Raw genomic sequence first — 228,729 nt, forward strand, 5'->3', positions numbered from 1 at the left:
AACATGTCCAGCACGGACAGCGCCGTCGGGTCCAGCTGGGCCTGATTCGCCGCTTCAAAGCGGGGCCGCACACCGACCGGTGTGCGGCCCCGTTCTTTGTCTGCCGGGTCTCAGAACCGCCCGCCGCCACCCATCAGGCCGCCCCCGGACGAGCCGCCCCATGAGCCCGAGGCGCTCGGGCCGCCGCCGAACGAGGTGGGGCTCCAGCCGCCGAACCCACCGCGCATGGTTCTGCTGAGCAGGTCGCCGATGATGATCCCGCCGATCATGGCGCCGGTATCGCTGCTGCCGCGACGGGCATAGAAACGCTGGGCCTGCTGGACGTCCGCGTTCGCCAGCGCCTGGGCGTTGGCGGCCAGCGTCGATGCCGCGTTGGCGTGGGCAATCGCCTCGGACACGTTCGTGGCCCTCTTGTCCTGTGCGGCCTGCAGGTGCCGGTTGGCCTCGGCGAGCCGGGTCCGCGCCTCGGCTCCGATGCTGCCCCGGCGGGTGTCGATGTACTCGGAGACGGCGCGCACCCGCGCCTGAGCCGTGAAGACGGCCTGCTCGAATGAACGCTCGAGCCGCTCGGCGGCCGCCTCCTCCTGGGCGACGGCGTCCAGTACCCGATTCAGGGCGGCGTCTGCCTTCGTCAGCCTGGCGAACGTGCCGAGAGGATCCGCGGCGCCGGCGCCGCGGGCTCCCATGACGGCCGCGGCCGCCTCGTCGCGTGCGGCGGTGAGTTCGCCGGCGCGGCCCGCCCCGGCGCCCCGCGCCTTCCGCAGCTGCTCGTCGGCGCGCTTGACGCCCGCCTGGATCTCGTCGGTGAGGGAGGGCAAAGCGGCGACGGCGTGCCGGATGTCCTTGGCCGCGTTGTCGATCGCATCCAGCAGCGCGCGGGCCTGTCCGAGCGCCGCCTCGGCGGCATGGATTGCGTCGACCAGCGAGGCCTGCTGACCGCCCGCGACGCCGGCCAGCTCGCGGGCGGACCCGATGTTGCGGTCCGCGAACGCCAGCCTCTCGTTGGTGCCTGCGATATTGCCGGAGACCGAAGTCAAGGCCGCGGCGTCGAATTCCGTGCGCAGCTCGGCCAGCCGGTGCTCGGCGGGGGCGATGCGCGCGGTGAGCTCCACGTACTGCTGGGTCAGCGCGGCCAACCGCGACGGCGCGTTGACCACCAAAACCCGCAGCTCTTCGAACGCCTGCCGCTGTGATTCGAGTTCACGGTTCGCGCGCGCCGCCGAGACGATCACCCGGGTCAGCATCTCGCGGCGCTGCGCGGGCGTCTCGGGCATGCTGTCGTCGAGCTGCTGGCGGACCGTAAAGGCTTGCGCCAGCGTCGCTTTGGCGTTCTTTACCGCCTGGGTAAACGGCTGGGTCCGCTCGTCACCGAACTCGTCGATAGCCAACGTCAACTCGTTGGCGCTGGTGCGCACCGCGTTGTCGACCTCCACAACCAGCGAGCGCGACAGGTCGTCGAGGGCCGCCAATGGCACCGCGGCCAGCGCGTTGGGATCGGTGGGATCGACGCGCCGCGCCGCAGCCAATTCGGCGGCGCGGCGCCGCCGGCGCCGGTAGCCCATCACCACCAGCAGGACCACGACAGCGACGACAACGACACTCAACGCGACCAGCAGGGCTACGCGACCCGACGATGACGGCGACGTGTTGAGCCCGTTGGCCGCCGCGACCGCGGCACCGGCCCAGTCGCCGTTGTGCAGCGCGGGCTCGATCTTGGTGCGCCGCAGCTGATCAACCTGACCCGCGTTGACGCTCTTGATCGCCGACGGGACGAAGAACGCGTATGACCGGCCGGTAGTGGCGACGGCCAGCAGCGCGTCGTAGTCGCCCAAGTCGCTGACGGTTCGGGTGCGCCTCGCCCAGCTCTCCGCGCTTTCCCCGGAGAAGTCGTCGACGTAGACCACCCACAGCCGAATGTGGCGATCGGCGTAGAGCTTGTCGGTGGCCGACGTCACCGCGGCGCGGCCGGAATCCGACAGCGCGTTCGCGTTGTCGGTGACCTGGTCCGGCAGCCGAAACGGCGGTTGCGCGCCCGCCGTCGGCGCCAGTAGCAGCCCGGCGCCGAGACCTGTGAGGATCGTGAGGATCACGCCGAGCAGCCGAGCAGAGCGCATAGGTCAATCTAGCCCGCGTTCCCTGGCAGACTGTCCTGCGGTGAGTACGCATCAGCAGGACCCCTACGACGACTTCGACCGTCAGCGACGGGTGCGCGAAGCGGCGAAGACGGCGGGTCTGCCGGGCACGGAAGGCCAGCACCGCACCGACTTCGCCCGGGACCGCGCCCGGGTGCTGCACAGCGCCGCCCTGCGCCGCCTCGCCGACAAGACGCAGGTGGTCGGTCCCCGCGAAGGTGACACCCCCCGTACTCGGTTGACCCACTCGCTGGAGGTCGCGCAGATCGGGCGGGGGATGGCGGTGGGGCTGGGCTGCGACCTCGACCTGGTCGAGCTGGCCGGCCTGGCCCACGACATCGGCCATCCGCCGTACGGGCACAACGGCGAACGCGCGCTCGACGAGTTCGCCGCGGAGCACGGCGGCTTCGAGGGCAACGCCCAGAACTTCCGGATACTGACCAGCCTCGAGCCCAAAGTGCTTGATGCGCAGGGCAATAGCGCGGGCCTGAACCTGACCCGGGCGTCCCTGGACGCGGTCACCAAGTACCCGTGGACCCGCGGTGAGGGGCCTGCACGCAAGTTCGGCTTCTACGACGAGGACCGCGAGCCCGCGGCCTGGGTCCGCCAGGGGGCGCCGGCGGATCGGACGTGCCTGGAGGCCCAGGTGATGGACTGGGCCGACGACGTCGCGTATTCGGTGCACGACGTGGAGGACGGCGTCGTCTCCCAGCGCATCGACCTGCGCGTGCTGGCCGACGAGGACGAGGCGGCCGCGCTGGCCAAGCTGGGGGAGAGCGAATTCTCCCGGGTGAGCGCCGACGACTTCATGGCCGCCGCGCGACGGCTGTCGGGTCTGCCCGTGGTCGCCGCGGTCGGCAAGTACGACGCGACGCTGGTGGCGGCGGTGGCGCTCAAGCGTTTGACCAGTGAACTGGTGGGCCGATTCGCCTCGGCCGCGATTGCGACCACGCGCGCGGCGGCCGGCCCCGGCCCGCTGGTGCGCTACCGGGCCGACCTGCAGGTGCCCGACCTGGTGCGCGCCGAGGTCGCCCTGCTGAAAATCCTGGCGCTGCAGTTCATCATGTCTGACCCCCGGCACCTGGAAACCCAGGCCCGGCAGCGCGAACGCATCCATCGCGTGGCGCACTGGCTGTACTCCGGGGCGCCCGGAACGCTCGACCCCATGTTCGCCGCGGCGTTCAACACCGCCGCCGACGACCGCGCCCGGCTCCGGGTCGTCGTCGATCAGGTCGCCTCCTATACCGAGGGTCGGCTGGAGCGGATCGACGCCCGTCAGGCGACCGGATAGCGTTACCGGCATGACCAAACTCAGCGCCGTTGCCGTCGCCTTGCTGTCGCTTCCCGTCGTGGCCCTGAACGCCTGCAGTTCGCCCCAGCACGCGACCAGTCAGACGGGCACCACGCCCCCGGTCCAAAGCGGCGCCCCGGCGTCGTCGACGTCGGGACCGGCGCCCGCCGCCGGATCGCTGACGGCGCAACTAAAGACGGCCGACGGCAAGGACGTGGCCACCGCAACCTTCGACTTCAGCAACGGCTACGCCACCATCACCGTCAAGACGGTCGCCGGCGGCATCCTCGCGCCCGGCCTCCACGACATGCACATCCACGCGATCGGCAAGTGTGAGCCGAATTCGGTCGCCCCGAACGGCGGCCCGCCCGGGAACTTCCTGTCGGCCGGCGGCCATTTCCAGGCGCCCGGGCACTCCGGGATGCCCGAGAGCGGCGACCTGACGATGCTCGAGGTGCGCCAGGACGGGTCCGCGTACCTGGTGACCACCAGCGACGCGTTCACCAGGGACCAGCTGCTGGCCGGGGACAAGACCGCCCTGATGATCCACGGCGCCGGCGACCAGGCGATGGAGCGGATCGCGTGCGGCGTCATCGGGCCGGCGAGCTGATCGGCTCCGGCGTTTTAGACTGGGCCGATGGCCGGCCGGATCTCTGATCGCGATATCGCCGCCATCCGCGAACGGGCCCGCATCGAAGACGTCGTGGGCGACTACGTCCAGCTCAAGCGCGCCGGCGCCGACTCGCTCAAGGGCCTGTGCCCGTTCCACAACGAGAAGTCGCCGTCGTTCCACGTCCGCCCGAACCACGGCCACTTCCATTGCTTCGGCTGCGGCGAGGGCGGCGACGTGTACGCGTTCGTCCAGAAGATCGAACACGTCAGCTTCGTCGAGGCGGTCGAACTGCTCGCCGACCGGGTCGGCCACACCATCACTTACACCGGCGCCGCGGCCACCAACGTGCAGCGCGACCGCGGCAGCCGCAGCAGGCTGGTGGCGGCCAACGCGGCGGCCGCCGAGTTCTACGCGGCGGCCCTGGAGTCCGACGAGGCGGCGCCGGCCCGCCAGTACCTGACGGAGCGGAACTTCGATGCCGAGGCGGCGCGCCATTTCGGCTGCGGGTTCGCCCCGTCGGGCTGGGACTCGCTGACAAAACACCTGCAGCGCAAGGGTTTCGAGTTCAAGGAGCTGGAGGCGGCCGGGCTGTCCCGGGAGGGGCGCCGCGGCCCGATGGATCGCTTCCACCGCCGGCTGCTGTGGCCCATCCGCACCGCGGCCGGCGAGGTGATCGGCTTCGGGGCCCGCCGCCTGTTCGACGACGACCCGATGGAAGCCAAATACATCAACACGCCCGAGACGGCGCTGTACAAGAAGTCGTCGGTGATGTTCGGCATCGACCTGGCCAAGCGCGACATCGCCAAGGGGCACCAGGCCGTCGTCGTCGAGGGCTACACCGACGTGATGGCGATGCACCTGGCCGGCGTCACTACCGCCGTCGCCTCGTGCGGCACCGCGTTCGGCGACGAGCACCTGGCGATGCTGCGCCGATTGATGATGGACGACAGCTTCTTTCGCGGGGAATTGATCTACGTCTTCGACGGCGACGCGGCCGGGCGCGCCGCCGCGCTGAAGGCGTTCGGCGGCGAGCAGAACCTGGCCGGGCAGTCCTTCGTCGCCGTCGCGCCGGACGGCATGGACCCGTGCGACCTACGGCTCAAATCCGGCGACGTCGCGCTGCGCGACCTGGTGGCGCGGCGAACCCCGCTGTTCGAGTTCGCGATTCGCACCACGATCGCCGAGATGGACCTGGACAGCGCCGAGGGCCGGGTCGCCGCGCTGCGCCGCTGCGTGCCCATGGTCAGCCAGATCAAGGACCCCACGCTGCGCGACGAGTACGCCCGCCAGCTCGCCGGCTGGGTCGGCTGGGACGACGTCGCGCAAGTGATCGAGCGGGTGCGCGGCGAGGCCAAGCGGTCCAAGGCCCCGGCTCGCGGCGGCCCCGCATCCGAGGCTCCCCGCCGGGCCGAGCGCCAGCCGGCAGCCCCGGCGCCGGCCGAGCCCAAGGAATCGCGCGCCGCCCGTCCAGACCCGCGCGACCCGACCCTGTGGGCCCAGCGCGAGGCCCTCAAGTCGGCGTTGCAGTACCCGGCGCTGGCGGGTCCGGTGTTCGACACCCTGACCGTGGAGAGCTTCACGCACCCCGGCTACGCGGCCGTTCGGGCGGCCATCGAGGCCGCGGGCGGAACCTCGACCGGCGTCACCGGGGCGGAGTGGCTCGAGGCGGTGCGGGCGCAGACCACCTCGAGCCTGACGGCCGGCCTGATCAGCGAGCTGGGGGTGGAGGCCATCCAGGTCGACGACGAGAAGCTGCCGCGCTACATCGGGGGTGTGTTAGCCCGCCTGCAGGAGGTCTGGATGGGCCGGCAGATCGCCGAGGTGAAGTCCAAACTGCAGCGCATGTCACCCATCGAGCAGGGCGACGAGTATCACGCCCTGTTCGGCGACCTGGTCGCCATGGAGGCCTATCGGCGCAGCCTGCTGGAGCAGGCTAGCGGCGACGATCTGACGGTGTGAGGGCCGGATCCGCCGGTCGCTCGAGGTCGCGCTGGACCACGGCGGTCTGGTCGTCGATCTCGGTCAGGGTGACGAAACCGGCGTCGGGCGAGATCCGGTTCGCGATCTTGCGGCGTCCCCCCTCGATCATCGACTTGGCCACGGGACTGCTGGTCAGCGCGCGATAGGTGCCGACGAGCTGCTCGTATCGGCGACGTCCGGCCTTCGAGCCCAGCACATAACCCAGTCCAAGCACCACGACATACCGGATCAAAGCGTTCCTCCCGACGATCGATGGCTCCATCCTGCCTCACTTTCGGCGGTTGGCGCGCGGGGCGGGTAGCCACCAGGCCCGCGTGCCGGTCAGAAGCGGGCCAGTCCCTCTAGTTGGGAGTGGTCGGACCAGTACGCTAGAGTCGTCCGGCGATCGGTTTAATCCCCTGTAGCTCAATTGGCAGAGCATTCGGCTGTTAACCGAAGGGTTGGTGGTTCGAGTCCACCCGGGGGAGCGGGGTTAGCCTCAGTCGCGCACGCTCTGGCCGCCACGTCGGCCATGGGACCCAATGCTTTCCGGTGCCTCTCAGGAGGGCTGATGGAATTCCTGGTCACCATGACCACGCACGTCCCGGACGGAACGCCCCCGGAGACCGTCGACGACGTACGTGCCAGGGAGGCCGCGCATTCCCGCGAACTGGCCGAACAGGGGCGCCTGCTGCGGCTGTGGCGCCCGCCGCTGCAACCGGGCGAATGGCGCACTCTCGGCCTGTTCGCCGCGACCGACGCGGAGGAACTCGAGGGGGTGCTCGCGTCGATGCCCCTGCGCATCTGGCGCACCGACGAGGTGACGCCGCTGAGCCCGCATCCGAACGACCCCGCCGGTCACAGCAAGTAGTTCAGGCCCCATTCCCGTTCCGCGGCCAACCGGGCCGCGTCGACGCCTGTCTCGCTTTCGGCGGTTCCGCTGGCCAGGGCCACCAGGGCCGAGGCCAGCTTGAACAGCGGTACCTCGTGCCGTTCGCTCGCGCTGAGCAATTCCCGAAACGCGGCATAGGTGCTGCACCTACGCCATCCGACGAGTATCCCCACCGCCGTATCGAGCGCCCGGCTGGCCTGGTGACGGCCTTCATCGATATGCCGTTGGCCCGCAAGGGTTTCGGTCATCTGTCGACTACCTCCTGAAAAGTTCTGCCACGCAACGGAATAGCGGCAATTGCCTGAAAGAAAGTGGGCCACGTCTCGCGCGAGATAGGGCGCGAACGTCAGCGAATCAACGGCAACAGCAGCGCGTCGAGGCCCATGACATAAGACCACTATAGGCCATGGTCAACGGGCCCTGGTGTGACATATGTGATTGGCTCACAAGGGATTTAAACCTTGCGCACCGAGCGACGCGGGATCGCTCTCAGATCTGGAAGTCCTCGCCGTGCCACACGCCGGCCTCGGGCGGGCGGATCACCCAGCCGTTCTGCGGGCCGTCGTTCAACGCCTCCAGCTTGGCCACTCGGGTGAGCAGGGACTGCAGGCTGACGCCCACCAGGTCGGGCATCATCGAGTCGTCGGGGGTGCCCCGGCCGGCGCGGCTGATCACCTGCCCGGGAACCCCGACGACCACGGAACCCGACGGCACCGGCTTGACCACCACCGCGTTGGCGCCGATCCGGCTGTCATCACCGACTTTGATCGCGCCCAGCACCTTGGCCCCGGCGCCGATGATCACGCGGTCGCCGACGGTCGGGTGGCGTTTTCCGGTCTCCGCGCCGCTGCCACCGAGGGTCACGCCGTGGTACAGCGTCACGTCCTCGCCCACCTCGGCCGTCTCCCCGATCACCACGCCGGTCGCGTGGTCGATGAACAGGCCCGGGCCCAGGACGGCACCGGGGTGAACGTCGACCCCGGTGAAGATGCGGGTGACCTCCCCGAACGTCCGGGCGGCCAGCCGCGCGCCGCGGTTCCACAGCCAGTGGCTGACCCGGTGGGCCCAGATCGCGTGCACGCCCGGGTAGGCGAAGACGACCTGCAGCGTGGTGGGCTTGGCGGGGTCGCGCTCCCTGGCCGCCCGGATGTCCCGCCGCATGGCTGCGAGCATGGTCAGTCCGCCAAGTCGGCGAACAGCGCCGTGCTCAGATACCGTTCGCCGAAGCTGGGCAGCACGACCACCACGAGCTTGCCGGCGTTCTCGGGTCGGCGGGCCACCTGCAACGCGGCCACCACCGCCGCGCCGGATGAGATGCCGGACAGCAGCCCCTCCTCGCGGGCGAGCCGCCGGGCCATGGTCAGCGAGTCCTCGTTGCCGACGGCGATGACCTCGTCGACCAGATCCATGTCGAGGACGGGCGGGACGAATCCGGCGCCGATGCCCTGGATCGGGTGCGGCCCTTTCTGCCCGCCGGACAGCACCGGGGACGCCGCCGGCTCCACCGCGATGAACTGGGCCGACGGCTTGCGTTCCTTGATGACCTGGGCGACACCGGTGATGGTGCCGCCGGTGCCGACGCCGGCCACGAAGAAGTCGATCTTGCCGTCGGTGTCGCGCCATACCTCCTCGGCGGTCGTCGCGCGGTGGATCGCCGGGTTGGCCGGGTTCTCGAACTGTTGCGGCACGAAATACCGCTGGTCGGTCTTGGCCAGCTCCTCGGCCTTGGCGATGGCGCCGGGCATGCCGTCGGCGCCGGGGGTCAGGATCAGCTCCGCGCCGTAGGCCCGCAGCAGCATGCGCCGCTCGACGCTCATGGTGTCGGGCATGGTCAGCACGCACCGGTAGCCGCGTGCCGCGCACACCATCGCCAGCGCGATGCCGGTGTTCCCGCTCGTCGGCTCGAGGATGATGGTGTCGGGCTTGATCAGGCCGGCCTTTTCGGCCGCGTCCAGCATGGCGACCCCGATGCGGTCCTTCACGCTGTTTGCCGGGTTGAAGGATTCCAGCTTGGCGACGACGTCGGCGACGGCGCCCTCGGTGACCCGGCGCAGCCGCACCAGCGGCGTGTTACCGATCAGCTGTGTGACGTCCTCGGCGATGCTCATGAAACTTCCTTACGCGATGTCGGTACAGGGCTCGTCGGCTTGCCAGGTGATGTCGAATTCGATTGCAACGTCTATTGGCACGATAAGCGCAACCGGCGTGAATCGCTGCGACGCCCCCGCGAATGCCTCGCCGGTGAGTACCCGCCCGGTGAGGTCGTGCGGTGTCGTTGCGGTCATTGTCACCGCCGATGTGCCCGGCGCGGGACGCACATAGAAGTCCGTCCCCGGCTGGACGATCTCGTCGATGCCCGAACCGTCGGCGTCGACGAGCGCGTGTCCGCCGGGCGCGCTGAGGCTCAAAGGGATTCGCACCTGGAAGGGTCCTATGAGTTCGGATTCGGCGGTTGCATGGGTATCGACCAGTCGCGGCTCTTCGGAGTTGCGCAAGGCGGCGCTTGCCCCCGTGAGTAGGTAATTGTAGAGGTGCACGACCCGATCGGCATTGCGGTAGTGGCGGGCGCCGGTCAGCCAGAACCGGACATCGCCGATCGTCGCGCCGGCGGTGTCCGTCGTTGCGACGAGCCGGTAGTGGCGGTAACCGCGCCCACCGCCGCCGTGGCTGCTGGCCGACAGCGTGCTGCCCACGCCGAGGGTGCGCCGGTGTCGCCCCTTGCCGGCATGGGCGGTCAGCTGTGAACCCGAAACATCCTGCCAGTCAACGCCATTGGAGGACTTTTGCAGTTTCACACCGATGGTCGTGTCGGACGCCGTCCATACCGAGTACCCGCCCAGCTGTGGTTCGCCGTCGAATTCGAAGGTGATTACCGGCCCGGGAGCGCGGTCCACGGCGACGGGCTCGTTGAGCGGCCGGGTGTCCAAGGCCAGGCCGTTGGTGAAGTGCCATATCGCGGCCTGGGTGGCCGCGATGGCCTCGTGTTCGCTGAGGTTGGCCCGCCCCAGCGGGTAACCGGCGGCCCGCAACCGATGGCTCAGCTCGGCGATGTGGCTCGTCGGAAAGGAGTGCCGCAGGATCCATTCGACCGCGGCCTCGCAGCCGCGGGCCCGTAGGTGCGGCAGGGCGGACCAGGTGCCCAGGCGGTAGCTCGACGGCAGGTGCGGCGCGATGCCGGTGAAGTCGAGCGAGTAGGCCAGCAGGTTAGGGTGCAGCCGGATCAGGTCGGTGCGCGCCCAGCTGCCGTCGGCGAACACGATCCGGTCCACGGTGTGGGAGTAGGTGCCGCCGCGGTAGCGCGTCATGCGGGCGACGTCGGCCGCCGGCCGGATGTGCACGCGCCGGCGGGTCGCGACCCGCGTCAGGGCGCGATTGGGCATGGATAAGACGGTCATGGGTGGTTGATCTTCCTGAAAGGGTTCGACTGGCGCGCATCGATGCCGCGGGGCGGACCGCGGGTCCTGCCCGTTGCGGGGACAGCGCGAGGATTTCTACGGCGTCGTTAGGGCGTCAGGAAATCAACAACAGCGACAACAACAGTCCATGGCGAGGCAGCGCGAAGGAACGAAGCGCAGCTGAACGGCCTGTTGCATGGCCCCCACTATAGGGCCCGCAAACACCGCTGTCAGATTTCGGGCTCGCTTCCTTGATTTCACTCACCCCCGGTGTAAACCTTCTGTATCACCTCCGTGCCCGCCTACGCTCGGCGCGCGCCACCGCTGACGGTGGGCGATCATGAAGCTGCCGCACTCGCAGCAGCGTTCGACCGAGCGGAAGGAGCGCGATGACGACGGCTCAGGGGGCTCAGAACGAATCCCAGGCACTAGGCGATCTCGCCGCCCGGCAGCTTGCCAACGCGACGAAGACCGTCCCGCAGCTCTCGACCATCACGCCGCGTTGGTTGTTGCATCTGCTCAGCTGGGTGCCCGTGGAAGCCGGCCTCTACCGGGTGAATCGGGTCGTCAACCCCGAGAGCGTGGCGATCAAGGCCGAAGAGGGCGCCGGCACCGAGGAACCGCTGCCCGAGACCTACGTCGACTATGAGACCAGCCCGCGCGAATACACGCTGCGCTCGATCTCGACCCTGGTCGACATCCACACCCGGGTCTCCGACCTGTACTCCAGCCCGCACGACCAGATCGCCCAGCAGCTGCGGCTGACCATCGAAACGATCAAGGAGCGCCAGGAGTTCGAGCTGGTCAACAGCCCCGAGTACGGGCTGCTGGCCCAGGCGACGCCGGAGCAGACGATCCAGACGCTCGGCGGGGCGCCGACGCCCGACGACCTCGACGCGCTCATCACGAAGGTGTGGAAGACGCCCAGCTTCTTCCTCACCCACCCACTCGGTGTCGCGGCGTTCGGCCGCGAGGCCACCTACCGCGGTGTGCCGCCGCCCGTGGTGAGCCTGTTCGGGGCGCAGTTCATCACCTGGCGCGGCATTCCGCTGATCCCGTCGGACAAGGTGCCGGTGGAAGACGGCAAGACCAAGTTCATCCTGGTGCGCACCGGCGAGGAGCGCCAGGGCGTCGTCGGCCTGTTCCAGCCCGGCCTGGTCGGCGAGCAGGCGCCGGGCTTGTCGGTGCGGTTCACCGGGATCAACCAGTCAGCGATCGCGACGTACCTGGTCACCCTGTACAACTCGCTGGCCGTTCTCACCGACGACGCGCTCGCCGTCCTCGACGACGTGGCCGTGGACCAGTTCCATGAGTACAAGTGAGTACCGAGCGGTAGACGCCGAAAGCGAGTTGCCGATCGGAGCCGCCGAACTCGCGGCGCTGGCCACCCAGTTGTACGCGGCCAGCATCCGGCCCGGGCCGGACAGCCCGCCGCAGACGGCACCCGTGGCCCCGCGCGGCACGGTGCCGGACGCCACCGCCGCCACCTCGGCCGGACAGGCCGCCGCCGGCACGTCGGACCCCTACCTGCCGCCGGTCCCCGTCGTCGGCTTCACCGACATATACGTCCCTGCGCCGACATCGCCCGGCCCCGAGAGCCCGCCACAATCGGTGCCCGTCGCCCCCCGCGGCAACGTGCCCGATGCGACGGCCGCGCCGTCGGCCGGGGCGACGGCCGCGAGCGTCGCCGACCCCTACGTGCCACCCGGCCTCGCCGACCTCGCCGCCTTCGCGGTGCCCAGCGAGGGCATCGTGCCCACGGTGCCCGGGGTGCTCGCCGGGACGGTGCCGTCCGCTCCGGTGGCCCCCCGCGGTTCAGCGCCCGCGACGCCCTCGTGGCTGCCCGACGCGCCGCCGGTGCTGGACCTCGGCTGGTCCGACGCGCCACCGGTTGCGCCCGTCGGCGACGAGCACCTCTATCACTTCCTTACCAAGACGGATCCCGTGCCCCGCTTGCCCGACGAGCACGAGGTGTTCGACGTCAACGCGGTGCGCGCGGACTTTCCCATCCTGACCGAGACCGTCAACGGCAAGCCGCTGATCTGGTTCGACAACGCGGCAACCACCCAGAAGCCGCAGGCGGTGATCGATCGCCTGTCGCACTTCTACGCCCACGAGAACTCCAACATTCACCGCGCGGCGCACGAGTTGGCGGCCCGCGCGACCGACGCCTACGAGGAAGCGCGCAACACCGTCCGGCGATTCATCGGCGCCGCGAACGACGAAGAGATCATCTTCGTGCGAGGCACCACCGAAGCCATCAATCTGGTGGCGTACGCCTGGGGCGGCAAGCATTTGCTGCCCGGCGACGAGATTGTCATTACTCATTTAGAGCATCACGCCAATATCGTCCCGTGGCAACTGCTTTCGCAACAGACCGGCGCGATTCTGAAAGTGGCGCCGGTCGATGACGCCGGCAATTTGCTGATGTCGGAATTCGAGGATTTGCTTGGGCCAAAAACCAAACTGGTGGCCGCGACCCAGGTGTCCAACGCGCTGGGCACGGTGACACCGGTCGAGCAGATCGTCGAGCTGGGCCACCGCTACGGCGCGCGGGTGCTGATCGACGGGGCCCAGTCCATCCAGCACCTGCCGGTCAACGTCGCCGAGCTGGGCGTCGATTTCTTCGTCTTCTCCGGCCATAAGATCTACGGCCCCACCGGAATCGGCGTGCTCTACGGGACCGAGGAGGCCTTGGCCGAAACACCGCCGTGGCAGGGCGGCGGCAACATGATCGCCGACGTGACGCTGGAACGCTCGCTGTATCAGGGACCGCCCAGCAAGTTCGAGGCCGGCACGGGCAACATCGCCGACGCCGTCGGCCTCGGCGAGGCGCTGCGCTACGTGCAGCGGTTGGGCGTGGAGCGCATCGCGGCCCACGAGCGGGCCCTGCTGGACTACGCGACCCCGCGGCTGGCCGACATCCCGGGCGTCCGCCTGGTCGGCACCGCGACCGAAAAGGCCAGCGTGCTGTCGTTCGTGCTGGCCGGACACGACCCGCTCGAGGTGGGCAAGGCGCTCAACGCCGAAGGCATCGCGGTGCGCGCCGGCCATCACTGCGCGCAGCCGATCCTGCGCCGCCTCGGCTTGGAGGCCACCGTCCGCCCGTCGTTCGCGTTCTACAACACCTTCGAGGAAATAGACGTCTTCCTCAGCGCGGTGCGCCGGATCGCCGAGGGCGGCGCGGGCGCCGGCTGAGGTTCGCCAGATTTCTTCTTGTTGATTTCAACCCTGCGACATCTTCCGGGTCGGTTTTAGGCTTCCGAAGTGTTTTGTGTGCGCAGCCAGGCGAAGTGGCCGGATTGCGCGCTGCACACCGCTAATCCTTTGCGGTGACGGTAATCACGAAGTTTTTCGCTTCTTTCACTAAAACGGGGGCTGCATGAGCCGTATGGATATCTGGACGACGCGGGGGCATGAACGAACCCCATGAACGGCACCGCCATCGCACGGCCCATGAACGCGCTGGGTCAGTTCTTTCTGCTCAGCCTCGAGGCACTGGTTGCCGCGGCACGAGGGCCGTGGGCGTGGCGTGAACTTTTCGAGCAGATCTGGTTCGTGGCGCGGGTCTCGATTTTCCCGACGATCATGCTGTCGATTCCGTACACGGTCCTCATCGTGTTCGTCCTCAACATCCTGCTCGTCGAGATCGGCGCGGGGGACCTCTCGGGCGCGGGTGCCGCGCTGGCGTCGGTGACCCAGGTCGGGCCCGTCGTCACCGCGATGGCCGTCGCCGGCGCCGGATCGACCGCGATGTGCGCCGACCTGGGCGCGCGCACCATCCGCGAGGAGATCGACGCGATGAAGGTGATCGGCGTCAATCCGGTTCAGGCGCTTGTGGTTCCGCGCATCATCGCCGCCACCTTCGTCGCGTTGCTGCTCTACTCGGTGGTCGCGGTCACCGGGTTGACGGGCAGCTACATCTTCGTGGTCTTCGTCCAGCACGTCACCCCGGGTGCGTTCATCGCCGGGATGACGCTCGTCACCGGCCTACCGCAGGTGGTGATCTCGCTCATCAAGGCGACCCTGTTCGGGCTGTCGGCGGGCCTGATCGCCTGCTACAAGGGCCTTTCGGTGGGCGGCGGCCCGACCGGCGTCGGCAACGCGGTCAACGAGACCGTCGTCTTCTCGTTCATGGCGTTGTTCTTCATCAACATCGTGATCACCGCCCTCGGTGTGAAGGTGACCGCCAAGTGACCGACGCCGCACGCGAGCCCGGATGGCTGGCCGCCCTCGGGCCCAGGCTGGTCGCCACCACCCGCAGGCTGGGCGAACAGACCGAGTTCTACGGCAGGTCGTTGGCCGCCACGGCCGAGGCGGTGCGGCGCTACCCGGGCGAAGTGCTGCGGCTGATCGCCGAGATGGGCATGGGCACCGGCGCGCTGGCGGTGATCGGCGGGACCGTGGGCATCATCGGCTTCCTCACGCTGACCACCGGCGCCCTCGTTGCGGTGCAGGGCTACGACACGTTGTCCAACATCGGTGTCGAGGCGCTGACCGGATTTCTCTCGGCGTTCTTCAACGTGCGCATGATCGCGCCGTGCACGGCCGGTGTGGCCCTGGCGGCCACCATCGGCGCGGGAACGACCGCCCAGCTGGGCGCGATGCGCATCAACGAGGAGATCGACGCGCTGGAAGTGATGGGCATCCGCGCGATCACCTATCTGTCGTCGACACGGATCATCGCCGGTGTCCTCGTGGTCATTCCGCTGTACGCGGTCGCCGTGCTGATGTCGTTCATCGCCGCCAAGTTCGGCACCATCTACATCTACGGGCAGTCGCGCGGCGTGTACGAGCACTACTTCTCCACGTTCCTGCGGCCCACCGACCTGTTCTGGTCGTTCCTCGCCGCGCTGACGATGGCCACGGGGGTGATGGTCGTGCACACCTACTACGGTTTCACCGCGACGGGCGGTCCCGCCGGCGTGGGGGAGGCGGTCGGTCGTTCGGTGCGGTCGTCGATGATCGTCACCGCCTTTGTCTGCCTGATGATTTCGTTGTCCGTCTACGGGCAATCCGGCAACTTCAACCTGTCGGGATGACGGCATGAGCAATCATCGTGGCGACGGATCGCGCGCGCGAAACAGGGTCCGCAGCAGCAGGATCGACCCGATCTGGTGGGCGCCGACGCTGTTCATCGTCGTCGGGATAATGGTTGCGCTGACCGCGGCGTCGTTCTCCGGCAAGTTCCAGGCGTTCATCCCGCTCACGCTGGTGTCCGACCGCGCGGGCCTGGTGATGGAACCGGGCGCCAAGGTCAAGCTGCGCGGGGTGCAGGTCGGCCAGGTCGCCTCGATCGGCACCGACGTGAAAGCCGCCCAGCTGCAACTGAAGATGCAACCGGGTCCGTTCAAATACCTGCCGAGCAACCTCGAGGCGGAGATCAAATCGACCACCGCGTTCGGGTCCAAGTACGTCGACCTGATCGTGCCCGACCACGCCAGCCCCACACCGCTCAAGCCCGGCGCGGTGCTGCGCTCCCGGAACGTCACCGTGGAAGTCAACACGGTGTTCGAGAACCTGCAGGCCGTGGTCAAGGCCCTGGATCCCGCAAAGCTGAACGCGATCCTGTCGGCGTTCGCGGAGTCGGTGCGCGGCAAGGGTGAACGGATCGGGGAGGCCATCACCGACGCGAACGACCTGTTGCTGACGGTCAATCCGCGGATGGACACCATCCACACCGACTGGCGGCTGTTCGGCAAGACGACGGCCGCCTATTCCACTGCGGCGCAGGACATTTTGTCGATCCTCGACTCGGCGACGACCACCAGCACCACCCTGACCGAAAACCAGCGGTCACTCGATTCGCTGCTGTTGTCGGCGGCGGGTTTCAGCCAGACCGGCATCAACGTCATCGGCAGAAGCGAGGCCAACATCGTCCGGTCCTTCAACCTGGTCGATCCGACCACGGCGCTGCTGAACAAGTACTCGCCGACCTTCACGTGCCTGTTCCAGGGTGCGCAATGGTATGTGGACCACGGCGGCCGGGACGCGTTGGGCGGCAACGGCTATTCGGTGATCCTCGACTCCGCGCTGCTGTTCGGTGACGACCCGTACCGCTACCCAAGACACCTTCCCAAGGTCAACGCCACGGGCGGTCCCGGCGGTAAGCCCAGTTGCGGGTCGCTGCCCGACCCGAGCGCGAACTTCCCGGTGCGCGCGCTCGTCACCGACACCGGTTGGGGCACCGCGCCCGACGAGATCCGCACCAATGTGGCCGCCGGAAATCCGTGGTGGGCCAACTGGTTCCCGACCACCAAGAACCCGCCCGAAGCACCCCACTACTGGTATCGCGGGGGGCGGCCGCCGCCATGAGACGACGGAAGATGTCCGCCATCCTCGCGCGCGTCGCGCTGTTCACGGCAGTCTGCCTGGTGTTCACGTTTACCTTGATCGCCGTGTTCGGCCAGCTGCGCTTCGAGGACCGCACCGGCTACCAGGCGGTCTTCACGAACATATCCGGCCTGAAGTCCGGTAACTTCGTGCGCATCGCCGGGGTCGAGGTCGGCAAGGTCGGCGACCTCACCCTGCACCGCGACGGCACCGTCACCGTCGGCTTCGCCGTGGACAAGGGCGTGCGCCTCACCGACGGCACGAAGGCCGTCGTGCGCTACGAAAACCTGATCGGAGACCGCTATCTCGCGCTCGAAGACGGGCCCGGGTCCCCCCGGCGCCTGCCGGCGGGCGCAACGATTCCGCTGGCGCGAACGTCGCCCGCCCTCGACATCGACGCGCTGATCGGGGGCTTCCGGCCGTTGTTCCGGGCGCTGGATCCCGACCAGGTCAACGCCCTGTCCGGCGAGCTGCTGCGCATCTTCCAGGGGCAGGGCGGCACCCTGGCCTCGGTGCTGGCGCAGACCTCGATGCTGACGTCGACCCTGGCCGGGCGCAGCGAACTGATCGGCGAGCTGATCACCAACCTGAACACCGTTTTGCACACCTTCGCCACCCGCGACCGCGAGTTCTCCGACGGCCTGGACAAGCTCTCGCAGTTCGTCAACGGCCTGGCGCAGCGCAGGGACGACATCTCCACCGGGCTGGCCTACATCAACGCGGCGGCGGGTTCGGTCGCCGACTTGCTCGTCCAGGCGCGCCAGCCGATCAAGGACGTGGTGCACGAGACCGACCGGATGTCGGGGCAGGTGATGTCCGACCGCGACTATGTCGACAACCTGCTCAAGCAGCTTCCCGACATCTACCAGGTCCTGTCCCGGCAGGGCCTCAACGGCGACTACTTCGGCTTCTACTTCTGCGAAGTGTTGCTCAAGCTCAACGGCAAGGGCGGCAACCCCATCTTCGTCAAGCTGTTCGGCCAGCCCAGCGGGCGGTGCACGCCGCAATGAAGCTACCCAAGATAAAGCCGCTCGCGGGACGGAGCCCCGTCACGATCGGCGTGATCGGCACCGCAGTCCTGGTGTGCGTGACCGTCGCGGCCTTCCAGTACGACAAGTTGCCGTTCATCAAGAACACCAACGACTATGCGGCCTACTTTTCCGAGGCCGGCGGCATCAAAACCGGTAGCACGGTCCGGGTTTCGGGGATGGGAGTCGGCAGGGTCTCCGACATCCGCCTGGAGGGCACCAAGGTCCGGGTGGGCTTCACCGTCCGCAAGGCCATCGAGCTGGGCGACCGAACGGAAGCCGCGATCAAGACCGAGACGGTGCTGGGCAGCAAGATGCTCGAGCTCACCTCGCGCGGCGACGGACGGCTGAACGGCCCCATCCCGCTGGAACGCACCCACTCGCCCTACGACCTTCCCGACGCGCTGGGTGACCTGACGACGACGATCAGCGGACTCGACACCGCCCAATTGTCCTCGGCACTAACGACATTGGCCAACACCTTCAAGGAGACCCCGGCCGACCTCAAACCCGCGCTGCAGGGCGTCGCCCGGTTCTCCGAGACCCTCAACCATCGCGATGCCCAGCTGCGCAGCCTATTGGGCAACGCCAACAAGGTCTCCGGCGTGCTCGGCAAGCGCAGCCAGCAGATCGCCACGCTGGTGGCCGATTCCAACGCGCTGCTCGCCGCGCTGCTGGACGAACGGGATTCCCTCGACGTGCTGATGAACAGCATCACGGCGGTGTCGCACCAGATTTCGGGGCTGGTCGACGACAACCGGACCCAGCTCAAGCCCGCCCTCGACAAGCTCAACGGCGTGCTCGAGGTGCTGGACAACCGCAAGGAGGATCTGCAGAAGACCCTGCCGAAGTTCAAACGCTACGCGATGTCGTTCGGCGAATGCCTCGGCTCGGGGCCGTTTTTCAAGGCGTACGTGGCCAACCTGATCCCCGGGCAGATCAGCGGCCCGACGATCGACGCGCGGATGTATGACCGGTTCCTGGATCCCAACCAGGGCCTGCCGTCGGAATCGGTGGACCCGCCGACCGGCACCCCGCCCGTGCCTCCCGAGAACGCGCCGCATCCCATCTGGTCGCAACCGCCCTCCCCGGGCCCCGCGCCGGGCCCGCCGCCCGAGCTCGCTCCCGCGGATGCGGGGGGACAGCGATGAGTCGCCGTACGCTGCAGACGGTGACCGGCATCAGCCTGGTCGCCACCCTCGTCGTGGCGTCGTTCCTCGTCGGCACCAAGTTGCTGAGGCAGGTCGAAAGGAATACGTACACCGCCTATTTCGCGGAGGCGAACGGCCTGTTCGTCGGCGACGAGATCCGTATCCTCGGCGTCGCGGTGGGCGTGGTGGACAGGATCGAGCCACAGCCCGCCAGCTCCAAGGTGACCTTCTCCGTGGACAAGCAGTACGCGGTCCCGGCCGATGCCCGCGCGGCGATCCTGTCGCCCTCGCTGGTGACCTCGCGCGCGATCCAGCTCGTCCCGGCGTACTCCGGCGGCCCAAAGCTGAGCCCCGGCGCGTCGATTCCCCTGAGCCGCACCGCGGTTCCCGTCGAATGGGACGACTTCCGCAGGCAGCTGGAGAAGCTGACCGACGCGTTGCAGCCCACCGCTCCGGGCGGTGTGAACTCGCTCGGCGAGTTCATCAACTCCGGCGCCGACAACGTTCGCGGCGAGGGCGACACGGCCCGCGACACCGTATTGAAGCTGTCCGAGGCGATTTCGGCGCTAGGCGATCACGCCGACGACATCTTCAGCACAGTGCGCAACCTGCAGCTGCTGGTGTCGGCGCTGCACTCCAGCAGCGATCTGCTGGCCTCGTTCAACCAGAACCTGGCCAGCGTGACGACGGTGTTGTCGAACACGCCCAACGAGGTGGCGAACGCGGTGAAGGGCCTGGATGGGGCGCTGACGGATCTGCGCGACTTCCTGTCCGAGAATCGGGAAGCCATTGGCGTCACGTCCGACCGGCTGGCGTCCATCACCACGGCGCTGAACGACAGCCGCGCCGACGTCAAACAGATTCTGCACATCGCCCCGACGGTGTTCCAGAATTTCCTGAACATCTACCAGCCGGCGCAGAGCGCCATGACCGGCATCATGGCGCTGAACAATTTCGCCGACATCCCGCAATGGATTTGCAGCTCGATCGAGGCGGCCTCCCGGCTGCGCCTGGACCGCGTGTCGAAGCTGTGCCTGCAATACATCAACCCGATCATCAAAAACCGCATCTACAACTACCTTCCGTTCGGCCTGAACCCGTTCGTCGGGACGCAGGCCCGGCCGAACGAGATCACCTACAGCGAGGACCGGTTGCGGCCGGGCTACACGCCCCCCGAAGCGCCGCCGGATGCCGCGCCGCCCCAGCCGCCCGCACCCGCCGAGCAGCCGCCCGCCGACGCGCCACCGCCCGGCGAGGCGCCACCGCCGCCGAACGGCACGGTCGACTCGACGCAAGTGCTGCGTGACCTGATGCTTCCGACGGGGGCATCATGAGACGCGCGATGGTGGCGGCGCTGTGCCTCGCCTGCCTAGCCGCGGTGTCGGGCTGCGGATGGAAGGGACTGAATTCGTTCACCCTGCCCGGCACCGCGGGTGGGGGACCCGGCTCCTACACCATCCAGGCGCAAATGCCCGACGTCGCAACCATTCAGGAGAACACCCGGGTTCGCGTCGACGACGTCAACATCGGCAACGTGACCAAGATCGAGCTCCAGGATTGGCACGCGCTGGTCACCATGCGGATCAACGGCGACGTTCGGCTGCCGGCCAATTCGACCGCGAAGCTCGGGCAGACCAGCCTGCTGGGCTCGATGCACATCGAACTCGCGCCGCCCAAAGACGAGCCGCCCGTGGGTGAACTGAAAAACGGCTCGGTCATCCCGCTGCCGCGCGCGAGCACATATCCGACCACCGAGCAGACCCTGGCCTCGGTGTCGATCCTGCTCAACGGCGGCGGGCTGGGTCAGCTGCAGGAAATCACCCAGGCGCTCGCCAAGGCCTTCGCGGGCCGCGAGAACGACATGCGCAGCCTGCTCGGCCAGCTCGACCAGTTCATCGCCGGCACCAACGCCCAGACCGACGACATCATCGCCGCCTCCGAGAACCTCAACTCGCTGGCGGGCCAGGTCGCCGACAAAGACGCAGTCGTCGACAAGGCGTTGACCACCGTTCCGAAAGCGCTTGCGGTACTTGCCGAGGAGCGCACCAAGATCGCCGATGCCATCGACCAACTCGGCAAGTTCAGCGCGCTCGCGGCGGACACGATCCACCAGAGCAGGGAATCCCTGGTGAACAACCTGCGCAACATCGCGCCGGTGCTGCGGTCGTTGGCCGATGCGGGGCCGTCGCTCACCAGGGGCCTGGACGGCCTGGTGGCCTACCCGTGGCCGGCGTCCACCGTGCGGAACTGGTTCCGCGGTGACTACGCCAACCTCACCCTGGTGGTCGACCTGACCCTAAGCCGCATCGACCAAGGGCTCTTCACCGGCTCCCGGTGGGAGGGCAATCTCACCCAGCTCGAACTGCAGTGGGGACGCACGATCGGCATGCAGCCCAGCCCGGTCACCGGGGGCAACCCGCTGACCTATCCGTATCACTTCGGGGGATACTGATGCTGCGCCTGAACCGCCGCACGTGGATCCAGCTGTCGATGTTGACGCTGGTGACCGTGCTTTCTTGTGGCGCAATGGCTTTCAACTTCATGAAGCTGCCCGCCACGCTGTTCGGAATCGGCGAATACAACGTCTCGGTCGACCTGCCGCAGTCGGGTGGGCTCTACCAGACCTCCGTTGTCACCTACCGCGGCACCGACGTGGGCCAGGTCAAGTCGGTCGAGGTCACCGCCACCGGGGTGCGTGCGGTGCTCGCCCTGAGATCCGGGGTCAAGGTGCCCTCCGACGTCGAGGCGTCGGTGCACAGCCGCTCGGCGATCGGCGAGCAATACATCGAGCTGACCCCGCGGCCGGGCACGGAAGGAGAACACTCCCGGTCGCTGGCCTCGGGCGACGTCATTCCCGCCGGCCGCGTCGACGTACCCGTCGACATCGGGCACCTGCTCGACCTGACCAACCGTGCGCTGCAGGCGATTCCGCGGGACAACCTGCACACGGTGATCGACGAGACCAACCGCGCGGTGAGCGGCCTGGGCCCGGAGTTGTCGCGGATCGTCGACGGGTCCACCGCGCTGGCCATCGCCGGGGGCCGCACGGCCGACCCGCTGGCCGCCCTGATCGACCAGTCCCCGGCGGTGCTGAACTCCCAGGTGCAGACGGCGGACGACATCGCCACGTGGGCCAATCGCACGGCGGCCATCGCGGCACAGTTCAAGGCGCAAGACGCGGCGCTGCGGGAGCTGTTGACGCAGGGCACTTCCGGGCTGGAGGAAGGCCGCGCCCTGTTCGACCGGGTCGCACCGGCGGTGCCGGTGTTGTTCGCCAACCTGGTCAGCCTCGGCGACATCGCCGTCGTGTACCGCCACGACATCGAACAACTGCTCGTGCTGTTCCCCCAAGGCATCGCGGCCATGGCGGCCATCGTCGTGCCCAGCTCCAATACCAAGCAGGAGTACCGGGGCGCCCAGTTGGACTTCAACCTGAACATCAACCTGCCGCCGCCGTGCACGACGGGCTATCTCCCGCCGACCCAGCGCCGCTCACCGGCCAGCGTCGACGCGCCGGACCGTCCCGCCGCGGACCTGTTCTGCCGGGTGCCGCAAGACTCCGAGTTCAATGTCCGTGGCGTGCGCAACATTCCGTGCGAGGCCAAGCCATGGAAGCGGGCGCCCACCGTCGAGCTGTGTGAAAGCGACGAGGAGTATGTGCCGCTCAACGACGGCTACAACTGGAAGGGAGACCCCAACGCCACCTACAGCGGGCAGGGTGTCCCGATGTATCCGCCGGGACAAGACCCGCGTCTGCCCCCGCCGCGGGGCACCGCGCCCCCGGCGCCGGCACCTCCGCCGCTCGCCGTCGCGACCTACGACCCCGCCACCGGCGACTACGTGGGGCCCGACGGACACCGTTACACCGAAGCCGATTTGGCGCACCCTCGCGCCAAGAACTGGCAATCGCTTTTAGTCCCGACGCCGTAAGCATTCGAAGGAGCAACATGGCCGAAGACACCCAAGAACCCGAGAAGCGGCTTGCGCGCTGGCGGCGCCGGGCCACCCCCCGGTTCTCGCGCGCCGCAACGGCAGTGGTGGTCGCCGCCGCGGTGGTGGCGGCGCTGGCCGGATTGGCCGGCTGGCTGGGCTACCGGGCCTACGAGAAGCACGAGGCCGACACCAAGCGCGACTTGTTCGTTCAGGTCGCCCGCCAGGGCGCGGTGAACCTGACCACCATCAACTACGCCCAGGTCGACGCCGACGTGCAACGGATCCTCGACCTGTCCACCGGGGCGTTCCGCGACGACTTCGAGCAGCGGTCCAAGCCGTTCGTCGAGGTCGTCAAGGCGGCACAGTCCAAGTCGGAAGGCACCGTCACCGATGCCGGCCTGGAATCCCAGCGGGGCGACTCCGCGCAGGTCCTGGTCGCGGTCGCGGTCAAGTCCCGCACCGCCGGCGGCGAGGAGGCGCCGCGGGAATGGCGGATGCGAATCGAGGTCCGCTCCGTCGGTGACGACGCAAAGGTGTCGAACGTGGTGTTCGTGCCATGACCACATTGCGCGACGACATCGAGGCCACCGCCGGCGACGAGGACCTGGAGCCTGCGGCGGAAAACGAGACTGTAGAGCAAGATTCGGAGGCAACCGGGACCGAGAAGCGGCGCATCGACTGGTCGCGCGTCTTCGCCCGGGGCGTGTTGCCCGCGGTCGCGCTGCTGCTGGCGTTGGGGGCGGGCTATTTCAAGTGGGTGGCCGGGTCGGCCGACGACCTGGCGCGGGCACGTGCCGAATCGGTGCGGGTCGCCGGCGAAGACGCAGTCGCCCTGTTGTCCTACAAGGCGGATTCGGTGGAGAAGGATCTCGCCGCGGCGCGCGAACGGCTGACCGGCGAGTTCAAGGACGCCTACACCGAGCTGACCCGCCAGGTCGTCATTCCGGGCGCGAAGGAGAAGCACATCTCATCGGTGGCGAAAGTCAATGCGGTGGCCTCGGTTTCGGCGTCGGCCAACCACGCCGTTGTGCTGGCGTTCGTCGACCAGACCGTCACCATCGGCAGCGGCGCCCCCACGGATACCCAACCCGTCGTGCGGGTGACGCTGGACAAGGTAGACGGCCGGTGGCTGGTCTCGCGGTTCGACCCGGTGTGATGCGAGCGGTCACGGTGGTGTCCGCCGCGGTGATCGCGGCGGCGGCAGCGGCATTGCCGGCGCCCGCCGCGCACGCCGACAACAAGCGGCTCAACAGCGCCGTCGTCTCGGCCGTCTACACCCTGCAGCACCAGGCGGGCTGCACGAACGACGTCATCCGGAACAACGCGCTGACGCTGGCCGCCGAATGGCACGCGGACGACATGATCAGGAACCGGAACATCAACGACGACACCGGATCCGACGGATCGACGCCGCAGGACCGCGCCAACGCGGCCGGCTTCCACGGCAAGGCCGCCGAAACGGTGGCGATCAACGCCGCGATGGCGATCAGCAGCCTCGAACTGGTCAACCAGTGGTACTACAACCCCGACGACATGGCGATCATCCGCGACTGCGCCAACACCAACATCGGGGTGTGGTCGGACAACAGCCTGGACCGCACCGTCGTCGTCGCCGTCTATGGACAACCCGACGCACCCAGGCGATAGCGGCTAGTCGTAGACCGGCGTCCACATCGTGTCGGCGACGGCTTGCCCGACGTCCTCGTGGGTCTTGGTGGCGACCCCATCTTCCACCGCGGCGTGATAGACGGCCTCGGCGACCGCCGTCGAGATCTCGCGCAGGTTCTGCACATCCGGCAACAAAGAATCGCCGGCGTTCGTCGGGCGGGCCTGGTGCACAACGGCTTTCGCCGCCGCCTGCAGCATGCCCGGGGTGACGGTCCTGGCCCGGGAGACGATGATGCCCAACCCGATGCCCGGGAACACCAGCACGTTGTTGGCCTGGCCGATGGTGTAGGTGACGCCGTCGAATTCGACCGGGGCGACCGGGGTGCCCGTGGTGATCAACGCCTTGCCGTTGGACCACTCGAGCAGGTCGGCCGGCATGGCCTCCATCCGTGAGGTCGGGTTTGACAGCGGGAAGATCATCGGGCGTTCGCAGGAAGCCGTCATAGCGTCCACGACCTTCTCGGTGAACGCCCCGAATACCGTTGAGGAGCCCAGCAGAATGGTCGGCGACGCGAGCTTGATCGCGTCGACCAGGCCCACCCGATCCCCGGCACCCACCCCGAGTTGCTGCCGGTTCTTGGCGTACGGCACCTGGAAATCGCGCAGGTCGTCCATGTCGTCGAAGAGCAGGCCCTGCTTGTCGATCGGCCAGATCTGCGACCTGGCCTGCTCGACCGTCGCGCCGTCGGCGACCATCGCGTCCCGGATCTGATCGGCCACGCCGATCCCGGCGGTGCCGGCCCCGAAAACGATCGTCTTCTGATCACGCATCGGGATGCCGGTGACGTGGCATCCGCCGTAGACGGCCGCGACCACCACCGCGCCGGTGCCCTGGATGTCGTCGTTGAAGACGCAGTAGTCGTCGCCGTACGTTTTCAGGATGTTCCGGGCGTTGAGCGGCCCGAAGTCCTCGAAATGCAGGATCGCGTGCGGAAACAGCCGGTGAGCGGTCTCGATATAGCGTTTGATGAAGGCGTCGTACTCCGCGCCGCGGCGCCGGGCGTGGCGGTTGCCCAGATAGAACGGATCCTGCAGCAACTGTTCGTTGTCCGTTCCCACGTCGAGCGATACCGCGATGCAACGGCGCGGGTCGATTCCGCCGCCCGCGGTGTAGAGCGCCAGCTTGCCGACGGCGATCTGGATGCCGCCGACGCCCCAGTCGCCGATACCCAGGATCGCTTCGGCGTCGGTGCACACGATCAGGTCGACGTCGTCGGGCTCCAAGCCGAAAGTCTCGAAGGCCTCGGCGATCTCGTCCGGCTCGTCGATGCTCAGAAAAAGCCCTCGCTGGCCGCGGTATTCATCGGAGAAGCGTTGAATGGCCTCACCGACGGTGGGCGTGTACACCACGGGCATCAGCTCGGGCAGGTGGTCTTCCAGCACCTTGAAGTACAGCAGTTCGTGCCGGTAGTGCAGTTGCTCGAGAAGCAGGTTGCGGCCCAGATCCGTACCGAGGCTTTGCAGTTGGTGCCACACGCGGTCGGCTTGCTCGTCAAGCGTGAGCACCGCCGACGGCAGCCGGCCGGTCAGCCCCAGCCGCCGGCGTTGCTCGTGGGTGAATCCCACGCCGCGATTCAGGCTTGGGGCGGCCAGGGCCGGCGGGATCCGCGGTGTGTGGGGATCGCTCATCACAACACCGTAGCGCCGATCGCGGTGAACGCACCCGGAAGAGCTCTTGCCGATCCAGGTGCTCGCTAAGAAGTTTGTCCTGATACGCCCGTGTTCATCGTGGTGATTGGATCGCGGAGCCGTGTCCGCCTATTGGCAAGGACCAATAGGCCGAGCACGATCAGCGTCCCCCCGATCGCGGTGCGCGCCTGCGGGGGCTCGCCGAGCACCATCACGCCGGTGATCGCTCCAGCGACGGGTTGCAGGCTCAGCATCAGCCCGGCTCGTGAGGCGCTCACCGATGGGATGCTTCGGTTGAATGCGATCATCGCCGCGATGGTCGAGGCGAGCACTGCCACGGCGGCAAGCAGATGCGCAGGTCTCGCGGAGCTGAAGTGGCTGCCCTGGGTGGCCCACGAAACCGCCACGAAGGGACTGACGGCGAGGGTGGACCCGGCGAATTGCCAGGCGGTAAGACCCAGTGCCGTCGGTGCGGAATGTGCCGTGTGCCGTGACCAGATGACGTAGACCGCGCCGCAAGCCACGGCCGCGATCACCAGCAGGTTGCCGACGGTTTGATCGGCGGCTATCTCATTCGGCTCGCCGGCGGTCAGCGAAACCAGGCTGGTTCCGGCCAGCCCGAGAATCAGCGCGACGACGCCGGGCAGGCCGATACGCTCACGCAGCACGAGCACCGCCAGCGCAACGGTCATCAGAGTCTCCGTCCCCAGCAGCAGCGATCCGCTCGTCGCGGTGGTCCGGGCCAAACCGAGGTTCTCCAACAGCCAGGTCAGGCCCGGCAACATGACGCCTTGGGCCATCGCACGCACGGCGCCATGGGTGTGGAGTTGCCCGGCAACGACCGCGGCGAGCACAAACACAACCGTTGCTCCGGCCAATTCGACAACCAGCATGTCCGCGGGGGTCAGGCCACGCAGCGCGAGTACGGTCAGCGCGCTGCCGACTCCAAAGGCAACCGCGGCCGCCGCGACGCCAACCTCACCTCGGTGCGGGTTAGTCAACGCAGTTCCTCCCAACACACAGACTGTACTTCAAAGTACAGACACTGTACTGTCAAGTACAGTCAGATCCGCTCGACTTGAGGAACCGAAAATGTCACCTATCGCCACGGCCGAGTCGTCCACCGCCGAGCCCGACCAGCTGCAGGCGCGGACGGAAATCACCCGCCACTGGGGGCGGGTGCCCAATCTCGGTGCGGTACTTGCCTTGTCGCTGCCCATGACACGAGCGGTTCTGGCGTTCGACGACGCGCTCAGCGAAGGTGGCATCACCGGCGCGGAGGCTGAGCAGCTCGCCATCGCCGTGTCACAGGAGAACGGTTGCGCGTATTGCCTCGCGGCCCATAGCGCCGCCGCGCGTGCCTACGGCGTTGCCGCCGAGGACATTGCGGCCGCACGCACAGCACACGCATCCGATCCCAAGACCGCCGCCGCGCTGCGCTTTGCCCAGCAGCTCATCCGCACGCGCGGGCATGTCGATGAGGAGCAGATTGCCGCCGTGCGCGCGGCCGGCTGGCGTGACGCCGACATCATCGAACTTGTCGGGCACTCACTATCGACGACGCTGAGCAACTACCTGCACCATCTCAGCAAAGTGCCGATCGACTACCCCCCAGTGGAGTTCGCGCAGGAAGACTCCTCGGGCGCGTGAGTGGTCAAGCGTGGCTTAGCCTTTGCGCGATTTCGCCTTTGGGCGCGGTGCCAACGCCGCGTCCGTCACCGTGCGCAGCGCCCGGCGCAAGGGTTCGACGCTACCGCTGACGTCAGCGAGCAGCAGTCCGCCCTGATAGGCCGCAAGCAAGCCGGCCGCCAGGACCGAAGGGTCGGTACCGGCCAGCAATTCGCCATTGCCTGCCACTCGGCGCAATCCCGTGGCGAAAATCTCTTCCCAGCGGGCAAACCCTGCCGTCAGCGCCGCGCGGGCGGCCACCGCATCGGGGTCGAGTTGATAGACCAGCGATCCGATCGGGCAGCGGACGGGATCGGTCGAGGACGCGGCTTGCCGAGTGGCGTTCTCGCACCAGGCGCGCACATCGTCGGCGGTCGACATGGTGTCGAAGGACGGCTGTATCGACGAGATCACCCGCTCCACTTGAAAACCCACCACGTCGGCGACCAAGTCGGACTTGTCGGCAAAGAAGTGGTACAGCTGGCCGCGACCCACTCCCGCGGCGGTTCCGATCTCGTCGAGCGTCGTCGCGCGCACGCCCTGCTTGTCGAAAAGCAGGCATGCGGCTTCCAAGATGCGGCCTACCGTCGCGCGTCCTCGATCGGTTGTCGGATTCGAAATCACTCAACCACTGTATCAAACAGTCCAATTACTGTACTGTGAAGTACAGTAGCGTCTAACCCCGGAAGGACATTCCATGAGCCTCGCCGTCGGGACGAGATTTCCCACAAGGATCGCGGTGGACGGCCCCAATGGACCCCTGGAGTGGTCTGCCTTGCTCTCCAGCGGTCCGCTCGTGGTGGCTTTCCATAGGTTGTGGTGCCCGTTCTGCCAACAGGCGGCTCGCGAACTCGCCTCGGTCAAAGAGCAACTCGACGCCGCGGGAGCCCACGTCGTCATCGTCTACCGCGAAGACGTCGAGACGATTGCGCGTGCCCGCGCCGAGCGCGGCATCCCGTTCCAGTGTGTCAGCGATTCCGACCGTGAGCTCGAGCTCGCGACGGACGTCCAGAAATTCTCCGTCGCCCGCTACGCTGCGTTCTCGCCCAGGAAACTGATCCATGCGCTGCGGTCGGGAAGCCATGTCGGCAGAGCCAATTCGGACTTCCTGCAAGGCCGCAGCACGTTCGTCGTCGACCGCGATGCGCGCGTCGTTTATGCGCATCAAAGCAGGACCGCGGCCGACATCGCGCCGATCGAGGAAATCTTGGCCGCCATCGCGTCCACCTCCCAAGCTGGCACGCATGACCGTTCCGGAACCTGACGACATTGCCATTGGCGGCCAACAGAAATGTGCGGCAATGTCATTCGGCGCAGTGGGGCAGCTATGAGCGGCGTTGACATCCGCACCGCGCGGCCAGCTGACTTTGCACGCGTTTTGTGCCTGGCGACGGCGTTCTACCTCGAAGACGGATTCAATACGCCGGCTTCAGAGCTTCGTGAGAACCTGGCGGTGTTGCTCCGCGCGCGCACCGCCCGAGTCGCGATCGCCCGCCGGCGCCACGACATCGTCGGCTTCGCCATCACGACGCTTGGTTTCGGACTCGAACAGGGCGCCGTTGCCGAACTCGAGGATCTCTTCGTCGAACCCGCTCATCGACGAGAGGGAGTCGCAACCGCCCTCATCGACGACAGCGCCGAGTGGGCCCGATCACGCGGTTGCGGCAACCTCGAAGTCGTCATTGCGCCCAACGGCAACAACGTCGCCCGCCTCGTCGCTTACTACGCGCGCAGAAACTTCACCGACCATGGCCGACGACTTCTGGCCCGAAACCTCGCTATCCCAGCCCCGCCATCCGGGAGGCGTTGATGCATCCCGGGTTTCGAAAGTCTCCCGCTGAACGTTTGGTCTGGTACGGCGGATTGATGATCCGTTACGGCATGATCGTGCCGATCCTGTGGATTGGCGCGGCGAAGTTCACTGCCGGAGAGGCGAACAGCATCGCACCGCTCATCGCCAACCAGCCCTTGATGGGATGGATCTATTGCATCCTCGGCGTGCAGACGGTCTCGGACATGATCGGTGTCATCGAAATCGCCGCGGCCATCCTCATTGCGCTCAAGCCGCTTGTCCCGCGGATATCGGCCGTCGGCAGCGGACTCGCGTTCGGACTGTTCCTGGCTACCGTGAGCTTCCTCTTCACGACACCGGGTGTAGTGGACATTCGAACGGAAGCGATTCCCATCCTGACCGACACGGGTGGGTTCCTCGTCAAAGACCTTGCGTTGCTGGGAGCGGCGGTTTGGACCCTCGGCGATGCTTTGGACGCGAACGATTCTCGACGCCTATCGGCACGTACCTGCCCGCGGCCGGCGAATTAACGTTATGGCTACCGGCCGGGGAGGGCCTCGGCCGCGTCGGCGCCCAGCATGCCGTCCTCGACGGCGACTTCACAGACGCAAGGCCGTGCCCCGTTGTGCACCCACCGCGACAGCCGGCTGCCCTGCTTGCGCATCACGTGCTGCACGTAGACCTTGTCGCGCTGCACCCGGGAGAACGCCATGTCCAGGTTGACGGGCAACCCCGCCCACTCGACCTGGCCCGGCGCCGACGCCCTGCCGTCGGGATGCAGCGGACACTCCCGCCGCGGGCAGACTTGCCTTTCAGAATCGCGAGCCACGCTGTCACTCCTTTTGGTACGCGACCTAATGAGTGAATCCTGCGTCAGCGATGTTTCAGCGGCGGGTGTGCGACGTTTCCGTCGTATTACAGGCCGCGGGCCCTAGTAGACGTCGCGGTGGTAGCGCTTGTCGGCGCTCAGCGATCGCACGTACTCCCGCGCCGCATCCGGGTCTAGATTGCCCTGTTCAGCGGCGATTTCGCAGAGCGCGCGGTCGACGTCCCTGGCCATGGGGTCGGCGTTGCCGCAGACGTACAGCTGTGCGCCGTCCTGCAGCCAGCGCCACAGCTGGTCCCCGCGCTTGCGCATCAGGTGCTGCACATAGACCTTCTCGCGCTGGTCGCGCGAGAACGCCAGGTCCAGCTCGGTGAGCAGCCCGTCGGCCCGCATCTGTTCGATCTCGTCGCGGTAGTAGAAATCGGTCGCGGCGTGCTGTTCGCCGAAGAACAGCCAGTTCGGTCCGGTGTGGCCGAGCGCGCGGCGTTCCTGCAGGAAGCCGCGGAAGGGGGCGATCCCGGTGCCCGGGCCGATCATGATCATCGGGGTGTCCGGGTCGCTGGGCGGCCGGAAGTTGCTCGACGGCTGCAGATAGACGGCGACGCGATCGCCGGGGGAGCGGTCGGCGAGGTAGGTCGAACACACCCCGCGGCGCGGGACGCCCTGGAAGTTGTAGCGCACCGGCGAGACCGTCAGGTGAACTTCTGCCGGGCACTCCTTGGGGCTCGACGAGATCGAGTAGAGCCGCGGCTGAAGGCGTTTGAGGACCCGCAGCCACTCGTGGGCCGACGCGTAGACCGGCAGCTGCGCCAGCAGGTCCACCAACTGGCGTCCCCACGTCCAGTTGCTCAGCTCGGCCTTGTTCTCCGGCCTGAGCAGCTCGGCAAGTTTCTGGTTGCCAGTGCGCTCCTGCACGAAACGCACCAAATCCCGGCTGATGTGGGCGATCTCGATCCGCTCGGTGAGCGCGGAGCGCAACGACATCAAGCCGTGCTCGCCGACCTCGACCGGGGTCTGCCCGTCCAGTCCGGTGACCGACAGCCATTCGTCGACCAGCCGGTCGCTGTTGCGCGGCCACACCCCGAGCGCGTCACCGGCCTCGTAGCTGATCGTGTCCTCGGGCACACGAAACACCAACTGCCGCACGTCCTTCGCCGACTCCGGCCGGCCCAGCTTGATGTTGCGGGCCATGTCAGTGATCAGGGGACGCTTCTTGGAGTAGCCGACGGCTGCGGCCCCGTTCGCCGGCCGGGCCGGCTTGGCGACCGTGGCGGTGACCGCGCCGCCCTTCCTGCCGACCGGCGCGGGCGTGCGGGCCAGCGCCTCGATGACCCCACCCAGCCATTTGGCCGCGGCGTCTTCATAGTCGGGTTCGCAGTCGACCCGGTCGACGATTCGGGTCGCTCCCCGCTCGGTGAGCCGCTCGTCGAGCTTGCGGCCGTGGCCGCAGAAGTCGTCGTAGTTGGAGTCGCCCAGCGCGAGCACGGCGTAGCGGGTGTCGGTGAATCGCGGTGCGCTATCGGACGTCAGCGCCCGCCACAGCCCGGTGCCGTTGTCCGGCGGGTCGCCGTCACCGGTGGTGCTGGTGATCAGCAGCAATTCCCGCGTCGCGGGAAGCTGCTGCAACGGGAAGTCGTCCATGGCGTGCAACGCGACCGGCAGGGCGGCCTCGCGCAATTGCGCGGCGACATCGGCGGCGAGTTCCTCGGCATTGCCGGTCTGCGACGCCCACAACACCACGACGGGCGCCCGTTCGGGGGCGGGGCCGGGGTCGGGTGGAGTGATCGGGGGCTGCTCGGCGGCCGGTGCCGGCGCCGTCTGGGGCGCCTCGGTGCGCGCGAACAGCCCGGCGAGCAGGCCGTCGACCCATAGTCGGGTGGTGGAATCGAACGGGGCGTTTTGGGGCAGGGTGGGCACCCCGGAGCGGCGTCCGGCTTCCGTGCGTAACCCCGCGACGAGGCCGGCGAGGTAGGAGCGGCCGAGCGGACCGAACTGCGGCGCCGGTTCGTTTGCCACCCCGAGGAGTTCGGCGAAGGCGTCGACGCGGGCCAGGCTGATCTCGCCGTCCGTCGGCACGGCGTCGCTCGAATCGGGTTGCGCGACGGCGACCTTGGTGAGGGATACCGCGCAGGCCTTGAGCTCGGGTTGATGGGAGACCGGGTCGACGGCGTCGTTGGTGACGGCGTTGATCGACAGGTACTCGCCGAAGACGTCGTTCCAGTGGAACGGCGCAAAACAGTTGCCGGGCCGGACCCGGTCGGTGATGACGGCGGGCAGCACGGCCCGGCCGCGGCGGGAGGCGATTTCGACCGGGTCGTCGTCGCGGATCTGTAGGCGGGCCGCGTCGTCGGGATGGATTTCGACGAACGGCCCGGGGTTGAGCTTGTTGAGTTTGGCCACCTTGCCGGTCTTGGTCATCGTGTGCCACTGGTGCGGCAGGCGCCCGGTGTTGAGCAGGAACGGGAAGTCGTCGTCGGGCATTTCGTCGGGCAACAGGTGTGGGCGGGCGAAGAACACGGCGCGACCGCTCGGGGTGGGGAAGGCAAGCCGGGGCGTGGTGCCGTCCTCGCGGACCAGCCGGGCCTGGCTGACACCGTCATTCAGGTAGCGGATGGGGTTACGGTCGGCACCGTCGGGCGGGCACGGCCACTGCAGTGGCGTCCGGTGTAACCGAGAGTAGCTGGCGCCCCGCAGGTCGTAGCCCGTCGCGGGGTTCCAGAATCGTTTGATCTCCTCGAACACCTCCTCCGCGGAGTCATAGCTGAACGACTCGGAAAACCCCATCGCGCAGGCGATTCGGGCAATGATCTGCCAGTCCGGCAGCGCTTGGCCCGGCGCGCCGAGGGCCGGCTGGAACAGGGTCAGGTTTCGCTCGGAATTGACCATCACCCCTTCGGCCTCCGACCACAGGGCGGCCGGCAACAACACGTCTGCATACCCGTTGGTCTCGGTCTCCAGGAACGCGTCCTGGGCGATCACCAGCTCCGCCCTTTCCAGGCCGGCCAGTACGGTCCTCCGGTTCGCCACGGAGGCAATGGGATTGGTGCAGACGATCCAGCAGGCCTTGATCTGGCCGTCGGCCATACGGGAAAACAAGTCGACGGTACCGGTGCCGACCTCGGTGCGTAGCGATCCGCGCGGAATGCCCCACTGGTCCTCGACGAATTCCCGGTCGGCGGCCGAGGCCACCGAGCGCTGACCGGGTAGACCCGGTCCCATGTAACCCATTTCGCGGCCGCCCATGGCGTTGGGCTGCCCGGTGAGCGAGAAGGGACCGCTGCCGGGTTTGCAGATGGTGCCGGTCGCCAGGTGCAGGTTGCAGATCGCGTTGGTGTTCCAGGTGCCGTGGGTGCTCTGGTTGAGCCCCATCGTCCAGCAGCTCATGAAGTTTTCGGCTTCACCGATCCAGCGCGCCGCGGTGCGGATGTCTTCGCTTGGGATACCGGTGATTTCACCGACCCGTTCCGGGCTGTACTGCCCGAGGAAGCTCGGCATCACCTCCCAGCCTTCGGTGAATTCGGCGATGAATTCGGGATCGGTGTGGCCGTTTTGGACGATCAGGTGCAGCAGCCCGTTGAGCAGCGCGAGATCGGTCCCGGGGGCGATCTGCAGGAACAGGTCGGCCTTCTCGGCGGTCGCGGTGCGGCGCGGGTCTACCACGATCAGCTTGGCGCCCGCCTTGACGCGTTCCATCATGCGCAGGAACAGGATCGGGTGGCAGTCGGCCATGTTGGAGCCGATGACCAGGAACACGTCGGCGGCGTCGAAATCCTGGTATGAGCCGGGCGGTCCGTCGGCGCCCAGGGACAGCTTGTAGCCGGAACCCGCGCTGGCCATGCAGAGCCGCGAATTCGACTCGATCTGGTTGGTGCCGATGAAGCCCTTGGTCAGCTTGTTCGCCAGATACTGCGCCTCGATGGACATCTGGCCGGACACGTACATGGCGAAGGAGTCGGGGCCGTGCCGGTCGATGATCGCCCGGAGCCGCTGCGCGCACCGAGTTATCGCGTCGTCGATGTCGATCGGCTCGAGGGGCTCGCCGCGGTCGGCCCGCACGTGTGCCGATTCCATCCGGCCGGGCGCGGCCAGCATGTCGGATGTGGTCGTGCCCTTCGTGCACAGCCGGCCGAAGTTGGCCGGGTGGCTTTTGTTTCCAACAGCTTTCGTAACGTGACGACGGCCGCTTGCCCGGTCCGCTGTGACTTGCAACACCATGCCGCAACCGACACCGCAGTAGGCGCACATGCTCTGCACGGCGTCCCCGCGAACGCCATGGGGCTCTGTGGCCACGCCTACTTTCCTCCCCTCGAGCGCAAAAGGGCCTAATGCACCAAATAGTGCGGCAACGATGTTTCGGCATCGGGTGTCCGATGTTTCCGCCGTTTTACGGCTTCCTTTCACCGGATCCGGGCTAGCGTGTGAGGTCCCCGGAACGCCAGGTAATCGCAGGTCAGCGCTGATCCGCGACGTCGGCCAGATTACCCGTGTTCACCGGTGATTTGGCCCTCAGAAGCACGCTTCCGACGAAACAAATGGGACATTCACAGATTTCGTTAAGCTCACAATGTGCGCCGCCCATTTGTGATTCTGCTGATCCTGTTGGTGTCGGCCTGTGGGGGTAAACCGACGTCGCCGCCGGCATCGCGGGGCGATGCCTGCAAAGATTCCGACGGTCCGACCGCCGACACGGTGCGGCAGGCCATCGCCTCGGTGCCGGTCGAGGTGCCGGGCTCGATGTGGGTCGAAATCGCGCGGGGGCACACCAAGAAGTGCCGGCTGTACTGGGTTCAGATCATCCCGACCATCGCCAGCGAGTCGACGCCGCAGCAGTTGCTCTTCTTCGACCACAACACCCCGCTGGGCCCGCCCACGCCGAACCCGAAGCCGTACATCACCGTGTTGCCGCCCTCCGACGACACGATCACCGTTCAGTACCAATGGCAGGTCGGCAAGGACGAACCATGTTGTCCCACCGGAATCGGCACGGTGAAGTTCCAGATCGGAGCCGACGGCAAGCTGCAGGCGCTCGGCAATATCCCGCATCAATAGCGCTGGCGCACAACCGGACCCGCCGAGTGTGGGGCCTATGGACGAATTCAATGCGGTTTACGTACCTAAGGCCCACAGCCGGCGCCCAAACCCAAGCCGCAGAAAGTGTCAGCCCGGCAGGTTCTCCGGGTGCAGCATTTCCGCGTACCGCAGCGGCTCGGGGATGCCGAATCCGTCGACCAGCGTCTCGGCGTAGGGGCGCAGCTTGCGGCATCGGTCGTTGATCCCGCGGGTGACGGCCTTGGCCCGCCCGGTCGACAGGTAGCCATGCTCGATGTACCAGGCCTTGTCGTCCTCGATCACCGACAATGCGTACAAGTCGCAGACCATTTCGAGTAGCTCGCGGGCGTCCGCGTCCTCGCAGGAGTCGATCCCGGCGACGAACGCCTCCAGCACTATCCGGTCGATGTGCGCGCTCGCCGCGTGCAGCACGTGATCCTGCACGGCGTTGAACGCGTCGAATTCCGACATTTCCTTGGATTTGCCTTGTAGTCGGCGCGCCACCGAAGACAAAAGGTAGTCCTCGCGTTCCTCGAACATGGTGACCTGGGTGCCGCGGTTGAACAGGCTGCCCTCCTCTTCGCTGTCTTGGCGGGCGTCGATGATCGTCTGCATAATCGCCTCGGCCGCAGTGCGTTTCCGCACCCGCTCACCGACGGTGTTGGCGGCGAAGCGCACCCATTCGACGGGGCTCATGCTGCGGATGTCGTCGGCGTATGCCGTCAGCAGCTCCTTGGCCACCAATTGGGTCAGCACATGGTTGTCGCCCTCGAACGTGGTGAACACGTCGGTGTCGCCGCGCAGGCCGATCAGCCGGTTCTCGGCCATGTAACCCGCGCCGCCGCAGGCCTCCCGCGCCTCCTGGATGGCCCGGGACGCGTGCCAGGTGTTGGCCGCCTTGAGCCCCGCGGCCCGCGCTTCCAGCTCGCGCTGCTCGTCGGCGTCGGGGGCGTCCGCGGTCTGGATGTCGTGGCACTTGCTGACCAGCTCGTTCTGGGCGAACTGCAGCGCGTATGACCTCGCGATCAACGGAAACAGCCGGCGCTGATGCACCAGGTAGTCCATGATCAGCACCTCGGTGTCGTCACCCGGGGCCTTGAATTGCCTGCGCTGCAACGCATATCGAGTCGCGATGTCCAGCGCCACGCGCGCCGCGGCGCCCGCGCTGCCGCCCACCGTGATCCGGCCGCGAACCAGCGTGCCCAGCATGGTGAAGAACCGGCGGTTGGGGTTGTCGATCGGCGAACTGTAGGTGCCGTCCGGTGCCACGTCGCCGTATTTGTTCAGCAGGTTCACCCGCGGGACGCGGACGTGATCGAAGACGATGCGGCCGTTGTCCACACCGGGCAGGCCGCCCTTGTACTCGCAGTCCGACGTCGTCACCCCGGGCAGGTCGTTGCCGTCGGCGTCGCGGATCGGGACCAGAACGCAGTGCACGCCGTGGTTGACCGGCTTTCCATCCTCGGTGGTGATCAATTGCGCGAAAACCGCTGCCATGGTGGCGGTTTGGGCGGCGCCGCCAATGTAATCCTTGCGGGCCGTCGGGGTGGGGGAGTCGATGACGAACTCCTCGGTCTCGGCGTCGTAGGTCGCGGTGGTCTCCACCGACTGGACATCGCTGCCGTGCCCGGTCTCGGTCATCGCGAAGCAACCGCGCAGCTCGAGGCTGATGATCTGCTTCACGTACGCCTCGTGGTGGCGCTCGGTGCCCAAGTTCTCGACGGCACCGCCGAATAGGCCCCACTGGACCCCGGCCTTGACCATCAGCGACAGGTCGGACATCGCGAGCATCTCGATCATCGTGATCGCCGCCCCCACGTCGCCGGTGCCACCGTGCTCCTTGTGGAAGTTGTCGGCGGCGGCCCCGAACGCCGCCATGATCCGCATTTGCTCGGCCACCTTGGTGCGGGCGATCACCGTGTTCGGTGTGTAATGCGGGCGGAACAGCTCCTCGGTCATCGTGGCCCGCATCCGGTTCTTCACGTCGCGCCACCGCCCGTCCAAGGCGTTGCGCAGATGTTCGGCGGTGCTCTTCGTGTCTGGTGCCATGAAAGGACGGTAACCCGCTGCTCAGGCCTTGAAACAGACCTTGAATAACAATCGCCCAACGTGCAATGGTTGCGGGTCTCGGGCCGGATTTTCGCGCTGAGTGCACGCTCGCCCCGCGCTGCGGGTGTCATCATCAAGCCATGCCGCAGTATCTGGCCGCTGCCATGGTCGTGCTCCTGATCGGCACCGTGATCGGCAGAGTGGTGCTGCTGCGCAGAACCGGCACTCGAGCAATGCATTTCGGGAAGCTCGACAAGACCGACTTCCTGATCCCGCCCGTCGCGCTGTTCTACTTCTATACGGTGCTCGCCGCCGCCTTCGGTTGGCCCCTGGCCAGCCGTCAGCGGTTTTTCCATTCGACGCTTGTCGCCTGGCTGGGAGTGGCTTTCTGCCTGGTTGGCGTCCTGATCCTGGTGCTCAGCCTGGTGTCGTTCGGCAACAGCTTCCGGGTCGGCATCGACACCGACCAGCCCGGCCGACTGGTGACGACGGGCATATTCGCGGTCAGCCGCAATCCGATCTATGTCGGGTTCTTCGTTTTCCTCGTCGGCCAGCTCCTGGTATTCCCCAACTGGGTTCCGTTGATCTACCTGCTCGCCGGCACCGCGCTCTTCCACCGGCAAGTGTTGCGCGAGGAGGGGTTCATGCGGCAGCGATACGGCGACGAATACGCCGACTACTGCCGCCACGTCAGGCGGTACGTCTAGCGCGCAGCCGGTAGAGGGCGAAGCCGGCCGCGCCGGCGCCGAAGCCCAACAGCATCACCATGTCGAAGATCCACCAGCCCGAATAGTGCGTCCACATCAGGGCGTCGGCGGCGAGCGCGTCGACCCTGCGCAGATCGGCGACCGACGCCGACGCCGCAAAGCCCCACTGGGCCGGGACGAACCAGGAAATCTGCTGAAAGCCCCACTTGCTCACCAGCTGCACCAGGCTCCCGTTGAACAGCAGCGACGCCAGGATCACCAGCACCAGCAACGGCAGCACCTCACGCAGCCGGTTGCCCATCGCGGAAAGCGCCAGCCCGACGACCGCCGACACGACGGCCGTCGCGCCGACGCTCAGAAATAGCTCGGCCGTCGCCCCGCCGGAGAAGCCCAACAGCACCGGGCCGTGCACCGGCCCGCCTTTCACGACGATGACGATCGCGAAGAAGACGGCCGTCAGGAGGAGCGCGGCCAGGCCGAAGACGACGATCTTGGCGCCCAGGTAGGCCGGGGCCGACAACCCGAGCGCCTGCTCGCGGCGGAAGGGACGGCGCTCTTCCACCAGCGTGCGGATGGTCAGGGCGGTGCCCACGATCACCGCGGCGATGTTGAGCGCGGCCAGGATTTCGATGGCTTCGTGCGGGTTGGAGCTGCTCGGGTTGGGCCGCTCCAGCCCGGAATCGCCGGGGATCAACAAGGCCAGCGCCGCCAACACGAAGGGCAGGATCGCCAGGAACAGGAAGTAGAGGTGGTCGGCGAAGAGCAGGCGGAGCTGACGACGGGCGAGCAGCCGGACTTGCCGCTTGGTGGCGAGCTTTTCGGGCAGCGGCCACGGCGCGGCGACCTCCGGCGGCGTGGGCGCGATGGCCGCTGGTTGCCGCACCCGAAACTCGCGGTGCGCGCCGTCGGGATCGGCGCCGACCTGCTCGAGGACTCTGGCCCAGTCGGTGCTGCCCATCGCGGACTCGACCTGCAACGGCGTCCCGAGGAAAGCCGTGGCGCCCCGCGCGGTCAGGACCAACACCTGGTCGCAGAGGTTGAGGTTGCTCAGCGACGAGTGCGGCGGCATCGCGACCACCACGACACAGCCGATGTCGGCCTGCCGGCGCAGGACCGCCATCACGCTGTCTTGCTGCGGCGCATCGAGCCCGGCGCCGGGATCGTCGACCACCAGCAGCGTCGGCCGGGTGACCAGTTCGACCGCCAGCGACGCGCACCGGCGCAGCTCGGGTGGCAGTTTGCTGATCCGCGTCGCGCGGTGGGGCGCCAGCTCCAGCTCCTCGAGCACCTGGTCGACCACCCGCCGGCGATGCTCGGCGGCGGTGTCCGGCGGCAGGCGCAGCTCGGCGGCGTAGCCCAGGGCCTGTTCGACCGTGAGCCGCGGATGCAGGCACTCGTCGCCGCGCACGATCCCGATGCGCGAGCGCATCGACTCGGGCTCGGCGTGCACGTCGTGGCCGTCGACCGTAATCGTTCCGGAGCTGAGTTCCCTTGTGCCGGCCAGCAGTTCGAGCAGGGCCGAGTTGCGCGCCGCCGACGGTCCCACGATCGCGGTCAGCGTCCCCACGGCCGCCGTGAACGAGATGTCCGTGAGCACCTCGTGCCCGTCGACCGTGAGTCCCAGCTGGTACGCGGTGACCCCGCTGGTCCGCGCGCCGGATCGCAGCGGCAGCCGGTATGTCGTGTTGCCCTCTTGAGTGCGGAAGGAGGGGCTCGGGGTCGGCAGCTTCCGTGTGGTCATCCGCTCGATCAGGCCCGGAGCGTCTGACGGTTCGTCTGCTGGGGCCTCTGGGGCCTCGACGACTTCCGGGGCCTCCACGACGGACGGGGGCGCCGGGGGTTCTGGCGGGGCGGGCGGCGGCGCCGGGGGTTCCGGCGGGGCGGGCGGCTCGGCCGCGGGCGGCTGGGGTGGCGGGATCGGGATTGGCTGGGTGCCGCGCTCGGTCGGCGCCCGCAAGTTGGGATCGTCGGGGCGGTTCCGGGTGACAGGCGGTGGGGGCGCGGGACGGGCGGGGCGTGGCGGCGGGGCCGGGGGCCGCCCGGGCGGCGGGGCGGGGGGACCGATCTGGAAAACCAGCCGCGGGCCGCGCTGCGGATCGCCGATCGTGATCGCCTGGCCGGAGTGGATGTTGACGGTCGGCACCCGCGAGCCGTTGACGAACATCCCGCGGGGGCTGTTGTCGATGGCCACCCAGTGGCGGCCGGTGAACCGCAGCACCACGTCGGGGTGGGGCGCCGCCGCATTGCCCGGCGGCCCCAGCGGGATGTCGACTCCCGGGCCGTAGCCCACCAGCACGTCACGACCGGGCGCGAAGACGTACCTCGTCGGTCCGACCCATACGGTCAACGGGGAGGCCGGGAAGGCGGAAGCCTCGGGCCGCATCACCGCCACCTTTCGTCGCCGCCTCCAGACATTGATTCCATGTCTACCCGCCGGCGGGCTGACGTCACAGCGTGTGGCGGCGCGGCGTCGCCGACGCGTTCTCGAGCAGCCGCCGCAGGACCTCGACCGCCTGCTTGAGCACCTCGCGGTCGGCCGGCTCGAGCAGGGCCAACTGCGGTTCGATCGCGGCGGCCCGGTCGGCCCGAACGGCGTCGAGCGTGCGTATCCCGTCGGCCGTGATGCGGATGCGGACCGCCCGGGCGTCGCCGGGGTCGACGGTCCGCGTCACCAGGCCGGCGTCCTCCAGGCGGCGCACCTGGGTGGTCATCGTCGGTTGGGAACAGTGGTCGACGCCCGCCAGGTCGCCGATCCGAGCCTCGCCGTGCGCCTCGATGGTGGCGAGCAGCCGGGCCTGCGCCGCGGGCAGCGGCATCTGGATGCGCTGGGTGGCCAGCCGGTTGAGCCGGGCGACCACGGCGAGTAGGTCGGCCCCAAGGCCGGACTGGGGTTCGGTGTTTGCGGCGTCAACGACATCAGTGTGGTTGGCGGCGGATGCGTTCATACATCCATGGTTGCATAGCTTTGCTAAGCGAGGCGAACGCCACACGCGTCGCCGCAAAAACCCAGCGTGCCGGGTGTGGCGCGGGGACTTGCCGCTGCGGCCTGGCAGAATCGGTGAGGTGACCGTCCCCCGACCATCCCGATCACGCCACCGGGGTGGACCGCTGCGACCGGTCGAGTTGGCGCAGGCCGCCGTAATGGGCGCGCTGTGCGCGGTCATCGCCATCCTCTCGGTGGTCGTCCCGTTCGCCGCGGGACTGGCGTTGCTGGGCACCGTGCCCACCGGGCTGCTGGCCTACCGCTACCGGTTCCGCGTCCTGATGGCCGCGACGGTCGCGGCCGGGATGATCGCCTTCCTGATCGCCGGGTTGGGCGGCCTCATGACCGTCATCCATTGCGTCTACATCGGCGGTCTGACCGGAATCATCAAGCGCAAGCGCCGTGGCTTGCCGACGGTGATCGTCTGGTCATTGGTCGCCGGCCTGGCGTTCGGTGCCGCCGACGTCATCGGCCTGACCGTGATGACCCGGCTGCGTCACCTGATCTTCGACGTCATTACCGCGGACGTGAACGGCGTCGCGGCCTTCCTGACGCGCGTACACATGCACGGCGTTGGCGAGGACTTGAAGCGGTATTTCGCTCTCGGCGTGCAGCATTGGCAGTTGCTGGTGCTGCTCTATTACCTCGTCGGGATCCTGGCCGTGTCGCTGATCGGCTGGTGGGCGCTGTCTCGCCTGCTGGACCGGATGCGCGGCATCCCCGACGTGCACCAGTTGGACGCGTGGGACGGAAGCGGTGCCGAGGAGGGCCCCGTCGGGCCGGTGCCGGTGCGGCTGGACAAGGTGCGCTTCCGTTACCCCGGTGCCCGCCAGGACGCGCTGCGCGAGCTCAGCCTGGACCTGCAGGTCGGCGAACACGTCGCGATCACCGGACCCAACGGCTCCGGAAAGACCACGCTGATGCTGATTTTGGCCGGCCGCGAACCCACGTCGGGCACTGTGCAGCGCCCGGGCGCGGTGGGCCTCGGCAAGCCGGGCGGCACCGCGGTCGTGCTGCAGCACCCCGAAAGCCAGGTGCTGGGCACGCGGGTCGCCGACGACGTGGTCTGGGGTCTGCCGCCCGGCACCAAGATCGACGTGGACCGGCTGCTGAGCGAGGTCGGCCTCGACGGGCTCGCGCAACGCGACACGGGAAGCCTCTCCGGTGGCGAGCTGCAGCGCCTCGCGCTCGCCGCGGCGATGGCCCGGGAGCCGGCGTTGCTCATCGCCGACGAGGTGACCACCATGGTCGACCAGCAGGGACGAGACACGTTGCTGCGCGTGCTGTCCGATCTGACCAAGCGCCACCGCACCGCCCTGGTGCACATCACGCACTACAACAACGAGGCCGATTCCGCCGACCGCACAATCGATCTCAGCGATTCCCCGGATAACGCGGGCATGGTCGAGACGGTGCCGGCGCCGGCCGGAACCAATGGGGCCACGGCGGTCAACCGCGGCTCGCAGGCTCCAGTGATCGAACTCGTCGGCGTCGGCCACGTATACGGCAGCGGCACCCCGTGGGCCAAAACCGCACTGCGCGACGTCAGCTTCACCGTGGAGCAGGGAGACGGCGTGCTGATCCACGGCGGCAACGGCTCGGGCAAGTCGACGCTCGCCTGGATCATGGCCGGGCTCACGGTGCCCACGTCCGGAACCTGCCTCATAGATGGTCGGCCCATCCACGAGCAGGTCGGCGCGGTGGCGTTGTCGTTCCAGGCGGCCCGGCTGCAGCTGATGCGCAGCCGCGTCGACCTGGAAGTGGCGTCGGCGGCGGGCTTTTCGCCGCGGGAGACCGATCGCGTCGCCGAGGCGCTCGCCGTCGTCGGACTCGATGCCGCCCTGGCCAAGCGGCCGATCGACCAGCTCAGCGGCGGTCAGATGCGCCGCGTGGTGCTTGCCGGCCTGTTGGCCCGTTCGCCGCGGGCCCTGATCCTCGACGAGCCGCTGGCCGGGTTGGACGCCGCCAGCCAGCGCGGCCTGCTGCGGCTGCTGGTAGACCTGCGCCGCGAACAGGATCTGACGGTGGTCGTCATTTCGCACGACTTCGTCGGGCTGGAGGAGTTGTGCCCGCGCACCCTACATCTGCGCAACGGCGCCCTGGAGCCCGTGTCGGCCACGGCGGGGGGGATGGCATGACCGCAACCTCGACGCCGGACCGCGGCTCGACCCGACGCACGCCGCGTCCCGTCGTGCTGCTTGTACCCGTGCCCGGAACCTCCACCATCCACGAACTGTGGGCGGGCACCAAACTGCTCGTCGTCTTTGGAGTTTCGGCGCTGCTGACGTTCTACCCGGGCTGGGTGACGATCGGGTTGGTCGGGGCGCTGGTCCTGGCGGCGGCCCGGATCGCGCGCATCCCGCGCGGTGCGCTGCCGTCGGTCCCGCGGTGGTTGTGGATCGTCATCGCCCTGGGCGGCATCACCGCCGTGCTGGGCGGCGGCACCCCGAAATTTTCGATCGGCGGCCTCGAGATCGGACTCGGGGGAGGCCTGCAGTTCCTGCGCATCAGCGCGCTGTCGATCGTGCTGCTCGCCCTCGGCGCGATGGTGTCCTGGACCACCAATGTCGCCGAAATAGGGCCAGCGCTGGCCACTTTGGGCCGACCGTTCAAGCTGCTGCGGATCCCGGTCGACGAATGGGCGGCGGCCCTGGCCCTGGCGCTGCGCGCCTTCCCGATGCTGATCGACGAGTTCCAAGTGCTCTACGCCGCCCGCCGGCTGCGGCCCAAACGAATACCGCGGAGCCGCAAGGCCCGTCGCCGGCGGCACGCCCTGGAGTTGATCGACCTGCTGGCCGCCGCCACCACCGTTACCCTGCGGCGCGCCGACGAGATGGGCGACGCGATCACCGCCCGCGGCGGCGCCGGGCAGCTCTCGGCGAATCCGGCGCGGCCCAAGCTGGCCGACTGGGTGACGATCGCGATCACCGTCGCGGTCAGTGGGCTTGCCGTGGTGCTCGAGACGATCCTCCACGCGATGCCCTAGGCATGGCCGACGTTCGCCGCACTCGCAGCATCGCGGCCCGCCCCCAACAGATCTGGGACGTCCTTGCGGATTTCGGCGCGATCAGTTCGTGGGCCGGCAACGTCGACCACTCGTGCATTCTGTTCTCCGGAGCCGACGGGGCCGCCGTCGGCACCGCCCGGCGGGTCCAGGTCAAGCGCGATGCCCTCGTCGAACGCATCATCGAGTTCGACCCGCCGCGCGCCCTCGCGTACGACGTCGAGGGCCTGCCCAGCCGCGTGCGCAGGATGACCAACCGCTGGACGCTCGACCCGTCCCCTTCGGGCTCGACCGTCGTGGCGCTGACGAGCACGGTCGAAATCGGCGCTCGCCCAGTCCAAAAGCTCGCCGAAGGTATCCTGTGTCGGTTTCTCGCGCGACAGTCCGACGTGATGCTCGCCGGGCTCGCGAATCGATTGGAGAAAGCCCGTGTCTGATCGGCCCGACGTCGTCATCATCATGACCGACGAGGAGCGCGCGGTCCCGCCGTACGAGGCGCCCGAGGTGCTGGCCTGGCGCGACCGAATACTGAGCGGGCGCAAGTGGTTCGACGACCACGGCGTCAGCTTCGGCCGGCACTACACCGGCTCGCTGGCCTGCGTGCCCAGCCGCCCGACGATCTTCACCGGGCACTACCCCGACCTGCACGGGGTCACCCAGACCGACGGCATCGGCAAGACGGCCGACGATTCCCGCATGCGCTGGCTCCGCCAGGGCGAGGTGCCCACCCTGGGCAACTGGTTTCGGGCGGCGGGTTACGACACCCACTACGACGGCAAGTGGCACATCTCGCACGCCGACCTCGTCGATCCCTCGACCGGGCGTTCACTGCTGACCAACGACGACGACGGCGTCGTCGACGCCGCGGCCGTCCAGCGCTACCTGGACGCCGATCCGCTTGGGCCGTTTGGCTTTTCGGGATGGGTGGGTCCCGAACCGCACGGCGCGCTGCTGGCCAACGCGGGCATCCGCCGGGACCCGTTGATCGCCGACCGCGTCGTCGCCTGGCTCACCGACCGCTACGCCCGCCGCCGCACCGGCGACGCCGACGCGCTGCGCCCGTTCCTGTTGGTCGCCAGCTTCGTGAACCCCCACGACATCGTGCTGTTCCCCACGTGGTCGCGCCGGGGTCCGGTCAAGCCGTCACCGCTGGACCCGCCGGCGGTGCCCGCGGCGCCCACCGCGGACGAGGACCTGTCGACGAAGCCGGCCGCCCAAATCGCCTTCCGCGAGGCCTATTACTCCGGCTACGGCCCGGCACCGGCGATCAACCGAATCTACGAGCGCAGCGCCCAGCGCTACCGCGACCTCTATTACCGCCTGCACGCCGAGGTGGACGGGCCCATCGACCGCGTCAGGCGGGCGGTGACCGAGGGGGGTTCGGCCAACGCGGTTCTGGTGCGCACCGCCGACCACGGTGACCTGCTGGGCGCCCACGGTGGGCTGCACCAGAAATGGTTCAACCTGTACGACGAGGCGACCCGCGTTCCGTTCGTGATCGCGCGCACCGGCGAGCGGTCGACCGGGCCGCGCGTGGTGACCGCGCCGACGTCGCACGTCGACCTTGTGCCGACGCTGCTTTCGGCCGCCGGCATCGATGTTGCCGCCGCCGCGTCCGCTCTCGCCGCGTCGTTCTCGGAGGTCCACGAGCTGCCCGGCCGCGACCTCATGCCGATCGTCGACGGGGCACCCGCCGACGATTCGCGGGCCGTCTACCTGATGACCCGCGACAACATGCTCGAGGGCGACAGCGGCGCCTCGGGGCTCGCGCGCCGCCTGAAGCGGACCGTCAATCCGCCTGCGCCGCTGCGGATTCGGGTGCCCGCGCACACCGCCTCAAATTTCGAGGGACTCGTGGTGCGCGTCGACGACGCGACGGCGACCGGGGGCGCCGGGCACCTGTGGAAGCTGGTCCGCACGTTCGACGATCCGGCCACCTGGACCGAACCTGGGGTGCGCCACCTCGCGGCCAACGGGCTGGGCGGCGAGGCATACCGGACATCACCGGTGGACGACCAGTGGGAGCTGTACGACCTGACCGCCGACCCGATCGAAACCGACAACCGCTGGACGGATCCCGACCTGCATGACCTGCGCCAGCACCTGCGCACGCAGCTCAAGCATGTCCGGGCCGCCTCCGTGCCGGAGCGAAACCGCCCGTGGCCCTACGTGTCTCGGCGGCCACCGACGCCGTCACCGTCGAGGCTGGGCCGCCTGGTTCAGGCCGTGCGTCCGCGAGCCTAACCCCACTGCGAAAAATCGACCGGCATTTCGCGGGGCGGTCAGGCTCGCGCAGCGCGACGATTCGCGGTTTTCCGCGCGGGTCGCGGGCGATGCCCCGGATCGCACGCGTTCAAGGCGGCCTCGACGGTGGCGTCGAGCAGAATGTCGTCGATCGGCCCGATGGCTGGAATCACGGCCCGAAGCAACAACGGGCCGGTCAAAAGGTCGGAAACGACGCTAGGCTGCGCCGGTAGCGGGATCTCACCTCGCTCGGCTGCCCGGCCCAGCATTGCGGCCACGGAGTCGCGACGCGGCGCCATGAACCGCTCGAACACCACGTCGCTCAGATCGGAGTCGGCGTGCGCGTCGGCGAGCAGACCGGGCAGCGCGATCTGAATGACCGGGTCGTTGAAGAACTTGCGCTGAAGCTCCTGAACGAGCCGCAGATCCTCCGTCAGGTTTCCGCTGTCGGGGGCCGGGTCGACCCCGAAGCGGCTGACCAGTAACCCGACTACGAGCTCGCCCCGCGTTTTTGCCCGGCGGTAGATCGCGGCCCGGGTGGTTCCGGCAACCTTGGCGACACGATCGATGTTGATAGCCGCGTACCCATGCGAAAGCAGCACCGCCTCAACCGCATTCGCGATCGCGATGTCCAGGGTGGTGTCGCGCGGGCGACCTCGAAGGACCGACATGTGAACTCCAGCACCATAGCGGTTGACAGATTAACGATACACAGTGCACTATAAATCGATGCAAACAATTTGGGTTGTCGGCGCGACCGGCAAGGGCGGTCGCGCAATCGCTCGTGAACTCGTCGCCAGCGGGGCCGATGTCGTTCTGGTCGGCCGTGACCACAGCAGGCTGACCGGTGTCGCCGACTCAGTGGGCGGGCCGGTGCGCACCCAGGTGTCCTCTGGGCTCACCGAGTTGATCGAGCTGATCGGCGTCGAAAGGCCGGCGGTGGTGGTGAACACCATTGGCCCGTTTAGCGTGACCGCCATGCCCGTGGCGCGCGCGAGCATGGCCGCCGGAAGTCACTACGTGGATCTGGCCAATGAGTTGGAGCCGGTGCGCGAGCTACTGAAACTGGATGGCGACGCACGAACCCAAGGAGTCACGTTGGTTACCGGCGCCGGCTTCGGGGTGCTGGCCACTGAGACGCTGGTCATCGAGCTGCGCAGTGATCGGCCCGCGCAGCGCGCCAGGGTCGCCGCGCTGCCCGCCGTGGACGGGATGGGATCTGCCGTTTTGGCCAGCGTGATCGATGGTGTCGCTTACGGCGGGCGACGCTACCGGGATGGGCAACTGGTGCGTCGACGGCTCGGGGCCGACCACGCACGGATTCCGTTGCCCGACTTGCCCGCAGTGGATGCGCTCGCGGTGCCGACGGGCGAATTGGAGGCGGCGCACCGGGCGTCCGGCGCGGGCGATGTGCTCGCGTACTCCAGCGAGGTCCCAAGCGGACGAATGGTGCGGACGATGTTACCGGCGGCGTCGGCGCTGCTGGCGGTGCGCCCGATCCGGTCCGGGTTGCAGCGGCTCGTCAGCCGAATGCGGCTGAGTCCACCGGTGAAACCGGGCGACGTGTCCTGGGCGTACGCACGGCTGGAGTGGCCCGACGGCACCCACCGCGAGGCCTGGCTGCGCACCGGCGAGGGCTACGGGTTCACCGCGAAAGTGGCCGCGCACACCGCCGTACGGATCAACAACGGGGCTGCACGGGCCGGCGCGTTCACACCGGGCGCGTTGTTCGGCGCCGAGTTGGCCCGGGACGCAGGTGCAGAGATCATCACACGGGAGGGAGTGGCCCGATGATCGGCTCTGCCGTGCAGCGCCGCGAGCTACGGATCTCGGCCAGCGCCGGCGAGCAGCTTGACGCCTGGGCGTATCTGCCCGAGGGGCCCGGTCCGTTCCCGGTCGTAGTGATGGCGCATGGCATCGGCGGTATCAAGGCGGCAGGCTTGGCGCCGTTTGCTGAGCGGTTCGCCTGCAATGGATTCGCGGCGGTCGTGTTTGATTACCGGCATTGGGGGCGTTCCACGGGTCAGCCGCGGGAGTTCCTGTCGATCCGTCGCCAGCTCGAGGACTACCGCACCGCGCTGGGCTGGACGCGCGCGCAGGATGAGTTCGATAGTGCGCGAATCTTCGTGTGGGGCACTTCGTTTGCCGGCATGCACATTGTCGAGCTGGCCGCCAGCGAATTCGACCTGGCCGGCGCCATCGCGCAGTGCCCCCTGGTGGACGGGTTGGCGGGACTGGTCAACGTCCCGCCGACGCGGGGGCTGCGGCTGACCGCTCACGCGGTAGCCGATCTGGCCGGATCGGTACTTGGCCGAGGGCCGCGCTACCTGCCAATCAGCGTGCCGCCCGGGCAATTTGGCGTTATTTCCACGGACGACGCAATGATCGGGTACACCCGGCTCCACCCCGCCGACGAGTCCTGGCCCAACAAGATCACCGCTCGGTCGCTGCTCGACGTGACGGTCCACCGCCCGGTGCGCCGCGCGCGTAAGGCTCGGTGCCCGCTGCTGATGGTCGTGGCCGAACACGACACCATGGCTCCCGTCGGACCGGCATTGGCGGTGGCCACCAAGGCACCGCATGGAGAGCTCTATCGAAGTCGCGGTGGACATTACGATGTCTACGCCGGCGGGCTCGATCACGAGAACGTGCTGCGGTTCGAGGTGTCTTTCTTGCGCCGGCACGCCGGAATGCCCGACGACGCAGTCCGGACCGCTACGTCCGCATCCGGTCGATGAGGTTGGACAGCACGACGATGCTTTCGCTGCGTTCGATGTCCGCGCTCGAGCGGATGCGTTCCAGGGCCGCCTCCAAGTGCCGCATGTCGCGGGCCAGCACGTGCAGGATCGCATCCGATGTGCCGGTGACCGTCGCCGCGCTGACCACCTCGGGCATGTCCACCCACGCCGCCCGCAGCCGATCGGGTTCGATCGTGCCGTGGCAGAACACCTGCACGTAGGCCTCCGTCTTCCAGCCGAGCGCGTTGGGGTCGACGACCGTCGTGAAGCCCCTGATCGCCCCGTCGTCGAGCATCCGGTCGACGCGGCGCTTGACCGCCGGGGCCGAAAGATTCACCGTCTGGCCGATCTCCGCGAAGGTGGCCCGCGCATTTCTGGTCAGCTCGGCGAGGATCCGTTCGTCCGTCTCGTCCAGGCGGTCCATCCGTCGCTCCTTAACGAATCGCCGTGACACGCGCTTTGGCGCAACAAATCGATTATAAACACGCAAGAAACGTCGTTTGCTTGTTTCGAGCGGCGCAAATACCGTTGATTTATGACGGATTCGTACCTCGCCGCACCCTCGTCCGCGACATGGCGCGAGTCCCGGACCCGCCGCTACGCGATGACCCGGCCCGACTTCTTCGCCGTGGAATACGCGATCAACCCCTGGATGGACGTCGGCACACCCGTCGACGCCCACCTCGTCCGGGCGCAGTGGGACGCCCTGCGCCAGACGTACCTGCGGCTGGGCCACCACGTGGACGTGATCGGACCCGTGCCCGGTCTCCCGGACATGGTCTACGCCGCCAACGGCGGGTTCATCGCCCGCGACATCGCCATCGTCGCCAGGTTTCGGTTCGCCGAGCGTGCCGGCGAGTCTCGCGCCTATTCCGAATGGATGGCGTCGCTGGGTTATCGGCCGGTGGCCACCCGCCACGTCAACGAGGGACAGGGCGACCTGCTGATGGTCGGCGATACGGTGTTGGCGGGCTATGGGTTTCGGACCGACCGGCGCGCGCACCCGGAAATCGCCGCGGCGCTGGGCGTTCCGGTCGTCTCGCTGGAGCTGGTGGACCCGCGCTTCTACCATCTCGACACCGCGCTGGCAGTGCTCGACGACGACACGATCGCGTTCTATCCACCGGCATTTAGCGCGGCGGCGCAAGATCGGCTGCGCACACTCTTTCCGGACGCGATCGTCGTGGGAAGCGCCGACGCCTACGTGCTCGGGCTCAACGTCGTCTCCGACGGCCGCAACGTTGTGCTGCCTTCGGCGGCAACCGGTTTCGCCACACAACTGCGGGAGGCCGGCTTCGAGCCGGTCGGGGTGGATTTGTCCGAATTGCTCAAGGGCGGCGGCTCCGTCAAATGCTGCACATTGGAGGTATTCCCATGACGATTCTCGACGCCCGGACCGCCCACGGAACCGACGCGGCGATCGGGCTGGTCGAAAGGTATGCGGCGCATAACTATTCGCCGCTGCCCGTCGTCGCGGCAAGCGCAGAGGGCGCATGGATCACCGACGTCGAAGGCCGTCGCTACCTGGATTTCCTGGCCGCCTACTCGGCGGTCAACTTCGGTCACCGCCACCCCGAGATCACCGAGACCGCCCACGCGCAACTGGACACCGTCACGTTGGTGAGCCGCGCGTTCCACTCCGACACGCTCGGGCCGTTCTGCGCCGCGCTCGCCGGACTGTGCGGCAAGGACATGGTGCTGCCGATGAACTCGGGCGCCGAAGCCGTGGAGAGCGGGCTAAAGGTCGCCCGCAAATGGGGCGCCGAGGTCAAGGGCGTCGCCGCGGGACAGGCCAATATCATCGTGGCGGACAACAACTTCCACGGCCGCACGATCAGCATCGTCAGCTTCTCGTCCGACCCGACGGCGCGCGACGGGTTCGGGCCCTTCACCCCGGGATTCCGTTCGGTGCCGTTCGGCGACGCCGCGGCGCTGGCCCGGGCGATCGACGACGACACGGTGGCCGTGCTGCTCGAGCCCGTCCAGGGCGAGGCGGGCATCGTCGTCCCGCCCGACGATTACCTGTCGATGGTCCGCGCGCTGTGCAGCGAGCACAACGTGCTGATGATCGCCGACGAGATCCAGTCGGGGCTGGCCCGCACCGGCTACACGTTCGCCTGCGACCGGTGGGGCGTCGTGCCGGACGTCTACCTGCTCGGTAAGGCGCTGGGCGGCGGAGTGGTGCCCCTGTCCGCGGTCGTCGCCGACCGCGACATCCTCGGCGTGCTGCGCCCCGGCGAACACGGCTCGACCTTCGGCGGCAACCCACTCGCGGCGGCGATCGGCACCACGGTCGTCTCGATGCTGGCGCGTGGCGAATTCCAGGCCCGGTCGGCCCAATTGGGTGCGCACCTGCACCGCCGGCTGCGGGGGCTGATCGGTCACGGTGTGATCGCGGTGCGGGGCCTGGGGCTGTGGGCCGGCGTCGACATCGAACCCACGCTCGGCACCGGCAAGGAAATGAGCCTGCGGCTGGCCCGGCGCGGCGTCCTGGTGAAGGACACCCACGGCTCGACGCTGCGATTCGCGCCGCCGCTGGTGATCACCCGCCAGGAGATCGACTGGGCGATTGACCAGTTCGCTGCGGCATTGCGGGAGGCTCGCGCATAATCAGCTGATCCACGCAACAGGGGGCGCACGTGCCATCCAGCTCGATCAGCCTGACGGACCAAATGCTGCGGCGCCGTCCCGTCGTCGGCGCCCACGCCGCGCGCGGGGCCGCGGATCACCTCAAGCGCAGCATCGGCACTTTCCAGCTCACCATGTTCGGGGTCGGCTCCACGATCGGCACCGGCATCTTCTTCGTCATGTCCCAGGCGGTGCCCGAGGCCGGCCCCGGCGTGATCGTCTCGTTTCTCATCGCGGGCATCGCCGCCGGGCTGGCGGCCATCTGCTACGCCGAATTGGCTGCGGCGGTGCCGGTTTCGGGGTCGGCCTATTCCTACGCGTACACCACGCTGGGCGAGGCCGTCGCGATGGGCGTCGCGGCGTGCCTGCTGCTGGAGTACGGGGTGTCAACGGCCGCCGTCTCGGTCACCTGGAGTGGCTACCTGAACAAGCTGCTGCACAACGTGTTCGGATTCCAACTGCCGCACGCGCTGTCGGCGGCGCCCTGGGACTCGGAACCGGGCGTCGTGAACCTGCCGGCGATCATCCTGATCGTGATGTGCGCGCTGCTGCTGGTCCGCGGTGCCAGCGAGTCGGCCAAGGTCAACACCGTCATGGTGCTCACCAAGCTCGGCGTGTTGATTATGTTCGTCATCCTGGCGTTCACGGCCTTCGACCTCGGCCGGCTCAAGGACTTCGCCCCGTTCGGCGTCGCCGGCATCGGCTCGGCGGCCGGCACCATCTTCTTCTCGTACATCGGCCTCGACGCGGTCTCGACGGCCGGTGACGAGGTGAAGGATCCGCAGAAGACCATGCCGCGCGCCATCCTCGCGGCGCTGGCGACCGTCACTACCGTCTACGTGCTTGTCGCGCTGGCCGCGCTCGGCACCCAGTCGTGGCGCGACTTCGCCGCCCAGCAGGAGGCGGGGCTGGCCACGATCCTCGACAACGTCACCCACGGCCGTTGGGCCAGCACAATTCTGGCCGCTGGCGCCGTAATCTCGATCTTCTCGGTCACGTTGGTGACGATGTACGGCATGACGCGCATCCTGTTCGCCATGGGCCGCGACGGGCTGCTGCCGTCGCGGTTCGCCACGGTGAATGCGCGGACCATGACCCCGGTGAGCAACACGGTGATCGTCGCGGCGGCCGCGGGGTGCCTGGCCGCCTTCGTGCCGCTCGACAAGCTGACCGACATGGTGTCCATCGGCACCCTGACGGCGTTCATCGTCGTCTCCGTCGGCGTCATCATCCTGCGCGTGCGCGAACCCGACCTGCCGCGGGCGTTCAAGGTGCCGGGTTATCCTGTCACGCCGGCCCTTTCGGTGTTGGCCTGCGGCTACATCCTGGTCAGCCTGCACTGGTACACGTGGATCGCGTTCTCCGGATGGATTGCGGTGGCGCTGATCTTCTACTTCGTCTGGGGCCGCCACCACAGTGCCCTCAACGAGGAGGAAACGCCGTGACCGTGGTCGCCGGTTACCGGGCCGGCGAAGTCGGGCTGTCGGGTCTGCACCTGGCCGTCCGCGCCGCGCGGACGCTCGGGACGTCGCTCACCGTGGCGACCATCGTGCCCAAGCCGTGGCTGATACCGTCACTGGCCCGCGTCGACGCCGAATACGAGCAGTGGGCCGAGCATTTGGCGACGGACTCAGCGGAGGAGGCCGCGCGCTTCCTGCACCATCTGTGCGACGGGATCGACGTCACCTACCTGCATCGCGCGCACCGCTCGGTGTCGGCGGGACTGATCGAGGTGGTCGAGGAAGTCGGCGGCGAAGTCGTCGTGCTGGGGTCGCTGCCCAGCGGGGGACCGGGTCTGGTCGTCATCGGTACCACTGCCGACTGGCTGCTGCACGCGTCGACGGTGCCGGTCGCCATCAGCCCCCGCGGATATCGCGCGCACACAGGCGGATTGACGCGGATCACCTGCGCCTACGCCGCCACCCCCGACGCGGTCGAGGTGGTGCGGCGCTGTGCCGAGACCGCGCAGCGGTTCGGGGTACCGCTGCGGGTGATGACCTTCGCCGTCCGCGGCAAGACGATGTATCCGCCCGAGGTCGGATTGGGCGTCGAGGACGAGATCCTCGAGGCGTGGGCCGCGCAGGCGCGCGAGATCCTGGCGAGCCTGAAGACCGACGGGGTGGTCGGCGAAGACGTTGCGCTGCAAGTGGTTACCGGCCACGACTGGAACGAGGCGCTGGGCAACGCGGACTGGCACGACGGCGACATCCTGGCGCTCGGGACGCGACCGCGCGACGAAATCCGCCGGGTTTTCCTCGGTTCCCGCAGCGCCAAGATCATCCGCGAGAGCCCGGTGCCGGTGCTGGTGCTGCCCGGCTAGGAGCTGCCGAGCGTCACGCCAGCGTGACGCTCGCGGCGACTTGGCTCACGGACACTAGCGCGGCACCTGCACCAACGGCTGGCCGCCGATCTGGCCCCAGCAGCCGGCCGGGTCGCGCCCGTTCTTCACCTGATCATTGAGGCAGTTGAAGATCGCGATCCGCAGATCCGGTGGGGGCTGGTTGGCGCGCTGCTCGGCGGCCAACCGGTTCTGCTCCGCGGTCTTGACGTCCTGCTGGGCGTTGATCGTTTCCTGCACCTTCTGGTTGTAGGCGTCGATGCGCTGCTGGGTGGGCTGGTCGTAGAAGATCCGCGGGATCCGCACGTCGAGGATCTCGATCTCGGTGCCCACGGCGTCCTGCAGGTCCTTTTTGACCTGCGCGGCCATCGCCGGCAAGTCCGCGCCCTGGGCGGGTGCGGTCATCTGCGCCGACGCGCCCGGCGCGTTCGCCGCCGCCGCCAGCATCACCTGCGGGTTGAACGTGGCGAACACCTTCGACAACGCCACCTGCGCTTGCCGGTCCACCAACTGCTCCTTGATCGTCTGGAACACGTTGGCGCCGCCGTAATCCTGGAACAGCTTCGGGGCCGCGCCCTCGCGCAGCCGCCAGTTCAGGTTCTCGTCGACGTAGGCGTTGGAGTTGTTGGCCAGCCGCACATTGATCGCGGCCGGGTTGTTGTTGGCGCCCCTGCCCTGGCTGGCGTCGTCGAAGCTGTTCGACTCGAACGCCTGCAACTGGATCGCCTCCGACAGCTCACTCACCTTGCGCCACGGCGCATGCCACACGATCCCGGCGCCGTGCACGCCCACCGGCTTGCCGAACTCGGTGATGATGCCGACGTTGCGCGTGTCCACCCGGTCATAGGCGCTGATAAGGGTGAACACCACGCCGAACAACGCAGCCGCCGCGGTGATGCCCCACCAGGTCGGCCTCGTCCCCGCGCCGAGGAACAGGCTCGCGACGAAAGCCACGGCCGCCACCAGGAAAAACAGGATCGCAATAATCCACCACCCGGGCATGACATCCTCTCCTTGTTGCAGGTCGCGTCAGCGTACCGCCCGTCGACGGGCCTGTGAACGCTTTCGCGGGACACGCGGCTAGCGCTGCGCGGCGGCGTTGGCGGCCGCCTGAGCCTTACGCAGGGTGGCGGCGACATCGCCTCGACCCAAGAACATTTCGTCGAAATAGCTTTGCAGGGCGGTGTATCCCGCGGCGAAGCCGGCGCCGCCCGGCGCGGGGATGCGGGGGCCCTTCAGCACCGAGAAGAACGGCCGGACGTCGATGCCCTCGGTGGCCCAGTGGTCGAAGTAGACCGGCTGGGCCGAGAGCACCGCCGGAATGGCGGCGCCGTCGCGGCCCAGGTAGGCGTTGCCCTCCCGGCTGCCCATCCAGGCCAGCACCTGGCGCACCGCATCCGGGTGCTTGGTCGCCGAATTGCCCGCCGCGGCAATGCCGTTGGTGACACTCACGCGGCCGGCGGGACCCGCCGGCATCATCGCCACACCCCAGTGGAAGCGCGCATCGCGGGCGACCGGTTTCAGGTTGTAGGTGCCGGACTGGAAGAGCGCCATCTTGCCCGCCAGGAACTGATTGCGGGAGAAGTCGCCGTTGTCGTTGGTGTCGGAGGCCGGCGGCGCGACGTGGTCGTCATTGATGAGACGGACCAGATACCGGAAGGCCGACACCGCCGCTGGGTTGTCGAAGGCGAACTCGTCGCCGCGCTGGAACACCCCACCCGCCGAGCCGATGTAGTTCAGGTAGATACCCTGGGGGTCGTTGGCCGCGTTGTATCCCCACTGCCGGACCCGTCCGGCGTCGAAACGCGCTGTGCCTGCGGCATTTCCGTCGGTGTCGAGGGTCAGCCGGGACAGCAGGGGGCGCAGCGTGTCGCCGTCGCCGTTGGGGCTCCACCGCAAGCCGTCGAGTTGGGCGGGATCGACTCCGGCCGCCGCGAGCAGGTCGGCGTTGTAATACAGCGCGATTCCGCCGTCGGTCAGCTGCGGCACACCCCACAGCACGCCGCCGCGGGTGAACTGCTCGACCACCGCCGGATCCCAGTCGGCGGTCGCATTTGGGCCCAGCATCTGGCCGACGTCGAGCAACCGGCCGTCGTCGGCGTAGGCGGCGAGGTACGCGTTGGACACCCAGAAGATGTCGTCGGCGCTGCCGCCCGCGACGTCGGTGCGCAGCGTGTTGAAGTACGTCGAATACGCGACGATGTTGGTGCGGACCTCGATGTCGCGATGCGTGCGATTGAACTCCGCGAACGACTGCTGATACGCCGCGGCGATCTGGTCGGCCCAGACGCGCACCTTGACGACGATCTTGCCGCCGTGCGGTTCGGCGGAATAGTCCAACAGCACGGCCATCGCGGCCAGCAGCGCCGCCACCAGGGCCAGGGCCCCCGCGACGAGTGTCGATGAGCGGGGCCTCGTCATTTGAGCCCCGAAACGACAATCGACGCGACGATGTGGCGTTGGAAGCCGACGAACAGCGCGATCAGCGGGACGATCGCGAGCGTCGTCGCGGCCATCACCAACGTCCACTGAGAGTTGAACCGCGACTGCAGATCTGCCGTCGCCACGGTGAGCACCCGCCACTTGTGCCCGCTGGTGATCACCAGCGGCCACATGAAGTTGTTCCATTGCGACACCACCGTGATCAACGTCAAGGCGGCCAGCACCGGGCGGCTGGCGGGGATCACCACGTGCACGATCACGTCCAGGGTGTTGGCCCCGTCGAGGCGCGCGGCGTTGATCAAGTCGTTCGGGATGATGCGAAAGTGCTCGCGCAGCAAGAAAATCGCGTACGGCGAGCCGAACATGAACGGCAGCACCAACGCCCAGAACGTGTTGCGCAGGCCCAGCTGCGCCATCATCAGATACATCGGCACCACCGTGACCGTTCCCGGCACCATCAGCGTGGCGATGTAGACCCAGAACAGCGCGTCGCGCCCGGGGAAATGCAGGCGCGCGAACGCGTATCCGGCCAGCACCGAAAACGTCAGCTGGCCCACCAGGATCACCGCCGTCATCAGCGCGGTCACCGCCGCCGCCCGGCCGAACCCGGCGCCGCCCAGATCGGAGTAGTTGGCCAGCGTGGGCGGCCGCGGCAGTTGTAGCGGCGTGCCGGTGGCGAACTGGTGTGCCGAGGTGAAGGAGGTCAGCAATCCAAGGGCGAACGGCGCCAACGTGATCAGCGCACCCACCGTCAGGCCGGCGTAGATGGCAACGTTGAAGAGGCGGCTAGACGAGGTCATAGCTGATCCGCCGCCGGAAGTAGAGGTGCTGCACGACGGTGACCCCGATCAGGATGACGAACAGCACCACCGCCATCACCGATGCCCGCCCGATCGCCGCCGCCCCGAACGCCTCGGCGTAGATGCGGTGCGCCACCAGGTCGGTGCTGTTGCCCGGGCCGCCGCCGGTCAGGGCGTACACCATGTCGAAAACCTGTGCGGTGCTGACAATCCCGGTCACCAGGACGAAAAACATCGTCGGACGAAGCATGGGCAGGGTGATGCGCCAGAACCGTTGCCACGCGTTGGCGCCGTCGGTGCGCGCGGCCGCGTGGATGTCGTCGGGGATGGCCAACAGGCCCGCCAGGAACGACAGCGAGACATACCCGACGTTGGTCCACACCACGACGGCCGACACCAGCGGCAGCGCGAAGCTGGGGTCGGACAGCCACCCGATGCTGTGGCCCAGTACGGCGCTGACGGCGCCGTCGGTGGGAGCCAGGATCCAGCGCCAGAGCACCGCGATCGCCAGCGGCGCGCAGATCCAGGGCAGCACGTACACCGTGCGGAACAGCCCGGTCCCGGGGAGTTGGCGGGCGAGCATGGAGGCGGCCAGCAGACCGAGGACCGTCTGCGCGGGAACCACGATCGCGACGAAGACGGCGGTGACGACCAACGAGTTGGCGAAGCCGGAGTCCGTCAGCACCGACCGCCAGTTGGCCAGCCCCACATAGCGCAGCGGGCCCAGCAGGTCCCACCGGTAGAGGCTGAGCCAGATCACCACGAGGATGGGCAGCAACAGAAAGGCGATCACACCGAATAGGCTGGGTGCCAGCAGCGCGTAGCCCAGCGCGGTGGATCGCGGCTGTTTCCTCAGCACAGCGCTGGCCATGCAGGTAATTAAAGCGGGCGCAGGCGTCGTTCGGGGTGAGCGGTCGTTACGGTGGTGCGGTGACTTTGAACCGGGGGATCGATCCCGACTTCCTGGACCTGCCGCGCCACGAGCTCGCCGAAGCCGCGCTGTCGGCGGCCAAGGCGGCCGGGGCCAGCCACGCCGACCTGCGGCTTCACCGCCTGAGCAGCGAGATCATCCAGCTGCGCGACGGCGAACTGGAGACCGCGGTGGTCAGCCGCGAGGTGGGCCTGGCGGTGCGGGTGATCGTCGACGGCACCTGGGGATTCGCCTCCCACGCGGAGTTGGCGCCGGCCGTCGCGGCCGAGACCGCGCGCCGCGCCGTGCACGTGGCCACCACGCTGGCGATGCTGAACAAAGAGCGTGTCGAGCTCGCGGAGGAGCCGGTGTACACCGATGCCACCTGGGTGTCGAACTACCGGATCGACCCGTTCGAGATCCCCGGTCCCGACAAGATCGCCGTGCTGGAGGAGTACTCCGGGCGCCTGCTGGGCGCCGACGGCATCGACCACGTGTCGGCGGGCCTGACCGCCGTCAAGGAGCAGACGTTCTACGCTGACACCTTCGGATCGTCGATCACCCAGCAGCGGGTGCGGGTGCTGCCGTCGCTGGAGGCGGTGACCGTCGACGCCGCCGCCGGCAGCTTCGACTCGATGCGCACGCTGGCCCCGCCGATGGGACGCGGCTGGGAAGCGCTGGCCGGCGACGAGGTGTGGAACTGGACCGACGAGCTGGCGCAGCTGCCGTCGCTGCTCGCCGAGAAGGTCAAGGCGCCCAGCGTCACCGCGGGGCCGACGGATTTGGTGATCGACCCCACCAACCTGTGGCTGACCATCCACGAATCCATCGGCCACGCAACCGAATACGACCGCGCGATCGGCTACGAGGCCGCCTACGCCGGAACGTCGTTCGCCACCCCCGACAAGCTCGGCACCATGCGCTACGGCTCCCCGGTGATGAACGTGACCGCCGACCGCACCGTCGAACACGGCCTGGCCAGCATCGGCTACGACGACGAGGGAGTGGCCGCGCAAAGCTGGGATCTGGTGCGCGACGGGATCTTCGTCGGCTACCAGCTCGACCGGGTGTTCGCCCCCCGGCTTGGGCAGTCGCGCTCCAACGGGTGCTCGTACGCCGACTCGCCGCATCACGTGCCCATCCAGCGGATGGCCAACGTGTCGCTGCAGCCCGCTCCCGACGACATCAGCACGGCCGATCTGATCGGCCGCGTCGAGGACGGCATCTATATCGTCGGCGACAAGTCGTGGTCAATCGACATGCAGCGCTACAACTTTCAGTTCACCGGGCAGCGGTTCTTCCGCATCCGCGACGGCCGGTTGGACGGCCAGCTGCGTGACGTCGCCTACCAGGCGACGACCACCGATTTCTGGAATTCGCTGGAAGCCGTGGGTGGTGCGTCGACCTGGCGGCTGGGCGGCGCGTTCAACTGCGGCAAGGCGCAGCCCGGGCAGGTCGCCCCGGTCAGCCACGGCTGTCCGTCGGCGCTTTTCCGCGGGGTGAACGTGCTCAACACCGTCAGCGAGGGCACCCGATGATCACCCCGCAGCACGTCGTCAACATCGTTCTGGACGAGGCGGCCAAGCTCGGCGGCGCCAGCGAGACCATGGTGCTGGTCAGCGACAGGGTCGAGGCCACGCTGCGCTGGGCGGGCAATTCCATGACCACCAACGGGGTTTCGGTCAACCGCAGCATCGCCGTGATTTCCATTGTGCGGCAAGGCGACAGCGCACACATCGGCACCGTGGTCTCCGCCGAGGTCGACCCGCGGGTGATTCCGGGGCTGGTCGCGGCGTCCCAGGAGGCGGCCCGCTCGGCGCCGGAGGCCGGTGACGCCGCGCCGCTGCTGGCCGATAGCGGGGTGCCCGCCGATTGGGACGCACCGGTGCCGGGCACCGGCCCCCTGGTGTTCTCCGACGTCGCCGAGTCGCTGAGCCGGGGTTTCCTCGGCGCCGATCGATTGTATGGTTTTGCGCACCACAGTGTTTCGACGACATTCCTCGCGTCGTCGACCGGCCTGCGCCGGCGCTACACCCAGCCGACCGGGGCGCTGGAGATCAACGCCAAACGCGGCGACGCCAGCGCCTGGGCGGGCATCGGCACCGCCGACTTTGTTGATCTGCCCACCGATTCGCTGCTCGAGCAACTCTCGACGAGGCTTGATTGGGCCAAGCGCAGCGTCGCCCTGCCCGCCGGCCGCTACGAAACGATCATGCCGCCGTCGACGGTGGCCGACATGATGATCTACCTGGCCTGGTCGATGGCCGGCCGCGGCGCGCAAGAGGGACGCACGGCGTTATCCGCGCCCGGCGGGGGGACGCGGGTGGGGGAGCGGCTCACCGATCTGCCACTCACGCTGTTCTCCGACCCGATGGCGCCGGGGCTGGCGTGCACCCCGTTCGTCGCGGTGAGCGCCTCCTCGGAGACGATGTCGGTGTTCGACAACGGCATGGAGATCGCCCAGGTGGACTGGATCCGCAACGGCGTTATCAACGCCCTGGCCTACCCACGAGCCACGGCCGAGAAGTTCGACGCCAAGGTCGCCGTCGCCGCCGACAATTTGGTGATGACCGGCGGGTCGGCGGAGCAAGCCGACATGATCGCGGCCACCGAGCGCGGCCTGCTGTTGACCACCCTGTGGTACATCCGCGAGGTCGACCCGACCACGCTGCTGCTCACCGGGCTCACCCGCGACGGCGTCTACCTGATCGAGGACGGCGAGGTGACCGCGGCGGTCAACAACTTCCGGTTCAACGAGAGCCCGCTGGACCTACTGCGGCGGGCCAGCGAGGCGGGCGTGAGCGAAAAGACGCTGCCGCGAGAATGGGGTGACTGGGCGACCCGGGCGGCCATGCCGTCGCTGCGGATACCGGATTTCTATATGTCTTCGGTGAGCCAAGCGCAGTAGCGTGTGAGAAATGCTGACGCGGTTGGTGGCCCTGTCCCCGGGCGACGGGCGCATGACGGGCCTGGTACGGCGGGTGTGCGCGCAGACGATGTCGTTGCCGCCATTGCCCGCCGCGGTCGAGGTTTCCGAGCCGGCGTCGGAGGCGGAGGCCGTCGTTGCCGAGTTCGCCGAGCAGTTCAGCGCCGACGTCTCGGCGATCACCGGCGAACAGCGATCTCGATTGTGGAAGCAGCTGGGCGACAACACCTTTAGCGTGGTGACGCAGATGTACATCGCCGACTTCGTTCCGCGCGTGCGGGCCGGGCTGGAGGCGTTGGGCGTCGGTACGGAACACCTCGGCTGGGTGAACGGTCCGATCACGTGGGACCGCGCTACCGAGCCGTCGGATTTGGTGTTCAACGAGTTCCTGCCCGCCGTGGCCCGGATGCGCGCGCTGGACCCGGTCACCTCCGAGCTGGTCCGGCTGCGGGGCGCCGCGCAGCACAACTGCCGGCTGTGCAAATCGCTGCGTGAGAGCACGGCGCTGGACGCCGGGGCATCCGAGTCGCTGTACGGCGACATCGAACGCTACGAGGACTCGCCGGTGCTGACCCCGCGCGCTAAAGCAGCGCTGCGCTATACCGATGGGTTAATTTGGACGCCTGCGCACCTCGTCGCCGACGTTGTCGCCGAGGTGCGCTCCGGGTTTTCCGAGGCCGAGGCCGTCGAGCTCACCTTCGACGTCATGCGCAATGCCAGCAATAAAGTCGCGGTGTCGCTGGGCGCCGACGCCCCGCGGGTCGAGGAGGGAACCGAGCGATACTTGCTCGACGCCGACGGGCAGACGGTCTTCAGCTGACGGCCGACATGCGGCCAAGGTGCCGCGGCGTGCACGGCACCTCGGTCGGTTGGAGCTGCGGTCTAGCCGCCGCCTCCGCCGCCGGCGCCGGCTTCGCCAACGTTGTAGTAGTCGATGTCGTTGGGGTCGGCGCTGATCGTGGTCTTGGCCGGGTGCGTTGCCTCGGTGATCGCCACCACCGGTGCCGCAGCCATGGCCGCGATCGCGAGCGCCGCGAAGGCGGCTCGCGCGCCAAGGCGTCGAGGACAGTCGGCTGTAGTTCTACTCATTCGCAATTTCCTCTCAGGCTTCTTTGACTGTTGGTAATGCGCGCATTAGTCGGAGTGTGCGCCCGGGAATCACCACTGGGCGCCCAGCAAGGTAACGGGGAAGTAAATGAAAAATACTCTTTTGTTTCAATCGGTTGGCCGTCGAGTAAATCGCTATTGGTTTTCGTGCGCGTTGGATTCGGGCGTGGTGTTCAACCGTAAGTCGTTGGCATGCAATCGAAGCCGCGAATTGGGTCTCGTCGAGGCAAAGCGGCAGATCACCGTCGCCCGCCGGAAGCCGGCGCCAACTGCGATCCGCCTCTGACCTGCACGAAGGCAACGCGGCACCCATGTTCCGGTCACGGCCCACTGCGATTGCCGCACCGCGTTAAGTTCGCGTTAGCGGCACAAAAACCGCGCCGCCAAGCATTGTTCACAAGTCGGCTGGTAAGTGGCAATCGGGCCCGGCTAGGTCGTTCTTGCCAGTAACTTCAACAGCCAGAGTCGCTGCAACACAAGTTGTTTACGAGCTTTTGTAGGGAGACCCGCAACCCGTAGTCGACGCGTGATGGCCGTCGACGGCCACGCGATGCCTACAGGTGCGACTCGTAGCCACGTGTAAACGCCTTTGCTGCGGCGCGGCCCGTCCGCACGCGCACTTCTTTTGCGCAAACTGTCGGCGGCTCACCTCGCTAACGGCGCTGTTGTGAGGGCGCCGAAACAATCCGCAACATTTGGCCGGGTCCCGATGGCCTTCGCCGTCGATGACGCCAGCGTTCGCGGGCGCGCGCCGGCGCGACCCACCACACGGCCGCTGGGCAACGAGGAGCGCTAGTGTGATCCTCGCACCTCAACTCGACCGGGGGCGGTAGCTCAGTTGGTTAGAGCCGCGGACTCATAATCCGTTGGTCGCGGGTTCGAGCCCCGCCCGCCCCACCGTAAAGCTGTATGAGCTCGGCTGATGGTTGACATTTTGGCTTCGGGTGATGCCTGACAGTGTTTCGGCTGATGGTTGACAGTTACTTCGGCTGATCCTTGACACTCTGGAATGAGGGAGTTAAGCGCGGCGTGCCACCGTGGGTACGGTCGCGCACTTTAGTTGCACACGCGGGCATTTCATTATCCGAACAGCGACCAACGCCGTGGCCATGGATACCGCCGTCCCTCAGGATCACGCGGGCTTGCGGGCCGAATTATCCGAGCTGGCCAATGGGACCGGCTCGTCGCTGTCCGTGCGGGCCGCGCCCGCGGCGAGGTGCTTCAGCAGCTCGGCCTGGATCAGCCGGCGCCCGGGAGCGAGCCGGTGCGAGAGCCCGTTCAGCAGGATCAGCGTGCGCCCGACGAGCGCGAAGTCCTCCGGGATCTTGCGCAGGCTCGTCTCGCCCAGGATCTCGAAGAAGCCGGCCTCGGTGTCGCTGTCGCCGATCGTCATCAGCATCAGCGTGCGCAGGTTGTCGGGTTTCATCGAGGCGACATCGAAGCCGAGCTGCTCGGCTGCGGCGAACGCGGATCGCGAGTCACCGATCATCGAAGACACCATCATCGTCGCGACGAGCCGCGCGAATCCTGGTGGTAGCTCCTTGGCCAAGCCGAAATCGAGGAGGCCGATCCGGGCGTCGGGCAGAATCAGCAGGTTCCCGGGGTGCGGATCGCCGTGGAAGAAGCCCTGCTCAAAGATCATCGTGCCGTAGAGTGCGCCGACCCTGCGCGCGATTTCCGCGAGCTTGTGGCCCGCCGCGACAAGCTCTTTCGTGCGCGCGACCTGGATACCCTCCAGGTACTCGAGCACGATCACGTTGTCGCCGCACAGCTCCGGATGGACGCGGGGGACGACCACGAAGGGGACGTCAGCGAGGTTCTTCGCGAGCCGCTCGGTCGAGCGTGCCTCGCGCCGGAAGTCGAGCTCGAACTCGATGAAGCGCGTCGTCTCGGTGACGAGCGCTCGCAGGTCGATGCGCCGCTGCACGAGCATGACGATCCCGACGACGCGGCGCAGCATGCCGAGGTCGAGCGGAATGATCCTCGGGATCTCGGGATAGCGGATCTTCAGGACGACCTGACTGCCGTCGCGCAGCGTCGCGCGGTGCACCTGCGCCAACGAAGCGGCGGCGAGGGCCCGGCGGTCGATCGTCGCGAAGACCTCGTCGAGCGGGCGGCCGAGGTCGCGCTCGACGAGCGGCCGCAGCGTCTCGAAGGGGCGCGGCGGCACTGCGTCGTGGAACTGGCTCAGTTCCTCGATGAAGGGCGCTGGCAAGAAGTCGGCCCGTGCGCCCTGGATCTGGGCGGCCTTCGTGAAGGCGCCGGCCAGCGAGAGCGCGACGCGCTTGATCTCGCGGGCCGCCGCGCGGTGCGCGCGCTGCCAATCGGCGTCGTTCGTAGCCCACAGCGCGGTGCGATCGCGCGCCAGGAGCAGCAGGTACCGGGGTAGGACGCGCACGACCGCGAGTGACACGCGCAGGACTCGGACGACTCGAAAGTGTCGGATCACGAAGCTGCTGCGCGCCTTTGCTATCGAAGTCGAGATAGGGGGTGCCCTTCGCGATCCCTGCCTCGCGAGAGGTCCAGAGCTTCCGGGCGACGCGCGGCCAGGGGGGACTGGCGGGCCTCGTGGAACGCGACGCGCGCGCTTGAGGCGATCGTGGGCACGGTGTTATTGTGGCCGGTCAGTCGGTCATTCTCAACACTGTGCTCGCCCAGAGGACCCCGCCATGACGTCTCGTGTCTGGCAGCGCTCGGCGCCCTCTCGCGACCGGTCGTCACCTCTTCCTTCTCCTAACGGCTCCGCTGACTTCGACCTGTTCCTGCCGCTGCGCAGCGCCGGCTCGCTCGAAAACCCCTACCCGATTTACTCCGTGATTCGCACCGTGCGGCCCGTGCTCGAGGTGCCGGTCCCGAATTACGCCGGACCCGGCGCGTGGATGCTCACGCGCTACCGCGACGTCCACTCGGCGTTGCGCGACCCGCGCTTTTCAGTCGAACGGCTGCGCGCGCCGCTCATGCGCGACAACCTCGACCGCATGCCGGAGTTCTTGCGCCAGAACGCGACCGGCATGCGCTCGATGCTGACCATGGACGCGCCCGACCACACGCGCGTGCGCAAGCTCGTCAACAAGGCCTTCACGCCCAAGCGCATCGAAGCGCTGCGCGGCCACATCGAGGCGATCGTCGGCGAGCTGGCCGACGAAGCACAGGCCAAGGGGACCTTCGACCTGATCCACGACCTCGCCGAGCCGCTCCCGGCGATTGTGATCGCTGAGCTGCTCGGCGTCCCGGCGGAGGACCACCGTCAGTTCCGTCAGTGGTCCAGCGCGATGATCAACGGCTTCGCGTCGCCGAGCGCGGAGGGGCGTGCGACCGGCGCCGAGGCGGCGCGCCAGATCTTCGACTACCTCGCCGACATCATCGCTGCCCGCCGCCGCGCCCCGCGCGAGGACCTGATCAGCGCGATGATCGCGGCCCAGGAGGAGCGCGACGCTCTCACCGACGCCGAGCTGCTCGCGACCGGCAACCTGCTGCTGCTCGCCGGCCACGAGACAACGACCAACCTGATCGGCAACGGCACGCTCGCCCTGTTGCGCGAGCCCGATCAGTGGCACCGACTCTGCAACGAGGCCGCGCTGCTCCCGACCGCGATCGAAGAGCTGCTCCGTTACGACGGGCCCGTGCAGGCGACGGTGCGTGTCGCGCTTGAAGACGTCGCGATCGATGACCATGTCATCCCGGAGGGTTCGCTCGTTCTGGTGAGCATCGGCGCGGCGAACCACGACCCCGACCGGTTCGAGGACCCCGACCAGCTCGACCTCGCGCGCGACCCAAACCCGCACCTCGCGTTCGGGTTCGGCGCGCACTTCTGCCTCGGGGCGCCGCTCGCGCGGCTCGAGGCCCGGCTCGCGTTCGACGCGCTGACGCAGCGCTTTCCGGGGCTCTCGCTCGTGGAGGACAGGCCGGTGTACCGGGAGAGTCCGGTGCTGCGCGGGCTCACGAGCCTGGACGTGGCCGCTTAGGCGCGATGCCGCTCGCGGTCGCGAGTCTCGAACCCCCCCTTCGCTGCGCTCACAGCTCCGCCGCGACCGGTGGCGGCAGCGGCACTCCCTTGCTCGCCATGGCCATCACAGCCGCGAGTTTGCGACTGCGCGGCGAATTCGATTGAGGGATAACAGGTCGTCGTCCTGTACGTACTTGCCCACGCCACCCTGCCGGGTTAGGAGGCGATGTACGCGAGCAAGTGCGGGTTGAGGACATCGGCGTGCGTTGTCGGCGAAGGACTATTTCAACCTCCGGCCGTGTTGCCTCAGCAGAATGCCGAGGGCTGTGACCGTGCGTTGACTGACTGATATCGCCACGACGCCTCCCTCGGAAACATTCACTCGCACGAAGGAGTCGAACCTGTGAGCTCGCCGTCTCTGCACTTCAACGCTTTCATCTGGCCGAACGGCTATCACGAGGCCGCGTGGCGTGTCGTCGACGGCGATGTACGCAATGTCCTGGGCCTGTCCTATTACACGGACATCGCGCGCATCGCGGAACGCGGTCTGATGGACTCGATCTTCTTGGCCGACAACATTGCCATCGCCGAATATCGCGCTACGTACCTGCCTCAGACGCAGTTCGACCCGATAGCGGTACTCTCGGCGCAGGCAGCAGTCACCGAACACATCGGGCTGATCGGGACCGGCTCGACGACCTACAGCAAGCCGTGGGAGCTGGCTCGCCGCTTCGCGACGCTGGATCACCTCAGCGGTGGCCGCGCCGGGTGGAACATCGTCACCACCGTCACTCCGCTGGCCGCCGCCGCGTTCGGCGAGCGATTCCATCCCGAGCACGCCGACCGCTACGCGCAGGCCCACGAGTTCGTCGACGCCGTCACCCACGTGTGGGACAGCTGGGAGGACGACGCGGTCATCGGCGACCGCGACCGCGGCGTGTGGGCAGACCGCGCCAAGTTGCATGCGCCGCGCTTTCACGGCAAGTACTACGACGTCGAGGGCATCCAGCCATTTCCGCGCAGCCCGCAGGGGCATCCGGTACTCGTTCAAGCGGGGCAGTCTGCCGCAGGTGTCGGGCTTGCCGCGCGATACGCCGAAGTGGTCTTCTCCGGACCGCCCTCACTTGAGGCGGCGGTCGCTTTCCGAGCCAACCTTCACGAACAGGCCGCGGCCCTAGGCCGAAAGCCCGATCAGGTGCTGGTGCTGCCCGCATTGATGATCACACTCGGCGGCACCGAAGCCGAGGCTCGAGCGCGCGCACAGCGCCTCGAAGACCTGGAGAACCCCGAGTTTCGTTGGCAGAACACTCTTTACACAGCGGGACTTGACCCGGACCGCTTCGATCCCGATGCTCCGCTGCCCGCCGAACTCTGGGCCGAGCGGTCGGCGCCGTCAAGCCGCGCCGAGCAGCTGTTTGCAGCCTCGCGCGCGCGGCCGGAGGCCTCGTTGAGGGAGATCGCCAAGCAGGTGACTGGCGGACTGGCGGGACAGACGCATTTCATCGGCACGCCGGAGCAGCTGGCCGGCCATGTGACCGCGTGGCAGGACGCAGGAGCAGTCGACGGGTTCACCATCATGGGATCGACATTGCCGCACGAACTTACGACGTTCGTCGATCATGTCGTTCCCATCCTGCAGCGCCGCGGCCGATTCCGCACCGAATACGCCGGGCCCACACTGCGCGATCACCTTGGGCTTGAACGGCCGGCGAAATAGCGTCTTCCTTAGAACTCGTCGCGATCGACACGAAGCGGACCTGGCCCGAAGGGTCAGATCGAGCAGTCGCCGGTGGCACGAACCGGACCCGCAGGCCCAACTTCGCCGGGCACTTTCGCCTGACAGGTTAAGAGGCACCGGTAAACACGTGTCCGACGATGTGGTCGGCGGAACCAATCGATGACGGTTGGCGGATATTCCGGATTGATCCGGGTTTTTCGGGTTACTCCGGGTGGGGGCGCTGAGCGGTGTGGACGGAGCGGCTCGACGTCTGTTGTGCGCCCAGGATCCGAAGAATGCTCGGAGCGCGCCGATGCACGAAAGGGGGAGTGACGCCGTGGGGGAGGACGACGAGAACTCGATCCACCGCGGGGGCCCACGCTCCGAGGGCAACCTCGAGCTGTTCTTTGATCTCGTATTCACTTTCGCCATGTCGCAGGTCACGCTGCTTGTCCTGCACGACCTTTCGCCAAGGGGTTTCGGCCGGGCCGCCCTGGCGCTGCTTGCGGTGTGGTGGGCCTGGGCGGGTTACACGTGGCTCATCAACACGTTCGACACGACCAACGTGTGGCACCAAGCGGTGGTCATCGCTGCGATGGCCGCGATGCTCGTCGCCGCAGCGGCACTTCCCGCAGCTTTCGGGTCGGGTGCGCTGGTCTTCGCGATCGGCCTGCTGGTGGTTCGGTCGATCCACGTGGTGAAGTTCGTCGCCCTTTCTTCGCACGAGGACCCCGCGTTGCGGGAGGGCACCCGTCGAATAGCGCCGGCGTTCGTCGCCGCCCCCGCGTGCATCGTGGCCGCCGCCTTCGTTGACTCGCCCGGCCGCGAGCTGCTGTGGGTAGCCGCGGCGGTGATCGACTACGGCGCACCGGCCGCGCTCGGCCTCGGCGGCTTCCGCGTCTCACCGTCCTACTTCGTCTCGCGTCACGGCTCGATCATCATCATCGCGCTCGGCGAGGTGGTAGTGGAATTGGGCGGAGCCGCAAGGGATCTCGACCGATGGGAGGTCATCGCTGCTCTGGTGCTGGGTGTGGCCGTCATGGCCACGTTCTGGTGGACCTACTTCGGTTTGACGTCCGGAGCGCGGCAGCGGCTAGAGCAGGCCACCGGTATAGAACGGGCCCATCTTGCCCGTGATGCCTACAGCTACCTGCATCTACCCCTCGTCGCCGGCATCATGCTGTTCGCCGTCGGAGCGCACGCCGCTATCGAGCACGCCACCGTCACCCTGCCGTTGCTGTCCGCGATTGCACTGGCCGGCGGCGTGGCACTGTTCTACTTCGCTGACGTCGCCTACCGATGGCGTGACCACCGGCAGGCCCCAGCCGACCGCGCCGTTACCGGAGCAGCCGCGGCGGCGGCCCTGCCTGCGTTGTTGCACATGCCCGCCCTCGCAGCGCTCGGCCTGCTCGCCGGCATCGGGGTGTGCCGTTTGGTCTGGGAATTGTGGCGGCGCCCGCGGATCGGTCCGGCCGTAGCAGGACAAGCGCGTTGAGGGCGGCGCCGCTCACGCGAGCGGCCGCGTCCGCGGGTCGGTTGAGCAGCCAGCCGACGGCAGAGGTAAATCGGCGCTTCGAGCGCCATAACCGACAGGAGAGCCTGATGTCACAGGCACGACGCCTTTCCGGGCGAAAAATCGCAGCGCTGGCCGCCGACGGCTTCGAGAAGGTGGAGCTGGTAATTCCTTTGCGTGCATTGCAATTGGCCGGCGCCAAGGTGGATATCGTATCGCTGCGCCGCGGCCGCATCCGCGGAGTGAATTTGCATATGCCGGCCAGCCGGGTCGGCGTGGACAAGGTCGTCACCGACGCCGACCCTGGCGCCTACGACGGACTGCTGCTTCCGGGCGGCTTCATCAACCCCGATCTGCTGCGGCAGTCGGCGGCTGCCCGGGACTTTGTCCGTGCGTTCGATCACGCCGGCAAGCCAATCGCCACGTTGTGTCACGGTCCGTGGGTGCTCGCGTCGGCAGGATTGCTCACTGGGCGCGCCCTGACCTCGTGGCCGGGCATCCGGGACGACTTGGTGAACGCCGGCGCCACCTGGCTTGACCGCGAGGTCGTGCGTGATCGCAACCTCCTCACCAGTCGGGGGCCCCAGGACATGAGGGCGGGCGTTTCTCCCGGCGACCCTCGACATCTTCGCCGAGTCGACGGATCAATCGCGGACGGTCACGAACCATAACGGCTCGGATCCGCAGCTCGACAAGCCGCTCGGCTGGGCCGTGTCCGCCTTACGTTGGTCACCGAAGCCCTCGGCGGCGGCACTAACCAGCGCGGCCGCGGCGGCACTGGCGTCGCCCCTACGCAGACGGATCTCCATCAAGAACTAGAAGCTCCTAGTCTTGGCCGGCTGGACGGATGCGGCTCCATTCCCTCGGTGCCCGTAGGCGCGCTGCGAGATTGAGCAGCAAACTTTCATGCTTGCGCGGCTGCAGCGCGGGTATTCGTCTCAGCACGATGACAGGAATGTCCGATCGACGCGCGGACGAAATCGACTCGTGCGTGCGCGTTTACGGGACGCGGGTCCACAATCTACGGGGTGTCGACGTCGTAGCGCCGCGTGATGCCCTGGTCGCGTTCACCGGGATCTCCGGGTCCGGCAAATCGTCGTTGGCCTTCGGGACCATCTATGCCGAGGCTCAGCGCCGCTACTTCGAGTCGGTCGCCCCGTACGCGCGTCGCCTGCTACTGCCAGCCGGCGCGCCGAAGGTAGACGACATCACGGGGCTACCTCCCGCCGTCGCATTGCAGCAGCGACGGGGTTCGGCGACGTCGCGGTCGACCGTCGGCACCGTCACCACCCTGTCGAACCTGCTGAGGATGCTGTTCTCCCGCGCCGGAACTTACCCGCCGGGAGCCACCGAACGACTGGACTCCGACGCGTTCTCCCCGAACACCGCGGTTGGGGCGTGCCCCGAATGCCACGGGTTGGGACGAATCCATCGGGTGACCGAAGAGACACTGGTACCAGACCCTTCACTGACCATCCGCGAAGGCGCCGTCGCCGCATGGCCGGGCGCGTGGCAGGGACAAAACCTACGCGACATCCTGGTCACGCTGGGGTACGACATCGACAAGCCCTGGCGAAAACTCCCTAAGCGCCAACGTAATTGGATCCTGTTCACCGATGAGCAGCCCACGGTCGAAATCGATCCGAGCCAGCACCCCGTTCAGGCCGACTATTACTACAACGGGACGTTCTCCAGCGCCGAACGCCATGTCCGCCACACGTTGGCCAACTCCCACAGCGCGATGATGCGACGCCGCGTACTGCAATTCGTCGACACCGTCGAATGCCCCGTATGCGACGGTTCCGGGCTGCGGCCCGAGGCGCTGAGGGTGACATTCGCCGGGCGCACCATCGCCGATTACGCGGGAATGCCGTTGGCTGCCCTCGCTGACGCGTTGCGCCCGACGGCTTCTCGGACCGATGCCGCCGCCGCGTTCGAGTCAACGCAATCCGGTGAGTTGACGGAAGTGGCCACGATGATCGCCGCCGACCTCGTCGCGCGCCTACAGGTACTCATCGATCTCGGCCTTGGCTATCTGACGTTGAGTCGCCGCACTCCGACGGTGTCACCCGGCGAGTTGCAGCGGTTGCGGCTGGCCACCCAGCTGCGCGCGGGCTTGTTCGGTGTGCTCTATGTGCTCGACGAGCCGTCGGCCGGACTGCACCCCGCGGACGCCGAACCGCTACTCGACGTGCTCGATCGCCTGCGGCGCGCGGGGAATTCGCTATTCGTGGTCGAGCACGATATGGACGTGGTGCGCCGCGCCGACTGGATCGTCGACGTCGGACCCGGGGCGGGAGAGCTTGGCGGCAATGTGCTCTACAGCGGGCCGGTGCCGGGTCTCGCCGATATCGACGGATCGGTCACTCGCAAGTACCTCTTCGAGGAGGCCAGACCGCCCTCTCGTCAACCCCGCACGCCGTCCGGGCGCCTGCGGCTGCGCGGGATCTGCTTTCACAATTTGCGAGACCTCGACGTGGACCTGCCACTCGGTGTGTACACCGCGGTCACCGGAGTGTCCGGCTCCGGCAAGTCGACGCTCGTCGTCAAGGTCCTCGGCGACGTCGTGAACAGCCATCTCGGCACGGGACGTGCCGTCGAGCCGACCGAAACCGACGGCGACGAAACTGACACCGAGATCGTCGATCTCGATCACGACGCCAGCCTCGGCGTGACGGCCGAAGGTGTCGAGAAGATCAATCGGCTGGTATCCGTTGACCAGCGCCCAATCGGACGCACGCCGCGCTCGACGCTGGCGACGTACACCGGCTTGTTCGACGCCGTGCGCCACGAATTCGCCGCCACCTCGAAGGCGCGTCGCCGCGGTTGGGCAGCGGGCCGGTTCTCGTTCAATGTGCCCGACGGGCGCTGCCCCACCTGTCAGGGAGAGGGCTTTGTCTCGGTCGAATTGTTGTTTCTGCCGGGCACATACGCCACCTGCCCGGCATGCCAAGGAGCGCGTTACTCCGACGAGACACTCGAGGTGCGCTACCGCGATCGCACGATCGCCGACGTGCTCGCGATGACCGTCGATGAGGCCTCAGACTTTCTGGCCGACGTTACGAAGGCGGCCCGGAGCCTGACCACGTTGCGTGAGGTCGGACTGGGATATCTCCGTCTCGGACAGCCAGCTACTGAACTGTCAGGCGGCGAGGCCCAGCGGATCAAGCTCGCCTCCGAACTCCAGCGACCGCGTCGAGGCCATACCCTCTATGTCCTCGACGAGCCGACCACCGGGCTTCATCCCGCCGATGTGGATCTGCTCGATCGCCAACTGCACCGCCTGGTCGACGCGGGCAATACCGTGGTGGTGGCCGAACATGACATGCGGATGGTCGCGGACGCGGACTGGGTGATCGATCTGGGACCGGGAGCCGGCAGCGACGGCGGTCGAGTCGTTGCGGCGGGCCCGCCTACGAAGGTGGCACGTGCGAAAAACAGCCGCACGGCACCGTATCTGGCGAAACGGTTGGCGCCGTTCGCTATTCGCTGAAAAACCGAGTCATTGTTGTGGAACTACCCGCAGCGGACAAACACGTCGCCGCCATTCCGCTGAGTTCGCGCCGCCCGCCTCAGTCACAGGGGGGCGGAGGCGGGCACGGGGGTGGACACGGAGGAGGCGGGCATGGCGGCGGAGGCGGACATGGAGGCGGGCAGTGGTGCGGTGGCGGCGGCGGTGGTGGCGGCGGCGGTGGTGACGGCGGCGGTGTGAGACCTGGCAAGCCCAGCACGTTGAGGTCGAACAGCACCTTCTGATCCAGCGCGCCCAGCAGACCGCCGACCTGACCGCCGCCGATGACTTGGTAGGAGTCACCGACCAAAAGGCTGGCGGTGAAGTCCGCTGGGACCTGCGCACCCACGAGACTGTTGGCAGTCTGCTCACCGGTACCCAGCATCAGATTCCAGAAGTTGTAGACGTCGTTGACCACGCCGTTGAGCGCATGGTTGGTGCCAAAGACGGCCTGCTCTAAGCCCATCTCGTTGGTGATCAGGGAATGGTTGAATGCCAACTCGCTGTGGACCAGGTTGTTGGTGAAGCCGATCTGGGCTTGCACAAATTGCTGGAACATACCGCCCGGCGAGGTCGCCGACCACGCCGCCGCCGACACCGGAAGCCCGCTCACCATCGCCTGCAACGGCGTCCCGTTGATCACCGTACTGAACGCCGCCTGCATCGCCCCATTGCCAGTCATGGCGCCGGTGACCAAGCCGCCCATATTGAGCTCGAACATCAGTCCCTGATCGAGGGCACCCAACAGGCCACCGACCTCGCCGCCACCAGTCAGGGTTGGGCCACCAATCAACAGGCTGGAAGTCAGGTTGATGTTCGCAGGTACCTGCGCACCCAGCAGGCTGTTGACGGTCTGCTCACCGGTGCCCACCATCATGTTGCAGCAGTTGAAAACGTTGTTGACCGCGCCGTTCAACGCGTTATTGGTGCCGAAGACCGCCTGCTCTATGCCCATCTCGTTGGCGACCATGGAGGTGTTTAAGCCGAACTCACCGTTGACTAATGTTGTGTTGAAGCCGATCTGGGCCTGCGCGAATTGCTCCAACACGTTGACTGGCGCATGTGTGGCAGCCACCAACGATGCCTGGGTAGGCGCAGGTATTCCATTCAGCACCAGCCCAGGAAGCGCGGATAGCCCACCACCAAAGCTGCCCGACAACGCCGTATTCACCTGGGCCCCCAGCCCGGAAAGCCCGCCGCTAAGGCCGGCCTCCAGCCCGGGCAATGCCTGGGCGGGCGTATTCAGTGCAGTCGCCAGGGTCGGGACGACGTTGGCCTCGGCCGCCGCATACGTGTTAGCGCCCGCGGTCACAGCCTGCACGAACTGCTCGTGAAACGCCTCCGCCTGCGTGCTGAGCTGGTGGAACTCCGCCGCATACTGGGAAAACAGGGCAGCGATCCGGTCTGATACCTCGTCGGCGGCCGCAGGCAGTACAGCCGTTGTCGCGGCCGCGGCCGTGTTGTTGGCGGAACCGATCGCCGAACGAATATTCGCCAAATCCGTTGCGGCATCTTTGATTATCTGCGGTGCTGCGATCAGGAACGACACCGTTACCTCCCGAGGCTCATCCCCTGCGGACCCATCCCCTGGCCCGTTCGGTGGTTACTTACATACCCGAACTATAACGCGTTACAGCCATATAGTAGCGAAAAATGCAATTTTCATAACTACAGATCTACTTATTGCGCACATGTCAATCCTTTGGGGATGCCCAGATGGGAAATCTCCTACTATCGGGTATGGCGGGTCTGACCGGCTGACGGCGCGTCGCCGATGCGACCGGTGCCGCGCCCGACGGGCTGCCGTTCGCCTGTGGAACGTGTCGAACGTGTTGCCGACCTTTATGGCCTCGGCTCATCCATGACGTTTCAGGTCTGGGGTGATGCCTGACAGTGTTTCGGCTGATGCCGTACACCTACTTCGGCTGATCGTTGACATTGCGTAGATGAGCGGGTCGAGCGTGGCCGAGGCGCGGGTTGGGGTGTCGCGTCAGCGGCTGCACTCGTGGTTGGCCCGGTATGAGGCCGAGGATCCGGAAGCGATGGCTGCGCCAGACCGGCTCGCGTTGCGGTAGCTGCTGGGACCGCAGCCGAACCAGCGGCGGCAGGACCGGCTGAGCACGCTCTGTTCGGCATAGCCGAGTTCTCGGGTCAGGTGCGACAGGCTGATGTCAGTGTCGCGCAGATAATGTTCGGCGGTTTCGCGACGCACTGCATCGATCAGTTCGCCGAAGGTGGTGTTCTCCGCGGACAGCCTTCGGTGCAGCGCCCTGGGATGCAGATCGAACTGCGCGGCAACCAACTCGAGGCTGGCGGTGCCGGTGGGCAGGAGTTGGCGGACCATGGCGCGTACCGACTGGGTCATGCCGGGTTGGTCCTCCGCCGTCTAACTCGCGCCTTCGCAGGCGGTTCAACGCGATTCAGCTGAGGTCCGGACGGACGTGGACATGGGCATATAGAGAGTGCGCCTGTCCGGCTGGCTGCTTCCGGTTGATGACGTTAGGGGTTCTCCGAAGAGGCTGACGGCGGGCCGACCACCCCGGTCACCCGGCCGCGTTGGGAAGCAGCGCCGGGCAGTTTCCCGCCGCGTCCGTCGCCAGTTCGAAGTGCCACAGCTCGTTCGCATAAATCCGGCACAGCCCGAAGCGGGACCCGTTGGAGATGAGCCATTCGGCGGCGCCCGTACCGCCGACGTCGACCGCCTCGCCGGTGACGTGCTTGGACATCGCCGGGGTCTGCACGTATTGCCGCGCCGCGGCGAGGCTGCCGTAGGTCCGCACGGCATCGTCCAGCAGCCGCTGTTGAAATTCCGGCGACCGCCAGCCCGAGGTGATGGTCATGGTTACGCCGTCCGCAGCCGCCGCGGTGGCGGCGCCCTGGATTGCTTTCAACAACGCCGGGTCGAGCCGGCCGATTGCCGAGTATTGGACGTCGAACGGCGTCAGTTGGCCCCCGTTTGGCAGGGAACCGTCGCCGGGGTCGGCGGGAGGAGCCAATGGGATGGTGTGATCGGCGAGCCTTGTGGGCGGTGCCGGTGGATCAGACGGCGCGAGGAAGCCGAACGCCACTGCAGTGGCGACGGCCAACGCAACTGATCGCATGCTCCCTCTCGTGACTGCTTCCCCAAACTCTACCGAAGGGAAGTTCGGGGGAGCACCTCGTCAAACCTGGCTGGTGGAAAACGGCCGCGTCTCTTGGCCCGCCAGGGCTATGAAGTTATAGATCGGTGTGGTGTCGTAGGTGTAGTGGGACGCATTCGGACCGGCCGCCAAGAACATTCCGCCGTTATAGATCGCCTCGGTTATGGAGATGATTTCTTCAACCGATGTGGTCGGGTTCACCAGTTTTAACGCGTCGCGCAGGATCGCGAAAATGTTTGGACTGTTTGCGTTTTGGACGATGTTGTAGATTTGCGTCTCGATGACTCCCGGGCCGGCCTCAGCCGTCCATGGGTTGGGGCCGACGGGTGCGTCCGCGTAAATATCGTTACCGATACCGATGGTGTTGACGAAGTCGCCCCAGAAATGCGTGACCGGCGTGAGAAGGTGTGGTGCGACGTCCGCCGGCATCATGCACGCCGGACCCGCAACGCCGCCAGTGACAACGCCATCGACATTGGCCGGCATCGGCCACCCTGCGAACTGGTTGCCTGAGGCGAATCCCGGCAACCTGAGAGGGTTCCCCCAAACACCCACCGCGACAATGCGGTTCGCGATCTGCGGATTAAGCCAGGCGATCGTGTGCAGGAATTGACAGACGACGATAGCGCCCTGTGAGTACCCAAGCAGGATGATCGAGTTCTCCGGATAGGACGGCGCTCCGGGTGGCGGATTGATTTGTGTGCAAAGCCTATTCAGCTCGGCGACGCCGGCGTCCACGCTCGGACCCATGGGGAACACGCTGGCCGGATAGTTACCGACGGGCTGCCAGTAGAACAGGTCCGGAAACGCAGCCGCCAGGGCGGAAGCTACTCCGGCGGGTTGCGGCGACGCGGTGTTCCACATGTCGACACCGGTTCCCGATACGGTCATCACTATGTGCGGCATCATGCACCTTCCCGTGTTTCTGAGATGCGAACCAGCGCATCAGAGGTGGAGTGCCCAGTCCTTGGCAGTCTGACACTCCGGAGGCCAGGACGGTCGGGGTCGGCCGCTACTTCCAGAATTCGTTCATGGGTTGGGCGTACATGTCGTTGGCGGTCAGCGGTCCCAGAGCTCCCGGCGAAGGACTCAGGGCGTCTTCGATGGTTGCCATCAGGCTGTACTGGTCGTAGTGGCTGGTGGCGACGAAGTGGCCGGATTGCATCGCCCCCGTCGCGGCGTTCACGGCGCCCGCGTTCGGGATGACGATCATCGGGACGTTGTTGCCCTGGTTGCCGATGCCTAGCGACAGGTTGTTGTAGTCCTCGTCGAACGTGATGATGATCGCGTCGTGCTGCGTCGGGTCGGTCCACGTGTTCGAACCCATAATGGTCGACACCTGTTGCTGGACGAACTGGTCGCCGGCGGCGACGTTGTACTGGTGCGTCGTGAGCTGGCTGCCCAGGAAGTTCAGCGCGCCGGTCGGAATATCGACTGGGCCTTCCATGTTGTTCGACTCATTGGCGGCTATCCACGTGAATTTCGGTGCGGTGCTTGGGTTTTGCAGATCGTGGTTCAAATTGTCCAGCGGGAGCAGGTGGGTCGTCAGGTAGTTCGGGTTGGGGTTGGCATAGACGTAGTTGAACATCGCGAAGGGTAGTTGGTCGACGGCATAGTCACCCGAGTCGACGATGGTGCCGGGGGCGGGCATGCTCTGTGCGTAACCGGCCCAGCTGACCCCCGAAGCATCCATCTTCGCCATGAGGTTGTTGTTTCCGTAGATGACGTTCGGCGGCGGGTTGACGTCGATGCCGTAGTCCGTTCCGCCCAGGATCCGGAAGTAGTTGGGGTCGCTGGGGTGGCCGAGCGCGTAGTAGTTGTTCGCGTATCCGTAGCTGTTGATCAGGGCGTTGATGTACGGCGCGTTGGGGCTGCCGACGATGTCGCCGACGCCGTGGTTCTCCATGTAGATCAAGAACACGTGATCCAGGTGGCCGACGTTTGACGTCGGTGTGGTGAGCGTCGGCGCGGTGAGGTTCGGGTCGCCAACGGTGAACGACAGGTTGTCGCCGAAGGCGTTGTTGTAGTTGCCGAGGACCGGGTTGTGGTCGGCGAAGGTCGCGGTCACCACGGCCTTGGTGGTACCAACTGGAATCGTCCCGGAGACGTCCCGTGACTGGAAGCCCGTGATCCCCAAGCGATCCAGCGACGTGACCGACGTGGTCGTGCCCGTGCCCAGAACGGCCCCGCTGTTGTTGAGGAAGGTGACCTTCAGTGAGGCCGAGGACGGGTCCCCTAGGTAGCCGCCGAGCATGCCACTCAGCGTGTAAGGCGTTGTGCCGGTGTTGATCTTGCCGGATGCGGCGCTCAGGTCGACGATTTGGCTCATGGTCGATGTGGCCACGGGCCCGCCGCCGGCGAAATTGTTGCCGCCGCCCGGAGGCGCGGTGCCGGGGAAGCCCAGGAAACCGGGGAGATCAGGGATGGAGAACGGTCCCGGGTAACCACGCGGGGTCCCGTAGGCGATGATCGTCGGCGTGCCGCTGACCGTCCAGCCCGGAATGGTCACGCCGCTGTAGCCCGACCCGGACGGGTCGGCCGTTTCGAAGCCGGGGTTGACCAACAGGTTCGGGCTCATCGGTAACCCGGGGATCCCGTTGCGGCCAAGCAATGTCCCGCCGGTCCCCACGGTGCCGGGTCCGCCCAACAGCCCGGCGCCGGCGTTGCCGCCATTGCCGCCGTTGCCGCCGTCGCCGACCAGGAACGAACTGCCGCCGCCCCCGCCGCTTCCGCCGCTGAAAGTCGAAGTCAGGGCGACGTCCGCGCCGGCCGCGCCGGGACCGCCGTTGCCCACCAGCGATCCGCCATTCCCGCCGTGGCCGCCGTCCCCACCGGGGCCCGTCGCGGCGAATCCGCCGGGCCCACCGGCCCCGCCGGAGCCCACGAGTCCGGAGCCGCCGCCGGCCCCGCCCGGGCCGCCGGAATGGGTTCCGGCGGTTGCTCCCGACGTGCCGCCGGCGCCACCGGCACCGCCGGAGCTCACCGAGCCCGCGATGGCGCCGACTCCGCCGGGGCCACCGGCACCGTTAACGCTGGATCCGCCGGCCCCACCGGACCCGCCGGTGCCCGAGAGCGCACCGCCCGCCCCGCCGGACCCGCCGGCACCGCCGGCGTTGGACGAGCTGGAGCCGCCGTCGCCGCCGCCGCCGCCGGGACCGAACAGCGGGCCGCCGCTGCCGCCGGGTCCGCCGGCGCCGCCGGCCGAGTTGATGGACGATCCGCCGACCCCGCCGTCGCCGCCGCCGGCGCCGAACAGCCCACCGAGCGGCCCGCTGTTCCCGCCGGTCCCGCCGACGCCGGGTCGAAGACTGCTGCTCAACTGACCGGTTAATCCGCCGGCGCCGCCGACCCCGCCGGAGCCCAACAACCCGCCAGGCCCGCCGGCCCCGCCGCTGCCGCCGTCGCCGTCGGGCCCGGAGGCGGCGCCGACTCCGCCGGCCCCGCCGAGACCGCCGTTACCGAACAGCCAACCGCCATGTCCGCCCATACCGCCGGCGCGGCCGGGCCCGGACGCCCCGAAACCGCCGGCCCCGCCGACCCCACCGCTGCCCAAGAGCCCGGCGGGCCCGCCGGCCCCGCCCGGCAGGCCGTTCGCGCCGGAGCCGCCGGCCCCGCCGTCGCCGAGCAACCATCCGCCGGGCGTGCCGCTGGCCCCGCTACCTGCGGCGCCGGGGGTGCCGTTGCCGATCAGGGCGCGTCCGGTCAGGGCCACGCTGGGCGCGTTGAGCACGTTGAGCACCGCCGCCGGCATCAACACCCCGTTGGCGCCGGTGGCGCCGTTGCCGCCGGCGGGTGCGCCGAGCCCGCCGGTCCCGCCGGACCCGCCAATGCCGAGCAGCACCGCCCGGCCGCCGGCCCCGCCGATCCCGCCGGCGAAGCCGGTGGCGCCCTGGGCGCCGGCCCCCCCGGCACCGCCGTCGCCGGCCAGCAGGGCGCCGGCGCCGCCGGCCCCTCCGGCGCCGCCGGCCCCGGCCGACGCGAACCCGCCGGCCCCACCAACCCCGCCGAAGCCGATCACGCCCGCGTCACCGCCGGCCCCGCCGTTGCCGCCGGTGCCGCTGCCGAAGTTGTTGCCGCCGGCGCCGCCCGAGCCGGCGGCGCCGAGCAGCCAGCCGGAGTGGCCGCCGGTGCCGCCGGCCCCGCCGTCGCCGCCGAAGCCGGTGCCGCCGACACCGCCGGGACCACCGTTACCCACCAGCAGGGCGCCGGCGCCGCCGGGTCCACCGGCGCCACCGGCCCCGGTACCGCCCAACCCGCCGGTCCCACCGGCGCCACCGGCACCGACCAACATGCCGCCGGCTCCGCCGGCACCGCCCGCACCGCCGATGTTCCCGGCTCCGCCGACCCCGCCGGCGCCACCACCGGCTCCGAACAGCCCGCCGAGCAGCCCACCGGCGCCGCCGGTCCCACCGACTCCGCCGGTCCCGGTCGCCGAGAACCCGCCGACCCCGCCGGGCCCGCCGGAGCCGAACAATCCGCCGGCCCCGCCGATCCCGCCGGTGCCGCCGGCCCCGGACGTCGCGAAGCCGCCGGTCCCGCCGACCCCGCCGGTCCCCACCAGCCACCCGCCCTGCCCGCCCGGACCGCCGGCCGCGCCACTGCCGCCGGCTCCGCCGGCGCCACCCGTGCCGACCAGCCCCGCGGGCCCGCCGGCCCCGCCGGCGTTACCGGCCGCCCCGGAACCGCCGGCCCCGCCGGAACCGAGCAACCACCCGCCGGGCCCTCCGGCGCCGCTGGTTCCGGGGGCGGCGTTGGCGCCGTTGCCGATCAGCGGCCGGCCGGTAAACGTCAGTGAGTAGGCATTGAACGTGTCCAGCAGGTTCCGCTCTACGGCCCGCAGGCCGGGGAGCTGCAGATTCGCTGCGCTCGTGGCCTCAGCGGCCGCGTATGTGCCCGCGCTGCCGCTCAGGGCCTGCATGAACTGCTGCTGAAACGCGACCGCCTGGGCGCCCAGCGTCTGATATGCCTGCGCGTAGTTGCCGAACAGCCGCGCAATCGCGGCGGACACCTCGTCGGCGGCAGCCGGCGCAATCCCCGTGGTCGACGGGACCCACGACGCCGTAGCCTCTTTGATCGCCTCCCCGATTGCGTTCAAATCCGCCGAGGCCGCGGCCAACGCCTCCGGTGCTGCGATCAAGTAACTCGACATCTGCGGCTCCCCTCAACTTCATCGGGGTGACTCGAACCGGCAAACTGTATTTAACAAGACCCAGGTCTGTATAGCCCAGGTATTTCCGTACAGAGGTGCGGTTTCTTTGCGCCACGCGGCTGAGATGACCGCTCGACGAGGCGCGCTATGAGCCTGCCGCGTGGGCCAGATCGATGGCGTACTGGCTCACGAAGGTGCCCGCCGGGGGATCACCTTTGTCGCAGGTTCCGTCGGACTCGCCGGGACGTTTGATCCACAGATAGGCGTCGGCGTGCGCGCCCGCGGTCGCGGTGGTCGGGGTAGCGCCGAGCCCTCGGCCGCTCGGGTTGCACCAGTTAAGCCCGGAGTCGGGCGCCGGCCCGGCACCGTTCCGCGACGTGTCGATCACGTAGTGCGAACCGTTGGTGAGCCCGGAAATCGCCTCGCCGTAACCGATTTCGTCCCCGGTGGTGTAGAAGTTCGCGGTGTTGAGGCTGAAACCCCGCGCACGGGCGACGTCGACCTTGTTGAGCCTGGCGGCCATGTCGTCGGCGCTGTGCCAGCGCAAGTGACCACCGTCGACGTACACGGCCGTCGCCGGACTGCGCGTCAGCGTGTCGACGGCATACCGAATCAAGTCGTAGCGTTCCTGGCGCTGGTCGGCCGACAGGCAGTCGGCCATGGCGAGCGCATCGGGTTCGAGGATGATCGCCGTCCGGGTACCACCCACCTGGGAGGCGATCCCGTCGATCCAGCCGCGGTAGTCGTCGGCCGTCGCCATGCCGCCCGCGGCGAAGCTGCCGCAGTCGCGGTGCGGAATCCCGTAGATCGCCAGGACCGGGATGGCGCCGGCAGCCGCCGCGTCGCCGGTGTACTTGGCGACCGTCGACGCGGACGAGCCCGGGACGATCCAGTACGCCTGTGGCGTGTGGGCGATAGCGGTCAACTCGGAACTCGGCGGATCGGCATGCTGTGCCGCACGCATGGCCGCCGAGTTCGGATTGACGTAGAAGGGCATGCCGGCCAACGGATTGGCGTCATCGACCAACCGCACCGTCGGGGCCCGGTCCCCAAAAAAACCGATTCCGGCAACCGTCGCAACCGTTAGGAGAGGGGCGATCCAGCGCGCGACTGCGCCGGTAGCTGAGAACGTCACCCGAGGAAAATTAGTGCATTGAACGCCGATCGCCGACGGCAGGTGATGGTGCGGTCGGCGCTTGGCGCGGTGGCGACCCGCCGGGCGGCGGTCGGTGGCGGGCTAAATTACCGGTATGCACGCTGTTCGCCTCTTCGGTGTGGTCCTGACGATCCTCACGGCGGGGCTGCTGTGGGCGACGCCCGCCGCCGCGCAGCCGCCGTCCAAGCTCACCGATCACATCACCGACAACACCGGGGCGCTGACGGACGCGGACCGGGCGGCGGTCAGCTCGGCGATCGACCGGCTGTACCGCGACCGGCACATTCAACTGTGGGTGGTCTACGTCGACAACTTCTCCAGGTTCAAGCCCGAGAACTGGGCCGACCGAACCCGCAGCGCGAGCGCGATGGGCGACTACGACGCACTGCTGGCCGTGGCAACGAACACCAAGCTGTACGCGTTCACCGCCCCGCCGAACATGGAGGGCCTCACGGCGGCCGAGCTAATCAACTTGCGCAGCAACAAAATTGAACCAGCGGTCAACGCGAAAGACTGGCGCGGTGCCGCGGTCGCCGCGGCTGACGGGTTGAACAAAGCGCCAAGCTCGTCCAAGCGCATCTGGCTGCTGATCGCGATCGGCGTCATCGTCGCCGTGATCGTCGTCGTGGTGGCTCTCGTGCTCTATCGCCGTCGTCGCCGCCGGCGCGCCGTGCAGCGGGTCGACGCCGGCGACGGGCAAGTGAGCATCGAAGCGCACTCGTTGCCGCACGCGTTGTCCACCGCGGACGCCAGATTGCGCCAGATCACCGACTACGTGACCAGGCATCACCAGAGCATCGGCACCGAGGCCCAGCGCCGGTTGGAAGAGGCGCAACGGCATTTGCAAGCGGCGCATGGCAAGGAAGCAACGAACGAACCCGATGCGATCGCGCATGCCAACAGGGCGTCGACCTTGGCCGCTCAGGCGCAGACGCTGGCCAACGCCGACGTGCAGGCGGCGCATCGCCCGCCACGGCGTCGAGCGTCGACGCGCTGATCCGGGCCCGGGCTAACCGTTGCCTGGATAAAGCGCGCGTTCCCAGATTGTGGCCAATGTGTCCACGAGCGCATGCATGTCCGCGTCGGAGGTGTCGGGGGTCAACGTCAGCAGCCGGTGAACGTTCATGGTCACCAGCGCCGTCGCGACCGCGCGGGGATCGTCAAGCTTGCTGTCCGCGCCGTCAATGATCGCTTCGGCAACGTCGATCACCGGGTCGATCAGCGCCGAGCGCGCCGCGGCCACCTCGGGATCAGTGCCCGACGACCAGAACACCGCGCGCAGAATCGCGCCGTGCCGGCGATAGGTGTGCGCCGCGCTCAGCAACGCCTCACGCCCGGCCGCGACCGGATCCTCAGCCTGGCGCCACTGGGCCAGGGCCGCGTCCGCCTCGACCCGCAGGGGCCGCACCAGTGCGCCGATCAGTTCGGCGCGATCGCGGAAATAGACATAAAAGGACTTGCGCGACAGCGTGGTTCGATCCATGATCGCCGCCACGCTCACCGCGTGGGCAGGCTGCTCGGCCAACAACCCGGCCGCCGCCTCGAGGATTTCGCCGCGGGCCTCCGCGGGCGCGCGACGGCGCCGGCGCGGGGGACCGGAGTCCCGGCCACTCGCCACTCCCGTTACTGCCACAGTGGCAGTATAGTCAGATGCGTTACTGCCGCCGTGGCAGTAACGGAACTGAGAGGAGCTTCCGATGAGCTCTGGCTGGACGGGTACGGCGAGCGCCCCGCGCTGGTATTGCGTCGTCGTTGCGCTATTTCTCGGGGTGCGCGCCACCTCAACGCTGGTGGCGGGGGCCAGTTTCAACCTGCCCGGAGACGGCTGGCGATCCGTCTGGCAACTGGCGATGGTCGTCGTGCTCGCGGTCGGTATCGCATACCCCCGATCCGCCCGCGCGGCAGCCCTGACTGTCGGGCTCATCTACGCCGCGGCGACCGGGCTTGAGGCATTTCACGGCACCGACTTGATGGGCGTGGTGCCGGTCGACACACGCGACCGCATCGTTCACCCGCTGCTGGCGGGGCTCGCCTTGTTCTGCGTGTTGCTGGGACGCCGGCGCAGCACCGACCGGCAGCCGTCGCATCCCTGACCGAGCAACGCCCACAACGATTTTCGGCGTGCGCGGCGACTTGGTGTCGCCGTGTTCCGCAGGTGCATCTGATTGTCCCTGCACTGCTTGGGATCTGGCCCTGGTGTATCGTCGCCGCGACCCGCAAAGTCCCGGGCAACCGCTCCGCGCAAAGCCTGGGCCGCCGCCCGCGCCCAGCCGCTGGGTCTAACGCGATACGCCGTATAACTCACAGCGCTTCAGGGCTGGTTTGTGAGCGGCTTGTAGCAAGTAGGTCATCGCGGGCAAGCCTTGCCGCAACAACACTTTCCTACGGTGCTCGCATGCCGCTAATGACGCGCCAACACACGATCGATGACTGGGACGCCGAAGACGTCGACGCCTGGAACAACGGCGGAGCAAAGATCGCGCGCCGCAACCTGATCTGGTCCATCTTCGCCGAGCACGTCGGGTTCTCGGTCTGGTCGATCTGGTCGGTCATGGTCCTTTTCATGCCCCAGAGCGTCTACCACATCGATGCCGCCGGGAAGTTTTTTCTGGTCGCGATGCCGACGCTGGTCGGAGCGATCTTGCGCCTGCCCTACACGTTCGCGACCGCAACATTCGGCGGGCGAAACTGGACCGTGTTCTCTGCGATGGTGCTCGTGATCCCAACGGCGTTGACGCTGTATTTCATGGCCCACCCGCACACGTCCTACACCACGTTCATGGTCGTGGCGGCGGTGGCCGGGCTGGGCGGGGGCAACTTCGCGTCGTCGATGACCAACATCAATGCCTTCTATCCCCAGCGGCTCAAGGGGTGGGCGTTGGGTCTGAACGCCGGTGGCGGAAACATCGGCGTCGCGATGATCCAGGTCGTCGGACTGTTGGTAATCGCGACCGCGGGCAACCGTTCCCCGCACTGGGTGTGCGCGGTGTATTTGGTGCTCCTGTCCGTCGCGGCGGTTGGTGCCGCGCTGTTCATGGACAACCTGACCAACCAGCGCACCAACGGCCGCTCGATGATCGACGTGATGGCCTACCGCGATTCGTGGCTGATCGCCGTGCTCTACATCGGCACGTTCGGATCGTTCATCGGCTTTTCGTTCGCGTTCGGTCAGGTGCTGCAAATCAGCTTTCTGGCCAACCTCAGTCACGGCGCCAAAGTGACTCCGGCCATGACGGCCCAGGCGGCGTTGCATGCGGCGCAGATCGCGTTCATCGGGCCTCTGCTGGGTTCGATCGTGCGGCCGGTCGGCGGTTGGCTGTCCGATCGCATCGGCGGCAGCAAGGTCACGCTGTACACCTTCGCCACGATGATCGCTGCGGCCGGCTGGCTGGTGGCGTTCGGCGCGATGGGCGACGCCAAGCATCGCGCCCCGTCCGGCGGCGTGCTGCTCGCCTACGTGGCCGGGTTCGTCGCGCTGTTCATCCTGTCCGGGATCGGAAATGGCTCGGTATACAAGATGATTCCGTCGATCTTCGACGCCAAGGCGCAGAGCCTCGACGGTCTCAGCACGGGGGAGAAGGCCGACTGGTCGCGCCGGATGTCGGGCGCGCTGATCGGAATCGCCGGGGCCATCGGCGCGCTCGGCGGCGTCGGCATCAACGTCGTGCTGCGCGCGTCGTACCTCTCGCCGGCGAAATCAGCGACGACGGCGTTCTGGGTCTTCCTGGGCTTCTACGTGCTGTGCGCGGTGATCACGTGGTTCGCCTACGTGCGCACGCCCGGCACGAAACGTGAAGCGAAAGCCGCTCTGGCCGGAGAAGCGCTGCCTTCTGCTGCATGATGCCGGCGCCGTTGGGAATCAACGGGATTCGAGGCCTCACCCCGGCAAGAACGGCCTGATCGGCTCCATCCAGATCGGCGAGAGCAGGACCGGGTCCGTCCAGGCCGGCCACAGCAGCGCCGGGTTCGCGCCGGGCGGCGGCCAGTTGTTGTCGTTGGCGTAGGCCCAGACCTCCCACGGGTTGTCGTAGTACGACGCCGTCTCGACCAGGCTGAACCAGTCCAGGTTCGGGTGGAGCAACCAATAGCCCGTCCCGACGAAGTAGCCGCCGACCGCCCAAGCGGCGTAACTGGTTTGGAACAGCGGGCCGAAGATCCTGTTCTGCCAGACGTGGACCTCTTCGTGATTGATCATGACGTCATCGGCACCCGGACCGGTTCCGAGATGGGTGGTGACATTGCCCATCGTGGTGGCAAAGCCCGTCAGTCCGACGCCGCCACGGTAGACGTGGGAACCCACGAGCGCGCTGAAGGCGGCGTCGTAGCCGCCGCCGTTCGGCGTGAACGCGTTGAGGGCCTGCACGCCGTAGCCCAACGCCGTGCCCTCGAAGCCCCAGGTGTAATCCAACAAAAACGCGGCCCATCCGCGCCAGTCGCGAAAGTTGTAGATGCCGAACTCGCGCTGGACGAGCAGGTTCAGGTCGTTGATCGCGGCGTCGGCCACGCCAGTCCCGGCGGCACTCCCGACGCCGATCAGCGGGCGGCCCAGCAACGCCTCGGCGGACGCGTTGACCGCACTGACCAGTGACGCGCCCACTTCGTCCGCGGCCGCATACGACCCGGCGGCCGAGTTGAGCGCCTGCAGAAACTGCTGTTGAAACGCGCCGGCCCGAGCGCTGAGCGCCTGATACTGCTGCCCATAGGCGGCGAATAGCTCGGCCACCGCCTGCGAGACCTCATCGGCGGCAGCCGCCGCCATCCCCGTCGTCGGAACGGCGGCCGCCAGATGCGCCGCGCTCACCGATGAGCCGATGCTCTCCAAATCCGCGGCGGCCGACGTCACCATCTCGGGGGCAACCACCAGAAGCGACACGCCGTTCCTCCCTTATCTCTGTGCGGATGAAGCGTATTCACGTCTCGACCCGGCAGACGCGTTTTCGCCGCATCGGTAATCGAGCTGTTGCCAAAACCTTGACAGTGTCATTGTGACAGTGTCAGTATCGACGGATGGCCGACGTGGCGTCCTGGACGCTGGACGAGCTGGTGCGACGGGTGGCCGCCGGGCTGGCCGATCCCGCGTATCCGGGCGCGCCCAACGGGCGGGTCCGAGGCCTGCCCGATCGGCGGGCTGTCCGCTGGTACACGACGACCGGTCTCGTCGACCGGCCGACCATGCAGGGACGCACGGCGCTGTACAGCCCGCGGCACCTGCTGCAGATCGTTGCGGTGAAACGGCGCCAGGCCGAGGGCCGCTCGCTCGCCGACATCCAGGCCGAACTGGCTGGAGCGACGGACGAGACCCTGCGGAAAGTCGCGGCCGTGCCCGAGGAACTCATCGTGGCGGAGCCGCCCGAGGAGCCGGCGCCGAGTCCGGTTCGCCGGCAACGCTTCTGGGCCGATCCCCCCGCTGCTACCGAACCAGTGGCCAATGGCGACGGCACTGACAGTGTCACGAAGCTGGCGGCCGTGAGCTTGCCCGGCGGGGCGCTGTTGCTGCTGCCCGCCGGATCCGGGGGCGGCGGCCGACCGGACGACGACGACATCGACGCGATCCGTGCGGCCGCCCGGCCGCTGCTCGAACTGCTGGCCGAGCGTGGCCTGCTGCCCCCCGATGAACGGAGCACCACATGACCGTCCGCATCACGTCGATGACCGACGCTGAGACCGATCGGGTGGCCGCCCCGGACGACGAGGCCGGGTTTGGCGCGCTGAGCACCGAGCGCGGCAACCTGCCGCTGGAACGCATCGACGTGCGCGCCGAGATCACCGCGCTCACCAGCCAAGTCGAACTGACGCAGGACTTCGTCAACGCCTTTGACGTACCCCTGGAAGCCAGCTACGTGTTCCCGCTGCCGGATCGAGGGGCGGTCACGCGGATGCAGATGACGGCCGACGGGCGGGTCGTCGACGCCGAACTGCGGGAGCGGGGGGCCGCCCGACAGGCCTACGACGACGCCATCGCGTCGGGGCGGCGCGCGTCCATCGCCGAGGAGGAGCGGCCCGATGTTTTCACCATGCGGGTCGGCAACATCCTGCCCGGCGAACGGGTCAGCGTCGCGCTGACGCTCGTCATCCCTCTGGCCTACGCGGACGGCGAGGCGACGTTCCGTTTTCCGCTTGTGGTTGCGCCGCGGTACATTCCGGGCCGCGCGCTCGCGGACATCGCGGTCGGCGACGGCCACGCCGACGACACCGACGCGGTGCCCGACGCGTCGCGCATCACGCCACCCGTGCTGCTGCCCGGTTTCCCGCACCCGGTTCCGCTGTCCATCGAGGTCGGCATCGACCCCGCCGGTCTCACGCTGTCGGAGGTCCGGTCGAGCCTGCACGCCGTGTCCACCGACGACGGGCGGATACGGGTACACCCCGGCGAGCGGGCCAACCGGGATTTCGTGCTGCGGTTGCGGTACGGCGCCGACGGGCTCACCGATTCGCTGGTGCTGGTGCCTGATTCGGAGGGCGACGAGGGAACCTATCAGCTCACCGTGCTGCCGCCGGCGTCCAGCGCGCCGCCACGCCCGCGGGACCTGGTGCTGGTGCTCGACCGCTCCGGCAGCATGGCCGGTTGGAAGATGGTGGCGGCCCGCCGGGCCGCGGCGCGCATCGTCGACACGCTGACCAGCGGGGATCGGTTCGCGGTCTTGACATTTGACGATCGGATCGACCGACCCGCCGGGTTGCCCGACGGGCTGGTCGAGGCCAGCGACCGGCACCGGTACCGCGCTGTCGAGCACCTCGCCCGCGTCGACGCGCGCGGCGGCACCGAGCTGGTCGCACCGTTGCGGCAGGCTCTCGCGTTGTTGGGCGGGTCGCGCAACGGCGAGGCCCGCGACGCCGTCGTCGTCCTCGTGACCGACGGCCAGGTCGGCAGCGAGGACCAACTCCTGCACGAGCTGTCCGGCGACCTGCGCCGGGTGCGCGTGCATGCGGTCGGCGTCGACCAGGCCGTCAACGCCGGATTCCTTTGGCGCCTGGCCAGTGTCGGCGGCGGCCGTTGTGAACTGGTGGAAAGCGAGGACCGCCTCGACGAGGCGATGGACGCGATTCACCGCCGCATCGGCGCGCCGCTCGCGCACTCGTTGTCGCTGCGCGCGGAGGGGCTGGCCGTCACCGAGGACACCGCGAGCCCCGCTCGGCTGCCGGACCTGTTCCCGGGGGTGCCGCTGGTGGTGAGCGGGCGGTATCGGGGGAGCGCGTCCGGCTCCGTGACCCTCCGCGGCGCGACGGGGGACGGCGGCGACTGGTCTGCCACCGTCGCCGGACGGCGCCTTGATGCCCCGGCCGTTGCGGCGCAGTGGGCCCGGGCGCATCTGCGCGACCTCGAGGACCGCTTCGCGTCGGCTCCCGCGGAGGACTTGGAGAGGCGGATTGTCGCTACGTCGTTGCGGTTTGGCGTGTTGTGCAGGTTCACGGCATTCGTTGCGGTGGATAGCCGTGTCGTGACCGACGGTGAAGTGCCGCACCGCGTGATGCAGCCCGTCGAGGTGCCGGCCGGTTGGGAGCAGCCCGCCGACCACGCCGACATGGTGTTTGCGGCCGCCGCGCCGCGGACCCTGCTGGCCGAGCCCGCCGTGGCGGCGAGTCGACCCGTTCCGTCCGTCAAGGAGGCAGGCAAGTCACAAGCGCGAACGGTCAAGCTGCGCAACGTGATTGCCGCGGTGGTCGCCGGCGCGCTGCTCATCGGCGGCGGCTGGACCTGGTCGGCGAGTCGGGACGGCGGCCACTCCACCGCGACGCGCGACGGCATCGTGAGCGGCAAGATTCCAGCTACGGGGGATACCGGCGCCTCGACCGAGATAAGGGCCGGCGTTCCCGAGAACACCGTCTCGGTACCCGGAGCACCGCCACCGCCGCAGGCTCCCGCGGACGCCACCTACAAACGCGACATCATCACGACGGGATCGATGCAGATGATCGTCGCCGAGCCCACCCAGGTGGCCGACCGGCTCGTCACCGCGGTCACCGACGCCGGCGGCCGCGTGGATTCGCGGTCGGAGCGGTCCGGATCGTCCTCGCCGACAGTGGATCTCGTGTTGCGCATCCCCGCCGACAAACTCGACGGTGTTCTGGCCGATGCCAAGAAACTGGGGACCGTCGACTCCATGTCGATCGGGCACAACGACGTGACGTCGCAGCGCGTCGACCTCGATGCCCGCATCGAGGCGTTGCAGACCTCGGTCAATCGACTGCTGGAACTGATGGGGCGCGCCGGCAACGTGGCCGACCTGCTTGCGGCGGAGTCGTCGCTGACCCAGCGGCAGGCCGAGTTGGACTCGCTGCGGGCGCAGCGCGCCACGCTGGGCGACCAGATTTCCTATGCGACGATCAATGTCAGCCTCTCGACCAAACCGACGGTGACTCAGCCTGGTTTCTTGAATGCTCTTCGACACGGCTGGCAGTCGCTGCTCTCCGCTATCCATGGCGTGGTGATGGCTGTCGGATTCCTCATCCCGTGGATACCGGTGTTGGCAGTGGCCGCGTTGGTATCGGTCTTGGTATGGCGCCGCAAGCCGTTTCGGCGAGCTAGCCGGACAGGTTGAATTCTTGGAATCGCGCTAAGGCCAGGTCGCGCTGCGCGGGGTCGAACGCCTCGACGTGCGTGATGCGGCCACCTTCAATAAGGGCGAATTGAATTAGTGGAATCTCGATAACGACGCCGTCGATCGACGTGCCTTTCAGGATGAAGTACACGACAAGGCCCTTCGCCGTTAATGCGAGAATCTCGGCAGGTTCGACCCAATAGCCGGGTACGAGCGCCTCGATCATCCGGCCGGATGCCATATGATCGGCTACCGTTTCGACGCCCGGACTGGCCAGTTGTCGATGGTTAACGTGAGTTGCGCCTTCAGCCAGCACGGCGAGCGCTTTCCGGTCGCGTCGGTTGATGATCTCGGTCACCCGCTGTGCAAACTCAACGATCTCGGGATGGGCGACCTCTCCGGATGCGATCCAGCAAGCGGTGAGTTCGGCGAACGCGTCGTTGATGTCATCGGGATCGAAGCTGACGCTGTTGAGCATCAGCCCGCAGTCGTCGACCTCGGCGACTTGCAAGAACTCTACGGTGATCGGTCGATCGGCGTAATCGGTGTCCCGGTAACGGACATGGATTAGCGTGAGGCGGGATCCCCTGACGGCGATGGGGTCCACTGTTACCCGAACGCTGGCCGGGACGCTCTCGAGCATCGCTTGCACGGCCTTACGACGTTCTGGGCCTTGGAATTCATCGCGTAGACCTTTTCGCCGGTCCTCGAAGCGCAAGTCCGCGTTGGTGAGCGCAAGGAATCCGTCCATGTCACGACGATTTGTCGCGTCGGCCATTCGAGACCATGTCCGTGTGGCGGAGTTCTCAAGTCGCGGCGCCCGGTTGAGTTCATCGAATCTCGCGAGCGCGGCTTCAAGGTCCTCTTCGTCGAATAGCTCGCAACAGTTGATCAGGTCCCCCGCGACCGTCAGAATTCCGATCTCCCGCCATTCGGCGTGGAAGCCATCTTGCGACGTCCCCGTCATCACATGGGTGACGACGACTCCCAAGTCGCTGAGCCGATGCACAGTCTCGATGTAGGTGGGGGTGTCGGGCGTTAGATCCCTTCCGGCGCGGAGGTACGCCGTCATGTCACCGGGCGAAAACGCGATCCCTCGCCTGTGGTCGGCGTTCGCCCAATCGGCGGTCGTCGGATAAAGCTCGTGCCGGTTGAACGCGGCGAAAATGCGAACGATCACCGACCACGTGCGCGCGTGGGCGGCGGCTTCGCCGGCGACGTAGCGAGCATCGAGCCTTTCGAAGGCGGCGTCGATGTCGTCAAGGTCGAAGAGCTCGGCCGCGGTGAGCCGGTTGTCGGCGTCGATCTCGACGATGCCGATCATCGGGGTGCTGGTCTCTCCGGGTTCAAAGCCACGGACCGAGGACCAAACGCGAATGAGGGCGAGGCGTTGCCCGCGGGTAGCGATGACGGTCGACGCGATGCCTTCGAATCCGACCTCGGCGACTGCTCGATAGTTTGCGACGTGTGCATCACGACCGCGTAGGACACCGGCGTTGACGACCCGACGGTGATCAAATGTGGAAAAGTCGTCGGTCATTGTCTCGGCCATCGCGGCCCAGTCTCGGGTCGTGAAGCAGGCCCATTCGCGTTCTACCGCCTGGCTTGCCGCGTTTTCGAGTCGGCGCGTCTGCGGCCGAAGTTCGTCAAAGCGGGCGAGCGCGGCGTCGAGGTCCGCTTCGTCGAACGTCTCAATACGGTTGATCGAATCCCCTTCGACGGTCAGGATCCCGAGCTCGCGCCACTCGGCGACGACGCCGTCTTTCGACGTCCCTTTCGTCGCGTGCGTGATGACGGCTCCGAGGTCGTTGAGCCGATGCACAACCTCGAGTCGGTTCTTGACGTCCGGCGCGATGTCCCACGTCGCACCGATGTAAGCGGTCATGTCGCCGGGTGCGAAACCCACCGCGCGTCGGTGATCGATGTTGACCCACTCCGGCGTCGTCGGGAACATTTCTCGCCGATTGAATGCCGCGCAAGCGGCCGCGATGACCGACCACGTGTGCGCGTGGGCGGCCGCTTCACCGGCGAGGTATCGCGCGTCGAGCTCGTCGAAGGCAGCGTCAATGTCGGCAAGATCGAATATGACCATTGTGACGATCCGCTCGTCGGCGTCGATCTCGACGATGCCGAGCCACTCGGCGCCGACCTCGCCGAGCGAAAAGCCGCGGTTGAAGGCACGGGCATGAGCGAGGGCAAGGCGCTCGCTGCGGGTCGCGATAACACTCAACGATATTGTCTGTGCACCAACCTCGACGGCGGCTTGCAGGTCCGCGATGTGCACACGGCCCCGCCGAATCCCTGCGTTCACGACACGACGGCGATCGTCCACGACGACGTCGTCGGCCAGCAGCTCCGCCATAGCGGCCCAGTCATGCGCCGCGAAACACGCCTGGTATCGCTCGACTATTCGGCCTGCCGCGTTTTCCAGCCGTGGTGGCTGCCGATGCAATTCGTCGAAGCGGGCGAGTGCGGCGTCGAGGTCGGCCTCGTCGAAAACTTCGACGCGCCTTACCAAGTCGCCTTCGACCGTGAAAACGTCGATCATCCGGGACTCGATATCAAGCCCCTCTTTCGAGGTCCCTTTCAAGGCTTGGGTGACGACGGCTCCGAGTTCGCTCAGCCGATGCACACTCTCGGCGATGTAGCTGCTGACATCCATGAGGTCCCACGTGGCACGGATGTTTGCGGTCAGATCACTCGCATCGTTGGTTACTAGCGGACGATGATCGATGTAGACCGAATCCGCTGTCGTCGAGGGAAATTCGTGACGGTTGAATGCGGCGTAGGTTTGGGCGATAACCGACCAGGTGTGCGCGTGGGCGGCGCCTTCTCCGGCGAGATAGCGTTCCTCGAGTTCTTTGAGGGCGGCGTCAATGTTGTCGGGGTCGAACGAGACTAATGCGACAGCCCGCCCGTCCGAGTCGCTCTCGACAACCGAGAGAAACTCCGCGAAAAACTCGTCGGGCTCCGGGTCTCCGAACGAGAAACGCCCGAGCGCGAGGCGCTCCCCGCGGATTGCCATGATGGCCTGCGTTGTGTTTGTGGTCCACACGTCGGCGATCGCCCGCATGTCCGCCAGTTGGGCGTCTCTGCCATATCGCACCCCAGCGCCCACCACCCGACGGCGATCGTCATTGGAGAAGTCTTCGGCCATCCATTCCGTCATGCCATCCCAGTCGCCCGACGCGAAGCACGCCCGAAAGCGCTCGATCCCTCGGGTCACAGCGTTTTCCAGCCGCCGTGGCTGTGGTTGCAATTCCTCAAACCTCGCGAGCGCGGCATCGAGGTCTGCCTCGTCGAACATCTCGCATCGGCTGAGTACGTCGCCTTCGACCGCAAATATGTCGGTTATGCGCCACTCGGCGTCGAACCCGTCGTGTGAGGTCCCGGACGCAGTATGGGTGACAACCACCCCGATGTCGGTCAGCCGGTGAACGGTCTCAACGTAGAGGCGGTTGTGCGCCATGTCTGCCATCACAGCGCGGAGATAAGCCTTGAGGTCACCGGGTGGGACCGCAGCCAGCGACCGATGGTCGATGTCTACGAAGTTGGGTGTCGTCGAGGGGATTTCACGCCGGTTTACCGTGGCGAAAGCCTTCGCGACGACCGACCAGGTGTGCGCGTGGGCGGCCGCTTCACCGGCGAGGTATCGGGCGTCGAGCTCGTCGAATGCGGCGCCGATGTCGTCAACGTCGAAATAGACACCGGCGGCGATCCGGTCGTCGGAGCTGATCTCGAGAACGCGAAGTATCTCGGTGTGAAACGGCTCCGGCGTTTGGTCGCGACCCGAGAAACGGACACGATCGAGCATGAGGCGCTCCCCCCGGGTCGCGATGACGGTCGACGTCAGGTTCTCGATTCCGATGTCGAAGCTGGCCCGTAGATGCGCAACGTTTACATCCCGGCCCCGTTGGACTCCGGCACCAACGACCCGACGGCGATCGTCAGTGATGATGTCAGCCGCCGCGATGGCCCAGATGCCCGCCCAGTCGCCGGCTGCCAAGCACGCCTGAAAGTGATCGCACACTCGGGTTGCCGCGTTTTCCAGCCGATGCGTGCTCGGCTGCAGCTCCTCAAATCTTGCAAGCGCGGCGTCGAGGTCTGGCTCATCGAACAGCTCGCAGCGGTTGGCTCGATCACCTTCGAATGTGACAAGAACGATTTGTCGCCACTCCGCTTCGAAGCCCTCGTGGGAAATTCCATACGCCTTTTGCGTGACGACGGCTCCGATGTTTGTCAACCGATGCACCGTCTCGGCATACATTTTGACGTCCGGCACCAGTTCCCACGTGGCACCGGCGTAGTCGATGAGGTCGCCCGGCTCGAACGCCCTCCCGCGCCGGTGGTCGATGTTGACGAAATCGGGCGTAGATGCAGGCATCTCATGCCGGTTGAGCGCCGCGTAGCACTGTCCCATAAGCGACCACGTGTGCTCGTGGGCGCCCGCTTCGCCGGCGAGGTAGCGCGCATCGAGTCCCTCGAAGGCAGCGTCGACGTCATCGATGTCGAACACGACGTACGCCGCAATTCGGTTGGCGTCGTTCGTCTCGACAATGGCGAGCGCTTCAGCGTGGAACGCCTCAGGCTGCTGTGTTTGGCTTGTGAAGGTGAAACGAAAGAGCGCGAGGCGCTCACCGCGCGTCGCGATTACGGTCGAACCCACATCAGGGGTCCAGATGTCAGCGGTGGCATGCCAATTCGCCATCTCTACGTCTCGGCCCCTTCGGATGCCGGCGTTTACGGTGTGTCGGCGGTCATCGGAGAAAATGTCGTCGGTGAGTTGTTCCGCCATGGCGTCCCAGTTGTGGACCGCAAAGTGTGCTCGGAAGCGGTCGGCCACCCGGGTTGCCGCGTTTTCTAGCCGCGGTGCCGGTGGTTTAAGTTCGTCGAAACGCGCGATCGCGGTGTCCAGGTCCGCCTCGTCGAACAGTTCGGAACGGCTGAAATTACCGCCTTCCACCGTCAGCACGTGGACATCACGCCACTCGGCGTCGAAGCCCTCTTGTGAGATCCCGCGCGCCACATGGGTGACGACCGCTCCGATCTTGCTCAGCCGGTGCACGGCGACGATATATATCTTGGTGTCGGGCGAGTCGTCCCATGCCGCTTGGATGTACGCGAGCATGTCGCCGGCGGCGAACGCTGCTCCGCGACGGTGGTCGACGTTCACCCAGTCCGGCGTCGTCGCTGCGGACTCGCGCCGATTGAACGCGTCGTAAGCAGCCGCGACGACGGACCACGTGTGCCGGTGGGCGGCCGCCTCGCCCGCGAGGTATCGGGCGTCGAGTTCGGCGAAAGCTGCGTCGGTGTCGTCGAGATCGAACACTACAACGCCTGCGATTCGCTCGTCGGCGTCGATCCCGACGATGCTGAGGGCATCGTTTTGAATCGCCTCGGGTTCCTGGCCCGAGACGCGAACTCGTGTGAGCGCAAGGCGGTCCCCGCGAATTGCTAGGACGGCCACATCCGTCATCGTGAAGCCGACATCAACGGTCGCCTGCGCATCTTTGATGTTGGCATCTCGCCCATGCAGGATCCCGGCGTTCACCACTCGCCGGCGATCGTCGACGGAAACGTTCTCGGCCGATATTTGAGCCACGGCGTGCCAGTCGCCGGCCGCAATGTAAGAGTAGAGGCGCTGCCACACCCGCGTTGCAGAGTTCTCCAGCCGCGGTGCGGGCCGGCTGAGCTGTTCGAACCTCGCGAGCGCGACGTCGAGGTCCGCCTCATCGAAGACTTCGCACCGGTTAAGCATGTCGCCTTCCACCGTTCCGACCGTTATCACGCGCCACTCGGCGTCGAAGCCCTCCTGCGAGGTCTCACGCGAAGCGTTGGTGACGACGGCTCCGATGTCGTTCAGGCGATGCACAGCCTCGACGGAATGCCTCAGGTCAGCTGTGAGGTTCCACGCGGCGTCAAGTAACGCAGGCATTTCACCGGACGCAAACGATGCTCCTCGGCGGTGGTCAATCGTCACCCAATCCGGCTTCGTCGAAGGCATTTCATGCCTATTGAGTGCGGCGTAGGCCCGCGTGAAGACGGACCACGTCCGTGCGTGGGCCGCCGCATCCCCGGCTAGATAACGGGCATCGAGTTCCTGGATGGCAGTGTCGAAATCACTAGAGTCGAATGCGATCAGCGCCGAAATCTGCGCGCCGGCGTTGATCTCGACTACATATAGGAGATCGACGCGGAACGCGTCGGGTTCCTCGTCGATGCGTGCAAACCGGATACGGGTGAGGACAAGGCGATCCCCCCGCGTGGCGACGGGGTCTGACGCCGCTTGCGCGATCTCCAGGTCGGCGGCGGTCTGAAACTGCCTGATCATTGCATCCCTACCGCGCTGCGTTCCAGCGCTAAGCACAGGGCGGCGATCGTCGCCGTAAAAGTCGTCGGAAACTAGCTCGGCCACCGCGTCCCAGTCGCGTGTTGAGAAGTGCGCCAACAATCGCTCGACCGCTTGGCTTGCCTCGTTTTCCAGCCGAGGCACGGGCCGACTCAGCTGTTCGAACCTCGCGATCGCGGAGTCGAGGTCAGACTCATCGAAGAGCTCGCAACGGCTGAGTAAGTCACCATCGACCGTGAGGAGGAAGACTTCCCGCCACTCGGCATCAAAGCCCGCTATCGAGCTTCCACGCGTGACATGAGTGACGACCGCTCCCAGGAAAGTCAGCCGGTGCACAGCCTCGATATAGGTGCTGCCGTTTTGTGCGAGATCCCAAGTGGCGCGGACATACGCGATCAGGTCACCGGCCGCGAACTTTGCCCCGCGGCGGTGGTCGGTACTCGCGAAGTCTGGCGTCGTTGCGGCGATTTCATGTTGGTTCAGCGCGGTGTACGCTCCTGCGATGACCGACCATGTCTGGCCGTTGGCGGCCGCATCGCCGGCGAGGTACCGGGTATCGAGCTCCTCGATGGCGGCATCAATGTCGTTGACGTCGAACATAACGTGGGCAGAAATCTGGGTGTCGGTGATCTCGACAACGCTGATCACGTCGTAAGCCTCGGCCCAGTCGCGGAAAGACACATCGTGACGACAGAGGACGAGGCGCTCTCCACGAGTCGCGATCGTGGTCGGCGCGATGTTTACGATCCCAATGTCGGCAAATGACTGCATGTTCGCGATTTCGGCGTCCCGCCCGCGGCGAACCCCCGCGTTAACCACTCGTCGACGGTCGTCCGTCAGAAAGTCGTCGGTCAGCGTTTCGGCCATGACGTCCCAGTCGCGGGCGGCAAAGCGGGCGAAGTAGCGCTCGAGCACTCGGCTTGCCGCGTTCTCCAGCCGCGCCGGCCGGCTGAGTTGATCGAACCTCGCGATCGCAGTGTCCAGGTCTGCCTCGTCGAAGACCTCGCAGCGGTCGAACAAGTTACCGTTAACCGTGAACAGCATGACCTCTCGCCACTCGGCATTGAAGCCCTCGTGTGAGGTTCCGCGTCCCTCGTGAGTGACGACCACTCCAAGATCGCTCAGCCGATGCACGGATTCGATGTAGAAAACGATGCCTTGGTCGAGATCCCAACCGGCACGGAGGTATTCGACCATGTCATCGGGCGCGAAAGCTGCTCCCCGACGATGGTCTCTAGACACGAAGCCCGGCGTCGTGGCGGGGAGTTCGCGTCGGTTGATCGCGGCATAGGCGCCTAACATGGCGGCCCACATGTGAGAGTGGGCCGCCGCCTCACCGGCAAGATAGCGCGCGTCGAGTTCGGCGATGGCGGCATCGAAATCCTCGACGTCGAATGTCACGGTCGTCGCGATCCGCGCGGCTGCATCGATCTCGACGACGTTAAGGGCGTCGTTTTGAATCGCCCCGGAGTCGCGGCCGGCGGCGCGAACACGTGCGAGGACGAGGCGCTCGCCGCGGATCGCGATCGCGCTCACCATCGAGATCGTGAAGCCGACCTCGGTGGCTGCCTGGAGATCGTTGATCACGGAATCTCGCCCATGCTGTGTCCCGGCATTCACGACCCGTCGGCGATCAATGCCGGAGTAATTTTCGGCCACCATTTCGGCCATGGCGTCCCAGTCGCGGTTCGCGAAGTGCGACCAGACGTGCTCGAATACGCGCGCCGCTGCGTTTTCTAGCCGCCGTGCGTTCGGCTGCCCTTCTTCGAATCGGGTGTGCAGCGCGTCGAGTTCGGCGAGTGCCGCGTCCATGTCATCGACGTCGAACCACACCTGCAGTGCGACTAGGCCCGACTCGTCGATGCCGTATATCTGAAGTAATTCGTCCTGCGGCGACCCGGGGCTCGCGTCGGCTGTGCCCACGACCAATCGATTGAGGGCCAGGCGCTCGCCTCGCACGGCGATAATGTCCGAAGTGACGTGCATCCCGCTCGTCTCGAGATTGAGCCTATTTTGATGTACCCAGTCCGAAGGGAGGTCGATCGGCGTGAAGCCGACGACCTTCCGGCGACTCTCGAGGCGTGCGTCCGGTGCAAACAGTCGCTCGAACTCGTCCCAGGCTCCGCTATCAACAGCAGCCATCACGCGTTCGCCCGCTCGTACGCATGCGTTGTCCAGCTTGACGGTCGGAGCTTCCGGTACGGCCGGGGTAGACGGGAAGGTGCGCTCACCGAGTATGCCACGCGCCTTCTCAGCAAGCGCCGCAGCGCCTTTCCGCTCCCATAGGCCGACCGCGCGCTCGGCAGCGGCTCGTGCTCCGACGACGTCGCCGGCGGCGGCCAAAACGGTTGCCAGCGCCAGACATGCGTCGCCGTGATCGACCAACGCGTCGGTGCGCTCGGCCACGCTGACAGCGTCCCCGGCGACCCGCCGGGCCTCCTCGTGGTCACCCCCGCGCGACAGCAGCTGCGCCCGAAGCGTGCGCCAGGCGATTGAGGGCTTCAGGGCGTGCCCGGCCAGACGCTCACTCTCGGTGCATAATTCGTTGGCCTCGGCATCTCGACCTAGCAACAGACAGGCGCGGCCCAGCAGCGCGGCGGTTTCGGCGGTGTCGGCGTCAAGGCCCATGCGGCGAAAGCCGTTGTAGGCCTTGCGCAGATGCGGCTCGGCGGCGGCAGGATCATCGACGACCAGCTCGACGATGCCGGCGAACTGCTCGACCTCGAGGAGGGCATGACGCAGGCCGAGCTCGGTGACCGTGCGCCGGGCGGAGTCGATCATCCGCCGTGCCGCCGCGGCACGGCCGCGGAAGGCCTCCAACACGGCCTGGCACCGCGTCGACGTCGCCTCGACCGCCGGCGAGTCGGTCGTTATTCGCAAGAGCCGCACCACGTCAAGGCACCGCCCGCCCGCGCGCGGGACCGGGTTGGGTCCCCACAGCGCCGCGAGTGGCGCATTCGCCAAAACCGCGTTCACCCGGCGGTGTTCGCGTGCGCGCCGCGCCGCGGTCAGGGCGTCGTCAAGGGCGACTTCGCAGTCGCCGATTCTCCCGAGCCGTGCCAGGCAGCCGGCTCGAACGGTGTGTGCCTTCGCTTCGCCTGCGGCATCGTCCAATTCGGCCAGCTTGGCGGCAGCCGCGCCCACGGCGGCCTCGACCTCGTCCAATCGCTCGGGATCGGTCAGCATCGACAGCTGGCCGTCGAAACACGTCGCCCAGGCCACTAGCCGGGCGGAATTGACTGTGGTTCCTTGCAGTTGAGAGACAGCACCGGCCGCGGAAGTCACGTCACCCGCGGCCAGCAGCGCCTCGCAGCGCGCGACCAGCAGCTCGGCGGTCTGATCGTCGCGGTCGGGCAGCTCGTCGTCGATTTCCTCCAGTGCGTGCAGCGCCCGATCGTAAAGGTCGGCCGCGCCCTCGTAGGCCAGGCGCGCCATCGCCTGGTCCGCCGCACGCCGGCAGTACTCGACGGCCTTGACCGCGTTTCCCGCCCAAGCACATTCGAAGTAGTGGTGAGCCAGCTCGGCGAGCAGCTCGTCGTCAGCGCCGGGCTCGTTCTCCAGCGTCGTCGCGATGCGCTGGTGCAGCCGCATCCGTCGCACCGAGGGCAGCTCGGCGAGCAGCGATTGCCGGACGAGGGCGTGGTTGAACCGGTAACGACCGCCGGGTTCTTCGATCACAATGCCTGCTTTGCATGCCTCGTCGAAAGGGTCGACGAGGTCGTCCCCTACCACACGTTCGACGAGCTCCAAGGCGAACCGGCTACCGACGACCGCGGCCGCGGCAAGGGCTTTGTTCGTCTCCGGCGTCAGGCGAGAAAGGCGGCGGCTCACCGCCTCCCGGACACCTTGCGGCAGGGTGCTCGGATCCCACCGGCCGCCGCTTTCCTCGACGTGGCGCAGGGCCTCGATGAGGAAGAACGGGTTGCCACCCGTGACGGACGCCAACGCCCGCGCCAACTCCGCGTCGTTGTAGCCGGCCTTGGCGACGTAGTCGGTCACGTCCTCCTCGTCGAGGCCGCCGAGCTGAAGGCGGTTCGCGGTGCCGTCGCGGTGCAGGTCGGCGAGCATGGCCGAAAGGGGGTGGGAGCGATCGAGGTCGGTGCCGCGGTACGTCCCGATGATCTGGACGCGGGCCCGGTCGCCGAATCGCAGCAGATGCCGCAACAGGAGCAGCGTGGGCTTGGCCGCCCAATGTAGATCGTCGAGGATTAGGACGACGGGCGCGCTCGCCGAAGCGACGCCCAGCAGCGCGACGACGGCGTCGAAGAGTGCGTAGCGCTCGGTGTCCGGGTCGGCACGGGTCGGCGCGGCCAGATCGGGCAGTACATCGCTCAGCCCGGGAACCAGGGGGAGTAGCGCTTCCACGCCGCGCAGCTCACGAAGCCGACTGCTACCGAGGCACGGCACCAGCGAACGCAGGGCTTCCGCGAACGGCTGGTACGGCGCACCGAGGTCCTCGTCGCAGCGCCCGTAAATGACAAGGGCGCCTTGGTCGTAGGCCTGTCGGGACCATTCGCCGGCCAGGCGCGTCTTGCCGACACCCGGTTCGCCGGCGATCAGCATCGCGTTCGTGCCACCGGCGAGCGCGGTCTGCCACGCGGAAAAAAGCCGCTCGAGCTCTTGCCCGCGACCGACGAACGGCCCCGGGCCGGCCAGCACCGCGGGCAGGCCCGGGCGTTCCAGCGGCGCCTCGCCCGGGACGTCCTCACCACGTTCGTCCGCGGTTTCCGGCCGGAGCTCGAAGACGTGCTCCGGGCGCGCGAGGTTGCGCAGCTGGCGCGTGCCGAGGTCGGCGAGCACGACATCGTCGGGCAGGGAGTCGATCACGAGCTCGGCGGTCGCACCCGAGCACAGGATCTGGCCGCCCGCCGCCAACGACCGCAGCCGCGCGGCGCGGTTGACCGCCCTTCCGAAGTAGTCGCCGTCGCGGAACTCGGCCTCCCCGGTGTGCAATGCCACGCGGACGCGCATGGGCTCCCGCAGCGCCCACGGCTCGTGAACGATCGCGTCCTGCAGCTCCAGAGCGGCGGCGGCGGCCGCGGACGGCCGCTCGAAGACCGAGAACGTGGCATCACCCTCACCGCGGGTCTTGATCAGCCGCCCGCCGCGGGACGTGACGACCTGTTCGACGAGCTCGTCGTGGCGTGCGAGCGCTAGCCCCATGGCGTCGGCCTCCGCCTCCCATGCGGCGGTCGACCCCTCGATGTCCGTCAGCAGAAAGGTCACCGCGCGGGTCACCGACGGAACGTTTTGCGCGCCAGGTGTTTCCAGCGAGGCGTCCTGCGCCACGATCGCAGCCTCCAGCCGGCGCAGCTCCGGCCCGGGATCGACGCCCAGTTCGTCGGCCAGCAGGGTCCGCGCCCGCTGGTAGGCGCCCAGAGCCTCACCCTGCCTGCCGGCGCGGTAGAGGGCGAGCATCAGCTGGGCCCACCGCCTTTCGCGCAGCGGCGCATCGGCCACCGCGGCCTCGAGCTCGCCGATGATCTCGGCGGCTCGTCCCGTCGCCAGAAGCGCATCGGCCCGGTCCTCCACCAGCGCGGCGTGGCCCTCGATCCACCGCGTCTTCTCGGACGTTCCCCGGCGCCCGTCGGGCAGCTCGGGGATGCCGCGCCAGAGCTCGAGCGCCTCCTCGAAGCGGGCCACCGCCTGGCCGGTGTCGCCGGCCGCGGCGGCATCGCGCCCCCGTCGCGCGGCCGACTTGTAGCGCGAGGCGTCAACCTCGCTGTCGGCCAGGGTCCAACCGGCGCCTTCCGTCAACACGAACCCATCGCCCAGGGTGCGGCGCAGCGAGGAGATATGGGTCTGCAGGGCCTTGGCTGCCGTTCGCGGGGGATCCTCGCCCCACAGCAGCTCGACGAGCGCGTCGGCCGACACGACCGAACCGACGTGCAGCCCGAGCATGGTGAGGATCGCGCGGGGCTTGGCGCCCGGAATCGTGACCGGCGCGCCAGCTCGCCGGACCTGGAGAGGTCCCAAAACCCCCAGTTCCACCTCTAGAAGAGTAGTCACGTCCGCAATCGTCGGTAAGGCGATTCAACAAGCAGTCAAGATCGAGTAAAGGCTGGCTCACCTGCGATTCTGATCGTGCGGGACCGTGGCCTTATATGGCGAGCAGCAACATGATCTCCTGGGAACACCAGACCTCGCGCTATGGGCTGGTTTCGCGGAACCTAACGGATCGGCAAGTCCGACCAAATCTGCGCGCGGGAACCAACTCGGTTCTTCAGACGGCGAGTCCGAGGAATACCAGGAGCGCGCGGTTGAGTCGAATCACGTCCCCGTCCGATAGGCGACCGACCAGCTGACTCAGGCTGGCGCGGGGAACCGTCGTTACCTTGTCGATCATTAGTTGGCTGGTCTGAGCCAACCCGGTGCTGTCCGAGGGTTGCACAGGAATTCGAAGCAGTGGCGCCTCGACGTCGCTCGTGGTGAACGGCACGACGGTGACGGAGGCGGTTGCGTCGAACCGGTCATCTTGAATGACCACCACCGGCCGCGGCTTCCCGCTGTAAGCACCGCGTGCCGCGGCCGTGTAGATGTCGCCTCGTCGCATCGTTAGGTGGCGTCATCCCAGTCGACCGAGACGGCGTCGACGAAAGCCTGGTCGTCGAGATCCTGTTCGCAAGCGGCGACAAGTGCCGACTGGCGATGCGCCTCGCGAACGAACTCTGGGGCGCTCACATCGGGGACCCAAATTTGGATTGGCCGCAGGCCTCGTTGGCGTAGCCGTTCGCGATGTCGTCGAACGCGATCGCGGGCAGGTGACATGGATCCCATGTTACATGTAACGCGGCGTCGGGGCCTGATCGATATAGACGCGTCCCATCACACGGCCGAACAATAAGTTGGCAGTTCTTGCCAATGCGATTGTCGCGGGGCCGCGCCGCCCTCCCGCCTTGGCCGGTCACACCTCGACAGCGGCGGCAATCTTGTTGACGACCTCGCCCGCTTGGTCGGTGGTGTCGAATCCACACCAAAGCGTGTCGATGACGACGTTGTTACGCACTCCCAACGCGCGTTCGCACGAGAAGCCACGGCCGGTGTCGAGGGTCTGCACGAGGCTCAAGGTGCTCTCGGTCGCAGCCAGCCCGCCGAACTTCCAGGCGACGGGGTTGTCGCCGGGCTGGGTGATGGTCAACGGCCGGTTGGCGCAGGCGGCCCACCGCGGTTTGGCCTGGCTGAAGAACTGCTGGGCCACGTCGGCGTCGCGGAACCTGACCACGGCCTGCAGCAGCGCGTGCTTCTTCTGGTCGGCTTTCGCGCGAGCGTTGTCGAGGAACTGCCCTTCCAGCGCGACCCAGCCGTTGTCCCGGTAGACGCTGGCCTCGACCGGCGAGTAGGCGTCCAGGCAATTGCGGTCGGAGACCACGTCGTCGCTGTGCGACATCTCGGAGATCGGCCGGCGCAGTGCCATGGCGGTCGTCTGCCCGACGGCGTTGACGTCCTTGGCGCTTAACAGCAGGTTCGTCAAGCGCGCGTTGAGGATTGGCGCCGGTTGCCAATGGCCCAGGTTCGGCGCCGCCACGGGACGCCCGGCGGCGGACACCGTGCAGCCGGTCAGCATCAGGCACAGACCCACCACGGCGAGAAGGATGCGGTGGGTGCGCGCGGCACCGACGTCCGCCGCCTTCACTGATGTTGCAGTCATTTGCTGTTCTCCTGCCCGGTCCACTCCCCGCACAACACCGCAACTGCGATTTAAATTCACAGTGTGGTCTCGTGCGGCACCGCTCGCGCTCAACTATGAAGTTATGAACAGCAAAAGCGGGTGTGAAATGCCGGTTATGAGCTATCTATGCGTTTTCGCATGAACTCAGACTGTCGCAAAGCTCACTTCGGGCCTGGATAGACGATCGCCTGCGCCACGCTGCCGCCATTGACGGTCGGCCCGAGGAACGCGGTGAACGTGTTTGCCTCGGGATCGTAGGCCAGCAACGAAGTGCCGGGACCGCAGCCGGCCTTGCCAACCAGGACCAGCTTGTCACCGCTCACGCCGTCCACGATCACGCTGTCGGACACGCCCGGCACCTTGACTCGCGTGGTGTGCCCGTCGGGAGTCAGGCGGGACAGGAACACGCTGCCGCACGCGCCGATCGACTGCAGGAACGTGCCGCTCGGCAACTCCCATGCGTCGGTGTCGCCGAGGTCGCCGTTGAACCCGGGATCGTTTCCCGCTCCCGAGTTGACCGCGGTCAGCGCGGTCGGCGTGGTGCCGTCGATGGGCACTCGCCACAGCTGGCCGATGTGGGAAAACGGGGCGATATCGGTGCACTGGGCGAGGATCACGGTCGGTGAGGTCCACCATCGAACCGGTGAGCACGCGGTGAGGTTCCCGGGTACTGGGAGCTCCTTCCCGGGCGTCCCGTCGTTGCCCATCAGGGCAAGGCCTTTGGTTGTACCGAGGACCAGCTGCGTGCCGTCGGGTGTCGGCAGGGCTCCACCCTGATAGTCCGGCCCCAGCGGATAAGTCAGCTCCTGCTTGCCGGAGAGGTCGACGCGTTGGAGCGAGCGAGGCCGATTCGGGTAGTGCCCCTTGCTGATCAACACGGACGTGCCGTCGTTGCGCGCATAGCGGACGGGGCCACCATCGACGACGGCGAACGTGGTCTGGCTGCCACTGCGAAGGTCGACCGCAATGACCGATTCGTCGTACACGGATCCCGATTTGGTCGAGTACATCAGGGCGTGGGTCCGATCCCCGGACCAGTCGATCAGACGGGCGGTGGAGCCGGGCGGGAACGTGGTGATCGGGTACCGCCCACCGGCCGGGTCGACCAGGTACAGCGTCGTGGTGACCTTGTTCGCGTCGGGCTCGTTCGGGTCTCGTTTCGCGCCCGGCTGATGGCTGATGGCCGGGCTCCATAGGGCGAGCATCCAACCCGGCCCGACCCGCGACCAGGGGATCGTGTCGATGGCGGCCTCCACACCGTGGGCAACCGGCGGTGTTTCCATCGCGGGCGCGCTCGACGGGCCATGCGCCATGGGAGTTGCGGTCGACGGCGCGCATCCGGCCGCCAGCACCGCGGCCAGCGCGATCACGCCGACACGACCGCGCCATGCCGCGACACGCCCTTGGATTCGCTTGCGATTCATGCTGATTCGTTCCTTCCTAAGTCAGGATTGATGCGAGTTCGATGCGGGGCACTGCGAGCTTGTGTGGTCCGGCGTTGTCATGCACCACTTGGTCTTGGCCGAAGAAGAAGATCACCGCGTCGTCGGTTATCCCGAAGTTTTGGTAGGTCGTCTCGTCGAGATCGGCGGCCGGTGCGTCAAATTCGGCCCGCACGATCGGGTTGAGCAACTCCAGTGGTTTTGCGCCGGGCTTGAACAACGTGTCGAACGTGATCGGGACGTGCTTGGCGAGGTCGAAGTTGAACGCTCGGAACGTGGTGTTCGGGTGGCCCTCGTGCGCGAGGCCGGTGTCGTTGTCGATCTTGAGCACCAGGCTTTGGGTGCCGGCGTCCGGCTTTCCCGAGCGGTAGGTCTTGGCGGTCACGGCGTACAGATACGGCCGATCGCGCCCACCGTGCGGGCCGAACTTGGCGACCCAGTCGACGAATTCGTCGCGATTCCGTTTCAGGAACGCGGCTACGGCCGGCATCTCCGGGTAGTCGACGGGGAAGCTCATCTGGATCTGGTAGCTGGGGGTGGTGCTCCGCACCTGGCACATCCCGTTGGGGCCAATGTTTCCGCCCAGATCGGTGCATGCCGATTGTCCCTGCGCCGCAGCCGATGTGGCCGCCACAGACGGCGTCGGTGCGCCGGCGGTGGTCGAGGAACATCCCGCCATTGACAGTGCCGCCGCGGCGAGCCCAACCGTCAGGGCTCGGGTGACCAATCTCTTCATGGGTATAAGGCTGCGGAGGAGGCCTTGCGCGATTCTTGCGCGAGCCTTGCGCGTCAGTTGACGGCCTGAACTCCGTCGCGCGTCATCGTGAGGTCGCCGCAGCTGATGTTCGCCGCCGAAGTCCATGCCGGGTCTTGAGCCGACGTCGCGGTGGCGGTATCCGAGCGACCGATCGTCGCGGTCGCGCCATCGAGGTCAATCTCGGTGCGGCGCACGGTCAACAGGGGCGTGCCGTGTTCGTCGCGAAGCTGTAGCAATCCGACCAGGCGGCGGCCGTCGCCGAGGTCGCTGCAGCCGATGCCGTCGCCATTGCCCCTGCGGTGGCCGCGGTCGAATCGGAATTCCGCGCCCTGCGGGTCGACCACGGGGGTGATGGTGCAGCCCGACACCGCATAGAGGATCGCCTCCCGGCCGGCGTCGACGATGATCTGGTGGTTGCCGTCCTGTTGGGCGTCGATCAGCAGCGCGGAGCGCCGAAGGGGGCTGGGGCTCTGTATCTTTGCCTCGCCGTAGCCCTGGGCGGTCGTGATGCCGACGACCATGTCCGTGATCCACAGCCTGGCCGGCTGGCCGTAGACGTCGCTGACGTCCCTGCTCGCCGCACCGGGCGGGGGCCCGCCCGACCCGCACCCCGCGTCGGCGATTGCGGGCGGCGCGATGAGAACACCGAGTGACGCCATCGCGCCGGCGAGGAAAAGCGGCAGCTTCGCAGTCATTTGTGGGCCTCTGGTTCAAGTTTGACCACGTTGTGGTTGCCGATGTCGGCGACGTAGACGCCGCCCGCGGCGTCCACCGCGACCGTTACCGGCTGATTGAGGCCACCGAACGGCAGCACGATCGGCTTGTCCGCCCCGGCCGCCAACTTCAGCACCTGCTTGCGCTCCGCGTCCACCACATACACGCCTCCGGCGGAGTCCACCGCCATGCCTCCGACACCGCCAACGTCAAGCGGCAGCACCGTTTGGGTGTCCGTGCCCGCGGCCAGCTTCAGCACTTGTTTGAACTCGCCCGCGTACACGTTTCCGGCGGCGTCCACCGCCATTTCGCCGAGGCCGAGAATGTGTGTGAACGGCAACACCTTTGGGGTGTGCGACCCCGCCTCGGCCTTCACCACGTTGACACGCCTGCAGCACCCGCCGTCGGGGTACACCCCGCCTCCGTCGGTGCCGTAGGCCCCGCCGGCGGAATCCACCGCGAGAACTTCGCTGCGCAAGCCGAGATCGGGCAGTGGCAGCACGGTCTGGGGGCTCGACCCCGCCGCCAGCTTCACCAACTGCTCGTGTCCCGCGTCGAGGACCCACACGCCGCCCGCGGAATCCGCCATCAGGTCGGCGTTAACGAACTGCGGCACCACCGTTTGGGTGGTCGACCCTGCCGGCAGCTCGATCACGCGGGTGGTCACGGAGGGCAGTCCCGCGTCGCCCTTCGAGTGATGAAGGTCGGTGACGTACACGTTGCCCGCGGTGTCCACCGCCAGACTGTGCGGACTTTCGAGGCCGGTGAACGGCAGCACGGTCTGTCGGGGGGCGGGGGCTGGCGTCTGTCCACTTGGCGAGATGGTCGACGCCGCGTTGGGGGTGCTCGTCGAGCATGCGGCGCCGAACGTGGCAGTCGCGATGGTCAGCGCCGCTATCAGCAGGCGTTTTCTAAGTCGTTGGTGGCGTGCGGTTTTGGTCATGTCGGCGGCCCTCTCTACCGCTGGCCCTGATAGGGCACCGCGTGGATGACACCACCGCCGTTGACCGGCGGCCCGAGCAACACGGTAGAGGTGCCTGCGGCGGGGTTGAAGTCGATCAGTGCCTGACCGCCCCCGCAGCCGGCCCTGGCTTTGAGCTCGAGGTGGCCGTCGTAGACGCCGAGCACGGCGACGCTGTCGCTTTTCGCCTCGGGCACCGAGACCTTCGATGTGGTGCCGTCGTCGTTGACCTTGGCGAGGAAGATGACGCCGCACGCCCCGGTTGCCTGAACGTACCTGCCGGCGGGGACCCGCCACGCGTTCAAGTCGCCGTAGTCGGGACGGTGCTGCCCGTCGTTCGGCGCGGTGAGCGCGGTCGGTGTCCCCCCGTCGATGGGCACCAGCCACAGCTGTGATCCGGCGGAGCCGCTGCAGCGCGCGACGGCGATCGTCGAGTCGGCGTCCCAAAAGCGCGTCGGTGTGCAGTCCGACGCGCCGGCGATCGGCAGCGCCTTGCCGGCCGCGCCGTCGTTGCCCATGAGAGCCAAGCCGGCGGCCGTGCCGAGCACCAGCTGCGTGCCGTCCGGAGTGGACAGGTACCCGTCGAAGTCCTGCCCCACCGGATACGTCATCTGATGGTTGCCGGCGAGGTCGACTCGTTCGAGCGACCCGGGCCTCGACTCCTTCCACTTGTAGAGCAGCACCGCCTTGCCGTCGGGGAGCGTGTAGCGCGGATTGACGCCGATGCGGTCGACGGTGAACGTGGTCTTCGCGCCGCTGCGCACGTCGACCTCGGTGACGACCGTCCGGTCAGTCTCCTCCGTGGAGAACAGGGCGCGCGTCCCGTCGCCCGACCAGTCGACCAGCTTCGGGCTTTGACCCTTGCCCGGCGCCGGGAAGGTGGTAATCGGGTAGCGGCCACCGGCGGGGTCGACCAGGTACAGCGTGGTCGTTGCCGTCTCCCAGGTCGGTGTGCCGGGCGGAGGCGTCTCGCCGGGATGCAAGCCGGGAACCGGGCTCCACATGGCGAGCATCCAACCGGGACCGACCTGCGACCAGGGGACGGTTGCGAGCGGGGCCTCGACGCCGTGGGCCGCCATCGGCTGAGAGTTTTCGGGTTCGGCGTGCGAGGCCGGTGCCAGGGTGATCGAGGCGGCGGCGGTGGCCATTGCCATCAGCGCCAACATCGCGCGGGACATGGTGGTCATATCGGGCTCCTGAAGAACGTGTCCGGGTCTTTGCTGCCCGGTCACGTAGAGGCTGCGGCGCCGACCTTGCGCGTTTCTTGCGCCAACCTTGTGTGGGGTGACGACCCGCCCGGGATGGCTCTCGCAGCAAAGAGCTGCATCGCCCGGCCGCCTCAGGAGCTACCAACAATCAAGCGCGCGACGGTCCCGAACGTGACGCCTAAAACCGCATTTCGAGATTGGCGCCTCTTCGCCGTCGTGTAGCTCGTGCGCACCTCTTGCGAGGGGGTCAGCTTCACCTGCTCGGCAATGCCCCGACTGAGTCAAAGCCGCCGACCTCACATTAGAGACTAGAAGTCAAGCAATCCGTTGAAAATCATACGATCCGCATAGTAAACTGCTCCGATCCCCGGGGTGACGGTGAAGACGCACGGACTGTTCGACCGAGGAGTCAACTATGTCGTCGCTCAGCATCGCGCCGGACCTCCTGGCCACAGCGAGCGGAAACCTGGAAAAGTTGGGGGCTGCGCTGCGCAGCGCGAATGCGGCGGCGGCGAGCCAAACAACCGCCATCGCGGCGCCGGCTGCTGATGAGGTGTCAGCGGCAATCACGGCGCTCTTTGGTGCACAAGCCCAAGAATTTCAAGCCCTCAGCGCCAACGCCTCAGCGTTTCACGACCAATTTGTGAGCCTATTGAGTGGCGCGGCTGCTCAATATGTGAGCACCGAGGCAGCAAACGCTCAGCAGACGCTCGTGAACGCGGTGAACACACCTGCTCAGGCCCTGCTGGGCCATCCGTTGATTGGAATCGGTCAGGGGGCCGCCGCCGCCGCGAATCCCGCGGGGTTTTTGGCTAACGCTTGGAGTGACTTTAAAGGTTGGGTGGTAGGCGAGGTGAAAGATTGGGCGACAGGTAAGGCGGAGGACGAGGCCCTTGGCGCGGCTGGTATTCACAACACCCAGAGCGTCTCCTTTTCGAACTACGGTGACGGTGAGGCAGTGAGCGTGACTGACCTTGAGACCCTACAGCCTCAGACACTCTTCGGTCCCGGACCGACCGTGACGTTGTATGGGGGTCAGGGCACCGCCGCCCTGGATGGTCATGGAGGAGGCTTTGGAGACCTAAAAGCATACTTCTTTGGCTTTAAATGGCACATAACCACGACCCTAACGAATTACCAGTGGTCCCCATTCAGCGTCTCGGTTTCGGTCCCCCTTCAAAACTACTTCCACACACAGGATGCTCTAGACATAATCCATCAATACCAATAGCCGTCCCGGTCGTGACCACGGCGGCGGTAGTCCGCGTAAGGGTTAAACCGCGAACGGGCCACCCGCTGCGATTGCCTAAGACGCTATCGCCGGATAGTCCGCCGGGCGTGGAATACGCGGATGACAGCAGCGACGGGCGCCCGGCTGTCGGTAACACCATCACCATGGTGGGCCTCCACTGGGCGATGGTCACCGTTCGACAAGTCCGCGGTTGGTAACTGAGGCGTTCTCGATGATGACGCGGCGGCGCTAATCCAGTTTCACCCATGCCGCTTGCGAGCTTGGCGAGCACCCGTTAGCGCGTTGCCCTTCGGGGACATCTCCCGCTGGCGTCGACGTCGGCTTCTAACTTGGCTTGGGCGGCTTGACGGCCTGGTTCGGTGCAGGCGGTGCGGTCGCAGGTAGCGGGAGCGGTGCGCGGCGGCGTCTTCGGCACGGGTTCTAAAGCCCACAGGAGTCAACCTTCGGGGGTAGCAGGTTGACCCAATTGCCAGGCGCGGTAACGGCGCGCCGCCTTGTTGCCTACCGCCATGCGCGCAGCTATGCGTGAATTATATTGCTTCCCACCATAATTGGCCAGCCAGGTGGCATATCCTGGTGGGAAAGAGCCGATTACAGGCAGACGGGGTTAACAGGGGTGGGAGTTGCCGTGGCAAAGATACCGTGACGAATGGCGGGTAGTGGCAAACCCCGGTTTACCTGCTATCCCTGGTCACACGCATAGCCGGATTGCTGGGTAAACTGCCTCGGTACCCGAGGAATCGAGGCGGTGGTGGTGGACTCGCGCGTCGGTACGACGTTCGGCAATTACAACCTCACGCGTCTGCTCGGCAAGGGCGGCGGCGGGGTGGTGTACGAGGCGTACGACACCCGCAAAGGCCGGACTGTCGCGCTGAAGATCCTCGCCGACGAGCTCTCGACCAACGACACGTTTCGGGCCAGGTTCCAGCGCGAGTCCCAGGCGGCGGCGATGCTGCAGGAGCCGCACGTCATTCCGATCCACGACTGGGGCGAGATCGACGGCAGCCTCTACATCGACATGCGCCTGGTGCAGGGGCAGACGCTACTCGACCTGATTGCTCAGGGCCCGCTCGCACCCGCCCGGGCGGTGGCCATCATCGGGCAGGTCGCCGCCGCGCTGGACGCGGCGCACACCGAGGGATTGATTCATCGCGACGTCAAGCCGCAGAACATCATCGTCACCACGGCCGATTTCGTGTATCTGGTCGACTTCGGCATCGCCCAGACCAAGGGCGACCCCCGGCTGACGACCGTCGGGACTCAGATCGGCACGTTGAATTACATGGCGCCCGAACGGTTTAACGACAGGGCGACGACGCCCGCCGTGGACGTCTACTCCCTGGCGTGCGTGTTGTACGAGGCGCTGACCGGAGACGCCCCGTTCGCCGGCGACAGCCTCGAGCATCTGGTGGCGGGCCACCTCGTCCTGCCGCCCCCGCGACCGAGCGTGGTGAATCGGCGCGTTCCGGCGGCGCTCGACGAAGTCGTCGCCCGCGGCATGGCCAAAGACCCCGACGAGCGCTACGGAACGGCGGGTGCCCTCGCCCGCGCGGCGCAGCGCGCGTTGGGCAGCTCGTCGACCGACGGCGACGGCACCCGCCCGTTTGCCACCGTCGGGCTGGCGTCAGGCGGCGCGACGGAAGAGATCGCCACGGGCGAACTCCCGAAGCGCGGTTCGAGCGAGCGCAAGCGGAGATGGCTGCTGCCGACCGTGATCGGGGTCTCGGCCGCCCTGATTCTCGCGGGCATCGGTGTGGCCATCGCGCTCGTCGCCCATTGGCCGAGCGGGCAGCCGCAGACGTCGCCACCGCGCGCCGCGGTGCCCCCGCTGATAACGGGACCGGACCTGAGCGTCCTGCATCAGTCCTGCGACCAAGGCTTCTCCCTGCCGACGGCCACGGGGTTCGGCACCCATGCGGGACGCGGGACCCCGGAAACGTCATGCCTTTTCGCCAACAGCGTCCTGACCTCTTATTGGGCTGAATACGGCAACGCCAGCCCGCTGCCTCGGGCCGTCTCGGCGCCGGGCGCCGTCGACTGCAAGACCGTTCCCGGCGCGCTGTGCAACGGCTCGAACTTCCTCATGCACTGCCAGCAGCACCCGGGTGACAGCTGGATTACCTGCGTCGGGGGCAGCAGCGCCCGCGTGTACCTCTGGTGACGGCGAAGGGACGCGCGATGGCCGATGACGCTCTCCGGTTCGGGGTGTTGGGACCGTTGCAGTTGTGCGCCAACGGCACCGAGATTGCGCTGGGCCCGGCGAAGCAGCGAGCCGTGCTGGCCGCTCTGCTGATCAATCGAAATCGCACCGTTGCCATCGACTCGCTGATCGACGCGGCGTGGCAGCAGGACCCCCCGCCCGAGGCGCGGGCGAGCCTGCACGCGCACGTGTCTCGGCTTCGTCGACTGGTGGGCGGCGCCGCCGTTCTGGTCAGCGCCCAGCCGGGGTATCGGCTCAACGTGCCCGACGAGGCATGCGACGTCGGGCGCTTCGCAGTCGAGCAAAAGGCCGGAATCGAGGCGGCCGCGGCGGGCCGGTTCGAGCAGGCGAGCCGCCACCTGTCGGCCGCGTTGGCCGAGTGGCGCGGCCCGGTGCTGGAGGACTTGCGCGACTTCGAATTCGTGGAGGCCTTCGCCGCCGGTTTAGCGGAGGACAAGCTGGTGGCGCTGACCGCGCGTGCTGAAGCCGAGATCGCCTGCGGGCGAGTCCATTCGGTTATCGGTGAGCTCGAAGCGCTGGTTTCCGAGCACCCTTACCGAGAACCGTTGTGGGCACAGCTGATAACGGCCTACTACCTGACCGAGCGGCAATACGACGCGCTCGACGCGTACGGCCGGCTGAAGACGACGCTCGCCGACGAGCTGGGCATCGACCCGGGGCCCACCTTGCAAAGCCTGCACCAGCGGATCCTTCGCCAGGAGCCGCTCGACGTCAAACAGGTGGCCCGCGCGACGGCGACACGTGTTGTCGCGACTCTGCGTAGGCCTACCGAGGACTCACGCGACTCCGTCGTGGCGTACCTGCGCGATGCCGCCGGCGGTCGTCATCCGCTGCGCGGAGCGACGACCAGGATCGGCCGCCTTTCCGACAATGACATCGTCATCGAAGACGACACGGTCAGCCGCCACCACGCCGTGATCGTCGACACCGGAAACAGTTTCGTTATCACCGACCTGCAGTCCGCCAACGGCGTCGACGTCGCGGATCGACGGATCCGCACCAGCGCGACGCTGGCCGATGGCGACCGCATTTCCATCTGCGGCCACGAATTCACCTTCGAAATGTCTGAAACCTGAACAACTTCAGGCTTGGGAGGCCGCCTTCGGCCGGTCGGTGAGCTTCACGTCGCGCCCGGCGCCGGCCGCCATGGTCGCCGCCTCGCCCCGAGCCAGGCCGATGGTCGCAGCGATCACCACCACGGCGGCCACCGCCAGTAGCAACCAACCTGTGCCGTCGGCGTTCAAAGTCTCGGCCAGCACGGTGATTCCGAGCACCCCGGCGACGACGGGTTTGGCGACGATGATCGTCGGCAGCGACGCGGTGAGCGCTCCGGCGCGATAGGCCGATTGATGGATGATCATCCCGGCGACTCCGGTGAACAGCCAGGCATACAGCTCGGGCGTGCGCCACAGATCTCCCGCATGGTGTTCGATGACGTCGACGACCCCCTTCATCAGCACCGAGAACACCGCCAGCAACGAACCCGCCACCGCCGCCAACAGCAATGCCGCGGCCGGACGGTTCGACCAGATCCGGGCGCCCACCAAGAACAGCAGCAGCGGCGGGCCCATCACGATCGCCACCACCAGCCAGGCTGCGAGCGAGCCGCGCTCCTGGCCACCCGCCGGTTGCCCGACCGCGATCATGACCGCCAATGCCGCGGCCAGCACTATCGCCCACAGCCATTCGCCGCGGCTCACCCGATGACGGGTCACCCGCGCGTAGATCGGCAGCGCGAACAGCAGCGCCGTCACCTGAAGCGACATCACCAACAGCACCGATCCCTCGTCGAGGGCCCAGGCCAGCAGGAGGTAACTCGAGATGTCGCCCAAACCCCCTAGCCACCAACGCTTGTCGCGCAGCAACATGCCGAACAGCGTCAGATGACCGACCTGTTTTTCGGTGACCTCCTGCGCGGAGCGCTGCCGGATCACATTGCCGATCGCGGATGCCAGCGCGGCGCACAGGGCGAGCAGCACCGCCAGGTTCGTATCCGACATGGCATAACCTCCTCACCCGAACTCGTTCGCTGTTAGCTGGCTCGCCGTAGCGGACCCGCGCAGCAAGCTGCTGACTGGCTACCCACAAATCTAACCGCGACTCGTGGGAGGGGCGCGTCGACGGCTGCGCGGTCATCCTCAAAGCGGGAATTTCGTGCCGGTGAGCTGTTCGGACAGCTCCCAGAGCGCGGCGGCAGTGGTTGCGCGTCTGGCCGGCCAATTGCGCCAGGTCGGCTGGCTGCGGCCGTACAGGCCGAACCGAGGGCCGACGAACGTATCGCCCGCCAGGTCTTGCGATGCGGCGTACAACGTTTGCCGGGCGCCGAAGTCGGCGTCGGTGGACACGAGGCGGTCGACCGCCAACACCGCCGCATCGCCGAATTTGCGGCCGGAATTGCCCTGCAGGTTCGTATGCGACCAACCGGGGTGCGCGGCCAGCGCACGCAGCGGAGAACCGACCGCATCCAGGCGCCGCTGCAGCTCGCTGGTGAACAGCAGGTTGGCCAGCTTCGACTGACCGTAGGCCAGCCACGCCGAGTACGGCCGGGACTGCCAGTTCAGGTCTTTGCGGCTGATGTAGCCGATGTGATGCAGCAGCGAGGACACCGTCACCACGCGATCGGTCAGCCTGGGCAGCAACAGGTTGGTCAACGCGAAATGACCGAGGTGATTGGTGCCGATCTGGCCCTCGAACCCGTCGACGGTGGTCGCGCGCTTGGTCGCCATGATGCCGGCGTTGTTGACGAGTACGTCGACTTTGTCGACCTGGTCGGCGAAGTGTCGCACCGACGAGAGGTCTTGCAGGTCGAGCCGGCGCACCTCGACTTGGCCGGTCATTCGTGCGGCCGCGGCGTCACCCTTGTCGGTGTTGCGCACCGCCAGGATGACGTGGGCGCCGACCCGCGCCAACTCCCGCGCGGTCACCTCGCCCAGCCCGCCGCTGGCACCGGTGACGATGGCGGTCCGTCCCGAAAACGACGGCAAATTCGCCGCGGTCCAACCTGACATGGCAGCCACCCTAGCCGCGAAGCGGCAGGGGCCGTCCCGGGCAATGCTTTTGCTCCACCGCGACCGTGCGGAGATTCGCGTCGGCTCGCCCACATCGCCATCGCGGGTATCGTCGCGGAGATGGCCAGCGAAATCCCAAGTACGCGTTCCGGCCGGCGTGAGTCGGGGAGCCCCAGATGTATCTAGGGGTCATCGTCAATCCGCTTGCGCGCAAGAACCGTGCCGCGCGCCACGATGTCGCCGCCGACATGCGCCGCATCGTGGGCCCGTGGGGCGAGGTGCACGAAACCACCTCGGTGGAGGAGGTTCGCAATGCCGTCGGGCAGCTGTACCCGCGGGTCAGCCACCTGATCAGCGACGGTGGCGACGGTTCGCTGAACTGGTTGATCAACGAAACCCGGCACTGCGTCGACGATTCGGACCGCTGGCCGGCGTTTGTGCCGAGCAATGGCGGCAGCGTCAACGCCGTCGCGCGCAAGGCGCGGGTGCGAGGCCGGCCCGAAGCGGTTTTGCGCGCGCTGGTCGCCGCGGCCGAGGCGAATCAGCCTCCGCCGGAAACGTTTCTGGACACCCTGGCGCTCGACGGCGAAACCGCGGACGGCGCGAAGTTTTACCGGCTCTGCTTTGGCCTGGCCGCCGGGGGCGTCGGCAACCGGTTCTACGACAAGTACTACGACAACCACACGCATGGCCGGGCGGACGTCGTTCGGGTGATGGCCCGCTCGTTCGGCGACTATGTGACCAACAAGGTGGTCCCCGGACACTCGAAGAAGTCCAACTATGCGACCCGCCTGTTCGCGCCGACGCGCGCGCGTGTCGTGATCGACGGCGTCGAAGTCCCTACGCGGACACACACATTGCTGCACGCCGGCGCGATCGACCTCCACATCGGCGCAGGTTTCCGGCTCTTCCCGAAAGCGTCTGAACCCGGCGCGCTGCACTTCCAAGCGGGGTACCTGAGGCCGTCGAGGATCATCGCGCACCTGCCCGCGGCGCTCCGCAACGGAACGCTTCCCGGTGATCGGGTGCGGGATGTCAACGGCGAAGAGATGATCATCGAGGCCGAGGACGAGCCGCTGTCGCCGATCATCGACGGCGAGCGTTTCGACGGCATCGTCCGGCTCGTCGCCCGCGCCGGACCCCGAATCCGCATCGCACAGGTCGGTCGCCAACTACCGGCCGCGCTCGACGCGTCGCCGCTGCGTGACGCGGTGGCACGCGGAATCGATTCGCGGCGTTTGGAATCCTGACGACGGGCGCTACCGCTTGGCCTGGATGGTGCGCGTGATCTGGGCCGCGAGTTTGGGGTCGGTGAGCAGTTGGTCGACGAGCGTGGCGAGCACCTCTTGCCCAGTGACGCGGGCGACGCCCAGGCGGTCGGCGGCTTCTCGCTGCCAGATGTCGAGAGCTCGATGCTGGGCGGGCGTAAGGTCAACCGTTCGTCGGGTGCGGGGATTACGTGTGCGCCCGACCGCGAAGCGATCGGTCGGCGCCGCGGCCATGCGGTCCGGAGTGCTCATGGGGTGACTCTCTCGTCGTAGCCGGTAGCGGTTGATCAGTAAGTCAGTTTCAGTATATCCGTAGGTTCTGAGTCCTGCCCGGGTCGCGTCGCCGCTCCGCCTATCTCACGCACGCGTCGAATTGCGGTCGTCATTCGGCCGGCCTTAGGCGTGTTGGAAAAGCAACTCCGCAATAGCGGCGAATTTGCAAAGGGCCCCTTTCTGGACGGCTTATCCGAACGCCGTCATTGGCCGGCCGCACCCGGGCCGCGTCGTTGCGTACGGAACGTCGTATGTCCGTAGGTCAGTATCCGCGTATCGTTGCTCCACCAGCGTTTATCAAGGAGCTTGAGCGCACTGAACTACTGAAACCAGTATCCACATAAACAATTCCTGGCGACCTGGAAATTGCCCACGCTGTGGGATGCGTCACGCGCACCTGTGAAATCCGTGTGTGGCGTCGAAATGGCTTTGCGAGACACCGATTAACGGCGCTACCGTGAGTGAATTACGACGTAACCAGTTCTTCTTTTGATTTCGGCTAAATCGGGCCACCAACCTGGAAGGGGAGTGACTCCGTGACGGAGACCCTGATCGACTACCTGCAGATGTGGGAAGCGCGGAAACCGGACCAGACCCTCTTCCGGTTCGTCGATGCCGACGGCCACGAGCTCGAGCACTACACATTCCGGAGCTTCGCGGAGCGGACGCGCGAGCTGGCCGCCTACCTGTCCACCGAAGCCGGGCTCCGGCCGGGAGATCGAGCACTGCTGGTCTACACGCCCGGTCTGGAGATGGTGGCCGCGTTCTACGCCTGCGCGCGCCTCGGCGTCATCGCCGTCCCGGTAAGCCCCCCGCTTCCAATGGCGTTCGAGTCGGGGCTGGCGAAGCTCAGCTTCATCGCCCGGGACTGCCAAGCCAAGGTGGTGCTGTCGACCAAGCAACTCGAGTCCGACTTCCGTCAGCTGCTCGACCACCGGCAGGGCGCGATGCCTTGGCCTGACGCCGAGAGGCTTCCGGAGCTCCCGTGGGTCGCGACCGACGGGACGCGCAACTTCGGCGGCGCCCCTGTCGCCGACAGGCCCGGCCGAGTGCTCTTCCTGCAGTACACATCCGGTTCCACCAACGATCCCAAGGGTGTGGTGGTGACCCACGCCAACGTCATCGCCAACGCGTCGGCCTTCCCCGACAGCGAGGTGGTGGTCAGCTGGCTGCCGCAGCACCACGACATGGGCTTGATCTCCGCCTACCTGTTCATCGTGGTGATCGGTGGCAGCACGCACGCGATGTCACCGGAGGACTTCCTGAAGCGGCCCGCATCCTGGCTGCGGCTCATCAGCGAGGTGCGCGCCACCCGCACGCCCGCGCCGAACTTCGCGCTCGAGTACTGCCTGCGCGAGGACAAGCTTCCGGTGTCGCAGCTCGACGGCATCGATTTGAGCAGCCTCGAGTCGATGCTCATCGGGGCAGAGCCGTTGCGGGCCAAGACTTTTACCCGCTTCCGGGAGCGCTTCGCCCCCTATGGGCTGCGGCCCGACGCCGTCACCGGTGCCTACGGCCTGGCCGAAAACACCCTGATCGTGTCCGTGCGGGGGCGCCAGACGCTGGCCGTGAACAAGCGGGCGCTGCAACAGAACGTGGTTCGGGTCGAAAAGGCGCTGCCAGAGAACAACAACCAGGCCCCACTGGTGAGCAGCGGCAAGCCCGCCGAAGGGAACGTCGTTCGCATCGTCGACCCCGAGTCCCGGCAGGCGCTGGGCCAGGGCAAGGTCGGCGAGATCTGGTTGGACGGACCGTCCAAGGGGGGTGGCTATTGGCATCGCCCCGAGGCCAGCGCGGAAACCTTCGGCGCTCGCATCGTCGGCGATGACGAGCACACCTATTTGCGGACGGGCGATCTCGGCTTCCTCTACGAGGGCGAGCTGTTCGTCTGCGGGCGGACCAAGGACCTGATCATCGTCCGCGGCGTCAACTGCTACCCGTCGGACATCGAGGCCGTCGTCGAACGGTCCGCCCCGCAAGTCCGGCACGGCTGCGTCGCCGCGTTCGCGTTTGAACGCGAGGAGTCCGAGGGGTCCGAGGGGGAGGAAGCGCTGGTCGTGGTCGCCGAGGTGCGGGACGGAACCGACCTCCCGGACGGCAAGGCCCTGGCGCGAGCGATCCGCCGGCACGGCCACATCGATCCGCACACGATCGTGTTCGCGCCGCCGCGCAGCATCCCGAAGACCACCTCGGGAAAGATCAGGCGCTCGCAGACCCGCCAGCTGTGGCTGGACGGCAAGCTGCCCGCGCTGGCGACCTGGGTTAACCAGACGGCCCACCACACCCACAACAGGCCGGACGCCAGCGCGGGCCCCCTCGCACGCTTCCAAAACCTCATCGAGAGCTACGACCTCACCGGCTACGAAGATTGCTCCTTCGCCGATCTCGGGATCGACTCGCTGGCTCTGGCGGAGCTGCGCGCGGACCTACAGGCGCTACTGGAAGAGCACGGGGCGGGGGAGTTGGCCGACGAGGTCAACACGCGCCTGCTTCAGCGCCTGACCGTCGCCGAGTTCTTCCGGCTCATGCGGCAATTCGGTGATCGGTCCGGGCAGCCCGTGGAGGCACTGCGGCAGGCGCTGGATCAAATCTCCGCCAGGTACGAGGCGCAGGAGATCGAGCAGATGCGCGCCGATGCGCGGCTGCCCCTGCCGGCGCTGCCGATCGCGCAATCGGGCCCGGCGAGCGACATCCTGCTCACCGGGGCGACCGGATTCCTGGGGCCGTTCTTGGTGAACAGCCTGCTCGGCCAGACTTCCTACACGATCCACGCGTTGGTCCGCGCCACGGACGCGGCCCACGGGCTGGACCGCATCGTCGCCTCGCTGCGCCGCGCCCAGCTGTGGTCCCCGGCTTTGGAAGCCGAGGTCCGGGCGCGGGTGCGAGTGATCTGCGGTGACCTCGCCGAGCCCAACCTGGGCATCGGTGAGGCGGCCTTCCAGCGACTGGCCGAAAGCGTCGACGCGATCGTCCACAACGGCGCCTTGGTCAACTACGTCAGGACCTACGACGCGCTGCGAGCGGCCAATGTGATTGGCACACATGAGCTTTTGCGCCTGGCGATGACCGCTCACCGCAAGACCTTCCACCTGGTCTCCAGCACGTTCATCTACGGCTGGAGCACCGAGCCCGTGGTCGGGGAGTGGGATGCCAACACCAAGATGAGCGGCCTGGACTTCGGCTACTCACAGACCAAGTGGGTCGCCGAGCAGTTAGTCCTGGCAGCGCGGCGGCAAGGGCTCGACGTGCGCATCTTCCGGCCCTCGCTGATCTCGCCCACCCGCGCGGGTTTCGGCAGCGAGGACGACATCCTGGTGCGCCTGACCGCATTCATGATCGAGCACGGGGTGGCCGTCAACGCGCTCAACCAGCTCAGCATGCTGCCCGCGGACCTGATCGCCGATCACATCGTCGCCCTGATGGACCTCCCCGCCGAGGCCGGCAGCGTCTTCAACATGACCGCGGATGACTACTACAACCTGACCGACATCACGCGGATTCTGTCGGAACGCTACGGCTACCGCTTCGACTACTACGACATCCCGTCCTTCACCGAGCAGCTGAACCGCCGGTGCACGCCGCGCGATCAGCTCTATCCGCTGGTCGATTTCCTCACCCGCTCGGCGGACAAGATCGCGGCGATGCGGGAAAAGCGTTACGACAACACCCAATACCGGCACGCTCGCACGCTGGCCAAGGTCCATCTGCGGGAGCCGGCCCTGACGAAGACGGTCGAGAATCTCGTGCGGTTCTTGCGTCAGGAGTGCCTGATCACCGAGGCTGAGGGGGAGGCGCAACGCAGTGCGTAGCGGCGATCGCAAGGGCGGCGAAGCCGGGCGCAGCGGGTCGCCGCGTAATGATCATGACGTTGGGGGGTCCACCATGTTCACGGTCGACGACCAGGCGACGGGTCCACACGACGCATCCCTCGACCACGAGCGGATCGTCCTGCAGGCGCGTGACGTCGACTTCGACTGGGCGACGCTGCCGTTCTACTACGTGCCCAACGAGCCCTTCACCACCCACTTCTGCAACGTCCTGCACCTGCTGCTGCCGGCGGGCGAGGAGTTCATCGTCGAGGCGTTCAAGAGCACCCTGCCGCTGATCAAGGACGATCAGCTGCGGTTGGACGTGCAGGGGTTCATCAGCCAGGAGGCGATGCATTCCCAGGCGCACGCGGGGGTGCTCGGACACTTCGCGGCCAAGGGCATCGACGTGACACCGTTCACCGACCAGATGGCCTGGCTGTTCCAGCAACTCATCGGCGACCGGCCCCGGTGGAGCCGGCGACGACGGGAAAGCTGGTTGCTCGAACGGGTTTCGATGGTGGCGGCCCTCGAGCACTACACCGCCATCCTGGGTGAATGGATCCTCGACACGCCGCAACACGACGCCTTGGGCACCGACCCGGTGATGCTGGACTTGCTGCGCTGGCACGGCGCGGAGGAAGTCGAACACAAGGCCGTCGCGTTCGACACCATGAAGCATCTGCGCGCGGGCTACTGGCGGCAGGTGCGCACCCAGCTGCTGATCACGCCGGCGCTGTTGTGGTTGTTCGTCCGCGGCGTCCGGTTCATGTACTCCGTCGACCCGAACCTGCCGCCGGGGACCAAACCGCGCTGGCGGGACTACTTCCGCGCGGCGCGACGGGGTTTGGTACCCGGCCCGTTTGAGTTCCTGGGCGTCATCGGCGCGTACTACCGGCCGAGCTTTCACCCTTCCCAACTGGGTGGGGTGGGACGCGCGGTCGACTACTTGGCCAGATCGCCCGCCGCGCGGGCGTCGCACTGAGCCTTTCCGCGGAGAACTCGAGCATGACTTATACCAGCACCGTGACCGCCTCCGACGGGGTGGAGCTCGCCGTGCACGCGCACACCGGGATCGACCCCGAGCGGCCGACCATATTGGCGATCCACGGGTACCCGGACAACCACCACGTATGGGACGGAGTCGGCTGGGGACTCGCCGACCGGTACAACTTCGTCGCTTTCGACGTGCGTGGCGCCGGCGAATCCTCAACGCCGGCAGATCGATCGGGGTATCTGCTCACCCAGTTGGTCGATGACATCGGCTTGGTGATCGACAGCCTGGGCGTGGACGAGGTCCACCTGTTGGCCCACGACTGGGGATCGATTCAGGGCTGGGCCGCGGTCACCGACGACACGGTGATGGGCAAAATCGCCTCGTTCACGTCGATCTCCGGGCCGCACCTGAACTACGCGGGCCGCTTCCTGCGGTCGGCACGCACGCCCCGCGCCGTGTCCGACATCGTCAGACAGGTTCTGGCTTCGTCGTATATCTGGTTCTTTCTGTGCCCGGGTGCGCCCGAGCTGGCGATCCGATCCCGGGCGACCATGAAAGTCTTTGAGGCAGTGGAGCTTATCGGCCGCTCCGGGCGCCGCGGCCAACGGCGTGCGGCGTCGATCCGCTCGATCGACGACTACCTCAACGGGCTCAACCTGTACCGTGCCAACATGCCGGCGCCGATTTTGGCGCCGCCGGAGAAGCTGCCGCAGACCGAAGTCCCGGTGCAGGTGCTGGTGGCTCGCAAAGACTATTTCGTGACGCCTGCCCTGCAGCGGTTCACCGGCTCGATACCGCCCGAGGGCAGGATCGTCCCCATCGAGGGCGGCCACTGGGTGGTCGCCTCGCATCCCGACGTCGTCGCCCGGTATACCGGCGAGTGGGTCAAGCTGACCACCGGCGTTCGGCAGGCATAGGAAGTTGACTGTGGCAGAGAGCATTTGGGCGAGCAGACCCGCCGACCTCTACGGCCGCCGCAAGCGCGACCGGAGCTACACGGCGTTGTGGGGTGTGGGTTCACTCTTCGGCGGCTTCGCGTCGGCGTCGCGATGGACGCCGTCGCAGATATCGCCGGTGCAGCGGACCATCACCGCGACGGTGATCAAACGTGAGCTTCTCACGCCCGACGCGGTCGCGTTGACATTGGCCGATCCCCAAGGCGGATTGCTGCCGTCCTGGACTCCCGGCGCGCACATCGACGTTCGGCTGCCCTCGGGTCGCCGCCGCCAGTATTCGCTGTGCGGTCCGCCCGGCCGGCGCACCGACTACCGCATCGCCGTGCGCCGGATCGCCGACGGCGGCGGCGGTTCCATCGAAATGCACGACACGTTCGACGTGGGCGACACGCTGGAGTTCGAGGGCCCGCGCAACGCGTTCTATCTCGTCACCGACGAACGTGACATCTTGTTCATCATCGGTGGCATCGGGGTGACGCCCATCCTGCCCATGATCCGGCTGGCACATCAGCACGGAATCAACTGGCGCGCAATCTATGCCGGCAGGCGACGGGACCACATGCCGCTGCTGGACGAGTTGTTGGCGGTGGACGCGGACCGGGTCACCGTCTGGGCCGACGACGAGCGGGGCCGCTTCCCGACCACCGAGGAGCTGCTGGCCGGCGCGGGCCCTAGAACGGCCGTGTATATCTGCGCGCCAACCACCGTGCTCGAAGCGGTTCGTGCGGCCCGGGACGCTCACGTTGACGCGCCACTGCACTACGAGCGGTTCAGTCCGCCGCCAGTTGTCGACGGGGTCCCGTTCGAGCTGGAGTTGGCGCGATCCAATCGGGTGCTCAGCGTGCCGGCGAATCGGTCGGCGCTGGCCGTCATGCTCGACCGCGAACCGGCGACCGCGTATTCGTGCCAGCAGGGGTTCTGCGGGACATGCAAGGTCAAAGTGCTTGGGGGACAGGTCGATCGTCGGGGACGCGGTGCGGAAGGCGACGACGAAATGCTGGTCTGCGTGTCCCGGGCGAAAAGTGACCGCGTGGTGATCGACGCCTGACGGCCGGCTACGACCCGGTCGTCCCCGTCGTGCCGTACAGCAGCCCGCGTTGGCCGCCCAGTCCGCCGTGATTGGCGCCCGCGGGGTTGCCGTTGCCGCCGTCGCCGCCGTTGCCGATCAGCACAGAGCTGCCACCGGCGCCGCCGACACCGATACCCGTCCCGCTCGGGCTGCCCGCATCGCCGCCGCGGCCGCCGTCTCCGAACACCAGGCCACCGCGCCCGCCCAGACCGCCCGGGCCGCCGTTCTGATTGCCTCCCGCGATCGCGCTTCCGCCGTGACCGCCGGCACCGCCGTTGCCGAAGAGCCCAATCGCGTTGCCGCCGTTACCACCTGCCGCGCCGGGTTCGAAGGTCACCAGGGGATTACCGCCGTTACCGCCGGCACCACCGTTGCCCCATAGCAACCCACCGTTGCCACCGTCGGCCCCGGCTATCAATGCCGAACTGCCGCCGGCGCCCCCGTTGCCGATCAGGCCGACACCACCGCCCGGACCGGGAGCGAGGACGAAGTGCGTGGTGCCGATCACGAAGTCCGTGCCGGGCCCACCGTTGCCGCCGTTGCCGTAGAAGAATCCGCCGGTCCCGCCGCCTACCGACGTCCCGCCGTTGCCGCCGTTGCCGACGAAATAGGCGGTGCCGGGCACGCCCCCGATGGCCGCGCCCATCCCGCCACTGCCGGCGTTGCCGATCAGTCCGGCGTTGCCGCCGTGGCCGCCGGAACCGGTGGGGACCGTGTTGGTCACGCCCAGGGTGCCGCTGGCGCCGCCGTCGCCGCCGTCGCCGAACAACGAGAAGGCGGTGCCCCCCGCACCGCCGTTGCCGTTGACGAGGAGGCCGCTGCCACCCGCGCCGCCCTTGCCTCCGTTGGTGAGGATCCCGAAGGCGTTGCCGCCGTTGCCGCCCTGACCGCCGCCGCCGTTCGTGTTGTTGTCGGAGCCGCCGGCGCCGCCGTTGCCGCCGCCGCCGAACAGTCCGCCGGTGCCGCCGTTGCCGCCGTTGCCACCGGAAAAGTTGGCCAAGGGATTGTTCGCGCCCGCCCCGCCGTCGCCGCCGCGACCCCACAGCAGCCCGGCGGCGCCGCCGTTACCGCCGGCCTGCCCGGTTCCCGCCGCGCCGGACCCGCCGTTGCCACCGTTGCCGATCAAGATGCCGGCATCGCCGCCGTTCAGGCCGCTACCCGCGGGTGCGTTGGCGCCGTCGCCGATCAGCGGCCGTCCCAGCAGGGCCTCCGTGGGGGCGTTGATCACGGCCAGGAGGTCTTGCTCAAGGGTCTGCAGCGGCGTGGCGTTGGCGGCCTCGGCCGCCGCGTACGCTCCTGCACCGGCCGTCACCGCGCGCACGAACTGGTCATGAAACGCGGTCGCCTGCGCAGCGACCGCCTGGAAGGCCTGGCCGTGCCCGGCAAACAAAGCCGCGACTTCCGCCGACACCTCGTCGGCGCCCGCGGCCAGCATTTGTGTCGTCGCGGCGGCCGCCGCGGTGTTGGCCGAGCTGATCGCGGAACCGAGGCGGGAAAGATCGGTTGCCGCGGCTGTGATCGCCTCCGGCGCGGCTACCAGATATGACATCGGTCCTCCGTGGCAAATAGTTCGTGAACGGCGAGCGCGAGCCCGCCGGGCGAAAGACCGGCAGAGCGTATCACGATTTATACGCGCTTTCCCGGTTTCTAGCAGCCCCTTTGGCTCCGAGCGGCGCCGGACCCCGGCCTTGGTCACTCTGTGCGCGACGCGGCTGCCGAGCGCGATGGCGAACTTTCCGAGAAGACGTTTCGAACACGCGTGCGATGGTTATCTCTAGTGCATGACTGACGACACGCAACAGGCGCCGCGCGAGACTCCCGAGAAGGAGAGGTCCGAGTGGGTAACGGGCGGCGAGCCGATGACGGGACCCCAGCGCAGCTACCTACATACGCTGGCCCAGGAGGCCGGTCGCGACGTTCCCGACGACATGACGAAAGCGCAAGCCTCCGAGCTGATCGACGAATTGCAACAGCAGACGGGACGGGGCGCCGACTAGCCGGCCGGCCGACTGCGGACGGTCGGCGTCTGTTGATCGCCTTCCTTGCGGGTGAGGTCGCGGAACCTGACGCTGACTCGCTGAAATCCCTTCACGCGCTCGGCTTTTGCCCTCTTGGCGTAGGTCTTCCGGTCGGCCTCAGTGAGATCCGCGTCCTCGACGAACGGGGTGAGCAACGCGCGCGGGTATAGCCGCTCCACGAGAACGACGTTTATCTCGGCGCACAGGACCAGCGTCGTCGAGACGAGGTACAGGAAGGCCAGCAGCCCCAGCACCAAAGCGAAGACGCTGTTGGTCGCGCTGGCCGTCTTGACCGTGTGCGCGACGTAACCGGCGCCGAACCGTTGCAGGACCTGCCAAATGAGCGCCGCCGCAAGCGCTCCCGGCCAAACCTGACGGTAGCTGAGCTGGCGGGCGGTGGTCACGCGAAACGCCACCAGGCAGATCAGCCCGTTGATGGCGATGGCGGCGAGCGTGAGGCCGAACTTCCCGACGAATCCTAGGGAGCCCGTGGCTTGGCCGATCGCGGACAGGACGGTGGACGCGACGGCAGCCGAACCGAGAACCAACAACAACAGCGCGCTGCGCACGCGCGACAGTATTGGGTTGGGGCGCTTGTTCCTTGGCACGGCCCACACCGAGTCCATCGCGTTCTGTACCGCCTGGCCGACGCCCAGGCCGCCATAGAGTGCTCCCGCGATGCCGACGACCACCGCGACGGTCCCGCCGCTGAGCCCCTCGGGCTGATGCAATTGGCTTCCGATGACGGGGAATTGGCTCAATGTGCTGTGCAGCACCTGCTCCTGCAGGTCGGGGCGTCCGGCCAGAATTACCCCCAGCCCGGTCGTCAGCAGGAGCAGCAGTGGAAACAGCGACACGAACCCGTAATAGGTGATCAAGGCGGACAGATAGCCGCCTTGGTCGTCCAGGTATTTGTAGATGACGGCGATAGTTACGCCGACGGGGCGGTTCCGCCGCTGCAGCCTGTCCAGCCAGCCGACCATGCGTGCTCACTTCATTTCTGAAAGCCGACACCCAACCGATGGGATGACCAGGTCATACCCAGATTCTTGGGGGGTCAATCCACCGCCCTGGCTGTTCGCTGGCTTCGTGCGGCCCCACTGTTGGTGGTCGCAGCGAGCCGGGGCCGGATGGTGAACTTATTACGTTGGCGCACAAGCGATTCCCGATCCGCCGCCCCGGCCATGCGCCGATTGCCGTTGGCCTTGAGAGCACATAGACTTTTGCCGTCGGTATGCCCGCATGACTTCCCTGAGGCCCGCCGGCTCAAACGGAGGGATCGGCTGATGGCCAAAGTCTTGTTCGTCATGACCGCAACAAGTTTCTGGACCCTCAAGGACGGGACCAGGCACCCGACGGGTTACTGGGCCGAGGAGTTCGCCGCCCCGTACAGCGCGTTGAGCGGCGCCGGCCACGAAATCGTGGTGGCGACTCCCGGTGGCGTGGTGCCCTATGTGGACGTGATGAGCCTGCGTCCCGCAATGGCCGGCAGCGAGGAGATCGCCCGCCAGCTCGAAGAGATCCTGCGGTCCGCCGAAGAGTTGCGCAGGCCAATCGAACTGGCCGACGCCCGCCTGGATGACTACGACGCGGTGTATTACCCCGGCGGGCACGGCCCCATGGAGGACCTGTGGCGGGACGCCGACTCGGGCCGGCTGCTCACCGCCGCGCTCGCGTCGGGTAAACCCCTCGCCATCGTGTGCCATGCGCCGGTCGCCATGCTGGCCACCCGGCGCAACGGCGTCTCGCCCTTCGCCGGCTACCGGGTCACCGCCTTCACCAACGACGAGGAGGACGGTGTCGGCTTGCGTGAGACGGCGCCCTGGACGGCCGAGGACGAATTGGTGAAGATGGGCGTCGACTTCGTCCGCGGCGAGATCTGGAAGCCTTTCACCGTCGTCGACCGAAACCTGTACACCGGGCAGAACCCCGCCTCGGCGGGGCCGCTCGCGCAGGAGTTGCTCAAGGTCCTCAAATAGGAGTCCTCAATTGGGCGCGGATGCGAGCGCTCGGCCGTCGACGTCCGCGGCCGGTCCGCCCGACGCGCGGTGCCGGCGACCCCACCGCCGTCCCACGCTCAGCCACAGCAGCGATGCGACCGCAGCCGCCGTCACCACCCACAACCCCGTCACGGCGGACCAGCCCAGGCGCGCGTGGCCAAGCGTGAGCAGGTACGGCACCGCAAAACCCAGGTAACTCAACGCTTGATAGGCGGACGTCGCGACCCCGAGCCGGGCCGGCTCGGCCACGCGTTGGATGTCGGCCAGGCCCGCGAACTGGGTGACGCCATACGCGGCACCCAGCACCGCCGCGGCGATCAGCACCGCCCACACGCTGGACGCGGACGCGGACCATACGGCGACGATCAACGCGCCGACGGCGATCAGCATGGCCGGCGTGAGGATGCCGGTTCGGGCGTCGGGGCGCAGGCGGGCGCCCAGCGGCTGGACGAGCACCCCGGCCAGCGCCGGGATGGCTGTCGCGACCGCGGCGAAGGTCAACGGTTGCGAACCCGCCCGGTCTGCGACGAGAGCCGGCAGGTAGGCCAGCGCGATGGCGGCGGTCCCGAATACCCAGGGCGCGAAGGGCGCTGACACCGCCAGCAGATGCTTCGCCAGCGACTCCTCGCGATCGGCACGGCTTTCGGTGCGTGCCGTCGGCGCCACGCCGCCCGATGCGTCGCCGCCGGCTCGGTTTACCGCGAAGAGCGCCAGCACCGAGAGTGCGATCTGCGGCACGTAGGGCCACAGCTCGGGACGTGAAACCTGTTGCGCGATAAGCCCCGCGACCAACGGGCCCCCGCCGAAGCCGATCGTCATCGCGATCGTCGCGCGCCGGGCCCCCGCCTGGTGATGAGCGTGCGACGACGACAGCTCCTTGATCCACGCGGCACCGGTGCCGAACGCCAGGCCGCTGCTGATCCCGGCCAGCAGACGCCCCGGGAACAGGAGGCCATGCCGCGCCGACCCCGCCATCAGGACGGCCGAGGCGGCCAGTGACACCACCAACGCCGTCGTCACCACGACGCGGCGCCCGGCCCGGTCCGACCACCGGCCACCCACCAGGAGCGCCGGGACCAGACCCACCGCGTAGAGCCCGAACATCACCTCCGTCGCCGCCACGGAGACGCCGCGCTGCTGATACAGCACGATCAGGGGTGCGAATTGGTTTGCGCCCCAACCGATTGCTGCGACGGCGACGGCGGGCCGCAGCCAGTCCTTCTTGTGGGTTCTCCGAGTCATGCCCCCAGCATCAGGCCGACGCCAACGAGACACCAGTGGCCGATATGACACAAACCGTACAATTTCGGTCATGGCCCATGTTGTAGCGATCGCACTGAGCAACCAGGTGCCGATCTTCGAGCTCGCGGCGCCGTGCGCGATCTTCGGCACCAACCGGTCGGACCTGACAGGGGGCTGGTACGAGCTGAGGGTGTGCAGCCCATTCGAGGGCGCGCGGGTGGACCAGTGGTTCACCGCGGCGACGCCCTATACCTACGCCGACCTCGTGGCCGCCGACACCGTCGTCGTTCCCGCCTGTCACGACGACGCCCTGGAGCCGCCGCGCGATCTGGTGGACGCGATCAGGGAGGCGGCCCGGCGGGGTGCCCGGGTTGCGTCCATCTGCACCGGCGCTTTCGTCCTCGCGGCAGCCGGTCTCCTCGATGGCCGGCGCGCGGCGACCCACTGGATGCATGCGGGCACGCTTGCCGAGCGCCACCCACGGATCCGAGTGGACTCGGCGGCCCTGTACGTCGACGAGGGCGACGTGCTCACCTCGGCGGGGAAATCCGCCGGCACCGACCTGTGTCTGCACATTGTGAGACAGGATTACGGCGCGACGGTTGCCAATCAGGTCGCGCGACGGTTGGTGGCGCCGCCGCACCGCGAAGGGCACCAGCGCCAGTATGCGGACCCGATACCCGAGACCGCGAGCAATGACGTCGTCGGCGACACGATGGATTGGGTGCTAACGCATCTCGACGAGCCCCTGACCGTCGAGGGGCTCGCCCGACGATCCGGCGTGAGCGTGAGAACCCTTCACCGGCAACTGGTTACGCGGACCGGAAGCAAGCCCCTCGACTGGCTGAACAGCCAACGCGTGCGTCGAGCACAACAGCTCCTCGAAACCACCGACTTACCCGTCGAGCGCGTCGCGACCGACTGCGGCTTCGGCAGCGCCGCCACGCTGCGACGGCACTTCCGGGACACGCTTGCCACGACTCCGGACGCCTACCGCCGGACCTTCACCACCGCCGGGTGACCTGAAAATCGCGAAAATGCCGGTAAACACGCGTGCGGAGCGATTAAATCGGTAGGCATACCGCAGGAGGAGGACCGACATGGCCGAAGCAAGGGACCTTCGAACGCGTTGCGCCATCGGGGCGTTCGCACTCGCGCTGGCGGGACTGCCGGCGATCGCGATCGCCGCGCCGGCGATCAGCAGGGCCGACGATCCGCCCCCCTGCGCGCCGGGGTGGGCGTGGAGCGTCGACTTGAATCAATGCGTGTTCGTGCTCCCCGCCGCAAATGGGCCCGGCGGCCCGGGCGGGCCCGGCGGTCCGGGTGGCCCGGGCGGCCCCGGCGGGCCTGGGCTACCAGGCAGTCCCGCCGGACCGGGCGGCCCCGGCCGGCACTAGCCCGGCACTGCGTTTGCGCGTGAGTCCTGGGCTTTCCGTGTGCATCCTGGGCGGGAAAGCGGCCGAAATCCGGCCCTGGGTACCCACGCAAAGCCGCCAGCGCACACTGGCGCGGCGACCAAGGTCATACTGGGCGGATGACGTCAGCTCAGCGCCGCGGGCTCAACGATGCGGTCACCCGGATGTGGAGCTTCCTTGCCCCGGCCTACGACCTGCCCTTTCTGCAGCGGTGGGTGTACCGCCCGCCACACGACGAGGTGATCGCGCAACTGCGCGCCCACAACTGCCGCAAGATCGCCGACATCGCTTGCGGCACAGGAATTCTCAGTGATCGAATCGAGCGTGAACTGCATCCCGACGAGATCTACGGCGTCGACATGTCCGACGGCATGCTGGCCCAGGCGCGCGCCCGGTCCGACCGGGTGCAGTGGCGGCGCGGCCCGGCCGAGCAGCTGCCCTTCGCCGACGGGGCCCTCGACGCCGTCGTGACGACGTCGGCCTTTCACTTCTTCGACCAACCCGCGGCGCTGCGGGAATTCCATCGCGTGCTGGGCTCCGGCGGGCTGGTGGCCGTCTCGGCCCTGAGCACGCGGCAACCGATGCTGCAGGCGCCCGCAACCAATCGGTGGAAACCACAGCACAACGCGTCGCCGGCCGAGATGCGGACTTTGTTCGAGGACGCCGGGTTCACCATCAGCGATCAACACCGCATTCAACGGCCGCTGTGGACGCGGGTCGTGTCGGACCTGATCACCGTCGGCACCAAGAGCTAGCCGCGCCGCCGGGCGAGGATTTCCCGAAGGGTGGGCAACGTTCGCTGGTCCTTGGGTCGGTTCGCTGCCTGTTTTGACCGGATGACGTCACCGAGCGACGCGATGCGCACGTTTACTCCATAGAGCGGCGCCTGGACCGCGTCTCGGCGCAAATCACGGTATCCGCCTGTGCCAGAAGGCTTAAAGGTTATGTCGAGATCGCCGGCGTCGGTTGTGAGGTTCCAAGTTTGCGCGCCGGCCAGTGTTTCGCCGTCACAGCTGAAAGGCAGGCCGCTCGGCTCGGACTCGCTGCGGACCCTTGCGTTGAGTTCGCGTAGGGCAGCGGCGAGGTTGTCGACATTTCGCCGGCCGATGTCGGGGGCGATATCGGCGTCCTCGGTGGGAAAGGGAGAACCGTGGTAGACCGCGGCGAGGCCGCCGATGAGGACGTAGGCGACTTTGTTTCGGTGCAGGGCCCCAAGCATGCGAGGCAAGTCGAGTTCCAACTCAATCCCGTCCCGCCTGTCGCAGCGCCGCGAGTTGCCGGGCCACCCGGGCGTGGCGATCCATCCGTTCCTGGCCACTCAGCCCCGCCAGCCGCGTCGCCTGGGCGATGTCGCTGTCATCGCGCGGTACGAGCATGAGCTCGAGATCGAAGCCGCACAAGCGCGTCAGCCGACGGACATCGTCGAGGCTGATGGCGGTCCGGCCGGATTCCCAACGCGCGATTGCGGATTGGGTCGTGCCGGCTCGGGTCGCCAACTCGGCCTGTGTAAGGGCGGCGCGGCGCCGAGCCTCGTGGACCAGATCACCGCCGTAAGAAGTCATGCCATATTATAGCAGTTCTGCTATATCATCGACCGCGGGCTGCTCGGCCAGTCACAATGCCACACAGTGGTCGTCGAGCACGCCAGGAGCGCAAATGAAGTTCGCCTTCCCGCTACCGCACATGCTGCGCCTCAAGGCGATCACCCAGCCCTGGGAGGCCGGCGTCACCGGCGCCGATCAGACCCGAATGGCCAAGCGCGCCGAGGCGATGGGCTACGACATGATCGCGATCCCCGAGCACTACGTCATCCCCACCGACCACGTCGAACTCTCGGGCCCGCATTACCTTTCCTCGACCGTCGCGCAGGCCTACATCGCGGGAGCCACCGACCGGATCCGGCTGAATTCGTGCGTCACGATACTGCCGCTGCAACATCCGATCGTGCTCGCCAAGGCGCTGGCGACCGCCGACTGGATGAGCAGTGGGCGGATGATGGTGACCTTCGGAATCGGTTGGCTCGAGCGCGAATTCGACTTCCTCGGCGTGCCCTTCCGCGAACGCGGCCGCATCGCCGACGAGTACCTCGAGGCGATCATCGAGCTGTGGACCAGCGACTCGCCCCGTTTCGAGGGCCGTTACGTCGCGTTCCGCGACATGGCTTTCGAGCCCAAACCCGTTCAGAAACCGCATCTTCCGGTATGGATCGGGGGCGACGCCGACGCCGCGCTGAAGCGCGCGGCGCGATTCGCCTCCGGGTGGTGGCCGTTTCTGACCCCGCCGGAAAAGATTTCCGAGCGGCTCGAGTTCATCAAGGGTCAACCCGCCTACGACGGGCGCCCGTTCGAGGTGATGCACGGGCTGGGCACCAACCGCGTCGGCGAGGGACATCGCGCCGTCAACGATCCACACGCGCGTCCCGGCATGGGCGCGCAGGAGATCGTCGACCGCCTCAATTGGCTCGCCGAGCAGGGGGTGACCTTCAGCGCGGTGCCCGTTCCCGCCGTCCGCGGGGCCGACGAGTACCTCGACTACGCCCAGTGGGTCATCGAGGAGATCAAACCCAAAGTGGCCTAGGCTCAACGGATCCGCCAACGCCCGCCTCACCGACCGGTGAGACGGGCATCAGGCGGGTCGAGCCGTTACAGCGGGATCCAGACCCCGAAGAACCAGAACCCCCACTGGTTGAAGCCGGGATCCCAGACGGGCGTCTCGTCGTAGCCGTAGTAGTGGATGGGGCCATACCCCCACGGACCGCCGGGTGGCGGCAGCGGCCGATCCCACGCCGGCCGCGGCGGTGGACCGTATCCCCAAGGTCCGGGCCCGTCGCCCCACGGGGCTCCGTGGAAGTAACCGCGCTGCGGGTCGCCATGCCAGGGGCCGCCCGGACCGCCGGGTCCACCCGGTCCGCCGGGATGGTCGGGACCGCCGGGGCCACCGGGTCCGCCAGGATGGTCGGGACCGCCGGGGCCACCCGGTCCGCCCGGATGGTCGGGCGCGGGTCCGCCCGGGCCGCCGGGCCCGCCGGGACCGCCTGGTCCACCGCGGTGATCGGGTCCGCCGGGACCACCCGGAGGACCACCAGGATTGCCGGGCCCGCCCGGGCCACCCGGGCCACCCGGGCCGCCCGGGTCATTCGGTCCGGCCGGCCGGTGATCCCCGGGCGCCGGGCCGCCGTGGTTACCGGGCGCCGGCGGAGGCGCTCCCGGAGCGGCAAACGCCGAACCGGCGCCCATGCCTAACGCGGCGGCGCCGAGAGCGCCGGCGATGGTTCCCCCCGCGATTAATTGCTTTAATTTCATAGTCCTTCACCTGTCCATAAGTGAGTTCCTAGAACCCCCCAACAACCCACACGTTAGATAGCGTGTCTATGGATTAGCTGTGACGGGCCCATGCGCAACGTTTGGGCGGCGACACGTCACCGAGAACGGCGAATGAGGCAAGGCTGCGCTCGCTTTGGCAAGCCTATATTTGCTGGTCGGAAGCCATTTCGCCGTATATGGTTGCGGACGTGTCGACTACCTCCCACCCCGCCGAACCCCATGTGGGTTCGGTCTCGTCGAGGTTGAATTGGCTGCGGGCCGGCGTGCTGGGCGCCAACGACGGGATCGTGTCCACCGCGGGGATCGTCGTGGGCGTCGCGGCGGCGACGGTGCAGCGCGGCCCGATCTTGACCGCCGGCGTCGCCGGTCTGGTCGCCGGGGCCGTGTCGATGGCGTTGGGTGAATACGTCTCGGTCAGCACGCAGCGCGACACCGAACAGGCGCTGTTGACCAAGGAAATGCAGGAGTTGCGCGACGACCCGGCCGCCGAACTGGACGAGCTGGCCGAGCTTTACGAGGCCAAGGGTCTGTCACCGGCGACGGCGCGCACCGTGGCCGAGGAGCTGACCGACCACAATCCCTTCGTCGCGCACGCCGAGGTCGAACTGGGTATCGACCCCGACGAGCTGACCAATCCGTGGCAAGCGGCGCTGTCCTCGGCGCTGTCGTTCACCGTGGGCGCGTTGTTGCCGTTGATCGTGATCCTGGTGCCGCCGACGGCATGGAGAATCCCGGCCACCGTCGTGGCGGTGCTGCTGGCCTTGGTGCTGACGGGGGCGGTGTCGGCGGGACTGGGCGGCGCGCCGCAGGGCCGGGCGGTGGCCCGCAACGTCATCGGCGGTGGGCTCGCGTTGGCGGTCACCTACGCGATCGGACACCTGGTGGGCGCCGCGATCGCGTAATCCTCTCGGCTGGACTGGAAACAGAAACTGTAATATCAACTGTTGCCGTCCCGACGAGAAAGAGCCGTGCTTTGACCGAAACCAACACTGCGCCGGATGACGTTGATTCCGCGGCGCAGGCGCCGTACTTTCTGCGCGACGAAAACCGTTTTGTGCCAAACGGAATCGCGCGGGGCGGCTGGGGCCCGTCGCTGAGTGGCCACGTCGTGGGCGGTCTCCTGGGGTGGGCCGCCGAACGCGCGGTGGACGATCCGCAACTGCAACCCGCGCGGCTGACCGTCGACCTACCCGCGCCCACCGCGCTCGAACCGATCGAGGTCCACGCGCAGGTGCACCACGATCGCCGGCGACTCCGGCTCGTCGAGATCGTCCTCACCCAGCGCGGTACCCCCGTCGCGCGGGGGAGCGCATTGTTTCTGCGGCGCGGCCCGCAGCCCGAGGGGGACGTGTGGTCACCGCCCGTGCAGATGCCGCCGCTGCCCATCGACGACGGCCCCGCGCCGTCGCTGTTCATGCGCACCTATGGCTGGGGCACCGACATTCAGAATCCCGATCCCGATTGGCCCGACTCGGGACCGAAATACACCTGGCTGCACGAGACCCGTTCGCTGATCGACGGCGAGCCGCTCAGCCCCTTCACCCGCGCGGCCATGGGCGCGGACATCACGGCGTCCCTGGCCAATTGGGGCACAAACGGACTGCAGTTCATCAACGTCGACTACACCCTGACGCTGACCCGGCTGCCCGAAGGACCCCACATCGGGCTGGCCTCGCTCACGCATTACAGCCACGACGGCGTCGCCACCGGCTCGGCCGTCCTCGTCGACCACCGCGGCCCGATCGGCAGTTCCGTGTCGGTTGCCATCGCGCACTCCGGGTTTCGGCCGATCACCGCGCCACCGGCCGGATGACGGACGACCCCACCTACTGGGCGTTGATCGCCGAGGCCGCCCGGCGAAGACCCGACCGGCCGCTGCTCGCCGACGAGTATGGCCGCACCCTGACCGCACGTCAGTTCCGCGACGCCGCATGCGCGACGGCCGCCGCGTTCGCCGAACGGGGGATAGGCGCGGGAACCGTGGTGTCCTGGCAACTGCCGACGACGCTGGAAACCGCCGTCGTCATGGCGGCGCTGGCCCGACTCGGCGCGGTCCAGAACCCCATCATCCCGATACTGCGCGAACACGAGGTCGGCTTCATCACCGCCCAGCTGTCTACCGAGTTCCTTGTGGTGCCCGAGTTTTGGCACCGATTCGACTACGGCGGCCTGGCGCGGGCCCTGGCCGCGGACCGGGGCTTCCGCGTCATCACCGTCGACCTGGCGACGCCACCCGCGGCCGGTGAGCTTCGGCTGCCCCGTGCGAGCGCCGATGCCCTCGGGCCGCCGCCGGGACCTGCCGGCGGCGCGCGATGGATCTACTATTCGTCCGGAACCACCGCGGCCCCCAAGGGGATTCGCCATACCGATGCGTCGGTGATGGCGCCCGCCGCGGGGTTGGCGGAAAAGATGGGAATCACCGTTAGTGACGTGGATCCCATCGGCTTTCCCTTCGCGCACATCGGCGGCGCCGTAATGCTGGCCGTCGGGCTGATGACCGGCATGCGGTTAGCGCTGTTCGAGGTATTCGACCCGGCCACCACGCCGCTGTCCATCGCGGCGCACAAACCGACCTTTCTGGGCATGGCGACACCGTTCTTCCTGGCGTTCCTCGAGGCCCAACGCAACCACGGTGACGAGCCGCTGTTCCCATTCGTGCGCGGCTGCCTGGCCGGCGGCGCGCCGATCACCCCCGAACTGGGCCACCAGGTCCGCGAAACCTTCGGCGTGGCCGGCATCGCGAACGCATGGGGCCTCACCGAGTTTCCCGTCGCGACCTCACCGCCACTGACCGGGGCGCCGGAGGTGCTCGACCACACCGTCGGCGCACCGGGACCCGGCGTCAGTGTCCGGGTCGTCGACACGGGAATCGAACTGCCCGCCGGGCAGGAGGGTGAGCTGCGGCTCAAGGGACCCCAATGCTTCCTCGGCTATGCCGACGCCGCGCTCGACGCCGACGCGTTCGACGCCGAAGGATGGTTGCGCACAGGGGATCTCGGGCTGATCGACGGGAATGGCAACGTCCGCGTCACGGGTCGGATCAAGGATGCGATCATCCGCAACGCGGAGAATGTCTCGGCTCAGGAAGTCGAAAATGCGCTGGCCACCCATCCCGCGGTCGCCGACGTCGCGGTCGTCGGAGTACCCGACCCGCGCACCGGCGAGCGCGTCTGCGCCGTGGTGGTACCCGCATCGAGTGACGACGTGTCGCTGGAATCCCTGGTGCAGCACTGTCATTCGCAAGGGTTGAGCCGCTACAAACACCCCGAGCGCCTGGTGATCGTCGACGCGCTGCCGCGCAATCAGTTCGGCAAGGTGAGCAAGAAGGAGCTGCGCGAAGCCCTCGCCACCGGTCGTCTGCAGACTTGATAGTCCGGCTACAACCCCTTGGGCGCGTCGCGGACCGCTTGCACCGCCGCCGGGTCGCCGTCGAACTCGACCCGCGCCTCGCGGCCGACGGAGAACAGCAGCAGCTCCTCGGGCGGACCGGTCACCACGACCGCCGGGCCGGAGCCGGCCGTCAGCACCGTCTTGCCCCCGGGCGTGCGCAACGCCACCCGGCCCGGCACCTTCCCGAGCGTGACCCGGGCCATCAGCGACAGCGTGCGACGCAGCGCCCGGCACATCCCTTGTTCCAGCACGCGGGGCTCCCAGGCAGGCTGCGCGCGGCGCACGTCCTCGTGGTGGATGAACATCTCGGCGACGTTGGCCACCGGATCGAGCAGGATGAACGGCGAATAGACAGGTGGGCCGGACGCGATTTTGTCCACCAACTCGTCCCAGTCGTTCTTCGACGCCGCCTCCTCCTGCACCTTGGCGGTGTGCGCCGCGAAGAACGGGATCATGATGCCCGCCGCGGCGTCGGGCCGGTACTCCCGGATCACCAGGTGGGCGGCCAGGTCTCGCGTCTTCCAGCCCTCGCACAAGGTGGGCGCCTCGGGGCCGACGGCCCGCATGGTCGCGACGAGGGCGGCGCGTTCGCGCTGAGCAACGGACATGGGTTCAGGGTAGGGCCAGCCCGCGGGCGTGGACCAACCGCACCTCGGTAAATTTGCAACGTCCTATCAGGAAGGAAAGTGCAGGGAGTGTCATGAACGCGCGTGTCGAGCAGTTGGAGTTTCAGGCCGAGGCCCGGCAACTGCTGGATTTGATGGTCCACTCGGTCTACTCCAACAAGGACTCGTTTCTGCGGGAGCTGATCTCGAACGCCTCCGATGCGCTGGACAAGCTGCGCCTGGAAGCGTTTCGCAACAAGGACCTCGACGTCGACACCTCCGACCTACATATCGAGATCGACGTCGACAAAAGCGCGCGGACCCTGACCGTCCGCGACAACGGCATCGGGATGACGCGCGAGGAAGTGGTGGACCTGATCGGCACCCTGGCCAAGTCCGGCACCGCCGAGCTGCGCCAACAGCTCCGCGACGCCAAAAATGCGGCGGCCTCCGAGGAACTGATCGGCCAGTTCGGCATCGGGTTCTACTCGAGCTTCATGGTCGCCGACAAGGTCGAGCTGCTGACCCGCAAGGCCGGCGAGAGCGCCGCCACCAGGTGGGAATCCAGCGGCGAGGGCACCTACACCATCGAATCCGTGGACGACGCGCCGCAGGGAACCTCGGTCACCCTGCACCTCAAGCCCGAGGACGCCGAGGACGAGCTGCACGACTACACCGCGGAGTGGAAGATCAGGCACCTGGTCAAGCGGTATTCCGACTTCATTTCCTGGCCCATCCGGATGGAGGTCGAGAAACGCACCCCGGGCGAAGACGGCGGCGAGGAGACCGTCACCCTCGAGACCGAGACCCTCAACTCGATGAAGGCGCTGTGGGCCAGGCCCAAGGAGGAGGTCTCCGCCGAGGAGTACAACGAGTTCTACAAGCACATCGCGCACGCCTGGGACGACCCGCTCGAGGTCATCGCGATGAAGGCCGAGGGCACCTTCGAGTACCAGGCCCTGCTGTTCATCCCGTCGCACGCGCCGTTCGACCTGTTCGACCGGGACTCCCACGTCGGGATCCAGTTGTACGTCAAGCGCGTGTTCATCATGGGCGATTGCGACGAGCTGCTGCCGAAGTACCTGCGCTTCGTCAAGGGCGTCGTGGACGCACAAGACTTGTCGCTCAACGTGTCTCGTGAAATCCTGCAGCAGGACCGGCAGATCAAGGCGATCCGTCGCCGGCTGACCAAGAAGGTCCTGTCCACGATCAAGGAGCTGCAGTCCGAGCGGCCGGACGACTACCGCACCCTGTGGACCCAGTTCGGCAGGGCCATCAAGGAGGGGTTGCTCTCCGACGCCGACAACAAGGACATGCTGCTGCAGGTGTCGTCGTTCGCCTCGACCCACAGCGACGAGGAGGCCACCACCTTGGCCGAGTACGTCGAGCGGATGAAGGAGGGCCAGCAGCAGATCTTCTACGCCACCGGCGAGACGCGCCAGCAGCTGCTGAAGTCACCGCACCTCGAGGCGTTCAAGGCCAAGGGCTACGAAGTCCTGCTGCTCACCGACCCGGTCGACGAAGTGTGGGTAGGGGTGGTCGACGAGTTCGACGGCAAGCCGCTGCAGTCGGTGGCCAGGGGCGAGGTGGACCTCGACGACGAGGAGGGCAAGAGCGAGGCCGAGCGCGAGGAACAGGAGAAGGAGTTCGCCGACCTGCTGACCTGGCTCAAAGAGACCCTGAGCGAGCACGTCAAGGACGTGCGGCTGTCGACGCGGCTGACCGAGTCGCCCGCCTGCCTGATCACCGACGCCTTCGGGATCACCCCGACGCTGGCGCGCCTCTACCGCGCCACCGGGCAGGACGTTCCGGTCGGCAAGCGGATCCTCGAACTCAACCCGAATCATCCGCTCGTCACCGGCCTGCGGGACGCGCACAAGGACCGCGCCGACGACCAATCGGTCGCCGAAACCGCCGAACTGCTCTACGGCACAGCGCTTCTCGCCGAAGGCGGCGCGCTCGACGATCCGGCGCGCTTCGCCGAGCTGCTCGCGCAGCGTTTGGCGCGCACGGTTTGAGCGTTTTCCGGTGGCCAGGGTCGGCAAATTGCGATTGAATTTCCCCCGGAAGGGATAATCACAGCGCATGGCCAAGTTCCGGATCATCGACCCACATGGCGGGATTGTGGCGACCAAGAATTTCGAGAGCGCCGAGGCCGCATACGCATGGTTCACCGACGCCGTCGCGGGCAGCACCGAGCTGGGCTGGCGCATGGAGGTCGACGACGCGGGGACCTGGGCATTCTTCGATGACACCGAAGGCTTCACCGCCCCGGCGAGCCGCCGTCCATTTCGGCGCTGAATTACGCGCCCTTTTCTCGCCCGGTTTCCGCATCCGCGGTTGAGCCGTCCACCCCGGCGTTTTCGCCGAGGACGCGGTGGAGCAGCTCACCGGTGCCGAGCAGGTGCCTGGTGACCAGCGACTGCGCGCGCTCGACATCGCCCCGGCGCACGGCCCGCAGCAGCGCCGCGTGCTCGCGGTCGGACTCGCCCTTGTAGGACGGCAGCCCGAACTTGAGCCGCAGGTAACGCTCACCGCGCTCATGCAGCATGCCGATCAGCGCCAGGAGTTGTGGGCGCGCGGCCGGCTCGTAGAGGCTCATGTGAAAGGCCTCGTTGCGCGCGACGTACAGCGACGGTTCGGTTTCGGCCGAGGCCGCCTTGCACAGTGCCTCGCAGTTGCGCAGCGTGTCCGCCGTGTGAGCGGGTATCGCCAGCCCGATGGCGAGGCTCTCGAGGGCAGCGCGGATCTCGTAGACCTCGCGCGCCTCGCCGGGCGACAACGGGGCCACCGTCGCCCCCTTGTTCATCTCCACCTTGGCCCAGCCTTCGCTCTCCAGCTGGCGCAGGGCCTCGCGAACCGGGATCGCGCTGACCGAGAAGTGCCGCGCGATGGCGTCCTGGCGCAGCGGTGCGCCGGGGGCGAGGGTGCCGTCGACGATCGCGGCGCGCAGCGCGTTGGCGATCAACCGCGACGTGCTGCCGCGTTCCGCCAGCGAGAGCGCGGTCGGCAACGCGCCCAACGCATTGTCCGACGGGGTCCGACCTGTTACGCTCATCACTATATTATATACAATGTGATGCCGGAGGGCCGCTAGGCCAGCACCGGCTCGCGCACATGCGAATCCCGATAGTCGTTCTACCCGTGCCAACGGAGGCCAGATGACGTCAACGACGGAGCCGGCAAGCCTCAGCAGGCGCCGCCCACCGCTCAATCGCTCCCAGATCGCGGGGTTCTGGGGCGCATGGACGGGCTGGACGCTCGACGGAATGGATTCGTTCATCTACGCCCTCGTGCTCGCCCCCGCGCTGACCGAACTGCTGCCGCGTTCGGGTTTCGCCGCGACGTCGACCAATGTCGGCCTCGCGGGATCGATCCTGTTCGCCCTGTTCCTCGTCGGCTGGGGCCTGTCGTTCATCTGGGGGCCGATCGCCGACCGCTTCGGGCGCACCAAGGTGCTGGCCGCGACAATCTTTACCTTCGCCATCTTCACCGGGCTTTCGGCCGCGGCGCAAAACGTCTGGGAGCTGGCGATTTTCCGCTTCATCGCGGGCGTCGGCATCGGCGGCGAATGGGCGCTGGCGGGGACCTACGTGGCCGAAGCGTGGCCCGAGGACCGGCGCAAGATGGGGGCGGGCTATCTGCAGACCGGTTACTACGCCGGGTTCTTTCTGGCGGCGGCCCTGAACTACACGATCGGCGTCCACTTCGGTTGGCGCGCAATGTTTTTGACAGGAGCGGTGCCGATCGTCGTCGCGATCCTGATCCTGACGCGGGTAAAGGAAACGGAGAAGTGGGAGAAACTGGAGGCTCAGCCCAAGGCCCGCGTCAAGCCGCTGCGCGAGATCCTCGGGCCGCGCTACCGGCGTCGCACCTGGGTGGCCTGCGCGCTGCTGACGATCGCGATCGTGGGCCTATGGGCCGGCGCCGTCTACGAACCCACCGCCGTCATCCAGTTGGCGCAACACGCGGGCTTCGACAAGGCGGGCGCGACCAGGACGGCGTCCTGGGCCACGGGCCTGTTGTCCATCGGCACCATCCTGGGGTGTCTGATCGTGCCGGTGCTCTCCGAGCGCATCGGGCGCCGAAAGACGCTGGCGATTTACTTTGCGGGGATGGCCATTTCGATCGTTGGCAGCTTCGGTTGGGCGTTCTATCTGCCCAACGGGCTCGCACCGTTCATCGCGTGGCTGTTCGTGCTCGGGTTCTTTGGCGGCAACTTCGCGATCTTCAGCCTCTGGCTGCCCGAGCAGTTCGAGACGCGCGTGCGCGCAACGGCGTTCGCGTTCTGCACGTCGTTCGGCCGTTTCGTCGGCGCGGGTGTGAACTTCCTGCTCGGCGCGGCGGTGCTGCACCTGCATACCTTGGGGCTACCGGTCGCTTTGACGGCTATCGCGTTCGTGATCGGGCTTTTCGTCATTCCGTTTGCGCCCGAGACGCGAGGCGAGGCGCTGCCCCAATAAGGGGCGAAACTCAACGGCCGAGTTGGACGGCTTTGACCACTAGCAGCAGTGCGCCGACGACCAGGTAGCTGCGCAGCGCGATCATGCCGAGCCGGGTGCCGGGGGACCAGGTGACCGGTTCGAGCAGCGTCAGCGGCGGCATCCGCCAGGTGTTGCGGTCGACGGGACGTGCCGGCTCTTTCGGGGCCGGCGCGGCGGGCTGGCCGCGGGCCATCCAGCGCAGGGCCGGCACCGCGGCGGCGGCGAGTATGACCAGCGCCAGGGAAAGGTAACCGGCCACGGCGACCACGTCGATGTGGGGGAACAGGGTGGTGGCCATCAGGATGCCGGACAACAGCAGCAGGATGCCGACGATCAGCCCGGCGACCCAGTTGAGCCAGCGACGATTGACCCAGGGCCCCAACACTTCCCGGTCGTTGCACAACAACAGCAAGAACACGCTGGCGCTGGGCAACAGCAGGCCGGCGAGGGCCTGCACGGCGGTGGTGATCAAGCCCAGCGGGGCGCCGGGGATGAGCACGATGGCCGCGGCGAGCGCCACCATCGCGGTGTAGGACAGGTAGAACTGCTTGGCGTCGGCGAACCCGCGATGCAGGGAATGCTTGAGGCCGAAGACGTCACCGAAGGCGTAACTGGTGGCCAGCGTCACGGCGGCCGCGCCGATGATGGAGGCGTCCATGAGCACGATGGCGAAAAACGCTCCGAGCGTGGCACTGTGCTGGCCGAGCAGGTGCGCGATGGCCCCGGCGTCGGTGAAGCCGCCCACGGTGTTGGTGGAGCGCGCCGCCCAATCGCCGGTCATCAACAACGCCGCGGCGCCGACGATCACGACGAAGGCCCCGATCACGGTGTCGGCGCGCTCGTAGGCCATGAACCGCGGCGTGATCCGTTTGTCGACGACGTTGGACTGCTGGAAGAACAGCTGCCAGGGCGCGACGGTGGTACCGACGATGGCGATGATCAGCAGCACCGCATCCGAACTGACGCCGCCCGAGATGCTCGGCACCACAAACGACTTCGCCGCGTGCGCCCACTGCGGGTGCGACATGAACAGCATCGGGATCTGCAGCAGGGTGACGGCGATGAAGATGAACATCGCCCGCTCCCAGCGCCGGAAGCTGCCGCTGGCCATGATCGCGACCAGCGCAACCGCCGAGATGGGCACCACAACGTATTTGGAAATGCCGATGTAGTCGGCGGCCAGCGTAATGCCGATGAACTCGGTGACGATCGTCAGGAAGTTGAGCAGGAACAGGTCGCCGACGGAAAACCAGCCCCAGCCGCGGCCGAAGCGTTCATTGATCAGCCGGGCGTGACCGACGCCGGTCACCGCACCGAGCCGGACCACCATCTCCTGGTTGACGATGAGCACCGGGATGAGCAGCAGCAGCACCCACAACAGGGAGTAGCCGTAGTTCTGGCCGGCCTGGGTGTAGGTCGCGACCCCGCCGGCGTCGTTGTCGCCGACCATCACGATGATCCCGGGGCCGACGATCGCGAGCAGCGTCAGCAGCCGGGTCTTCCACGTCCGCGGGTGGTCGGCCTCGCTGAGCTTGACGCGCCCGAACGCACCCTCGATGTCGCCCAGGTGCGCGGTGTCGAGCACCGCGCTGAGCCCCTGTTTGGTCTCGTCCGCGTTCGACGTCACGGTGCCTGGCCTCCAGGGGCGTGGCTGTCGGTCGGTTCGGTGATTTCACGCAACGGGCGGGGGGCGGGCTCGCGTCGGCGCCAGTCCTCGGGGATGGTCGCCTCCAGGACGTCGTCGACGGTGACCACGCCGAGCACGCGGTCCTCCTCGTCGACGACGGGAATGGAGTAGAGGTTGAAGTCGGCCATCAACAGCGCGATGTCCGTCAGGTCGGCGTCGGCGCTGACGCACACCGGGTCCGAATCCATCAGCGCGCCAACACTTTCGACGGGATCCGCCTGCAACAGGGCGATCACCGACACCACACCGGCCAGCCGTTCGCCCTCATCGAGGACGTGCACCTTTATCAATGCCTCCGGCTGGACGGTGCGCGCGGCCGCGATCAGGGCCAGCGCCGTGCCGGCGGTAGCGGTGGCGGCGCACGACACGAAGTCGACGTTCATCAACCCGCCGGCGCTTTCGGGGTTGAACCCCATCAGGGTGATCACCTTGGTGCGCTGCGGGGCGGGCATCAGCTCCAGCACGCGCCGACGCCGCGACTGGCGCAGGTCGGCGATCGCGTCGGCGGCGTCGTCGGCGCGCATCCGGCCCAAGAGCGCGGCGACCTCGTCGTCGGGCATGCCGTCCAGGAGCCGGCTGGCCTTATCGGGGTCCAGCTCCTCGAAGACGTCGGCTTCCAATTCCGGGTCGCTGCGCACCCGGTCGAGAATTTCGCCGCCTTCGGTCTTGTCGGCCTCCTCGAGCAAGTCGGCGATCTCGGCGGCCTTGAACTCGCCGAACCGGTCCGACAGCCGCCGGACCGCGTCGGAGCCGCCGTGGCCGATCAGCGGTTCGAACGCCTTCCAATCGCGTGCCGCATGCCCGCCGGAATGCTTGATCAGGCCGAACAACGTCGGCGGCCGGCGGGTGTCCAGCCGCGCAACCACCCACCCGTCGCCGGTGTCCTCGAGCTCGACGTCGTACGCGCGCACCAAGTCCGCGGCGGCCACATCGATCAACCGATGGCCCAACACGTCCGCGCGCAACAGCACCTCACCGTCGCGGCGCTCGAACCCGCGGAGGTCAACTTTGTTCTTGGTCAGGACGATTCGCTTGGGCGCGAACTCTTCGATGGATTTAGTGCCGATGAACACCCGACGGCCGCCGACCCCCGCCACGATCCCGGTCACCGCCGGATAGTCGTCGGCGCCCCGCAGTCGCACGATCACGTCCTCGACGCGGCCCACGGCCTCACCGGCGCGGGCCACCACCGGCGCGCGCAGCAGTTCGGAGAGGTGGATCACCGGCAGCCCCCCGCGGGGCTTCGCCGTCTCTGATGCGCTCACTTGTCCTCCTCAACGCTGAGCGACAGTCGCCCGCAGGATGCCATCTGCGGGTACGGCTTACAACCAGGTTCGGTGATGGCGCAAGTATCGTGTCTCGACGGGTTCGGCCGCCAGAGCCTACGCCGCTGCCGCCGGGGATAGCTACACCCAACAGGTGAACGGCGGGTTGCGATCGGGGAATGCGACCTACCCGAGCTTCCTAAAACGCTTGTCCGAGTGCGCTATTGCTTGTCGACCTTGCCGGCGATCTGGTTGGCGACGGTGACGGCCAGGTCTCCGGGGTCCTTGCGGCAGGCGTCGACGTCGATCACGACGTTGTTGCGCACCGTCAGCGCCCGCTGGCAGCTCTGGGACAGCGTGGTGCCGTTCTTGGTCGCGGACACGTTCGTGGTGGTGCTCAAAACCCCGTTGGCGTTGGAGACCGCTCCCACCTTCCATTGGATTTCGGGGGAGTCCGCGTCGGCGGGAATCGTGCCCTGGCGGTTGGCGCAGTCGGGCCAGCGCTGGGTGGAGGTGGTGAAGAAGGCGCTCGCCTCCTTGGGGGAGGGGAACAACACCACCACCTCGGTCACCTCGGGGTCGGGATCGTTCGAATTCGGCGGAAGCGGCGTGGTGCCGCGTTCCCGGTGAACCGCCGTGTTCCCGCTGCCCGCATAGACGGGGGCCTCGCCCGGATGCTGAATGTAAAGGCATTCGGCCGGAAACTTGTACCCCTGCGGGTAGTTCGTCGTGCTGTCGTCGGGCAGCGTGTCGAACTTGTCGCCGACGGTGGTTCCGGTGGCGCCCACCGCGCTGTCGATCTCGGCAGGGGTCAACATCAGATTCGGCAGCGTGGCCTGGGCCAGGGGCGGCTTGGACGGGGTGGTGGTCGTCGTTGACGACGAGGCGGTGCCGCCGTCGCCGCTGCCGCAGGCCGCGGCCAGTATCCCGACGACGGCCACGGCGACCGCGGTTAACTGCTTGCGCATGGTTGAGCGCCCTTCGTGCTTGAGTCGGCTCCTCAGGCGTTCCGCGCACCCCCACGCGTCGGCTATTCAGAGGTGGTTTGCGGGTGGAGCATACGACAGCGCTTTTGCTGCCACACTGGGGTGTGCCCGAAATCGCGTTCAACTCTGTGTCGCCGATCGTGCCCGTCCAAGATCTGGACGTCGCGCTCGAGCGCTACCGCAAACTCGGATTCGACGCGCGGGCCTACGCGGGCCCGGAGCGCTACGGGTTCGTCGACCGCGGCGGTGTGTCGATCCACCTCACCGAATGGGCCGAACACGATCCGCTGCGTACGGCGTCCAGTGTGTATCTGTACGTCAGCGACGCCGACGCCCTTTACGCGGAGTGGGCGGCGCTGGAAAACCTCGCCGGCCGGCTGATCGAACCGCAGGAAACGCCCTACGGGCTAAGGGAATTCGCTTATGTCGATCCCGACGGGACCCTACACCGGATCGGTTCGCGGAGCATCTGATTCCGTCGCCTGGCTGCGCGCCAGCGCCACCGTCGCGGCGATCATCACCGCGACCGATACGCCAAGCGCGACCATGCCGACCTTGTTGGTGCGAAGCGTCTCACCCAGCACCGTCACGCCGAGCACAGATCCGACGATCGGTTCGGCGATGGTGACCGCGGGGAGCGACGCGGTGAGCGAGCCGGTCCGAAACGCCGACTGCTCCCAGGCCGTCGCCGCGAGGCCCAGCACCGCCCAGATGTACAGCTCGGGTGCGCGCAGCAGCGCCGGGACGCCGTTGCCGAGCTGGTCCACGACTCCCTTCGTCAGCACCGTGAAGACGCCCCACAGCGATCCCGACATCAGCCCCAGCAGCAGCGCGCTGACCCAACCCGAAAACATCTGGGCGCCAATCACACACAGGAACAGGCAGGGGCCCAGGACCAAGCCCACGACGATCCACGTCCGAACCGACCCGCGCGGGACCCCGGCCTGCGGGTTGCCCACCGTGACCACGACCGTGACCGCGGCGGCCAGCAGCAGGGCCCAAATCCCTTGCCACCGAGTGATTCTGCGATGGTTAGCCGCCGCACTGATGACCAACGCGAACAGCAGGGAGGTCACCGACAGCGCCTGCACCAGCACCACGGACCCCAAGCCCAGCGCCGCGGCCTGCAATCCGAACCCGGCGGCGGCCACCAGGCTGCCCGTCCACCAACGGCGGTCGCGCAGCAGCCGGCGAAACAGCGCGAGGGTGCCGACCGGCTTGTCGGTGACCTGTTGGGCGGATCGCTGCTCGAGGACATCGCCGATGCCGATCATGAACGCGGCGCCGATCGCGAGCAGCGCGGCGATGCCCGTTTTGCCCACGAGGACCTCCTGGGTAGTCCGCCAACCTTCGCCGAGTGTGTACCAGGGTGAAAAATCAGCCGGAAATTCGCCGCGGAGGCACGCTCGGTGAATGCACCGCCTAGCTGTTGCGGCTGATCTTGAGCGCGGTGGTGATCATCGGGATCTGCAGCGGCAGCCGGGCCAGCGCGGCGATCCGCATCGGCCATGGCTTGCCCCACCACAAGCGGCACATGTTGACGTTCGCCGGGAACACGCAGACGAACAGCAGCGCGGCCGCCAGGGCGGCCAGCCGCCGGGTGCGCCGCGGCACCAGCAGCGCACCCACGGCGATCTCGGCGACTCCGGACGCGTAGGTATAGAACCGGGCGTCGCCGGGCAGTTCGGCGGGCACGATGTCGTCGAAGGGTTTGGGCGCCAGGAAGTGGACGGTGCCGACGCCCATCAACATCGCCGCGACTCGATATGCGGTCGTCCGGGTCGTGTCAGGTTCCACGAGGGGTGTGGTGGTCATTGCGGGAGCCTAACGCCACGGCGGACTGCTGCGGAATCCTTCGCTGCGGCGTTACGCTTGACGCGGTTCGTGTAAACTTATCCCGTTACTATTGCTCCTACAGTATTTGATACGATTCGCGGCGTCTGTCCGCCCACCGCAACGAGGTTGAAAACATGGCCACACCCGTGATCGTCGGAGCCACCAGGACGGCGATCGGCCGCTCCTTCAAGGGCGCGCTCGTCAACACGCCGCCCGAGACGCTGATCACCACGGTGCTTCCCGAGGTGGTGCGGAGGTCGGGCATCGACCCCTCGGCCATCGACGACATCATCTTCGCCGAATCCCACTACGGCGGTGGCGATTTGGCGCGCTACGCAGCCGCCGCGACCGGTATGGAGGACATTCCCGGCCAGGCGGTGAACCGGCACTGCGCGGGCAGCCTCACCGCGATCGGTAACGCCGCGGCACAGATCGGCTCCGGGATGGAGCGTGTGCTGATCGCCGGCGGGGTGCAGTCGCTGTCCATGACGCCGCTGATGAACCAGCGCATTCCCGGCCCCGAGCTGAAGTTCGAGGAGCGCTGGCTGCCCCCGACGCACGTCGAGACCCCGGACGCGCCGACCAAGGACATGTCGATCACGGTCGGGTGGAACACCGCGCAGACGGTCGGCATCAGCCGTGAAGAGATGGACGCCTGGGCGGCCCGGTCACACGAGCGCGCCATCGCGGCGATGGACGCCGGCAAGTTCCTGGACGAGATCGTCCCGCTGAAGATCACCCAGGCCGACGGCTCGGTGACCGAGTTCTCGGTCGACGAGCATCCCCGGCGCGACACCACCATCGAGAAGCTCGCCGCGCTCAAGGTGCTGCACCCCGAGATCGAGGGATTTTCGATCACGGCGGGCAACAGCAGCGGCACCAACGACGCCGCCGCGGCGGTCGCGCTGGTGGACCGCGACTACGCGCTCGCCGAGAAGCTGAACGTGATGGGCACGGTCCGGGCGTGGGCCGCCGTGGGTGTGCCGCCCCGGGACTGCGGCCTGGGTGCGGTCAAGGTGATCGGCAAGGTGCTACAGCGCGCCGGGCTGTCGGTCGACGACGTGGCCCTGTGGGAGATCAACGAGGCGTTCGCCTCGGTGCCGATCGCCGCGTGCCGCGAATACGGCATCGACGACGAGAAGGTCAACTTCTCCGGCAGCGGGTGCAGCCTCGGCCACCCCATCGCGGCCTCGGGCGCGCGCATGGTCACCACCCTGACCTACGAGCTGGCCCGGCGCGGCGGCGGCATCGGCGTCGCGGCGATGTGCGCGGGCGGCGGTCAGGGCGGCGCCGTCGTCATCGAGGTCTGACTAGTTGCAGAACGTGTAGCCGATGAACTGCGCGTCGCGGGCGTTGGCGACCGAGTAATTGACGTAGTGCACCGCCGGCATCCCGTTGTACTGGGTGTTGGTTTTCTGCGCGGTGGGCGGTGGGACCGCCTTGGGGAAGGCCAAGATCAGATCGGCAAAGATCTTCAGCCCCGACTGGCAGACCGCATCGGGCCGGGGCGGCTGGGCGTTCCACGCGTGCACAACGACCGGATCGGTGAGCTGATATCCCGCGGCGCAATTGGGGTCGCAAATCTTGAAGACCGCGGTGCCGGTCCCGTCGGCGCCCTGCGGTCCCCACGAGCTCCACGACATGTCTTGCAGCGCAACGGCAACGCTGGCGCATCCCAAGACGCTGAGCTTCTTCGGACGCTCGACCGGCGGGACCGACGGGTTGTAACAGCCCGGGATGGCGAAGCTGCTCGGTGGCGACGGCTGGGTGGTGGCCTGGCCCGGGGTGCTCCGGTGGCCCTGCACCAGCTTCACGCTGACGAAGGCGAGTACACCGATCAGCAGCACGGCCAGGATGACACCCACGACCCCCAGGCGTCCCCCCGGAAACCGCAGCCGACTCGATGACGAGACGTTGCCGCTCACGCTTACCAGGTTATGGCAGAAACGGCCGACCCGGGTGGCGCTGCCGCAAGAAACGTCGCACGGTAAATTTGGTCAACGCTACCAACTTATTGAGGATTACCGATGGATGATCATGCTCTGGCCGCGCGGCTGGCCGCGGAGGCGGGACGGCTGCTGCTCGGGGTGCGCGAGCAATTCGCCGAGGCCGACGCCGCCGAGCGAAAAGCGGCGGGGGACAAGCGGTCCCACGACTTCCTGATGGAGGAGCTCGCCCGCGAGCGGCCCGACGACGCGGTGCTGTCCGAGGAGGGCGCCGACGACCCGGTGCGGTTGCGCTCGCAGCGGGTCTGGATCGTCGACCCGCTGGACGGGACGCGGGAATTCTCCGAGCTCGGACGCGACGACTGGGCGGTGCACGTGGCGCTCTGGCAGGACGGCGAGCTCGCCGCCGGCGCGGTGGCGCTGCCGGCGCAGGGGGTCACGCTTGCGACGCCGTTCGTCGCCGCGCCCCCGTCCCCGCCGGACCAGCCGCGGATCGTGGTCTCGCGCACCCGGCCGCCGGCCATCGCACTTACCGTCCGCGACGCGCTGGACGGCATCCTTGTCGAAATGGGCTCTGCCGGGGCCAAAGTGGCGTCGATCGTCCAGGGCTTGTCGGATGTGTACGTGCACGCGGGCGGCCAGTTCGAATGGGACTCGGCGGCCCCGGTCGCGGTGGCCCGCGCCGCCGGGCTGCACACCTCCCGCATCGACGGCTCGGCCCTGGCGTACAACCAACCGGACCCCAAGCTGCCCGACCTGGTGGTCTGCCGGCCCGAACTTGCTCAGGCCGTACTCGCCGTCACCGCCTGATTGCACCGGGCCGGACTCGTGCCGGCGGGGCGAACGAAATCGCTCGACGCACGAGGCGTATCCGGACCGCGGCTACGTTGGAGAAATGCTGATGAGTTCTCGGCCACGCGGCCTTGTTCAACCGCGTAGGCGGCGCCGATGCCCTTTGGCCTCATGGGTCCACTCTTGTTCGATGCGCCCGATCTCGAGCGAGAGCAGCGCGAGAGTCGGGTTGTCGCAATGCACTTCGTGAGCGGTGCGGAGCGCGGCCGCATCGCCGGTGGTCGGCAGGTACGGGCGTAAGCCCTCGAACCATTCGTCGCCGACGACATTGGGCGGATCGCCGGCTTGTGGGCCGCAAGCCCATTGCTGGTAGGCGTCCCGTGCGGTTGCCAAGCCGCTTCGCCAGCGTTGGATGGCGTCGCAGCGCTGGGCGTGGATGTGCATCTTCATCTGATGCTTGTTGTTGGTGCTCGAAACCATCCCCGGGAGCAAGTTATCGGCGGCGGACCTCGCGACGCCCGCGATGCCCATGGCCGACGCACCCACGACCGTGCCCATCAGGCCCATCGTTACCATGTCCATGCGCTGATCGTCGCACCCCGGGCGGCGACGGCCAAGGACTACCGCATTCACCGCGTTCCGGTGAGGTCGAGGGCGATGTCGACGAGCATGTCCTCCTGGCCGCCCACCATGCCCCGCCGCCCGGCCTCCTCCAGCAGGGTCCGCGCGTCGATGTCGAAGCAGGCCGCGGCGGCCTCCGCGTGCCGCAAAAAGCTCGAATACACGCCTGCATAGCCAAGGGTCAGGGTCTCGCGGTCGACCCGCACGGGTCGATCCTGCAGGGGCCGGACCAGGTCGTCGGCGGCATCCTGCAGCCGGTGGAGGTCGCAGCCGTGCTCCCAGCCCAGCCGGGTGGCCGCGGCGATGAACACCTCGAGCGGCGCGTTACCGGCGCCGGCGCCCATGCCCGCGAGCGAGGCGTCGACGCGGTGCGCGCCCTGCTCGACGGCCGTGATCGAGTTCGCCACGCCCAGCGACAAGTTGTGGTGTGCGTGGATGCCGATTTCCGTTGTGGGCAAAAGCGTTTGGCGCAGCGCGTCCACCCGGTCGCCGACGTCGCGCATTGTCAGGGCGCCGCCCGAGTCGACGACGTACACGCAGGACGCCCCGTAGCCCTCCATGAGCCTGGCTTGCTCGGCCAGCTGGGCGGGCGTGGCCAGGTGACTCATCATGAGGAAGCCCACGGGGTCCATGCCGAGGTCACGGGCGGCGGCCAGGTAGGGCGCCGAGATGTCGGCCTCGGTGCAGTGGGTCCCGACGCGCACGACGGACGCGCCCGCGCGGCGGGCGTCCTTGAGGTTGCGCAGGGTTCCGACACCGGGCAACAGGAGCGTCGCGACCTTCGCGTCCTCGACGGAGCCGGCCACGGCCTCGATCCATTCGAGGTCGGTGTGCGCGCCGAACCCGTAGACGCAACTCGAACCGGACAGCCCGTCGCCGTGGGCGACCTCGATCGAGTCGACACCGGCCGCGTCCAGGGCGCGCGCGATCGTCGTCGCCTGCTCGATGTCGTACTGGTGGCGCACCGCGTGCATGCCGTCGCGCAGGGTGACGTCGCTGACGTAGATCATGTTGCTGCTCCGGCGGTTTCGTCGTCATGCACCGCAATGCGTTCGGCTGTCGCCTTGGCGGCGGACGCCACGATGTCACCGGCGCCTTCGAGCAGCACCGTCACGCGGGTGCCGGTGAACTTGCCGGTCTCGGGGATGTAGAGCGGATGCTCATGGTCGAACACCTGGAACTGGACGTCTTGCTTGAGCCGGTAACCGGGCGCGTACGCCGCCACCCGGTCGACCATGTCGTGGATCTCCCGCTCGATGCTGTTGTGGTCCGGATCCCCGTCGACGAGGCAGTACACCGTGTTGCGTGCGGGCACGGGAGGATCGGCGGGGTTGAGGATGAGCACCGCCTCGCCGCGCTGCGCACCGCCGACGACCCGAAGCGCGGTGGCGGTGGTTTCGATGAATTCGTCGACTCTGGCCCGGATTCCCGGTCCCGCGTACTTGGCCGAGATCGACGAGACGACCTCGGCGTAGGAGACGATTCCGGCCGTGGCGACGGCGGCGACGATCGGAACGGCCGCCTGCCCGCCGCAGGTCACCAGGTTGACGTAGGGCGCGTCGAGGTGGTCGTCGAGGTTGACCGCCGGCACGCAAAACGGACCGCTGGGACTGGGGGTGAGGTCGAGCAGTCGAATTCCGCTGTCGCGCAACGCCGCCCAGCGGGTGCGGCGCGCGACAGCGGAGGTGGTGTCGAAGGCCAGCCTGACGTCGGCAAAGTCCGGCCTGCTCGGCAGGCCCTCGAGCCCGTCGCGGTCTGGGTCGACCCCGGCGCCCACCGTGAGCGGGCCGGCGCTTGCCATGATCTTGAGCATCAGGTCGGTGCCGATGTTGCCCGACCCGATGATGGCAACCGGAAATCGCCGGGCGGGGGTCACTTCGCGTCCTCGGCGACCATGCGCACCGCACTGTCGTAGAGCGCGGCCGCGTGTAGCTCGAAGAGCGCCGGCAGGTCAACGGAGTCACCGCCGACCTCCTTGGCCACGAACAGTCCGTCGGCGCCCGCTACGGCGTAGGTGGCCAACTGGCGGACCTGGGCGTCGGTCAGGCCGGGCGTGAGCTCGCGGATGGCCGGGGTGAGCGTCTCGAACGCCCGGTCGCGGACCGCGAGAAACATCGCCCGCGCGCGAGGCTCGACCGGCCGACGCTCCAGGGCGAGCATCAGGCCGAGGCGGAGGAAGTCGGGGGAGTCCAGCAGCGCCTTCGCGATCTGCATGGCCACCACGGACATGCGTTCGCGACCGCTGCCCTCGGCCGGCATCTGCCACGCCGAAAGCCACTGCGCGAAGCTGCGTTCGATGACGGCGGCGATCAGGTCGTCCTTGTCCTTGAAGTGCCAGTAGATGGAGCTGGCCGGCAGGCCGCACTTGGCGCTGACCAACGCGATGCTGGTGCCCTCGTAGCCGCGCTCGCTGGCGATCTCGGTGGCCGCATCCAGGATGCGAGCACGGGACGCCTCGCCGTCGAGGCGGCGACGCCGCTGCGGCTTGTCTTTCGTCGCCACTGAAACTCCTTGCCGATCGGATATTGACTCCGTAGTGATCACTACATTACCGTAGTGATCACTACAGAACAAGCTCGACACGAGGTGAAGGCACAATGAACGAGCATCCGACCTACGACGTGGCCGTGATCGGCTACGGCCCCACCGGGGCCACGGCCGCAAATCTGCTTGGACGCCTGGGCCTCAGCGTCGTCGTCATCGAGCGGGACCCCGATGTCTACGGGCGGGCGCGGGCCATCTCGACCGACGAGGAGGTCATGCGCATCTGGCAGTCCGTCGGGCTGGCCGACCGCCTGCAGCGCGACATGCTGCCCGACCGCCCGTTGGCTTGGGTCGACGCCGCCGGGGTGCCGTTCATCGAAACCACCATGACGCCCCGCGGCTGCGGGCACCCGCCGCAGCAGTTCCTGTACCAACCCGCGGTCGACCACGTACTCCGGGAGGGCGTCGACCGGTTCGCAGGCGTCGAGGTGCTGCTGAACCACGAGTGCCTGCGGGTGATCAACCACGAATCGTCGGCCGAGCTGATGCTGGCGGACCTGCGCAACGACACCTTCAAACGCGTGCGGGCGTCATACGTGATCGCGGCGGACGGCGGGGCCTCGCCGACGCGCTGCCAGCTCGGGGTCGGATACGAAGGGCGCACCTACGCCGAACGCTGGGTTGTCATCGACACCAAGGTGATTCGCGAATGGGACGGCCACGACCGGCTGCGCTTCCATTGCAATCCCGCCCGCCCGACCGTGGACTGTCCGACGCCGTTGGGGCACCACCGCTGGGAATACCCCGCGCGGGCCGGCGAGGACGAAACGAGGCTCGTCACCGACGAGGCCGTCTGGGAAGTCCTCAACGAACAGGGCATCACCGACGAGCACGTCAAGATCCTGCGCGCCGTGATCTACAGCCACCACGTGCGCGTGGCCGACCGGTGGCGCGTGGGGCGCGTCTTCCTGGCCGGTGACGCGGCGCATGCCATGCCGCCCTGGATCGGCCAGGGGATGTCGGCCGGCGTGCGCGACGCGGCCAACCTGTGCTGGAAACTGGCGGCCGTCGTGCGCGGCCACGCGCCCGCCTCGCTGCTCGACAGCTATCAGGCCGAGCGCAAGCCGCACGTCATCGAGGTCACCCGCCGGGCGGTGCGCAACGGGCGCATCATCACCGAACGCCGGAAATCGTTGGCGTGGCTGCGGAATACCCTGCTGCGCACCGTGACCACCCGGGTGCCCGGGGCCCTCAAGGTCGGTCAAAGCCTGATCTGGATTCCTCCCGCGCACTACGCCGACGGGTATTTCGCGCCGGGTGCGCAATCCGCGGTGGGTTGGCAGCTACCGCAGCCATGGGTCACCGACGCCACCGGCGAGCGGGCCCGCCTGGACGACGTCCTCGGCGGGGGGTGGGCCGTGCTGCATGTCGGTGCCGCGCCGGCCGGCGCCGACGAGTGGGAGCGAATCGGAGCGTTCTCGCTGGCCGTCACCGGCGGCCTGCCCGGAGCGGGCGCGATCCGCGACGACGACGGCACGCTCACCCGCTGGCTGGCAAGCAAGAAGGTCGCCGCGGTCGTGGTGCGCCCCGACGGGTTCGTCTTCGCCGCCGCCGTCGCGGGAGGCCAGCTGCCCGCGCCACCGAAGGGCCTGACCGACCTGACCCCGCCCATCCCGGCCACCCCGATTGGAGCCACCGCATGATCTCGACCCGACTGCACGAACGCACCGTCACCGTCGCGGGAAAGCCGATCTTCGTCTCCGAAACCGGGACCGGCCCGACCGTTATCATGCTGCACGGCGGCGGACCCGGCGCGTCGGGCGTGTCGAACTACTCGCGCAATATCGACGCTCTGGCAACGCATTTCCGCGTCATCGTGCCCGACATGCCCGGCTATGGCAGGTCGGCCAAGGGCGTCGACCAGGATGATCCGTTCGGCTACCTCGCCGACATGATCCGCGGCCTCATCGACGAACTCGGCATTGACACCGCGCACCTCGTCGGCAACTCCTACGGCGGTTCGGCGGCCCTGCGCCTTGCCCTGGACACCCCGGATCGCGTCGGCAAGCTGGTGCTGATGGGCCCGGGCGGAATCGGCACGACCAGGGGCCTTCCCACGGCCGGGCTGAGGAGCCTGCTGTCCTACTACGGCGGCGACGGCCCGAGCCGGGACAAGCTCGCCACGTTCATCCGGACGTATCTGGTGTATGACGGCGCCGCGGTGCCCGAGGACCTGATCGACCTGCGCTACCGCGCGTCGATTGACCCCGAGGTGATCGCAAACCCGCCGCTGCGCCGCCCGTCCGGGCTGCGCACCCTGTGGCGGATGGACCTCACCCGCGACCGCCGGCTCAAGGCCCTGCCGACACCGACGCTGGTCCTGTGGGGCCGCGACGACAAGGTCAACCGGCCCGCGGGCGGCCCTATGCTGCTCAACCTGCTGCCGAACGCCGAGTTGGTGATGACCTCGCAGACCGGACATTGGATGCAGTGGGAACGCGCAGAGTTGTTCAATCGGCTGGCCATCGAGTTCCTGGAGCGACCGCGATGAAGCCGTCGGTGTTCGGGAGGGTGCAACTCGGTTACGTGGTGATCGAGACCGAAAAGTTCAGCGATTGGGCGCGATTCGGCCGCGACGCCATCGGCATGCATCTCGACGACGGGCCGGCCGACGCCATGCGGTTCCGCCTGGACGACAACGAGTGCCGGTTCCTGCTGCAGCGCGGCGCCGCCGAGGACGTCACCGCGCTCGGCTGGCACGTGGACGACCACGACGCGCTCGACACCGTCCTGGCGCGCGTCAAGTCCCATGGCGTGCCGGTGACCGAGGGCAGCGACGAGGAGGCGGCGCTGCGCGGCGTGGAGCGGCTGGTCCGATTCCCCGGCCCCAACGGCCTGACCCAGGAGGTCTTCACCCACGCCCGCACCGGCAACAGCTGCCTGCACATGGCCGCGGGCGGCGGATTCGTCACGGGCGCAGCGGGTCTCGGCCACGTGGCAGTCACCACGACAAAGCCGTATCAGCTGCGCGGCTACTACGAAGCGGTGTTGGACGCGCGACTGTCCGACTACATCGACGAGACGATCAGCGGCCTGAAGTTCAAAATCCGCTTCCTGCGGGTCAACGAGCGCCACCACACCGTGGCGATCGCGGCGGTCGACCGCCTCAGGTTGAACCCGATCCGCACCAGGGTGCAGCACGTCAACGTCCAGGTCGCGCAGCTCGACGACATGACCGCCGCCTACCAGCGCGTCAAGCGGCTCGGGTTCCGGATGGCGCTGGGGGTGGGCCAGCACACCAACGACAAAGAACTGTCCTTCTACGCCGTCACGCCCTCGGGGTTCGAGTGGGAGGTCGGCTGGAACCCGATCGTCGTCGACGAAAACACCTGGGAGCCCACCACCCACCAGGGCATCAGCATCTGGGGGCACACTCCAGAGGGACAGACGATCATCGACAAGCTCAACCAGATCAAGACGGGCGCCGCGTCGATGTTGCACCACGAGGACGTCGTGCCGGCCCTGGCCGGCGCGGGTATTCCAGACCATTGATCGACAGGGGAGCAGCGATGCCGCGGATCGATACCCACCACCACGCAATTCCGCCCTTCTATCGAGACCTGTTGCGAAAGGCCAAGATCGACGAGGAGAGCGGCCGTGCGCTGCCGGAGTGGAGCCCCGAGGAGTCGCTGCGGACCATGGGCGAACTGAACGTCGCCACCGCGATCCTGTCGGTGTCCACGCCGGGCACCGCGTTCCTGCCGGACGCGAAGGATGCCGCCCCGCTCGCCCGCGACATCAACGACTACCTCGCCGAACTCGTCCGGGCCCAACCCGACCGGTTCGGGTTCTTCGCGACCGTCCCCATGCCGCACCTCCGAGAGTCCGTCGACGAGGTCGCGAGATCCCTTGACGAGTTACACGCCGACGGGGTCGTGCTGCTCGCCAACAGCGCGGGAACCTATCTGGGCCAGGACGGACAGGACGATCTGTTCGCGGCGCTGGATGCGCGCTCGGCGGTGGTGTTCATCCACCCCGCCAACCTGCCGGGCCCCGTCGTGGACGGCGTCCCACCGTTCGCGGCCGACTTCCTGCTCGACACCACTCGGGCGGCGTATTTGCTTGTCCGCAACGAGATTTGCCGCAAGTATCCCAACCTCCGGTTCGTCCTCAGCCACGCCGGCGGATTCGTGCCATACGCGTCGCACCGCATGGCGCTCGGCATCCTGAGCGACACCGGACGGAGCCCCGCCGACAGCCTGGACGACTTCGCAAGCTTCTACTTCGACACCGCGTTGTCGTCGAGCGCCGCGGCGCTGCCCAGCCTGCTGGCCTTCGCCAAGCCGGGACACGTCACCTTCGGCTCCGACTGGCCCTTCGCTCCCGTCGCGGCCGGCAAGCTGTTCGCCGCGGGCCTGGAAACCTACCCGGGGCTCGACGCGGACGCCCGCACGGCGATCGAGCGCACCAATGCCCTCACGCTGTTCCCGCGTTTGGGGGCCGCGGAGCCGCCGGACACCGGGTCCGCCGTCGATCGGGCGCGCCACGCGGCCAGCAGGGTGTTGATGCGCGGCGTCACGCGGCTGATCAACAGCGGCTAGCGCCGTTCAGTGCAGCGCCTGCTGCCAGGACAGCACGCGTCGGGCCAGTTCGGGTCCGGCGTCTTCCTGGATGAAGTGGCTGGCCTTGATGCGGGCGTGCGGCTGGCCGGCCGCGCCCGGGATGTGCTTGATCAACGGGCGGTCCGCTTGTCCGAGGATGGGATCCCTGTTGCCGAAGATGGCCAGGCAGGGCTTGTCCCACTGGCCCAGGGTCTTCCACGCTGCCCGGTTGGCCGGGATCGCCGGGTCATACGGTGATGTCGGCACCAGCTGAGGGAACGCTCGGGCGCCGGCCTGATAGGTCTTGTCCGGGTAAGGGGCGTCGTAGCCCGCCCGCACCTTCGGGGGCACCCGGCGGACGGTGCCGAAGGCGACGATGAGTCCGGCGGGCAGCACCGGGGAGTAGCGGGCGAACGCCCGCCATAGGCGGAAGGCCGGCGGCGTCGGGCGCTCGGCGGTGGGCAGGAAACCGTTCGCGACCACCAGCCGTGCGATCCGGTCGCCCTGCTCGGCGGCGATGCGCAGGCCGATCAACGATCCCCAGTCCTGCACGAACAGGGTGACGTCCTTCAGGTTGAGCCGCTCGAACCACGAGGTCACCCACTCGACGTGGCGCAGGTAGGTGTAATCCTCCATCCGGCTGGGCTTGTCGGAGCGGCCGAAGCCGATCAGATCGGGCGCGAGCACTCGGTTGCCGGCGTCGGCCAGCGGCGGAATCATCGTGCGGTACAGGTAGCTCCACGTCGGCTCGCCGTGCAGCAGCACGATCGGTGGGCCGTCGACCGGACCCTCGTCCAGGAAGTGCATGCGCAGCGGCGGGGTGTCGCTTGCAGTCACGTCGATGTAGTTCGCTACGAACGGATAGCCCTCCAGGTTTTCGAATCGGGAGTCTGGGGTTCGCAGCACATCCATATTCGGCTCCTCCGGGGGTGAGACCTCTGCAAGCCTCTCGCGGCAGCGCGATTTCGTCCAGTGGCAGATTCGTTGAGACGGTAGCTGGCAACAATTAAACTGCCCCCATCATGGCCATCCGGCAAGCGGTACTGCTCATCGCCGACATCGGCGGATACACCCACTACATGAGCTGGAACCGGACGCACCTGGCGCACGCGCAGCTAACCGTGGCCGGGTTGTTGGAAGCCGTCATCGACGCCGGCAAAGGGCTGAAACTCGCCAAGCTGGAGGGCGACGCGGCGTTCTTCTGGGCGCCCGACGGCAACGCCAAAGTGCTGGTATGCGAGCGGCTGTCGCGGATGCGAGAGGCTTTCCTCGCAAAGCGCGAGCGGTTCAAGGTGGACATCGCCTGTGACTGCGCGAGCTGCGGGCAGCTGGACAACCTCTCGCTGAAGTTCGTCGTACACCAAGGCGAGGTCGCGGAGCAGAAGGTCAAACGCCACGTCGAACTCGCCGGCGTCGACGTCATCCTGGTGCACCGGATGCTGAAAAACTCGGTACCAGTTGTCGAGTACGTGTTGATGACCGATCCGGTTGCGGCATGCCTCGACGACTCGATGCGCGGGCTGTGCAAGCCGTTGGTCCACCACTTCGAGGGCATCGGGGACACCTCGACGCATTACATCGACCTCGCCACGTCGGAGGTGCCCGTCGTGCGGCCGCGGCGCAGCGGTTTCGGCCGGTTCGGCGCCACGGCCAAGTTGGAACTGAGCTCGTTGCCGTTCCTGTTGGGCATCAAGAAGCCCGCGGAGGGTTTCCGCAACCTGGACCGCGGCGCCGAGGACGTTCCCGCGTAGCCGAAAGTCGTTCGACGCTATCGGAAATCACATGAGTCACGTGAGCACCGTCAGCTGGTCATAAGGCGACTTCGATTTGCGATATCACCGGCGATATCGAAAATACAACTCACCCATTGGTACCGTCACGCGTTTGCGCTTACCGGGTCAGGGCCCGACCCATTCGCGATATCGCTTCGGTGAGAATGGCTTTCGAAGTGGCGAAGTTCAACCGGACGTGTCCGGCGCCGCCGGTGCCGAAGACGTGACCGGAGCTGAGCGCAACGCGGGCGTGGTCGCGGAACCAGCGGGCCGGCCCGGCCATGTCGGCCACCACCGCCAGCCCGCCGGCGGCCTCCTCGTCGAAACCGAGCTGCCGGCAATCGAGCCACGCGAGGTAAGTGCCCTGCGGCCATTGGTATTTCACGCCGGGAAGGTGTTCGGCGATCAGATCGCCCAGCAGCGTGCGGTTCGCGTCGAGGCCGCGCAGCAGCGCGTCGAGCCACTCGCCGCCGCTGCGGAACGCTTCGGCATGGGCGATGACGCCGAGGTGGCTCGGGCCGTGGCTGACCTCTTCCGGCATCCGGCGCAGGTCCGCCGCCGCCTCCGGACCGGCAATGGCCAACGCCGCCTTCAGGCCTGAGAGGTTCCACGCCTTGGAGGCGGACGTGAGGGCCAGCGCGTTCTCCGCGCCGGGCACGGTTAGGTAGGGGACGAACCGCGCACCCGGCAGGATGACCGGAGCGTGGATCTCGTCCGAGACCACCCGAACGCCGAACCGGCGGGCAAGATCGGCGACGGCGCGCAGCTCCTGGAACGTGTGCACCGACCCGGTCGGGTTGTGCGGATTGCACAGCAGGTACGCGACTCTGCCGCCCGACGCGCCGGCCCGGGTGAACGCGTCCGCCAAGGCGCCCAGGTCAATTCGGCCGTCGACGTCAAGCGGCGCCTCGACCACCCGGCGGCCGTCGTGCGACACGAACGCGTAGAACGGCGCGTACACGGGCGGGTTGACGACGACGGCATCGCCGCGGTCGGTGACCAGACGAAGCATTTCGACGGCGCCGAGCATGACGTCGGGAACGATCGCGGTGCGGCCCACCTGCAGGTCGGGCCATTGCCAGCGCTGGGAGGCGAATTCACTGACCGCTTCGGCAAACGCCGTGCCGCAGGGATATCCGGTGTCGCCGATGTCGATCGCACGGCGCAGGGCCTCGGCCACCGTCGGCGGCAGCGCGACATCCATCTCCGCGACCCACAGCGGCAACACGTCGTCGGTGTGCGCGCGCCATTTCATGCTGGTGCGCAGCCGGAGTTGCTGCAGCGTGAGTTCCTCGAGCGGGTTAGCGGTCACCCCGGCAGACTAGGTGGCGAAGGCGTGCTTTGGAATCGTCAGGGGTAGATCGACCGAGCTCAGCAGCCCGGGTTCCGCCGCAACGACATACGGCACGGCGTTGACGACACGCATCGCGGTGGCGACCATCGCGCCGGCGCCGGAGGTCATGCCCCCGATCCCCGCCTTGCCGGGATTTTTCAGCGTGGCCGCCAGGGTGCACTCGATGTCGGGGTCGCCGGTGATCGCGATGCGGTAGGACAGGTCGCCGATTCCGGTCGGCCAATCGGGGGCGACGTCGTGCGCGAGCCGGGTGACGTGCTCGATGACGATGGCCTCGCGTCCGTCGACCACCCCGATCGCCTGCATGCGCAGCGCGCCGCACGTGCCGGCCTCCACGGTGCCCATCGCAACCTCGAGGGTGCGGTTGGTGACCGCGCGGTCGAAAGTCTCACGGATTTCCCGCACTTCGACGCCGAGCGCGTCGGCGATCAACCGGATCTGCCCCTGCCATTCGCCGGCGATCGCGCCCGGATAGCCGATCCAGGGCTGGTAATCCAGCGGGCGGCCGAAACCCAACGCGTCGCTCATGATGTCGGGAACGCCGTAGTCGTCGTACAGGCCGATTTCGAACGAATGGATCTTCTCGATCGACGACGACTGCGTCGACAGCACGAGCGGCAGGTAGTCCGCGGCGAACCCCGGCTCGATCCCCGACGCGTACAGCGACACCTGGCCCTGCTTGGCCGCCGCGACGAGCTGGTCGCGCCACTCCGCGGGTTCGTAGGCGTGCGGGTTGACCAACCGCGTGGTGCTGGTGGTGACGACGTTGATCCCCGCCTCGAGCAGCCTGACGTAATCCGGGATCGCCAGCGCGTCGCGTTCTGGGCCGCTGGCCGCGTAGATCACGCAGTCGGGTTTCAGGGCGATCAACGCGTCGGCGTCATTGGTGGCCTTCAGGCCGATCGGCTCGCCGTTGGCGAGTTCGCCCGCGTCCTTGCCGTCCTTTTCCGGCGAGTGCACCCAGACGCCGACCAGATCGAGGTTGGGGCGCCGCTGAATGGCGCGGATGGCGATCGAACCGATGCCGCCCGTCGCCCAGACCACCACGCGATGAGCCGTCATCGTGTTCCTCCTCGAGTGCGCGTGCCGAAAGTCGAGACGGCCGTTGCCCTTAAGCCGCTAAGAAAGTGCACACTATCCTAAAGAACAAATCTTAGGTTAACCTGCAGCTGATGTACACGCTCAGGTCGGGTGGCGTGGCCCTACCTCGAACGCGCCGCGGCCGCGGCCAACCAGTAAGGAGAGTGCTCGTGCGCACCGTCGTGTGGTCGACCGGGGGAGTCGGGAAGATTGCGATCGGCGCCGTCAGCCGTCGGCCGGACCTGGAACTCGTTGGCGTATGGGTGCATTCGCCCGGCAAGGTCGGCAAGGACGCCGGTGAACTGGCCGGCATCGGGCCGCTGGGCGTGACGGCCACCGACGATGCCGACGCGCTGATCGCGCTGGCGCCCGATGCCGTCGTCTACGCCGCGAGCGGTCCCGAACGCGACGGCGCCGCCGTGCCCGACTACCTGCGGCTGCTACGGGCGGGCATCAACGTCGTGTCGACGTCGTCGACCAGCCTGGTGTACCCGCCGTCGTATTTCGCGCCGGACTGGCGCGACCACCTGGAGGCCGCGGCGAAGGCGGGCGGTGCGTCACTGTACGTGTCGGGCATCTTTCCGGGCTTCGCCTCCGACCAGCTGGCGTTGCTGATGACGACGCAATCAAAGAACATCCGTACCCTCACGGCCAGCGAGGTCGCGCTCAACGACCATTACCCGGTGGCAGACGTGATGATGGACGGCCTGGGCTTCGGCCGCCCGTTGGATTTCGAGCCCATGCTCAAGACGCCGGGCTTCATCGAAATGGCATGGCAGGCACCGATTCACCTGATCGCCAACGGCCTCGGTGTCGACGTGGCGGAGGTGCGGGGTTCGTTCGAGCGGGAACTCACCGATCGCGACATCGACGTGGCGTTCGGGACCATTAAGGCGGGCACCTGCGGCGCGGTGCGCACCCGGGCCGCCGGCGTGGTGTGCGGCCGCGAGGCCATCGTGATCGAGCACGTCATCCGGATGGCCCGTGACGTCGCCCCCGACTGGCCCGCCTCGGATTGCGACGCGACCTATCGGGTCGACATCGAGGGCGATCCCGACGTCCACTGCGTGCTGACTCTCGGCGAGGCCGAGGGCCACGGCGCAGGCCACGCCGCCATGACCGCCACGGCCATGCGGGTGGTCAACGCGATCCCGTATGTGGTCGACGCGCCGCCGGGCCTGCTCAGCTCGCTCGACATCCCGACGACTGTGCCGCGCCACGTCTTTGACTAACCGTTGACGCAGCTCTCGGCAGGCACGTACCGTACCCGATACAAATATTAGGTTGGCTAGGAGTCGGCTGTGTTTACGCTGCGCTTCGACATGCGCGCCCCCGCGTGGGGAGCGCCGCGAGTAGCGCTATACGGCGCCGTGCCCGAAATGTGCGCATGGGCCGAGGATCATGGCGGCCTCGCCGCGGTGTTCTGTGAGCACCACGGGTCCGAGGACGGCTACCTGCCGTCACCGTTGTTGTTGGCGTCGTCCGTGGCCGCGAGAACAGAGCGCTTAGCGCTGAGCCTCATCCTGATCCTGCCGTTCTACGACCCGGTGCGCCTCGCCGAGGACATGGCGGTCCTCGACATCATCAGCAAGGGACGCGCGTCGTACATCCTGGCCCTGGGCTACCGCCCCGAGGAGTTCGAGCACTTCGGGGTGGCAATGCGCGGTCGCGGTCGGCTCGCGGACGAAAAGCTCGCACTGCTGCGGTCGCTGCTGTCCGACGAAACGGTCAGCCAGGACGGGCGCCGGATCACCGTCACGCCGCGCCCGCACACCGCCGGCGGCCCGGCGTTGATGTGGGGCGGCGGAACCGTGGCGGCGGCCCGCCGGGCCGGCAGGTACGGGCTGGGCATGCTGGGCAACGCCAACGAACCCGGCATGCGGGAGGCCTACGAGGAGGCCTGCCGCGAACACGGTCACACGCCCGGCCCGACGATGTTTCCCAGCCGCGACACCCCCTCGGTCGTCTTCGTCGCCGACGACGTGGACCAGGCGTGGAAAGAGCTCGGCGAGCACCTGCTGCACGACGTGCGGACTTATGCCGCGTGGAATCCCGGGGACGAGACGACGGCCGGCTTCTCGCACGTGAAGACTATCGACGAACTGCGCGACAACCCGGCGTCACACGTGGTTATCTCTGTCCCGGAGGCGATTTCGCGGGTTCGCGCCGGCGAGATACTCAACCTGTCGCCGCTGTGCGGTGGGCTGCCACCGGAAATCGCATGGCCCTACCTCAAGCGGGTGGGCGAGGTCGTGCTGCCGGAGGCGCTGGCGGAGACAAAGACACCGCTATGACCGGGGCGAGCACGGCGAAGGTTTACTACGACCCCTTCGATTTCGAGATCGACGACGATCCGTACCCGATCTGGAAGCGGCTGCGCGACGAGGCGCCGCTGTATTTCAACGAGAAGTACAACTTCTACGCGCTGAGCCGCTACGAGGACGTCTCACGCGAGCTGATGAACTTCGACACCTACCGATCGGGCCGCGGCACCACGATCGAAATCATCAAGAGCGGCATCGATGTTCCGCCCGGGATCATCCTCTTCGAGGATCCGCCGATTCACGATCTGCATCGCCGTTTGCTCTCAAAGGTTTTCACGCCGCGCCGGATGGAGGCCATCGAACCGCTAACCCGGGCGTTTTGCGCACGCGCGCTCGACCCGCTGGTGGGCACCGGCACGTTCGACTTCATCGAGAATCTCGGCGCGATGGTCCCGATGCGCACGATCGGCTACCTGCTCGGCATCCCCGAAGAAGGTCAGGAAGCCATCCGCGACAAGGGCGGCCGCCAGCTCACCCTGAAAGAGGCCACGTTCCGGCCCGCCACGCAAGAATTCTTCGAACGCAGCTATGAGATGTTCGCCGACTACATCGATTGGCGGGTGGACCACCCGTCGGACGATCTGATGACCCAGCTGCTCAACGCCGAGGTCGAGGACGGCGGCGAGGCTCGGCGGCTGACGCGGATCGAGGTGTTGCAGTACACCAGCATGATCGCCGGCGCGGGTAACGAGACGACGACGCGCCTGATCGGGTTCCTGGGCCAGCTGCTCGCCGAGCACCCCGACCAGCGCCGGGAAATCGTGGCCGACCCGTCGCTGATTCCCATGGCCATCGAGGAGACGTTGCGCTACGAGGCGCCCTCGCCGGTGCAGGCGCGGTACGTCGCCCGCGAGGTGTCATGCCACGGCACGACGGTTCCCGAGGGCTCGATCATGTTGCTGGTCAACGGATCCGCCAACCGAGACGAGCGCCGGTACCCGGACGCCGACACGTTCGACATCCATCGCGGCGACACCCACCTGAGCTTCGGCCACGGGCTGCACTTCTGCATGGGATCGGCCTTGGCCCGCATGCAGGCCCGGGTTGCGCTCGAGGAGGTCGTCAAGCGCTGGCCGGACTGGGAAGTCGACTACGCCAACGCCGCCAAGGCGCACACGACCAGCGTGCGGGGATGGGCGAAGCTGCCGGTGTTCACCGGGTAGGGTGCGGCTACTTGGGTTGGTTCGGTACGCCCGGGAACAACTGTTCGGTCGGCCCCGCGGTCACCCAGCCGCCCAACTTGGTCACCAGGTGCGGCGCGAAAACGGCGCCGTAGAGGAAATTTCCGACGACGACGATCGCGGCGATCGACAGCACCGACGACTGCAATCGAGTTTTCGATCGCTGGTCGGCCCACACCTCGATGACGTTGCGTCCCTCCGGATCGGTGCGCCCGAGCAGGTAGGTGAAGACCATCATCTGTATGCCCATCGCGAGGGAGTCGTAGAGCGGGTACTGGTGAATGGTGCCCTCGCGTATCGCCAGCCCGGGGATCACGCGTCCGTAGTAGAAGACGCCGAGCTTCGCTCCCAGGAACCCGTTGAAGAGTAGTGCCCAGCAGAAGCCAACGACGAGCCCGACGATGAGGAGGGTGGTTGGCCTGCGCCACTGGAACTTTGCGCTCAACCACCGCCCCAGCACCGCCCCGGTCACGGCCGGGAGCACGAAGTAGGAGATGTAGCCGATGGGAACGAACGAGGGCAACCCACCCCAGGTGACGTTCAGCGGCCACCATGACGGCATCCGCGGAATGGCCGGCGGGAACTGGGCGTACATCGCCCAGTCGTAGGGCGCCTCGATCCACGAGAACGAGATCGCCGAGATGCAGAGAAGCAGCAGCGGGTGTATCCGACGTTGGCGAATGCTCAGGTAGACACCGATCGCGGTGAATGTGATGCCACCGACGAGGGCGAAGCCGCTCGCCGCCTGCATCACGGGCGTCATCCCGCTGCTCATCGGCCGCCCTCGTGTCCGCTGGAGCGGCGCGCCTCGGGGTCGAGGCGGAGTACCAACCCGAATACGAGGACGATCAGTCCGAACAGGGTGCCCAGCATGATGACAGCGCCCACGGTCGCACCCCTTCCCGTCGATCCTCAAGATAGTGCATGCTATCTTAAAAGTCATGCCCCAGCGACCCGCAGTTACCGCGGCGACGCGCCGGCCCCGCGGCGCGCCGCGCAAACTGCTGCTCGACGCCGCGCGAGACCTGTTCGCGCGCCAGGACTACCGCGGCACCACCACACGCGAAATCGCCCAGGCCGCAGGCGTAACCGAACATTTGCTGTTCCGGCACTTCGGCTCGAAGGCGGCGCTGTTCCGCGAGGCCCTCGTCGCACCGTTCACCAGCTTCGTCGACGAGTTCGGCCGCACCTGGCAGTCGGTGGTGCCGGAGGAGACCAAGGAGGAGGACCTCGCGGGCCATTTCGTCGGGCAGCTCTACGACGTGTTCGTGGAACACCAGGGTCTGCTCTTGACGCTGATGGCATCGGAGGCCCTCAGTGACGAGGAGAAGGCCGACGCCGGCATCGACGACGTTCGGCGCGCCCTCACGGTGCTCGGCCGGATCAGCGCCGAGGGCATGCACCTGCGCGGGTTGCGGTCGGATCACCCTGACCTGCCGGCGCATTCGACGGTGGCGATGATCGCGGGCATGGCCGCGTTGCGGTCGACCTACTTCGGGAGAAAGCAGCCGCCGCGGGAAGTGATCGTCGAGGAGCTCGTTCAGGCGATCCTGCACGGCTTCCTGCACCGAAACGACTGAGAGGCCAAATGTTACGTTCAGCCGAGCTGTACTACGACCCTTACGACGTTGCCATCGACGACGACCCCTACCCGGTGTGGAAACGCATGCGCGCAGAAGCACCGCTGTATTACAACGAGAAGTACAACTTCTACGCGCTGAGCCGGTACGAGGACGTGGCGCGCGAACTGCCGAACTGGGAGACCTATCGATCCGGCCGGGGGACCACCGCCGACATCCTGTTCAACAACATCGAAGTGCCGCCTGGCATCCTGCTGTTCGAGGATCCGCCCCTGCACGACCTGCACCGCAAACTGCTGTCCCGCGTTTTCACGCCGCGACGCATGCTGGCCGTCGAGTCCATGGTGCGTGGATTCTGCGTCCGCGAACTGGACCCGCTGATCGGTGCGGGCGGGTTCGATTTCATCGCCGACCTCGGGGCGATGATGCCGATGCGGACCATCGGCTATTTGTTGGGCATACCCGAGGCGGACCAGGCGAACATCCGGGATCGCAACGGAGCCTTCATCGAAATGGCCGAGGGGCGCAAGCCCGGTGAGGTCAACCCGAATCTGTTCGCGGACACCATCGCGATGTTCGCCGAGTACATCGAATGGCGCGCCGACAATCCGTCCGACGATCTGATGACCGATCTGCTGCGGGCCGAGATCGAAGAACCCGACGGCACCCGGCGCCCCCTGTCGCGGACGGAGGTGCTGTCCTACACCGCGATGATCGCCGGCGCCGGAAACGAAACCACCGCTCGCTTAATCGGTTTCATGGGCCAGCTGCTGTCGGATCACCCGGATCAACGCCGCGAGCTCGTCGCCGACCCATCGCTGATCCCCGGTGCGGTGGAGGAAACGCTGCGCTACGAACCGCCGTCACCGGTGCAGGCGCGCTACGTCGCCCGCGATGCCGAGCACTACGGCCGCGTGGTGCCGGAAGGGTCATTCATGTTGCTGCTGAACGGTTCCGCCAACCGCGACGAACGCCGATTCCCCGATCCGGACCGCTTCGACATCCACCGCCAGGGCGGGCATCTCAGCTTCGGGCAGGGCCTGCACTTCTGCCTCGGCTCGGCCCTGGCACGCATGGAGGCCCGGGTGGCCTTCGAGGAGGTCCTCAAGCGCTGGCCCGACTGGGAAGTCGACTACGCCAACGCCCAGCGGGCGCACACCGCCAGCGTGCGCGGGTGGGCGCGCCTGCCCGTCGTCACCGGGTGAGGGCAGGGCGTGACGGCTACGACGCGCTTTCGTCGACCAGCACGGCGCCGCCGGGCTGATTGCCGAGCGTCTGCAGCGGGATGTCCCCGCCCTGGGCCGTGAGGCGAACGATCTGGGCCAGTTCGCCGGGGGCGTCGCACTGCAGGTAGTGGTCGGCGCTGGGCACCACCCAGTAGCGGTTGCGGCCGGGCTTGCTCTTCAGGTACGTCTGCCAGACGTAGTTGGGAACACGCACGGGCGAGACGTTGTCGTGAATGCCCCACACCACCGTGGTGTCGACGGGGTTCTTGGAAAGCGCCTCCAGCCAACCGGTTTCGTCGGCGGCCCGCTCCTTGAGGTATTGAATCGTGTCCGGCAGCACGCGGATGCCGTCGTTGTGGGCGAAGCATCGCGCCAGCGCGGCGATCTCCGGGTCTTCCAGTGTCCGCCGCGGCATGAAAGTGCTGACGCCCAAGCCGGCCGCGAGCATCTCCGGCGTGGTCGCCGCCGCGGTGTCCCGCCCGGTCGCGGAGTCGAGCAGGGCGGTCTGGAACACCGTGAGGTTCGAGAGCGGCAGATAGATGTTGGCGTTGGTGAGGATGAGGTCGGCGGGCACGACGGGCGGGTCCTGGGCCGCCAACATCTCCAGCGCGATCATTCCGACGCTGCTGCCGCGATCGTGCGTAAGCATGCGGAATTCGGTCAGCTTCCACACCTGGGTAATCGCGTAGACGAGCAGACGCGCATCGTCGTACAACGAATAAACGTAAGGGGCCGGCGGCTTGTCGGACAATCCGTAACCGGGAAAGTCGAGCACGAACATGTCGAACTCTGAGGCCAGCTCGTGCGACAGGCCGAAGTAGTCGATGCTCGACGTCGGAAAGCCGTGCACCAGCACCAGCGCGGGTGCCCCCGGGGTACCGCAACGGCGGCTGAACACCGTCACTTCCTGCCCGTCGTTGGCGGCCGTTGTCGACCGCCACCGCAGCTCGGTCCCGCCGCTTTGCCACTCCGCGAAGATGTCCAAGCTGACAGCATCGCAGAGGTGGTCGCGGTGGACAACCAGGCGTCGATAATTGCCCAGGCATCACAGGTAATTTGGGATGCGCCGCTGTGCCCGCCTCACAGCGACAGCTTGATGCCGTTTACCGCTTGTCGCTGTGAGGCGGGCAACAAGCCACCCAACCTCCTGTGGTGACTCGAGTGACAGATGAGGCCCGAAAAGCAAACTGCGGCAGTTGGTTTAACACGCCGCTCAGGGGCAGGTCACGTGAATCCCGAACGTCACCTGGTGCACGTCGCCCTGATTGGGCGACACCCCCTGACCCGTCCCGGTCACCGTGTAACTCTTGCCGTCCTTCGTCGCCTGCACCTGGGTCGCGGACTGCGGGGCCTGGTAGGGCAGCTGGTACTCACCGGACCCCGCCTTGAGCGACAGGGAAAAGCCGTCGACGCTCGGCGGCTTTTCGTCCGACAGCGCCAGCGACACCGAAGCCGAATCGTCGTGAACGCTGATGCGGGTGGTCAGGTCCCCGGACTCCGCGGGTGTGGCGCTGGGTTGCGCCGCCGTCGCGGTGCATTCGACCTTCGTCATGATCGTGTGCTTGTTGCCGCCGATCATGACGGTCGTGCTCGGCGGGGCCGCGCTTGTGCTCGTGGCAGAAGATGGCTGGCCGGTCTTGCTCGAGCAGGCCGGCAGGGTGGCCGCCACGGCGATCACGCCGAGCGCGGCGGCGAGAACGAGTCGCGAACTGGTCATCTCAGGTCCTTTGCTAGAGCTCAGAAGGACTATAGAGGCCGTGCGTTGCGGCGAGGTCTCATCCCTCTGGCGACCCGCCGAACGGCGCATCCGCGCAGTTCACGGCCAGGCTTCCCATCTGACCATCGTTCGTAACGGTCCCGCGAAGAGGGGCCGCACCGCGCCCGATCGCCACCGTTCCTCGATCAGCGGAGCCAGCGCGTCGACGGTGGGGAGCGGGTCGGCGTCGAGGTAAACGACTGTGATGTATTGGTGGCCCGTCAGCCACCCCGCGGGTAGGTGGCTCCACCCGGTGCTCGTACCGAAAGTCCAAGCGCCGGCGGTGCCGGGCGCGGCGAGCAGCGCCGGATGGTGTTCGGCGTGCAGCCATTGCAGCCACGCGTCGGGGCGGCCTTCGGCGGGTTCCTCGACGATGAGCACGATTCCGCGGTGCGGCCGAAAGGGCACCACCTCGGGCGAGACGAGGGCGTGCGGCGTGGCCTGCCACTGCAGCAGCCGCAGGCCGGCCACCTGCAGCGACGGGCGCGTGACGGGAAAGCGGCCGTTCTCCCGCAGCGAGCGGCCGAGCGCGACGAAGTCGTCAAAGGTTTGTTCAACGGGGTCACCGATCAGGTAGTGCACGACGTTGCCAACCTGCGCCAGCGGCCCGTCGGCCGCCAGCCGGTGATCGGGGTAGGCGCCGTCGGCGATCCAGCGCAGCCCGTGAACGATGCCCGGCAGTTGGTATTGCTCGGGCATGTGATCCAGCAGATGCCAACGCAGATAGCTGCCGTCGTCGTCGGGCGCGGGAGGGGTAAGGCTGAAAAAGCCTGCCTTGACGCGGTTCACGTGCCCGGGCCGATCACGTAGCAGCGGCCGCCGCTGCTGGTGAGCAATACCTCTTGAACCGCGGACTTGTCGATGGTCGCGAACTCGAAGCGGTGCACTTGTTGCCCGGCTTCGATGCTCGCGTCCTGGGACTCGGTGGTGCCGTCCTTCTTGCGAACCAGGGCCGTGACCTTGTCGGGCTTCGAGATGTTTTGCGGCTCATGGAAGTACCACACTTCGATGCCGGCACCCGAGCCCTGCCAGCCGTCGGCGTAATAACATCCCGGGTTGCCCTCGGCGTCCGGCGGCGGCGGCGGGCATATCGACAGTCCGACGCATGATGGCGTGCTGGTGGCCGTCGCCGGGGAAACCATCGCAAGGCCGCTGGAAACCAACAACAGGATGGCCAGCACCCGGATCGCCTTCGACATGGAAGCCCTTTCCTACGACGGTTGCAGTTCGGCGAGCGCCGCCAGATTGTCCAGATACTGCTGCAGCGAGGCGTGTTTAAAGATCGCGCTGACGATGGTGGCGCCGTGGGCGCCGAGCTCGCCGAGCGCGTCGCGGGTGCGTTCGGGCTCGTTGATCGGATCCAGCGGCGCCGACGGCGGCAGCACGACCTCGAATCCGGGCGGAAGGTCGAAGCGGCCCAGCCATTCTCGGACCTGCTGCGGGCTGACGTTGAAGGGGGCCCAGCCGTCGGCCAGGGTCGCGGCGCGGCGCAGCGATCGCAGCGTGCGCCCGCCGATCCAGATGGGGACGCGTTCCTGGACCGCGCAGGGGTCGACGACCATCCCGCCGAACGAATAGAACTCGCCGTGGTAGGCGGGTTCGGGGACCGACAGCGAGGCGCGAAGCGCGCGCAGCGCGTCGTCACCGCGCACTCCGCGGTCGTCGAACGGGGCGCCGAGGAGCTCGAACTCCTCCTTGAGGCTGCCCACCCCGACCCCGAGAATGAGCCGGCCGTTGCTGACCGTGTCCAGGGTGCCGTAGCGCTTGGCGATTTCGAGCGGATGGTGGTACCCGAGCACCAGCACGTGGGTGGCCAACCGGATCCGCCGGGTGCGCGCCGCGAGGTAGCCCAGCGTGGCCAACGGATCCCAGTAGCGAGCGCCGCGGCGGCCGCGCTCGGCGGCGGGCAGCGCGATGTGCTCGCTACACGTCAGGTGGTGATAGCCGAGTCGGTCTGCGGCCTCGGCGATCTGGGCGAGATCCTCGATGGACGCGTCTCGGGTCCACTCGCTGCTACCCGGCAGCATGGTCACCACGGGCGTGGCCACCGATAGTTTGACTGCGGCGGTGCTCATCCCTGCATGTACCCTCCGGCGTCGACGGGGATGGATTGTCCGGTGATGGTTCGGCTCTCGTCGCTGGCCAGGAACAGCGCCAGGTTGGCGACGTCCTCCGGCGAGGAAATGTCTTGCAGCGCCACACCTTTCAGTGACCGGGCGCGTTGGGTCTCGTAGTCGACCCCTTGCTCGTCGGCGGTGCGTTGCACCCACTTGCGAAACAGCTCGGTGTCGATGGCGCCGGGGACGATGCAGTTGCACCGGATGCCGTACGGACCCACCTCTAGCGCAACGGCTTTGGTGAACGCGCGCAGCGACGCCTTGGCGGCGACGTAGTGGGTCTTGCGGACCATCCCGCCGTAGCTGGCCGTCGAGGAGAAGTTCAGGATGACCCCTCGCCGGCGTTGCAGCATCCACCGGTTGAGCACCTCGCGGGTGCACAGCATGGCCGCGGTGACGTCGATGGCGATGGTCGCGTTCCAGTTGTCCAGCGTCTGCTCCCAGATCCAGCGGTCCTGGCCGGGCGCGGCGGCGTTGTTGCACAGGATGTCGACCTGGCCGAACTCGTCGATGGCCCGCGCCACCATGGCGGCGACGTCGTCCTCGTCGGTGACGTCGGCGCGCATCGCGACGGCGCCCGGACCCGCCGCTGCCGCGGCGTCGCGGACCAGCTCTTCGCGCCGCGCGGCCAGCAGCACCCGGGCGCCTTCCGCGACGAACAGTGACCCCATCACCGGCCCCAGGCCGCTGCTGGCGCCGGTGATGATCGCGACCTTGCCGTCGAGCCGCCCGGTCATTTCGGCGACGCCGCCGGACAACGGGTATCGAGCCAGGCGTGAATTCGCTCGGCCACGTCGGCCCACCCGGGCTCGAGCATCATGTCGTGCGCCATTCCCGGAATGAACTCCGCCTCGGTGTGATATGCCCTCGCGGTCGCCCGCACTTCCCGCGTCGAGAAAAGGATGTCGTTTTCGGCCCCGAGGACCAACACCGGGGTGTTGACGAGGGAGGGCTTGGGCAGATCGAGCCACAGCATGCCGAGCACGTGTTTGCCCACATACTCCTCGTCAAGCCCGGCCGCGTAGCGCGCCACGTCGGCGAGGGGAGTCGAGCCGGAAAAGAAGCTTTCGCGGGCCAATTCGGGGGTGCGGCCCATACTTCCCTTGGATTTGGTGATGGCCAGGTGCCGCGCGGTGAGCCACGGGTGCAGCCTGAACCGGCGCAGCAGGAACCTGGCGATCCCGCTGGGCGGCACTGACGCGAGCAGGACGGCGGCCGGCGCGTCGTGCGACTCCAGATACTTCTGCACCACGAAGCCGCCCATGGAATGCCCGATCACCACCGGCCGTTCGGGCAGGCCGTCGGCGACCGAGGCGACGTCGTCGACGAAGTCCGCCATCGAGCAGAACTGCATGGCTTTGGGTGCGGGGCTCTTCCCGTGACCGCGCAGGCTGACGGCCACCGACCGATAGCCCTTCGCCGCGAAGAAGTCCAGGAAATGTTCGTCCCAGCACCAGGCGCCGTGCCAGGCGCCGTGGACGAACAACAAGGGCGTTTTGCCGGAGCCGCCGTTCGGTCCCTTGTCGATCACTTCAAGCACGCCGTTGAGACTAGCGGCAATAACGACACGAAATCGCTAAACAAAAAGAACGATAACGAATATTCAGCCGCGCCATCGATGCGCGAAAATCAAGCCATCACATTAGCCACGTCGATAAGGCAGCGAGTTTCGGCATTCATGACCGACAAAAAACCAGGGGGATCGTGCTCAAGCCTTTTCGCGTCGCCGCCATGGTGGCGCTCGCGCTGTCGGTGGGCGCCGGCGTGGCCGCCGCCGAGCCCGCAGGCGCCCCGGAAGTGACGACCGAATCCTGCGAACAGCGCACGCTGGTGCTGTCCGCCTTCCCGGCCGAGGCCGACGCCGTGCTGTCGTTCACCGCGCTCGACCCCCACCCCGTGGTGCGGTCCGACCGCCGCCGCTATTACCTCGGAACGATCGGCGGCAAGAAGGTGATCGTGGCGATGACGGGCATCGGCCTGGTTAACGCGACCGAGACCGCCCAGACCGCCTTCGCGCGATTCACCTGCGCGTCGTCGGTTTCCATTGGCGCGGTGGTGTTCTCGGGCGTCGCCGGGGGCGGCGCGCGCGTCAACATCGGGGACGTCGCGGTGCCGGCGCGCTGGAGCCTGGACCAGGGCGCGACGTTTCACCCCGTCGACCCCGGCATGCTGGCCGCGGCCCAGGCGCTCAGCGTCGACCTGGAAAGCGTTAACTACCTTGGCAATCCGATCTGCCTGTGCAAGAACGCCCCCCGCGTCAAGCTGATCAACCTGAAGCGCCAGCCGAGGCTAGTGGTCGGCGGCGACGGTTCCAGCTCCGACAACAACAACGGCCGCGCGTTCCCGTGCATACCGAACGGCGGCGATGTGTTCGGCTGCCAACCCTGCAGCGCGCCGGATCGCTCGCTTTTCTACACCGGCAACTTCTTTCAGGCGGCGGGGCCGTGGCTGCGAAACTCACTGATCAGCAACCTGAACATCGCGTCGACGGCCAACCCGGCCTTCGACGCGACGGACAACGAGACGGCGGCGGTGCAGGCGGTCGCCGACGCGCACGGCGTGCCGTTCCTGGGCATCCGCGGCGTTTCGGACGGCGCGGGCGACCCGCTGGGCCTGCCGGGGTTCCCGTTCGAGTTCTTCTTCTACAAGCAGATCGCGGCGGAAAACGCGGCCCGGGTGACCTCGGCATTCCTGCAGAGCTGGGCCGGCATCTGAGCTACTCGTGGCCGCGGGCGACCGGGCGGCTGGGATCCGAACACCACTCCGACCACGATCCCGGATACAGCGCCGCTTCTCGGCCCGCCGCGGCGAGCGCGGCGACCGTGATAGCCGCGGTGACACCCGAGCCGCAATAGACGCCCACCGGGCCTCCGCGATCGATGCCGTGGTCGGACAGCAGTTGGTCAAGCGCGTAATCGCCGACGAACGTCCCGTCGCCCGCCAGGACGGCGCCGCTGGGAAGGTTTTTCGCGCCGGGAATGTGGCCGGCGACGGGGTCGAGGGGTTCGACGTCGCCCCGAAACCGTTCGGGGGCACGAGCATCGAGCAGCGTCATAACCTCGCCAACTTGGGCGGCCGTCAACGTGGGCCGTCCGCCCGCGTACAGATCATCGTGCGGCACAACCACATTCCCGGGCGGCGGATCGACCGGGCCGGTGTCGAGCGGCCGTCCCGACGCGCGCCACGCGGCCAGGCCGCCGTCCAGGATGCGCACGTTTTCCAGCCCCGCGGCCGTCAGCACCCACCATGCTCGCGCGGAGCCGGCGCGGTTCCAGTCGTCGTAGACGACGACCAAATCGTCTTGGTCGATGCCCCATCGGCGCGCGGCCGCCTCCAGGCTGCGCCCGGACGGCAGCGGGTGGCGCCCCCGGCCGGCCACGCCGTGGTCGCTCAGCTCGTCCTCGAGCGACACGTACACCGCACCCGGCAGGTGGCCCTCCAGGTAGGCCGCGCGGCCATCGGGTTCGTCGAGGCGCCAACGCACGTCGAGTATCGCGAGCGGCTCGCCCCCCTCGATGGCGGCGGCCAGCTCGGTCGCCGTGATCAGCACCTGGTCGCGCGCCTCCACTGGTGCACCTCCTTGCGTTTCCCGCGAGCCTAGCCGCGCGCCGGGAAGTAAACGCCGTCGGAACCGAAGGTGAACTCTTGCGGTCCCCGACGAGGTCGGCGGCGCGGTCAGAATTAAACTCGACCAGAACTAAAACTGAACGGCGGATTGAAGTTTGGCTTTCGGCGTGCGGTCCCGCGAGAAGACTATTGACCATGGAACCGCTCGCACGCGAGGATTAATTACGGTGGGCTTCCCGCCCGTGTGGTTTTCGAAAGTGATGGGGAAATGAAGAAGAAGCTTTCTGCGGTCGCGTTCGGCGCGTTCCTGGCTTTCACGTGGGTGCCCGCAGCCGTCGCGCACGCCGACCAGACGGACCAGGACTTCGCGGAATACCTGGCGGGGCACGGCATCAACCTGGGTTCGCCGTCGCAGGTCGTGAACATGGCGCGCACCATGTGCAAGGACCTCGAGGCGGGCTACACCCAGAAGGACGAGATCGACCAGCTGACCGGGTCGCACAAGCTGACCCAGGCGCAAGCCGAGACGTTCATCGGCGCGGCCACCGCGGACTACTGCCCCGGCAAGCACCCGGAAAACAAGCCCAGCGGCGGCGGATAACCGCTCCGCTCTTTTTTGACGCACCGCTGAGCTGCGGTTATCGGCGCTATGCGCTTTCTTTGGCTTCAGCGGTCGCCAACGAGGCCAGCATGCCCGCCGCGGCCCGTTCCCAGGTGAAGTTCTCGGCGCGGCGCCGCGCGGAGCGCCGGCGGTGGTTTTCCGGTCGACCGACAATCGCGCCGACCGCCCACGCGATGGCGAAGGGGTCGTTGTCGGCCAGCGCGCCGCTGTCCGGGGTGATGATCTCGGTCAGCGCCGACGTGCGCGACACGACGGCCGGTGTCCCGCACGCCAGCGATTCCAGCGCGGCCAGCCCGAACGTCTCATGCGGGCCCGGCGCCAGCGTCACGTCGGCGGTGGCCAGCAGCTCGGCGACGGTGCGCCGGTTGTTGATGAAGCCGGTGAAGTCGATCGGAAGGCGGGAGGCCTGCCTTTCCAGCCTGGCCCGCAACGGCCCCTCGCCCACGACGACCAGCCGGGCGTCGACGCCGGCATGGCACAGCGCGCCCAGGGCGTCGATGCTGCGGTCGACGCGCTTTTCCACCGACAGCCGGCCGCAGTGCACCAGCAGGATCTGCTCTGGGGTGGCCCAGCGCCGCCGCACCAGATAGGAGTGCCGGCGCGGGTGGAACGTCTGCAGGTCCACGCCCAGGGGCACGGTGACGGTGTTGGTGGCGCCGATCCGGTCGAACTCTTCGCGCGCGAACGCGGTGGTGCACACCACGGTGTCGTAGTTGGCGGCGGTGCGCCGGTTGGCGAAGTCCGCGAACTTCTCCGCGCTGCGCCGCGGAAGTACTTGCCCCACAAGGCGATCCAGGCGCTCGTGGGAGATCATCACCGTGTTGGCGCCGTATTCGCGGCCCCATGGCCCCAGCGACCGCAGGGTGAGCCGGTCGGAGACCTCCAACGCGTCGGGCTTCAGCGCCGCCAGCAGCGCCTTGACGGGTCCCGGCATCACCGCGCGGTAGCCGCCGGTGAAGGGAATCAACCGGGCGGGCATGGTTATTCGCACCACGCCCGTGGGCAGCTCCGTGCGTTCGGCGTTTCGGCCGGGGACGATCAGGAACACCTCATGCCCGGCGGCGCAGTATTCGGCGCCCAGCCGGTCCACCGCGGTGCGCAGGCCGCCGGAGCGGGGGCCATAAAAGTTGGCGACCTGTGCAACGCGCATAACGTGAGGACACGCGGCGCGTATGTGCATTCATCGATGTGGAACCGTCGCGTGCCTGAACAGTCCGTGAATTCGCCTCACCTGCCGTGACGGCGGGCGAGAATCGCGGCGGTTTCCCGGTCGGCGGGCAGGAACGCCTCGAGGCGCAGCTCCGACACGGTGACATCGAGCGCCGTGACGAATGTCGAGATCGTCGCGATCAGCCGCACGTCACCGTCGGGGGAGCGCAGGTGCAGCGGCACCGCGAACCCGAGCGATTCGATCGGCCGCCCGCCCGGCGCCGGCACGCCGCATCCCTCGAGTTCCTCGATCAGCGCGTCGATGCGCGGGTGTGGACCGCGCTCGCGCAGGCCATGCAGAATGTGGCGCCGCCAATCGTCGAGGTTCACGATGCGCGCCGCCATGCCTTCCGGATGCAGCGCGACGCGCAACACGTTGACCGGCGCCTCTAACAGCCACTCCGCCACCCCGTCGGTCAGCAGTCCGAAGGCGCCGTTCGCGGCGACCAACTCGCCGAAGCCGTCCATCACCATCGCCGGATACGGCAGGTGGCCGTCGAGCACATGCTGCAGCGCCTCGCGCACCGGTTGCAGCAGCGGCGCGTCGGGCGCCGACTCCGGATACGCGGGCGCGAACCCCGCCGCCGAGAGCAGTGAGTTACGTTGCCGCAGCGACAGCTGCAGCGAGTCGGCCAGCCGGCTGACGATGTCGCGCCCCGGCACCGATCGACCCTGCTCCAGGTAGCTCAGGTGCCGTTGGGTGGTGCCGGCATCGTTGGCCAGGTCGATCTGGGTGAGCCGTCGCCGATTACGCCACTCCCGCAGCGCCGTGCCGAAGTCGCCCTGCACCGAAACCGACATGCAAACAGTCAACCCGTTCGCGGCGCTGGCCGCTATTCCCTCGAGGGAATTGCCGCGCGCCAGTGCGGGCGACACGATCGCCGTATGAATCAGCCACTCCGCCTCGGTGTGATGCCTCCCCTGGCCGCCGAACCATGGGCCGGTACCGACCTGCGCCGCCTCCTCGACTTCGCCCGCGCCGTCGAGGATCTGGGGTTCGACTCGCTGTGGGCGAACGACTCGTTGGTGCGCCCGCGCATCGAAGCCCTGACGTTTCTGTCGGCGGCGGCCGCGGTCACCGACCGGATCACCCTGGGGACCGCCGCCCTGCAGCCGGTGCTACGGCGGCCGGTGCAGACCGCGCAGGTCCTGGCCTCCATCGATCGGCTGTCGGGCGGGCGGTTGGCGGTGGCGGTCGGCGCCGGCTTCCCGGGCTTGTCCGAGGTGGAGTACGCGGCCTCCGAGGTCCCGTGGCGCCGGCGCTTCGCGCGCCTCGACGACACCGTCGCACTATGGCGCCAGCTGTGGAACACCAAGGAGCCCAGCTCGTTTCACGGGGCTGTGCTGCACCTCGACGACATCCCGGCCGGCATCACGCCATTCAACGCGTCCGACCCGCCGGTATGGCTGGCCGCGGATACGCCGAGTGCGCGGTCCCGCGCCGGCCGTCTCTACGACGGATGGCTCCCGTATCCTCCGACACCACAGGCCTATTCGTCTGGCCTGGCCGAGGTGCGGGCCGCCGCCCAGGGCGCGGGCCGCGCCGCCGACGCGATGACGCCGGCCCTGTTCGTGACCGTGCTGATAACCGATGATCCCGACGGCGGGCGGGCGGCTATGGATCATTTCGCCACCCAGACATACGGTTTCGGCATCGATGTCATCGAGCAGATCCAGACGTTCGCGGCGGGGACGCCCGACGCCGTGACCGCAAGGCTCGCGAGCTATATCGACGCGGGCGCGCGGGATCTGGTGTGCCGAATAGCGGTCCTCGGCCCGGACGGATTCCTCGAGCAACTGCGCCAGCTGCGGACGGTGGCGGAGGCGTTGCGATGACCACGATCGTGCGGCCGGGACCCGACCGAGTCGCGACGATCACCCGCCTTGCCGACGAATACCGCTCGTTCGCCGAACTCATCGGCCCACTCAATGCATCGCAGTGGACGCGCGAAACCCGTTGCGCCGGCTGGCAGGTGCGCGACGTGGCCGGCCACGTGGTGGGCCAGGCCGTCGACACCGTCAGCGGCGTGATCGGCACGCGCACACCCGACGACCAGGCGGCGGCCTTGCGCGGGGAATCACCGGCCGCACTCGCGGGGCGGCTACGGACCGCGGCGGATTCCGTTGCGCGCCTTGCCGTGGTGATCGACGACGCGAGCTGGTTGGCACCCAGCCCGGTGCCGGGGCTGACCCTCGGCCAGGGCGTGCACGCGCTGCTGAACGACGCCTACGTGCACGGCGACGACATCCGCGCTGCGGTCGGTCTGCCGTTCGACGCCGGGCCGGGCCTGGATGCCACCCTCGACTTCGTGCTCGGCGCCCTGCTGCGCGACGACGAAGCCGCCGCGGAACCGGCCGTCGCGCGGCTGTTGGGGGCTTCGGTCGAGCACTTCGCAGGCCAAACCGGCATGGCGGCGCACGAGTTTCTCCTGGCCGCCACCGGCCGGGGCGATCCAGCAGGCCTGCGGCTGCCCGACAGCGTGAACATCTACCGCTGAGGCAGCGGGCGACCGGCCAAGGCGTCTTGTCACATCCGTCACGTTGGCCTCTGGCGGGAAGGATGAGCCCTCGTGCCCGCCTCTGAGCGACAATCCGCCGTGATCGAGTGTGCGCCTGCAGCTGTCGCTATGAGGCGGGCACAAAGGGTGCCCGCTCGGACGGAGACGCGTGTGGCGGATGTGACTTCACCGCGCATCGCCTTTGGGCCCTTCGGCCTTCCCGATCTGCTCGGCGAGATCGTCACCGGCCAGTTGCGCGCCGAGAAACCCGCCGGACGTGGGCAGGCTCAGATGCAACTGCGAGGCGCCGCTGACCGAGACCGTGCCGCGCTCGAGGGTGAAGTCGAGGACATGGCCGCCGCCGGTCCGGTCCTCATTGAGGAAGTGCAGGTGATATCCGGCCACGGAGATGCCCTGTTCGAAGTCGGGCGTGCGGAACCCGACGACCGTGCCCGAAACGTCGGTGAATACGGTTTCGGCCTGGTCCTCGGTCGCTTCCGTCAATGGCGGATAGGGCTCTTTTTGCTCCATCACCGTGCGGGTGTGCAGCTCGGCGAAATCACCGACGATCCGGATCGCGTAAATCAGGTTGGGGCTTTCGATTTGGCGGTCGATCGCCGCGCTCACCTCCGCGCGCCCGGTGCGCGTCCGGATCGGGATCGCGAAGTCGGTGTGGAACCGCGTGACCGCCGCGAATGGTGTGCGGTCCGTTGGCTGTGCCCGGGTGGCGGTTCCGTCCGAGCGGAGTCGGTAGCAAATGCCGTCGAGGATCACCATTTCGCCGTCGAGGTGGTTGAAGGTGCCCAGGCCGAAGTCGCCGTGCCGAAGGAGATCGGCAACGGTGGCGTCGCCGTCGTAAACGCCGTCGAGCAGGGCGCTGATCGTCGAGAACTGATATACCTCCCTGCCGTGGTGATGTCCGAGAAGCGTTGCAGCCCAATGGCGGAAAAGCTCGTATGCGTTACTCATGGTCCCGGCTCATTCGAAGGGGTCGTCGTGCAGGTGTGCGGCGAGATCGGTGTTTCGGCTGTAGTCCACCGGGACGTCGATCAGGGTCGGCCCATCCTCGGCCAGCGCCTGGCGCAAGGCGGCGCCGAATTCGTCGAGCGAATTCACCCGGTATCCGCGGGCGCCGAAAGCGGCCGCGTAGCTGACGATGTCGTAGTCGGCGAGTTGCACGCCGGACTTGCGCTGATACTTCAGCTGCTCCTGGAAGCCGACCATGTCGTAGGTATTGTCGCGAAAGATGATGTGGGTGAACGTCAGGCCCAGTCGGGTCGCCGTCTCGAGTTCCTGGGCGGAGAAGAGGAATCCGCCGTCGCCGGACACCGACACGACGGGTGTGCCGGGCCGCACCAGGCAGGCGGCCATCGCCCAGGGCAAGGCCACGCCCAAGGTCTGCTGCCCGTTGGAAAACAGCAGCCGTCGGGGCTCGTAGACCCGAAAGTGGCGCGCCATGTAGATATAGACCGAGCCGATGTCGCAGGTGACGGTGGCGGTGTCGTCGAGTTCCTCGCGTAGGCGCAATGTGACCGCGACCGGGTTGAGCCCGGGCCCGCCCGGCGCTTGGTTGCGTGCGGCGTTGTCTATGTCTGCCAACGCTTTTCGCTGGCTATCGATCTGGCCCCGATACTCGTCGGTGAGCCTGAGGCCGGCGAGGTCGCCGGTCAAGTCGGTCAGGGTGGCCGCGACGTTGCCGAGCAGCTCCAGGGCCGGCTGATAGTGGTTGTCGATCTCCGCGGGTATCGAGTCGATGTGGATGACGGTACGCCCGTGGAGCTTTGCGTCGTTGTTCCACAGCACCGGGTCGTATTCGACGGAGTCGTAGCCTACGGTGATCAGGACGTCGGCGTGGTCGAGGATGACGTCGCCGGGTTGGTTGCGGAACAGGCCCACCCGGCCCAGGAAGTGATCCTCGAGGGCGCGGGAGATCACCCCCGCGGCCTGAAAGGTTTCCACCACGGGCAGCCCGGTGGCCGCGACGAGGGCGCGCAGCGCTGCGCAGCTGTCCGGGTCGGCGCCGCGCATCCCGACCAGGAGCGCCGGCCGCCGCGCGGCGCGGATGAGCCCGCCCGCCTCGGCGATGGCGTGCGCCGGGGCCGCAGCCAACGGCGGGATCGGCAGCCGCACCGCGATGCCGGCCGTCGTGGGAGCCGCCAGGACGTCGGCGGGCAGGACGACTGCGGCCGCTCCGCGCGGTTCGCTGGCTGCGGCGCGGAACGCACCGACGGTGGCCTCGACGGCGTTGTCGGGGTGGTTGATCTCGCCGGTGAACTTGGTGACCGTCCGCAGCATTGCCGCGGCGTCCATCGACTGGTGGGTGCGCTTGAGCCGGTCTTCGCGGCTCACCGCGCCACACAGCGCGACCACCGGGTCCTGCTCGGTGGTCGCGGTGAGCAGTCCGGTCGCCAAGTTGGTCGTACCCGGTCCCGACGTCACCAGCACCACCCCCGGGTTGCCGGTGAGCCGGCCGATCGCCCCCGCGATGAACGCCGCGTTTTGTTCGTGACGGCACACCACCAGTTTTGGGCCGCCGTCGACCAGGGCGTCGTAGACGGCGTCGATCTTGGCTCCGGGCACGCCGAAGATGTACTCGACGCCCTGCGCCGTGAGCACGTCGACGATCTTTTGCGCGCTGCGCACCGGCTCGCCGGGATTTGTGGGGGCCATGGAGCCCAGTCTGGTCGCTGGCGCGGCTACCCGCTCGACGCGAGCCCGAACCACCGCTCCAGCGCGGCCCTCAGGCCGGCCTCTTCGTCCGGCCCGAATGCGTCCGCCGCCCAGGCGACGTATCCGTCGGGCCGGAGCAGCATTGCGGTGACGGGCGGGTCGGCAGCGGTCGCGCGGACGACGTCGACGCGATCCAGCCATCCCCGAGCCGTGGCCTCGCCGACGCCGTCGAGGTCGAGCAGGATGGGCCGGGCGTCGTGCAGTAGCTCGGCGACCCGCCGGCCGTCGTCGAGGGTGAGCTCGGGCACGGGCCAGCCCGAGAGCGGGTGGTCGTCGCCCACGTCGTAGCGCACGTCGTTGCCGGCCAGGAGCCTCGCCATGTGCCGCGCGGTGTCGGGCAGGGCGAAGAGCTCGCCCAAAAGCGTTCGCAGCGCGGCGACTTCGGGACCCGGCGCCATGAGCGCGGTCTGGGCCATGGACTGCATCATCACGCGCTCGCCTACCGGGTGGCGCTCGGACTCGTAGGTGTCGAGCAGCCCGGCGGGCGCCCAGCCGTTGAGCTGGGCGGCGAGCTTCCAGCCGAGGTTCAGCGTGTCCTGCAGGCCGAGGTTGAGGCCTGGCCCGCCCATGGCGCTGTGCACATGGGCGGCGTCGCCGAGCAGCAGGACACGTCCGTCGCGGTAACGTTCGGCGTGACGGGTGTTCTGCCCGTTGATCCGGCGAAGGGCATGCGGCCCAGGGCCTTTGGGCTCGCCGAACGCGACGTCAACACCGAGGACGCGGCGGGCGCTTTCGCGCAGCTCGGCCAGGCTCATCGGTTTGTCCTCGACCGGCGGTGAGAATTCGATGGTGCCGAACAGCGAGCGGCCCGGTTCGAACTCGGCGTAGATCACGCCGCCGGTGTCCAACCGGGTGTGGCCGAACCGGAGCGTGCCGAAGCCGGGGATGTCGATGCCGCCGTCGGGGCGGCGCAGCTCGTCGGGGATCTGCACGTGCGCGAGCCGGCCGACGGTCTGCGACGTGTGGCCGGGGAAGTCGATGCCCACGGTCTTGCGCACCAGGCTCCGCCCGCCGTCGGCGCCGACCAGGTTCCGCGACGCGATGCGGTACTCGCGCTCGGGCGAACTCACCGCGACCTCAACGGATTCGGGCTCCTGGTGCAGCCCGGTGAGCTCGTGCGCCCAGCGCAGGTCCACCCCGAGGTCGCGCGCGCGCTTCTCCAGCATCCGCACCAGTCGGGGCTGTTGCATGGGCAGCGCGTACATCGGATTGTCGGGCATGCCAAGGAAATTCAGGGTCATGGCCGCGAAGATCCAGCCGTAGACGGGTTGCGGCGGATTGGGGTCGCCGGTGAACTCGCGATACAGCCCGCGCATGTCGAGCATCCGAACCACCTGCCCAACAAGGCCGTTGGCCTTCGGCTCCGCACTCGGCCCGGGCAGGGGATCGAGCACGACGGGCCGGATGCCCGCCAGCGCCAGTTCGCAGGCCAGCATCAGCCCGTTGGGGCCGGCGCCGGCGATGACGACGTCGGCGTGTTCGTCAGGCATGTTGGGTCTCCTTGCGCTTGGCGGGTTCGGGCAGTCCCGCGGTGACGGCGGCGAAGCCGTTGCGGATCAGGTCGGTGATCGCGACGGGCGGGTCCGCCCGCACGTAGGCCTCTGCGGCGGCGTCGCCGACGGCTCGCACGACGGTCACCACCAGCCGCGGGTACAGGTCGCGCTCGGGATCGGTGCCGGTGCGTTCGGCGATGACCTCGAGCCACTCGTCAAAGAGGTCCTGCGGCAACGCGTTACGCACCTGCGGATTCATCAGCAGCTTTCGTACCTCGACCAGCTCCCGGCGGCTGGGCACCCGGTTCTCCTCTCCGTAGACGTCGCCGAAATCGGCCTCGAGGGCCTCGAGGACGACGTGGGCGATCGACGTCCATAGCGGCTCGCCGGCGGGGCGCTGCCGCAGCGCGGCGACGCTGCGGCGCATGCGCTCGGTCTGCCGGTAGGCGAGCGCCTCGTACTTGCCGGTGAAGTAGTTGTTGAACGTGCGTAGCGACACCCCGGCCAGGTTGGCGATCTCGTCGCGCGTCACGTTTTCCAGCCCGCGTTCGAACGCCAGGCTCAGCGCGGCGTCGCTGAGCGCGCGCCGGGTGTCGGCCTTCTTGCGCTCGCGCAGTCCGAGGGACGGGTCGGTCACGAAGACCAACGTACGGGAAAGTTGCATGGTGGGCAAGATTGCCTGCTGGGCAAAGTTAGCGTTTGCCCCATTCCCAGGGCGGTGTCGTCAGCAGGCCCTGGCCGGTGATGCGGGTTTCGCCCCATTCCTTGTACAGCTCGATCTCGATCGTGTCGTCGCCGGCGGCCTCCAGCAGCGCGCGCGAGTGGGTGACCACCACGACCTGCGTCCGTGCGGCGGCCGCGCGGATCAGCGAGGCGAGCGGTCGCACCAGTTCCGGGTGCAGGGAAGTCTCGGGTTCGTTGAGCACCATTAGCGTTGGCGCCTGCGGGCTGAGCAGCGCGGCGGCCCAGAGCAGGAATCGCAGTGTGCCGTCGGACAATTCGGCCGCCCGCAGCGGGCGCAGCATGCCGCGCTGGCGTAGCTGGAGATCGAACACCCCGTCATGCACGGCGACCGAGACGGTGGCGCCGTCGAACGCGTCGGCGACGGTGCGGGCGAGGTCGTCGAAACCCGCCTCGATGATGGTCTGGATCGCGGCGGCCAGGTCGTGGCCGTCGTCGGAGAGCACCGGCGTGCGCGTGCCCACCTGCGGGCGCCGGGCGGGCGCCCCGGCGTCGACGCGGAAGCCGTCGTAGAACCGCCAGCCGCGCAGTCGCTCGCGCACGGCCGCGAGTTCGGGCAGCGCGTGCGGGTTGGCGTACTCGGCCAGCACGCTGCGATACGACGGCAGGGACCGGCTCAGCTCGTCGAACCCGCGGCCCGACTCGGCGCTGACCTCCGCGAAATCCCGGGTTCGGCGCACCAGCGTCGCGCCGGTCCGCAGCACCGGCCCGGCGAACACCGCTTCGCGTTTGATCTCGGGATCGCGGCCGAACGCCGACGCGATCCCCGCCATCTGCGGGATGCCGAGGTCCACCAGGTAGCCGAAATCGTCAGCGGCGAAGCCCATTTCGAGCGACACCGGCCGGGTGCGCACGGTGCCCTGGGCCTTGCCGGTGCGCCGGGCGCCGCCGAGTTGCTCGGGCCCGGCCCACAGCACCGACTGCAGCCCGCCCTCGCGGGCGAGCGAACCGATCACCTCGCCGCGGCCGCAATCGGCCAGCAGCCGCAGTGCGCGGTACAGCGACGACTTCCCGGCGCCGTTGGCGCCGGTGACGACGGACAGCCGCCCCAGCGGCACGATCACCTCGCGAAGCGACCGGTATCCGCGGATGGCGACCGTCTGCAACACGGCGCGCCCTACTCTTCGTCGGCGGCGTCGAGCAGTTGAACCTCCTCGAGGTCCATCTCGTTTTGCAACTCGCGCAGCACGATGTCGTCGATCAGGTTCTGGTTTCGCAGGGCGGTGATTTCGCGCCGCTTGTGCTCGAGCACGCCCAGGCGCACCCGTCGCACCTTCTCCTTGCCTTTGACCAGTCGGTGGTTGGGGGACCCGTCTTCGGTGGCCTTGACCAGTGCCGCCTTTTCTTCGTATTCCTTGCGTAGCCGCCCCAGTAGCTCCTCGCTGATGCCGACCTCGTCGGCGACCGTTGGGAGCGCGTCGAGCGCCGCTTGAATGCCCCGGCAACGGGCCATTTCCAGTTCCTGGACGTAGGTGAGGTCGTCGGGCATCTTGGCCCAGCGGACCACGGCGGGCAGTGTGCTGCCCTGGACCAGGACGGTGACCAGGATGACGAAGGTCACGATGAAGATCAGCAGGCTGCGGTCGGGGAAGGGCGTGCCGTTCAGCGTGGTGGCCGGGACGGCCAGCGCCGCGGCGAGCGACACGGCGCCGCGGAATCCCGCCCAGGCGACCACGAAACGCTGACGCCATGGGGCGCGGCGCTCACGCTGGGCCTCCCGGCGATCGATGAGGCGAATCAGGCCGGTGGTGATTTCGCCCCACACGATGCGGGAGACGATCACCACTCCGGTGACGGCCAGGGCGATGTAGGCGGCGTGGCGAAGGCCGCCGTCGACGTGGGAGATGCCGTGCAGCGCGCCCGGGATCTGTACGCCGACGAACACCCACAGCGAGCCGTTCAGCAGGAAGGTCGCGATGTCCCAGAACCCGAAGGCCGCCAGGCGGGAGCGCGCTCGGATCACCACCGGCCCGGCGTAGGCGAGGACCAGGGCCGACACCATGACCGCCACCACGCCGCTGCAGTCGAATGCCTGGGCCAGCAGGAACGCCGCGAACGGCGTCAGCAGGCTCATGGCCCCTTCCTCCTGCGGCGCGTCGATTCGCTTGCGCGCCAGCACCACCAACCCGCCGACCAACAGGCCGGCGGCGATGCCGCCGAGGTAGGAGAGGACGAACCGGCCGCTCACTTCGAGCGGGGTGATCGCGGACCCGCCAATGGCCACCGTGACGCTGCCGGCGAACAGCACTAGCGCCGTGCCGTCGTTGATGAGGCTCTCGGCCTTCAGCACGGTCAGCTGCCGGCGCGGCAGCTTTTTCGCCAGGCCGGCCACGGCGGCGGCGTCGGTGGGGGACAGCACGGCGCCCAGGACGCCCGCCGCGTGGGGGTCCATGCCCAGCGATCGCGCCGTCCACGACACCGCTGCCGCGGTGGCGATCACCAGGGCGATGCTGAGCAAGACGATGACGCGCGCGTTGGCGCGGATCTCGCGGAAGCTGGTGTTCATGCCCTCCCAGTAGAGGATCGCGGGCAGGAACAGCAGCAGCACGACCTCGCCGTCGACGTGCACGTGACCAAAACTGGGGATGAGGCCCAGCAGCGCGCCCAGCGAGATGAGCAGCACCGGGGGACCCACGCGGTAGCGCCGGCCGATGACCGTCCCCACGATGACGGTGGAGACCAGCGCGACGATCAGGACGAGGCCAAACACCTCGCCCATCCTGCCGGACGGGTACGACGTGCGCCGTTTGGGGTTTTGAGGGGTGCCAGGCGAATCTCAGATGCGATAGCGCCGGCGCTATCACGTTTGGGAGTCGTGTGCTCCCCAGTTCAGGCGAACTTGGCCGCCCGCTTGTTCACGAACGCGTCGATGCCCTCGCGGCCGTCGCGTGTCGTAGGTGGTCATCACCTAACAATCGCAGCAACAGTCGTCGCAGCAGCAGTCGCAGCCCTCGCAGCAGCACAAGCAGGTGCCGTCGCCGCCCTTCTTGCGTTTCCCGGGGTTGGGGGTCTCGCCCTCGTCCGTGGGCTCAAACGAAGCGGGCTGGTTGCCGAAGTTGATGGGTTCCTGCTGGCCGCGCGGCGTCCCGCTTTGCGCGGTGTAACCGGCGTGGCTGAAGGTGCGTTTGATCGCGCGGCGCACCTCGCCGGTCAGCAGCCGCTGGGCCAGGCGCCCGTCGGTGAACTCGACGTCGGCCAGCGCCAGCTCGATGCCCAGGGCCGCGTCGTCGCACAGCGCGCGGGCGTCTTCGATGGGAGTTGCGGTGGCGGCCAACGGGTTCCACTTGCCGCGCGCCACGTCGTCGCGGTAGTCCTCGACCGCGTCGAGCAGGTGTGCCACCCGGCCGAACAGCTGCCCGATCTCGCGCAGCGGCGCGGCGTTGCCGGGGCGCCCGGCCAGCACGGCGGTGTGCGCGAAGGCTTCGGCGACCGCGGTCTCGGTGGGCTCGGTCACCGCCAACAGCGGGCTGCCCGGGCCCGCGGAGGCTTCGAGCGCGGCCTGGCGGTCGATCGCCGCGACGAGCACGCCGGTGTCGAAGCCCAGCGTGTGGCCGGCATCGGTGCCCTGGCGCACCCAGCGCTCGGCGATGCGCCGCGCCGCCGGGCGAACTCCGGCCACGCCGACCAGGCCGTCGCGGTCGTCGACGTGGTCGCGCACCCGCGCGGCGGCCAGCGCCAGCGAGACCACCGCGGCCAGGCGCACGCAGTCACCGGTGGCCACGTCGGCGCGCCGCATCCCGCGCAGCGGGCACCGCCCGGCCTTGCGGCGCGTCGGCTGCCCGGCCGACTGCGCCTCGACCAGCAAGGAGACCACCAACCCGTCGTAGTTGGTGGCGATCCGCGCGACCTGGCCGTAGTCGTCGCGCAGAGCCAGACACAATCCACATAACTGGGCTCGCCAGGCGTCCGCGAGCTCGCCGCCGAGCCGGTGACGGCAGGGCCGGATGATGCCAAACATGCACAGAAGCTACCCGAGCTTCAGCAAACGCGCGCCGCAAAACGCCGTGCGACGGGTTCCACCTGCGGCGACACCTCGCGCTCACCCGGGCCTGGGATATTAGGGTGCGGAGGCGAAATCGAAGGGGGAATTTCGTGAAGACCAGACTGCTCCTCGCAGTCGCCCTGCTCGCGGGCTCGACGGCCGTGGGCTGCCATTTTGCGTCCCGGAACCCGCCGACTAGCCGGACCCTCGAGGTGGCAATGGGCGACGTGCTGAAGCAGAACGCCATCACGCAGGACGTCACGCTGGGGGTCGGCAACACGCTGACCCTGAGGTTGGGCTCGAACTACACCACCCCGTACCGGTGGACGATAGACACGAAGATCGCCGATCCGACCGTCGTCAAGCAGACCAGCCACGAGTTCGTGCAACCGACCTCCGACGCGCGGGGGGCGCCGGGCACCGAGGTCTGGACGTTCGAGGCGCTGAAGCCGGGGAAGACGACGATCAGCACCGCCTACTCGAGCATCGTCGGCAAGGACTCGAAGACGGCGTGCACCTACACGGCGAACGTGACGGTGCAGTAAACGTCTCTGGCAAACGAGTGCGCGCGGTGGCGCGCCGGGCTACGGTCTTGACTGTGTTTGGCTTTCTTCGCAATTGGTCCGAGATCGGGAAGCTGCCCGCCGGGCTGCGCGAACAACTCGACGCCGAGGGGGTCATCTTCACCGCCGGCAGGGTCGGGGTGAGCCGGCACTTCAGCGGCCACGTGCCGGGCGTCTATTCGGCCAGCGGCGTCGCCCGCTATGCGGGCGGGTTCGGCTTCAGCGTCGCGCGGATCGTCGCGCTTTTCCCGGTTCGCGCGGACCCCAACCTGCGGGCCGTCGATTGTTCGTGGGACAGCGACAAAGGCCCGGCGCGGTTGACGATCACCGAGAAAGGGCTGCGGATCGAAATCGATTTGCACGGAGTCGATCCCGCGTTTTCCGGCTCGATGAAGCTGAACTACCGGAAAAAGATCCCCGGCGACGTTCTGGAAAAGCTGCCCACCTTGTCGCTGCGTTTTCGGGTCGACCCGGTATTCGTGTATCGCGCCGCCGGAGTGCGGCCCAAGCCGTAGGCGGTCGTCGCGCGCTCCGGGACGGTATCGGCTAGCCCCTCGTGGGCTGCAGCATCCGGCCGGCGACGCGCGCCGAGATGGAACCGGGTCCCAGGCGGGCGAAGGTGGACGTGAACCGGTTGCGGAACCCGGGCACGACGACGGGGCGCCCCTTGTCCAAGGCTTTCAGCCCTGCGGCGACGACGGGTTCGGGCGCGGCGAGGCGCCGATAGACGGCGGTGTGCGAGACGTCTCCGCCGAGGGCGTCGACGAACCCGGTGCGGGTTGGGCCGGGGCAGAGCGCCGTCACGGTGACGCCGGATTTGCGGGTCTCCGCCCACAGGGCCTGGCTGAGTGACAGCACGAACGCCTTCGACGCGCCGTAGGTGGCCTGATATGGGCCGGGCTGAAAAGCGATGGTGGAGGCGACATTCAGGATGCCGCCGCGCCCGCGGGCCAGCATGCCCGGAAGCACGGCGTGGGTCAGCCGCACCAGCGCGTCGACGTTGACGGCGACCAGCTCGTGCTCGCGCTGCGCGTCGACCTCCGCGAACGGGCCGTAGGTGCCGAACCCGGCGTTGTTGACCAGAACGTCGACGTCTTTGCCGGCCAGGCGGGCGATGAGGTCGTTGGCGCCTTCGTCGGTGCCTAGGTCGCCGACGACGAGTTCGGCGTCCTGGTCGGTTTTCTGCGCCACCGCCTTGAGGCGGGTTTCGTCGCGGCCGGCGAGCACGAGGCCGTGGCCGCGTTGTGCGAGCTGCTCGGCGAAGATTGCGCCCAGTCCGGAGCTGGCGCCGGTGATCACTGCGGTCGACATTGCTAAACCCCTTGATATTCAACTGTTTTGGCGATCGGCCGGACGGCCAGGGCGTGGCTGACGAGGCCGATGCCCGCGCCGAGGATGGGCCAGATCGGCCAGAAGTATGTCACGCCCGTCGCCGCCCAGACCGTGAGAACGACCGTAGTCATCGCGAGGAATGCGGCGAGGTGGATGCGCACGCTTGCGCGGGCCTTTCGCGCGGCGACGGCGCGGCGGCGCGGGTCGGCGCGCCGGATGCGATCTAGCGGCAGGTCGGCGAGGAGGTGCTTGAGCTCTGCGGCGGTCTGGGTTTGGAAGGCGGCCTGGAGGCGCCGGTCGTACTCGTCGAGCTGCAGGTAACCCTGGGCGAGCGCCTGGCCCAGTCGGGTGGCCGTCTTTTGCCGGTCGCGGTTGCCGGCGCGGGCGATGGTTGTGGTTGTCATGGTCCGAGTCCCTTCGGTGGGATGTGAATGGCATTAACATACTCCGGAATGTTAATGTCGTCAACATGGCACGTTCGGTTGCGCCGGCACGGCGCGATAGCTACCACCACGGCGACCTGAAAAGGGCGCTGACCAGCGCAGCGCTGTCGCTGGTGGCGGAGAAGGGGCCGAAGGGCTTCACCCTCACCGAGGCGGCGCGGCGCGCGGGTGTCAGCGCCGCGGCCCCATACCGGCACTTCGCCGACAAGGCCGCCCTACTGGCCACCGTCGCCGAGCAGGGCTTCCGCGAGCTACACGCCGCGCTGGTCGCAGTCCCTCTGGGTGAGCCGAAGGCCCGGGTGGTCGAGCTTGGCCGCGCCTACGTGCGCTGGGCCGTCGCCCATCCGGACCACTACCGGGTGATGTTCGGCGCGGACATCGGCAACGCGGAACACCCGGGTTTGGCGGTGGCCGGGGAGCAGGCGTTCGGTGAATTAGTCGACGCGCTCACCGGGGTGGTCGACGGTCAGGATCCGCGGTCGGTGGCCGCGCCGTTGTGGGCGCTGGTGCACGGCGTCGCGTCGCTCGCCATCGGCGGCGAGCTGAACGCGGTGGGGGTTCAGTCCGAGCCGGAGGCCATGGTCGCGAACGTGGTGGCCCGGGTGCTCGCGTAGACCTCGGCCAGGAACTGCTCGACGGCGACGGCGGCGTGCACGGCGCGGGCCGAGCCGAAGATGTCGAAAGCGTGCTGGGTGTAAGGCAATTCGGCGTACACGACGGGCTGGTTGCTGACCTCGCGCAACCTGCTGGTGAATGCGCGGGCCTGCTCGACGAAGGCCAGCGAGTCGTTCTTGCCGTGCAGCACGAAAAACGGGGGAGCGTCGGGGTTTACGTGATGGATCGGCGACGCGGCTTTGAAGGTCTCGAGGTGCGTCGAGGGCCGTTGCTTGATGATCGATTTGATGAGCAGCCCCGGCATCATCGCGTGCATCGAGTCGTCGAGGCGGGTGAAGTCGTAGATCCCATAGAAGGGCACGGCCGCCTGCACCCGGGTGTCGACCTCCTCGAAACCCGGTTGAAACTGCGGGTAATTGGGCGTCAGCGCCGCGAGCGACGACAGGTGGCCGCCGGCCGAACCGCCGGTGATGGCGATGAATTCGGGGTCACCGCCGTACTCGGCGATGTGTTGCTTGACCCAGGCGAGGGCGCGTTTGACGTCGACGATGTGGGCGGGCCAGGTGTTGCGCGGGCTGTGCCGGTAGTTGATCGCGACGCAGATCCAGCCGAGCTCGGCGAGGTGGCTCATCAGCGGATGCGCTTGTCCGCGTTTGTTTCCCGTCGTCCAGGCGCCGCCCGGGATCTGGAAGAGCACCGGCGCCTTGCCATTCGGGTCGAGGTCGGGGCGGCGCCAGATGTCCAGGTGGTTGGCGCTGCCGAATTCGCCGTAGCTGATGTTGGAGTCGTGGGCGTAGTCGCGGTAGATCCGCATCATGCGCAGCAGCCCGGGCGCCTTGGCGATTCCGGGGCCCTTGGGACGGCGCCACAGGTCGGCCGAGTCGGTGCGCCTTTCGGGGCCCAGACCGTCGTCGAGCGCCTTGGACAGCGGCACGTTGGCCTGGTGGCCGGCGCGACTGAAGTTCAGCAGGCCCGCGGCCGAGACGGCCGCCGTCAGCCAGGCGAGGATCCGCACGGGCCGGTTGAGCCGGCGCGCCGTCAACGCCAGCCCGCCGAGCTGGCTGGCCATCGCCTGCAGCGGCAACTCGGTGACGACGAGGCCGAAAAACCACGAGAACAGCGAGAGGTACCCCTTGCGGGCAAGCGGGCGGTAGGCGTTGAGGGTGGAGGTGGCCGTTACCGCCGTGACCACAAGAGACGCTGCTTGCCGGAGGTTGTGCACGAGTCGAGCCTTCTGCATTGCCCCACTGTAAAGAGGTGACCGTAGACTCCGGCGTTGTGGTGCTAGATGCTGCCGAGCGCCGTTCGCTGTGTGACCTTTTCGACGAGCTCGGCCCGTCGGCTCCCACCCTGCTCGACGGGTGGACCTCGCACGATCTGGCCGCGCACCTGGTGCTGCGCGAGCATGATTTTGTCGCCGGGCCCTGCATGGTCCTGCCCGGTCCGTTCGCTGCGTTCGCCGAGCGGCGTCGCGCCGCGTTGGCCGGGCGCTCGGAGTTTGCCGGGCTGGTCGCCCGGATCCGGTCCGGCCCGCCCGTCGGGTTCTTCCGGATCGGGTGGGTGCGCTCGATGGCGAACCTCAACGAATTCTTCGTCCATCACGAGGACGTGCGGCGGGCCAACGGGCTGGGGGTTCGTAGCCTTGGGCCTTCGATGGATGCTGGGCTGTGGCGAAACGTGCGCCGCGGGGGGCGGTTTTTGAGCCGTCGGCTTCGGGGGTGTGGGCTCGAGGTCGAGTGGGCGGGTCGGGGTGAGCGGGTGACGGTTCGGCCCGGTGCGCCTTCGGCTTTGCTCAGTGGGCCGCCGGGGGAGTTGCTGCTGTATCTCTTTGGGCGCCAGGCCGCGGCGCAGGTTGAGGTGAGTGGGCCTTCGGAAGCGGTTGCGGCCGTGCGTCACACGCACTTTGGCATGTGAGTCACATTGGCCACAGGAGTCCCTGAAAAAGGCGGCACTCTCTGTGCCCGCCTCAGAGCGACAGTTTCCGAGGGCGTCCTCGGTTGTCGCTGAGAGGCGGGCAGATTGGCACATCCCTGACTTCTGTGACTCGAGCCGGCGCCGTTATCTGCACGCTCAATGTGGGAATCCTCGTGCAGGCCGAGCGAAAGGATGTCTGTTGTTTACGCCGTATCGCCGCACGCGGGTCGGCACCCGGTTCGGGCCCTACGAGCTGCGATCACTGGTCGGCGCGGGCGGAATGGGCGAGGTGTACCGGGCCTACGACACGAGTAAGGGTCGGATGGTCGCGCTCAAGCTCCTGCGCCCCGAGATGGCGGCCGACCCGGGTTTCCAGCAGCGCTTTCGGCGGGAGTCCCAGCTGGCGGCGCGAGTGCAGGAACCGCACGTCATCCCGGTGCACGACTTCGGCGAAATCGACGGGGTGCTCTTCATCGATATGCGCCTGGTCGACGGGGGCAGCCTGAAAGATCTGCTTCGCGAGCGGGGCCCGCTCGATCCCGGGCAGGCGGCTGCGATCACGGCGCAGGTGGCGGCCGCGCTGGACGCCGCCCATGCCGAGGGTCTGGTGCATCGCGACGTCAAGCCGGAGAACGTGCTGCTCACCCATGACAACTTCGCGTATCTAGTCGACTTCGGCCTCGCGCAGGCTCACGGGGATCCCAGCCTGACGGCGGGCGGACCGTTGATCGGGTCGTGCGCCTACATGGCGCCCGAACGATTCGACGGCGGCCCGGTGGGGCCGCAGACCGACGTCTATTCGCTGGCCTGCGTGCTCTACGAGTGCCTCACGGGTCAAGCGCCGTTCGAGGGCGCGGAGATCCCGGCGCTGATTACCGCGCACCTGCAGATGCCGCCGCCCCGGCCGAGCATCATGCGCCGAGGGATCGACAAGGCGCTCGACGACGTCATCGCCCGCGGGATGGCCAAGGATCCCGCCGCCCGGTTCTCCTCGGCAGGGGAGTTGGCCAGGGCGGCGTTCGGGCTGACGCCGCCGACCCCGCAGCCGGCACCGCCCCCGCCCGAGTTGCCTCCCAGCCCGCCGTCGCGCACCCGGGCGTTCTCGACCATTTATCCGAACCCGGACGACACCGGTTACAGCCCATATCCGCCGCCGGCGCCGGAGCCGCCGCGGCCGGGCAGCCGGGCGCCCGTCCTCGTCGCCGGGGCGGCGGCGGCCGTGTTGGTTGTCGCGGCGGTCATCGCGGTGACGCTCGTTCTCTTCGGCGGCACGCGCAAGAGTGCGTCCCCTCAAACGACGGCGCCCCCGACTCCGTCGACGACGAAGACACCCTCGCTGTCACAGCCCGTCCAGGGTGCCGACGGCCTGGGCTTCGTCGGTGAGACGGCGCGGTGCGACCCGGGCAGTCCGCCGGCCCTGGTGGTGCGGACCGCCCAGTCGCTCGCGGTGGTGTGCCAAACCGCGCCCGGCAATTTCTACTATCGGGGCGAGCGCATCCGCGACGGCGCCCACATCGAGCTGACCGACGCGGTGCGGTCATCCGACGGGTTCGACGTCACCAATCCGGAAAACGGGGTTCGCTACGAGGTGCGCCCGGAGCGGCTTCGGATCATCAGCAACGGCCATGTCGACTCGTCGGAGCCGGTGCTGCAATACGCAAGCGCCACTTAGGCTTCGCCGAACAGCACGTCGGGGTTGAGGATGCCCGCCGGGTCGAAGCTGTGCTTGATGCGGCGCATGAGATCGACCTTGACCGGGTCTTCGAGCTGCAGGAAGTACGGGGTCTTGGCGCGGCCGAGGCCGTGTTCGCCGGAGATCGCGCCACCCAATTCCATTGCCAGCGCGAGGATGTCGGTCATCAGCTGCTTCTTTTTCGCCGGGTCCTTGCAGATGATGGCCAGGTGCACGTTGCCGTCGCCGGCGTGCCCGCAGCCGGCCGCCGCGCCGCCCGCCGTCGCCGCTAGTTCGCGCGCGGCGGCGAGAAACTTCGGCATCGCCGAGCGCGGCACCACGGTGTCGATGATGTCGTCGGCGCCGATCGCCTTGGCCGTCCAAAACGCCTTCTCGCGCGCCTCGATCAGCTTGCGCGCCGAAATCCCTTCCAGCACATAGGCGTCGACGGCGCCCAGCTCGACCACCAGCTCGCCGGCCCGCTCGACATCCTCGTCGAGTCTTTCCGCGGTGCGGTTTTCAAGCGCCACAACGAGATACGCCTGGCAGCTGTCGCGCACCTGGTCCGGAACGCCGAGCTCCAGGTTCTGGGTGTGGACGAGCGCGGCCATCGTCATGTTGTCGATGTATTCGAGGATGTAGGGCGCCAGGCCGCTGGCGAGGACCTGGGGCACCGCCTCCATGACCTGGTCGAAGTCGGCGAACGGGGCGAGCACGGTGGCGGCGTGGTCAAGGCGCGGGTGCAGCTTGACGATCACCTCGGTGGCCAGGGCCAGGGTGCCCTCGGAGCCGACGATGAGCTGGGTCAGGTCGTAACCGGTGGACACCTTGGCGATCTTGCCGCCGGTGCGGATGATCTCGCCGGTCGGCAGCACCGCCTGCAGCCCGAGCACGTTGTGGCGGGCGATCCCGTACTTGACCGCGCGCATCCCGCCGGCGTTGGTGCCGACGTTGCCGCCGACGCTGGAGGACAGCTCGCCCGGGTGCACCATGTAGCTCAGCCCGGAGTGGACCGTCGCGGCGTCCAGCTCGGTCAGCGTCACCCCGGGCTGCACGACGGCGACCTGGTTGGTGGTGTCGACCTCGAGGATCGCGTTCATCCGCTCGAAGGAGATCAGCAGGCCGTCCTCGCGTGGGATCGCCGCGCCGGACAGGCCGCTGCCGGAGCCGCGGGCCGTCACCGGGATTTTGTACTCGCTGGCGGCCTTGAGCAGCCGCGAAACCTCTTCGGCGGTAGCCGGTTTGGCGACATATGCCGGCTTCTGCGGCGCCGACGTCAACACCTCGTCGTGCCAATAGTCCTCGGGGATCGCGTCGCCGGTCAGCAGGTTGTGCTCGCCGACGATTTCGGCGAACCGCGCCGTCATATCGCTCATCGCTGGCCTCACCTTCCACGGTGCCGGACAGCGATTCACTCTAATAGGCGGTTACCGGGTATCGGCGGACCAGAGGTGACCGCAGGTCGGGCATTGCAGGTGCACGACCCAGGCCCGGTTACTCAGCAGATACTGCCAGTGGTTTGTGCAGTTGCGTGGGCCGCGGCAGTCGTCGCAGTGCCTGCCGTGGTCGCATTGCGGGCAGGGGAGCCATGCGCGTCGGCCGCGGTCGGCGTGGGGATCAATCGGTAACACGGTTCGCCGCCCGATCGGGGAGAACTCCCGCGTCGACAAGCTCGTCGTAGATCCGCTGCTGGTCGTCGTCCAGCCCGCTGTACAGCAGGTCCCAGGCTCGCTCTTCCTCCGCGAGCACCTGAACGGGATCCCAGTCGTCATCGATCGCCTCGAGAACCGCCGCGCGCCGACGCGCTTCGTCGAGCGTCAGATCATATTGGTACGCGAAGTCGCCTCGTTTTTCGGACATGGGTCTCCCACAAATTGCAATTATGATTCCGGCGCTGGCGCCGGTGCACTGGCCGATCGGGCCGAGAGGTTTCGCAGAGACTAACCGGACGCGACGGGTCCGGAAACTTGAACGCGGGCCAGATCACACCCGTCCGCGTCGCCTGTGGGGTCGCACCTGGTCGTTTGCGGTGTCGCTGTGCACAACATCACACTCGCGGGAGGCGGGTGGTACCGGCGCAGACGCGGACACCTCACCTCGTGGGAGTGTGCACGACGACGGATAAAACGCGCGCGATTTCGGTTGTGCGATTGCGGTATTGGTGTGGCGTCGCGGGGTCGAAGGCCAGCGAGTCGCCCTCATGCAGTTGCAGGGTGTCGAAGCCGATGACCGCTTCCAGCTCTCCTTGCAGAACGTAAAGGTATTCGCGGCCGTCGTGACGTACGGCCTGACCACCGTCGCTGGATTGGCCACCGGGGGCGTAGATCACCTCGAGAAAGTCGACCCGGTCGTCGTGCGTCGGTGTGAGTCGCTCCCAGCGAACCCCCGTCGAGAGTTCGATGACGCTGCGATCGCCGGCACGTTGGACGATCCCCGCTCCGTTGGCGCCGCTGGCGCGACCCCAGTGGTGGAACGCAGAGGGTGGGGCCGCGAGTGCATCGCCTGCCGCCGACGATGCGTGCGGGGAATTTAGTGGGTCGCCGGCGCCGAACAGGAAGTCCAGCGAGATGCCAAGCTCATTTGCCAGTGCGTAGACGACGCTGGCGGACGGTGTTGTCACTCCGCGTTCCACCTGCGAGATCAGGCTCGCTGAGCAGCCGGCCCGGCGCGCCAGTTCCCGCACTGAGATGCCCCGCGCATTGCGGAGCTGTCGAAGCCGCGGGCCGAGGCCGGCCACGTGAGGCGTTGATCCGTCTTCTTTCACCGTTGCTCCGACCGTCCGTTATCTTGTACACCGGTTTCCGGTCAGGGTACACGGCAGCGGCCATAGTCGCGCGAAATACGACGTAAAACCGGCGGAAAGTCGCGTTGGCACAGCGTCACCGACCAACCGCGTGTGCATTATGCTGCACACCAGCGTACTGTAAAACAGACAAGCGCGATCGCGACTGACGAGGAGTTGAGGCAAGCATGGATCCTGACATTCGGATCGGTTGGCTGGGCACCGGCCGATTGGGGAGTGCTCTGGCGGCCCGCCTGATCTCGAGTGGCGCCGCAGTGACCGTCTGGAATCGGACGGCATCGAAAACCGCGCCGCTGGTGAACCTGGGCGCCTCCCACGCGGACACGCTGGGCGCGTTGGGCCGCTGCGACCTGGTGTTCGTCACCGTGATGTCTTCACCAGATCTTCTGGCCGTCACACTCGGCCCCGATGGGTTATTGAGCAGCCGGCCCGCGCCGCGCATCATCCTGAATTGTTCAACGGTGTCCGCCGAGGCCGCCGCCGAGGTCAGAACCGAGGCCGCACGCCACAACGTCGGGTTTCTGTCTGCACCCGTCAGCGGCAACCCGGACGCGATTGCCAGCGGATCCGGATCCATCGTCGCTTCGGGCCCAGCGGAGGTCTTCGATGCCGCGCTGCCCTATCTGGAGGCGATCGCATCCGCGGTGACCTACGCCGGTACGGGCGAGGAGGCGCTACTGGTCAAGCTGGCCCATAACTTGTTGGTGGGCATCATCACCGAAGCGTTGGCCGAGGCGACGACTCTGACGGAGAAGGGGGGCGTGGCACCCTCGGTGTTTCTCGATTTCATCGACGGCTCGGTGCTGGGCTCGAAGTTGATTTCGGCCAAGGGCAAAGCGATTCGAGCCCGCGACTACGAACCCACCTTCAGCACCGCGGGCATGCGCAAAGACTTCGATCTTGGGCTGGCAGCGGCACGGGCGCTGGAGGTTCCGATGCCGATTGCCGCGAGCACCCACCAACTGCTCCAGACCGCAATCGGCCACGGATACGGCGAGTCTGACTATGTCGCGCTGTACGCGATGGCGGCCCACGGCGCCGGGCTTGCTGCTACTGGCTCGTAATCGAAGGGAGAACTGGGCATGAACGAAGAAACAGTCAATTCGCCTGGCGGCGTTGCCATTGCTGGAGCGCGCGCATTGGTGACCGGGGCTAACCGGGGTCTCGGGAAGGCGTTCGTGCAAGAGCTGCTCGACCGGGGCGCGGCCCGCGTTTACGCAGCGGCACGAAATCCTGACGCGGTCGACTTCGACGATGCCCGGGTCATTCCGATCAGCCTGGACGTCACTCACTCGGATGACATCCGACGCGCGGCATCCGGGTGCCCAGACGTCACAGTGCTGATCAATAACGCCGGGGCGATGCTGCGAAGTCCCCTGCTAGCCTCGCCGGACCTGAGCGCGGCGCGCAGCGAGATGGAAACCAATTACTTTGGCACACTGGCGATGTGCCGCGCATTCGCACCCGTGCTTGCCCGTCAAGGCGGCGGCGCGCTGGTCAACATGCTGTCGATCGCCAGTTGGTTCGCCAATCCGTTCAACGGTTCTTACGGGGCGTCGAAATCTGCCGAGTGGGCCCTGACCAACGCGATTCGCGTCGAGCTGCGCGCGCAGGGAACCCTCGTCGTCGGCGTGCACGCGGGGTGGATCGACACCGACATGGCGGACTCCGTGGCGGAAGCGAAGCTCTCACCCGGCGACGTCGCTGCTCAGACGCTGGCTGCGATTCAGCACGGTGACGAGGAGGTGCTGACCGACGACAGGACCCGCCACGTCAAGGCGTCGCTGCCCCACGACCTCGCTTCGCTGTACCCCGACGTTCAAAAACGCTGGGACGCCGGCGATGTGCCCTGGTGACTACTCAGGCGAAAGGAATCACTGATGTCACTCGAACCAATGGCCGGCCTTGCCATCAATCACGTGGGGGTGACCGTCCCTGATATCAACGCGGCGATTGAGTGGTATGAGGCAGTCTTCGGCTTCCGCTGCATCATGGGCCCGCGGGAGCTTGACTCCGGCGGACACCCCGAGGCCGCCGGCGTGTTCGGCAGTCGGTTTCGCCGAGCCTGGCAGGCGCATCTGCTCAGCGCGAATTCGGTTGGTATCGAGCTCTTCCAGTTCGTTGACCCGCCCACGCGCGGACCGCGGTCGCCGGAGGAGTCGATGCCCTGGCTCGATCGCGGCCTGTGGCACTTATGCATCACCCACCCGGACGTCGCGGGCCTGGTCGACCGCATCGTCGATCTGGGCGGCACGTTGCTGGCGGCGCCGTACCATTTCGTGCCCGGCCGGCCCTGGATGCTGGCGTACACCACCGATCCGTGGGGCACCGTCCTCGAGGTTATGAGCCACAGCTACGCCGAGGCGTTCAGCAATTGGCCTCAGCCGGGGCAGTTGTCGCCACCCACGCTCATGTGACGCCGTGCCTAGCGCTGTTCGACGTGCCGGCTCAGGGTGGCGATCGTGCGGCCGCTCTGTCCAGAGCGTCTCACTGATCTAGCAATCGGATGGGGTGCAGGCCGTCGACCGCGCCGACGAACGGCGGGTGGATGCTGTAGCCGATCATGCGTTGCAGGTCGGGCGAGAGCGTTCGCGCCATGTCGCGCGGGATCGACAGAGTGAACGCTTCCATCGGCCGCAGCCACGGTTGGCAGTATTGGGCGGTGACGGCGAGCCGCGCGCGGTCGGTCGTGTTGGCGCCGCCGCCGTGCCACAGGGTTCCCACGAAGAAGACGCAGGAGCCGGCGGGCATGACGACGGGCAGCGCGGGATCGTCCGGGCCGGGCGGGCGCCTGCCCCAGCGGTGGCTGCCGGGCAACACCACGGTGGCGCCGTTGTCGGCGGTGAAGTCGTCGATCGCCCAGATCGTCGCGGCCGCCAAGGGATCCCGGGGACGTGGGATCGGGTAGAACCCGTCGTCGTGGTGGGGCAGCTGGGGCGATTCGCCGGGCTGAATGTTGATGGCCTGCAACGCCGAAAGCAGGTAGTTGGGCATCAGGAGTCGATCGAGCACCGCGAGCACCCGCGGATGGTCGACGAGCCGGTCGCACACGCGGGTCCTGCTCAGCACGCTGTAGATGCGTTGGGTGAGCCGCCCTTCGAAGGAGTTGCGTCCGGTGTGGCCGAGCCAGGGCATGACGGTGTCGCGGATCTGCTGACACTCGTCGCCGCCGAGCAGGTTCTCCCAAATGACGTAGCCGTCGCGGTCGAGAGCGGCCATGTCGGCGTCGACGATCGCGGGGTCGACGGACGCGCCGCTGCTCGGTGTCCACTTGTGCCGGCCCGCCAGATCGCTTTTGAGGTCGTCCAGCGTTGTGACCGGATCGTCATCGATGCTCATACCCAGACCCTGAACCCATCTTGGCTGGGGGTCAAGGGTCGCAAGGGGTTTACACCCGCCAGCGCTCCTCGAGCGCTTTCGCCGTCGTAGCCACTTTCATGACCAGACGACGCTCGCGATTCCTGAAGGGAACAAAGTGGTAGTGCTCGTAGAAGGATTGCGCCTCGTCGTCTATGGCGTCAACGACGATGATCCGGCCGCCGCCGATTTCCGATGCGGCGACGACTTTGCCTAGTGCGTCGAGAAGCAGCTGCTCGCCATATCCCTGACCTCGAAGCGATGAGTCGATCGCCAGGCGAGCAATCAAATATCCGGGTATGCGGGAAAAGCCGCCGGCCATGGATCCCGAGAGCCCGTCGTCGTTGCGTACAATCTCGGTAGGACAGATAGCGAAATAGGCACGGACTTGCTGCTCGCCGGCGAGGGTCCACACGTAGACGTGCGCAACTCCGCTGCTGTTCGCGCGACGGGCATGCTCGATGAGCCAGTTATTCAGCGATTCCTTACCGCAGTCGAATCCTTCCAACGCGTGGGCGTCAGTGAGCCGCGCGGACTCGAACATTGGTCAACGCCTTGTGAAGACCGCCGGTTTGCGCCCGGCCGCCGCCAGCCGCGGGGCGTCGTCAGCGGCATCGAGCGAGGACATCAGTCTGTCGAACTGTTCGGGCTCCATCGGCGTCACCAACTCGTGACGCAGGACGTCTTCAGCCCGTTGCATCGCGGCTTTCCGCACGAATTCCGACGTCTGCTCATGGACAAGGTTGGCGGCACGCTGGATGCGGTCCAAGGTCGCCTGCTCCGCGCGAAGCTCGATGCGCTTCGTCTTGACTGCCACGGCGCCGTCTCCTTCCTTAGCTGGGTTAAATCCTTGCTCGTCACGTGATTGTACGGCGAATGTACGTACATAGCTAGTCACGCCCGTGGCCACGGCTGGGGACAGCCCGAGAAAGCCAGCTTTTAGATGACAGTGGCCTGACGGCGGGCGTTCGCGTCGAAGTAACGGCTGGTTACTCCTAGGTGCGGGATGCTGGGCGGGTACCGACAGGGGAGGACGGCCGTGAGCATCGCGACCGAGCAGCGCGAGGCGCAGGCGATCCACCTGTCGTTTTCGGGCCGCTTTGGGTTCGGCATCGACCGGTGGGCCTATTTGCCGTTCGAGGTGCCGTTGGGCGTGCAGCGAATTCGGGTCAGTACGTCGCATGACCGCTTCGCGGTGGGCGGGCCGATCCGAAACGTGTTGGATCTGGGCATGTTTGGGCCCGCGGGCCACGAGCTGGGCAATGCGGCCGGATTCCGCGGATGGTCCGGCGGTGCCCGCGACGGCTTCGTGATCTCCGCCGGCCACGCCACGCCGGGTTACCTCGCGGGCCGTATCGAACCGGGCCGGTGGGCGGTCGCCCTGGGCCCGGTCGTGCTGAGCCCGTGGGGGATGGCGTGGGAGGCGCGCGTCACCCTGGAACGCGGGCAGTCCGGCCCGGAAAGCGGTCCGCTGATCGCGTATCCGGCGCCGTCCGTCGGCCGTGCGGGCTGGTACCGCGGGGACTTGCACCTGCACACCGTCCACTCCGATGGCCAGCGCGATCCGAGTGAGCTGGTGGGGGCCGCGCACGACAGCGGCCTGGACTTCATCGTCTCCACCGACCACAACACCAACTCCGCCAACCGGGTGTGGCCGGCCTGCCGCACCGGCGGGTTGTTGGTGATCCCTGGCGAGGAGGTCACCACCAGGCACGGCCACTGGCTCGCCGTCGGCCTGCCGCCGGGTGGCTGGGTCGATTGGCGATACGCGCCGCGCGACGGCGTGTTCCCGCGCTTCGCCGGTGAGGTTCGCTTGGCCGGCGGGCTCGTCATCGCCGCGCATCCCGCCGCGCCGGTGCCGGGGTCGTTGTGGGAGTTCGGTTTTGAGCACGTCGACGGGCTCGAGGTGTGGAACGGCCGGTGGAACCTGGACGACGAAGTGTCGCTTCGCATTTGGCAGCGGCTGCTGTGCGAGGGCCGGCGCGTGGTGGCGGTGGGTGGCAGTGACTCGCACGCCCATCAGCAGCCGGTCGGTTCGCCGCAGACCGTCGTGTACGCGCGTGAACTGTCGGCGCCCGCTTTGGTGGATGGATTGCGCCGTGGCCGTTCGTACGTCGCCCGATCACGGGCTGTCACAGTGGAACTCACGGCGTCGTGCCGCGGCCGGGGCGCGGGTCTTGGCGAGACGCTGCCGGTGCCGCCTGGCGCGCCGGTCACCGTCACCGCCATGGTCACCGGGGCCGCCGGGACGACCGCGGCGTTGATCACCGCGGAGGGTTGCGTTGGCCGGGCCGCGGTGCCAGGGCCGGCGCGGACGATGCTGCGGTGGGAACTCGACCCCGCGTCGGCACGCTTCGCGCGGTTGGAGATTCGCGAGGCGCAGCGGCGCCCGCTCGGCTCGATGGTCGCGCTGACGAATCCCGTGTGGCTGGCCTGAGCGCGGAGGTTGCACGCCTGCGGGGTCACCCGCTCAGGCGATCAGTCCGCGGATGTCGTCGGCGGTGAGGGTTGCGCCGAATGCGTCGCCGTCGTCGATAACACTGGCAAACAGCTTGGCTTTGCGGGCGTTAAGGGCAACTACTTTATCCTCGATGGTGTCGTGGGCAATGAGCCTGTACACCATGACATTTCGGATCTGGCCGATGCGGTGCGTACGGTCGATGGCCTGGGCCTCAGTGGCCGGATTCCACCAGGGGTCGAGCAGAAAGCAGTAGTCGGCCTCGGTGAGGTTCAGCCCGAAGCCACCGGCCTTGAGGCTGATCAGAAAGACGGGCGCGTTTCCGTCCTTGAACCGCTGGATCGCTTTGGCGCGGTTACGTGTTCTCCCATCGAGATAGCAGTAATCGATCCCTTCGGCGTCGAGGCGATCACGGATTCGGCCCAGGAAGCGGGTGAACTGGCTGAACACGAGGGCGCGGTGACCACCCTCTACGACGTCGTGCAGATGCTCGGCGAGCGAATCGATCTTCGCGCTGGCCATCGCGTCGTGTTCGGGGTCGACCAGCCCGGGATGCAGCGCCATCTGTCGCAGCGTGGTGAGGGATTTGAGGATCGTGAACCGGTTGCGCTGCATGTCGTCGAGCAGGCCGAGCACCTTCTGGCGCTCTCGTTGCAGTCGCTTGTTGTACAGGGTGCGGTGCCGTGGCGGCAGGTCGATGTCGAGCACCTGCTCTTGCTTGGGTGGCAGCTCGGCGGCGACGAGTTCCTTGGTGCGGCGCTTGACCAGCGGCTTGATGCGGCGGCGGAACAGGGCCAAAAGTTCTGGATCGCCGGTCTTTTCGATGGGCTTGGCGAAGAAATCGGCGAACTTAGTCGGGTTGGGGAACAACCCGGGTGCGGTGATCGACAGCAGAGACCACAGCTCCATGAGGTTGTTCTCCATCGGCGTGCCGGTGATCGCCAGCTTGAACGGTGCGGTCAGCTTCCGTGCGCACTGGTAGGTCTTGGCGTGATGGTTCTTCACGTACTGGGCTTCGTCGAGGATCAGCCCGGACCACGGTCGCGCGGCGTGGGCGTCGAAGTCCAGTCGGAACAGCGTGTACGAGGTGACCACGATGTGGGCGCCGGCCGTGAGCTGGTCGAGGTCGGCGCCGGCGCGGCGCAGCGTGTCGAAGATCGGCACGACCGACAGCTCCGGGGCGAACCGGCTGGCCTCGGCGGCCCAGTTCGCCACCACGCTGGCCGGCGCCACCACCAGGAATGGTGCCATTCCCGGGTTCTGTTGGCGGACATGGCAAATCAGCGCCAGCGACTGGACGGTCTTGCCCAGGCCCATGTCGTCGGCGAGGATGCCGCCGAGCCCGTGGGCGTACAGGGTGGCAAGCCATGAGAAACCGTCGGCTTGATACGGCCGCAGTTGAGCGTGTAGGTCTGGTGGCGGCGGTGCGGGCTCCAGACCCTGCAAGGCGCGCAACCCGTCGACCTGGCGCCGCCACTCGTCGGCCTGGCGGGTCACGACTCCCAGCTCGGCCAGCTCGTCGAACATCCCCACCTGGAATCGGCTGATCCGGGGTGGCCCCTCTTCGACGTCGGTGAGCGCGCGGGCCTCTTCGATGAGCTGGCGCAGCTTTACCAGCTCGGGCTTGTCCAGCGCGAAGTAGGCGCCGTCGAGAAGCAACAGGTGCGACTGCCCGGCCGCGAGCGCGGTAAAGACGCTGACAAAGGGGACCTGCTTGCCCTCGATGCTGATCGTGACGTCCAGGTCGAACCAGTCCGTCTCGCCGGGCGCCGCCTCCGTCGACACGGCGATCACGAGGGAGCCGCCCGCCTCCCGGTAGTCCACCGGGTTGCCGCTCACCTCCACCGTGACATCAGGAAGCTCGGCGAGCAGCGGCTGAATCTCGGTGGCGAATCGCATTGTCTCCAGGCCGGACAGTCGCGTCCGGGGGATGAGCGTGCCGTCGGCGCCACGGAGCGCCCATTGCTCCAACGGCGCCTCGATGCCGGAGGCGAGGGCGTCCTCCGCCGCCAAGTCGCGGTAACCGGCATGGTCCGGCGTTGCTATAGGTGCGCGAACCTCGTTGTCGCCCACGCGGTATGCCCATGCCCAGGTCAATTCGAGTTCGTGCTCGGCATGGTAGTCGGCCAGCAGGACCAGCGTCGGCCCGACGATCTCGGGCGGCGTGAACGACCCGTCCGACGATGTCACGCCCGCGATATGGCGCAATCTCGGATAGTATTCCGCGGCGAACCGCGCCGCCTCGCCCGCGGGTATGAGCAGGGGCTGATCGCCGAGGGCCATGCGCTGTAGCGCCTTAGGCGCCGGCTTGTCCAGCCGGGCCAGCCGCAACCCGCCGTCGTCAAACACCACGCCATGACCCGACGACCCAACGAACGCCAGGGGCCGTGTTGCGGTGCCGGCGATCTGGAGCACGGGCTCGACCGAGAGATCACCCCGCTCGTCGGCCGTGACATTCAGGTGCAACTGGGCCGTGGTATGCGCCGGCACATCCTCCTGTGACCCCGCCTGTATCAGGTGCACGCCGACTCGGCGCGCTTCGTCCAGCAGCGGCCACAATTGCGGGGATTCGAATCGCAGTAGCGAGATCGTCTTCGTATCGCCGTAGGCATAAGACCCGTACGAATAGCGGTAGTAGACAGTCGAATTCGAACTCGACGCTCGATAGGTCGCATAGAGCTCCTGCAGCAGCCGGACCTGGACCTCGGGGTAACCGTTGTGGTGCAACATGTTTAGCGTGGCCCAGCTCAGATCGCCGGCCACCCAGCCGCCGCGCTTTCCGGGCCGCACGAGCCGCGCGTCCAGCGCCGGGGACGCCCCGTTCAGCTCGATCGCCAGCGGTGTCCCGACGCGATCGCTCGCCGAGACCGTGGGAAGCAGCGCGTCCAGCGATTGCCGCCACGCTGGCAGAGCCGGAGGAGGTTGGGCGGTCAACGTCGTGGTACCCGCGGCGAAGATCACGATTGCCGCGACATGCTTGCAGTTCACGCGCATCGGGCAGCTGCAGGATCCGCTTTCGACATCCCACGCGTCGGCGTCTACCGGTACCAGCTGCACCGCTGTCGTGTAAGCGCGGCCTTTGCTACCCCTAACGCCGCCGAAAAGTTTGCGGGCGTTCGGATCCCATACGCAGCTCAGGACCCTTCCGTCCTGCGCATAGGCCACCCCGCGGCGCCAGGTGTCCTGGTCCAGCACGTCGATCGTGCTGTCAAGGTCGATCGGCGGATACATCAGCAACTGCATGCCCGCACCGTAACGAGCGGCTCTGACAAGAACGTCCCACCACGCCGCGTGATGCAGGAACCGGTGCACATGAGGTTTGTGAGTAATCCCCGGCCCGGCTCAATGCTTCAGGCGCCGATGCCTAGTACCGCGACGAGGGCACGCTCGATCTTGTCCATCGTGTCAGGCGCCACGGTGCCCAGTCGTTCCAGTAAGCGCGTCCGGGCGACGGCGCGAATGCCGCGGCAGACGGCGACACTTTCGGTGTCTACACCTTCGCCGGGCGAGACGCCCGGCCGCAAGGGTGAGGTGGCGCGCGAGCTCGAGACCGGCACGACGACAACGAGTTCGTCCTCGATGCCGGTGAGGATTTCATCAACGGAGACGACGACGGCGGGGCGATGTTTGCCGGGCTCGCCGGTGCGTGCGGCGCCGAGAGCGACCAGCCAAAGTTCGCCGCGTCGCGGCTCAGGCAAGGCCGTCGCCGGTAGTGACGTCCCAGTCGCGGTCCTCATCGCTCGCGGCATCTATGGCGGCGTCGGCGCGAGTCGCATCGCGTTCGGCGCGGAACATCGCCTCGCGTTCGGTGCGGGTGGCAAGGTCCGCGAGCAGCGCAGCGATGGAGATGCCGCGCTCGCGCGCCTGTGCGGCTAGGCGGTCACGGGTCTGGACCGCAACCCGGATCGTCGTCGTGGGAGTAGACATATTGGTAGTCTACTCCGTAGACAGGCTCAAGCTACTTTTTCACTCGCGAAGCGTTGGCCGCTGCTCGGAGAAGATGATCCGGCGATTACCACGGGCGCGACGTGCCGATGCTCTCTCCCGGGGTGAAGGTGACCGGCAGCTTGCCCAGCCCGGTCATGCTGGGGTTGCCCAGGTATTGGTGGACGTTTTGGACGTCGACCTGGTAGTCGGGGATGCGGTCGAGGACCGCCTTGACCATCACCTCGGACATCAGGCGCGCCAGGTGCGAGCCGATGCAGCGATGCGGCCCGAGCCCAAAGGCGAGATGGCGGTTGGGCGTTCGGTCCAGGGTTATCTCGTCGGGCCGGTCGAACTCGTGCTCGTCGTGGTTGGCGGAGAGCCAGCTGATGACGACGCGGTCGTTCTTGCGCAGGTGTTGGCCGTTGAGTTCGACGTCTTTCGTGACGGTCCGGCTCAGGGTTTGGTTGACCGAGAAGTAGCGCAGGAATTCGTCGGTGGCGGTGCGGTACAGCTCGGGGTGGTCGATGAGTTGTTGGCGCAGCTCGGGGTGGGTGCCTAAGTGCAGCAGGGTCAGCGCGGTCTGCGAGGTGGTGGTGTCGACGCCGCCGGCGATGAGGTTCCAGAGGATGTTGAGCAGCTGTTCGTCGGTGAGGCGCTGGTCGTCGAATTCGAACTGGATGAGGAAGCTGGTCAGGTCGTCTTTCGGGTTGCCGCGCCGGGTGGCCGCGAACTCGATAACTTCTTGCATCATGGCGGGGACTTGGGAGATGGCGTCGATGTACTCGGGGCTGTCCTGCGGGATGGCCATGACTGAGTGGAAGAGGTTGGCGTAGAGGTGCCAGTTGTCGTACGGCAGGCCCATCAGCTTCATGGTGAGGATGGCCGGGACCGGGCTGGCGTAGTCGAGGACGAGGTCCATCTGTCCGTTGGCGATTTTTTGGTCGAGGAACCAATGCGCCGATTGCATCATGAACGGCTTGAGTTTCTGGACCGCGCCCGGCGAGAGGAACGGGGCAAGCGCGTGTCGTAGCGCCAGGTGGTAGGGCCCGTCGATCTCGCCGATGCCCAAGGCCGGCTGGCCTTCGGGCCGCGGGACGCCCATCTCGCCCTGGTAGTCGACGCCGTCGTCGGCGTTGGGCTCGTATTTGTGGGAGAAGGTGTCGCCGTCTCTTGCCGCTCGGCTGACCGCGTCGTAGCTGCTGAGGAACCAGAAGCCGCCGTAGTTCTGGTTCCAGGCGACCGGGCACTTGTGTCGCAGGTCGGCGTTGACGGCGAGTTCGTTGAGGTTGAATTCGTCTGAGTGATGGTCGAAGTCGACTATCGCGTCGTCGGTGACGTCGGGACGGGTTGTCATCTGAAAGTCCTCCACCGCGACGAGAGCCCTGGCTTTTTGCACTATCTTTGCATTATTACGCTCATGGTTCCGTCGAGAAAGGCCGCGATGAGTAGTCACCGGACGACCTTCAACCACGTCGGATTGTGTGTCTCCGATCGCGAGCGGTCGCGGCGGTTCTACGAGAGTGTGCTCGGGTTTCAGTTCTGGTGGGAGCTTGATCCGCCCGACGGCCCCACCGCGCAGCTCGTGCAGCTTCCCGAGCCGCTCGGCGTGCATGCGACCTACTTAGTGCGCGACGGGTTTGTGCTCGAACTCATGGACTACTCGAAGCGTCAGGTTCACGCCGGGTCGGAACGCGTCATGGATCAGATCGGGCTGACGCACATCTCGTTTTCGGTGTCTGATCTTCCCGGCGCTTTGGAGAAGGTCAAGGAGTTCGGGGGAGGGGTGGTCGAGGCGACGGTGACCGAGGCGATGGCGATGATCCGGGATCCCGATGGGCAGCTGCTGGAATTGCTTTCGGACGGGTGGTCGTCGGCACTGCCGCCACGGCCTTAGAGCGGGTTTCCTTCGTGCGCCTCCGGACGGGTCCGGGCTCGACAGGCGCGGCGCTTGTCGAGATAACTGTGGAAGACGTCGTGCCCGTTAGCAATTGAAAAGCATGGTCGCTAGCGAAGAAGTGCGCGACCTAATCGGCAACCGGGGAGACGTCGGACCGGAAGACGTAGATGAGGGTCGGTTGACGAGATGGAAAGGTCTTCAATCAAGACTGCACGGGGGTCGCGGGACCAGCCTCCGGGGCCGTGACGTTGTTCGATTCCATTTGCCGGTTGAGGACGCGAGCGGCCCGACCTCCCGGACCTACTTATTGATAGCTCGAACGCCGGAGACCAGCCCGAAGGCGATAAGGCGAAGGACATGGCTGCGCTCTTATCACGACGACGACAACAGAGCGATGGCGACGATTACGGATGGGATGGCCGTGCCGAGTTCGGGAGCCTGGGGGTTGTTTACCGCAGCATCAGCAGGATGTGGCTGAGCGCCAGTCGAGGCGACACACGGGAGATTGAACCGATCGCCGCGGTAACGCGAATGTCTGGGGCCGCTAGAGTGCACGTGTGTCGGTGAAAGCACGCGGGTCCGATGGTCCGGTCCAGGATGAGCTGCTGAAAAGGCTTCGCGAACGTATTGAGGCCAACCTCCGAGAGCAAAGTCTCATCCTGACGCAGGAGTACTGGATCCAGAACAGGGAGAATAACTCTGGACTGCTCGAACCCTTCGGGCTCTTAGGTGCAGCAACTGCCGAACAGATTACTGCCCTGGAACTGATTCGTACGGTCAATAGTGCGACGCACGACGGAAAAAGAACGCAAGGCGCCGCGAATATGCTTGCGTTGGTGACGGAAAGTCAAGGAGATCGCTACTGCCGAATGTGCGGCGACCGGACCCTACTCCACGTCGATCACATTAGACCTACTGCCAGGGCCGGCACTGACCACATCAGTAATCTTCAACTCCTCTGCCAGCCCTGCAACCTCGGCAAAGGCGCCACCGAGTTTGGGAACCTTCCTAGCGTCCTGCGGGTCAGGACAGACGAGTCAATTTCTGATGGACTGCGTTTTCTCCGCCTCAGTCTTCGCGCGGTTGAATCAGCGGGCCGCCCACTCGGTCGCTGCGACTGCGGGCGCTTAGCGAGCGAGGTAAGACTTTCCGTTTCCGGTCGAGAATCTTTGGCTGCTCATCTGATAAACCTACGCGTAACTTGTGAGGCTTGCGATGTCTAATGCGATCACCACACTAGAGCACGAGTTCTATGGATATGAACTCATACAAAACCCTAGCAATGCAAAGCTGCATCTATACGTTGCGGGCATCGACGCCCAGGTGTTAAGAGACCTCGTATCGATAGACAACGCTGTAAAATGGGATCCCGCCTCCGGACTTTGGCGCACGGGCGGTCGCAATCGGACTATTAATGAGCAGCATTGGGAGTCAATCCGTGATTTTCTTCACTCGTCCAACCAGGAGCGGATCCTTCCATCAGCGATCGTGATTTCGATTGATGAGGATGCTTTTGATTTCGTGGCGCATTCGAAGATGCCGCCGATCTCGAATGTGGTCCCCGGGGTGGTGAAGTTGAAGGGACGGTATGAGTCAGGTGCCCCACCCCTTAAGCCTGTAGAAGAATCGGACCGAACGGCCTGGGTACTCGATGGCCAACACCGAATCAAGGCTTTCCGAGGTTGGTCTCCGCCGGACCCCTACCCAGTGAATGTAATCATCATCAAGCGCTGGAAGGGTTCAGACTACGAAGATGTCATGAGACATCAGACCTATGAGTTGAACATGGGTCGACCGCTAAGCGACGATTTCAAGGCGGCAGTGCGGGAACAGTATGACCTTCAAGTGGGCCATAAAGAATACAAGCAGGAAATTGCCTTGAGTTGGATCCGCAAGGACCTGGAGGGCCGCGGTGCTGTCTTTGCGCCTAATAAGATCGTCGGGGCGACTAATTTGCGGCCGACTTATGTGATTACAATGAGCTTTCTGGAGTCGCTTATTCGTCTGGCATTCGACCATGACCCGTACCTCGCTATGAAGTACACACTCGAGAAGATGAGTCCTAGCGAAGTCAAGGAGGTCGGTAAGTACTTATTCGATTTTTACGAGGGTGTTCGGCTGTCTCTAGGCTTGATAAACCCAAATGTCAAAGGAACGATTGGATCTGGACCTGACGTAAACGCCGCCGTCGACTACTGGGATATTGCAACCTTACCTACGAAGTATAAGCAGCGGATATTGCACAACGTTGGATTAAAGGCCATCACGCGCGGCCTTCTATCCGAAGTGATGGGTGCAACCGCGCCGCAGTCTCCGCAGGATGTGGCATCGAAACTGGCGCATATGCGGGGTATTCCGTGGCACGACGCGGAACTCCAGGCACTCAAGGATGATTGGGTCGTGCCATTGGCGGATGCCCTGAAAACCATGTACAAGTCAACCGGCACCGATGTGAAGAAGAAGCAGTACCAGTTAATTCTGAGCAAGAAGGATAAGGCGACGGGCAACACCATTGGTACGTTCAACCTGCTCGCCCATGGGTGGTGACGGTGCGGCGGCCGGCCCAAACCTGGGCAGCACATACATCGCCACTAACCGGCTGCCGAGCGTTCCCATCGACGTCACCACTGCCGAGGATGGATGGTCGCGTAGGCGACCGCGGTGGATCCTCAGGGCTAACGGACATGAGTTCGCGGCCTCGCGGCCCCGAACAATGAACTCCGACGCTGAAGTCACGCCCTTGGAGCTTGACAAGCTGGGAACACCGTGTGTACGGCAGGTTAGGTTTGCCACCTAATCAGCGGTGCGGTAATGCCATAAGCAGCACGTTCGTAAGTAGTTTCACGTCGTTCGGAGTGTTCTGCAGTCCATTCCAGCGACGCTGATCGTCGGGCCCCAAGTTCCAGGTTCCGTAGGACCACGCCGTCACTTCTGACAGCGCGGAAAGCTGATGATCCAGTCCGATTCCGGGAAGGGCATCGGCATCGTGACCCTCGGTCAACGCGTCCATGACGTATCCAAGCGCTTGGATACCAACCCCATGAGTCAACCGAGACTTCCGTGGAATCAACTTCCATTCGATCGGCCAAGTAGCCTCGACAAGACTCCAAAAGATCTTCAAGTGGACAATCATCTGTTCGATGTCACCTGATCCATCAGCGGGATCACGGTACTGGTACAAAGCACCGTCATAGAGGCTGTTCTCGATCATCCTCAGCACGCTATTGTCTTTGATATAGCCATCTGGCGATGTCGGTGTAGCGATTGCGCCGCGGAATGGACTGTCGATATCTAGGTTGAGACGCGTCATGAGCTCGGCAGGAAGACGTCGACGAGCATACTTCGGCGGCAGGTAACCGGTTGCTTCCGGCAGCAGTTCGTGGATCAGACCCTTGGGAAGTGGCTTTGTGTTATTCACAAGGATAAATTGGGACCGCTGCTCCTCGGCGTCGGAGGCAATGAAACCGACAGCCGCAACAGGGAATTCGGCTACGTCTGCGTCGCGGATGGCAGCGACCCGTTGTTGACCATCGACCAGAAGCGCCGGCTTGTCAGCGTCCTCGACCGTTTCATCTACCGGGATGATCAATTCGCCCACCGCTGAATATTCGACTGCGCCGCGCCGCCGCTTCGTTTCGAATCGCACGCGCGAATCGAAAGCGAGGACAACAGCATTCGGCAGCAGCGCATCGGGAGACTCGATGTAGCGACGTATCGCTCTGATGTGATTTAGAACCTCCGGGCGTTGGTAGCCGGCTAAGCCGCCGTCTTTTGATCGTCGAACACGCGAGACGGCAGTGAAGTCAAGAAGATGCTTGCCATCGATCCCAAAACAATAGATTCTGCGTTCACCCTGCCGCACCTCAAGTGCTGGCACCCTTATCTCATACCTGTCAGCCACATTTCATCCTTCCCCGACGTATGGGCTTGGTCGGTTTCAACTGCTTCATCTTCTCTGCAAGCACCGACAGATTGTGGAAGCCGCGTCGCTTATTGCGTTCACTACCACGGAAGATCGCGATCTCGATCCCATGCTCCGCGCAGAGACCGCACTGACAATCGCGCCACGGCGCTCGCGTGAGCGTGCGACGGTACTGATCGCCGTAGTCGCCCTTGAGGCCAATGATTTCGCTGTAATTCAGTACGGCACCCAGGGCTTCATCGACGTCGCAAGATCCCTCGTCGAATGCCCGCAGGCTTCGGAGACTTGTTCTTTCGGCCTCGATTGCGCGTCGTTGCGAGACCGTCCCGGAAAGGATTGCTTTCTTGAGCGCAACATTACCGTCAACCTGCGGGACGCGGATGGCCGCGTATCGACCGTCGGCGGTGTGGTAGTTGTCTCGATCGTCCATGAAAGATTGTCTGAACGATGATGTGCTATCAAAGCTCGTCACGCCCAATCTGCTGAACTCCGCGATAGATTCGATGCGAGTGATTCCCAGCAGATGAAGTTGGGTATCCGCGCTGCGGACGTTTGCGATCTCTTCTAGACATGCGAATATGTCGGGAGTCTTCAATGCAACCATGCCACCCAAGGCAATTCGTCGATAGCCCATGCCCTGAAGTTCTTGCACGCTGTTGGCAAAACTAGCCGGATCCCAGCCTTGCGCCGCCCCGATTGGTTCGAAGCTCGCGCGTTGATCTGCGACTGCCGATAAGAATTTCTCGGCGTACGTAAGTGAGATGCGGCGCCTCTCGACCCATTCCGTCTGAGGATCACCGGAGCCCGGCCGGCGGTAGCCAAGTATGACGTGATCGATGCTTACTCCTGCGTCGAAGCCACATTGACCGTAGAAGTCGAGGACCTCGTTAACTGAGTACGGTGGCTCTGGTTCATTCACATAAGTGAATGCGCCACAGTCTCCGAGTGTGTTGATCGTAGAAGGCAGGCGGAAGAAGCCCCTGACCCCGAGTCGATACAGGCGCTGCCGCTGCGGCATTGAGTACTTGCCAACTTCTCTCGCTGAACCGTCCACGACAGCTTTCGACACGAGAATCCCGTCGTATGGGCGCATGGCTAGGACCTCGTGTGCGTAGAGGTCATCGCGTTGGCGGACACGGAGAGGGTGGTACTCGTCGTGGAGGAAGTCATAGGAAGGGCTGACTTGGTCTTGGCTGTCGGGGAAGTAGAACTTCATGCTTGCTCCTTGCGCGCAGCCACGTACGCTCGGGCAAGATAGTTCGACAGCGCTGATATGTGCTTAGAGACGTTCTGCAATTCGTTCCAAGGCAAGCCGAGTTCGGCCCATGTCCCACTCGTCCACCGACAATGATCGGCGATGCGAGATATTTCTCGGCGAGCAGCTTCGTCGGCGCCTGGCTTATTCACGTCGACGTGCACCATGACCCGGTCCATGAGCCGACCCATCGCCCTGATCCCAACGCCGCCCATTAATTTCGACTTTGACGCAGACTGGCCCCACGCGTCAGGAAAGACGTCCCGGACCGCGCACCAATACGTCAACAGGACGCGCCTAATGCCTTCGGTGTCAGTCGATCCCGTCGCCATGTTCCGGTATGGAAATAAGACGCCCGATGGAGATTCGAGAGACTCGCGTAGCGCCTCGATCAGGCTGGTGTCAGTAACTACTGCCTGTCGGCGATCTTCGGCCTCGGTCGAGGGGCGCTTGATGAGGCCACAGAACGGTGACTCGGGGTCGCGGTTGAGCATTTCGACCAGGGCCGACGGCATCTTGCGTTGCGACAGTCGTGGTGAGGGCGCCGAAATGACCTCGGGAAGCAACTCCGTGACGAGGTTGGCGGGAAGTGGTGCAACGGTGTTGACCCGCAGGAATTGATCACGTTGCATCTCCAACGTGGGAGCGACGAAACCCGCAACCGGTACGGGAATCCGGCCGTTTTTCGTCTGAGCCAGTGCAAGGCTTCGTTGTTGACCGTCCACAATCCAGGCTGGCCGTGGCGCCGTGTCGTCGGACGGAATCGGGATTTCCAGCGTGCCGGCTGTCGCAAAACCGTCCGTCGCGCCGGGACCCCGACTGGAACGGAAGCGAACCGTATCAGGAAGAGCGAGGATCAACCCATTTGGAAACAAAACTTCACCCGAGTTCAGATAGTCGAGGATCTGCTTGACGTGGTTCCGTCGTTCCGGGCGCTGATAGCCGATCAACTTGCCGGCCTCATCACGGGAGATGCGTGCGACATCCGCGACCGCGCTCACCTCATCGGCCGCCAACGTAAACAGGTAGAGAGGGATTGTCGGGTTCTGCTCTATGCGGAGAGCGCGGCGCTCGAGGAACTTTTCATCGTTCGCAGTCACGGCGAACCTACAGCTTCACGAAAAAGTTGGCCGAATCGCTTTTGTTCACAGGCGATGCCGGCGTCGCGGACTTGACGCAATGCCCGAGTTGCAGACAACCCCTGCTCTGCACCTGTTAGCTTCCGGATCAGACTTGTCAGTTGCGCATCGGTCATCGGGGACCGTTCGTAGCGTTCGATGTACGACGCAGAGCGGGCCCACTTAGACCACGCCCTCTCGTCTTCGACGGTATAGAGTGCTGAGTGTGACCGTCGGGAGAGCCACGCTCTGGCCATCCGGATGGTCAAACTTGACCTGGTTCCGCCGAGCTCGCGCCGAAGCGACGTATCCGCTGGCAGCCTAGGCAGCCCCGGAATGTTCCGCGCCCCTCCAAGCAGAAGGAGGTCACCCCCGCGTGCGGCGAGGGCACCTAGGTCGTCGTCCATCGCCCGCGCGTAGCTTTCTGACAAGACGAGCAGTACGCGCTTGTCCACAGTTTCAGGCAGGTTGTGGGTCGCATCCAACGAGGAGAGCCGCCCCCACCAGTCGCGTGTCTCAGCTTGCCCCGAGCCCACGGAGTCTGGATGGCCACCGGCGAAAGTTGCTGCATATGCCGGCCCCTGGTTGGTTGCATCACGTAGGCCCAGGCCCGCGGATGCTACAAGCAATCTGACGTCGACTCCGGCATTTGCTACGTCGCTCACAAGGCAGCGCACTTGTTGCCACGCTTCGCCCTGGTAGAGATCAAATAGCCTGACCGTCGCCTGCGCACCTTCGACGCGCCGACGCCACACGCTGAAGCGCGACGCAGGGTCTCCGTTCGGAAGCGACCGCAACCGGAGGGAGGCAGCAGGCACCTGCGATTTTCGGTCCGTGCAGTTCACTACGATCGTCAGTTTTTTCAAGCGATGTCACCTCCGATCCAAAAACTACAGGCGAGTTGTGTCGGCTATCCGGTGTAGTTTCGAGCTACTATAACCGCACCCACCCACGGGAGATGACCATGAACACACCTGCGGTAGTCCTTCTAAGTGGCGGCCTCGACTCAACGACAGCGTTAGCGATCGCCAAGGATCGCGGGTACGTCCCGTACGCACTGTCTTTCAGATACGGCCAGCGCCATGCGATTGAACTAGAGGCAGCGGGCCGCGTTGCTCAAGCGCAGGGCGTCGCTCGGCATGTCGTGGCAGACATCGATCTGCGAGTGTTCGGGGGTTCATCGCTGACGTCCGACATCGCGGTTCCGAAACACGACACGGCCGATGCGCTAACAGATGAGATCCCATCCACATATGTGCCTGCGCGGAACACCATCTTCTTGTCCTTCGCGCTGGCGTACGCCGAGACTGTCGGGGCCTGCGACATATTTATAGGTGTGAACGCTCTCGACTACTCCGGTTACCCGGACTGCCGCCCGGAGTACATCGCGGCCTTTCAGGCGATGGCAAACCTTGCGACAAAGGCCGGCGTGGGAGGCAGTTCCGTAACGATCCATACACCCCTGATCGAGATGACCAAAGCTGAGATTGTGCGGACTGGGCTGGACCTCGGTGTCGACTACAGTCTTACTTCGTCGTGCTACGACCCAGACCGGACGGGCAAGCCCTGTGGCCACTGCGATTCATGCCTCCTGCGCCTCAAGGGCTTTGCCGAAGCCGGCCACGTCGATCCCCTTACGTACCAGGCGGCCTGACAGTGGCGTATAAGGTCAAAGAAATCTTCTATACGCTGCAGGGCGAGGGTTTTCATACGGGACGACCCGCAGTTTTCCTAAGGTTCGCGTCTTGCAACTTGTGGACCGGTCGTGAATCGGACCGCAGCAGGGCCATCTGCAAATTCTGCGACACCGACTTCGTCGGTACGGACGGGCAGGGCGGGGGCCACTTTCGAGATGCGGAGCAAGTCGCAACCGCTGTCGAACGTGAATGGCCCGAGGTTTCGTGGGACCGACGGATGGTTGTTTGCACGGGTGGTGAACCGCTCCTGCAGCTCGATGAGGTACTCGTGAATGCACTACACGACCACGGGTTTTATGTCGCGATCGAGACCAACGGAACTCGAAGTGCCCCTAAGGGAATCGACTGGGTCTGTGTTAGCCCGAAGGTCGGGGCGCCCTTGCTGCAGACCTCGGGGGATGAATTGAAGCTGGTGTTTCCCCAGGAGGGCGCCGATCCTGAACAGTTCGAAAGCCTGGACTTCCAGTCATTTCGACTATCGCCGATGGATGGTCCATCTATCCGCGAGAACACCGCGGCGGCGGTCGAGTACTGCCTGAAGCGTCCTAAGTGGCAGCTGAGTTTGCAAACTCACAAGTATCTAGGAATACCATGACGGAAACGGCAGAAATCTACTGGGAGTTCACCTTTGAGGCGGCTCACAGGCTTCCCAATGTTCCAGTTGACCACAAGTGCTCACGCTTACACGGGCATTCCTACCGGGCGCGCGTCCACGTTGAAGGCCCAATCGACCCACGATCAGGTTGGATCGTCGACTTCGGAGCCATTAAGGATGCGTGCAAACCGGTCATTGCACAGCTCGATCACTACTACCTCAACGACATCACTGGCTTGGAAAACCCGACCAGCGAGAACCTGGCCATGTGGATCTGGCGTGAACTAGCAGCTTCACTTCCGATGATGTCGGCGGTGAGTGTCTCGGAAACGTGTACTTCCGGGTGTATGTATCGCGGTCCTGGAGGCCGGCCGCAATGACAGCGATGCCCGACATCCAAGGGGAGAGCGATTCTCGGGGAATCGAGATCGATGAAGTGGGTATTGCGGGTTTTCGTCAGCCTATACGGTTCGACGACGATGTTCTCAGCCAAGCCGGAATCGCCGATTTCGAAGTGACAGTGCGACTTCCGGCGAACCGTCGCGGCACGCACATGAGTCGGATGGCTCAGGTAATCAAAAGCAGCCTAAACGTAGTTAACCCTGAAGCATTCCCCTCCGTGCTTAAGGCCTTGGTTGATTTGCTAGAAGTCGATGGCGCGGCCGTCGTCATGGCCATGCCACTAGCCACTGAGGTGATCGCCCCGGTGAGCGGCGAGTCCGGTTGGCAAGTTCACGAAATGCGCATGACCGGCAATCTAAGCCCCGAATCTTTCAAGCTCGCAGTCGAGGTAGCAACCGACGTCACCACATTATGCCCATGTAGCAAGGCGATCAGCGACTACGGCGCACACAACCAAAGATGTCGCGTTTCGTTGACGACATTCGGTGACGGCGACACACCGTACCCGCTGAGCATCGCATCGATGATCGACATGATCCGATCTACTTGCTCGTGCCCGGTGGTTCCTGTAGTGAAGCGTTCGGATGAGCGGGCACTCACTATGACCGCCTATGAGAACCCTATGTTCGCGGAAGATTTGGTTCGTGAGCTATCACTGGGGTGTCGAGACCGTGGCGTGGCGCACAGAGTCTTCGTACGGACATTGGAGAGCATCCATAGCCACGACGCGGTCGCGAGTGTGTCGTGGAGTCCCGCGTAACCTGTAATACGCGGCTTCGGTCCGGTCGATCCGCCCACCTCATTCGAGACATCCTTTACCTGAGGCGTGCAGGCAGCCGGGGCGCACCTCGTTTGCCTAGCAAGGTGTTTGCCGGCAGTCAACGCCAATGCAGACTCTTGGATGATTCGACTCATTCTTGTTGTCTTGTGATGTGATCTTTCAAGGCGTGGAGGAAGGCAACCGCACCACCACGCCTCGGCAGGATTTGCCGCATTCTCGGCCGAACCTTGTCGATTTCTTTCGTCGCTGCATGTTGTGCGTGCCACGTGTCCACAATCATGTAGTCAGCGGATGAGGCAAGGTTCTTCAGTGCGGTCGTTCCGGTAGTGTCCTTGTTATGGGTAAACGACTTCAGATGTGTTAATTGGTCAAGTCGCTGGCGTAGTTTTGGTACTGCAGACTCGAGCAGGGTATAGAGGCCAAGGTCGGCCGAGTCCAACTTGGACCACGGGTTGTCCTCAGATTGCTCGGCAGGCAAGTCCGGCCAAGGTGGCAGACCCAACTCTGCCAAAAGGGAACGCATAGAGAGAATTTGGCTGGGTTCTAAGCGTTGAACATATTTCGCGGTCAACCCGATGACACTTTGCGCGAAGTTGAGGCGATCATTGGGCGCTGGGCAAGGATTGGTTACAAACCCGTCGAGCAACTCCAGTACCCAATCGATGCTCGCCAATGATGCGATCCGTGACCACATATCAGAGGCAATCGATAGTAGGGACGTATACGCCACTTGGTCGGGTGCCGAGTCGAGTACTGCCCATGCTAGGTCGTTGAAGGCGTTCCGCACGGACTCACTAGCGTTGTCTTGGAAGGCAAGGGCGAGAAGTACTGCATCGACGAACTTGCGCTGGGACGGCTCCGCCGCGGCTTTCGACGCCAGTACACACAGCAGGTCCATGGTAGCTCGGACCTGGTCGGCGTTGACACCGTCGGTTGCGCTGATCAAATTCTCCGCCAACTGACTCGATAAGTCTTCCGAAACCGGAAGCAGCGGCCAGTTCTTCGCGTTCTCACGCGCCGTACTCGCTGCCTCTCCCCAGCGTTCGGGACTCGCAACTCGGGCCATCCACTGGATCCAGTCGTTGCAGGAGTTCGAGACGAGGGCTTCCAGATGTGGCAAAAGTAGGCTCGTCCCCCGTGGTATCTGAACGCCATCGGAGGCCAACTTTCGAACCGCGCCGAGTACGGGCGTTGCGAATGTGGCGTCACCCATCTCGAGCACTGCGTTAATGGCCAGGCCGATGACATGCTCCTGAGGATCTGCGAGAAACAGTTCAACGACGGCTGAGTACTGCTGTCGCCCGTACAGGCGACGCGCCTCCTCGAGCAGATCAGTGACCGTTTCTTCGACCATTGGGCCATGCAACGTAAGCCCTTTGAGGAACAGCCGATCCTCATCGCTCACCGCAGATAGTTGTCGCTCGATACGGGCTTGGTCGCCATCCTGCCGTGCACTCAGGTATGCCAGCGCAAGCGCGCCACGACTGCGCGGGATATCCACCGAGCCGAGCAGGGGCGCGTACTGGCTTTGTAGATCCGCTTCCCGGAAAACTTGTACCGGCGATCTTCCGGTCTGAATGATGCGCGTCTGCCAGATTGCCTCAAGCATGAACTCGGACACTGTGCGTGGCCGACGGATTTTCTGCAGCTCCTCGAAATACGGTTGCCCAGCCAGGGCATCCCAACGATGTTGCCCTGCAAACAGTTCGATCTGCAAAAATCTCATGTTCTCTTGGCTGAGAGTACCCAGGCGCTGAAGGCTGTCGTAAGCGTTCTGCGCAGTGACGAAATCCTGCTGTGCGATCGCCAACCGCATATCCCGCAGCAAGTCCGACTCGTCGGGTTTGGCGTCAGCGGGATCACGATCTATAGATGACCGAGTGGTCGTCATAGCTTCCAACGCATCGAGAAATGCCTCGTGTTTCTCGCGCCGAACCATAATCGGTACCAACCGGCACTCCGAATCGTCCACAACAACTGCCTCTGGATCGTTCGCAAGCGTGGCGGCGGCGGGTCCGATGAACGCAGCGAAGATTTCTCGCGCCTGCCGCTCGCCCTCGAGGTCGTGTGCCAACAGGCTAAAGCCCGGATGGTCGCCAAGGGGCAGCACGACCCAACTCCCGAGCGAGGAATTCCAGAGAGGCTGTTGTGCGTCGACTACGCCGCGGATTTGGGGCTCGTTGGATCCGAAACGCGAAAGATCTCCAACCAGGTCAAGCAGTTCCGAGGTCACAGTGTCCCTCCGAACCTCTCGAAATAGTCGATACGGGCTTGGGATACAAAGGCCTGGTCGGCCTTTAGTTCGATGTACTCTTCCCGAACGTCGATGCCGCCGATGGTCAGGTTCATCGAACCCACGACCGCATAATCGTCCGCCACAATGGATTTCGTGTGAAGCAGATTGGCTTCATCAATCCTGATGTTGATCCGGTCATTCACACGTTGGTCGGCGCTTAGAGACTCTATCCGGTTGATAAAGGTTCTGTTATGCGGATCCGGTGTAGTGCCGATGACGATGGTTGTGCCCGTGACAGCGAGAGATACCAACACCTCGGCAAGCGTGGTAGGGCGATTGCCCCACGATGCTAACGGACCGAACGTACCAGCGGAATTATCAAGAATCGGAAGGTCTGTTATCCATGGCGATATCAGCCAAATGCACTTACTTGAAGCAGCCAACTCGGTAGCCAGTAAGGCGGCAAGTAGTTCGCGGGCCTCGCCCGAACTATGTGTCTGGGCCTTGCGGATTACTCGACTCACCTGTACCACCCCTGGAGTCGCAGCCAGACCTGGGGGTTCGAGTCCACGTCCAAAACGGCGACCACCGTTGGGTGCACAAACATTGTGTCGTCTTCGACCGGAGCCGTTTCGAGGTCAAGTAGCGCGGGTCGGATCGCGTCGCGCGCTGAATTGCTAAAGACGAGGCGCACCTCACCAGCAGACACAAGCATTTCGTGAACCGCCTCGCGAGTCTCGGTGTTCCACTCTTCCACCGAAACCTGCGCGGGCGCAAAATTGGCTGTGGCCCTGAGCGCCGGCAAGTCAAGTGGAGGTAGGGCTGCGTACGCGTTGGTGATCCCGGTCGGTTGAGCATCCGAACCAGATGGCCACAAGACGTTGGCGATAGCACGCGAACGTCGTTGCTTATCAGCATCTTCCGGTAACTGCAGTACCGCGTCGTAGCTCACCCTGTCCGACAGGACCGCGGCAAGAGCCCGAGAACTCGGGGACAGGCCGGCGTCGAGCAAGCGGTTTCGTAGTTCGAGCCAGTCGCCGACGGCATCGAAGAGACCAGGGTCGGCGCCGGGCCCAAGTAACCGAGTAGCCAACGCAGTCTTCGCAAACCGCTGCACGGTTACGCCAAGTTCAGCTAGACGTGTGTAAAAACTTTCGAGTTGTGTCAAGGCAGCATCGTGTCCACTCGGCCAGGCATCGATAACTGATTGCCGCAATTGATTCAGGACATCGTCCTCCTGCGCCATCACCGAGACCATGTCCGTGTCCAACCTCTCGAGGTCAGACGGCGCGATCGCCGTGGCGAGTGCGTAGCTCACCAGGTGCGGAGATTCCTTGACACCGCGCATGCACGATTCGACTGCACCGATGCCGCCCGGACCGGTTTCTGTGATCCACGCGAGGCGATCATCTTGGGCGTCAAGGTCGATAACTAGCGAGTCGCTGTCGACGCCGCGGGCAAGGCTGTCCATGCCCCGCAGCAGCACGGTCGCTGCGGTGAGCGTATAGCGGCGGTTGTACCACGTCAGCCAATCGTCTGTCCGGGCAGGCGCCTGCGCGACTTGTAGTGCGTCACGGACAAACTGGACCACTTCTGGCGACTCGAATAGATTTTCGTCAACGGTGGCCGTGTCAGAGTCGTCGTCCTCGCCCTGGGAATCTGCGGTTTCGCCGTCGTCTTGGTCATCGCGCGATTGGCCAGCAAGGAACGCGGCGCGCCGCAGTTCGTCCGCGAGTTCCCTGTCGCTGAGATTTTCGATGTCAAGTTCTCTCAAGGTTGCCCGGGACCAGAGAACCTCGGCAGTCAATGCCAGTGTCTGCCGAGTAAATCGATCGATTCGTCGCGGCAAAAGGTCACTATGCAGAATGTGCCAATTCAGCCACGCAGTTCGTTCGGCGGCGGTAGGGGTTGGCTCGGGCGGTGGAACATTCACGTGCACCGCAAGCCCGTCGACGAAGGTTTGTTGCCCCAGCGCCACCCGGTTTCGCTGGCTGTCGCAAAACTCGAGTTCAAGTTCAATTTTGTTGGGCTGGAAGATCGAACCGACTGCGCGCCTCGCGAAGCGGACCTGCCGAACCGCGTTCCCCCGCGAATGAATATGGCAGATCACCCGTTCGAAAACGCTGCGTACGGATTCGGGCAGGTTCAGTTCGATGCCCGCATCTTCAGAAGACAGGCAATTCTCCCAGGCCGGGTTGACGCGACTGTAGTCCTTGACGGGCAAGGGAACGTCGTCCAACGATACGTGTGTGGGCGTTAGAAGAGGTACGTCGGTTTCGTCTACCTGCACAGTCCCCTGCGAGGTAGCTGCATAGGTCGATTCGACGTCGAGGATCGTCGGTCCTGCGTCGGCAGTGGCAATGACTGGGACCCAATGTCTCTTGGTGTCTGCTCGGACGCCGAAGTGCCGACTCACGGTGCCCGGCATGAAGTCGCGAATCGTTCGGAGGACGGGAAGGTAGGCCGTGTTGATCAGTTCATCAGTGTCCAATCCCGGGCCAGTGAATGACACGTCGGTGGCGAGCAAGTCGTCGAAAAGGTTCCCAGGTGCGAAGTCCCGCAGCGGGATTCGGCGAGTTACGGTCGGATCGGTCGGGGAAGGTGTCTCCATCTCCCAGTTGTCACGGAGGCGTCGGACGAGAGTTGGAATGACGGCCAGCAACAGCGGACGCGGCCCGTCCCACAGCAGGCTGTCGACGTCCGATACTCCGCGGGCGTCATTCCGAAGCCCAAGCGCTTGTCGGATGTAGCGGCGTAAGCGGTTCCGGGCGGGTCCGGGGGACAAGACGCTCTCCAAGAGTTGTCGAGCATGAGCTTGTCTTGTCTGCATTTGTGTTCGCTTCGAGACCGAATCGGCCTCTAGAACGTCCGCCGGTCCGGTCATATCCGACCAGACGTTGTTGGTCGTCGAATAGTCGTCGAGTTCGCGGCTAACCCATTCCAGCAGGATGTATACGCATTGGATACGTTGCACGTATCGATTGTCTAGGGGCAATGATTTCGGTGGCAGCTCCGGATCAAACAGCGTATCGTACGCGTCCCACGCAGCTTGATCACGTCCCCAATCGCTGAGGACCACAACAGTCCAAGGGCGGGTTTTCGGATTGCGACCTGCTCGACCCTTCCTTTGGAGGAAACTCGCGGCATCATGGGGAGCTTTGTGCTGAATAACCGCGCCGACGGTGTCGTCATCGAATCCGACTTCCAATGTCGAGGTGGCCACAATCAATTCGGCCCGCTCGTTGACACCGCGGTCTTGCGATGAGGTGCGGCCGATGTTGAGTTGACGATCGATGTCCAGACCATGCCCAAGTTGCTCGGATAGCCACCACCATTGCCCTTGCGGGTCTCTTGACACCGGCGATTCGCGGGTGGGCGGTCTCATGCGATCTTGGCGCTCCGACCGGAGATGAGCCAACGTCAACACTGGCCTTGTCTTCGCGCGACCTGGAAACGCCCACCCTTCGGCATCCATGATGTCCCAGTAGAGCCGGTTCGTAACATCCAGTTTGTCGGTGAAGGTGAAGACTTTGTTCCCGCTCACCCCGTTCGACGCCATGGGGGGCGCGAACGGGTCTGGCTCCAAGGTGTCCAGACACCGTGTCAGCACCATCGCCGTCTGGATGGTTGTCGATAGTGTCCCCGTGCCGGATGCTGGATCGTGTCGTACGGCGAGCAAGTACTCGGCGCCCATTTCTTCCATCTGGGAAGTGTCGGGACTGACGACTTCTATTTGGCTCACGGGAACATTGATGCACTGGGCAAGGAACTCACCGGCATTCCGAAGCGTCGCGGACAAGGCGACCCACAGTGGCTGCCGGCCGAGCGCGTGGCGCAGTCGGCGAAAGAGGTACGCGTTCTGCGCGCCAGTTGTGCCCTCGTATATGTGTAATTCATCAAGGAGGACGACCTGCAGGCTCGCCGGTTTGATGCCGAAGGCGCGCAAGTTCCCCGGATATGCCAGCTGGCGATTTAGCGATTCTGTCGTCGAAAGCATGATGTCTGGAGGCGACTTCTTGGCCGAGGATCGCGTCAGTCGCACGAAGCGTTCGTCAACATCCTTCCCACAGGAAACACAGACCAGTCGTTCGCGATCGCGCGCCAAATCCTTTTCAGTCCATGCCATTTTGCCCTGACAATCGTCATCTGGGCACAGTAAGAATGGACAGATGAAGGCGTTAGCACTGTTGAGGGCAGTCCTTCGCCACGCGCTCCTAACCACGCTGGAATTGTATGGCGTGAGCGAGAACCAAGTCGCAGCAGAGATCGGCCGTCTGGTCGATGAGTCTTGTGACCAAGCGCGCTGCGCGAAACCCACAACTGTCCGGAACTGGTCTTTCAGCAACTCGCTGCGTGGGTAAATCGCCAGGGCGACAACGCCGTTACGTGGGTTCTCATTAATCGTATCCGCGATGTGAGCGAGCACTGGTAGGTAGAAGGCCAACGTCTTACCACTGCCGGTGCCGGCTGTGATCATCACCGCGCGCGCCGGACCGCCATTTAGGCACGCGAGAATCTTTTCAGTAGCTCCTATTTGGAACTCCGAGACGCTTGGCAGTAGGAGTGCATCAAAGACAACCGAACTCGCTTCCTTTGCGAACTTAGATATCCGGTCGCGCGCATTCCCGCGGGCGATGTTGCGCTTCGGCCTCCGCCGCGGGCGATGGAGAAATCGGTAATCGAGAACTAGCGCACGACCGTCGGTAACGGGCCTTGACGAAAACGATTGGCGGAGCATGGAAATCAGTCGGACAGTCTCGGCGCAACGAGTTCGGTAACCCCCGGTCGGCGTCTCGACCAGCAGGCCTGCCTCACGTAGTTCGTCGACGAGGCCTTCACCACCGTCGAATGAACTGGCACGTTTATACACCTCGTCGAGCGTCCATTGACCCGCAGTCGCGCCCCACGACAACAGACGTGCTTCGCTTAATTCGAGAGAGGTTAACAACTCCAATGCT

Annotated in this window: 195 protein-coding genes, 2 tRNA genes and 6 pseudogenes (1 of these 203 only partly in view); 101 read left to right on the plus strand and 102 right to left on the minus strand. The window is 66.9% G+C overall.

The window, feature by feature from the left end; genetic code table 11:
- Positions 1 to 110: 110 nt before the first annotated feature.
- Complete coding sequence (locus AC5Y4S_RS18045; protein ID WP_500034062.1) at positions 111 to 2,114, minus strand: TPM domain-containing protein; 2,004 nt, start codon at positions 2,112 to 2,114, stop codon at positions 111 to 113.
- A gap of 40 nt (positions 2,115 to 2,154) precedes the next feature.
- On the opposite strand from AC5Y4S_RS18045, the gene AC5Y4S_RS18050 reads away from it, so the two are divergent.
- From AC5Y4S_RS18050 to dnaG, 3 genes are read left to right on the plus strand one after another with little or no spacing between them, the layout of a single operon-like run.
- A complete protein-coding gene (locus tag AC5Y4S_RS18050) occupies positions 2,155 to 3,423 on the plus strand; it encodes a deoxyguanosinetriphosphate triphosphohydrolase (RefSeq protein WP_500034063.1) in 1,269 nt (422 codons plus the stop codon).
- A gap of 10 nt (positions 3,424 to 3,433) precedes the next feature.
- The gene (gene sodC, locus AC5Y4S_RS18055; RefSeq protein WP_500034064.1) at positions 3,434 to 4,033 is read left to right on the plus strand and encodes a superoxide dismutase[Cu-Zn]; all 600 of its coding nucleotides are present in this window, start codon (positions 3,434 to 3,436) and stop codon (positions 4,031 to 4,033) included.
- Between the two features lie 27 nt (positions 4,034 to 4,060).
- Entirely contained in the window at positions 4,061 to 5,995 is a 1,935-nt protein-coding gene (dnaG, locus tag AC5Y4S_RS18060) for a DNA primase (protein ID WP_500034065.1), read from the plus strand.
- Here dnaG and AC5Y4S_RS18065 read toward each other — a convergent pair.
- Complete coding sequence (locus tag AC5Y4S_RS18065) at positions 5,970 to 6,248, minus strand: hypothetical protein (protein WP_068105090.1); 279 nt, start codon at positions 6,246 to 6,248, stop codon at positions 5,970 to 5,972. The two genes, dnaG and AC5Y4S_RS18065, sit on opposite strands and share 26 nt — an antisense overlap.
- Before the next feature lie 162 nt (positions 6,249 to 6,410).
- Between AC5Y4S_RS18065 and AC5Y4S_RS18070 the strand changes: the two genes are divergently transcribed.
- Together AC5Y4S_RS18070 and AC5Y4S_RS18075 are read left to right on the plus strand one after the other, a co-directional pair.
- A tRNA-Asn gene (locus AC5Y4S_RS18070) sits at positions 6,411 to 6,483 on the plus strand.
- Between the two features lie 83 nt (positions 6,484 to 6,566).
- Positions 6,567 to 6,854 (plus strand): annotated as a pseudogene (locus AC5Y4S_RS18075) (muconolactone Delta-isomerase family protein); the annotation flags it as partial.
- Here the strand turns inward: AC5Y4S_RS18075 and AC5Y4S_RS18080 are convergent.
- The 4 genes from AC5Y4S_RS18080 to AC5Y4S_RS18095 all read right to left on the minus strand — a co-directional run bounded on the left by AC5Y4S_RS18080 (position 6,854) and on the right by AC5Y4S_RS18095 (position 10,282).
- On the minus strand, positions 6,854 to 7,135 hold the full coding sequence (locus tag AC5Y4S_RS18080) for an ANTAR domain-containing protein (RefSeq protein ID WP_500034066.1): 282 nt from the start codon (positions 7,133 to 7,135) through the stop codon (positions 6,854 to 6,856). The pseudogene AC5Y4S_RS18075 and the gene AC5Y4S_RS18080 overlap by 1 nt on opposite strands.
- Positions 7,136 to 7,376: 241 nt before the next feature.
- A complete protein-coding gene (gene cysE, locus AC5Y4S_RS18085) occupies positions 7,377 to 8,060 on the minus strand; it encodes a serine O-acetyltransferase (RefSeq protein WP_500034067.1) in 684 nt (227 codons plus the stop codon).
- Positions 8,061 to 8,062: 2 nt separating this feature from the next.
- Positions 8,063 to 8,995 (minus strand): cysteine synthase A, encoded by a 933-nt coding sequence (gene cysK, locus AC5Y4S_RS18090; RefSeq protein ID WP_500034068.1) that lies wholly within the window; start codon positions 8,993 to 8,995, stop codon positions 8,063 to 8,065.
- Between the two features lie 9 nt (positions 8,996 to 9,004).
- Complete coding sequence (locus AC5Y4S_RS18095) at positions 9,005 to 10,282, minus strand: thioester domain-containing protein (protein ID WP_500034069.1); 1,278 nt, start codon at positions 10,280 to 10,282, stop codon at positions 9,005 to 9,007.
- 389 nt (positions 10,283 to 10,671) lie between these two features.
- Here AC5Y4S_RS18095 and AC5Y4S_RS18100 point away from each other — a divergent pair, with 389 nt between their 5' ends.
- The 13 genes from AC5Y4S_RS18100 to AC5Y4S_RS18160 all read left to right on the plus strand — a co-directional run bounded on the left by AC5Y4S_RS18100 (position 10,672) and on the right by AC5Y4S_RS18160 (position 24,374).
- A complete protein-coding gene (locus AC5Y4S_RS18100; RefSeq protein ID WP_068134382.1) occupies positions 10,672 to 11,604 on the plus strand; it encodes a family 2A encapsulin nanocompartment shell protein in 933 nt (310 codons plus the stop codon).
- Positions 11,591 to 13,480 (plus strand): family 2A encapsulin nanocompartment cargo protein cysteine desulfurase, encoded by a 1,890-nt coding sequence (locus AC5Y4S_RS18105; protein WP_500034070.1) that lies wholly within the window; start codon positions 11,591 to 11,593, stop codon positions 13,478 to 13,480. Before AC5Y4S_RS18100 ends, AC5Y4S_RS18105 begins: the two co-directional genes overlap by 14 nt.
- Before the next feature lie 231 nt (positions 13,481 to 13,711).
- Positions 13,712 to 14,479, plus strand: coding sequence for an MlaE family ABC transporter permease (locus AC5Y4S_RS18110; protein WP_500034071.1), 768 nt, complete (start codon positions 13,712 to 13,714; stop codon positions 14,477 to 14,479).
- Positions 14,476 to 15,324 (plus strand): ABC transporter permease, encoded by an 849-nt coding sequence (locus AC5Y4S_RS18115; protein ID WP_068134395.1) that lies wholly within the window; start codon positions 14,476 to 14,478, stop codon positions 15,322 to 15,324. Before AC5Y4S_RS18110 ends, AC5Y4S_RS18115 begins: the two co-directional genes overlap by 4 nt.
- A gap of 4 nt (positions 15,325 to 15,328) precedes the next feature.
- Positions 15,329 to 16,597, plus strand: coding sequence for an MCE family protein (locus AC5Y4S_RS18120; RefSeq protein ID WP_500034072.1), 1,269 nt, complete (start codon positions 15,329 to 15,331; stop codon positions 16,595 to 16,597).
- Entirely contained in the window at positions 16,594 to 17,625 is a 1,032-nt protein-coding gene (locus AC5Y4S_RS18125; protein ID WP_500034073.1) for an MCE family protein, read from the plus strand. The genes AC5Y4S_RS18120 and AC5Y4S_RS18125 overlap by 4 nt, the downstream gene beginning before the upstream one ends.
- On the plus strand, positions 17,622 to 18,794 hold the full coding sequence (locus tag AC5Y4S_RS18130; RefSeq protein ID WP_500034074.1) for an MCE family protein: 1,173 nt from the start codon (positions 17,622 to 17,624) through the stop codon (positions 18,792 to 18,794). Before AC5Y4S_RS18125 ends, AC5Y4S_RS18130 begins: the two co-directional genes overlap by 4 nt.
- Positions 18,791 to 20,128 (plus strand): MCE family protein, encoded by a 1,338-nt coding sequence (locus AC5Y4S_RS18135; protein WP_500034075.1) that lies wholly within the window; start codon positions 18,791 to 18,793, stop codon positions 20,126 to 20,128. Before AC5Y4S_RS18130 ends, AC5Y4S_RS18135 begins: the two co-directional genes overlap by 4 nt.
- Entirely contained in the window at positions 20,125 to 21,246 is a 1,122-nt protein-coding gene (locus tag AC5Y4S_RS18140; RefSeq protein WP_500034076.1) for an MCE family protein, read from the plus strand. Before AC5Y4S_RS18135 ends, AC5Y4S_RS18140 begins: the two co-directional genes overlap by 4 nt.
- The gene (locus AC5Y4S_RS18145; RefSeq protein WP_500034077.1) at positions 21,246 to 22,724 is read left to right on the plus strand and encodes an MCE family protein; all 1,479 of its coding nucleotides are present in this window, start codon (positions 21,246 to 21,248) and stop codon (positions 22,722 to 22,724) included. Before AC5Y4S_RS18140 ends, AC5Y4S_RS18145 begins: the two co-directional genes overlap by 1 nt.
- 17 nt (positions 22,725 to 22,741) lie before the next feature.
- A complete protein-coding gene (locus AC5Y4S_RS18150) occupies positions 22,742 to 23,287 on the plus strand; it encodes an Rv1363c family protein (protein WP_500034078.1) in 546 nt (181 codons plus the stop codon).
- A complete protein-coding gene (locus AC5Y4S_RS18155; RefSeq protein ID WP_500034079.1) occupies positions 23,284 to 23,883 on the plus strand; it encodes a hypothetical protein in 600 nt (199 codons plus the stop codon). The genes AC5Y4S_RS18150 and AC5Y4S_RS18155 overlap by 4 nt, the downstream gene beginning before the upstream one ends.
- Entirely contained in the window at positions 23,883 to 24,374 is a 492-nt protein-coding gene (locus AC5Y4S_RS18160) for a CAP domain-containing protein (RefSeq protein WP_500034603.1), read from the plus strand. Before AC5Y4S_RS18155 ends, AC5Y4S_RS18160 begins: the two co-directional genes overlap by 1 nt.
- 3 nt (positions 24,375 to 24,377) lie before the next feature.
- On the opposite strand, the gene AC5Y4S_RS18165 is transcribed toward AC5Y4S_RS18160, so the two are convergent.
- Entirely contained in the window at positions 24,378 to 26,024 is a 1,647-nt protein-coding gene (locus tag AC5Y4S_RS18165; protein ID WP_500034080.1) for an NAD-dependent malic enzyme, read from the minus strand.
- A 65-nt stretch (positions 26,025 to 26,089) separates the two neighbouring features.
- The gene (locus AC5Y4S_RS18170) at positions 26,090 to 27,025 is read right to left on the minus strand and encodes a DMT family transporter (RefSeq protein WP_500034081.1); all 936 of its coding nucleotides are present in this window, start codon (positions 27,023 to 27,025) and stop codon (positions 26,090 to 26,092) included.
- Between the two features lie 91 nt (positions 27,026 to 27,116).
- Between AC5Y4S_RS18170 and AC5Y4S_RS18175 the strand changes: the two genes are divergently transcribed.
- Entirely contained in the window at positions 27,117 to 27,674 is a 558-nt protein-coding gene (locus tag AC5Y4S_RS18175; protein ID WP_500034082.1) for a carboxymuconolactone decarboxylase family protein, read from the plus strand.
- Positions 27,675 to 27,689: 15 nt separating this feature from the next.
- On the opposite strand, the gene AC5Y4S_RS18180 is transcribed toward AC5Y4S_RS18175, so the two are convergent.
- On the minus strand, positions 27,690 to 28,316 hold the full coding sequence (locus AC5Y4S_RS18180; protein ID WP_500034083.1) for a TetR/AcrR family transcriptional regulator: 627 nt from the start codon (positions 28,314 to 28,316) through the stop codon (positions 27,690 to 27,692).
- A 73-nt stretch (positions 28,317 to 28,389) separates the two neighbouring features.
- Here AC5Y4S_RS18180 and AC5Y4S_RS18185 point away from each other — a divergent pair, with 73 nt between their 5' ends.
- From AC5Y4S_RS18185 to AC5Y4S_RS18195, 3 genes are all read left to right on the plus strand, one after another.
- Positions 28,390 to 28,956 (plus strand): redoxin domain-containing protein, encoded by a 567-nt coding sequence (locus AC5Y4S_RS18185; RefSeq protein WP_500034084.1) that lies wholly within the window; start codon positions 28,390 to 28,392, stop codon positions 28,954 to 28,956.
- A 63-nt stretch (positions 28,957 to 29,019) separates the two neighbouring features.
- Positions 29,020 to 29,502 carry a GNAT family N-acetyltransferase gene (locus AC5Y4S_RS18190; protein WP_500034085.1) on the plus strand — a complete coding sequence of 161 codons (483 nt, stop codon included), beginning with the start codon at positions 29,020 to 29,022 and terminating at the stop codon, positions 29,500 to 29,502.
- A gap of 56 nt (positions 29,503 to 29,558) precedes the next feature.
- Entirely contained in the window at positions 29,559 to 30,014 is a 456-nt protein-coding gene (locus tag AC5Y4S_RS18195) for a DUF417 family protein (RefSeq protein WP_500034086.1), read from the plus strand.
- 8 nt (positions 30,015 to 30,022) lie between these two features.
- Here AC5Y4S_RS18195 and AC5Y4S_RS18200 read toward each other — a convergent pair whose 3' ends face one another.
- Entirely contained in the window at positions 30,023 to 30,313 is a 291-nt protein-coding gene (locus AC5Y4S_RS18200) for a hypothetical protein (protein ID WP_500034087.1), read from the minus strand.
- 102 nt (positions 30,314 to 30,415) lie between these two features.
- Positions 30,416 to 34,555, minus strand: coding sequence for a bifunctional nitrate reductase/sulfite reductase flavoprotein subunit alpha (locus AC5Y4S_RS18205; RefSeq protein WP_500034604.1), 4,140 nt, complete (start codon positions 34,553 to 34,555; stop codon positions 30,416 to 30,418).
- 336 nt (positions 34,556 to 34,891) lie between these two features.
- Here AC5Y4S_RS18205 and AC5Y4S_RS18210 point away from each other — a divergent pair, with 336 nt between their 5' ends.
- Positions 34,892 to 35,359 carry an LppP/LprE family lipoprotein gene (locus AC5Y4S_RS18210; RefSeq protein WP_500034605.1) on the plus strand — a complete coding sequence of 156 codons (468 nt, stop codon included), beginning with the start codon at positions 34,892 to 34,894 and terminating at the stop codon, positions 35,357 to 35,359.
- A 108-nt stretch (positions 35,360 to 35,467) separates the two neighbouring features.
- Here AC5Y4S_RS18210 and AC5Y4S_RS18215 read toward each other — a convergent pair whose 3' ends face one another.
- On the minus strand, positions 35,468 to 37,408 hold the full coding sequence (locus tag AC5Y4S_RS18215) for an acyl-CoA dehydrogenase family protein (protein ID WP_500034088.1): 1,941 nt from the start codon (positions 37,406 to 37,408) through the stop codon (positions 35,468 to 35,470).
- Positions 37,409 to 37,548: 140 nt separating this feature from the next.
- Here AC5Y4S_RS18215 and AC5Y4S_RS18220 point away from each other — a divergent pair, with 140 nt between their 5' ends.
- Positions 37,549 to 38,115, plus strand: a complete 567-nt coding sequence (locus AC5Y4S_RS18220; protein WP_500034089.1) for a methyltransferase family protein — start codon at positions 37,549 to 37,551, stop codon at positions 38,113 to 38,115.
- Here AC5Y4S_RS18220 and AC5Y4S_RS18225 read toward each other — a convergent pair.
- Positions 38,099 to 40,498 (minus strand): ATP-binding cassette domain-containing protein, encoded by a 2,400-nt coding sequence (locus tag AC5Y4S_RS18225; protein ID WP_500034090.1) that lies wholly within the window; start codon positions 40,496 to 40,498, stop codon positions 38,099 to 38,101. The two genes, AC5Y4S_RS18220 and AC5Y4S_RS18225, sit on opposite strands and share 17 nt — an antisense overlap.
- A 64-nt stretch (positions 40,499 to 40,562) precedes the next feature.
- A complete protein-coding gene (locus AC5Y4S_RS18230) occupies positions 40,563 to 41,060 on the minus strand; it encodes a MarR family winged helix-turn-helix transcriptional regulator (RefSeq protein ID WP_068140006.1) in 498 nt (165 codons plus the stop codon).
- 118 nt (positions 41,061 to 41,178) lie between these two features.
- On the opposite strand from AC5Y4S_RS18230, the gene AC5Y4S_RS18235 reads away from it, so the two are divergent.
- Genes AC5Y4S_RS18235 through AC5Y4S_RS18250 form a run of 4 tightly spaced genes read left to right on the plus strand, consistent with a single transcriptional unit; the run spans position 41,179 to position 46,346 of the window.
- A complete protein-coding gene (locus tag AC5Y4S_RS18235; protein WP_500034091.1) occupies positions 41,179 to 43,236 on the plus strand; it encodes an ABC transporter ATP-binding protein in 2,058 nt (685 codons plus the stop codon).
- Positions 43,233 to 44,084, plus strand: coding sequence for a CbiQ family ECF transporter T component (locus AC5Y4S_RS18240; protein ID WP_500034092.1), 852 nt, complete (start codon positions 43,233 to 43,235; stop codon positions 44,082 to 44,084). Before AC5Y4S_RS18235 ends, AC5Y4S_RS18240 begins: the two co-directional genes overlap by 4 nt.
- A gap of 2 nt (positions 44,085 to 44,086) precedes the next feature.
- On the plus strand, positions 44,087 to 44,539 hold the full coding sequence (locus AC5Y4S_RS18245; protein WP_500034093.1) for an SRPBCC family protein: 453 nt from the start codon (positions 44,087 to 44,089) through the stop codon (positions 44,537 to 44,539).
- On the plus strand, positions 44,532 to 46,346 hold the full coding sequence (locus AC5Y4S_RS18250) for a sulfatase-like hydrolase/transferase (RefSeq protein ID WP_500034094.1): 1,815 nt from the start codon (positions 44,532 to 44,534) through the stop codon (positions 46,344 to 46,346). The genes AC5Y4S_RS18245 and AC5Y4S_RS18250 overlap by 8 nt, the downstream gene beginning before the upstream one ends.
- A gap of 38 nt (positions 46,347 to 46,384) precedes the next feature.
- On the opposite strand, the gene AC5Y4S_RS18255 is transcribed toward AC5Y4S_RS18250, so the two are convergent.
- Complete coding sequence (locus tag AC5Y4S_RS18255; RefSeq protein ID WP_500034606.1) at positions 46,385 to 46,981, minus strand: TetR/AcrR family transcriptional regulator; 597 nt, start codon at positions 46,979 to 46,981, stop codon at positions 46,385 to 46,387.
- A gap of 94 nt (positions 46,982 to 47,075) precedes the next feature.
- Between AC5Y4S_RS18255 and AC5Y4S_RS18260 the strand changes: the two genes are divergently transcribed.
- Both AC5Y4S_RS18260 and AC5Y4S_RS18265 read left to right on the plus strand, forming a co-directional pair.
- Positions 47,076 to 48,140: a saccharopine dehydrogenase NADP-binding domain-containing protein gene (locus AC5Y4S_RS18260; RefSeq protein ID WP_500034095.1), complete on the plus strand. Its 1,065-nt coding sequence runs from the start codon at positions 47,076 to 47,078 to the stop codon at positions 48,138 to 48,140.
- A complete protein-coding gene (locus AC5Y4S_RS18265) occupies positions 48,137 to 49,084 on the plus strand; it encodes an alpha/beta hydrolase (protein ID WP_500034096.1) in 948 nt (315 codons plus the stop codon). Before AC5Y4S_RS18260 ends, AC5Y4S_RS18265 begins: the two co-directional genes overlap by 4 nt.
- Here the strand turns inward: AC5Y4S_RS18265 and AC5Y4S_RS18270 are convergent.
- Positions 49,062 to 49,508, minus strand: a complete 447-nt coding sequence (locus AC5Y4S_RS18270; RefSeq protein WP_067156435.1) for an Rv2324 family transcriptional regulator — start codon at positions 49,506 to 49,508, stop codon at positions 49,062 to 49,064. The genes AC5Y4S_RS18265 and AC5Y4S_RS18270 overlap by 23 nt on opposite strands.
- A gap of 111 nt (positions 49,509 to 49,619) precedes the next feature.
- Between AC5Y4S_RS18270 and ddaH the strand changes: the two genes are divergently transcribed.
- From ddaH to AC5Y4S_RS18290, 4 genes are read left to right on the plus strand one after another with little or no spacing between them, the layout of a single operon-like run.
- Positions 49,620 to 50,462: a dimethylargininase gene (gene ddaH / locus AC5Y4S_RS18275; RefSeq protein WP_500034097.1), complete on the plus strand. Its 843-nt coding sequence runs from the start codon at positions 49,620 to 49,622 to the stop codon at positions 50,460 to 50,462.
- Complete coding sequence (rocD, locus tag AC5Y4S_RS18280) at positions 50,459 to 51,694, plus strand: ornithine--oxo-acid transaminase (protein WP_500034098.1); 1,236 nt, start codon at positions 50,459 to 50,461, stop codon at positions 51,692 to 51,694. Before ddaH ends, rocD begins: the two co-directional genes overlap by 4 nt.
- Before the next feature lie 29 nt (positions 51,695 to 51,723).
- On the plus strand, positions 51,724 to 53,157 hold the full coding sequence (locus AC5Y4S_RS18285) for an amino acid permease (protein WP_500034099.1): 1,434 nt from the start codon (positions 51,724 to 51,726) through the stop codon (positions 53,155 to 53,157).
- Positions 53,154 to 54,032 carry a universal stress protein gene (locus tag AC5Y4S_RS18290; protein WP_500034100.1) on the plus strand — a complete coding sequence of 293 codons (879 nt, stop codon included), beginning with the start codon at positions 53,154 to 53,156 and terminating at the stop codon, positions 54,030 to 54,032. The genes AC5Y4S_RS18285 and AC5Y4S_RS18290 overlap by 4 nt, the downstream gene beginning before the upstream one ends.
- 54 nt (positions 54,033 to 54,086) lie before the next feature.
- On the opposite strand, the gene AC5Y4S_RS18295 is transcribed toward AC5Y4S_RS18290, so the two are convergent.
- From AC5Y4S_RS18295 to AC5Y4S_RS18310, 4 genes are all read right to left on the minus strand, one after another.
- Complete coding sequence (locus AC5Y4S_RS18295; RefSeq protein WP_500034101.1) at positions 54,087 to 55,052, minus strand: SPFH domain-containing protein; 966 nt, start codon at positions 55,050 to 55,052, stop codon at positions 54,087 to 54,089.
- Between the two features lie 78 nt (positions 55,053 to 55,130).
- Positions 55,131 to 56,471: an ABC transporter substrate-binding protein gene (locus AC5Y4S_RS18300; protein WP_500034102.1), complete on the minus strand. Its 1,341-nt coding sequence runs from the start codon at positions 56,469 to 56,471 to the stop codon at positions 55,131 to 55,133.
- Positions 56,468 to 57,292: a carbohydrate ABC transporter permease gene (locus tag AC5Y4S_RS18305; RefSeq protein ID WP_500034103.1), complete on the minus strand. Its 825-nt coding sequence runs from the start codon at positions 57,290 to 57,292 to the stop codon at positions 56,468 to 56,470. Before AC5Y4S_RS18305 ends, AC5Y4S_RS18300 begins: the two co-directional genes overlap by 4 nt.
- Complete coding sequence (locus AC5Y4S_RS18310; RefSeq protein WP_500034607.1) at positions 57,279 to 58,148, minus strand: carbohydrate ABC transporter permease; 870 nt, start codon at positions 58,146 to 58,148, stop codon at positions 57,279 to 57,281. Before AC5Y4S_RS18310 ends, AC5Y4S_RS18305 begins: the two co-directional genes overlap by 14 nt.
- 74 nt (positions 58,149 to 58,222) lie before the next feature.
- Between AC5Y4S_RS18310 and AC5Y4S_RS18315 the strand changes: the two genes are divergently transcribed.
- Genes AC5Y4S_RS18315 through AC5Y4S_RS18325 form a run of 3 tightly spaced genes read left to right on the plus strand, consistent with a single transcriptional unit; the run spans position 58,223 to position 61,948 of the window.
- On the plus strand, positions 58,223 to 59,740 hold the full coding sequence (locus AC5Y4S_RS18315; RefSeq protein ID WP_500034104.1) for a TldD/PmbA family protein: 1,518 nt from the start codon (positions 58,223 to 58,225) through the stop codon (positions 59,738 to 59,740).
- A complete protein-coding gene (locus tag AC5Y4S_RS18320) occupies positions 59,737 to 61,110 on the plus strand; it encodes a metallopeptidase TldD-related protein (RefSeq protein WP_500034105.1) in 1,374 nt (457 codons plus the stop codon). Before AC5Y4S_RS18315 ends, AC5Y4S_RS18320 begins: the two co-directional genes overlap by 4 nt.
- 10 nt (positions 61,111 to 61,120) lie before the next feature.
- Positions 61,121 to 61,948, plus strand: a complete 828-nt coding sequence (locus AC5Y4S_RS18325; protein WP_500034106.1) for a carboxymuconolactone decarboxylase family protein — start codon at positions 61,121 to 61,123, stop codon at positions 61,946 to 61,948.
- Between the two features lie 62 nt (positions 61,949 to 62,010).
- Here AC5Y4S_RS18325 and AC5Y4S_RS18330 read toward each other — a convergent pair whose 3' ends face one another.
- Positions 62,011 to 62,217 (minus strand): hypothetical protein, encoded by a 207-nt coding sequence (locus tag AC5Y4S_RS18330; protein ID WP_500034107.1) that lies wholly within the window; start codon positions 62,215 to 62,217, stop codon positions 62,011 to 62,013.
- 841 nt (positions 62,218 to 63,058) lie between these two features.
- Between AC5Y4S_RS18330 and AC5Y4S_RS18335 the strand changes: the two genes are divergently transcribed.
- Positions 63,059 to 63,132, plus strand: a tRNA-Ile gene (locus AC5Y4S_RS18335).
- 235 nt (positions 63,133 to 63,367) lie between these two features.
- On the opposite strand, the gene AC5Y4S_RS18340 is transcribed toward AC5Y4S_RS18335, so the two are convergent.
- Positions 63,368 to 64,648, minus strand: coding sequence for an ABC1 kinase family protein (locus AC5Y4S_RS18340; protein ID WP_500034108.1), 1,281 nt, complete (start codon positions 64,646 to 64,648; stop codon positions 63,368 to 63,370).
- Between the two features lie 256 nt (positions 64,649 to 64,904).
- Between AC5Y4S_RS18340 and AC5Y4S_RS18345 the strand changes: the two genes are divergently transcribed.
- The 5 genes from AC5Y4S_RS18345 (at position 64,905) to AC5Y4S_RS18365 (ending at position 72,904) form a co-directional block, all read left to right on the plus strand.
- Positions 64,905 to 66,200 (plus strand): cytochrome P450, encoded by a 1,296-nt coding sequence (locus AC5Y4S_RS18345; protein ID WP_500034109.1) that lies wholly within the window; start codon positions 64,905 to 64,907, stop codon positions 66,198 to 66,200.
- A gap of 384 nt (positions 66,201 to 66,584) precedes the next feature.
- The gene (locus AC5Y4S_RS18350) at positions 66,585 to 67,898 is read left to right on the plus strand and encodes an NtaA/DmoA family FMN-dependent monooxygenase (RefSeq protein ID WP_500034110.1); all 1,314 of its coding nucleotides are present in this window, start codon (positions 66,585 to 66,587) and stop codon (positions 67,896 to 67,898) included.
- A gap of 313 nt (positions 67,899 to 68,211) precedes the next feature.
- Positions 68,212 to 69,393 carry a low temperature requirement protein A gene (locus AC5Y4S_RS18355; RefSeq protein ID WP_500034111.1) on the plus strand — a complete coding sequence of 394 codons (1,182 nt, stop codon included), beginning with the start codon at positions 68,212 to 68,214 and terminating at the stop codon, positions 69,391 to 69,393.
- A 107-nt stretch (positions 69,394 to 69,500) separates the two neighbouring features.
- Positions 69,501 to 70,082 carry a type 1 glutamine amidotransferase domain-containing protein gene (locus tag AC5Y4S_RS18360; RefSeq protein ID WP_500034112.1) on the plus strand — a complete coding sequence of 194 codons (582 nt, stop codon included), beginning with the start codon at positions 69,501 to 69,503 and terminating at the stop codon, positions 70,080 to 70,082.
- A gap of 275 nt (positions 70,083 to 70,357) precedes the next feature.
- Entirely contained in the window at positions 70,358 to 72,904 is a 2,547-nt protein-coding gene (locus AC5Y4S_RS18365) for an excinuclease ABC subunit UvrA (RefSeq protein WP_500034113.1), read from the plus strand.
- A gap of 79 nt (positions 72,905 to 72,983) precedes the next feature.
- Here the strand turns inward: AC5Y4S_RS18365 and AC5Y4S_RS18370 are convergent, their stop codons facing one another.
- From AC5Y4S_RS18370 to AC5Y4S_RS18400, 7 genes and pseudogenes are all read right to left on the minus strand, one after another.
- Positions 72,984 to 74,471, minus strand: coding sequence for a PE family protein (locus tag AC5Y4S_RS18370; protein ID WP_500034114.1), 1,488 nt, complete (start codon positions 74,469 to 74,471; stop codon positions 72,984 to 72,986).
- Positions 74,472 to 74,912: 441 nt separating this feature from the next.
- Positions 74,913 to 75,290, minus strand: a pseudogene (locus AC5Y4S_RS18375) (helix-turn-helix transcriptional regulator); the annotation flags it as partial.
- Between the two features lie 175 nt (positions 75,291 to 75,465).
- Positions 75,466 to 76,023, minus strand: coding sequence for a M15 family metallopeptidase (locus tag AC5Y4S_RS18380; RefSeq protein WP_500034115.1), 558 nt, complete (start codon positions 76,021 to 76,023; stop codon positions 75,466 to 75,468).
- Positions 76,024 to 76,083: 60 nt separating this feature from the next.
- Positions 76,084 to 76,968 carry a cutinase family protein gene (locus tag AC5Y4S_RS18385; protein WP_500034116.1) on the minus strand — a complete coding sequence of 295 codons (885 nt, stop codon included), beginning with the start codon at positions 76,966 to 76,968 and terminating at the stop codon, positions 76,084 to 76,086.
- A 106-nt stretch (positions 76,969 to 77,074) separates the two neighbouring features.
- Positions 77,075 to 78,640: an alkaline phosphatase family protein gene (locus tag AC5Y4S_RS18390; RefSeq protein ID WP_500034608.1), complete on the minus strand. Its 1,566-nt coding sequence runs from the start codon at positions 78,638 to 78,640 to the stop codon at positions 77,075 to 77,077.
- A 381-nt stretch (positions 78,641 to 79,021) separates the two neighbouring features.
- A pseudogene (locus AC5Y4S_RS18395) lies at positions 79,022 to 81,211 on the minus strand (PE family protein); the annotation flags it as partial.
- 145 nt (positions 81,212 to 81,356) lie between these two features.
- A complete protein-coding gene (locus tag AC5Y4S_RS18400) occupies positions 81,357 to 82,346 on the minus strand; it encodes a glycoside hydrolase family 6 protein (protein ID WP_500034117.1) in 990 nt (329 codons plus the stop codon).
- 115 nt (positions 82,347 to 82,461) lie between these two features.
- Between AC5Y4S_RS18400 and AC5Y4S_RS18405 the strand changes: the two genes are divergently transcribed.
- Positions 82,462 to 83,364, plus strand: coding sequence for a TPM domain-containing protein (locus AC5Y4S_RS18405; protein ID WP_500034118.1), 903 nt, complete (start codon positions 82,462 to 82,464; stop codon positions 83,362 to 83,364).
- A 12-nt stretch (positions 83,365 to 83,376) separates the two neighbouring features.
- Here AC5Y4S_RS18405 and AC5Y4S_RS18410 read toward each other — a convergent pair whose 3' ends face one another.
- Positions 83,377 to 84,000: a TetR/AcrR family transcriptional regulator gene (locus AC5Y4S_RS18410; protein WP_500034119.1), complete on the minus strand. Its 624-nt coding sequence runs from the start codon at positions 83,998 to 84,000 to the stop codon at positions 83,377 to 83,379.
- Between the two features lie 64 nt (positions 84,001 to 84,064).
- On the opposite strand from AC5Y4S_RS18410, the gene AC5Y4S_RS18415 reads away from it, so the two are divergent.
- Both AC5Y4S_RS18415 and AC5Y4S_RS18420 read left to right on the plus strand, forming a co-directional pair.
- Positions 84,065 to 84,460, plus strand: coding sequence for a hypothetical protein (locus AC5Y4S_RS18415; protein ID WP_500034120.1), 396 nt, complete (start codon positions 84,065 to 84,067; stop codon positions 84,458 to 84,460).
- A 302-nt stretch (positions 84,461 to 84,762) separates the two neighbouring features.
- On the plus strand, positions 84,763 to 86,208 hold the full coding sequence (locus tag AC5Y4S_RS18420; protein ID WP_500034121.1) for a nitrate/nitrite transporter: 1,446 nt from the start codon (positions 84,763 to 84,765) through the stop codon (positions 86,206 to 86,208).
- Between the two features lie 657 nt (positions 86,209 to 86,865).
- Here AC5Y4S_RS18420 and AC5Y4S_RS18425 read toward each other — a convergent pair.
- Positions 86,866 to 87,240, minus strand: a pseudogene (locus AC5Y4S_RS18425) (PE family protein); the annotation flags it as partial.
- A gap of 134 nt (positions 87,241 to 87,374) precedes the next feature.
- On the opposite strand from AC5Y4S_RS18425, the gene AC5Y4S_RS18430 reads away from it, so the two are divergent.
- On the plus strand, positions 87,375 to 87,998 hold the full coding sequence (locus AC5Y4S_RS18430) for a MerR family transcriptional regulator (RefSeq protein WP_500034122.1): 624 nt from the start codon (positions 87,375 to 87,377) through the stop codon (positions 87,996 to 87,998).
- Positions 87,995 to 90,907 (plus strand): DUF4349 domain-containing protein, encoded by a 2,913-nt coding sequence (locus tag AC5Y4S_RS18435; RefSeq protein WP_500034123.1) that lies wholly within the window; start codon positions 87,995 to 87,997, stop codon positions 90,905 to 90,907. Before AC5Y4S_RS18430 ends, AC5Y4S_RS18435 begins: the two co-directional genes overlap by 4 nt.
- Here the strand turns inward: AC5Y4S_RS18435 and AC5Y4S_RS18440 are convergent.
- From AC5Y4S_RS18440 to AC5Y4S_RS18480, 9 genes are all read right to left on the minus strand, one after another.
- Positions 90,891 to 103,247: an ATP-binding protein gene (locus AC5Y4S_RS18440; protein WP_500034124.1), complete on the minus strand. Its 12,357-nt coding sequence runs from the start codon at positions 103,245 to 103,247 to the stop codon at positions 90,891 to 90,893. The two genes, AC5Y4S_RS18435 and AC5Y4S_RS18440, sit on opposite strands and share 17 nt — an antisense overlap.
- Before the next feature lie 232 nt (positions 103,248 to 103,479).
- On the minus strand, positions 103,480 to 103,809 hold the full coding sequence (locus AC5Y4S_RS18445) for a type II toxin-antitoxin system PemK/MazF family toxin (protein ID WP_500034125.1): 330 nt from the start codon (positions 103,807 to 103,809) through the stop codon (positions 103,480 to 103,482).
- A 2-nt stretch (positions 103,810 to 103,811) separates the two neighbouring features.
- Entirely contained in the window at positions 103,812 to 104,024 is a 213-nt protein-coding gene (locus tag AC5Y4S_RS18450; protein WP_500034126.1) for an antitoxin MazE family protein, read from the minus strand.
- A 136-nt stretch (positions 104,025 to 104,160) separates the two neighbouring features.
- Complete coding sequence (locus tag AC5Y4S_RS18455; protein WP_500034127.1) at positions 104,161 to 104,904, minus strand: sensor domain-containing protein; 744 nt, start codon at positions 104,902 to 104,904, stop codon at positions 104,161 to 104,163.
- A 182-nt stretch (positions 104,905 to 105,086) separates the two neighbouring features.
- Positions 105,087 to 106,349, minus strand: coding sequence for a hypothetical protein (locus tag AC5Y4S_RS18460; protein ID WP_500034128.1), 1,263 nt, complete (start codon positions 106,347 to 106,349; stop codon positions 105,087 to 105,089).
- A 16-nt stretch (positions 106,350 to 106,365) separates the two neighbouring features.
- Entirely contained in the window at positions 106,366 to 107,103 is a 738-nt protein-coding gene (locus tag AC5Y4S_RS18465; RefSeq protein WP_500034129.1) for an esterase, read from the minus strand.
- A 53-nt stretch (positions 107,104 to 107,156) separates the two neighbouring features.
- Entirely contained in the window at positions 107,157 to 107,819 is a 663-nt protein-coding gene (locus tag AC5Y4S_RS18470; RefSeq protein ID WP_500034130.1) for a hypothetical protein, read from the minus strand.
- Positions 107,816 to 108,781, minus strand: a complete 966-nt coding sequence (locus tag AC5Y4S_RS18475) for an NHL repeat-containing protein (protein ID WP_500034131.1) — start codon at positions 108,779 to 108,781, stop codon at positions 107,816 to 107,818. Before AC5Y4S_RS18475 ends, AC5Y4S_RS18470 begins: the two co-directional genes overlap by 4 nt.
- Positions 108,782 to 108,795: 14 nt before the next feature.
- Positions 108,796 to 109,986, minus strand: coding sequence for a TolB-like translocation protein (locus AC5Y4S_RS18480; protein ID WP_500034132.1), 1,191 nt, complete (start codon positions 109,984 to 109,986; stop codon positions 108,796 to 108,798).
- A 436-nt stretch (positions 109,987 to 110,422) separates the two neighbouring features.
- Between AC5Y4S_RS18480 and AC5Y4S_RS18485 the strand changes: the two genes are divergently transcribed.
- The 3 genes from AC5Y4S_RS18485 (at position 110,423) to AC5Y4S_RS18495 (ending at position 114,556) form a co-directional block, all read left to right on the plus strand.
- The gene (locus AC5Y4S_RS18485; RefSeq protein WP_500034133.1) at positions 110,423 to 111,238 is read left to right on the plus strand and encodes a PE family protein; all 816 of its coding nucleotides are present in this window, start codon (positions 110,423 to 110,425) and stop codon (positions 111,236 to 111,238) included.
- Positions 111,239 to 112,013: 775 nt separating this feature from the next.
- Positions 112,014 to 113,420: a serine/threonine-protein kinase gene (locus AC5Y4S_RS18490; RefSeq protein ID WP_500034134.1), complete on the plus strand. Its 1,407-nt coding sequence runs from the start codon at positions 112,014 to 112,016 to the stop codon at positions 113,418 to 113,420.
- Positions 113,421 to 113,437: 17 nt separating this feature from the next.
- Positions 113,438 to 114,556: a BTAD domain-containing putative transcriptional regulator gene (locus AC5Y4S_RS18495; protein WP_500034135.1), complete on the plus strand. Its 1,119-nt coding sequence runs from the start codon at positions 113,438 to 113,440 to the stop codon at positions 114,554 to 114,556.
- 6 nt (positions 114,557 to 114,562) lie between these two features.
- On the opposite strand, the gene AC5Y4S_RS18500 is transcribed toward AC5Y4S_RS18495, so the two are convergent.
- Together AC5Y4S_RS18500 and AC5Y4S_RS18505 are read right to left on the minus strand one after the other, a co-directional pair.
- On the minus strand, positions 114,563 to 115,480 hold the full coding sequence (locus AC5Y4S_RS18500) for a DMT family transporter (RefSeq protein ID WP_500034136.1): 918 nt from the start codon (positions 115,478 to 115,480) through the stop codon (positions 114,563 to 114,565).
- Between the two features lie 138 nt (positions 115,481 to 115,618).
- Complete coding sequence (locus AC5Y4S_RS18505) at positions 115,619 to 116,488, minus strand: oxidoreductase (protein WP_500034137.1); 870 nt, start codon at positions 116,486 to 116,488, stop codon at positions 115,619 to 115,621.
- 176 nt (positions 116,489 to 116,664) lie between these two features.
- Here AC5Y4S_RS18505 and AC5Y4S_RS18510 point away from each other — a divergent pair, with 176 nt between their 5' ends.
- Positions 116,665 to 117,738 (plus strand): diacylglycerol kinase family protein, encoded by a 1,074-nt coding sequence (locus tag AC5Y4S_RS18510; RefSeq protein WP_500034138.1) that lies wholly within the window; start codon positions 116,665 to 116,667, stop codon positions 117,736 to 117,738.
- Between the two features lie 9 nt (positions 117,739 to 117,747).
- On the opposite strand, the gene AC5Y4S_RS18515 is transcribed toward AC5Y4S_RS18510, so the two are convergent.
- Positions 117,748 to 118,008 carry a hypothetical protein gene (locus AC5Y4S_RS18515; protein WP_500034139.1) on the minus strand — a complete coding sequence of 87 codons (261 nt, stop codon included), beginning with the start codon at positions 118,006 to 118,008 and terminating at the stop codon, positions 117,748 to 117,750.
- A gap of 587 nt (positions 118,009 to 118,595) precedes the next feature.
- Between AC5Y4S_RS18515 and AC5Y4S_RS18520 the strand changes: the two genes are divergently transcribed.
- From AC5Y4S_RS18520 to AC5Y4S_RS18535, 4 genes are all read left to right on the plus strand, one after another.
- Complete coding sequence (locus AC5Y4S_RS18520) at positions 118,596 to 121,838, plus strand: thioester reductase domain-containing protein (protein ID WP_500034609.1); 3,243 nt, start codon at positions 118,596 to 118,598, stop codon at positions 121,836 to 121,838.
- Positions 121,839 to 121,911: 73 nt separating this feature from the next.
- Positions 121,912 to 122,820 (plus strand): metal-dependent hydrolase, encoded by a 909-nt coding sequence (locus tag AC5Y4S_RS18525; RefSeq protein WP_500034140.1) that lies wholly within the window; start codon positions 121,912 to 121,914, stop codon positions 122,818 to 122,820.
- Between the two features lie 23 nt (positions 122,821 to 122,843).
- The gene (locus AC5Y4S_RS18530) at positions 122,844 to 123,749 is read left to right on the plus strand and encodes an alpha/beta fold hydrolase (protein ID WP_500034141.1); all 906 of its coding nucleotides are present in this window, start codon (positions 122,844 to 122,846) and stop codon (positions 123,747 to 123,749) included.
- A gap of 4 nt (positions 123,750 to 123,753) precedes the next feature.
- Positions 123,754 to 124,836 carry a PDR/VanB family oxidoreductase gene (locus tag AC5Y4S_RS18535; protein WP_500034142.1) on the plus strand — a complete coding sequence of 361 codons (1,083 nt, stop codon included), beginning with the start codon at positions 123,754 to 123,756 and terminating at the stop codon, positions 124,834 to 124,836.
- Positions 124,837 to 125,164: 328 nt separating this feature from the next.
- Here the strand turns inward: AC5Y4S_RS18535 and AC5Y4S_RS18540 are convergent.
- Both AC5Y4S_RS18540 and AC5Y4S_RS18545 read right to left on the minus strand, forming a co-directional pair.
- Positions 125,165 to 125,401, minus strand: a pseudogene (locus AC5Y4S_RS18540) (PE family protein); the annotation flags it as partial.
- A gap of 783 nt (positions 125,402 to 126,184) precedes the next feature.
- Positions 126,185 to 126,406, minus strand: a pseudogene (locus AC5Y4S_RS18545) (PE domain-containing protein); the annotation flags it as partial.
- 232 nt (positions 126,407 to 126,638) lie between these two features.
- Between AC5Y4S_RS18545 and AC5Y4S_RS18550 the strand changes: the two are divergent.
- Positions 126,639 to 126,854, plus strand: coding sequence for a DUF3072 domain-containing protein (locus AC5Y4S_RS18550; protein ID WP_500034143.1), 216 nt, complete (start codon positions 126,639 to 126,641; stop codon positions 126,852 to 126,854).
- Here the strand turns inward: AC5Y4S_RS18550 and AC5Y4S_RS18555 are convergent.
- Positions 126,851 to 127,858 (minus strand): YihY/virulence factor BrkB family protein, encoded by a 1,008-nt coding sequence (locus tag AC5Y4S_RS18555; RefSeq protein ID WP_500034144.1) that lies wholly within the window; start codon positions 127,856 to 127,858, stop codon positions 126,851 to 126,853. The genes AC5Y4S_RS18550 and AC5Y4S_RS18555 overlap by 4 nt on opposite strands.
- Positions 127,859 to 128,161: 303 nt before the next feature.
- Here AC5Y4S_RS18555 and AC5Y4S_RS18560 point away from each other — a divergent pair, with 303 nt between their 5' ends.
- Positions 128,162 to 128,854 carry a type 1 glutamine amidotransferase domain-containing protein gene (locus AC5Y4S_RS18560; RefSeq protein WP_500034145.1) on the plus strand — a complete coding sequence of 231 codons (693 nt, stop codon included), beginning with the start codon at positions 128,162 to 128,164 and terminating at the stop codon, positions 128,852 to 128,854.
- Positions 128,855 to 128,860: 6 nt separating this feature from the next.
- On the opposite strand, the gene AC5Y4S_RS18565 is transcribed toward AC5Y4S_RS18560, so the two are convergent.
- Positions 128,861 to 130,117, minus strand: a complete 1,257-nt coding sequence (locus AC5Y4S_RS18565; RefSeq protein WP_500034146.1) for an MFS transporter — start codon at positions 130,115 to 130,117, stop codon at positions 128,861 to 128,863.
- 70 nt (positions 130,118 to 130,187) lie between these two features.
- On the opposite strand from AC5Y4S_RS18565, the gene AC5Y4S_RS18570 reads away from it, so the two are divergent.
- From AC5Y4S_RS18570 to AC5Y4S_RS18580, 3 genes are all read left to right on the plus strand, one after another.
- A complete protein-coding gene (locus tag AC5Y4S_RS18570; protein WP_500034147.1) occupies positions 130,188 to 131,138 on the plus strand; it encodes a GlxA family transcriptional regulator in 951 nt (316 codons plus the stop codon).
- Positions 131,139 to 131,217: 79 nt separating this feature from the next.
- Complete coding sequence (locus tag AC5Y4S_RS18575) at positions 131,218 to 131,514, plus strand: hypothetical protein (RefSeq protein WP_500034148.1); 297 nt, start codon at positions 131,218 to 131,220, stop codon at positions 131,512 to 131,514.
- 137 nt (positions 131,515 to 131,651) lie between these two features.
- Entirely contained in the window at positions 131,652 to 132,287 is a 636-nt protein-coding gene (locus AC5Y4S_RS18580; RefSeq protein WP_500034149.1) for a class I SAM-dependent methyltransferase, read from the plus strand.
- Here AC5Y4S_RS18580 and AC5Y4S_RS18585 read toward each other — a convergent pair.
- Together AC5Y4S_RS18585 and AC5Y4S_RS18590 are read right to left on the minus strand one after the other, a co-directional pair.
- Complete coding sequence (locus tag AC5Y4S_RS18585) at positions 132,284 to 132,751, minus strand: hypothetical protein (protein WP_500034150.1); 468 nt, start codon at positions 132,749 to 132,751, stop codon at positions 132,284 to 132,286. The two genes, AC5Y4S_RS18580 and AC5Y4S_RS18585, sit on opposite strands and share 4 nt — an antisense overlap.
- A gap of 22 nt (positions 132,752 to 132,773) precedes the next feature.
- The gene (locus tag AC5Y4S_RS18590; RefSeq protein WP_500034151.1) at positions 132,774 to 133,094 is read right to left on the minus strand and encodes a helix-turn-helix transcriptional regulator; all 321 of its coding nucleotides are present in this window, start codon (positions 133,092 to 133,094) and stop codon (positions 132,774 to 132,776) included.
- Between the two features lie 94 nt (positions 133,095 to 133,188).
- Here AC5Y4S_RS18590 and AC5Y4S_RS18595 point away from each other — a divergent pair, with 94 nt between their 5' ends.
- A complete protein-coding gene (locus AC5Y4S_RS18595) occupies positions 133,189 to 134,109 on the plus strand; it encodes a TIGR03619 family F420-dependent LLM class oxidoreductase (RefSeq protein ID WP_500034152.1) in 921 nt (306 codons plus the stop codon).
- A gap of 65 nt (positions 134,110 to 134,174) precedes the next feature.
- Here the strand turns inward: AC5Y4S_RS18595 and AC5Y4S_RS18600 are convergent, their stop codons facing one another.
- Positions 134,175 to 134,834 carry a chitin-binding protein gene (locus AC5Y4S_RS18600; RefSeq protein ID WP_500034153.1) on the minus strand — a complete coding sequence of 220 codons (660 nt, stop codon included), beginning with the start codon at positions 134,832 to 134,834 and terminating at the stop codon, positions 134,175 to 134,177.
- 209 nt (positions 134,835 to 135,043) lie between these two features.
- Between AC5Y4S_RS18600 and AC5Y4S_RS18605 the strand changes: the two genes are divergently transcribed.
- From AC5Y4S_RS18605 to AC5Y4S_RS18615, 3 genes are all read left to right on the plus strand, one after another.
- Positions 135,044 to 135,757, plus strand: coding sequence for a VIT1/CCC1 transporter family protein (locus AC5Y4S_RS18605; protein ID WP_500034154.1), 714 nt, complete (start codon positions 135,044 to 135,046; stop codon positions 135,755 to 135,757).
- A gap of 131 nt (positions 135,758 to 135,888) precedes the next feature.
- Positions 135,889 to 136,668 carry a thioesterase family protein gene (locus tag AC5Y4S_RS18610; protein WP_500034610.1) on the plus strand — a complete coding sequence of 260 codons (780 nt, stop codon included), beginning with the start codon at positions 135,889 to 135,891 and terminating at the stop codon, positions 136,666 to 136,668.
- The gene (locus tag AC5Y4S_RS18615; protein WP_500034155.1) at positions 136,665 to 138,224 is read left to right on the plus strand and encodes a class I adenylate-forming enzyme family protein; all 1,560 of its coding nucleotides are present in this window, start codon (positions 136,665 to 136,667) and stop codon (positions 138,222 to 138,224) included. Before AC5Y4S_RS18610 ends, AC5Y4S_RS18615 begins: the two co-directional genes overlap by 4 nt.
- Before the next feature lie 8 nt (positions 138,225 to 138,232).
- Here the strand turns inward: AC5Y4S_RS18615 and AC5Y4S_RS18620 are convergent, their stop codons facing one another.
- Positions 138,233 to 138,853 (minus strand): TIGR03085 family metal-binding protein, encoded by a 621-nt coding sequence (locus tag AC5Y4S_RS18620; RefSeq protein WP_068181233.1) that lies wholly within the window; start codon positions 138,851 to 138,853, stop codon positions 138,233 to 138,235.
- A 92-nt stretch (positions 138,854 to 138,945) separates the two neighbouring features.
- Between AC5Y4S_RS18620 and htpG the strand changes: the two genes are divergently transcribed.
- Complete coding sequence (gene htpG, locus AC5Y4S_RS18625; protein ID WP_500034156.1) at positions 138,946 to 140,868, plus strand: molecular chaperone HtpG; 1,923 nt, start codon at positions 138,946 to 138,948, stop codon at positions 140,866 to 140,868.
- Positions 140,869 to 140,935: 67 nt separating this feature from the next.
- Positions 140,936 to 141,151, plus strand: coding sequence for a hypothetical protein (locus tag AC5Y4S_RS18630; RefSeq protein ID WP_500034157.1), 216 nt, complete (start codon positions 140,936 to 140,938; stop codon positions 141,149 to 141,151).
- 1 nt (position 141,152) lies between these two features.
- On the opposite strand, the gene AC5Y4S_RS18635 is transcribed toward AC5Y4S_RS18630, so the two are convergent.
- Entirely contained in the window at positions 141,153 to 141,908 is a 756-nt protein-coding gene (locus tag AC5Y4S_RS18635) for a GntR family transcriptional regulator (RefSeq protein ID WP_500034158.1), read from the minus strand.
- A gap of 103 nt (positions 141,909 to 142,011) precedes the next feature.
- Between AC5Y4S_RS18635 and AC5Y4S_RS18640 the strand changes: the two genes are divergently transcribed.
- Positions 142,012 to 143,313, plus strand: a complete 1,302-nt coding sequence (locus AC5Y4S_RS18640) for an MFS transporter (RefSeq protein WP_500034159.1) — start codon at positions 142,012 to 142,014, stop codon at positions 143,311 to 143,313.
- Positions 143,314 to 143,323: 10 nt separating this feature from the next.
- Here the strand turns inward: AC5Y4S_RS18640 and AC5Y4S_RS18645 are convergent, their stop codons facing one another.
- The 3 genes from AC5Y4S_RS18645 to AC5Y4S_RS18655 all read right to left on the minus strand — a co-directional run bounded on the left by AC5Y4S_RS18645 (position 143,324) and on the right by AC5Y4S_RS18655 (position 147,254).
- Positions 143,324 to 144,961: an Nramp family divalent metal transporter gene (locus tag AC5Y4S_RS18645; protein WP_500034160.1), complete on the minus strand. Its 1,638-nt coding sequence runs from the start codon at positions 144,959 to 144,961 to the stop codon at positions 143,324 to 143,326.
- On the minus strand, positions 144,958 to 146,286 hold the full coding sequence (locus tag AC5Y4S_RS18650; RefSeq protein WP_500034161.1) for a magnesium transporter MgtE N-terminal domain-containing protein: 1,329 nt from the start codon (positions 146,284 to 146,286) through the stop codon (positions 144,958 to 144,960). The genes AC5Y4S_RS18645 and AC5Y4S_RS18650 overlap by 4 nt, the downstream gene beginning before the upstream one ends.
- A gap of 221 nt (positions 146,287 to 146,507) precedes the next feature.
- Positions 146,508 to 147,254, minus strand: coding sequence for a sensor domain-containing protein (locus AC5Y4S_RS18655; protein WP_500034162.1), 747 nt, complete (start codon positions 147,252 to 147,254; stop codon positions 146,508 to 146,510).
- Between the two features lie 131 nt (positions 147,255 to 147,385).
- On the opposite strand from AC5Y4S_RS18655, the gene AC5Y4S_RS18660 reads away from it, so the two are divergent.
- Entirely contained in the window at positions 147,386 to 147,745 is a 360-nt protein-coding gene (locus AC5Y4S_RS18660) for a bleomycin resistance protein (RefSeq protein WP_500034611.1), read from the plus strand.
- Here AC5Y4S_RS18660 and AC5Y4S_RS18665 read toward each other — a convergent pair.
- Together AC5Y4S_RS18665 and AC5Y4S_RS18670 are read right to left on the minus strand one after the other, a co-directional pair.
- Entirely contained in the window at positions 147,716 to 148,594 is an 879-nt protein-coding gene (locus tag AC5Y4S_RS18665) for a DMT family transporter (RefSeq protein ID WP_500034163.1), read from the minus strand. The two genes, AC5Y4S_RS18660 and AC5Y4S_RS18665, sit on opposite strands and share 30 nt — an antisense overlap.
- A 100-nt stretch (positions 148,595 to 148,694) precedes the next feature.
- A complete protein-coding gene (locus tag AC5Y4S_RS18670; RefSeq protein WP_500034164.1) occupies positions 148,695 to 149,087 on the minus strand; it encodes a DoxX family protein in 393 nt (130 codons plus the stop codon).
- Between the two features lie 155 nt (positions 149,088 to 149,242).
- On the opposite strand from AC5Y4S_RS18670, the gene AC5Y4S_RS18675 reads away from it, so the two are divergent.
- Positions 149,243 to 150,418, plus strand: coding sequence for a thiolase family protein (locus AC5Y4S_RS18675; protein ID WP_500034165.1), 1,176 nt, complete (start codon positions 149,243 to 149,245; stop codon positions 150,416 to 150,418).
- Here the strand turns inward: AC5Y4S_RS18675 and AC5Y4S_RS18680 are convergent, their stop codons facing one another.
- Entirely contained in the window at positions 150,419 to 151,003 is a 585-nt protein-coding gene (locus AC5Y4S_RS18680; protein ID WP_500034612.1) for a hypothetical protein, read from the minus strand.
- Positions 151,004 to 151,135: 132 nt separating this feature from the next.
- Between AC5Y4S_RS18680 and AC5Y4S_RS18685 the strand changes: the two genes are divergently transcribed.
- Complete coding sequence (locus AC5Y4S_RS18685) at positions 151,136 to 151,864, plus strand: 3'(2'),5'-bisphosphate nucleotidase CysQ (protein WP_500034166.1); 729 nt, start codon at positions 151,136 to 151,138, stop codon at positions 151,862 to 151,864.
- A gap of 117 nt (positions 151,865 to 151,981) precedes the next feature.
- Here AC5Y4S_RS18685 and AC5Y4S_RS18690 read toward each other — a convergent pair whose 3' ends face one another.
- From AC5Y4S_RS18690 to AC5Y4S_RS18705, 4 genes are read right to left on the minus strand one after another with little or no spacing between them, the layout of a single operon-like run.
- Positions 151,982 to 152,428 carry a hypothetical protein gene (locus AC5Y4S_RS18690; protein WP_500034167.1) on the minus strand — a complete coding sequence of 149 codons (447 nt, stop codon included), beginning with the start codon at positions 152,426 to 152,428 and terminating at the stop codon, positions 151,982 to 151,984.
- A 47-nt stretch (positions 152,429 to 152,475) separates the two neighbouring features.
- Positions 152,476 to 153,477 carry a 4-hydroxy-2-oxovalerate aldolase gene (dmpG, locus tag AC5Y4S_RS18695; RefSeq protein WP_500034168.1) on the minus strand — a complete coding sequence of 334 codons (1,002 nt, stop codon included), beginning with the start codon at positions 153,475 to 153,477 and terminating at the stop codon, positions 152,476 to 152,478.
- Entirely contained in the window at positions 153,474 to 154,343 is an 870-nt protein-coding gene (locus AC5Y4S_RS18700) for an acetylating acetaldehyde dehydrogenase (protein ID WP_500034169.1), read from the minus strand. Before AC5Y4S_RS18700 ends, dmpG begins: the two co-directional genes overlap by 4 nt.
- Positions 154,340 to 154,969, minus strand: coding sequence for a TetR/AcrR family transcriptional regulator (locus tag AC5Y4S_RS18705; protein WP_500034170.1), 630 nt, complete (start codon positions 154,967 to 154,969; stop codon positions 154,340 to 154,342). Before AC5Y4S_RS18705 ends, AC5Y4S_RS18700 begins: the two co-directional genes overlap by 4 nt.
- Before the next feature lie 95 nt (positions 154,970 to 155,064).
- On the opposite strand from AC5Y4S_RS18705, the gene AC5Y4S_RS18710 reads away from it, so the two are divergent.
- Genes AC5Y4S_RS18710 through AC5Y4S_RS18725 form a run of 4 tightly spaced genes read left to right on the plus strand, consistent with a single transcriptional unit; the run spans position 155,065 to position 159,552 of the window.
- Entirely contained in the window at positions 155,065 to 156,654 is a 1,590-nt protein-coding gene (locus AC5Y4S_RS18710) for a bifunctional 3-(3-hydroxy-phenyl)propionate/3-hydroxycinnamic acid hydroxylase (RefSeq protein WP_500034171.1), read from the plus strand.
- Positions 156,651 to 157,502 (plus strand): alpha/beta fold hydrolase, encoded by an 852-nt coding sequence (locus AC5Y4S_RS18715; RefSeq protein ID WP_500034172.1) that lies wholly within the window; start codon positions 156,651 to 156,653, stop codon positions 157,500 to 157,502. Before AC5Y4S_RS18710 ends, AC5Y4S_RS18715 begins: the two co-directional genes overlap by 4 nt.
- Positions 157,499 to 158,503 (plus strand): VOC family protein, encoded by a 1,005-nt coding sequence (locus tag AC5Y4S_RS18720; RefSeq protein ID WP_500034173.1) that lies wholly within the window; start codon positions 157,499 to 157,501, stop codon positions 158,501 to 158,503. The genes AC5Y4S_RS18715 and AC5Y4S_RS18720 overlap by 4 nt, the downstream gene beginning before the upstream one ends.
- 17 nt (positions 158,504 to 158,520) lie before the next feature.
- Complete coding sequence (locus AC5Y4S_RS18725) at positions 158,521 to 159,552, plus strand: amidohydrolase family protein (protein ID WP_500034174.1); 1,032 nt, start codon at positions 158,521 to 158,523, stop codon at positions 159,550 to 159,552.
- Between the two features lie 6 nt (positions 159,553 to 159,558).
- On the opposite strand, the gene AC5Y4S_RS18730 is transcribed toward AC5Y4S_RS18725, so the two are convergent.
- Positions 159,559 to 160,464, minus strand: coding sequence for a haloalkane dehalogenase (locus AC5Y4S_RS18730; protein WP_068112394.1), 906 nt, complete (start codon positions 160,462 to 160,464; stop codon positions 159,559 to 159,561).
- A 110-nt stretch (positions 160,465 to 160,574) separates the two neighbouring features.
- On the opposite strand from AC5Y4S_RS18730, the gene AC5Y4S_RS18735 reads away from it, so the two are divergent.
- Complete coding sequence (locus AC5Y4S_RS18735; RefSeq protein ID WP_500034175.1) at positions 160,575 to 161,303, plus strand: DUF2652 domain-containing protein; 729 nt, start codon at positions 160,575 to 160,577, stop codon at positions 161,301 to 161,303.
- Between the two features lie 139 nt (positions 161,304 to 161,442).
- Here the strand turns inward: AC5Y4S_RS18735 and AC5Y4S_RS18740 are convergent, their stop codons facing one another.
- Positions 161,443 to 162,636 carry a MalY/PatB family protein gene (locus tag AC5Y4S_RS18740; RefSeq protein WP_500034176.1) on the minus strand — a complete coding sequence of 398 codons (1,194 nt, stop codon included), beginning with the start codon at positions 162,634 to 162,636 and terminating at the stop codon, positions 161,443 to 161,445.
- A 9-nt stretch (positions 162,637 to 162,645) separates the two neighbouring features.
- Positions 162,646 to 163,740, minus strand: a complete 1,095-nt coding sequence (locus AC5Y4S_RS18745; RefSeq protein ID WP_500034177.1) for an NAD(P)H-dependent amine dehydrogenase family protein — start codon at positions 163,738 to 163,740, stop codon at positions 162,646 to 162,648.
- Between the two features lie 188 nt (positions 163,741 to 163,928).
- On the opposite strand from AC5Y4S_RS18745, the gene AC5Y4S_RS18750 reads away from it, so the two are divergent.
- The 3 genes from AC5Y4S_RS18750 to AC5Y4S_RS18760 all read left to right on the plus strand — a co-directional run bounded on the left by AC5Y4S_RS18750 (position 163,929) and on the right by AC5Y4S_RS18760 (position 167,245).
- Positions 163,929 to 164,990, plus strand: coding sequence for an NAD(P)H-dependent amine dehydrogenase family protein (locus tag AC5Y4S_RS18750; RefSeq protein WP_500034178.1), 1,062 nt, complete (start codon positions 163,929 to 163,931; stop codon positions 164,988 to 164,990).
- 69 nt (positions 164,991 to 165,059) lie between these two features.
- Entirely contained in the window at positions 165,060 to 166,052 is a 993-nt protein-coding gene (locus tag AC5Y4S_RS18755; protein ID WP_500034179.1) for an LLM class flavin-dependent oxidoreductase, read from the plus strand.
- Complete coding sequence (locus AC5Y4S_RS18760; RefSeq protein ID WP_500034180.1) at positions 166,049 to 167,245, plus strand: cytochrome P450; 1,197 nt, start codon at positions 166,049 to 166,051, stop codon at positions 167,243 to 167,245. The genes AC5Y4S_RS18755 and AC5Y4S_RS18760 overlap by 4 nt, the downstream gene beginning before the upstream one ends.
- A 7-nt stretch (positions 167,246 to 167,252) precedes the next feature.
- Here AC5Y4S_RS18760 and AC5Y4S_RS18765 read toward each other — a convergent pair whose 3' ends face one another.
- Entirely contained in the window at positions 167,253 to 168,038 is a 786-nt protein-coding gene (locus AC5Y4S_RS18765; RefSeq protein WP_500034181.1) for a spirocyclase AveC family protein, read from the minus strand.
- A gap of 166 nt (positions 168,039 to 168,204) precedes the next feature.
- Between AC5Y4S_RS18765 and AC5Y4S_RS18770 the strand changes: the two genes are divergently transcribed.
- A complete protein-coding gene (locus tag AC5Y4S_RS18770) occupies positions 168,205 to 168,843 on the plus strand; it encodes a TetR/AcrR family transcriptional regulator (RefSeq protein WP_500034182.1) in 639 nt (212 codons plus the stop codon).
- Between the two features lie 8 nt (positions 168,844 to 168,851).
- The gene (locus AC5Y4S_RS18775) at positions 168,852 to 170,048 is read left to right on the plus strand and encodes a cytochrome P450 (protein ID WP_500034183.1); all 1,197 of its coding nucleotides are present in this window, start codon (positions 168,852 to 168,854) and stop codon (positions 170,046 to 170,048) included.
- 16 nt (positions 170,049 to 170,064) lie between these two features.
- On the opposite strand, the gene AC5Y4S_RS18780 is transcribed toward AC5Y4S_RS18775, so the two are convergent.
- The 7 genes from AC5Y4S_RS18780 to AC5Y4S_RS18810 form a co-directional block, all read right to left on the minus strand.
- Entirely contained in the window at positions 170,065 to 171,054 is a 990-nt protein-coding gene (locus AC5Y4S_RS18780; RefSeq protein ID WP_500034184.1) for an alpha/beta fold hydrolase, read from the minus strand.
- A gap of 228 nt (positions 171,055 to 171,282) precedes the next feature.
- Positions 171,283 to 171,786, minus strand: a complete 504-nt coding sequence (locus tag AC5Y4S_RS18785) for a lipoprotein LpqH (RefSeq protein ID WP_500034185.1) — start codon at positions 171,784 to 171,786, stop codon at positions 171,283 to 171,285.
- A gap of 99 nt (positions 171,787 to 171,885) precedes the next feature.
- Entirely contained in the window at positions 171,886 to 172,614 is a 729-nt protein-coding gene (locus AC5Y4S_RS18790) for a hypothetical protein (RefSeq protein WP_500034186.1), read from the minus strand.
- A complete protein-coding gene (locus AC5Y4S_RS18795) occupies positions 172,611 to 173,024 on the minus strand; it encodes a hypothetical protein (protein WP_500034187.1) in 414 nt (137 codons plus the stop codon). Before AC5Y4S_RS18795 ends, AC5Y4S_RS18790 begins: the two co-directional genes overlap by 4 nt.
- Positions 173,025 to 173,036: 12 nt before the next feature.
- Entirely contained in the window at positions 173,037 to 173,900 is an 864-nt protein-coding gene (locus tag AC5Y4S_RS18800) for an LLM class F420-dependent oxidoreductase (RefSeq protein WP_500034188.1), read from the minus strand.
- Entirely contained in the window at positions 173,897 to 174,679 is a 783-nt protein-coding gene (locus AC5Y4S_RS18805) for an SDR family NAD(P)-dependent oxidoreductase (protein WP_500034189.1), read from the minus strand. The genes AC5Y4S_RS18800 and AC5Y4S_RS18805 overlap by 4 nt, the downstream gene beginning before the upstream one ends.
- The gene (locus AC5Y4S_RS18810; protein WP_500034190.1) at positions 174,676 to 175,482 is read right to left on the minus strand and encodes an alpha/beta hydrolase; all 807 of its coding nucleotides are present in this window, start codon (positions 175,480 to 175,482) and stop codon (positions 174,676 to 174,678) included. The genes AC5Y4S_RS18805 and AC5Y4S_RS18810 overlap by 4 nt, the downstream gene beginning before the upstream one ends.
- 164 nt (positions 175,483 to 175,646) lie before the next feature.
- On the opposite strand from AC5Y4S_RS18810, the gene AC5Y4S_RS18815 reads away from it, so the two are divergent.
- Positions 175,647 to 176,657 (plus strand): 5'-methylthioadenosine/S-adenosylhomocysteine nucleosidase, encoded by a 1,011-nt coding sequence (locus tag AC5Y4S_RS18815; protein WP_500034191.1) that lies wholly within the window; start codon positions 175,647 to 175,649, stop codon positions 176,655 to 176,657.
- Between the two features lies 1 nt (position 176,658).
- On the opposite strand, the gene AC5Y4S_RS18820 is transcribed toward AC5Y4S_RS18815, so the two are convergent.
- Positions 176,659 to 177,510: a sulfurtransferase gene (locus tag AC5Y4S_RS18820; RefSeq protein WP_500034192.1), complete on the minus strand. Its 852-nt coding sequence runs from the start codon at positions 177,508 to 177,510 to the stop codon at positions 176,659 to 176,661.
- Between the two features lie 267 nt (positions 177,511 to 177,777).
- Here AC5Y4S_RS18820 and AC5Y4S_RS18825 point away from each other — a divergent pair, with 267 nt between their 5' ends.
- The gene (locus tag AC5Y4S_RS18825; RefSeq protein WP_068112344.1) at positions 177,778 to 178,110 is read left to right on the plus strand and encodes a DUF732 domain-containing protein; all 333 of its coding nucleotides are present in this window, start codon (positions 177,778 to 177,780) and stop codon (positions 178,108 to 178,110) included.
- 46 nt (positions 178,111 to 178,156) lie between these two features.
- Here the strand turns inward: AC5Y4S_RS18825 and AC5Y4S_RS18830 are convergent, their stop codons facing one another.
- Together AC5Y4S_RS18830 and AC5Y4S_RS18835 are read right to left on the minus strand one after the other, a co-directional pair.
- Positions 178,157 to 179,281: a glycosyltransferase gene (locus AC5Y4S_RS18830; protein WP_500034193.1), complete on the minus strand. Its 1,125-nt coding sequence runs from the start codon at positions 179,279 to 179,281 to the stop codon at positions 178,157 to 178,159.
- A gap of 77 nt (positions 179,282 to 179,358) precedes the next feature.
- Positions 179,359 to 180,141, minus strand: a complete 783-nt coding sequence (locus tag AC5Y4S_RS18835) for a helix-turn-helix domain-containing protein (protein ID WP_500034194.1) — start codon at positions 180,139 to 180,141, stop codon at positions 179,359 to 179,361.
- An 84-nt stretch (positions 180,142 to 180,225) separates the two neighbouring features.
- Between AC5Y4S_RS18835 and AC5Y4S_RS18840 the strand changes: the two genes are divergently transcribed.
- Positions 180,226 to 181,176, plus strand: coding sequence for an LLM class flavin-dependent oxidoreductase (locus AC5Y4S_RS18840; protein WP_500034195.1), 951 nt, complete (start codon positions 180,226 to 180,228; stop codon positions 181,174 to 181,176).
- Positions 181,173 to 181,838, plus strand: coding sequence for a maleylpyruvate isomerase family mycothiol-dependent enzyme (locus AC5Y4S_RS18845; RefSeq protein ID WP_500034196.1), 666 nt, complete (start codon positions 181,173 to 181,175; stop codon positions 181,836 to 181,838). Before AC5Y4S_RS18840 ends, AC5Y4S_RS18845 begins: the two co-directional genes overlap by 4 nt.
- A gap of 186 nt (positions 181,839 to 182,024) precedes the next feature.
- On the opposite strand, the gene budA is transcribed toward AC5Y4S_RS18845, so the two are convergent.
- The 7 genes from budA to AC5Y4S_RS18880 all read right to left on the minus strand — a co-directional run bounded on the left by budA (position 182,025) and on the right by AC5Y4S_RS18880 (position 190,760).
- Positions 182,025 to 182,807, minus strand: a complete 783-nt coding sequence (budA, locus tag AC5Y4S_RS18850; RefSeq protein ID WP_500034197.1) for an acetolactate decarboxylase — start codon at positions 182,805 to 182,807, stop codon at positions 182,025 to 182,027.
- A gap of 9 nt (positions 182,808 to 182,816) precedes the next feature.
- On the minus strand, positions 182,817 to 184,508 hold the full coding sequence (gene alsS / locus AC5Y4S_RS18855) for an acetolactate synthase AlsS (protein ID WP_500034198.1): 1,692 nt from the start codon (positions 184,506 to 184,508) through the stop codon (positions 182,817 to 182,819).
- A 26-nt stretch (positions 184,509 to 184,534) separates the two neighbouring features.
- Positions 184,535 to 186,058 carry an FAD-dependent monooxygenase gene (locus tag AC5Y4S_RS18860; RefSeq protein WP_500034199.1) on the minus strand — a complete coding sequence of 508 codons (1,524 nt, stop codon included), beginning with the start codon at positions 186,056 to 186,058 and terminating at the stop codon, positions 184,535 to 184,537.
- Positions 186,051 to 186,725 carry a TetR/AcrR family transcriptional regulator gene (locus tag AC5Y4S_RS18865; protein WP_500034200.1) on the minus strand — a complete coding sequence of 225 codons (675 nt, stop codon included), beginning with the start codon at positions 186,723 to 186,725 and terminating at the stop codon, positions 186,051 to 186,053. The genes AC5Y4S_RS18860 and AC5Y4S_RS18865 overlap by 8 nt, the downstream gene beginning before the upstream one ends.
- A 28-nt stretch (positions 186,726 to 186,753) precedes the next feature.
- Complete coding sequence (locus AC5Y4S_RS18870) at positions 186,754 to 187,911, minus strand: AAA family ATPase (protein ID WP_500034201.1); 1,158 nt, start codon at positions 187,909 to 187,911, stop codon at positions 186,754 to 186,756.
- 8 nt (positions 187,912 to 187,919) lie between these two features.
- Positions 187,920 to 189,512 (minus strand): Na+/H+ antiporter, encoded by a 1,593-nt coding sequence (locus AC5Y4S_RS18875; RefSeq protein ID WP_500034202.1) that lies wholly within the window; start codon positions 189,510 to 189,512, stop codon positions 187,920 to 187,922.
- A gap of 198 nt (positions 189,513 to 189,710) precedes the next feature.
- A complete protein-coding gene (locus tag AC5Y4S_RS18880; RefSeq protein ID WP_500034203.1) occupies positions 189,711 to 190,760 on the minus strand; it encodes a DUF5685 family protein in 1,050 nt (349 codons plus the stop codon).
- Positions 190,761 to 190,894: 134 nt separating this feature from the next.
- On the opposite strand from AC5Y4S_RS18880, the gene AC5Y4S_RS18885 reads away from it, so the two are divergent.
- Positions 190,895 to 191,329 (plus strand): protease inhibitor I42 family protein, encoded by a 435-nt coding sequence (locus AC5Y4S_RS18885; RefSeq protein ID WP_500034204.1) that lies wholly within the window; start codon positions 190,895 to 190,897, stop codon positions 191,327 to 191,329.
- 53 nt (positions 191,330 to 191,382) lie between these two features.
- Complete coding sequence (locus AC5Y4S_RS18890; RefSeq protein ID WP_500034205.1) at positions 191,383 to 191,862, plus strand: hypothetical protein; 480 nt, start codon at positions 191,383 to 191,385, stop codon at positions 191,860 to 191,862.
- A gap of 31 nt (positions 191,863 to 191,893) precedes the next feature.
- Here AC5Y4S_RS18890 and AC5Y4S_RS18895 read toward each other — a convergent pair whose 3' ends face one another.
- Positions 191,894 to 192,658: an SDR family NAD(P)-dependent oxidoreductase gene (locus AC5Y4S_RS18895; protein ID WP_500034206.1), complete on the minus strand. Its 765-nt coding sequence runs from the start codon at positions 192,656 to 192,658 to the stop codon at positions 191,894 to 191,896.
- Positions 192,659 to 192,660: 2 nt separating this feature from the next.
- Positions 192,661 to 193,083 carry a DUF1707 domain-containing protein gene (locus tag AC5Y4S_RS18900; protein ID WP_500034207.1) on the minus strand — a complete coding sequence of 141 codons (423 nt, stop codon included), beginning with the start codon at positions 193,081 to 193,083 and terminating at the stop codon, positions 192,661 to 192,663.
- Positions 193,084 to 193,148: 65 nt separating this feature from the next.
- Between AC5Y4S_RS18900 and AC5Y4S_RS18905 the strand changes: the two genes are divergently transcribed.
- Positions 193,149 to 193,736: a TetR/AcrR family transcriptional regulator gene (locus AC5Y4S_RS18905; protein ID WP_500034208.1), complete on the plus strand. Its 588-nt coding sequence runs from the start codon at positions 193,149 to 193,151 to the stop codon at positions 193,734 to 193,736.
- Here AC5Y4S_RS18905 and AC5Y4S_RS18910 read toward each other — a convergent pair.
- Positions 193,682 to 194,977 carry an alpha/beta hydrolase fold domain-containing protein gene (locus AC5Y4S_RS18910; RefSeq protein ID WP_500034209.1) on the minus strand — a complete coding sequence of 432 codons (1,296 nt, stop codon included), beginning with the start codon at positions 194,975 to 194,977 and terminating at the stop codon, positions 193,682 to 193,684. The genes AC5Y4S_RS18905 and AC5Y4S_RS18910 overlap by 55 nt on opposite strands.
- Before the next feature lie 17 nt (positions 194,978 to 194,994).
- Here AC5Y4S_RS18910 and AC5Y4S_RS18915 point away from each other — a divergent pair, with 17 nt between their 5' ends.
- The gene (locus tag AC5Y4S_RS18915; protein WP_500034210.1) at positions 194,995 to 195,651 is read left to right on the plus strand and encodes a TIGR03085 family metal-binding protein; all 657 of its coding nucleotides are present in this window, start codon (positions 194,995 to 194,997) and stop codon (positions 195,649 to 195,651) included.
- Between the two features lie 199 nt (positions 195,652 to 195,850).
- Positions 195,851 to 197,323: a serine/threonine-protein kinase gene (locus AC5Y4S_RS18920; RefSeq protein WP_500034211.1), complete on the plus strand. Its 1,473-nt coding sequence runs from the start codon at positions 195,851 to 195,853 to the stop codon at positions 197,321 to 197,323.
- On the opposite strand, the gene AC5Y4S_RS18925 is transcribed toward AC5Y4S_RS18920, so the two are convergent.
- From AC5Y4S_RS18925 to AC5Y4S_RS18935, 3 genes are all read right to left on the minus strand, one after another.
- Entirely contained in the window at positions 197,320 to 198,699 is a 1,380-nt protein-coding gene (locus AC5Y4S_RS18925; protein ID WP_500034212.1) for an FAD-binding oxidoreductase, read from the minus strand. The two genes, AC5Y4S_RS18920 and AC5Y4S_RS18925, sit on opposite strands and share 4 nt — an antisense overlap.
- Positions 198,700 to 198,940: 241 nt before the next feature.
- On the minus strand, positions 198,941 to 199,183 hold the full coding sequence (locus AC5Y4S_RS18930) for a DUF6400 family protein (protein ID WP_500034213.1): 243 nt from the start codon (positions 199,181 to 199,183) through the stop codon (positions 198,941 to 198,943).
- A 232-nt stretch (positions 199,184 to 199,415) separates the two neighbouring features.
- The gene (locus AC5Y4S_RS18935) at positions 199,416 to 200,060 is read right to left on the minus strand and encodes a helix-turn-helix domain-containing protein (RefSeq protein ID WP_500034214.1); all 645 of its coding nucleotides are present in this window, start codon (positions 200,058 to 200,060) and stop codon (positions 199,416 to 199,418) included.
- A 233-nt stretch (positions 200,061 to 200,293) separates the two neighbouring features.
- Between AC5Y4S_RS18935 and AC5Y4S_RS18940 the strand changes: the two genes are divergently transcribed.
- From AC5Y4S_RS18940 to AC5Y4S_RS18950, 3 genes are read left to right on the plus strand one after another with little or no spacing between them, the layout of a single operon-like run.
- Positions 200,294 to 201,190, plus strand: coding sequence for an NAD(P)-dependent oxidoreductase (locus tag AC5Y4S_RS18940; protein WP_500034215.1), 897 nt, complete (start codon positions 200,294 to 200,296; stop codon positions 201,188 to 201,190).
- An 18-nt stretch (positions 201,191 to 201,208) separates the two neighbouring features.
- Positions 201,209 to 201,982, plus strand: a complete 774-nt coding sequence (locus tag AC5Y4S_RS18945) for an SDR family oxidoreductase (RefSeq protein WP_500034216.1) — start codon at positions 201,209 to 201,211, stop codon at positions 201,980 to 201,982.
- Positions 201,983 to 202,006: 24 nt separating this feature from the next.
- Entirely contained in the window at positions 202,007 to 202,543 is a 537-nt protein-coding gene (locus AC5Y4S_RS18950; RefSeq protein ID WP_500034217.1) for a VOC family protein, read from the plus strand.
- Positions 202,544 to 202,613: 70 nt separating this feature from the next.
- Here the strand turns inward: AC5Y4S_RS18950 and AC5Y4S_RS18955 are convergent, their stop codons facing one another.
- From AC5Y4S_RS18955 to AC5Y4S_RS18965, 3 genes are read right to left on the minus strand one after another with little or no spacing between them, the layout of a single operon-like run.
- Positions 202,614 to 203,465 carry a phytanoyl-CoA dioxygenase family protein gene (locus AC5Y4S_RS18955; protein ID WP_500034218.1) on the minus strand — a complete coding sequence of 284 codons (852 nt, stop codon included), beginning with the start codon at positions 203,463 to 203,465 and terminating at the stop codon, positions 202,614 to 202,616.
- A gap of 49 nt (positions 203,466 to 203,514) precedes the next feature.
- Complete coding sequence (locus AC5Y4S_RS18960) at positions 203,515 to 204,027, minus strand: GNAT family N-acetyltransferase (protein WP_500034219.1); 513 nt, start codon at positions 204,025 to 204,027, stop codon at positions 203,515 to 203,517.
- Positions 204,028 to 204,030: 3 nt separating this feature from the next.
- On the minus strand, positions 204,031 to 204,300 hold the full coding sequence (locus AC5Y4S_RS18965; protein WP_500034220.1) for a type II toxin-antitoxin system TacA family antitoxin: 270 nt from the start codon (positions 204,298 to 204,300) through the stop codon (positions 204,031 to 204,033).
- A 222-nt stretch (positions 204,301 to 204,522) separates the two neighbouring features.
- On the opposite strand from AC5Y4S_RS18965, the gene AC5Y4S_RS18970 reads away from it, so the two are divergent.
- Positions 204,523 to 205,920, plus strand: a complete 1,398-nt coding sequence (locus AC5Y4S_RS18970) for a CehA/McbA family metallohydrolase (protein ID WP_500034221.1) — start codon at positions 204,523 to 204,525, stop codon at positions 205,918 to 205,920.
- 33 nt (positions 205,921 to 205,953) lie between these two features.
- Here AC5Y4S_RS18970 and AC5Y4S_RS18975 read toward each other — a convergent pair whose 3' ends face one another.
- The 4 genes from AC5Y4S_RS18975 to AC5Y4S_RS18990 form a co-directional block, all read right to left on the minus strand.
- Positions 205,954 to 209,184: a DEAD/DEAH box helicase gene (locus AC5Y4S_RS18975; RefSeq protein WP_500034222.1), complete on the minus strand. Its 3,231-nt coding sequence runs from the start codon at positions 209,182 to 209,184 to the stop codon at positions 205,954 to 205,956.
- A 107-nt stretch (positions 209,185 to 209,291) separates the two neighbouring features.
- Positions 209,292 to 209,639 carry a type II toxin-antitoxin system PemK/MazF family toxin gene (locus AC5Y4S_RS18980; protein ID WP_500034223.1) on the minus strand — a complete coding sequence of 116 codons (348 nt, stop codon included), beginning with the start codon at positions 209,637 to 209,639 and terminating at the stop codon, positions 209,292 to 209,294.
- On the minus strand, positions 209,632 to 209,868 hold the full coding sequence (locus AC5Y4S_RS18985) for a type II toxin-antitoxin system antitoxin MazE7 (protein WP_500034224.1): 237 nt from the start codon (positions 209,866 to 209,868) through the stop codon (positions 209,632 to 209,634). The genes AC5Y4S_RS18980 and AC5Y4S_RS18985 overlap by 8 nt, the downstream gene beginning before the upstream one ends.
- Positions 209,869 to 209,953: 85 nt before the next feature.
- Positions 209,954 to 211,222 carry a cytochrome P450 gene (locus AC5Y4S_RS18990; RefSeq protein WP_500034225.1) on the minus strand — a complete coding sequence of 423 codons (1,269 nt, stop codon included), beginning with the start codon at positions 211,220 to 211,222 and terminating at the stop codon, positions 209,954 to 209,956.
- Between the two features lie 87 nt (positions 211,223 to 211,309).
- On the opposite strand from AC5Y4S_RS18990, the gene AC5Y4S_RS18995 reads away from it, so the two are divergent.
- The 3 genes from AC5Y4S_RS18995 (at position 211,310) to AC5Y4S_RS19005 (ending at position 214,312) form a co-directional block, all read left to right on the plus strand.
- Positions 211,310 to 211,762 (plus strand): VOC family protein, encoded by a 453-nt coding sequence (locus AC5Y4S_RS18995; protein ID WP_500034613.1) that lies wholly within the window; start codon positions 211,310 to 211,312, stop codon positions 211,760 to 211,762.
- Positions 211,763 to 212,634: 872 nt separating this feature from the next.
- Positions 212,635 to 212,988: an HNH endonuclease gene (locus AC5Y4S_RS19000; RefSeq protein ID WP_500034614.1), complete on the plus strand. Its 354-nt coding sequence runs from the start codon at positions 212,635 to 212,637 to the stop codon at positions 212,986 to 212,988.
- On the plus strand, positions 212,981 to 214,312 hold the full coding sequence (locus tag AC5Y4S_RS19005) for a ParB N-terminal domain-containing protein (RefSeq protein WP_500034226.1): 1,332 nt from the start codon (positions 212,981 to 212,983) through the stop codon (positions 214,310 to 214,312). The genes AC5Y4S_RS19000 and AC5Y4S_RS19005 overlap by 8 nt, the downstream gene beginning before the upstream one ends.
- A gap of 250 nt (positions 214,313 to 214,562) precedes the next feature.
- Here the strand turns inward: AC5Y4S_RS19005 and dbpB (AC5Y4S_RS19010) are convergent, their stop codons facing one another.
- Genes dbpB (AC5Y4S_RS19010) through dbpB (AC5Y4S_RS19020) form a run of 3 tightly spaced genes read right to left on the minus strand, consistent with a single transcriptional unit; the run spans position 214,563 to position 218,042 of the window.
- The gene (dbpB, locus tag AC5Y4S_RS19010) at positions 214,563 to 215,642 is read right to left on the minus strand and encodes a DGQHR domain-containing protein DpdB (RefSeq protein WP_500034227.1); all 1,080 of its coding nucleotides are present in this window, start codon (positions 215,640 to 215,642) and stop codon (positions 214,563 to 214,565) included.
- A 16-nt stretch (positions 215,643 to 215,658) separates the two neighbouring features.
- Positions 215,659 to 216,903, minus strand: coding sequence for a tRNA-guanine transglycosylase DpdA (dpdA, locus tag AC5Y4S_RS19015; protein WP_500034228.1), 1,245 nt, complete (start codon positions 216,901 to 216,903; stop codon positions 215,659 to 215,661).
- Entirely contained in the window at positions 216,900 to 218,042 is a 1,143-nt protein-coding gene (dbpB, locus tag AC5Y4S_RS19020) for a DGQHR domain-containing protein DpdB (protein WP_500034229.1), read from the minus strand. The genes dpdA and dbpB (AC5Y4S_RS19020) overlap by 4 nt, the downstream gene beginning before the upstream one ends.
- 982 nt (positions 218,043 to 219,024) lie before the next feature.
- On the opposite strand from dbpB (AC5Y4S_RS19020), the gene queC reads away from it, so the two are divergent.
- From queC to AC5Y4S_RS19040, 4 genes are read left to right on the plus strand one after another with little or no spacing between them, the layout of a single operon-like run.
- Entirely contained in the window at positions 219,025 to 219,714 is a 690-nt protein-coding gene (gene queC / locus AC5Y4S_RS19025; RefSeq protein WP_500034230.1) for a 7-cyano-7-deazaguanine synthase QueC, read from the plus strand.
- Positions 219,715 to 219,716: 2 nt separating this feature from the next.
- Positions 219,717 to 220,352, plus strand: a complete 636-nt coding sequence (gene queE / locus AC5Y4S_RS19030; protein WP_500034231.1) for a 7-carboxy-7-deazaguanine synthase — start codon at positions 219,717 to 219,719, stop codon at positions 220,350 to 220,352.
- Positions 220,349 to 220,732: a 6-carboxytetrahydropterin synthase QueD gene (gene queD / locus AC5Y4S_RS19035; protein WP_500034232.1), complete on the plus strand. Its 384-nt coding sequence runs from the start codon at positions 220,349 to 220,351 to the stop codon at positions 220,730 to 220,732. Before queE ends, queD begins: the two co-directional genes overlap by 4 nt.
- Before the next feature lie 5 nt (positions 220,733 to 220,737).
- Positions 220,738 to 221,514 (plus strand): GTP cyclohydrolase, FolE2/MptA family, encoded by a 777-nt coding sequence (locus tag AC5Y4S_RS19040; protein ID WP_500034233.1) that lies wholly within the window; start codon positions 220,738 to 220,740, stop codon positions 221,512 to 221,514.
- Between the two features lie 151 nt (positions 221,515 to 221,665).
- Here AC5Y4S_RS19040 and dpdD read toward each other — a convergent pair whose 3' ends face one another.
- The 3 genes in view from dpdD to dpdJ are tightly spaced (each overlapping or abutting the next) and all read right to left on the minus strand, a layout consistent with a single transcriptional unit that may run on beyond the window.
- Positions 221,666 to 223,768 (minus strand): protein DpdD, encoded by a 2,103-nt coding sequence (gene dpdD, locus AC5Y4S_RS19045; protein ID WP_500034234.1) that lies wholly within the window; start codon positions 223,766 to 223,768, stop codon positions 221,666 to 221,668.
- Positions 223,765 to 224,295 carry a phospholipase D-like domain-containing protein DpdK gene (gene dpdK, locus AC5Y4S_RS19050; protein WP_500034235.1) on the minus strand — a complete coding sequence of 177 codons (531 nt, stop codon included), beginning with the start codon at positions 224,293 to 224,295 and terminating at the stop codon, positions 223,765 to 223,767. The genes dpdD and dpdK overlap by 4 nt, the downstream gene beginning before the upstream one ends.
- Positions 224,292 to 228,729 carry the 3' portion of a protein DpdJ gene (gene dpdJ, locus AC5Y4S_RS19055; protein WP_500034236.1) on the minus strand. Its footprint extends 17 nt past the window's final position, so the window shows 4,438 of its 4,455 coding nt (coding positions 18-4,455); its start codon lies beyond the right edge, outside the window — the gene reads right to left on this strand; the stop codon is at positions 224,292 to 224,294. Before dpdJ ends, dpdK begins: the two co-directional genes overlap by 4 nt.

The organism is Mycobacterium sp. NGS64 (assembly GCF_059812245.1).

Bases quoted from the DNA above. Each gene is read 5' to 3' on its own strand.
- AC5Y4S_RS18045 (WP_500034062.1), bottom strand. From the start codon at position 2,114: ATGCGCTCTGCTCGGCTGCTCGGCGTGATCCTCACGATCCTCACAGGT.
- sodC (WP_500034064.1), top strand. From the start codon at position 3,434: ATGACCAAACTCAGCGCCGTTGCCGTCGCCTTGCTGTCGCTTCCCGTC.
- dnaG (WP_500034065.1), top strand. From the start codon at position 4,061: ATGGCCGGCCGGATCTCTGATCGCGATATCGCCGCCATCCGCGAACGG.
- AC5Y4S_RS18080 (WP_500034066.1), bottom strand. From the start codon at position 7,135: ATGACCGAAACCCTTGCGGGCCAACGGCATATCGATGAAGGCCGTCAC.
- cysE (WP_500034067.1), bottom strand. From the start codon at position 8,060: ATGCTCGCAGCCATGCGGCGGGACATCCGGGCGGCCAGGGAGCGCGAC.
- cysK (WP_500034068.1), bottom strand. From the start codon at position 8,995: ATGAGCATCGCCGAGGACGTCACACAGCTGATCGGTAACACGCCGCTG.
- AC5Y4S_RS18095 (WP_500034069.1), bottom strand. From the start codon at position 10,282: ATGACCGTCTTATCCATGCCCAATCGCGCCCTGACGCGGGTCGCGACC.
- AC5Y4S_RS18100 (WP_068134382.1), top strand. From the start codon at position 10,672: ATGACGACGGCTCAGGGGGCTCAGAACGAATCCCAGGCACTAGGCGAT.
- AC5Y4S_RS18105 (WP_500034070.1), top strand. From the start codon at position 11,591: ATGAGTACAAGTGAGTACCGAGCGGTAGACGCCGAAAGCGAGTTGCCG.
- AC5Y4S_RS18110 (WP_500034071.1), top strand. From the start codon at position 13,712: ATGAACGGCACCGCCATCGCACGGCCCATGAACGCGCTGGGTCAGTTC.
- AC5Y4S_RS18120 (WP_500034072.1), top strand. From the start codon at position 15,329: ATGAGCAATCATCGTGGCGACGGATCGCGCGCGCGAAACAGGGTCCGC.
- AC5Y4S_RS18125 (WP_500034073.1), top strand. From the start codon at position 16,594: ATGAGACGACGGAAGATGTCCGCCATCCTCGCGCGCGTCGCGCTGTTC.
- AC5Y4S_RS18130 (WP_500034074.1), top strand. From the start codon at position 17,622: ATGAAGCTACCCAAGATAAAGCCGCTCGCGGGACGGAGCCCCGTCACG.
- AC5Y4S_RS18135 (WP_500034075.1), top strand. From the start codon at position 18,791: ATGAGTCGCCGTACGCTGCAGACGGTGACCGGCATCAGCCTGGTCGCC.
- AC5Y4S_RS18140 (WP_500034076.1), top strand. From the start codon at position 20,125: ATGAGACGCGCGATGGTGGCGGCGCTGTGCCTCGCCTGCCTAGCCGCG.
- AC5Y4S_RS18145 (WP_500034077.1), top strand. From the start codon at position 21,246: ATGCTGCGCCTGAACCGCCGCACGTGGATCCAGCTGTCGATGTTGACG.
- AC5Y4S_RS18150 (WP_500034078.1), top strand. From the start codon at position 22,742: ATGGCCGAAGACACCCAAGAACCCGAGAAGCGGCTTGCGCGCTGGCGG.
- AC5Y4S_RS18155 (WP_500034079.1), top strand. From the start codon at position 23,284: ATGACCACATTGCGCGACGACATCGAGGCCACCGCCGGCGACGAGGAC.
- AC5Y4S_RS18160 (WP_500034603.1), top strand. From the start codon at position 23,883: ATGCGAGCGGTCACGGTGGTGTCCGCCGCGGTGATCGCGGCGGCGGCA.
- AC5Y4S_RS18165 (WP_500034080.1), bottom strand. From the start codon at position 26,024: ATGAGCGATCCCCACACACCGCGGATCCCGCCGGCCCTGGCCGCCCCA.
- AC5Y4S_RS18175 (WP_500034082.1), top strand. From the start codon at position 27,117: ATGTCACCTATCGCCACGGCCGAGTCGTCCACCGCCGAGCCCGACCAG.
- AC5Y4S_RS18185 (WP_500034084.1), top strand. From the start codon at position 28,390: ATGAGCCTCGCCGTCGGGACGAGATTTCCCACAAGGATCGCGGTGGAC.
- AC5Y4S_RS18190 (WP_500034085.1), top strand. From the start codon at position 29,020: ATGAGCGGCGTTGACATCCGCACCGCGCGGCCAGCTGACTTTGCACGC.
- AC5Y4S_RS18195 (WP_500034086.1), top strand. From the start codon at position 29,559: ATGATCCGTTACGGCATGATCGTGCCGATCCTGTGGATTGGCGCGGCG.
- AC5Y4S_RS18205 (WP_500034604.1), bottom strand. From the start codon at position 34,555: ATGTGCGCCTACTGCGGTGTCGGTTGCGGCATGGTGTTGCAAGTCACA.
- AC5Y4S_RS18215 (WP_500034088.1), bottom strand. From the start codon at position 37,408: ATGGCACCAGACACGAAGAGCACCGCCGAACATCTGCGCAACGCCTTG.
- AC5Y4S_RS18220 (WP_500034089.1), top strand. From the start codon at position 37,549: ATGCCGCAGTATCTGGCCGCTGCCATGGTCGTGCTCCTGATCGGCACC.
- AC5Y4S_RS18225 (WP_500034090.1), bottom strand. From the start codon at position 40,498: ATGCGGCCCGAGGCTTCCGCCTTCCCGGCCTCCCCGTTGACCGTATGG.
- AC5Y4S_RS18230 (WP_068140006.1), bottom strand. From the start codon at position 41,060: ATGAACGCATCCGCCGCCAACCACACTGATGTCGTTGACGCCGCAAAC.
- AC5Y4S_RS18240 (WP_500034092.1), top strand. From the start codon at position 43,233: ATGACCGCAACCTCGACGCCGGACCGCGGCTCGACCCGACGCACGCCG.
- AC5Y4S_RS18245 (WP_500034093.1), top strand. From the start codon at position 44,087: ATGGCCGACGTTCGCCGCACTCGCAGCATCGCGGCCCGCCCCCAACAG.
- AC5Y4S_RS18260 (WP_500034095.1), top strand. From the start codon at position 47,076: ATGCAAACAATTTGGGTTGTCGGCGCGACCGGCAAGGGCGGTCGCGCA.
- AC5Y4S_RS18265 (WP_500034096.1), top strand. From the start codon at position 48,137: ATGATCGGCTCTGCCGTGCAGCGCCGCGAGCTACGGATCTCGGCCAGC.
- AC5Y4S_RS18270 (WP_067156435.1), bottom strand. From the start codon at position 49,508: ATGGACCGCCTGGACGAGACGGACGAACGGATCCTCGCCGAGCTGACC.
- ddaH (WP_500034097.1), top strand. From the start codon at position 49,620: ATGACGGATTCGTACCTCGCCGCACCCTCGTCCGCGACATGGCGCGAG.
- rocD (WP_500034098.1), top strand. From the start codon at position 50,459: ATGACGATTCTCGACGCCCGGACCGCCCACGGAACCGACGCGGCGATC.
- AC5Y4S_RS18295 (WP_500034101.1), bottom strand. From the start codon at position 55,052: ATGCCCGGGTGGTGGATTATTGCGATCCTGTTTTTCCTGGTGGCGGCC.
- AC5Y4S_RS18300 (WP_500034102.1), bottom strand. From the start codon at position 56,471: ATGACGAGGCCCCGCTCATCGACACTCGTCGCGGGGGCCCTGGCCCTG.
- AC5Y4S_RS18305 (WP_500034103.1), bottom strand. From the start codon at position 57,292: ATGACCTCGTCTAGCCGCCTCTTCAACGTTGCCATCTACGCCGGCCTG.
- AC5Y4S_RS18320 (WP_500034105.1), top strand. From the start codon at position 59,737: ATGATCACCCCGCAGCACGTCGTCAACATCGTTCTGGACGAGGCGGCC.
- AC5Y4S_RS18325 (WP_500034106.1), top strand. From the start codon at position 61,121: ATGCTGACGCGGTTGGTGGCCCTGTCCCCGGGCGACGGGCGCATGACG.
- AC5Y4S_RS18330 (WP_500034107.1), bottom strand. From the start codon at position 62,217: ATGAGTAGAACTACAGCCGACTGTCCTCGACGCCTTGGCGCGCGAGCC.
- AC5Y4S_RS18345 (WP_500034109.1), top strand. From the start codon at position 64,905: ATGACGTCTCGTGTCTGGCAGCGCTCGGCGCCCTCTCGCGACCGGTCG.
- AC5Y4S_RS18355 (WP_500034111.1), top strand. From the start codon at position 68,212: ATGCACGAAAGGGGGAGTGACGCCGTGGGGGAGGACGACGAGAACTCG.
- AC5Y4S_RS18360 (WP_500034112.1), top strand. From the start codon at position 69,501: ATGTCACAGGCACGACGCCTTTCCGGGCGAAAAATCGCAGCGCTGGCC.
- AC5Y4S_RS18365 (WP_500034113.1), top strand. From the start codon at position 70,358: ATGACAGGAATGTCCGATCGACGCGCGGACGAAATCGACTCGTGCGTG.
- AC5Y4S_RS18380 (WP_500034115.1), bottom strand. From the start codon at position 76,023: ATGCGATCAGTTGCGTTGGCCGTCGCCACTGCAGTGGCGTTCGGCTTC.
- AC5Y4S_RS18385 (WP_500034116.1), bottom strand. From the start codon at position 76,968: ATGCCGCACATAGTGATGACCGTATCGGGAACCGGTGTCGACATGTGG.
- AC5Y4S_RS18390 (WP_500034608.1), bottom strand. From the start codon at position 78,640: ATGAGCCCGAACCTGTTGGTCAACCCCGGCTTCGAAACGGCCGACCCG.
- AC5Y4S_RS18405 (WP_500034118.1), top strand. From the start codon at position 82,462: ATGCACGCTGTTCGCCTCTTCGGTGTGGTCCTGACGATCCTCACGGCG.
- AC5Y4S_RS18415 (WP_500034120.1), top strand. From the start codon at position 84,065: ATGAGCTCTGGCTGGACGGGTACGGCGAGCGCCCCGCGCTGGTATTGC.
- AC5Y4S_RS18420 (WP_500034121.1), top strand. From the start codon at position 84,763: ATGCCGCTAATGACGCGCCAACACACGATCGATGACTGGGACGCCGAA.
- AC5Y4S_RS18430 (WP_500034122.1), top strand. From the start codon at position 87,375: ATGGCCGACGTGGCGTCCTGGACGCTGGACGAGCTGGTGCGACGGGTG.
- AC5Y4S_RS18435 (WP_500034123.1), top strand. From the start codon at position 87,995: ATGACCGTCCGCATCACGTCGATGACCGACGCTGAGACCGATCGGGTG.
- AC5Y4S_RS18445 (WP_500034125.1), bottom strand. From the start codon at position 103,809: ATGCGACGAGGCGACATCTACACGGCCGCGGCACGCGGTGCTTACAGC.
- AC5Y4S_RS18450 (WP_500034126.1), bottom strand. From the start codon at position 104,024: ATGTCACCTGCCCGCGATCGCGTTCGACGACATCGCGAACGGCTACGC.
- AC5Y4S_RS18455 (WP_500034127.1), bottom strand. From the start codon at position 104,904: ATGACTGCAACATCAGTGAAGGCGGCGGACGTCGGTGCCGCGCGCACC.
- AC5Y4S_RS18460 (WP_500034128.1), bottom strand. From the start codon at position 106,349: ATGAATCGCAAGCGAATCCAAGGGCGTGTCGCGGCATGGCGCGGTCGT.
- AC5Y4S_RS18465 (WP_500034129.1), bottom strand. From the start codon at position 107,103: ATGAAGAGATTGGTCACCCGAGCCCTGACGGTTGGGCTCGCCGCGGCG.
- AC5Y4S_RS18470 (WP_500034130.1), bottom strand. From the start codon at position 107,819: ATGACTGCGAAGCTGCCGCTTTTCCTCGCCGGCGCGATGGCGTCACTC.
- AC5Y4S_RS18475 (WP_500034131.1), bottom strand. From the start codon at position 108,781: ATGACCAAAACCGCACGCCACCAACGACTTAGAAAACGCCTGCTGATA.
- AC5Y4S_RS18480 (WP_500034132.1), bottom strand. From the start codon at position 109,986: ATGACCACCATGTCCCGCGCGATGTTGGCGCTGATGGCAATGGCCACC.
- AC5Y4S_RS18485 (WP_500034133.1), top strand. From the start codon at position 110,423: ATGTCGTCGCTCAGCATCGCGCCGGACCTCCTGGCCACAGCGAGCGGA.
- AC5Y4S_RS18495 (WP_500034135.1), top strand. From the start codon at position 113,438: ATGGCCGATGACGCTCTCCGGTTCGGGGTGTTGGGACCGTTGCAGTTG.
- AC5Y4S_RS18500 (WP_500034136.1), bottom strand. From the start codon at position 115,480: ATGTCGGATACGAACCTGGCGGTGCTGCTCGCCCTGTGCGCCGCGCTG.
- AC5Y4S_RS18505 (WP_500034137.1), bottom strand. From the start codon at position 116,488: ATGTCAGGTTGGACCGCGGCGAATTTGCCGTCGTTTTCGGGACGGACC.
- AC5Y4S_RS18510 (WP_500034138.1), top strand. From the start codon at position 116,665: ATGTATCTAGGGGTCATCGTCAATCCGCTTGCGCGCAAGAACCGTGCC.
- AC5Y4S_RS18515 (WP_500034139.1), bottom strand. From the start codon at position 118,008: ATGAGCACTCCGGACCGCATGGCCGCGGCGCCGACCGATCGCTTCGCG.
- AC5Y4S_RS18520 (WP_500034609.1), top strand. From the start codon at position 118,596: ATGTGGGAAGCGCGGAAACCGGACCAGACCCTCTTCCGGTTCGTCGAT.
- AC5Y4S_RS18525 (WP_500034140.1), top strand. From the start codon at position 121,912: ATGTTCACGGTCGACGACCAGGCGACGGGTCCACACGACGCATCCCTC.
- AC5Y4S_RS18530 (WP_500034141.1), top strand. From the start codon at position 122,844: ATGACTTATACCAGCACCGTGACCGCCTCCGACGGGGTGGAGCTCGCC.
- AC5Y4S_RS18550 (WP_500034143.1), top strand. From the start codon at position 126,639: ATGACTGACGACACGCAACAGGCGCCGCGCGAGACTCCCGAGAAGGAG.
- AC5Y4S_RS18555 (WP_500034144.1), bottom strand. From the start codon at position 127,858: ATGGTCGGCTGGCTGGACAGGCTGCAGCGGCGGAACCGCCCCGTCGGC.
- AC5Y4S_RS18560 (WP_500034145.1), top strand. From the start codon at position 128,162: ATGGCCAAAGTCTTGTTCGTCATGACCGCAACAAGTTTCTGGACCCTC.
- AC5Y4S_RS18565 (WP_500034146.1), bottom strand. From the start codon at position 130,117: ATGACTCGGAGAACCCACAAGAAGGACTGGCTGCGGCCCGCCGTCGCC.
- AC5Y4S_RS18570 (WP_500034147.1), top strand. From the start codon at position 130,188: ATGGCCCATGTTGTAGCGATCGCACTGAGCAACCAGGTGCCGATCTTC.
- AC5Y4S_RS18575 (WP_500034148.1), top strand. From the start codon at position 131,218: ATGGCCGAAGCAAGGGACCTTCGAACGCGTTGCGCCATCGGGGCGTTC.
- AC5Y4S_RS18580 (WP_500034149.1), top strand. From the start codon at position 131,652: ATGACGTCAGCTCAGCGCCGCGGGCTCAACGATGCGGTCACCCGGATG.
- AC5Y4S_RS18585 (WP_500034150.1), bottom strand. From the start codon at position 132,751: ATGCTTGGGGCCCTGCACCGAAACAAAGTCGCCTACGTCCTCATCGGC.
- AC5Y4S_RS18590 (WP_500034151.1), bottom strand. From the start codon at position 133,094: ATGACTTCTTACGGCGGTGATCTGGTCCACGAGGCTCGGCGCCGCGCC.
- AC5Y4S_RS18595 (WP_500034152.1), top strand. From the start codon at position 133,189: ATGAAGTTCGCCTTCCCGCTACCGCACATGCTGCGCCTCAAGGCGATC.
- AC5Y4S_RS18600 (WP_500034153.1), bottom strand. From the start codon at position 134,834: ATGAAATTAAAGCAATTAATCGCGGGGGGAACCATCGCCGGCGCTCTC.
- AC5Y4S_RS18615 (WP_500034155.1), top strand. From the start codon at position 136,665: ATGACGGACGACCCCACCTACTGGGCGTTGATCGCCGAGGCCGCCCGG.
- AC5Y4S_RS18620 (WP_068181233.1), bottom strand. From the start codon at position 138,853: ATGTCCGTTGCTCAGCGCGAACGCGCCGCCCTCGTCGCGACCATGCGG.
- htpG (WP_500034156.1), top strand. From the start codon at position 138,946: ATGAACGCGCGTGTCGAGCAGTTGGAGTTTCAGGCCGAGGCCCGGCAA.
- AC5Y4S_RS18630 (WP_500034157.1), top strand. From the start codon at position 140,936: ATGGCCAAGTTCCGGATCATCGACCCACATGGCGGGATTGTGGCGACC.
- AC5Y4S_RS18635 (WP_500034158.1), bottom strand. From the start codon at position 141,908: ATGAGCGTAACAGGTCGGACCCCGTCGGACAATGCGTTGGGCGCGTTG.
- AC5Y4S_RS18640 (WP_500034159.1), top strand. From the start codon at position 142,012: ATGACGTCAACGACGGAGCCGGCAAGCCTCAGCAGGCGCCGCCCACCG.
- AC5Y4S_RS18655 (WP_500034162.1), bottom strand. From the start codon at position 147,254: ATGCGCAAGCAGTTAACCGCGGTCGCCGTGGCCGTCGTCGGGATACTG.
- AC5Y4S_RS18670 (WP_500034164.1), bottom strand. From the start codon at position 149,087: ATGACCACCACACCCCTCGTGGAACCTGACACGACCCGGACGACCGCA.
- AC5Y4S_RS18675 (WP_500034165.1), top strand. From the start codon at position 149,243: ATGGCCACACCCGTGATCGTCGGAGCCACCAGGACGGCGATCGGCCGC.
- AC5Y4S_RS18685 (WP_500034166.1), top strand. From the start codon at position 151,136: ATGGATGATCATGCTCTGGCCGCGCGGCTGGCCGCGGAGGCGGGACGG.
- AC5Y4S_RS18690 (WP_500034167.1), bottom strand. From the start codon at position 152,428: ATGGACATGGTAACGATGGGCCTGATGGGCACGGTCGTGGGTGCGTCG.
- dmpG (WP_500034168.1), bottom strand. From the start codon at position 153,477: ATGATCTACGTCAGCGACGTCACCCTGCGCGACGGCATGCACGCGGTG.
- AC5Y4S_RS18710 (WP_500034171.1), top strand. From the start codon at position 155,065: ATGAACGAGCATCCGACCTACGACGTGGCCGTGATCGGCTACGGCCCC.
- AC5Y4S_RS18715 (WP_500034172.1), top strand. From the start codon at position 156,651: ATGATCTCGACCCGACTGCACGAACGCACCGTCACCGTCGCGGGAAAG.
- AC5Y4S_RS18720 (WP_500034173.1), top strand. From the start codon at position 157,499: ATGAAGCCGTCGGTGTTCGGGAGGGTGCAACTCGGTTACGTGGTGATC.
- AC5Y4S_RS18725 (WP_500034174.1), top strand. From the start codon at position 158,521: ATGCCGCGGATCGATACCCACCACCACGCAATTCCGCCCTTCTATCGA.
- AC5Y4S_RS18730 (WP_068112394.1), bottom strand. From the start codon at position 160,464: ATGGATGTGCTGCGAACCCCAGACTCCCGATTCGAAAACCTGGAGGGC.
- AC5Y4S_RS18735 (WP_500034175.1), top strand. From the start codon at position 160,575: ATGGCCATCCGGCAAGCGGTACTGCTCATCGCCGACATCGGCGGATAC.
- AC5Y4S_RS18745 (WP_500034177.1), bottom strand. From the start codon at position 163,740: ATGACGGCTCATCGCGTGGTGGTCTGGGCGACGGGCGGCATCGGTTCG.
- AC5Y4S_RS18760 (WP_500034180.1), top strand. From the start codon at position 166,049: ATGACCGGGGCGAGCACGGCGAAGGTTTACTACGACCCCTTCGATTTC.
- AC5Y4S_RS18765 (WP_500034181.1), bottom strand. From the start codon at position 168,038: ATGAGCAGCGGGATGACGCCCGTGATGCAGGCGGCGAGCGGCTTCGCC.
- AC5Y4S_RS18770 (WP_500034182.1), top strand. From the start codon at position 168,205: ATGCCCCAGCGACCCGCAGTTACCGCGGCGACGCGCCGGCCCCGCGGC.
- AC5Y4S_RS18775 (WP_500034183.1), top strand. From the start codon at position 168,852: ATGTTACGTTCAGCCGAGCTGTACTACGACCCTTACGACGTTGCCATC.
- AC5Y4S_RS18785 (WP_500034185.1), bottom strand. From the start codon at position 171,786: ATGACCAGTTCGCGACTCGTTCTCGCCGCCGCGCTCGGCGTGATCGCC.
- AC5Y4S_RS18795 (WP_500034187.1), bottom strand. From the start codon at position 173,024: ATGTCGAAGGCGATCCGGGTGCTGGCCATCCTGTTGTTGGTTTCCAGC.
- AC5Y4S_RS18800 (WP_500034188.1), bottom strand. From the start codon at position 173,900: ATGAGCACCGCCGCAGTCAAACTATCGGTGGCCACGCCCGTGGTGACC.
- AC5Y4S_RS18805 (WP_500034189.1), bottom strand. From the start codon at position 174,679: ATGACCGGGCGGCTCGACGGCAAGGTCGCGATCATCACCGGCGCCAGC.
- AC5Y4S_RS18825 (WP_068112344.1), top strand. From the start codon at position 177,778: ATGAAGAAGAAGCTTTCTGCGGTCGCGTTCGGCGCGTTCCTGGCTTTC.
- AC5Y4S_RS18830 (WP_500034193.1), bottom strand. From the start codon at position 179,281: ATGCGCGTTGCACAGGTCGCCAACTTTTATGGCCCCCGCTCCGGCGGC.
- AC5Y4S_RS18835 (WP_500034194.1), bottom strand. From the start codon at position 180,141: ATGTCGGTTTCGGTGCAGGGCGACTTCGGCACGGCGCTGCGGGAGTGG.
- AC5Y4S_RS18840 (WP_500034195.1), top strand. From the start codon at position 180,226: ATGAATCAGCCACTCCGCCTCGGTGTGATGCCTCCCCTGGCCGCCGAA.
- AC5Y4S_RS18845 (WP_500034196.1), top strand. From the start codon at position 181,173: ATGACCACGATCGTGCGGCCGGGACCCGACCGAGTCGCGACGATCACC.
- budA (WP_500034197.1), bottom strand. From the start codon at position 182,807: ATGAGTAACGCATACGAGCTTTTCCGCCATTGGGCTGCAACGCTTCTC.
- alsS (WP_500034198.1), bottom strand. From the start codon at position 184,508: ATGGCCCCCACAAATCCCGGCGAGCCGGTGCGCAGCGCGCAAAAGATC.
- AC5Y4S_RS18860 (WP_500034199.1), bottom strand. From the start codon at position 186,058: ATGCCTGACGAACACGCCGACGTCGTCATCGCCGGCGCCGGCCCCAAC.
- AC5Y4S_RS18865 (WP_500034200.1), bottom strand. From the start codon at position 186,725: ATGCAACTTTCCCGTACGTTGGTCTTCGTGACCGACCCGTCCCTCGGA.
- AC5Y4S_RS18880 (WP_500034203.1), bottom strand. From the start codon at position 190,760: ATGTTTGGCATCATCCGGCCCTGCCGTCACCGGCTCGGCGGCGAGCTC.
- AC5Y4S_RS18895 (WP_500034206.1), bottom strand. From the start codon at position 192,658: ATGTCGACCGCAGTGATCACCGGCGCCAGCTCCGGACTGGGCGCAATC.
- AC5Y4S_RS18900 (WP_500034207.1), bottom strand. From the start codon at position 193,083: ATGACAACCACAACCATCGCCCGCGCCGGCAACCGCGACCGGCAAAAG.
- AC5Y4S_RS18905 (WP_500034208.1), top strand. From the start codon at position 193,149: ATGGCACGTTCGGTTGCGCCGGCACGGCGCGATAGCTACCACCACGGC.
- AC5Y4S_RS18910 (WP_500034209.1), bottom strand. From the start codon at position 194,977: ATGCAGAAGGCTCGACTCGTGCACAACCTCCGGCAAGCAGCGTCTCTT.
- AC5Y4S_RS18925 (WP_500034212.1), bottom strand. From the start codon at position 198,699: ATGAGCGATATGACGGCGCGGTTCGCCGAAATCGTCGGCGAGCACAAC.
- AC5Y4S_RS18930 (WP_500034213.1), bottom strand. From the start codon at position 199,183: ATGTCCGAAAAACGAGGCGACTTCGCGTACCAATATGATCTGACGCTC.
- AC5Y4S_RS18940 (WP_500034215.1), top strand. From the start codon at position 200,294: ATGGATCCTGACATTCGGATCGGTTGGCTGGGCACCGGCCGATTGGGG.
- AC5Y4S_RS18945 (WP_500034216.1), top strand. From the start codon at position 201,209: ATGAACGAAGAAACAGTCAATTCGCCTGGCGGCGTTGCCATTGCTGGA.
- AC5Y4S_RS18950 (WP_500034217.1), top strand. From the start codon at position 202,007: ATGTCACTCGAACCAATGGCCGGCCTTGCCATCAATCACGTGGGGGTG.
- AC5Y4S_RS18955 (WP_500034218.1), bottom strand. From the start codon at position 203,465: ATGAGCATCGATGACGATCCGGTCACAACGCTGGACGACCTCAAAAGC.
- AC5Y4S_RS18960 (WP_500034219.1), bottom strand. From the start codon at position 204,027: ATGTTCGAGTCCGCGCGGCTCACTGACGCCCACGCGTTGGAAGGATTC.
- AC5Y4S_RS18975 (WP_500034222.1), bottom strand. From the start codon at position 209,184: ATGCAGTTGCTGATGTATCCGCCGATCGACCTTGACAGCACGATCGAC.
- AC5Y4S_RS18985 (WP_500034224.1), bottom strand. From the start codon at position 209,868: ATGTCTACTCCCACGACGACGATCCGGGTTGCGGTCCAGACCCGTGAC.
- AC5Y4S_RS18990 (WP_500034225.1), bottom strand. From the start codon at position 211,222: ATGACAACCCGTCCCGACGTCACCGACGACGCGATAGTCGACTTCGAC.
- AC5Y4S_RS18995 (WP_500034613.1), top strand. From the start codon at position 211,310: ATGAGTAGTCACCGGACGACCTTCAACCACGTCGGATTGTGTGTCTCC.
- AC5Y4S_RS19000 (WP_500034614.1), top strand. From the start codon at position 212,635: ATGTGCGGCGACCGGACCCTACTCCACGTCGATCACATTAGACCTACT.
- AC5Y4S_RS19005 (WP_500034226.1), top strand. From the start codon at position 212,981: ATGTCTAATGCGATCACCACACTAGAGCACGAGTTCTATGGATATGAA.
- dpdA (WP_500034228.1), bottom strand. From the start codon at position 216,903: ATGAAGTTCTACTTCCCCGACAGCCAAGACCAAGTCAGCCCTTCCTAT.
- queC (WP_500034230.1), top strand. From the start codon at position 219,025: ATGAACACACCTGCGGTAGTCCTTCTAAGTGGCGGCCTCGACTCAACG.
- queD (WP_500034232.1), top strand. From the start codon at position 220,349: ATGACGGAAACGGCAGAAATCTACTGGGAGTTCACCTTTGAGGCGGCT.
- AC5Y4S_RS19040 (WP_500034233.1), top strand. From the start codon at position 220,738: ATGCCCGACATCCAAGGGGAGAGCGATTCTCGGGGAATCGAGATCGAT.